This is a genomic window from Nocardia sp. CDC153, assembly GCF_035818515.1.
Taxonomy (GTDB): Bacteria; Actinomycetota; Actinomycetes; order Mycobacteriales; family Mycobacteriaceae; genus Nocardia.
In genome coordinates this window covers 243,309-473,994 of sequence record NZ_JAYKYU010000001.1, presented here as the reverse complement: position 1 = coordinate 473,994, position 230,686 = coordinate 243,309, and the positions used below count along the sequence as shown (strand labels likewise).

Annotated in this window: 160 protein-coding genes (2 of these 160 only partly in view); 70 read left to right on the top strand and 90 right to left on the bottom strand. The window is 68.9% G+C overall.

The genetic code is table 11. The features are described from left to right. From VMT65_RS02060 to VMT65_RS02050, 3 genes are all read right to left on the bottom strand, one after another. A protein-coding gene (locus VMT65_RS02060) for a GbsR/MarR family transcriptional regulator (RefSeq protein ID WP_326306186.1) crosses the window boundary here: on the bottom strand, positions 1-48 show its 5' end (the start). 663 nt of this gene lie to the left of the window's left edge; only the first 48 of its 711 coding nucleotides appear in the window; the start codon lies at positions 46-48; the stop codon falls past the left edge of the window. 187 nt (positions 49-235) lie between these two features. Further along, complete coding sequence (locus tag VMT65_RS02055) at positions 236-1,090, bottom strand: SGNH/GDSL hydrolase family protein (protein WP_326306185.1); 855 nt, start codon at positions 1,088-1,090, stop codon at positions 236-238. A 52-nt stretch (positions 1,091-1,142) separates the two neighbouring features. Continuing rightward, positions 1,143-2,261 carry a substrate-binding domain-containing protein gene (locus VMT65_RS02050; RefSeq protein ID WP_326306184.1) on the bottom strand — a complete coding sequence of 373 codons (1,119 nt, stop codon included), beginning with the start codon at positions 2,259-2,261 and terminating at the stop codon, positions 1,143-1,145. Positions 2,262-2,370: 109 nt separating this feature from the next. On the opposite strand from VMT65_RS02050, the gene VMT65_RS02045 reads away from it, so the two are divergent. Further along, on the top strand, positions 2,371-3,027 hold the full coding sequence (locus tag VMT65_RS02045) for a TetR family transcriptional regulator (RefSeq protein ID WP_326306183.1): 657 nt from the start codon (positions 2,371-2,373) through the stop codon (positions 3,025-3,027). On the opposite strand, the gene VMT65_RS02040 is transcribed toward VMT65_RS02045, so the two are convergent. Next, a complete protein-coding gene (locus VMT65_RS02040; protein WP_326306182.1) occupies positions 2,976-3,944 on the bottom strand; it encodes an SMP-30/gluconolactonase/LRE family protein in 969 nt (322 codons plus the stop codon). The genes VMT65_RS02045 and VMT65_RS02040 overlap by 52 nt on opposite strands. Before the next feature lie 210 nt (positions 3,945-4,154). On the opposite strand from VMT65_RS02040, the gene VMT65_RS02035 reads away from it, so the two are divergent. Then, a complete protein-coding gene (locus VMT65_RS02035) occupies positions 4,155-5,606 on the top strand; it encodes a beta-N-acetylhexosaminidase (RefSeq protein ID WP_326306181.1) in 1,452 nt (483 codons plus the stop codon). A gap of 11 nt (positions 5,607-5,617) precedes the next feature. Here the strand turns inward: VMT65_RS02035 and VMT65_RS02030 are convergent, their stop codons facing one another. After that, positions 5,618-6,523 (bottom strand): C40 family peptidase, encoded by a 906-nt coding sequence (locus VMT65_RS02030; RefSeq protein WP_326306180.1) that lies wholly within the window; start codon positions 6,521-6,523, stop codon positions 5,618-5,620. A 300-nt stretch (positions 6,524-6,823) separates the two neighbouring features. On the opposite strand from VMT65_RS02030, the gene VMT65_RS02025 reads away from it, so the two are divergent. Continuing rightward, the gene (locus VMT65_RS02025; RefSeq protein WP_326306179.1) at positions 6,824-7,570 is read left to right on the top strand and encodes a ParA family protein; all 747 of its coding nucleotides are present in this window, start codon (positions 6,824-6,826) and stop codon (positions 7,568-7,570) included. Continuing rightward, complete coding sequence (locus tag VMT65_RS02020; RefSeq protein ID WP_326306178.1) at positions 7,570-8,514, top strand: hypothetical protein; 945 nt, start codon at positions 7,570-7,572, stop codon at positions 8,512-8,514. Before VMT65_RS02025 ends, VMT65_RS02020 begins: the two co-directional genes overlap by 1 nt. A 72-nt stretch (positions 8,515-8,586) precedes the next feature. Here VMT65_RS02020 and sepX read toward each other — a convergent pair whose 3' ends face one another. From sepX to VMT65_RS02000, 4 genes are all read right to left on the bottom strand, one after another. Continuing rightward, entirely contained in the window at positions 8,587-9,705 is a 1,119-nt protein-coding gene (sepX, locus tag VMT65_RS02015; protein ID WP_326306177.1) for a divisome protein SepX/GlpR, read from the bottom strand. A 204-nt stretch (positions 9,706-9,909) separates the two neighbouring features. Next, positions 9,910-10,560 carry a GNAT family N-acetyltransferase gene (locus tag VMT65_RS02010; RefSeq protein WP_326306176.1) on the bottom strand — a complete coding sequence of 217 codons (651 nt, stop codon included), beginning with the start codon at positions 10,558-10,560 and terminating at the stop codon, positions 9,910-9,912. 8 nt (positions 10,561-10,568) lie between these two features. Then, complete coding sequence (glp, locus tag VMT65_RS02005) at positions 10,569-11,828, bottom strand: molybdotransferase-like divisome protein Glp (RefSeq protein WP_326306175.1); 1,260 nt, start codon at positions 11,826-11,828, stop codon at positions 10,569-10,571. A gap of 47 nt (positions 11,829-11,875) precedes the next feature. Beyond that, positions 11,876-12,814 carry a UTP--glucose-1-phosphate uridylyltransferase gene (locus VMT65_RS02000; RefSeq protein WP_326306174.1) on the bottom strand — a complete coding sequence of 313 codons (939 nt, stop codon included), beginning with the start codon at positions 12,812-12,814 and terminating at the stop codon, positions 11,876-11,878. 347 nt (positions 12,815-13,161) lie between these two features. On the opposite strand from VMT65_RS02000, the gene VMT65_RS01995 reads away from it, so the two are divergent. From VMT65_RS01995 to mscL, 5 genes are all read left to right on the top strand, one after another. Continuing rightward, entirely contained in the window at positions 13,162-14,694 is a 1,533-nt protein-coding gene (locus VMT65_RS01995) for a purple acid phosphatase family protein (protein ID WP_326307409.1), read from the top strand. Between the two features lie 22 nt (positions 14,695-14,716). Continuing rightward, entirely contained in the window at positions 14,717-15,304 is a 588-nt protein-coding gene (locus VMT65_RS01990) for a 5-formyltetrahydrofolate cyclo-ligase (protein ID WP_326306173.1), read from the top strand. A 70-nt stretch (positions 15,305-15,374) separates the two neighbouring features. Beyond that, positions 15,375-15,674 carry an FmdB family zinc ribbon protein gene (locus VMT65_RS01985; RefSeq protein ID WP_326306172.1) on the top strand — a complete coding sequence of 100 codons (300 nt, stop codon included), beginning with the start codon at positions 15,375-15,377 and terminating at the stop codon, positions 15,672-15,674. Between the two features lie 102 nt (positions 15,675-15,776). After that, positions 15,777-16,424: an SAF domain-containing protein gene (locus VMT65_RS01980; RefSeq protein WP_326306171.1), complete on the top strand. Its 648-nt coding sequence runs from the start codon at positions 15,777-15,779 to the stop codon at positions 16,422-16,424. Between the two features lie 148 nt (positions 16,425-16,572). Next, a complete protein-coding gene (gene mscL, locus VMT65_RS01975) occupies positions 16,573-16,974 on the top strand; it encodes a large conductance mechanosensitive channel protein MscL (protein ID WP_326306170.1) in 402 nt (133 codons plus the stop codon). 67 nt (positions 16,975-17,041) lie between these two features. Here mscL and VMT65_RS01970 read toward each other — a convergent pair whose 3' ends face one another. The 9 genes from VMT65_RS01970 to VMT65_RS01930 all read right to left on the bottom strand — a co-directional run bounded on the left by VMT65_RS01970 (position 17,042) and on the right by VMT65_RS01930 (position 25,467). Then, positions 17,042-17,722 (bottom strand): MspA family porin, encoded by a 681-nt coding sequence (locus VMT65_RS01970; protein WP_326306169.1) that lies wholly within the window; start codon positions 17,720-17,722, stop codon positions 17,042-17,044. 64 nt (positions 17,723-17,786) lie between these two features. Next, on the bottom strand, positions 17,787-18,467 hold the full coding sequence (locus VMT65_RS01965) for an MspA family porin (protein ID WP_326306168.1): 681 nt from the start codon (positions 18,465-18,467) through the stop codon (positions 17,787-17,789). A 300-nt stretch (positions 18,468-18,767) separates the two neighbouring features. Continuing rightward, positions 18,768-19,430, bottom strand: a complete 663-nt coding sequence (locus tag VMT65_RS01960; RefSeq protein WP_326306167.1) for an MspA family porin — start codon at positions 19,428-19,430, stop codon at positions 18,768-18,770. 60 nt (positions 19,431-19,490) lie between these two features. Next, positions 19,491-20,162, bottom strand: a complete 672-nt coding sequence (locus VMT65_RS01955) for an MspA family porin (protein ID WP_326306166.1) — start codon at positions 20,160-20,162, stop codon at positions 19,491-19,493. A 304-nt stretch (positions 20,163-20,466) separates the two neighbouring features. Next, positions 20,467-20,613, bottom strand: coding sequence for a hypothetical protein (locus VMT65_RS01950; RefSeq protein ID WP_162836597.1), 147 nt, complete (start codon positions 20,611-20,613; stop codon positions 20,467-20,469). 86 nt (positions 20,614-20,699) lie between these two features. After that, a complete protein-coding gene (locus VMT65_RS01945) occupies positions 20,700-21,194 on the bottom strand; it encodes a MogA/MoaB family molybdenum cofactor biosynthesis protein (protein WP_326307408.1) in 495 nt (164 codons plus the stop codon). A 113-nt stretch (positions 21,195-21,307) separates the two neighbouring features. After that, positions 21,308-22,708: a S1C family serine protease gene (locus tag VMT65_RS01940; protein ID WP_326307407.1), complete on the bottom strand. Its 1,401-nt coding sequence runs from the start codon at positions 22,706-22,708 to the stop codon at positions 21,308-21,310. Positions 22,709-23,296: 588 nt separating this feature from the next. Next, entirely contained in the window at positions 23,297-24,682 is a 1,386-nt protein-coding gene (locus VMT65_RS01935) for a HAMP domain-containing sensor histidine kinase (RefSeq protein WP_326307406.1), read from the bottom strand. 92 nt (positions 24,683-24,774) lie between these two features. Further along, positions 24,775-25,467, bottom strand: a complete 693-nt coding sequence (locus VMT65_RS01930; RefSeq protein ID WP_326306165.1) for a response regulator transcription factor — start codon at positions 25,465-25,467, stop codon at positions 24,775-24,777. Between the two features lie 331 nt (positions 25,468-25,798). Between VMT65_RS01930 and VMT65_RS01925 the strand changes: the two genes are divergently transcribed. From VMT65_RS01925 to VMT65_RS01905, 5 genes are read left to right on the top strand one after another with little or no spacing between them, the layout of a single operon-like run. Next, positions 25,799-28,786 carry a sensor histidine kinase gene (locus VMT65_RS01925; RefSeq protein ID WP_326306164.1) on the top strand — a complete coding sequence of 996 codons (2,988 nt, stop codon included), beginning with the start codon at positions 25,799-25,801 and terminating at the stop codon, positions 28,784-28,786. Continuing rightward, entirely contained in the window at positions 28,783-29,190 is a 408-nt protein-coding gene (locus VMT65_RS01920) for a roadblock/LC7 domain-containing protein (RefSeq protein ID WP_326306163.1), read from the top strand. Before VMT65_RS01925 ends, VMT65_RS01920 begins: the two co-directional genes overlap by 4 nt. 11 nt (positions 29,191-29,201) lie before the next feature. Further along, a complete protein-coding gene (locus VMT65_RS01915; RefSeq protein WP_326306162.1) occupies positions 29,202-29,579 on the top strand; it encodes a DUF742 domain-containing protein in 378 nt (125 codons plus the stop codon). Beyond that, complete coding sequence (locus VMT65_RS01910; protein ID WP_442790157.1) at positions 29,560-30,276, top strand: GTP-binding protein; 717 nt, start codon at positions 29,560-29,562, stop codon at positions 30,274-30,276. The genes VMT65_RS01915 and VMT65_RS01910 overlap by 20 nt, the downstream gene beginning before the upstream one ends. A gap of 11 nt (positions 30,277-30,287) precedes the next feature. Next, the gene (locus VMT65_RS01905; protein WP_326306161.1) at positions 30,288-31,064 is read left to right on the top strand and encodes a hypothetical protein; all 777 of its coding nucleotides are present in this window, start codon (positions 30,288-30,290) and stop codon (positions 31,062-31,064) included. Here the strand turns inward: VMT65_RS01905 and VMT65_RS01900 are convergent. Continuing rightward, positions 30,970-31,785: a VOC family protein gene (locus VMT65_RS01900; RefSeq protein WP_326306160.1), complete on the bottom strand. Its 816-nt coding sequence runs from the start codon at positions 31,783-31,785 to the stop codon at positions 30,970-30,972. The two genes, VMT65_RS01905 and VMT65_RS01900, sit on opposite strands and share 95 nt — an antisense overlap. A 188-nt stretch (positions 31,786-31,973) precedes the next feature. Here VMT65_RS01900 and VMT65_RS01895 point away from each other — a divergent pair, with 188 nt between their 5' ends. Both VMT65_RS01895 and VMT65_RS01890 read left to right on the top strand, forming a co-directional pair. Further along, on the top strand, positions 31,974-33,002 hold the full coding sequence (locus VMT65_RS01895; RefSeq protein WP_326306159.1) for a DUF1906 domain-containing protein: 1,029 nt from the start codon (positions 31,974-31,976) through the stop codon (positions 33,000-33,002). Between the two features lie 348 nt (positions 33,003-33,350). After that, positions 33,351-33,575 carry a hypothetical protein gene (locus VMT65_RS01890; RefSeq protein ID WP_326306158.1) on the top strand — a complete coding sequence of 75 codons (225 nt, stop codon included), beginning with the start codon at positions 33,351-33,353 and terminating at the stop codon, positions 33,573-33,575. Between the two features lie 34 nt (positions 33,576-33,609). Here the strand turns inward: VMT65_RS01890 and rpmF are convergent, their stop codons facing one another. Genes rpmF through mrf form a run of 3 tightly spaced genes read right to left on the bottom strand, consistent with a single transcriptional unit; the run spans position 33,610 to position 35,388 of the window. Then, positions 33,610-33,783, bottom strand: a complete 174-nt coding sequence (gene rpmF / locus VMT65_RS01885; RefSeq protein WP_326306157.1) for a 50S ribosomal protein L32 — start codon at positions 33,781-33,783, stop codon at positions 33,610-33,612. A gap of 2 nt (positions 33,784-33,785) precedes the next feature. Next, a complete protein-coding gene (locus VMT65_RS01880; protein ID WP_326306156.1) occupies positions 33,786-34,070 on the bottom strand; it encodes a type B 50S ribosomal protein L31 in 285 nt (94 codons plus the stop codon). Between the two features lie 4 nt (positions 34,071-34,074). Further along, a complete protein-coding gene (gene mrf / locus VMT65_RS01875; protein ID WP_326306155.1) occupies positions 34,075-35,388 on the bottom strand; it encodes a ribosome hibernation factor-recruiting GTPase MRF in 1,314 nt (437 codons plus the stop codon). A 111-nt stretch (positions 35,389-35,499) separates the two neighbouring features. On the opposite strand from mrf, the gene rpmB reads away from it, so the two are divergent. From rpmB to rpsR, 4 genes are read left to right on the top strand one after another with little or no spacing between them, the layout of a single operon-like run. Further along, complete coding sequence (gene rpmB / locus VMT65_RS01870) at positions 35,500-35,736, top strand: 50S ribosomal protein L28 (protein ID WP_326306154.1); 237 nt, start codon at positions 35,500-35,502, stop codon at positions 35,734-35,736. Positions 35,737-35,764: 28 nt separating this feature from the next. Continuing rightward, positions 35,765-35,935 (top strand): 50S ribosomal protein L33, encoded by a 171-nt coding sequence (rpmG, locus tag VMT65_RS01865; protein ID WP_326306153.1) that lies wholly within the window; start codon positions 35,765-35,767, stop codon positions 35,933-35,935. A 1-nt stretch (position 35,936) separates the two neighbouring features. Further along, the gene (gene rpsN / locus VMT65_RS01860; protein ID WP_326306152.1) at positions 35,937-36,242 is read left to right on the top strand and encodes a 30S ribosomal protein S14; all 306 of its coding nucleotides are present in this window, start codon (positions 35,937-35,939) and stop codon (positions 36,240-36,242) included. Positions 36,243-36,275: 33 nt separating this feature from the next. Further along, positions 36,276-36,530 (top strand): 30S ribosomal protein S18, encoded by a 255-nt coding sequence (gene rpsR, locus VMT65_RS01855; RefSeq protein WP_011211513.1) that lies wholly within the window; start codon positions 36,276-36,278, stop codon positions 36,528-36,530. Positions 36,531-36,623: 93 nt separating this feature from the next. On the opposite strand, the gene VMT65_RS01850 is transcribed toward rpsR, so the two are convergent. Beyond that, positions 36,624-37,184: a LysM peptidoglycan-binding domain-containing protein gene (locus VMT65_RS01850; protein ID WP_326306151.1), complete on the bottom strand. Its 561-nt coding sequence runs from the start codon at positions 37,182-37,184 to the stop codon at positions 36,624-36,626. Between the two features lie 217 nt (positions 37,185-37,401). Between VMT65_RS01850 and VMT65_RS01845 the strand changes: the two genes are divergently transcribed. Further along, positions 37,402-37,857: a hypothetical protein gene (locus tag VMT65_RS01845; protein ID WP_326306150.1), complete on the top strand. Its 456-nt coding sequence runs from the start codon at positions 37,402-37,404 to the stop codon at positions 37,855-37,857. Positions 37,858-37,938: 81 nt separating this feature from the next. On the opposite strand, the gene purH is transcribed toward VMT65_RS01845, so the two are convergent. The 6 genes from purH to sucC form a co-directional block, all read right to left on the bottom strand. Beyond that, positions 37,939-39,513, bottom strand: a complete 1,575-nt coding sequence (purH, locus tag VMT65_RS01840; protein WP_326306149.1) for a bifunctional phosphoribosylaminoimidazolecarboxamide formyltransferase/IMP cyclohydrolase — start codon at positions 39,511-39,513, stop codon at positions 37,939-37,941. Beyond that, a complete protein-coding gene (gene purN, locus VMT65_RS01835; RefSeq protein WP_326307404.1) occupies positions 39,510-40,166 on the bottom strand; it encodes a phosphoribosylglycinamide formyltransferase in 657 nt (218 codons plus the stop codon). The genes purH and purN overlap by 4 nt, the downstream gene beginning before the upstream one ends. Before the next feature lie 80 nt (positions 40,167-40,246). Continuing rightward, positions 40,247-41,791: a cell division protein PerM gene (locus VMT65_RS01830; protein ID WP_326306148.1), complete on the bottom strand. Its 1,545-nt coding sequence runs from the start codon at positions 41,789-41,791 to the stop codon at positions 40,247-40,249. Between the two features lie 150 nt (positions 41,792-41,941). Next, entirely contained in the window at positions 41,942-42,931 is a 990-nt protein-coding gene (locus VMT65_RS01825) for a DUF5336 domain-containing protein (RefSeq protein WP_326306147.1), read from the bottom strand. 238 nt (positions 42,932-43,169) lie between these two features. After that, positions 43,170-44,084 (bottom strand): succinate--CoA ligase subunit alpha, encoded by a 915-nt coding sequence (gene sucD, locus VMT65_RS01820; RefSeq protein WP_326306146.1) that lies wholly within the window; start codon positions 44,082-44,084, stop codon positions 43,170-43,172. A gap of 15 nt (positions 44,085-44,099) precedes the next feature. Further along, positions 44,100-45,266 (bottom strand): ADP-forming succinate--CoA ligase subunit beta, encoded by a 1,167-nt coding sequence (gene sucC / locus VMT65_RS01815; protein ID WP_326306145.1) that lies wholly within the window; start codon positions 45,264-45,266, stop codon positions 44,100-44,102. Between the two features lie 510 nt (positions 45,267-45,776). On the opposite strand from sucC, the gene VMT65_RS01810 reads away from it, so the two are divergent. Further along, positions 45,777-47,069, top strand: a complete 1,293-nt coding sequence (locus tag VMT65_RS01810; protein WP_326306144.1) for a M23 family metallopeptidase — start codon at positions 45,777-45,779, stop codon at positions 47,067-47,069. Between the two features lie 80 nt (positions 47,070-47,149). Here VMT65_RS01810 and pgi read toward each other — a convergent pair whose 3' ends face one another. Beyond that, positions 47,150-48,790: a glucose-6-phosphate isomerase gene (gene pgi / locus VMT65_RS01805; RefSeq protein ID WP_326306143.1), complete on the bottom strand. Its 1,641-nt coding sequence runs from the start codon at positions 48,788-48,790 to the stop codon at positions 47,150-47,152. A gap of 73 nt (positions 48,791-48,863) precedes the next feature. Here pgi and VMT65_RS01800 point away from each other — a divergent pair, with 73 nt between their 5' ends. Then, the gene (locus VMT65_RS01800; RefSeq protein ID WP_326306142.1) at positions 48,864-50,315 is read left to right on the top strand and encodes an NAD-dependent succinate-semialdehyde dehydrogenase; all 1,452 of its coding nucleotides are present in this window, start codon (positions 48,864-48,866) and stop codon (positions 50,313-50,315) included. A 166-nt stretch (positions 50,316-50,481) separates the two neighbouring features. Here VMT65_RS01800 and VMT65_RS01795 read toward each other — a convergent pair whose 3' ends face one another. Further along, on the bottom strand, positions 50,482-50,787 hold the full coding sequence (locus VMT65_RS01795; RefSeq protein WP_033085726.1) for a chorismate mutase: 306 nt from the start codon (positions 50,785-50,787) through the stop codon (positions 50,482-50,484). A gap of 320 nt (positions 50,788-51,107) precedes the next feature. On the opposite strand from VMT65_RS01795, the gene pcrA reads away from it, so the two are divergent. Beyond that, positions 51,108-53,561, top strand: coding sequence for a DNA helicase PcrA (gene pcrA / locus VMT65_RS01790; protein WP_326306141.1), 2,454 nt, complete (start codon positions 51,108-51,110; stop codon positions 53,559-53,561). Here pcrA and VMT65_RS01785 read toward each other — a convergent pair. The 3 genes from VMT65_RS01785 to qcrB form a co-directional block, all read right to left on the bottom strand. Then, positions 53,558-54,538, bottom strand: a complete 981-nt coding sequence (locus VMT65_RS01785; RefSeq protein ID WP_326306140.1) for a hypothetical protein — start codon at positions 54,536-54,538, stop codon at positions 53,558-53,560. The two genes, pcrA and VMT65_RS01785, sit on opposite strands and share 4 nt — an antisense overlap. 69 nt (positions 54,539-54,607) lie before the next feature. Next, positions 54,608-54,847 carry a hypothetical protein gene (locus tag VMT65_RS01780; RefSeq protein ID WP_326306139.1) on the bottom strand — a complete coding sequence of 80 codons (240 nt, stop codon included), beginning with the start codon at positions 54,845-54,847 and terminating at the stop codon, positions 54,608-54,610. Continuing rightward, complete coding sequence (qcrB, locus tag VMT65_RS01775) at positions 54,844-56,448, bottom strand: cytochrome bc1 complex cytochrome b subunit (protein WP_326306138.1); 1,605 nt, start codon at positions 56,446-56,448, stop codon at positions 54,844-54,846. The genes VMT65_RS01780 and qcrB overlap by 4 nt, the downstream gene beginning before the upstream one ends. Before the next feature lie 190 nt (positions 56,449-56,638). Here qcrB and VMT65_RS01770 point away from each other — a divergent pair, with 190 nt between their 5' ends. After that, the gene (locus tag VMT65_RS01770; RefSeq protein ID WP_326306137.1) at positions 56,639-57,043 is read left to right on the top strand and encodes a DUF3224 domain-containing protein; all 405 of its coding nucleotides are present in this window, start codon (positions 56,639-56,641) and stop codon (positions 57,041-57,043) included. Next, complete coding sequence (locus VMT65_RS01765; protein ID WP_326306136.1) at positions 57,043-57,396, top strand: SDR family NAD(P)-dependent oxidoreductase; 354 nt, start codon at positions 57,043-57,045, stop codon at positions 57,394-57,396. Before VMT65_RS01770 ends, VMT65_RS01765 begins: the two co-directional genes overlap by 1 nt. Here the strand turns inward: VMT65_RS01765 and VMT65_RS01760 are convergent. Then, complete coding sequence (locus VMT65_RS01760) at positions 57,368-58,459, bottom strand: CaiB/BaiF CoA transferase family protein (RefSeq protein WP_326306135.1); 1,092 nt, start codon at positions 58,457-58,459, stop codon at positions 57,368-57,370. The genes VMT65_RS01765 and VMT65_RS01760 overlap by 29 nt on opposite strands. Before the next feature lie 98 nt (positions 58,460-58,557). Here VMT65_RS01760 and VMT65_RS01755 point away from each other — a divergent pair, with 98 nt between their 5' ends. Continuing rightward, the gene (locus VMT65_RS01755; RefSeq protein ID WP_326306134.1) at positions 58,558-58,749 is read left to right on the top strand and encodes a helix-hairpin-helix domain-containing protein; all 192 of its coding nucleotides are present in this window, start codon (positions 58,558-58,560) and stop codon (positions 58,747-58,749) included. Between the two features lie 7 nt (positions 58,750-58,756). Here the strand turns inward: VMT65_RS01755 and VMT65_RS01750 are convergent, their stop codons facing one another. Then, a complete protein-coding gene (locus VMT65_RS01750; protein ID WP_326306133.1) occupies positions 58,757-60,379 on the bottom strand; it encodes an acyl-CoA dehydrogenase family protein in 1,623 nt (540 codons plus the stop codon). Beyond that, a complete protein-coding gene (locus VMT65_RS01745) occupies positions 60,366-61,001 on the bottom strand; it encodes a TetR/AcrR family transcriptional regulator (RefSeq protein WP_326306132.1) in 636 nt (211 codons plus the stop codon). Before VMT65_RS01745 ends, VMT65_RS01750 begins: the two co-directional genes overlap by 14 nt. Before the next feature lie 65 nt (positions 61,002-61,066). Here VMT65_RS01745 and VMT65_RS01740 point away from each other — a divergent pair, with 65 nt between their 5' ends. Both VMT65_RS01740 and VMT65_RS01735 read left to right on the top strand, forming a co-directional pair. Next, positions 61,067-61,831 (top strand): crotonase/enoyl-CoA hydratase family protein, encoded by a 765-nt coding sequence (locus tag VMT65_RS01740; protein WP_326306131.1) that lies wholly within the window; start codon positions 61,067-61,069, stop codon positions 61,829-61,831. A 94-nt stretch (positions 61,832-61,925) separates the two neighbouring features. Then, entirely contained in the window at positions 61,926-63,167 is a 1,242-nt protein-coding gene (locus VMT65_RS01735) for a hypothetical protein (protein WP_326306130.1), read from the top strand. Positions 63,168-63,191: 24 nt separating this feature from the next. Here VMT65_RS01735 and VMT65_RS01730 read toward each other — a convergent pair whose 3' ends face one another. From VMT65_RS01730 to pdxR, 3 genes are all read right to left on the bottom strand, one after another. Beyond that, a complete protein-coding gene (locus tag VMT65_RS01730) occupies positions 63,192-64,808 on the bottom strand; it encodes a carboxylesterase/lipase family protein (RefSeq protein ID WP_326306129.1) in 1,617 nt (538 codons plus the stop codon). 165 nt (positions 64,809-64,973) lie between these two features. After that, on the bottom strand, positions 64,974-65,219 hold the full coding sequence (locus tag VMT65_RS01725) for a DUF2630 family protein (RefSeq protein ID WP_326306128.1): 246 nt from the start codon (positions 65,217-65,219) through the stop codon (positions 64,974-64,976). Continuing rightward, positions 65,216-66,616 (bottom strand): MocR-like pyridoxine biosynthesis transcription factor PdxR, encoded by a 1,401-nt coding sequence (gene pdxR, locus VMT65_RS01720; protein WP_326306127.1) that lies wholly within the window; start codon positions 66,614-66,616, stop codon positions 65,216-65,218. Before pdxR ends, VMT65_RS01725 begins: the two co-directional genes overlap by 4 nt. Before the next feature lie 132 nt (positions 66,617-66,748). On the opposite strand from pdxR, the gene VMT65_RS01715 reads away from it, so the two are divergent. Continuing rightward, positions 66,749-67,438 carry a pyridoxamine 5'-phosphate oxidase family protein gene (locus VMT65_RS01715; protein ID WP_326306126.1) on the top strand — a complete coding sequence of 230 codons (690 nt, stop codon included), beginning with the start codon at positions 66,749-66,751 and terminating at the stop codon, positions 67,436-67,438. 7 nt (positions 67,439-67,445) lie between these two features. On the opposite strand, the gene VMT65_RS01710 is transcribed toward VMT65_RS01715, so the two are convergent. Continuing rightward, the gene (locus VMT65_RS01710; protein WP_326306125.1) at positions 67,446-68,312 is read right to left on the bottom strand and encodes an Fpg/Nei family DNA glycosylase; all 867 of its coding nucleotides are present in this window, start codon (positions 68,310-68,312) and stop codon (positions 67,446-67,448) included. Between the two features lie 57 nt (positions 68,313-68,369). Continuing rightward, positions 68,370-69,023, bottom strand: coding sequence for a nitroreductase family protein (locus VMT65_RS01705; RefSeq protein ID WP_326306124.1), 654 nt, complete (start codon positions 69,021-69,023; stop codon positions 68,370-68,372). A 69-nt stretch (positions 69,024-69,092) separates the two neighbouring features. Between VMT65_RS01705 and VMT65_RS01700 the strand changes: the two genes are divergently transcribed. Further along, positions 69,093-69,470: a winged helix-turn-helix transcriptional regulator gene (locus tag VMT65_RS01700; RefSeq protein WP_326306123.1), complete on the top strand. Its 378-nt coding sequence runs from the start codon at positions 69,093-69,095 to the stop codon at positions 69,468-69,470. A 24-nt stretch (positions 69,471-69,494) separates the two neighbouring features. Here the strand turns inward: VMT65_RS01700 and VMT65_RS01695 are convergent, their stop codons facing one another. Beyond that, positions 69,495-71,105 carry an AMP-binding protein gene (locus VMT65_RS01695; protein ID WP_326306122.1) on the bottom strand — a complete coding sequence of 537 codons (1,611 nt, stop codon included), beginning with the start codon at positions 71,103-71,105 and terminating at the stop codon, positions 69,495-69,497. Positions 71,106-71,172: 67 nt separating this feature from the next. Then, the gene (gene cobF / locus VMT65_RS01690) at positions 71,173-71,937 is read right to left on the bottom strand and encodes a precorrin-6A synthase (deacetylating) (protein ID WP_326306121.1); all 765 of its coding nucleotides are present in this window, start codon (positions 71,935-71,937) and stop codon (positions 71,173-71,175) included. 44 nt (positions 71,938-71,981) lie between these two features. Between cobF and VMT65_RS01685 the strand changes: the two genes are divergently transcribed. The 5 genes from VMT65_RS01685 to VMT65_RS01665 all read left to right on the top strand — a co-directional run bounded on the left by VMT65_RS01685 (position 71,982) and on the right by VMT65_RS01665 (position 75,583). Further along, positions 71,982-72,788, top strand: coding sequence for a thymidylate synthase (locus VMT65_RS01685; protein ID WP_326306120.1), 807 nt, complete (start codon positions 71,982-71,984; stop codon positions 72,786-72,788). Then, on the top strand, positions 72,785-73,270 hold the full coding sequence (locus VMT65_RS01680; RefSeq protein WP_326306119.1) for a dihydrofolate reductase: 486 nt from the start codon (positions 72,785-72,787) through the stop codon (positions 73,268-73,270). The genes VMT65_RS01685 and VMT65_RS01680 overlap by 4 nt, the downstream gene beginning before the upstream one ends. A gap of 113 nt (positions 73,271-73,383) precedes the next feature. Continuing rightward, a complete protein-coding gene (locus VMT65_RS01675; protein WP_326306118.1) occupies positions 73,384-73,710 on the top strand; it encodes a cupin domain-containing protein in 327 nt (108 codons plus the stop codon). Positions 73,711-73,772: 62 nt separating this feature from the next. Then, positions 73,773-74,783: a Dyp-type peroxidase gene (locus VMT65_RS01670; protein WP_326306117.1), complete on the top strand. Its 1,011-nt coding sequence runs from the start codon at positions 73,773-73,775 to the stop codon at positions 74,781-74,783. Between the two features lie 2 nt (positions 74,784-74,785). Continuing rightward, the gene (locus VMT65_RS01665; protein WP_326306116.1) at positions 74,786-75,583 is read left to right on the top strand and encodes a family 1 encapsulin nanocompartment shell protein; all 798 of its coding nucleotides are present in this window, start codon (positions 74,786-74,788) and stop codon (positions 75,581-75,583) included. 14 nt (positions 75,584-75,597) lie between these two features. Here VMT65_RS01665 and VMT65_RS01660 read toward each other — a convergent pair whose 3' ends face one another. Beyond that, positions 75,598-76,584: a GlxA family transcriptional regulator gene (locus VMT65_RS01660; RefSeq protein ID WP_326306115.1), complete on the bottom strand. Its 987-nt coding sequence runs from the start codon at positions 76,582-76,584 to the stop codon at positions 75,598-75,600. A gap of 134 nt (positions 76,585-76,718) precedes the next feature. On the opposite strand from VMT65_RS01660, the gene VMT65_RS01655 reads away from it, so the two are divergent. Next, positions 76,719-77,309 carry an isochorismatase family protein gene (locus VMT65_RS01655; protein WP_326306114.1) on the top strand — a complete coding sequence of 197 codons (591 nt, stop codon included), beginning with the start codon at positions 76,719-76,721 and terminating at the stop codon, positions 77,307-77,309. A 49-nt stretch (positions 77,310-77,358) separates the two neighbouring features. Here VMT65_RS01655 and VMT65_RS01650 read toward each other — a convergent pair whose 3' ends face one another. Together VMT65_RS01650 and VMT65_RS01645 are read right to left on the bottom strand one after the other, a co-directional pair. Continuing rightward, positions 77,359-78,762 carry a serine hydrolase domain-containing protein gene (locus VMT65_RS01650; RefSeq protein ID WP_326306113.1) on the bottom strand — a complete coding sequence of 468 codons (1,404 nt, stop codon included), beginning with the start codon at positions 78,760-78,762 and terminating at the stop codon, positions 77,359-77,361. A gap of 42 nt (positions 78,763-78,804) precedes the next feature. Further along, the gene (locus VMT65_RS01645) at positions 78,805-79,074 is read right to left on the bottom strand and encodes a YciI family protein (protein WP_326306112.1); all 270 of its coding nucleotides are present in this window, start codon (positions 79,072-79,074) and stop codon (positions 78,805-78,807) included. A 62-nt stretch (positions 79,075-79,136) separates the two neighbouring features. Here VMT65_RS01645 and VMT65_RS01640 point away from each other — a divergent pair, with 62 nt between their 5' ends. The 4 genes from VMT65_RS01640 to VMT65_RS01625 all read left to right on the top strand — a co-directional run bounded on the left by VMT65_RS01640 (position 79,137) and on the right by VMT65_RS01625 (position 81,391). Beyond that, on the top strand, positions 79,137-79,661 hold the full coding sequence (locus VMT65_RS01640; protein WP_326306111.1) for a hypothetical protein: 525 nt from the start codon (positions 79,137-79,139) through the stop codon (positions 79,659-79,661). Between the two features lie 173 nt (positions 79,662-79,834). Beyond that, complete coding sequence (locus tag VMT65_RS01635) at positions 79,835-80,272, top strand: hypothetical protein (RefSeq protein WP_326306110.1); 438 nt, start codon at positions 79,835-79,837, stop codon at positions 80,270-80,272. A gap of 33 nt (positions 80,273-80,305) precedes the next feature. Continuing rightward, the gene (locus VMT65_RS01630; RefSeq protein WP_326306109.1) at positions 80,306-80,701 is read left to right on the top strand and encodes an NUDIX hydrolase; all 396 of its coding nucleotides are present in this window, start codon (positions 80,306-80,308) and stop codon (positions 80,699-80,701) included. 186 nt (positions 80,702-80,887) lie between these two features. After that, positions 80,888-81,391, top strand: a complete 504-nt coding sequence (locus VMT65_RS01625; RefSeq protein WP_326306108.1) for a hypothetical protein — start codon at positions 80,888-80,890, stop codon at positions 81,389-81,391. Here VMT65_RS01625 and VMT65_RS01620 read toward each other — a convergent pair. Continuing rightward, the gene (locus tag VMT65_RS01620; RefSeq protein ID WP_326306107.1) at positions 81,379-83,004 is read right to left on the bottom strand and encodes an MFS transporter; all 1,626 of its coding nucleotides are present in this window, start codon (positions 83,002-83,004) and stop codon (positions 81,379-81,381) included. The genes VMT65_RS01625 and VMT65_RS01620 overlap by 13 nt on opposite strands. Positions 83,005-83,173: 169 nt before the next feature. Here VMT65_RS01620 and VMT65_RS01615 point away from each other — a divergent pair, with 169 nt between their 5' ends. Continuing rightward, positions 83,174-84,496: a TerD family protein gene (locus VMT65_RS01615; protein ID WP_326306106.1), complete on the top strand. Its 1,323-nt coding sequence runs from the start codon at positions 83,174-83,176 to the stop codon at positions 84,494-84,496. Positions 84,497-84,509: 13 nt separating this feature from the next. Here VMT65_RS01615 and VMT65_RS01610 read toward each other — a convergent pair whose 3' ends face one another. Further along, complete coding sequence (locus VMT65_RS01610; RefSeq protein WP_326306105.1) at positions 84,510-85,184, bottom strand: TetR/AcrR family transcriptional regulator; 675 nt, start codon at positions 85,182-85,184, stop codon at positions 84,510-84,512. 185 nt (positions 85,185-85,369) lie between these two features. Between VMT65_RS01610 and VMT65_RS01605 the strand changes: the two genes are divergently transcribed. The 6 genes from VMT65_RS01605 (at position 85,370) to atzF (ending at position 92,145) form a co-directional block, all read left to right on the top strand. After that, on the top strand, positions 85,370-86,938 hold the full coding sequence (locus VMT65_RS01605; RefSeq protein WP_326306104.1) for an amino acid permease: 1,569 nt from the start codon (positions 85,370-85,372) through the stop codon (positions 86,936-86,938). An 18-nt stretch (positions 86,939-86,956) separates the two neighbouring features. Continuing rightward, positions 86,957-87,118, top strand: coding sequence for a hypothetical protein (locus VMT65_RS01600; protein ID WP_326306103.1), 162 nt, complete (start codon positions 86,957-86,959; stop codon positions 87,116-87,118). Beyond that, a complete protein-coding gene (locus VMT65_RS01595; RefSeq protein ID WP_326306102.1) occupies positions 87,118-87,864 on the top strand; it encodes a DUF1989 domain-containing protein in 747 nt (248 codons plus the stop codon). Before VMT65_RS01600 ends, VMT65_RS01595 begins: the two co-directional genes overlap by 1 nt. After that, on the top strand, positions 87,861-88,478 hold the full coding sequence (locus VMT65_RS01590; protein WP_326306101.1) for an urea amidolyase associated protein UAAP2: 618 nt from the start codon (positions 87,861-87,863) through the stop codon (positions 88,476-88,478). Before VMT65_RS01595 ends, VMT65_RS01590 begins: the two co-directional genes overlap by 4 nt. Positions 88,479-88,552: 74 nt before the next feature. Further along, positions 88,553-90,487: a 5-oxoprolinase/urea amidolyase family protein gene (locus VMT65_RS01585; protein WP_442790193.1), complete on the top strand. Its 1,935-nt coding sequence runs from the start codon at positions 88,553-88,555 to the stop codon at positions 90,485-90,487. Further along, a complete protein-coding gene (gene atzF, locus VMT65_RS01580) occupies positions 90,484-92,145 on the top strand; it encodes an allophanate hydrolase (protein WP_326306099.1) in 1,662 nt (553 codons plus the stop codon). Before VMT65_RS01585 ends, atzF begins: the two co-directional genes overlap by 4 nt. 46 nt (positions 92,146-92,191) lie before the next feature. On the opposite strand, the gene VMT65_RS01575 is transcribed toward atzF, so the two are convergent. Both VMT65_RS01575 and VMT65_RS01570 read right to left on the bottom strand, forming a co-directional pair. Next, positions 92,192-93,034 carry a patatin-like phospholipase family protein gene (locus VMT65_RS01575; RefSeq protein WP_326306098.1) on the bottom strand — a complete coding sequence of 281 codons (843 nt, stop codon included), beginning with the start codon at positions 93,032-93,034 and terminating at the stop codon, positions 92,192-92,194. A 101-nt stretch (positions 93,035-93,135) separates the two neighbouring features. Then, a complete protein-coding gene (locus tag VMT65_RS01570) occupies positions 93,136-93,609 on the bottom strand; it encodes a MarR family winged helix-turn-helix transcriptional regulator (RefSeq protein WP_326306097.1) in 474 nt (157 codons plus the stop codon). 111 nt (positions 93,610-93,720) lie between these two features. Between VMT65_RS01570 and VMT65_RS01565 the strand changes: the two genes are divergently transcribed. After that, positions 93,721-94,848 (top strand): GDSL-type esterase/lipase family protein, encoded by a 1,128-nt coding sequence (locus tag VMT65_RS01565; RefSeq protein WP_326306096.1) that lies wholly within the window; start codon positions 93,721-93,723, stop codon positions 94,846-94,848. Between the two features lie 22 nt (positions 94,849-94,870). Here the strand turns inward: VMT65_RS01565 and VMT65_RS01560 are convergent, their stop codons facing one another. The 3 genes from VMT65_RS01560 to VMT65_RS01550 all read right to left on the bottom strand — a co-directional run bounded on the left by VMT65_RS01560 (position 94,871) and on the right by VMT65_RS01550 (position 98,720). Next, positions 94,871-96,289, bottom strand: a complete 1,419-nt coding sequence (locus VMT65_RS01560) for a vanadium-dependent haloperoxidase (protein WP_326306095.1) — start codon at positions 96,287-96,289, stop codon at positions 94,871-94,873. 110 nt (positions 96,290-96,399) lie between these two features. After that, entirely contained in the window at positions 96,400-97,968 is a 1,569-nt protein-coding gene (locus VMT65_RS01555; RefSeq protein ID WP_326306094.1) for a hypothetical protein, read from the bottom strand. Then, entirely contained in the window at positions 97,953-98,720 is a 768-nt protein-coding gene (locus VMT65_RS01550) for an ABC transporter ATP-binding protein (RefSeq protein ID WP_326306093.1), read from the bottom strand. The genes VMT65_RS01555 and VMT65_RS01550 overlap by 16 nt, the downstream gene beginning before the upstream one ends. A gap of 174 nt (positions 98,721-98,894) precedes the next feature. On the opposite strand from VMT65_RS01550, the gene VMT65_RS01545 reads away from it, so the two are divergent. Next, a complete protein-coding gene (locus VMT65_RS01545) occupies positions 98,895-99,734 on the top strand; it encodes an enoyl-CoA hydratase/isomerase family protein (protein WP_326306092.1) in 840 nt (279 codons plus the stop codon). Positions 99,735-99,764: 30 nt separating this feature from the next. Here VMT65_RS01545 and VMT65_RS01540 read toward each other — a convergent pair whose 3' ends face one another. The 3 genes from VMT65_RS01540 to VMT65_RS01530 all read right to left on the bottom strand — a co-directional run bounded on the left by VMT65_RS01540 (position 99,765) and on the right by VMT65_RS01530 (position 101,376). Continuing rightward, complete coding sequence (locus VMT65_RS01540) at positions 99,765-99,980, bottom strand: hypothetical protein (RefSeq protein WP_326306091.1); 216 nt, start codon at positions 99,978-99,980, stop codon at positions 99,765-99,767. A gap of 25 nt (positions 99,981-100,005) precedes the next feature. Continuing rightward, the gene (locus tag VMT65_RS01535) at positions 100,006-100,467 is read right to left on the bottom strand and encodes a hypothetical protein (RefSeq protein ID WP_326306090.1); all 462 of its coding nucleotides are present in this window, start codon (positions 100,465-100,467) and stop codon (positions 100,006-100,008) included. Between the two features lie 153 nt (positions 100,468-100,620). Beyond that, the gene (locus VMT65_RS01530) at positions 100,621-101,376 is read right to left on the bottom strand and encodes a GntR family transcriptional regulator (RefSeq protein ID WP_326307403.1); all 756 of its coding nucleotides are present in this window, start codon (positions 101,374-101,376) and stop codon (positions 100,621-100,623) included. 66 nt (positions 101,377-101,442) lie between these two features. Here VMT65_RS01530 and VMT65_RS01525 point away from each other — a divergent pair, with 66 nt between their 5' ends. After that, complete coding sequence (locus tag VMT65_RS01525) at positions 101,443-102,531, top strand: DUF1152 domain-containing protein (protein ID WP_326306089.1); 1,089 nt, start codon at positions 101,443-101,445, stop codon at positions 102,529-102,531. A gap of 34 nt (positions 102,532-102,565) precedes the next feature. Here the strand turns inward: VMT65_RS01525 and VMT65_RS01520 are convergent, their stop codons facing one another. Then, complete coding sequence (locus VMT65_RS01520; protein ID WP_326306088.1) at positions 102,566-102,877, bottom strand: hypothetical protein; 312 nt, start codon at positions 102,875-102,877, stop codon at positions 102,566-102,568. 164 nt (positions 102,878-103,041) lie between these two features. Here VMT65_RS01520 and VMT65_RS01515 point away from each other — a divergent pair, with 164 nt between their 5' ends. Next, a complete protein-coding gene (locus VMT65_RS01515; protein WP_326306087.1) occupies positions 103,042-103,569 on the top strand; it encodes an SMI1/KNR4 family protein in 528 nt (175 codons plus the stop codon). Positions 103,570-103,642: 73 nt separating this feature from the next. On the opposite strand, the gene VMT65_RS01510 is transcribed toward VMT65_RS01515, so the two are convergent. Further along, positions 103,643-104,107 carry a Uma2 family endonuclease gene (locus VMT65_RS01510; RefSeq protein WP_326306086.1) on the bottom strand — a complete coding sequence of 155 codons (465 nt, stop codon included), beginning with the start codon at positions 104,105-104,107 and terminating at the stop codon, positions 103,643-103,645. 688 nt (positions 104,108-104,795) lie between these two features. Between VMT65_RS01510 and VMT65_RS01505 the strand changes: the two genes are divergently transcribed. Then, entirely contained in the window at positions 104,796-105,323 is a 528-nt protein-coding gene (locus VMT65_RS01505) for an AAA family ATPase (protein ID WP_326306085.1), read from the top strand. Here the strand turns inward: VMT65_RS01505 and VMT65_RS01500 are convergent. The 6 genes from VMT65_RS01500 to VMT65_RS01475 all read right to left on the bottom strand — a co-directional run bounded on the left by VMT65_RS01500 (position 105,310) and on the right by VMT65_RS01475 (position 154,289). Next, on the bottom strand, positions 105,310-106,614 hold the full coding sequence (locus VMT65_RS01500) for a family 1 glycosylhydrolase (RefSeq protein WP_326306084.1): 1,305 nt from the start codon (positions 106,612-106,614) through the stop codon (positions 105,310-105,312). The two genes, VMT65_RS01505 and VMT65_RS01500, sit on opposite strands and share 14 nt — an antisense overlap. A gap of 179 nt (positions 106,615-106,793) precedes the next feature. After that, positions 106,794-150,953, bottom strand: a complete 44,160-nt coding sequence (locus tag VMT65_RS01495) for a non-ribosomal peptide synthase/polyketide synthase (protein ID WP_326306083.1) — start codon at positions 150,951-150,953, stop codon at positions 106,794-106,796. A gap of 298 nt (positions 150,954-151,251) precedes the next feature. Continuing rightward, a complete protein-coding gene (cobM, locus tag VMT65_RS01490; protein ID WP_326306082.1) occupies positions 151,252-152,010 on the bottom strand; it encodes a precorrin-4 C(11)-methyltransferase in 759 nt (252 codons plus the stop codon). A 48-nt stretch (positions 152,011-152,058) separates the two neighbouring features. Next, positions 152,059-152,484 carry a PPOX class F420-dependent oxidoreductase gene (locus VMT65_RS01485; RefSeq protein ID WP_326306081.1) on the bottom strand — a complete coding sequence of 142 codons (426 nt, stop codon included), beginning with the start codon at positions 152,482-152,484 and terminating at the stop codon, positions 152,059-152,061. An 18-nt stretch (positions 152,485-152,502) separates the two neighbouring features. Next, the gene (locus VMT65_RS01480) at positions 152,503-153,138 is read right to left on the bottom strand and encodes a response regulator transcription factor (RefSeq protein ID WP_326306080.1); all 636 of its coding nucleotides are present in this window, start codon (positions 153,136-153,138) and stop codon (positions 152,503-152,505) included. Further along, positions 153,135-154,289 carry a sensor histidine kinase gene (locus tag VMT65_RS01475; RefSeq protein WP_326306079.1) on the bottom strand — a complete coding sequence of 385 codons (1,155 nt, stop codon included), beginning with the start codon at positions 154,287-154,289 and terminating at the stop codon, positions 153,135-153,137. Before VMT65_RS01475 ends, VMT65_RS01480 begins: the two co-directional genes overlap by 4 nt. A 129-nt stretch (positions 154,290-154,418) precedes the next feature. On the opposite strand from VMT65_RS01475, the gene VMT65_RS01470 reads away from it, so the two are divergent. The 4 genes from VMT65_RS01470 to VMT65_RS01455 all read left to right on the top strand — a co-directional run bounded on the left by VMT65_RS01470 (position 154,419) and on the right by VMT65_RS01455 (position 158,999). Then, complete coding sequence (locus VMT65_RS01470) at positions 154,419-155,468, top strand: ABC transporter permease (RefSeq protein WP_326306078.1); 1,050 nt, start codon at positions 154,419-154,421, stop codon at positions 155,466-155,468. A gap of 35 nt (positions 155,469-155,503) precedes the next feature. Next, entirely contained in the window at positions 155,504-156,229 is a 726-nt protein-coding gene (locus tag VMT65_RS01465) for an ABC transporter ATP-binding protein (RefSeq protein ID WP_326306077.1), read from the top strand. Between the two features lie 97 nt (positions 156,230-156,326). Then, the gene (locus VMT65_RS01460) at positions 156,327-157,355 is read left to right on the top strand and encodes an isopenicillin N synthase family dioxygenase (protein ID WP_326306076.1); all 1,029 of its coding nucleotides are present in this window, start codon (positions 156,327-156,329) and stop codon (positions 157,353-157,355) included. Positions 157,356-157,421: 66 nt separating this feature from the next. Beyond that, on the top strand, positions 157,422-158,999 hold the full coding sequence (locus tag VMT65_RS01455) for an HNH endonuclease signature motif containing protein (RefSeq protein ID WP_326306075.1): 1,578 nt from the start codon (positions 157,422-157,424) through the stop codon (positions 158,997-158,999). 414 nt (positions 159,000-159,413) lie between these two features. Here VMT65_RS01455 and VMT65_RS01450 read toward each other — a convergent pair whose 3' ends face one another. After that, the gene (locus tag VMT65_RS01450) at positions 159,414-160,391 is read right to left on the bottom strand and encodes a helix-turn-helix transcriptional regulator (RefSeq protein WP_326306074.1); all 978 of its coding nucleotides are present in this window, start codon (positions 160,389-160,391) and stop codon (positions 159,414-159,416) included. 62 nt (positions 160,392-160,453) lie between these two features. Here VMT65_RS01450 and VMT65_RS01445 point away from each other — a divergent pair, with 62 nt between their 5' ends. From VMT65_RS01445 to VMT65_RS01430, 4 genes are all read left to right on the top strand, one after another. Continuing rightward, the gene (locus VMT65_RS01445; RefSeq protein WP_326306073.1) at positions 160,454-161,566 is read left to right on the top strand and encodes an epoxide hydrolase family protein; all 1,113 of its coding nucleotides are present in this window, start codon (positions 160,454-160,456) and stop codon (positions 161,564-161,566) included. 20 nt (positions 161,567-161,586) lie between these two features. Then, entirely contained in the window at positions 161,587-162,168 is a 582-nt protein-coding gene (locus tag VMT65_RS01440) for a TetR/AcrR family transcriptional regulator (RefSeq protein WP_326306072.1), read from the top strand. Between the two features lie 81 nt (positions 162,169-162,249). Continuing rightward, the gene (locus VMT65_RS01435) at positions 162,250-163,011 is read left to right on the top strand and encodes an SDR family NAD(P)-dependent oxidoreductase (RefSeq protein ID WP_326306071.1); all 762 of its coding nucleotides are present in this window, start codon (positions 162,250-162,252) and stop codon (positions 163,009-163,011) included. A gap of 139 nt (positions 163,012-163,150) precedes the next feature. After that, positions 163,151-163,576 (top strand): DUF4254 domain-containing protein, encoded by a 426-nt coding sequence (locus tag VMT65_RS01430; protein WP_326306070.1) that lies wholly within the window; start codon positions 163,151-163,153, stop codon positions 163,574-163,576. On the opposite strand, the gene VMT65_RS01425 is transcribed toward VMT65_RS01430, so the two are convergent. Genes VMT65_RS01425 through VMT65_RS01400 form a run of 6 tightly spaced genes read right to left on the bottom strand, consistent with a single transcriptional unit; the run spans position 163,570 to position 171,565 of the window. Further along, on the bottom strand, positions 163,570-165,504 hold the full coding sequence (locus VMT65_RS01425; RefSeq protein ID WP_326306069.1) for an acetoacetate--CoA ligase: 1,935 nt from the start codon (positions 165,502-165,504) through the stop codon (positions 163,570-163,572). The two genes, VMT65_RS01430 and VMT65_RS01425, sit on opposite strands and share 7 nt — an antisense overlap. Before the next feature lie 11 nt (positions 165,505-165,515). Continuing rightward, positions 165,516-166,349 (bottom strand): HpcH/HpaI aldolase/citrate lyase family protein, encoded by an 834-nt coding sequence (locus VMT65_RS01420; RefSeq protein ID WP_326306068.1) that lies wholly within the window; start codon positions 166,347-166,349, stop codon positions 165,516-165,518. Beyond that, positions 166,346-166,825 carry a MaoC family dehydratase gene (locus VMT65_RS01415; protein WP_326306067.1) on the bottom strand — a complete coding sequence of 160 codons (480 nt, stop codon included), beginning with the start codon at positions 166,823-166,825 and terminating at the stop codon, positions 166,346-166,348. Before VMT65_RS01415 ends, VMT65_RS01420 begins: the two co-directional genes overlap by 4 nt. After that, positions 166,822-167,982, bottom strand: coding sequence for an acyl-CoA dehydrogenase family protein (locus VMT65_RS01410; RefSeq protein ID WP_326306066.1), 1,161 nt, complete (start codon positions 167,980-167,982; stop codon positions 166,822-166,824). The genes VMT65_RS01415 and VMT65_RS01410 overlap by 4 nt, the downstream gene beginning before the upstream one ends. After that, positions 167,979-169,994 carry an acetyl/propionyl/methylcrotonyl-CoA carboxylase subunit alpha gene (locus VMT65_RS01405; RefSeq protein ID WP_326306065.1) on the bottom strand — a complete coding sequence of 672 codons (2,016 nt, stop codon included), beginning with the start codon at positions 169,992-169,994 and terminating at the stop codon, positions 167,979-167,981. Before VMT65_RS01405 ends, VMT65_RS01410 begins: the two co-directional genes overlap by 4 nt. Positions 169,995-170,002: 8 nt before the next feature. Further along, the gene (locus VMT65_RS01400; RefSeq protein ID WP_326306064.1) at positions 170,003-171,565 is read right to left on the bottom strand and encodes a carboxyl transferase domain-containing protein; all 1,563 of its coding nucleotides are present in this window, start codon (positions 171,563-171,565) and stop codon (positions 170,003-170,005) included. Positions 171,566-171,673: 108 nt separating this feature from the next. On the opposite strand from VMT65_RS01400, the gene VMT65_RS01395 reads away from it, so the two are divergent. Further along, entirely contained in the window at positions 171,674-172,267 is a 594-nt protein-coding gene (locus tag VMT65_RS01395) for an SACE_7040 family transcriptional regulator (protein ID WP_326306063.1), read from the top strand. Between the two features lie 58 nt (positions 172,268-172,325). On the opposite strand, the gene VMT65_RS01390 is transcribed toward VMT65_RS01395, so the two are convergent. Further along, on the bottom strand, positions 172,326-173,093 hold the full coding sequence (locus tag VMT65_RS01390) for an enoyl-CoA hydratase (RefSeq protein ID WP_326306062.1): 768 nt from the start codon (positions 173,091-173,093) through the stop codon (positions 172,326-172,328). 21 nt (positions 173,094-173,114) lie between these two features. Further along, on the bottom strand, positions 173,115-173,558 hold the full coding sequence (locus VMT65_RS01385) for an SRPBCC family protein (RefSeq protein ID WP_326306061.1): 444 nt from the start codon (positions 173,556-173,558) through the stop codon (positions 173,115-173,117). 86 nt (positions 173,559-173,644) lie between these two features. On the opposite strand from VMT65_RS01385, the gene VMT65_RS01380 reads away from it, so the two are divergent. Beyond that, on the top strand, positions 173,645-174,865 hold the full coding sequence (locus tag VMT65_RS01380; RefSeq protein ID WP_326306060.1) for a TetR/AcrR family transcriptional regulator: 1,221 nt from the start codon (positions 173,645-173,647) through the stop codon (positions 174,863-174,865). A 3-nt stretch (positions 174,866-174,868) separates the two neighbouring features. On the opposite strand, the gene VMT65_RS01375 is transcribed toward VMT65_RS01380, so the two are convergent. Beyond that, complete coding sequence (locus tag VMT65_RS01375) at positions 174,869-175,072, bottom strand: hypothetical protein (protein WP_326306059.1); 204 nt, start codon at positions 175,070-175,072, stop codon at positions 174,869-174,871. 297 nt (positions 175,073-175,369) lie between these two features. Here VMT65_RS01375 and VMT65_RS01370 point away from each other — a divergent pair, with 297 nt between their 5' ends. Further along, positions 175,370-177,130: a hydroxysqualene dehydroxylase gene (locus VMT65_RS01370; RefSeq protein ID WP_326306058.1), complete on the top strand. Its 1,761-nt coding sequence runs from the start codon at positions 175,370-175,372 to the stop codon at positions 177,128-177,130. Positions 177,131-177,304: 174 nt separating this feature from the next. On the opposite strand, the gene VMT65_RS01365 is transcribed toward VMT65_RS01370, so the two are convergent. From VMT65_RS01365 to VMT65_RS01340, 6 genes are all read right to left on the bottom strand, one after another. Further along, entirely contained in the window at positions 177,305-177,427 is a 123-nt protein-coding gene (locus tag VMT65_RS01365) for a hypothetical protein (RefSeq protein ID WP_326306057.1), read from the bottom strand. A 31-nt stretch (positions 177,428-177,458) separates the two neighbouring features. Then, the gene (locus tag VMT65_RS01360) at positions 177,459-177,605 is read right to left on the bottom strand and encodes a hypothetical protein (RefSeq protein ID WP_326306056.1); all 147 of its coding nucleotides are present in this window, start codon (positions 177,603-177,605) and stop codon (positions 177,459-177,461) included. Positions 177,606-177,699: 94 nt separating this feature from the next. After that, a complete protein-coding gene (locus VMT65_RS01355) occupies positions 177,700-177,918 on the bottom strand; it encodes an MbtH family protein (RefSeq protein WP_326306055.1) in 219 nt (72 codons plus the stop codon). A 12-nt stretch (positions 177,919-177,930) separates the two neighbouring features. Beyond that, positions 177,931-196,794, bottom strand: coding sequence for a non-ribosomal peptide synthase/polyketide synthase (locus VMT65_RS01350; RefSeq protein ID WP_326306054.1), 18,864 nt, complete (start codon positions 196,792-196,794; stop codon positions 177,931-177,933). After that, positions 196,794-214,676, bottom strand: a complete 17,883-nt coding sequence (locus VMT65_RS01345) for a non-ribosomal peptide synthase/polyketide synthase (RefSeq protein ID WP_326306053.1) — start codon at positions 214,674-214,676, stop codon at positions 196,794-196,796. The genes VMT65_RS01350 and VMT65_RS01345 overlap by 1 nt, the downstream gene beginning before the upstream one ends. Before the next feature lie 439 nt (positions 214,677-215,115). Beyond that, positions 215,116-216,468: a GAF domain-containing protein gene (locus VMT65_RS01340; protein WP_326306052.1), complete on the bottom strand. Its 1,353-nt coding sequence runs from the start codon at positions 216,466-216,468 to the stop codon at positions 215,116-215,118. A gap of 239 nt (positions 216,469-216,707) precedes the next feature. Here VMT65_RS01340 and VMT65_RS01335 point away from each other — a divergent pair, with 239 nt between their 5' ends. Beyond that, positions 216,708-217,949, top strand: coding sequence for a cytochrome P450 (locus VMT65_RS01335; protein ID WP_326307402.1), 1,242 nt, complete (start codon positions 216,708-216,710; stop codon positions 217,947-217,949). A gap of 22 nt (positions 217,950-217,971) precedes the next feature. On the opposite strand, the gene mftF is transcribed toward VMT65_RS01335, so the two are convergent. Beyond that, a complete protein-coding gene (gene mftF / locus VMT65_RS01330) occupies positions 217,972-219,372 on the bottom strand; it encodes a mycofactocin biosynthesis glycosyltransferase MftF (protein WP_326306051.1) in 1,401 nt (466 codons plus the stop codon). Between the two features lie 218 nt (positions 219,373-219,590). On the opposite strand from mftF, the gene mftR2 reads away from it, so the two are divergent. Both mftR2 and VMT65_RS01320 read left to right on the top strand, forming a co-directional pair. Then, the gene (gene mftR2 / locus VMT65_RS01325; protein ID WP_326306050.1) at positions 219,591-220,211 is read left to right on the top strand and encodes a mycofactocin system transcriptional regulator MftR2; all 621 of its coding nucleotides are present in this window, start codon (positions 219,591-219,593) and stop codon (positions 220,209-220,211) included. Between the two features lie 72 nt (positions 220,212-220,283). After that, positions 220,284-221,339 (top strand): ferredoxin--NADP reductase, encoded by a 1,056-nt coding sequence (locus VMT65_RS01320; protein ID WP_326306049.1) that lies wholly within the window; start codon positions 220,284-220,286, stop codon positions 221,337-221,339. Between the two features lie 116 nt (positions 221,340-221,455). Here the strand turns inward: VMT65_RS01320 and VMT65_RS01315 are convergent, their stop codons facing one another. The 5 genes from VMT65_RS01315 to VMT65_RS01295 form a co-directional block, all read right to left on the bottom strand. Beyond that, positions 221,456-222,058 carry a transglycosylase SLT domain-containing protein gene (locus tag VMT65_RS01315; protein WP_326306048.1) on the bottom strand — a complete coding sequence of 201 codons (603 nt, stop codon included), beginning with the start codon at positions 222,056-222,058 and terminating at the stop codon, positions 221,456-221,458. A 306-nt stretch (positions 222,059-222,364) separates the two neighbouring features. Further along, positions 222,365-223,123 carry a DNA alkylation repair protein gene (locus VMT65_RS01310; protein WP_326306047.1) on the bottom strand — a complete coding sequence of 253 codons (759 nt, stop codon included), beginning with the start codon at positions 223,121-223,123 and terminating at the stop codon, positions 222,365-222,367. 59 nt (positions 223,124-223,182) lie between these two features. Continuing rightward, positions 223,183-224,295, bottom strand: a complete 1,113-nt coding sequence (locus VMT65_RS01305) for a hypothetical protein (protein WP_326306046.1) — start codon at positions 224,293-224,295, stop codon at positions 223,183-223,185. 139 nt (positions 224,296-224,434) lie between these two features. Next, positions 224,435-225,049, bottom strand: a complete 615-nt coding sequence (locus tag VMT65_RS01300) for a TetR/AcrR family transcriptional regulator (protein ID WP_326306045.1) — start codon at positions 225,047-225,049, stop codon at positions 224,435-224,437. Between the two features lie 147 nt (positions 225,050-225,196). After that, positions 225,197-225,547 carry an SPW repeat domain-containing protein gene (locus VMT65_RS01295; protein WP_326306044.1) on the bottom strand — a complete coding sequence of 117 codons (351 nt, stop codon included), beginning with the start codon at positions 225,545-225,547 and terminating at the stop codon, positions 225,197-225,199. Between the two features lie 156 nt (positions 225,548-225,703). On the opposite strand from VMT65_RS01295, the gene VMT65_RS01290 reads away from it, so the two are divergent. Continuing rightward, positions 225,704-226,900 (top strand): NAD(P)/FAD-dependent oxidoreductase, encoded by a 1,197-nt coding sequence (locus tag VMT65_RS01290; protein WP_326306043.1) that lies wholly within the window; start codon positions 225,704-225,706, stop codon positions 226,898-226,900. Here the strand turns inward: VMT65_RS01290 and VMT65_RS01285 are convergent. Then, positions 226,897-227,241, bottom strand: a complete 345-nt coding sequence (locus VMT65_RS01285) for a DUF1330 domain-containing protein (protein ID WP_326306042.1) — start codon at positions 227,239-227,241, stop codon at positions 226,897-226,899. The two genes, VMT65_RS01290 and VMT65_RS01285, sit on opposite strands and share 4 nt — an antisense overlap. 143 nt (positions 227,242-227,384) lie before the next feature. On the opposite strand from VMT65_RS01285, the gene VMT65_RS01280 reads away from it, so the two are divergent. Together VMT65_RS01280 and VMT65_RS01275 are read left to right on the top strand one after the other, a co-directional pair. Continuing rightward, positions 227,385-228,179: a glutamate racemase gene (locus tag VMT65_RS01280; RefSeq protein WP_326306041.1), complete on the top strand. Its 795-nt coding sequence runs from the start codon at positions 227,385-227,387 to the stop codon at positions 228,177-228,179. 35 nt (positions 228,180-228,214) lie between these two features. After that, positions 228,215-228,469 (top strand): hypothetical protein, encoded by a 255-nt coding sequence (locus VMT65_RS01275; RefSeq protein WP_326306040.1) that lies wholly within the window; start codon positions 228,215-228,217, stop codon positions 228,467-228,469. A 9-nt stretch (positions 228,470-228,478) separates the two neighbouring features. On the opposite strand, the gene tuf is transcribed toward VMT65_RS01275, so the two are convergent. Then, the gene (gene tuf, locus VMT65_RS01270; RefSeq protein ID WP_326306039.1) at positions 228,479-229,669 is read right to left on the bottom strand and encodes an elongation factor Tu; all 1,191 of its coding nucleotides are present in this window, start codon (positions 229,667-229,669) and stop codon (positions 228,479-228,481) included. 115 nt (positions 229,670-229,784) lie between these two features. Then, a protein-coding gene (fusA, locus tag VMT65_RS01265; protein WP_326306038.1) for an elongation factor G crosses the window boundary here: on the bottom strand, positions 229,785-230,686 show its end. 1,204 nt of this gene lie beyond the right edge of the window; only the last 902 of its 2,106 coding nucleotides appear in the window; its start codon lies beyond the right edge, outside the window; the stop codon is at positions 229,785-229,787.

Genomic DNA, 230,686 nt, shown 5'->3' with positions numbered 1-230,686 from the left:
CGCGGCAATGAGACGGCGATCCTCCTGGCTGAGTCTTCCTCCGGGCACCTGTGCGGCTCCTTCATCAGAGTGCCGCCGCAGCGGCGAGGCTCCAACCTATTGCAACACACGACCTGCGTGATTGCAGTAGGCTTCGGCCTGGCCGGCTTGCGAATTACCTTGCCCAACAGGCGTTATCCCGTTCCCTACGGCATTCGTTCATTACCCGGCTTGTGAACGCAACGTAGCGTTCGCCCTAGTTCGAATCGAGGGCCGCGGCCACCATCCGCGCAATCGCCGCCGTCGCAGTGGAATTCGGATGGAACGGGGTGGTCGCGGCGGCGGGCACCAGGGGCTCGATCCAGCGCGCGCCCACCGGTTGGCACATGTCGTGCCCGGGCACCCCGAAGACGTCGACGCCGATCGCGCCGACGCGGCGCGCCTCCTCGAGTTGAATGGCCGCCAGGCGGCCGACCGTCGCCCGCAGATACGGCACATCACCGCGCGCGAAAGGCGCTGCGGGATAACAGTTCCCCCATTCCGGGAGCGGGCTGGCGTAGTCGATGACCACGATCCGCGCGTGCGGGGCGCGGTCACGCAGTTCGCGCAGCACCGCCGCGATACGCGGGCGGATCTCGTTCTCCAATCGGTCCGCGAGCCGGTCCACGCCGTCGGCGGTGTAGAAGCGCTGGCAGGGATTGCCGTCCGGATCGGTGACGGCGAGCACGCCGCACGGGCCGAGCGTGGCGGGCAGATTCAGGTCGTTGCCGCCGATGCTGAGGGTGACCAGATCCGTGTCCGGGATCAGGGCGTCGAACTGCGCCGGATTCACCCCGAGACCGACCGCTTGCGGGACGGTCATGTTCGCGGTGGTGGCGTCACCACAGCTCATATCCACGAATTCGGCCGGATGCAGTTCGGCGGCAAGGAAATTCGCCACGTTCTTCCGGGATCGGAAACAGCCGGGCGTGCCGTATTGATCGAGCAGATCACCGACCGCGGCATACGAATCACCCAGCGCCACATACCGCCCCACGGCGGGTGCGGCGTGTGCGTGGCCAGGTAGGGCGGTCATGGCGAGGAGGGCCAGTACGGTCGACAGTTTTCGCATCGCGTCCCCTGAGGAGCCGAGGTTCGGAACCCGACTAGCTAATCATGTCCGCTTAAATATCGAAGCGTGTTCGATTAACCTGCAGGTCGGCAACCGAAAGATCCGCCAGCACGGTGAAATCCATGATGTCCGCACCGGCCAGGAACACCGGCTGGGTGGTGTGCGCCCCGCGCACGCTCACCTCGCCGCGCGGGCCGCCGTAGCTCACCCGCGCCGCACCCCGTTCGATGAGGCGCACGTCCAGGCTGCGGGCCGCCTCGGCCAGGGACGCGAACAACAGCAAACCCTCGTAACAGGATTCGCCGATATTGTTCAGCGCCGGGGCCAACTGGCCGAAGCGGGCGGTGTAGCGACTGCCGAACGCCATGCCCTCGTTCGACACCAGGCTCTCGAAATAGCCGCAGGCCGTGAACAATCCGCGGGCGCTGTCGGGGCCGCCCGCCAAGAGGACATCCTCGCCGATCATCATGCTCAGCCGCAGACGGCCGTCGTCCAGCCCGGCCGCCGCGAACGCCCGATTGAAGGCCGCGCAGTCCGCGCCGACCATGAAGACCAGCACCCCCTGCGCGGGCGAGCGGCGGATCAGATCCAGGGCCGGGCCGAAATCGCGCCCGCCCAGCGGCACGAAGACCTCACCGACCACGTCGATATCCGTCCGTGCCGCGAATTCCGCGGTGGCCCTGGCGGTTTCGCGCGGCCAGACGTAGTCGTTGCCGACCACGCACCAGCGCCGCACACCCAGCTCCGAGCGAAACCAGCGCAGGGCGGGGAACAGCTGCTGATCGGGGGTCTCGCCCACCATGTAGACGCCGTCGGCGTCCTCGCCGCCCTCGTAGAAGGTGGTGTAGATGTAGGGCACCCGCCCGGCGGTGTGCGGGGTGATCACCTTGCGGGCGTTGGACAGATGCCAGCCCACCACCCCGTCGATCATGCCGAGGCTGATCATGCGGTCGATCTGCGCGGACAGCACCGGCAGCGGGGCCCCGGCGTCCACGGTGTGCAGCCGGACCGGGCGGCCGAGAATGCCGCCCATGGCATTGATGTCCTCGACGGCCAGCGTCGCGCACGCCTCACACGACGGACCGAAGATGCCCGCGGGTCCGCTCGACGGCACCACCAGGGCCAAGTCCACCGTGGACCGGCGGGACCGGAAGGGTCGTGGCGTCACCATCATCACCACCGTCGGTTCCGGCCGCGCCCACCGGTACAGCGCGGTACATGTGAAGGGGCAGGATAGTACCGTTCCGAGGCGAATTCGACCCGGCCCTATAGTGACCACGGTGAACAGTCCTGACGCGCGCGAGCTGATTCTGCTCGCCGGTGAGCGCACCATCGCCGAACGCGGGCCGGATGTGGCCCTGCGCGATATCGCGGTGGCGGCGGGACAGCGCAACAACTCCGCGGTGCACTACCACTTCGGCTCCCGCGACGGTCTCATCACCGCGATCCTGGAACGGCATCAGCCCGCCCTGGAGAATCGGCGCACCGAACTGCTGGCCGACCACGAGGCCTCGGGCGCGCCCGACAGCGTGGCCGCGCTGGTGACGATTCTGGTGCGGCCCATGTTCGACGTGCCCTATGCCGAGGGGTCCACCCACTACGCCCGATTCCTGGAGCAGGCGCGCTCGCATCCGGCGGTGAGCGGGCCCGATCTGCACGAGAAGCGCTGGCACGCAACGCGAGTCATCGTGGCGCGGCTGTACCGGGCGATGCCCGAGCTCACCCCGGCGCTGCGCCGGTATCGGCTGCTGGCCATGAGCACCGTCATGTTCGCCCTGCTCGCCGACTACGAGCGACAGGAGCTGAGCACCGCCGCGGAGCGAAACGACGTGCAGGACAACATTATCGCCATGATCGTGGGCCTGCTGACCGAGCCGGTCGCGCGTCAGGGCGCGGCGGTGCGGGCATTGGGGTCGAAGCCACCCGGGATCTCGTAGACCACACCGGTGAAGGTGATGCCGAACAGCCGGCCGGCCGAGAAGCCTTGGCCGCCACGGCCGTACTGCACCTCACTGGTCAGCTGCGGCCCGAAGCCCAGCACGCAGTACTGCCCCGGGGCGTCGATGCGCACCACCTGGCCGGACGGGTTGAACGGAACCACCGGGCGCTCCACCGAATCCAGGGTCAGGCCGTCGGGTGCGGAGAAGAACTCACCGCCGGACAGATCCAGCAGCGACTGCGGGGCCCAGGGGGCATTGGTGGGAATCCGGCTCACGCCCGGATTCACGAAGGTGCGCGAGACGTACAGGAACGAGTCGTCCTGGTTCAGCACCGCGCCATTGGCGCTGGGAAAGTTCGCCCAGTCCGGCTGGACCACGCCGTTCGGGTAGACCCGGCCCACCAGGGAGCCGAAATCGTTGGTGGCGTAGACGGTTCCGTCGTGGGCCACGTCCATGCCGTCGGCCGCGGAGAGCCCGGCCGCGAAGGGCGCGACCGCGCCGGTGTCCGGATCGACGGTCACGATCCCGGCCGAGCGAATGGAGTCGCCGACCAGGGCCCGCGCGTCCGCGCCGTAGCCGACCAGCAGGCGGCCGTCCGGCAGCCAGGCCAGTGCGCCCGCGCCACCGCTGGGTACGCGCGCGATGGGGATCGCGGGCGCGCCGGGTGCGTCGATGCGGAAGACCTGACCGCTCACCAGATCCGTGACGAAGGCCCGTCCGGCGGGGTCCACGGTCAGGCCCTCGAGGGCCGCGCCCGGGACCGAGGCGACCACGACGGTCGGCTGGCCCGCGCCGGGACAGACCGGTGCGGCCGAGGCGGGGGTGGCGGTGAATATCGAGAGCGCGGCGAAGGTCAGCGTCGCGAACGCGACCGCCGCCGATTTCCTGGTCCCCGCCGATTTCCTGGTCCCCATGGCGCACCTCGCGATTTCGGCTCGATGATTCTGGCTATCGTATGACGTTTTCGGGGCTTGACGGGTTCAATGGTGGCCGTGCCCGGATATTCACGCCGTTTCGGTCGGCATTTCCGTCGGGTGGCGGCCTGCCTCACCCTTACCGCCAGTTGGGCAGTTGTCCACATTTCGCTAGCGTACGCCGATCCTGTTGTGGCACAACAACTTCCGGTGACAGTACCGAGCATTCAACGCTGGACACCCGATACCGGGACGAGCGGATTCGCCCTCGGCACGGAATCCCGCATTGTCGCCGACGGCGATTCGAGTGAGGCCGCGCAACTGTTGGCCGCGGATCTGACGCGCGCCGGAAAACCCATTTCCACGGCCGACACCGGTGATCGCCCCGGCGATATCGTGCTGCGCCGGGGTGAAACCGCGACACCGGTCGCGGAGTCCTATCACATCGCGATCACCGATCGGCTCACGATCACCGCCGACAGCCCGGCGGGTCTGGTGCACGGCACCCAGACCGCGCTGCAGTGGTTGCGCCAGAGTGCCGCCCTACCCGGCGGCACCGTCGAGGACTGGCCCGACTACGCCGAACGCGGACTCATGCTCGACACCGGTCGCGAGTTCTTTCCGGTCGACTGGGTGAAGGCGCGCATCCGCGATGCCGCCTACCTGCGCATGAACATGCTGCAGCTGCACCTGTCGGATACCCAGGGCTTCCGGCTGGCGAGCACCACCCACCCCGAGATCACCTCACCCGAGCACTACAGCGCCGCGGACCTGCGCGAGATCCTCGACTACGCCCGGTCCTACGGCATCGAGATCGTGCCCGAGATCGATATGCCCAGCCATATGAACGCGATCCTGGCCGGGCATCCGGAACTGGTGTTGCGCCCGGCGCGCACCACCGCGCAGGACGCGGCGAGCGACAATACGATCGCCGGTGGCGTCGGCGGCAAGATCGATCTCACCAATCCCGCTGCCTACCAACTGATCGGCGACATCCTGCGCGAGTTCGTGCCCCTGTTCCCGGGCCGCTACTGGCATCAGGGCTGCGACGAGTACGTCTCCGACTACACCCGGTATCCGCAGTTGAGCGACTACGCCACGCGGACCTTCGGCCCCGGGGCGACACCGGGCGACGTCCTCGTCGGGTTCGCCAACTGGGCCGCCGATATCGTCGAATCCTTCGGCAAGACCCCGCGCGCCTGGAACGACGGCTTCGACCACGCGGGCACGCTGTCACCGAAACCCGAACTGGTGGTGCAATATTGGTCCTCCAGCGCCGGTGGACTGCCGTGGTTTCCCGGTGGTCGCACCCCGGACGAGTACACCCGGGCCGGACATCCCATTCTCAATGCCGCCTTCACGCCCACGTATTTCGCGACCGGCGGTGCGGCGGCGGCCCTGAACGCACCGCCCGAACTGCTGTGGGTCTGGGACCCCAGGGTCTTCGTCAACGGGCAGCGGCTGCCCGAATCCGATCGCTCCCTGCTGCGCGGCTCCATGGTGTTCGTCTGGTGCGATGACCCGACGGCCCTGTCGCCCGAGCAGATCGTCACGCCGTTGCGGGCCCGCTTGCCGATCATGGCCCAGCATTTGTGGACCGGCACCGGTGGCGTCTCGTACGCGGAATTCGTCGCTCGCCTGGCCCAGGCCTCCTGGCCCTGACGGGTTTCCGATCAGAAGCGCCGGGCTCCGGTCACCGGCATATTGTTCAGCGGCGAGATCGTCACGCCCGAGCCGTAGTCGCTGGCGTGAATGATCTTCCCGTCGCCGAGGTACATGGCCGAATGGCCGCCGCCGTAGTACGAGACCAGATCGCCCGGCTGCAGATCGTCCAGGGGCACCGGGGTTCCGGCGGCCAGTTGCGAATAGCTGGTGCGCGGCAACTCGACTCCGGCCTCGCGATAGGACCACTGCACGAAGCCCGAGCAGTCGAACGAGTCCGGTCCATTGCCGCCCGCGCGGTAGTACGCGCCGAGCTTGCTGCGGGCCGCGTCGAGCGCGCGCTGTCCGGTCGTCCGCTTGGGCATGGCCGCGGGCATCGGCGCGGGCACGGCCGACGCGTCGGTCACGCCCGGAATGCCGACCAGCGGGGGCAGCGCCGCCGGGACCGAGAAGCTGCCGAGCCCGGCGATCACCACCGAGCGGGCCTCCGGCGCGGGGGCCGGGGTCGCGGGACGCAGGGGCTCCGGCGAAAGGGATTGCACCGGAATCGAATCCTGAGTCGAGTCGGCCGGGGCGATGGCGACCCGTTCCGGGATCGCGACCATGCGCGAGGCGTCCGCCTCACCCACACCCGGAATCCGGTCATCCGCCTCGGGATTCGTCACGGGACGGAAATCCCCGGCTTCCCCAGCCGTGGATTCCTGTGCCGGAACCGGAATTCCGAGTTGGGTGGCGATCTCGTTCGGGATCTGGATCTCACCGATCCCGGGGACCGTCACCGGCGCCGCATGCGCCTCGCCCGCCGTGAACAGCAGGGCGGCTCCGATGGCCGCCGCGCCGAGGACTCCTGTCACCAGGGCCCGCAGGCTCAGCCGCGGTAGAACACGAACCTTCTGTCTATCACCGATCGATTCCATGAGCGGTCGTCCTCCGATCAAGCCGTGAAAGCTATTCGGTTTCCGTCCATCACACGCGAAGTTCGGTACTGCCAGCAGATCCGAAATTGCATATTTCGCCCGAAGTGCATGGTGTGCAACGAATGACATGCGTGTTATTCATTACGAAACGGTAACCATTGACGGCTGTGTCCAATTGGACACAGCCGATTTCGCTCGAATTCCACGACTTTCGCGCGAGCCCTCACGGGCGCGGACGCCCGCGCGTGTGAGACTGATTCACGGAAAAACCTGCCCTCCCCATCATCAGGAGGATGATCGATGACCGAATCCGGTGTGCTACCGAATCTTCCCGAACCGCTCGTGGTGACGCTGGGGAATCTCAAAGGCGGCGTGGGAAAAACGACCTCCGCCTTCTTCCTGGCCTCGTATTTCACCACCGTGCACAACCTTCGAGTACTCGTGATCGATGCCGACCCGCTCAGCCAGACCGGGTACTCCTGGTATCGACGCCTGCAGAAGGCCGAGGTCGAGATTCCCTTCGAACTGCTCGCCTTCCCGTCCCGGCACGTGAACGACTGCATCACCGACAATTCCGGGAATTACGACGTGATCATCGTCGACGCGGGCGGTGAATCCGCCGATATCTTCAAGGCCGCGGTCCCGGTGAGCGACGAACTCATTCTCGTCACCAGCGTGAGCCCGTCGGAAGTCAAGCGCGTGCCGAGTACCTATCGGGCCGCGGAAGAGGCGGCCGCGGAAAAGGATCGCGCCATTCGCGTGCGGGTGTTGATGACGAAGGTTCCGGTCACCATGAAGAACGGCGTCAATGTCTCCACCGAATACCGCACCCAGCGCGGCAATCTGGAGGACGCCGGATACGACGTGTTCGACGCCTATGTGAGCGCGTGGAAGTGGTACCGCGAGGCCGCGGACGGCGAGGTCGGCGACGGGGCCGAGAATCCCATCGAGGATCTCGGCGAATATCACGCGGTCGGCGAGGAATTGATCCGCCCCTATATCGAAGCCGCCGAGCTGGCCCGTATTCCGGCGGAGGTGTCCGCCTGATGCCACCGCAGCGCCGCAAGAGTTCCATCGGTGGCGGCGGCCTGGGCCGCAACCCGCTCTCCGACGAGGCCGAGCACACTCCCCCGGTGTCACCGCTGCGCGACGCCAAATGGCCGCGCACGCCGCAACTCTCGAAGGCCGCGACCGCGGTCCTCATGTCGCCGAAACCGGTGGCGGTCGCGGAGCCGCCGGAGCAGGACGAGGCACCGGCGCGGCCGCGGGTGAAAGCCGTTCCGGTCGAGCCGGTTCCGGTGCCGCCCGAACCCGCCGCACCCGAACCGGTCACCTCGGTGCTCGATCTGCCGCTGCCCACCACCGGTGGCGAGGGGCCGCTGAGCCGCTCGGAGGCCGATCAGCTCGAGGTCTGCGAATCCTCCATCGATGCCCTGCGGATCGCCTTCTGGACCGCCGGGCGGGCATTGCAGATCGTGCGCGACGGACGGCTCTACCGCGCCGACCACGCCACCTTCGACGAGTACGTGGAGAAGCGGTGGGACATGCAGCGGTCCTACGCGCACAAGCTGATTCGGGCCTGGCCGCTGGCGGCGCGACTGCATCCGGTCGCGCCCGCCATCAACGAGGGACAGATCCGGGAGCTGCTGCCGGTGGCCGCGGCCCACGGCGAGGAGGCGGCGGTCACCGTGTACACCACGCTGGCCGCCGATGTGAAGGTCACCGCGGGCAAGCTGCGCGAGGCCGTCGCGGTGCTGCCCGCGGACTACGACGAGCGCGAGGTCGTGCAGCGCCTGCAGGCGTGGCTGCGCGGCGATCTGGTCGAGGAGCAGTCGCACACCCCGGATGTGTTCAGCTCGGTCGAGACGCGGCTGGCCGCACTCACCCAGAAGGTGGTGAAGGGCTCCACCGATCATCCGGTCGCGGCCCGTGAATTCGCCGCCAAGCTCCGCACTCTCGCCGAACTCATCGAACGGCAGCTTCCCGGCTGAGTCGGAGCGGCTCGACAGCGGAAAAGGAGAGGGGCCCCGATTCGCATCGGGGCCCCTCTCCTTTCGTGTCTCCTACTCGCCGACCGCCCGGCGTTCGCGAGCGCCGGTGGCACGCTGGCGGGTCGCGCGGGCCTCGGCCGCGTCGAACAGTTCCAGATGCTCGAAGAGCGGATCCTCGTCGTCGGGCTCCACCAGCACCGCGCGGCGCAACTGGGTGCGGGTCTGTTCGCGGTCCGGGCGCTGGCGTTCGCGAGCGGGAGCCGCCGCCTCGGCCTCGTCGGTACGCCTCCGTACCGTCCGGGCGGCCCGGCGGCGGCGAATATCCGCCTCGATCCGCACCTGCCTGCGTAGGTAGGCCAGATAGGCGACCAGAGCCGTGCCGGACACCGCGCACAGCCACCACAGCGCCGGGGAGATGGCGAAACCGGCGGCGGCCAGGATCAGGGTGGCCAGCACCAGACCCAGGCTCGCGCGCTGACGGAAGGTGTAGCGGGCCGCGCGGGCGGCGGCGTCGGCCTCCGGGTCGAAACCGCCGCGGCCGCGGCGGGACGGCACGAAATCCTCGTCCTCGGAATCGGTTTCGGGCTCCGGTTCGGGGTCGGGTGCGCGCAGGGCGGGGAGGCTGGCGCGCCGGGGAGCCTCGGTCTTCGGCGCGGCTGGTTCGGTCTTCGCGGCGATCGGCTCGTCTTCGGCCGCGATCGGCTCGGGCTCCTCCTCGATCTCCTCGGGCTCGGATTCGTGCTCGGCGGTGACGGTTTCGGATTCCGACTCGGATTCCACTGTCTCGGAATCGGATTCGGTGCTGTCCGGCGTCTCGCCGGCCCCCTCTGCCGAATCCCCCTCGGACTCGTGCGCTTCGGCGCTTACCTGGGCTTCGTCACTGAACCCCTCGGTCTCGACGTCCTTCTCGTCCGATGCGGCGGGGCTATCGTCCGATCTGGTCATCCGATCCTCCGGATCCTCGCTCGGGTGCTGAAGCTTCCTACGAACCGGCACGTAGTCCGGGTCGGTCTCGTGTCCGGTCGCCGGACCTTTCCTGGTGCGTCGCTTGGCGCCACCACGATGCAACACCCGCGTGGACAGGGCGGCGTCCGTGTGCTGGCGGATTCGGGGATGACGGTTGGCGAGCATCGGGAACAGGACGAACACCCACAGCACCACCAAACCGATCCACAAGATCGAATTCGGCATTGCCGTCACACCTCCGTCCAGCCCAGATCGTTGTCCTTTCGACGTGCCCCGCAGCACCTACCCGTTGGTAGGCGGACGCACCACCGACGTCCGTAGGTTAAGTCCACCGCAGGGATATTCCCCCAAGGCGCGCCGACCACACCCGCAACACTAGTCACACGATTTCGGACAGGAAACCGCGCTTGTACAGTGCACAGCGAGTTATCAGGCTTTCGCGGCGCGTCCCGCGCGAATCAGCCTGTCCACCACGGTTCCCGAGACCTCTTCGACGGTCATCCCCACCAGCAGATGGTCCCGCCAGGCCCCGTCCACATCCAGGTAACGCTGCAGCAAACCTTCCTCCCGGAAGCCGACATTGCGCAGAACCGCCTGGCTGGCAAGGTTTTCCGGGCGCACGGTGGCCTCCACGCGATGCAGGCCCACCTCCCCGAAGCAGTGATCCAGTCCCAGCGCCAGCGCCGCGGTCGCCACGCCCTGCCCGCTCAGCTCGCTCGACACCCAGTAGCCGATCCACGCCGAACGCAGTGCCCCACGCACGATATTGCCCACCGTGAGCTGACCGCTGAACGCGCCGTCCACCTCGATGACGAACGGAATCATGGCCCCGCGCCGCGCCTCGGCCTTGAGCGAGGACCACAGCGCGGGCCAGTTGCTGGAGTGATTGCGGGCCTCCCACGGGCCGCGCCCGGTCGGCTCCCACTTCTCCAGATAGTCCTTGTCGCGAATGCGAATCCGGCTCCACGCCGACGCGTCGCGCAGCCGGATCGGCCGCAGGGTCACGGTGCCCGCCGCCACCCGCACCGGACCCAGATGCGCCGGCCACCCCGGGTGCTGCGCACTCCGGAAGACGTTCATGTCCACGCCTACCCTCGCTGGGCCAGAAAGGCGACCCGCACCTCGTCGCCGGTGCGCACCTCGGTGACGTCGGGATCGATCACGATCAGGCTGTTGGCCTCGGCCATGGTGGCCAGCAGATGCGAGGACGCCCCGTTCGGGCCGCCCAGCGGCTGCACCAGATAGTCGCCGGTCTGCTCGTCGCGCATGAGCTGGGCGCGCAGATAGCCGCGGCGGCCCGGAATGGAGGCGATGGGCAGGATGGTGCGCGCCCGCACCACCCGGCGCATGGGGTGGCGGCGGCCCAGCGCGATGCGGATCAGCGGCCGCACCATGACCTCGAAAACCACCAGCGCGCCAACCGGATTCGAGGGCAGCAGGAAGGTCGGCACCTCGTCGCGGCCCAGCAGGCCGAAGCCCTGCACCGACCCGGGGTGCATGGCCACCCGGGTGATTTCCAGGTCGCCCAGGCCCTCGAGGGCCTCGCGCACCTGCTCGGAGGCCCAGCCGCCGACCGCGCCCGCGATCACGACCACCTCCGAGCGCACCAGCTGGCCCTCCACCACATCGCGCAGCCGCTTCGGGTCGGAGCTGACGATGCCGACCCGGTTCACGTCCGCGCCCGCGTCGCGCGCGGCGGCGGCCAGCGAATAGGAGTTCACGTCGTAGACCTGGCCCGGTCCGGGGGTGCGGTCGATATCGACCAGCTCGCCGCCCACCGACAGCACCGACAGCCGGGGGCGCGGATGCACGAGCACCTTGTCCTTGCCGACCGCGGCCAGCAGGCCCACCTGGGCCGGGCCGATGATGGTGCCCGCGCGCACGGCCAGATCGCCGGGCTGTACGTCGTCGCCGATGCGGCGCACGTAATCGCCCGAACGCACCGCCTCGTAGACCTTCACCCGGGCCCGGCCGCCGTCGGTGTTCTCCAGCGGCAGCACGGCATCGGCGAGGGTGGGCAGCGGCGCGCCGGTGTCCACCCGCACGGTCTGGCGGGGCTGCAGGCGAATGGGCTGGCGCGAACCGGCGGCCACCTCGCCCACCACGGGCAGGCTCAGGTCCACCGAATTGCCATCCTCGTCGCGGATGTTCGCGCCCGCGCCCGCCACATCCACACTGCGGACGGCGTATCCGTCGATGGCGGCCTGATCGAAGCCCGGCAGCGGTCGTTCGGTCACCACGTCTTCGGCGCACAGCAGTCCCTGGGCCTCGCTGATCGCGACCCGCACCGGCCGCGGCGCGACAGCCGCGGCGGTCACCTTGATCTGCTGATCCTCAACCGAGCGCATGCCGCCCTTCCGTATGTCTCGCCCACCGATGTCTATCCGTACGAGGTCTATTCGTACGAGGTCAGCTGTGGGTTCCAGCCCGGCCCGAGCCGCTGCTCGAGCCACTCGCGCAGGGCGGGGCCGTATTCCTCGCGTTCCAAAGCGAAATCGACCGCAGCACGAAGATAACCGCCCGGGTTGCCCAGATCGTGGCGCGACCCACGATGCACCACCACGTGCACCGGATGGCCCTCCGCGATGAGCAGCGCGATGGCGTCGGTCAGCTGCAGTTCGCCGCCCGCGCCCGGCGTGATGCGGCGCAGCGCGTCGAAGATGGCGCGGTCCAACAGGTATCGGCCCGCGGCGGTGAAGGTGGACGGCGCCTCCTCGACGGCGGGCTTCTCGACCATGCCGTTGACCTTGAGCACGTCCTTGGGTCCGTCGGGCAGCTCCTCGACGTCGAACACGCCGTAGGCGCTGACCTGGTCCTTGGGCACGTCGATGGCGCACAGCACCGAACCGCCGTGGGTGGAGCGCACCTTGGCCATCAGCTCCAGCACGCCCGAGGGCAGCACCAGATCGTCGGGCAGCAGCACCGCGATGGCGGTCTCGTCGTCGTCGAGCGCCGATTCCGCCTGTGCCACCGCATGACCCAGGCCCAGCGGCTCCTCCTGCACCACCGAGGTGACGTCCAGCAGCGCCGGGGCCTTGCGCACCTTCTCCAGCAGATGGAACTTGCCGCGCTCGGCGAGGGTGCTCTCCAACACCAGATCCTCGACGAAATGCGCGACCACACCGTCTTTTCCGGGGGAGGTCACGATCACCAGCCGATTGGCGCCGGACTCCGCGGCCTCGGCGGCGACCAATTCGATGCCCGGGGTGTCGACCACCGGTAGCAGCTCCTTGGGCACCGTCTTGGTCGCGGGCAGGAACCTCGTGCCGAGCCCCGCCGCGGGAACCACCGCGGTGCGGAAGCAAGCCTCGGTTCCGCCGCCATTAGCTGTCATGGAATTCACCCTATCCATCCGTCATCTGCCCCCGAGGTGGCTCGGAGGCCGCCCTCGATATCCCCGAGAGCCTAAGGGTCCGGAGCCGCGAGGGCGCACCGAACGCCGGACCGAGGGCCAACTGGGAGACCGACCTGTTCATTTCATTTCGTGTTCGCCGCGCCGTGACCTCCGTCGTACCCAGCGCTAGTTAGCTGACACCCATGACCGACCGTGAGGATCCCCACAGCCCCGAATCCAGCGCGGATTCCGCCACGCCCGCCCCCAACTCGCCCGACCCGGCGGCGGTGAGCTCCCCGGACCCGGCACGCGGGCTCAGCCGCCGCCGGTTGTTCGGTGCGTCGGCGATGGCCGGACTGGCCGGGCTCGCGGTGGGCGCGGGCGGTGCGGTGGCGCTGCGCGGCAATGGCTCCTCGGGTGCGGCCTGGCCGCGCTCGGCCGAATTGGTGACCAGTCCGGATCGCGCTGCCGCGCCGCGGGTTTCGGGCCTGCACCTGCAGTTCGGGGCCGACGCCGGGCGCGAGGTCGTGGTCAGCTGGCACACCACCGGCTCGGTGACCAAGCCCACCGTGCGCTACGGCACCGCCGATTCCGGCTTCGGCAAGAGCGTCCAGGCCGAGACCCGCACCTACCGGGATGCCAAGTCCGGCATCGAGATTCAGGCCCACCACGCCCGCATCACCGGCCTGTCCCCCGACACCGACTACGTCTACGCCGCAGGACACGACGGCGCGCCGCCCGAACTCGGCACCATTCGCACCGCACCGGTCGGCCGCGCCAAGTTCCGGTTCACCAGCTTCGGCGACCAGGGCACCCCGACCGTGGGCAAGATCGTCGACGGCAAGGCCCTCAACGACAATCTGGGCTCCCAGTACGCGGGCGACGTCACCTCCGCGGTGGAATCGCTGGCCCCGCTGTTCAATCTGGTCAACGGCGATCTCTGCTACGCCAATATCGCCACCGACCGCATTCGCACCTGGAACGACTGGTGGGCCAACAACTCCCGCTCGGCCCGCTACCGGCCGTGGATGCCCGCGCCCGGCAATCACGAGAACGAGGCGGGCAACGGGCCCATCGGATACCAGGCGTTCCAGACCTACTTCACGGTGCCCGACGCCGGGGCCGAGGACCACGCCAAGGGGCTGTGGTACTCGTTCACCGTCGGCGGGGTGCGGGTGATCGCGGTCGCCAATGACGACATCTGCCTGCAGGACGGCGGCAACACCTACGTCAAGGGGTACTCCGGCGGGGCCCAGAAGCGCTGGCTGGAAGGCGAACTGGCCAAGGCGCGGGCGGACCGGGGCATCGACTGGGTGGTGGTGTTCATGCACCAGGTCGCCATCTCCTCGGCCGACAAGTTCAATGGCGCGGACCTCGGCATCCGCCAGGACTGGCTGCCGCTGTTCGACAAGTACCAGGTCGATCTGGTGCTCTGCGGGCACGAACACCATTACGAGCGTTCGCATCCCGTGCGCGGGGTGACCGGATCGGAGACCCTCACCCCCAAGCCCGTCGACACCCGCAAGGACGTCGTGGACACCTCCAAGGGCACCGTGCACCTGGTGATCGGCGGCGGCGGGACCTCCGCGCCGTCGAATCAGCTCTTCTTCCCGGGCGACAAGTGCCGGGTCATCACCGCCGTCGGCGAGCTGGACCCGGCGACCGGCAAGAAGGCCCCGGTGTACGTCCTCGAGGACGCGCCCTGGTCGGCGTTCAAGGACGCCGAACACCCTTACGGCTTCTGCTCTTTCGACGTGGATCCCGGCCAGCCGGGCGGCAACACCACCATCACCGGCACCTATTACGCGCTCACCGGACCGACCAGCGAGCTGAAGGCCGTCGACACCTTCACCCTCACCCGCCCGCGTTCGGACCGCTGACACCGCTCCCTATCGTGGGAGCGTGACGGTCGGCGAGCGAGACAAACAGAGCTGGCGGGCGGAGATCCTCGCGGCGCGCAAGGCGCTGACGGCGGAGGTCCGGGAGCGGGAGGCGGCGGCGCTGGCCGCGGGCGTCGCCGCGCTCGGGGTGGACGGCTGGGTCTGCGCCTACGTGCCGGTGGGTGGCGAGCCGGGCTCGCTCGCCATGCTGGACGCGCTGCGCGCGGCGGGTGCGCGCGTGCTGCTGCCGCTCACCGGCGAGCCGGGTCCCCTGGCGTGGGCCGAGTACACCGGACCGGAGGGTTTGCGACGCGGCCGCTTCGGGCTGCGGGAACCCGAGGGCCCGCCGGTCGCGAATGGGATCGCAATGGCCGCCACCATTCTCGTTCCGGCATTGGCGGTCGATGAGCGGGGAGTCCGATTGGGCCGCGGCGCGGGTTATTACGATCGCAGTTTGAGTGCGTGCCGCGCCGATGCGCGATTGGTCGCGGTGGTGCGCGACGATGAACTCGTGGCGCGTTTGCCGGAGGAGCCCCACGACCATCGAATGGGATGGGTACTGACCCCGTTCGGCGGGCTGCGACGGCTGGAAGATCACATCGGGAATTGACACCCGATTGGCAGCGTTGGCACTGCCAGCTGTAGAGTGCTAATTCGACGAAGAGCGTGGAGGTTTCCCGATGCCTACTTACTCGTATGCATGCACCGAGTGCGACAACAAGTTCGACATCGTGCAGTCCTTCTCCGATGACGCACTGACCGTCTGCGATCAGTGCAACGGCAAGCTGCGCAAGCTGTTCAACTCGGTCGGCATCGTCTTCAAGGGCAGCGGGTTCTACCGCACCGACTCCCGCAACGGCTCCACCTCCTCCGAGCCCGCCAAGCCCGCGTCCACCGGCTCGGACAACGGCTCGTCGAGCTCATCGAGCGCTGCCACCTCGACCGCGTCGAGCACTCCCAGCACCACCTCGGCGGCCTGACACCCGCCCGCCGACGAGGCGAAATTCCACACCCTCTCAGTTATCCACAGCCCGGGCTCCCGCCCGGGCGTGTTGCTTTCCGGGCGGCCGTACGCTGCCCGCATGACGCGACCGTTCCGAGCAGCCCTGCAGGAGTTCCGTAGCCGCCTCGCGTGGGCGGACACGGTGCTATTGCGGCGGGCCGGGGCGGTCGCGCTGCTCGTGCTGGCGCTGTTGCTGGCCGTCCGCGCCGATCCGAGCGCCGGGCACACCGAGGTGCTGGTGGCCGCGCACGATCTCGCCCCCGGCCAGGTGCTGGGCGATGGCGATCTGCGGCCCGCCGCGCGCGAGACCGCCACCCTGCCCGCCGGCACGGTCCGGGACGCCACGAAGCTGCGCGGGGCCACGCTGGCGGGCGCGCTGGCGGCCGGGGAGATCCTCACCGACCTGCGGGTGCTGGGTCCGCGGCTGGCGGCCGTGGCGGCGCACGCAACCGATGCGCGCATCGTCCCGATTCGGTTGGCGGACAATGCCGTTGCCGAGATTCTGCGGGCCGGGGACCGGGTCGACGTGGTGGCGGGCGAGGATTCGGGCGGAAACGGCCGTCCGGCCCGGCTGTTGGCCGCCGACGCGGCCGTGGTGCTGGTCTCGGGTGCAGAGAACGCGCGCGGGCGCACCGACCGCGTGGTGCTGGTGGCGCTGGATTCCCGGCGCGCCACCGCGGTGGCCGCCGCCTCGCTACGCAGCGCGCTGACGGTCGTCTTCCACTGACCCGGCACCGCGTTGCGCGGAACCTGCTGCGCTGCGTTGCACGGAACCGACGGCACCGCGTTGCACGGAACTGACGGGTCGGTGAACTAGCATCGCCGTATTCCCCACCAACTCTGCGTTCGATCCCTCAGGTAGAGGAGTTTCGGCAATGCTCAAGGGTTTCAAGGATTTTCTGCTCCGCGGCAATGTCGTGGACCTGGCCGTGGCCGTGGTCATGGGCACCGCGTTCGTCGCCATTGTCACCGCCTTCAGCGACGGCATCATCACCCCGCTGCTGGCGGTGTTCGGCAAGCACGACGCGCACGGCCTGGGCTTCCAATTGGTGGCCGACAAGCCCGCCACCTTCGTGGCCGTCGGGCCGATCATCACCGCGGCGCTGAATTTCGTGATCATCGCGGCGCTGCTGTACTTCCTCATCGTGATCCCGGCCAACAAGGCCAAGGCGCGGTTCACCAATCCGGAGGACGCGGCCCTGTCGGACAATGAACTGCTGCACCAGATTCGGGACCTGCTGGCCGAACGCAGCGCGGGCGGCAAGCACGAGATCTGAAGGGCCGGAACGCAAACGGGCCCGGTGCGAAAAGCACCGGGCCCGTTGGACTCAACCGCGAATCAGATCAGCCGAGGCTGAAGGGCTGGCCCCACAGGGTGACCCAGCTGATCACGTTGTCGGTCTCGACCTCGACGCTCACGAAGGAGCGCGCCTGCGCGTAGCCCGCGCAGCCGTTCAGGCCGATGGTCTCGTCGGACCAGGTGACCGAGCCGCTGTTGCCGGTGAACTTGTTGCGGGTCTTGTGGACTTCCTTGCCGAAGTCGTCGGCCATTTCCTCGTCGAGGACGTAGAAGGACTTGGCCTGACCCGGGCCCAGCGTCAGGTTGGCGCCGGTGCCGCCGCTGGCGGACGGGGTGGCGTTACCCGAGTTGTCCCAGCTGACACCGCCACTGGCATTGCCGGAGACGTTGCCGCCGTCGATGGTGACCTGGCAGCCGACCACGTAGCCCGGGAAGATCTTGCCGCCGGTGGCGGAGGTGTCACCGGAGATCGAGACCTGCGCCGAACCCGAGACCCAGGCGTTGCGGTGCACGGGGGTGGCACCCATCGACGGGCTGATGTTGGCGGACTCTCCGACCAGCTTCACCGTGACAACGGTTCCGTCGGAAAGGGTTTGGGTGATTTCGCCGCCCGGCAGCGGCACGAAGGTGTCGGCATTGGCCGCACCGGTGGAGAACAGGCCAAGAGCGGCGGTTGCGACGGCACCGACACCGGCTGCCCGCGCCACGGTCTTACGGATGTTCATTTCTGATTGTCCCTCAGGGTTTGATTTCGCTTACGCGAGAAAGGATTTGGCGGGCGGAGACCACTCAGCCGATGCTGAACGGCTGACCGTAGAGCGTGGTCTTGGAGTAGTCGTTGCCGATGATCTCGACAACCGTGTACGCACGCGCCTGGGCATAGCCCGCGCAACCCTGGATCTGGATCTCGGCGTCCCGGTACTCGACCGAGTAGGTGCCCGCCTTCGGGACATCCTTCGAGTCGATCTGGACGAACGCGACCTGGCCGGGGCCGAGGTTGACGCCGATGGAGCCACCGACGCCCGCGCTGTTCAGGCTGACGCTGCCGGAGATACCGGCCGAGATCGCGTCCTCGCCGATGGAGATCTGGCAGCCGACGATGTAGCCGGTGTTGATCTGCGAAATCCCGTGCGTGGACGAGTTGTTCGTGCCGGCGCCACCGGCGGGGCCGTTGTTCGGGCCCGCGGTGCCTTCGGGCGTATCGGTGATCACCGCGGAGGCGGAGCCGCTCACCCACACCACACGGCCGGCACCGTTGGCAGCGAGCGACGGCGACACGATGGCGTGTTCGCCCGTACGGGTGATCGTGACGGTACCCGCCGGGTTCACCTTCTGGCCGTCCGGCAACGGCACGAAGGTGTCGGCATTAGCGGCACCAGTGGACATAAGGCCGATGGCCACGGCCGCGGCCGCGCCGATGCCCGCAAAACGGGCCGCGGTGCGCAGACCGTGGGTGCGGTTCTCGCTCATACTTCCCCTCATCAGGTTCTTGCGGTCAACCTCGACCACCGAGGTTGAAATGGGACCCTTGCGGAATCCCCAGTGGAGTTTGCCGCCACATTGTTGCCACCGTGTTACTGCTTTCAAAGTGCATTTGTGTAGCGACGCAGGGCACTTTACATCACCGCTGTGAGCTTTGAGACGTGAGCGAACGAGATCGCCTACCACTCCGCACAAACCCGCAGGTATGTCGAGAATGCTATGAATAGCAAAAGGGGCCCGGTGCGAATCGCACCGGGCCCCTTCGATATCCGCTGAGCGGAAACTGGATCAGCCGAGACTGAAGGGCTGACCCCACAGCGTGTAGGAGGAGATGACGTTGTCGGTCTCGACCTGGACCGCCACGAACGAGCGGGCCTGGGCGTAGCCGGCGCAGCCGTTCAGGTTGATGGTCTCGTCCGACCAGGTCACCGAACCCGAGTCACCCTTGAACTTGTTGCGCACGTAGTGCGCCTCGCTGCCGTAGTCGTCCGCCGCTTCCTGATCGAGCAGGTAGAAGGCCTTGGACTGGCCCGGGCCCAGGGTCAGGTTGCCGCCGACATTGGCCGCGGCACTCGGGCTCGAGCCGTCGTAGTTGGCGCCCACGCTCGGGCCGCCGTTGGCGCCGCCACCGGCGATGTTGACCTGGCAGCCCACCACGTAACCGGGCACGATCTTGCCGCCGACGCCGCCGGACACGTGCACCTGCGCGGAGCCGGAGACCCAGGCGTTGCGGTGCAGCGGGGTGGCGCCCATGGACGGGTTGATGTTGGCCGACTCGCCGGTCATGGTGATGGTCACGACGGTGCCGTCGTCCATGGTCTCGGTGATGGAACCGCCGGGCAGCGGCACGAAGGTGTCGGCGTTGGCCGCGCCGGTCGAGAACAGGCCCAGGGCGGCGGTGGCGACAGCGCCGATCCCGGCGGCCCGCGCCATGGTCTTGCGAACGTTCATGATTTTCCCTCTAGGGTCGAATTCGCTTACGCGAGAGATGAATCGAGTGGTGACCACACGTCAGCCGAGGCTGAACGGCTGCCCGTAGAGGGTGGTCTTCGAGTAGTTGTCGCCGATGATCTCGACCACGGTGTAGGCGCGCGCCTGGGCGTAGCCCGCGCAGCCCTGCACGTCGACCGGCACATCCCGGTAATCGATGGAGTAGGTGCCGGACTTCGGAATGTCCTTGGAGTTGACCTGGACGAAGGTCACCTGGCCGGGGCCGAGGTTCAGACCGATGGAGCCACCGGCATTGGCGCCGGTCAGGCTCACGCCGCCGGAGACGCCCGCGGAAACGGCGGAATCGGAGATGTTGACCTGGCAGCCGATGATGTAACCGGTGTTGATCTGCGAGGTGCCGTGGGTCGAGGAGTTGTTCGAACCGGGGCCGTTCTTCGGGCCGTTGTTCGGGCCGACGGTGCCGTCCGGGGTGTCCACGGTGGCGACGACCTTGCCCGAGAGCCAGGCGGTGCGGCCCGCGCCGTTCGCCGACAGCGACGGCGAGATGACGGCGTGCTCGCCGAGACGGTCGATGGTGACGCCCGGTCCGGCCTTGTGGCCGTCCGGCAGCGGCACGAAGGTGTCGGCGTTGGCCGCGCCGGTGGACATCAGGCCCAAGGCCACGGAAGCCGCCGCGCCCACACCCGCAATACGGGCGGCGCGACGCAAACCGGCAGTCCGGTTCTCGCTCATGTTTCCCTCATCAGTTTTTCTGCGGACAACCCCGACCACCGGGGCTGAAGCGGTCACTACGGCACGGCAGTTCCACCCTCGAGCAACGTTCAAGCACGCTTCTCAAACTTGGTGGAGCCGTAGTTTTGTTGACCCGATGGAGACCTTAACCACAGCAGCTACTCAATGGCAACAAATTCGTAAACATGGCGTCGCGAACCACAAGCGTGTAAGTAGCAATTCTCTAGCGAATACCAATGTCAGTGCGCGAATAGGCATGCGGCAGCGCCGACATATAGTCGGTGAGGAATGTGTCGAGAAGGCCTCAGCCGTGGTGCGGCGGGACCTGGGAGCGCAGCCAATCATCGGAGGATCGGCCGGATTCGGGTTCGGGAGTGCGCTCGTCCTTGGTCGTGGACGGCAGCTCGTCACCGAAGACGCGGGCGAGGCGGGCTCGCTCGGCGGGGGTCAAACGACGAGACCCCGCCCGGCGCTGCGCCGGACGGGGTTTCTCCGCGGAACCTGTCGGTTCGGCGGGATCAGAACTTTCGGCGTCGGTCATTCCGACAGACCGGACAACTCATCGATCACTCGGCTGGCCAGCGGGCCCAGGGTGGCCATGCCGTCGCGGATCGCGGCGCGCGAACCCGGCAGGTTCACCACCAGCGTGCTGCCCGAGACCCCGGCCAGACCGCGCGAGAGGCCCGCGTCCAGCGAACCCGAGGCCAGACCGGAGGAACGCAGCGCCTCGGAAATGCCGGGCAGCACCCGGTCCAGCACCTCCTCGGTGGCCTCCGGGGTCACATCGCGCGGCGACATTCCGGTGCCGCCGACCGAGATGACCAGGTCGACGCCGCCGATCACGGCGGTATTGAGCGCATTACGGATCTCCACCTCGTCGGCGGCCACCGACACCGAGGCGTCCACCAGGAATCCGGCCTCGGTGAGTAGTTCGGTGACCAGCGGACCCAGCGAGTCCACCCCGCCGTGGGCGGTTCGGTCGTCGACGACCACGACAAGAGCACGGCCCGCCACTGCGGAATCGATTTCCATGGTGCTCACCGTAGCGTCCTTGTCCGACAACAGCTCCCATCCCCCGTCCGCTGTGACACGGATCGTCGGTACCGCTTCGCGGTCGGTACGCGAGTGTGTACTGCCGTGAATCATCATCGGCCGCCCTCCGAGGTCGCCTCGCCGAGGGTCACCTCGACGGTCTTGGGGTTCTTGCCCTGGTCGTCGGTGTAGGTCACCTTGACCTTGTCGCCGGGACGGTGCGAGCGCACCGCGGCGATCAGCGAATTGCCCGAATCCACGATCTGGTCATCGAGTTTGGTGATGATCGCGCCCTTCGGGATGCCCGCCTTCGCGGCCGGGCCGTCGGGCGACACGTCCAGCACGCGCGCGCCGTTCGCGTCGTCCTGGCCCTTCACGGTGATGCCGATCTGGGCGTAGGTCGCCTTGCCGTTCTTGATCAGCTCGTCGGCCACCCGGCGCGCGGTGTCCACCGGAATGGCGAAGCCCAGGCCGATGGAACCGCTCTGCGCGCCCGCCGATTCGGCGGTGCCCATGGTGGCGATGGCGGTATTGATGCCGATCAGCTTGCCGTCCATATCGACCAGCGCGCCGCCGGAGTTGCCCGGGTTGATGGCCGCGTCGGTCTGGATGGCGTCGATGACGGTGCCCACCGAACCCGCCTCGCCGCTGGTCGAGACCGGCCGGTTCAGCGAGGACACGATGCCGCTGGTGACCGTGCCCGCCAGGCCGAGCGGCGAACCGACGGCCACCACGCCCTGGCCCACCGCCAGATTGGCGGACGAGCCCAGCTCGATCGGCTTGAGATCGGTCTTGCCGCTGACCCGGATGACCGCGATGTCGGAGATCGGATCCGCGCCCACCACGGTCGCCGGGGAGGTCGAGCCGTCATTGAAGGCCACGGTCAGTTTCGCGCCCTGACCCGCGCCGCTGACCACGTGATTGTTGGTGAGAATGAGGCCGTCCGTGGACAGGATCACGCCGGAGCCCTCGCCCTCGGCGCGCGTGCCCTGCACCTGGATCATGACCACGCTCGGCAGCACCTTCTGCGCCACGGCCTGCACCGAGCCCGCGGGCGCGGGTTCGGCCTTGCCCTTGCCGACCGGCTGATCGAGCGCATTGGTCGCCACGGGGGTGTTGTTGTTGTGGTCGACCAGCGCGACCACGCCGCCGCCGATGCCGCCGCTGAGCAGCGCCAGCACGATCGCGCCCGCGACGAGGCCGGTCCTGCCCGACCGCTTGGGCGCGGGCTGGGCACCGTAGGGTTGACCCGGTTGACCCGGCTGGCCCGGAATCACCTGTGTCGGATGCTGTCCCGTCGCGTACCCGGCCCCCGACGCCGCGTACGCCTGACCGTAGGCACCGGTGGGGAACTGCTGGGTGCCGACCGGGATCTCCTCGGTCGGCTGGCGGCCCGCGCCGTACTGCTCCGAATAGGGCTGTGCGCCACCGAAAGCCGCGCCGTAGGGGCCCGGGGCACCGCTCTGCGGGCCATAGGGACCGCCCTGCGCGCCGTAGGCCGCGCCGGGCAGGATCTGGGTGGCCGGATCGGGCGAGCCCGAACCCGGTTGTCCCACAACGCCGTAACCCGGCGCACCCGGGCCGCCGTAGGCCGGAGTCGAACCCGCGGGCGGCTGGGGAGCACCGGCCGGAGGCTGGGGCGCACCCGGCGCGTTCCCGGCGGCCTGTGGCGCACCGCTCGCCTCGGGCTCACCCTGCGCCTGCGCGGCACCGGCGGAAAAGTCCTGTGCCGCACCGAATCCCGGTGCGGCCTGAGATCCGGGCTGAGATCCGGCCGCGGCGGCCTTGGCCGGATCGGAGAAGCCGTCGAAGGGCTGGGCGGGCTGGGACCCGGTCTCGGACGCGGGAGCCCCGGCGGGGTCACGCTGGGGCAGGCCCGACGCGGTGGCTCGAGGCGAATCGTCGGCAGGCGCGTCGGGCGCGACGAAGGGCTGGTCGCCTCCGGTCGCGGGCGGGTTCGGCTGGGCGGACTGGCCCTCGGGCTGGGTGCCCCGCTGGTTCGAATCCTCGGTCATTTCTCGTTTTCTCCTCGAGTCTCGTCGCCAAGCCTGGCGGGAACGACTGAGAGTGGACTGAGACCGTGCTTGCTTTTCGCCGAGCTTTCAGTTGTCCGCCACCACGGATCGCGGCGGTGCGCCTTCTCCAGGCAGCACGATACGGATCAAAGCGCCGCCGCGGTCGGAAGTATCGATGTTGATGGTGCCGCCGTGTTTGGTCACCACCTGCTTCACGATGGCCAGGCCCAGCCCGGAACCGGGCATGGAGCGCGAGGCGGTGGTGCGGTAGAAGCGCTCGAACACCAATTCGCGTTCGGCGGGCGGAATGCCCGGTCCGGCGTCGTCCACCACGAACTCCAGCAGCCCGCGCCCGTTCTCGCGCATGGTGACGAAGACCTTCGCGCCCTCCGGACTCCATTTGGCCGCGTTGTCGAGCACATTGAGCAGCGCGCGCTCGAGGCCGGGCTCGTCGCCGTAGACGAACCAGGGCCGCAGGGTGGCCTCGAATTCGATTCCGGTGCGCCGCCGCCGGACCCGTTCCAGCGCGCGTTCGGCCACGTCGCCGAGATCGATCTGCTCGTAGACGGTTTCGGGCGCGTCCTCGCGGGCCAGGTCGACCAGATCGCCCACCAGCGTGGACAATTCCTCGATCTGAGCCATCACGTCGGAACGCAATTCGGCCATGTCCTCGTCGGGAATGCGGGGCGCGCCCGGCCGCGAGGAGGCGATGAGCAATTCCATATTGGTGCGCAAAGAGGTCAGTGGCGTCTTGAGCTCATGGCCGGCGTCGGCCACCAGTCGCCGCTGGCGTTCCCGGGATTCGCCCAGGGCCCGCAGCATGGTGTTGAAACTCTCGGTGAGCCGGGCGAGTTCGTCGTCACCGGTGACCGGGATGGGGGTCAGGTCGTCGGTGCGGGCGATGCGCTCGGTGGCGGCGGTGAGCCGGGCGATGGGCCGCAAACCGGTGCGGCCCACGGTGGTTCCGGCCGCGGCCGCCACGATGACCCCGCAGCCACCGACCACGAACAGCAGCCAGGCCAGCCGGTCGAGCACCTCCTTGGTGGGTTGCAGCCGCTGCGAGACCACCAGGGTGGACCCGGAGTGGGTGCGCCGCGCCAACACTCGCTGATCGTCGACGGTGCGCAGCGAGAAGCCGATCTCGCCGCGGGCCACCGCGCGCTCCTGATTGCCGATGGGCGGAATCGTGGTCTGCGGCGGCACGTATTGCGACTGGTCCGGGAAGACCAGTGCCACACCGACATCGCTGGAGTACAGCCCGGCGAACACCAGCGACTGGAAGCCCAGGCTGTCGAGATTGTTGTCGATCATCACCGAGGCCCGCGCCCGCAGTTGCGAATCCACGTCCGCGTACAGCGAGCGCGCCACCATGGCGTAGGCGGCGATCGAGGTGAAGGCGACGGCCACGGCCACCACCGAGGCGGCCAGCAGCGTGACCCGCCAGCGCAGTGAGACCGACCGGGTCAACGGCATCGGCGGTCGCAGTTCGACGGCCTCCGTCCGCGCGGACCCGAGTCCGGCCACCACCGGGCGCCGGGGAACGGTTCTACCCACGAGCACGGCTCCTACGGCGGGGTTTCGCGCAGCACATAGCCGACGCCGCGCACGGTGTGGATGAGCCGCGGTTCACCGTCGGCCTCGGTCTTGCGGCGCAGGTAGCCGATGTACACCTCGAGCGCGTTGCCGGAGGTGGGGAAGTCGTAGCCCCACACCTCCTCGAGAATGCGGCTGCGGGTGAGCACGCGGCGCGGATTGGCCATGAGCATTTCCAGCAGCGAGAACTCGGTGCGGGTGAGGCTGATCTGGCGGTCCCCGCGGGTGACCTCGCGGGTGACCGGATCCAGCGAGAGGTCGGCGAAGGTCATGGCCTCCGAGCCGAGGTCGGCGGCGTCGCCGGAGGCGGTGCGGCGCAGCAGCGCGCGCAGCCGGGCCAGCAGCTCCTCGAGCGCGAAGGGCTTGGGTAGGTAGTCGTCGGCGCCCGCGTCGAGCCCGGCCACGCGTTCGGAGACCGAATCCCGTGCGGTGAGTACCAGAATCGGCAGATCGTCGCCGGTGCTGCGCAGGCGGCGGCAGACCTCGAGGCCGTCCAGGCGCGGCATCATCACGTCGAGCACCAGGGCGTCGGGTCGCTGACTGGCGGTCTTCTCCAAGGCGTCCAGACCGTCGACGGCGAGGTCGACGGTGTACCCGTTGAAGGTCAGCGAGCGACGGAGCGATTCACGGACCGCCCGGTCGTCGTCGACTACCAGAATGCGCATGGCAACCAGTCTGCCCACACCGACTGAGAGGTCACTGAGAAGGGCGAGAACGACACGCCGGGCGGGTCGGGCAGGTGACCTGCGACTTTCGCGAGGTTCGACCCCGCAGTGGTTGCGATGTCACCCAAATTCTCACGAAATGCGTTGCGGCAACGCCGCATTCGAAATCTAAACCATCAAGTCGCCCGAATTGCCGTTACTCAGCTCACGCGGTATGTTGCAGGCCGTAAAAGAAGACCTCTAGTTGGTTCCGCGCGGGTTCGACCCCAAAGCCGTACAACCGCATACGTACCCGGGGGTCAATCGTGAAAGCGGAGGCGACGGAAGCGGGATGGAAGCAGCACCCCGGTCCTGGCAATTCAGCCTGTCCAACTGGCCCGTTACCCGCAAGGTCGGGATCGTGCTGGTGCTCCCGGTGCTCCTCGCCGCGACGTTCGCGGTACTGCGCATCAACAGCGAATTGCAGACCATTTCGAAACTGAGCGCGGCGACGGACCAGATGGACGTCCTGCACTCCACCGTCCAATTCATCACCTCCACCAATGATCTCGCGGTCGCCGCGATCACCGGCGGCAATCAGGATGTCGACCCCGCGCTCGACGCCGCCACCGCCAAGTTCGATCAGGTCACGGCGGCGCTGGAGACCACCATCAAGACCTCCAACGCCGACCCCGCCGTCGTCAAGGAACTGGGCACCTCCATGGCGGTGGCCAAAACGATGCGCAACAGCCTGCGCACCAGCTCGCCCCAGACCATCGGCGATCAGGCGGACGAGGTGCAGACCCGGATCCAGACCGCGCTGTCCAACTCCATCACCGTCGGTGACCTCCGGGTGCAGCAGTCCTTCCTACAGTTCGGCGCCGCGCTCACCGCGTCGCGGCTGCTCACCCAGGAGCGCGTCATGCTCGCGGTGCCGGGCGCGGGCAGCAATCCGGCCCTGCGCACCAAGCTGCTCACCGCCATCGGCGCCGAGATCACCATGATCGAGGTGTACCGCGGCCTGGTGCCCGACGCGGCGCAGAACGCCAACGTGCTCAAGGACAATGCCGGTGCGCGCGTCGGCATCCTCATGCAGAACGTGCCCGACCCGGGCAGCCTGCCCGCCATGCAGGATTCGCTGCGCACCAGCGCCGACGCCTACGCCAAGGAAGTCTCCACCGTCGCGGACTCCATGGACGGCAAGCTGTCCCAGCTCACCACCGAGGCCCGCAACAACGTCCTGCGCGACACCTCCATCGTGATCGGCATGCTGCTGGCCGGTCTGGCGCTGGCGCTGGTGGTGGCCCGCTCGCTGGTCGTCCCGGTCCGCCGCCTGCGGCGAGATGCCTTGCAGGTGGCCCACATCGACCTGCCGCAGGAGCTCGAGGTGGTGCGCGCCGGCGGCGCGACCCCGGAGATCACCCCGGTCGACGTGCACACCACCGAGGAGATCGGGCAGCTGGCCCGCGCCGTCGACGACATCCACTCCCAGGCGCTGCACCTGGCCGCCGAGCAGGCGCGACTGCGCCTGCAGATCGGCAACATGTTCGAGACCCTTTCCCGCCGTAGCCAATCCCTCGTGGAGCAGCAGCTGGGCCTGATCGAGGAGCTCGAGCGCGACGAGGACGACTCCGAACGCCTGCAGTCGCTGTTCCGCCTCGACCACCTCGCCACCCGCATGCGCCGCAATGGCGACAACCTGCTGGTGCTGGCCGGAACCGCGCTGCGCCGCGGCCATCTCGCGCCGGTGCCGCTGTCGGACATGCTGTGGTCCTCGGTCTCCCAGGTGGAGGACTACCAGCGCGTCGAGATCGGCACCGTTCCCGACGGCATCGTCGCCGGTGAACCGGCCGTCGACATCGAGCATCTGCTGGCCGAGCTGATCGACAACGCGCTGCGCTACTCCCCGCCCACCACCCCGGTGGCGGTGTCGGTGGCGCGCGCGGTGGACGGCGGCTATCTGATCGAGATCACCGACCGCGGCCTGGGCATGAACGCCGAGGATCTGCAGGGCATCAACGACCGCCTGGCCTCCGGTGGCGAGGTCAATGTCGAGACCGCCCGCCGCATGGGCCTTTTCGTGGTCGGCCGCCTGGCCAAGCGGCACAACATCACCGTGAGCCTGCGCCGCACCTCGGCCATGGTGCAGCAGCCGGGCATCACCGCCAGCGTGCATCTGCCGGGCAGCCTGGTCTCGCCCGCGCCGGAGCGCGGCGGGGATCCGACCGGGCAGTATCCGGTCGGGACGGCGCTGCCGGTGCCGCCCGCCACGCTGGCCTCGGGCCCGATTCCCATGCCCACGGGCGCGAATTCGCTGGCCACCGGCCCGAATCCGTTGGCAACCGGGCCGGTTGGGCTGCCGTCCGGCCCGGCCTCGGCCCCGCAGCCGGTGATCACTCCCCCGCGGCTGACGCCGGTGCCGAACCTGCCCGAGCCCGCCGCGGCCACCACCACCGGGCGCTTCACCACCAGTTCCGGCCTGCCGCAGCGCAAGCCGGGTCTGGACTCCGGTGAGCAGCCCGCGGTGCCGGTCGCCTTCCGCGGGGAGACGCAGCCGCTGCCGGATCGCTTCTCGGACGGCTTCACCGACGCGTTCGCCGAACCCGACGATGCCCGCGCCTACGGCGTGACCGCGCTGCGCCCGGAACCCGAGGCGACCGAACGTCCCGAACCGCAGCCCGCCCCGGCCCAGATGGACTTCTGGGGCGAGGCCCGCACGCCGGAGGGCGAGACCGAGGTACCCGAGCCGGTCACCCCGATCACGGGGAACGGCAATGGTTCCGGATACGTCTACAGCGCCGAGGCGGAGAGCGCCGGAACCTCGTTCGGCAATGGCTACAGCGCCTTCGGCACCGGTGAGCATCCGGTCGCCCGACCCACCGAGAACGGTTATGTGGTCGGCAACCAAGGCAACCCGGGCAACCAGGGCAGTCGAGACGTTCGCGGCAACGAGGCCGCACCCGCCGCGCCGCGGCCGAGCGCCCCGCAGCCCGGACTGCGTCCGGTGGGCGGGGCCCCGACCCCGATCTACCAGCGCATGGTCTCCGAGTGGCTGGTGGAACCGGCCGCCGGGGAACAGGACGGCGCGGCATGGTCGTCGAATTCGGACGCCGGCTGGGCCGCGGCCGAGGAGGCGGCCAACCCGATCACCAGTAGCCGCACCCAGGGCGGACTGCCGATCCGGCAGCCCGGAGCCCAGCTGGTGCCCGGCGCCGTCGCCCAGGAGGACGACGGCGAAGGCCGCAATCCGGAAGAGATCCGCAACAGCCTCTCCAGGCATCTCAGCGGTGTCCGCTCCGGGCGGGCCGACTCCCAGTACAACGACGGAGGGCATGCATGACCGACACCCAGCGCACCACCACCGATGAGAATCTGAACTGGTTGGTCACCCGCTTCACCCGGGAGGTTCCGGGCGTCTCGCACGCCGTACTGGTCTCCGCCGACGGTCTGCTGCAGGCCACCAGCCCGCACCTGCCGCCCGATCGCGGTGAGCAGCTGGCCGCGGTGACGGCGGGTCTGGCCAGCCTGTCCGCCGGTGCCGCACAGCTTTTCGAGGGCGGCAAGGTGATGCAGTCCATCGTCGAGATGCAGCGTGGCTACCTGCTGGTCATGAGCGTGGGCAATGGCTCGCACCTGGCGGTGCTGGCCAACAAGCAGCACGACATCGGCCGCATCGGCTACGAGATGGCCCTACTGGTCGACCGGGTCGGGTCCGTGGTCTCGGCCACCGCCCGCACTGCCTAGATGAGCCGCCCATGACCAATCCCCTTGGCGGTGGCGGTAACCGGCCACCGACCACACGAGTTCGTCCCTACGCGTTGACCTCGGGCCGCACCGAGCCCGCGGTCGACCTGCCGCTCGAGGCGGTCGTCGAAACGCTGTCCTATACCGCCCATTTCGATTGGCCGGCCGGTGACGTGCGCACCGAGATCCTGCGCCTGGGCACCGCGCGGCTCTCGGTCGCCGAGATCGCCGCGCACCTGGGTCGGCCGCTGGGCATGATCCGGGTCGTCATCGGCGATCTGGTGGTGGCCGGAACCCTGCGCGTGCATTCGACCTTGAGCGATCAGGCGACCTTCGACGAGCGGCGCTCCCTGATGGAGAGGACCCTGCATGGGCTCCGGGCCCTTTGACGGCGGCGGGTACCCGGGCGGTGCGCAGGGCACCCCGGCGTACTCGACCGGTCAGGTCCCCGCGTACACCACCGGGCAGTTCGCCAACCCGACCCTGCCCTTCCCGCCGCGGCCGGGCGAGGAGGCCCGCACCGCCTCGACCAAGATCGTCGTGGCGGGTGGCTTCGGCGCGGGCAAGACCACCTTCGTGGGCGCGGTCTCGGAGATCGTGCCGCTGCGCACCGAGGCCATGGTGACCGGCTACTCGGACGGGGTCGACGACCTCGCCGCCACGCCGGGCAAGGAAACCACCACGGTGGCCATGGATTTCGGGCGCATCATCCTGCCCGGCAACCTGGTGCTGTACCTGTTCGGCACGCCCGGACAGCGGCGGTTCTGGTTCATGTGGGACGACCTCATCAAGGGCGCCATCGGCGCGGTGGTGCTGGTCGACACCCGCCGCATCGAGGACAGCTTCGCGGCCGTCGACTTCTTCGAGGCCAAGTCGCTGCCGTTCCTGATCGCGGTCAACCGCTTCCCGGACGCGCCCCGCTTCCCGGTCGCCGAACTGCGCGAGGCGCTCAGCGTCCGCGAGGGCGTGCCGATCGTGGACATCGACGCGCGCGACCCGGCCGAGGTGCGCCGCTCGCTGGCCGCCGTCACCGAGTACGCGATCGAAAGGCTGATGGCGGCGCAACGCGAAAACGCCGGGCGCTAGGGAGAACCGAGATGATCTATTTCTCGATGGGCTACTGGGTCATCGCGCTGGCTCTGATCGTGTCCTTCGCGGGGGCGGCGTGCGGGCTGGCCTGCATCCGGCAGTCCACCAAGTCGGTGACCCAGCGCTTCCGGCTGGTGTGGCTGTTCGTGGCGGCCGTGTCCATCGGCGGGGTCGGCGTGGCCATGCCGATCTTCGTGTCGATGCTGGGCTTCGACGTGAAGGGCACCCCGCTGCGCTACGAGACCACCTCCATCACGCTGTTCTCGGTGTTGGCCGCGGCGACCGTGCTGGTGGCCCTGCTCATCAACGGCAAGCGCCTGGTCTGGTGGCGGCTGCTGGTCGCCGCGGGCGTCATGGCCTTCGGATTCGGTGACGTACACCAGTTGCTGCTCAGCGCGATTCGCATCCAGGGCAGCGTGGACCGCAGCCTGGTGTCCTCGGTCGCGGTGTACGTCATCGCGTTCGTGCTCTCGGCGCTGACCCTGTGGTTCAGCCTCTGGGTGGGGTCGGTGCCGATGGTGCTGGCCGGTGCGCTGGTGTACGCGATCCTGGTGACCGGCATGCACTACGCCGGACTGACCGGGCTGCAGGTGCACGTGGATCCGTCCGAGCCGGTGCCGCACGGGAATGTGCTGTTCACCTTCTTCGTGCCGTTCTTCATCATCGGCACGCTGTCGCTGGCGGTACCGATCACGGCGATTCTGGTCGCGCCGGATCGCCGGGAGGCGCGGCGGCCGGAGTCGGATCGAGCAGACCGAACAGTTCACCCTGTGGGGCGGCCATGATGGCCATGCGGCCGAACGGTCCGTCGGTGGCCGACATGAGCACCGTCGCACCCAATTCCACCGCCCGGGCGATGCCGGCGTCGATGTCCTCGAACTGGAACCAGGTCAGCCAGTAGGGCACCTCGGCCGCCACGCCGTTGACGCTGTCGTCATTGATGCCGCCCACCGAATCGGTCCCGCCCGGCGCGGTGAAGGTGGCGTAGCGCATGGCCTCGTCGTCGAATTCGGTGAAGGTGAAGCCGAAGACGTCGCCGTAAAAGCGCTTGGCGGCCTCGAAATCGCCGGTGTGCAAGTCGTTCCAGACGTACGCGCCGTGCTCGTTGAACACCGCCGCGCCGTCGTGGGCCCGCGCCTCCCAGACCGCGAAGGGCGCGCCGGAGGCGTCGGCGGCCACGAACATGCGGCCGAATTCCATGACGTCGAAGGCGGGTACGAGCAGGCGGCCCCCGGCGGCGCTCACCTGCTCGGCGGCCTTGTTCGCGTCGGCCACCGCGAAATACGTGGTCCACACCGAGGGCACCCCGGCCTCCGGTTTGGGCCCGATGCCCGCGACGGCCTGCCCGTCGCGCAGCGCCATGAGATAGCCGGCGTCGTCTCCGCTGCCCTGGACATCCCAGTCGAACAGCGCGGCGTAGAACTCACCGGCCTTGGCCGGATCGTCGACCTGACAGTCGACCCAGCACGGTGTGCCCGGGGGCCAAGCCTCCTTGCGTACAGGCATCGGTCATCTCTCCATTTCTGAAATATCAGTGACGCAGCTCACAAATTGCCCTCCAGTCAACCACTCTCGATCACTCACCGCGATGGTTCTGCGCGCGGCGCGAGCGCGGGACGGCGGAGCGCACCTTCGCGCGGGCAAATCGGGCAGAGCCCCACCCCGGGCGCGGGTGGCGAATTACAGTGGGAGTCATGCGATTCGGGCTGGACTACGCCGCGGGTCGGCCCGCCCCGAGTGCCATCACCACGGCGGGCTACGACTTCGTGGTGCGCTATCTGTCCGAGGGCGGCCCCACACTTCCGGGCAAACTGCTCACTCCCGCCGAAGCGGACGACCTGCGCGCACACGGCATTTCGATCGTTTCCAACTGGGAGACCACCGCCACCCGCATGCTCGACGGCTACGGCGCGGGCGTCACCGACGCGCGGGCGGCGTTGGCGCAGGTGCTGCGCTGCGGCGGGCGGCCGGATCGACCGGTCTACTTCTCCGCCGATTTCGACGCCACGCCGCAGCAGCAGGTGCCCATCGACGCCTATCTCGACGGCGCGGCCAGCGTCCTCGGGCGCGCGAATGTCGGTATCTACGGCGGGTATTGGCCGGTGAGCCGGGCGTTGGACAGCGGGACCGCCACCTGGGCGTGGCAGACGGTGGCCTGGTCCGGCGGGAATGTGGATCCCCGCATCGCGATCTTCCAGACGGGCGAACAGGTGACGGTCGACGGGGTGCAGTGCGATGTGAACCGAACCGACCGAGCCGATTTCGGCCAATGGGATGTGGAAACGGAGGAACCGGACTTGACACCCGAGCAGGACCAAATTTTGCGCGACATCCAGACCCAGTTACGCGGCCCCGGCCTCAGCGGCTGGCCCCAGCTGGGCACCGATGCCCAGGGCCACGACCGGACGGTCGTCGACGGGCTGGCCGCGGCACTCACCAAGATCGACGAGCTGCGCACCGAGATCAGCGATCTGGAGGCCACGACCGCCGAACTCGAGCACGAGGTGGCCCGGCTGTCCGGGCAGCATCGCTGGCCGTTCCCCTTCTCGCTGGTGGAGGGTCCGGCCACGGTGGTCGCCGATCAGCTGGCAAAGCTCGAGCAGTTGCTGCCCGGGGTGCCGCTGCCCGGCTGGGGCGTCGGCCCGAACGGCGATTCGGCCAAATCGGCCGAGAGTGGACATGCTCCGGCGGCGAGTGCGTCTAATCCGGTATCCGACAGCTGAATTGGGTGATTTGTCGGATTTTCTCCGGCGTCCGCGCATCGCCCGAGCACCGGTCGAAAACCGGGAAAACAGTCGCTGAACTGGGCGCGAACGGCCCTGGAAGCTGCCCTGAAGTGGCGATGAGCGGGTTCTTCTGTGATCAGAAGAACCCGCCCTCAAGGCACGAGAATACCGTCGCCAGGCTACGAGTTCACAACTTTGGGAAGACTTTTTCGCACGCCCGGAACTCGCGACCGCCCGGTTCACACATCGGCAACACTCGAGCAGATCTCTGGCGGGACAGCAACTTCGGGGTTATTGTCGGCCTCGTCCGATCTATTGCTCCGGTTCCAAACGAAGGAGGCCCTCGTGGCCGTCAACGTGGTACTCGACAAAGCTCTCGACAAGGCCTACGAATCGAAGTCTCTCGACGATCTGCTGGCCGCGCCGCCCTCGGCGCTCGCCGGTCTCACCGAGAAGCACGACGCCCAGCTGCTCGAGGCGCTCGGCGTGAAAACCATTGCCGATCTGGGTAAGAACAAGTATTTCCGACTCGCCGCCACGCTGGTGGATCTGGCCGCCAAGGAAGGCTGAGACAACCGAGTGCGGGCGGACGCGGCCTGATCGGTCAGAGCTTGCCCGGGTCGATCAGCCCGCGTTCCACCGCCCGCGCCAACCTGCGCGGTATCCGGTACTCGACTCCCCCGACTTTCACCGGAATCAGATCCGGCGGGGTCGCCTTCCACTGCGAACGTCGGCTGTGGGTATTGGCCCGCGACATTCTGCGCTTCGGAACGGCCATTGTCAGTTCTCCTTCTCGGTAGCCGAATCACGCGTGCCGCGAACGCGTTTGCCATAGCGGCGCTCGAACTTCTCCACCCGGCCCGCGGTATCGAGCACGCGCTGATTGCCGGTCCAGAACGGATGCGAATCCGAGGTGACGTCGACCACCAGCAGCGGATAGGTATTGCCGTCCTCCCATTCGATGGTGCGGTTGGACACCGCGGTGGAACGGGTCAGGAAGCATTTGCCGGTGCTCACATCCTGGAAGACCACCGGATGGTAATCGGGATGGATTCCCTGTTTCATCACTTCACCTTTCGTTGTTGCGATTGCCGCCATCTCCGACGGCGGGCGTGGACCTGGTTGTGTCGCAGGGCTCTTCGTGCTGATCGCCGAACGGATCGGTCCACAGCGCGACGCGTTCGGGCGCGAAACGCACCTGCCGCAGTTCGTCCTCGTCCACCAGGGCCCAGTGCAGCGCGTGGCGGATCTCGTCGGCGTCCGCGTCGGCGACCAGGATCACCAGCGAGGTGTGCCGGTCCCCGAACTCCTCGTGCCAGCGCAGCGACGCCAGCGTGTGCCGCTCCGGATCGACCTCGTCGAGTTCCCGGGATGTCATGGCGGCCAGCCACTTTCCCGCGCCGCCGACCCGCAGTCCGCCACCGGCCGACTCCAGCCACACCACCTCGTCGGGCTGGGTCGCCAGCCACACCCGCCCCTTGGCGCTCACCACGCCGTCCAGCAGCACGTCGATGGCCGAGTGCAGTCGATCGGGGTGAAAGGGGCGGTCGGTGGCGAATTCCACCAGTGCCACACCGCAATCCGGCTCCAGCGGCGGTTGTCCGGCCAGCAGCGGCGCGTGCGGATCGAACGGCGCGCCGCGGCGTGCGTCGGCCGGCACTCGGCGATGCAGCCAGGCCAGGTCGTCCACGCCCAGGGCGGCGGGTTCGGCCACCCAGGCGACGGGGGCGCGCGGAGCCAGCCGGGCCAGCACCGCGGCGGTGCGCTCACGGTCGAGCAGATCGGCCCCGCCGTCGAAAGCCACCAGGGCATCGGCGAATTCGACCTGGCCGACGGCCAGCTGCGCGATGGTTCGATCGTCCTCGGCGGTGGCGTGGCCACCGTGGCCGAGCCGCGAATGGAAACAGTCGGCCAGGGTCTCGTCGCCGGTGGCGTCGGCCAGCCAGTCCCGCGCGTCGACACAGGTGACGACGCCGTCGATCCGTACGCTGCGCCCGGCGGGTCCGTCGACCCGGCCCACCACGCCGGTGACCGGCACGTCATTGATGGCCTGGCACACCGCTTCCGCCTCGAAGGCCGGGTCCAGCGCGAGCACGATGCGCCGCACCGAATCCCGCTCGGCCAGCAGGCACAGATACGGCAGCAGGTCGGCGCGCAGCGTGCACGAGACGCAGCCGTGCGCGAGTTCCAGCACGGTGACGCTCTCGCGTCCGTCGATCCGGACGATGCGCCGCACCACGCCCTGGCGCAACTCGCTCAGGTCGTGGCGAACCACGACCGTTCCGGGCTTGCCGCCCAGCAGGAGGGCGGCCCGTTCGACGCCCTCGGCGGCGCGGCCGGGGAGTCCCGCGAGGACGAGCACTGGCTTGGGTTGGGACGGCACCGATCCCCCTTTCGACAATGATTTTCAATTACCGGGGACTCAATGTACCTTGGAATAACTTCGTTGTCGAAAACGATTGTCATCAACGTCTACCACCGGAAGGGAGTGCCCATGTCGGCCATCTGCCAGGTCACCGGCCGCAAGCCGGGCTTCGGCAAGTCCGTATCGCACTCGCACAAGCGGACCAACCGGCGCTGGGACCCCAATATCCAGCGCAAGACCTACTACCTGCCCAGCGAGGGGCGGCGCATCACGCTGACCGTCTCCGCCAAGGGCATCAAGGTCATCGACCGCGACGGCATCGAAGCGGTCGTCGCTCGCCTGCGCTCTGCTGGCCAAAAGATCTGAGCCGGCGAAAAGATCTGAAAGGACAACCATGGCATCGAAATCGACCGACATCCGGCCCGTCATCAAGCTGAAGTCCACGGCCGGGACCGGCTACACCTACGTCACGCGCAAGAATCGGCGCAACGACCCCGACCGCATGGTGCTCGAGAAGTACGACCCGGTCGTGCGCAAGCACGTCGACTTCCGTGAGGACCGCTGACGTGGCGAAGAAGTCGAAGATCGCGAAAAACGAAGAGCGCAAACTGATCGTGGCCCGCTATGCCGAGCGGCGTGCGGAACTCAAGGAGATCATCCGCAAGCCGAGCAGCAGCGACGAGGAACGGGCGGCCGCCCAGTCCGCCTTGCAGAAACTGCCCCGGGATGCCAGTCCGGTACGATTGCGCAATCGGGACGCCGCGGACGGACGCCCGCGTGGTCATCTCCGAAAGTTCGGTCTCTCGCGTGTGCGGGTTCGCGCGATGGCCCATCGGGGAGAATTGCCCGGTGTGCACAAATCGAGCTGGTAAGCATCCACGATCCGTGAGTGAGGAACCGCTGACATGGCAGTGAAGCGAGCACCGTCGAAGAAGGTCCGCGCCGAACAGGCCCGCCGCCCCAAGAAGAATCCCCTGATCGCCGCCGGTATCGAGACCGTCGACTACAAGGACGTGAACCTGCTTCGCACGTTCATCTCCGACCGCGGCAAGATCCGCAGCCGCCGGGTGACGGGACTGACCCCGCAGCAGCAGCGCCAGGTGGCGGTCGCCGTCAAGAACGCGCGCGAGATGGCGCTCCTGCCGTTCACGAGCCGCTAGCGGTTCGACGGTAGCGACGAAAACAGAAGAGGCTCCGATGCTTTCGCATCGGAGCCTCTTTCTTTCATCCCAAAATCTTTGGCGCGGTGCCGATTACGGGATGGTCAGGACCTGGCCGGGCTGGATGTTGTCCGGGTTGTCGATACCGGAGGCGTTGGCGATTTCCTGGTAGCGGTTGCCGTCGCCGTAGAAGCGCTCGGCGATGGCCCACAGGGTGTCGCCCGGCTCGACCGTGTAGGTCTGGGCGGCGGGCGGCGGCGGGGGGACATCCTCGACCGCGGCGGCCTGGGTCTGGGCCGGTTCCGGCGCGGGGAGCGGGTTGTCGGTGTTGGTGCCCGAGCTCCACAGGGCGGAACCGTCGGTGCCGTACAGCACGACATTGCGGTCGGCCTGAACCACCAGGCGGTCCGCGCTCTTGCCATTGGTCTCGGTGGACCAGGCGGCGCCGTCTTCCTTGTAGAGCACGAAGTTGCCGTCGTCTTGCAGGGTGGCCCGGACGACGCCCTGGCCATTGGTGCCGGAAGCCCACTCGACCTTGCCGCTCGGGTCGGACAGCACCAGGTTGCCATCATCTTGCAGAGTCAGGGTGTAGGCACCGCCTTGCAGCGCCTCTCCACGACCGAGTTCTTCGCCGACCTTCAACGAGTCGCCCACGGTGCGTCCTTTCGGGAGGGGGTGATCATGAGATAAGCCGATGGCGCGGAACTGCATTCGCACATCTAGGACAACAGTAGCCATCCCGCACCGGTCACCGCACTGTTACGCGCCGGTTCTGCGAAGATTTCGGCGTGTCTTCGCCGGAAATTCGCCAGCGGGTCGAATCGGGCCTTCGTAACCGGCCGTACGGTCCTGGGACACTAGGGTGTCAGCCATGTACGGGACCAGGGGACGCCGCCTGATCGCTGCCGGCGCGGCCGCGCTGATCGGGCTCACCATCACCGCGTGCGGCAGCGGCGGAAACGGTGGCGACCAAGCGAAGACCACGACGGCCACCACCACCAATACGCCCACCGAGGCGCCTAACGGACAAATAGGACGCTCCTTCATCGCCAACCCGAATATCGTCGGCCCGCACAGCATCTCCTTCGACAGCTGGACCCGGCTCGCACCCGACAAGATCGCGGTGAACTTCCAGACCGGCTCCCCCGAGTGCTACGGCGTCGACGCGGCCGTCACCGAGACCTCGTCCAGCGTCACCGTCGACCTGAAGTCCGGCACCCTGCCCGAGGCGGTCGGCAAGATGTGCACCATGATCGCCGTCTTCGGCACCCTGGAGATCCAGCTGAAGGCTCCACTGGGTGATCGAAAAGTATTGAGCGCCAAATAGATCACGGGAACAAAGAAGGGTGCGGATCGCTCTCGCGACCCGCACCCTTCATCGATTCCCTTGTGCTGCTCGGCTATTCGCTCAGTGCGCGAAGTGACGCGAACCCGTCAGGTACAGCGTGACCCCCGCCTCGCGGCAGAGCTCGATGGTGTCCTTGTCGCGGATCGAGCCGCCCGGGTGCACGATGGCGCGCACGCCCGCGGCCACCAGGATCTGCGGGCCGTCGGAGAACGGGAAGAAGGCGTCCGACGCGGCCACCGCGCCCTTGGCCCGATCCCCGGCGCGCTCCACGGCCAGCTTGCAGGAGTCGACCCGGTTGACCTGCCCCATGCCGACGCCCACGGCCGCGCCGTCGGCGGCCAGCAGGATGGCATTGGACTTCACGGCCCGGCAAGCGCGCCAGGCGAATTCAAGGTCGCGCAGGGTGGCCGCGTCGGCGGCCTCACCCGCGGCGAGGGTCCAGTTGGCGGCGCTGTCGCCCTCGGCGTCGAGGATGTCGCGCTCCTGCAGCAGCACGCCGCCGCTGACCGGACGCAGCTCCGCGCCCTTGCGCTGGGCCGGATCGGCGATGAGCACGCGCACGTTCTTCTTGCGCGCCAAGACCTCCACCGCGCCATTGGCGTAGGACGGGGCCACGATGACCTCGGTGAAGATGTCGGCGACCTGCTCGGCCATCTCCACGGAGACCTCGCGATTGGCCGCGATCACGCCGCCGTACGCGGAGACCGGGTCGGTGGCGTGCGCCTTGCGGTGCGCCTCGGCGATATCCGCGCCGACCGCGATGCCGCACGGGTTGGCGTGCTTGATGACCGCGACCGCGGGCTCGTCGAAGTCGTAGGCGGCGCGCCAGGCGGCATCGGCGTCGGTGTAGTTGTTGTACGACATCTCCTTGCCGTGCAACTGCTTCGCCTGCGCCAGCCCGGTCGGACCGCCCTGGTTGGTGTACAGCGCGGCGGCCTGATGCGGGTTCTCGCCGTAGCGCAGCACGTCGGCGCGCGCCCAGGTGCCGCCGATCCACTCCGGGAACTGCTGCGCCGCTTCGCCTTCCGGCGCGACGGCCGGAACCGCGACGCTGGTCATCCAGCTGGCGACGGCCACATCGTAGGTGGCGGTGTGCTGGAAGGCCTTGGCCGCCAACGCGGTCCGCTCGGCCAGGGTGAAACCGCCCTGCTGCACGGCCGCGATCACGGCGTCGTAGTCACCGGTGTTCACGACCACGGCGACCGACGGATGGTTCTTGGCCGCGGCACGCACCATGGACGGCCCGCCGATGTCGATCTGCTCGACGCACTCGTCGATGCTCGCGCCCGAGGCCACGGTCTGGGTGAACGGGTACAGGTTCACCACGACGAGCTGGAACGCCTCGACCCCGAGCTCGACGAGCTGGTCGACGTGCTCCTCCTTGCGGGTGTCGGCCAGGATCCCGGCGTGCACGCGCGGGTGCAGGGTCTTGACGCGGCCGTCGAGGGTCTCCGGAAAACCGGTCAGGTCCTCGACTTTGGTGACCGGGATACCGGCGTCGGCGATCTTGTTGGCGGTGGAGCCGGTCGAGACCAGCTCCACGCCGGCCCGATGCAGACCGGTCGCCAGTTCGATCAGACCGGTCTTGTCGTAGACGCTTACGAGGGCCCGCTTGATCGGCTTGCGTTCACTCACCGGAGAACTCGCTCATCTGGGATAACTGCCTTTCGTCCATCGGAGACAATGCCTCGGGTAGCGACGGCGGCGACGACCTCCGCCAGCAACCGCCGCTCCACGACCTTGATGCGCTCGTGCAGGGTGTCCTCGTCGTCGTCGGGCAGCACGGTGACCGCCTCCTGCGCGAGAATCGGCCCGGTGTCCACCCCCGAATCGACCAGGTGCACGGTCGAACCGGTGACCCGGACGCCATAGGCGAGCGCGTCCCGCACCCCGTGCGCGCCCGGGAACGCGGGCAGCAGCGCGGGATGGGTATTGATGATGCGACCGCCGAAACGGTCCATGAACGTGGGCCCGAGAATCTTCATGAAGCCCGCGGAGACCACCAGATCGGGCTGGAACACCGCGACCATCTCGGTCAGCGCGACATCCCATTCGGCGCGGTTCGCGAAATCACCCAGCGCGACCTTGAACGAGGAGACGTCGAACGCCTCGGCGTGGTCGGTGGCGGCGCAATCGCGGTCGACTCCGACGGCGACGACCTGGGCCGGATAGCCCGGCTCCCGGGTCGCCTCGAGCAGCGAGCGCAGCAGGGATCCGGTGCCGGAGGCCAGCACGACAATGGTCGCGGGCGCGGTCGGCGGCAGCAGCTGGGCGGGCGTGGACGTCAGCGCACTACTCCCTGGGTATCGGAGCGGGAAGGGACAGCGGGGTCGAATCCGCCGCCTAAAGAGTAACTATCGCCCGATTGCTACTTGTCCGGCAGGTCTCCCTCTACCACTTCCGCGTCCACGATGTCGGGGTTCTCGGCCGATTTCACAGCGGCGGCGGGCTCGTCGTGGTCGTCGACCAGTTCGGCCTCGAGCGCGCCGTCGAGGTCCTCGTCGTCGTACCAGCCGCCGTCGGCGTCGGGGTCGGCGGATGCGGGCGCGTCGGGGTCCGCGTCCTCGAATTCCTCGTCGTAGTCGTCGTATTCGTCCTCGTCGTACTCGTCGTCGTACTCGCCGTCGGCGTAGTAGTACTCGTCGTCCGCGTAGTCCTCGTCGTAGTAGTCGTCCTCGTACTCGTCATGGACGACCGCCGGTCCGCCGAACCACCGCGCGCCCAGCATGCCGACGTAACCCGGGACCGCGAGCCACACGAAGACCAGGGCCGCGACCACCAGATCCGGTGCGATCCGGCCGAAGGTGCCGAGCTCGCCCCCGGCCACTGCGCCCAGCAGCGCCACCACCACGGCCGCGACGCCCGCGGCGGTCAGCGTCGCCCAGGGCGCTGCCGCCCGATCCCGCGAGGTGCGACCGCAATCCAGTCCGGACAGCACGCCGATGGCCGCGGGCACGACGAGCAGCGCCAGCCACCACACCGACACCGGCACCGCGGGCACCGCCGCCGACACCGGCACCGCGGGCACCGGCGCGCCCTCGATTCGGAACAGGCTCAACGATCCCGGGCCGATGTGGACCTGACCGCCGACCAGCACACTCACCGCGTCGACCGCCACGTTCGGCAGGTAGGCCAACGACAGCACGGTCAAACCCAGTGCGCCGACCGGATTTCCGGCCGCGCGGTAGGTCTCGCCCAGCCGGGACCAGTGCACGAACAGCGACACCACGGTCACCACGGTCGCCGCCAGCAGCAATCGTCCCACCGCCAGCATGCCCGCCCGCAGGCCCGGAATCACCCAGTCCGGCAAGGGAATCGGCAATAGGTCGGTGAAGTCGCGCCAGCGCACCGCACCGATGCCGACGGCGGCGGCCAGCAGGTTCAGCCCGAGCACCCAGGCGAAGGCCGCCAGGGTGTGCGGCGGTTGCAGCGGCACCAGGGCCGAGGCGTCGTCGGCGACGGCCAGGCACACCGCGGTGATCAGCAGCGGACCGCCCACGGCCGCACCGACCACCCAGCCCAGTTCGTTGGTCTCGCAGTCGGAATCCGCGGCCACCGCGCTCTCGCGGGCCACCAGCCACAGCATGAGCGCGGTCGGCAGCAGCGGCCACAGCCCGATCCCGGTCTTGCCGATCACCAGCGGAACCTGGTGCACCGCAAGCCAACTCGCGGCTATGGCTCCGGAGGTCCCGCTCATCGGACTGCCCGCCGCCAACAGCGTGCCGTACACCAGGATGAAGATCACCAGCATGGTGATGGCCGACGGCCGCGCGGCCACCAGCATCAGCACCCGGGCGCGTTCGGGGGTCAGCGACCCGAAACCGCCGCCCCGCCGCGGGACCGGCGGTCGCGGCGACTCCTCCCGGAGCTCGGGGTCGCCCAGGCGAGCCAGGGCAGTTCTCGGGGCACTCATGGACAACCAGCGTGGCAGCATCTCGGAAACCGGGGGGTCAGGCGCGCCGGGCGGGCACGCGCGTAGTTGAGTGGGGCACAGGGTCGAATGTGGCACAGGCAAAGAGAACGGCCCCCGGTCACAGACCGGAGGCCGTTCCCACGAACCGAATTACTTGTCGTCCTGGCCGGGACGGAACGCACGGGTGGCGTCGGCCGCCGGATCCGCCGACTGCTCGCCGCCGAAGGGCTGCGCCGGACGCTGCTGCGCCTGGCCACCGAAATGCTGGGTCGCGTCCGAGCTGCCCGCGGGCTGCTGCGGCTGCTGACCGTACGGCGACTGCTGGCCGTACCCGGACGGCTGGCCCGGCTGCTGACCGTACGACGGCTGCGGCTGCTGCTGACCGTAGGTCGGCTGCGAGCCGGTGCCGTACCCGGCGGGCTGCTGACCGTACCCGCCCTGCTGACCGTAGGCGGGCTGCTGCCCGTACGACGGCGTCGCGCCCTGCTGCCCGAACCCGGGCTGCTGCGGCTGCTGGCCGAAGCCGCCCTGCTGACCGAACGACGGCTGCTGGTACTGCGGCCCGGTGGTGCTGAACGGCTGCGGCGGCTGACCGTAACCACCCTGCGCCGCCGCCGGTTTCGGCTCCGGAGCCTTCACGATGCCCAGCTCGAACAGCAGGGCCGCCGCGGCCACCGCGGCCTGCACCAACGACAGGATGATCAGCACCCAGCCGCCCCACTTCAGCGACACACCGTCACCGAGGTCGAAGGCGTTGAACAGGATGCCCAGGAACGCGGCGAGCGACGCGGCCGCGACGACACCGGTGTAGGCGGTCGCCTTCGGCAGCAGCGACAGACCCGCCAGCAGGCCCGCGAGCAGCAGCAGGCTCACCAGGGTGGCGGCGCCGGTGTTCTCGAACAGGCTGAAATTGGCGTCGCTGCTGCGGAGTCCGCCGCCGAGCTCGACGCCGGCGTAGGGCGCGAAGCCCAGCAGGAAGTTGATGACACCGAGGGCGGCCACGCCCACGGTGAGGAAGAACGGCAGGCCCTTGGCCGAACCGGCAGCGGGAGCGCCTGCGGGCTGCGAGCCGTATCCGGGTGCGGAGGAGGGCGTCGGCTGGGGCGCGTTGTATCCCGAGCCCCCGGTCGGGTATGACATGTCGTCGTCTCCTATCGAGTCGTGAGTCGTTCACGAACCTCCACCGACGCTACTGCACTTGACGATCGGCGGCACCACCTACCATCGGCCGTAGCCTTTCCGCAATACCCCATATAACGATCGAAGGCCGCCTGTCGAATTCGACAGGCGGCCTTCGATATCAGCCGTTCGAGCGGGCCGAACCCACCCAATCCTCGGCCTGTGCCCCGCTGTCGTCAGACAGCGGGGCACGAGAACCTCAAGCGCTGATGGAAGCCTTTTCCAGGATCTCGCGCGCCAGGGCGGCGGTCTCGGACGGGGTCTTGCCGACCTTCACGCCCGCGGCCTCCAGGGCGTCCTTCTTGGCCTGGGCGGTACCGGCCGAGCCGGACACGATCGCGCCCGCGTGGCCCATGGTCTTGCCCTCCGGCGCGGTGAAGCCCGCGACGTAGCCGACGACCGGCTTGGTGACATTGGCCTGGATGTAGGCCGCGGCCCGCTCCTCGGCGTCGCCGCCGATCTCGCCGATCATGACGATGAGCTTGGTCTCCGGGTCCTTCTCGAACGCCTCGATGGCGTCGATGTGGGTGGTGCCGATGACCGGGTCGCCGCCGATGCCGATGGCGGTGGAGAAACCGAAGTCCCGCAGCTCGTACATCATCTGGTAGGTCAGGGTGCCCGACTTGGAGACCAGGCCGATCGGGCCCTTGCCCGCGATATTGGCCGGGGTGATGCCGACCAGCGACTCACCCGGGGTGATGATGCCGGGGCAGTTCGGGCCGATGATGCGGGTCTTGCTGCCCTTGTCCACGTTGTAGGCCCACGCGTAGGCGGTGTCCTGCACCGGGATGCCCTCGGTGATGACCACGAGCAGCGGGATCTCCGCGTCGATGGCCTCGATGATGGCGTCCTTCGAGAAGGCCGGGGGCACAAAGGCGATGGAGGTGTCGGCGCCGGTCTTCTCCATGGCCTCGGCCACGGACGCGAACACGGGCAGCTCGACCTCGTTGCCGTCCTTGTCGACGTGCTTGACGGTGGTGCCGGCCTTGCGCGCGTTGACGCCGCCGACCACGTTGGTGCCGGCCTTCAGCATCAGGGCGGTGTGCTTGGTGCCCTCACCACCGGTGATGCCCTGGACGATGACCTTGTTGTCCTTGTTCAGGAAAATAGACATGTTGGTTCGTGTCCTTTACTTGGCCGCGGCCAGTTCGGCGGCCTTGTCGGCGCCTTCGTCCATGGTCTGGGCGAGAGTCACCAGCGGGTGGTTGAAGTCGGCGAGGATCTTGCGACCCTCCTCGACCTTGTTGCCGTCGAGGCGGACGACCAGCGGCTTGGAGGCCGCGTCGCCGAGAGTCTGCAGGGCGCCGACAATGCCGTTCGCGACCGCGTCACAGGCGGTGATGCCGCCGAAGACGTTCACGAACACGGACTTGACCTGGGCGTCACCGAGAATGACGTCCAGACCGGCGGCCATGACGGCGGCCGAGGCGCCACCGCCGATGTCGAGGAAGTTGGCGGGCTTGACGCCGTCGTGGTTCTCACCGGCGTAGGCGACGACGTCCAGGGTCGACATGACCAGACCCGCGCCGTTGCCGATGATGCCGACCTCGCCGTCGAGCTTGACGTAGTTGAGGTCGTTCTCCTTGGCCTTGAGCTCGAGCGGATCGGTGGCGTCGATGTCCGCGAAGGCCAGGTGATCGGGGTGGCGGAACTCGGCGTTCTCGTCCAGGGTGACCTTGCCGTCGAGGGCCAGGATCTCGTTGTCGGGGGTGCGCACCAGCGGGTTCACCTCGACCAGGGTGGCGTCCTCGGAGATGAACACCTCCCAGAGCTTCTGGATGGTCACCGCGGCGGCGTCGAGGATGTCGGCGGGCAGGTGGCCCTGCTCGGCGATGGAACGGGCGAAGGCCAGGTCCACGCCCTTGACGGCGTCGACCGGCACCTTGGCCAGGCGGTCGGGCTTGGTGGCCGCGACCTCTTCGATCTCCATGCCGCCCTCGACCGAGCACATGGCCAGGTAGGTGCGGTTGGAGCGGTCCAGCAGGAAGGAGATGTAGTACTCCGAGGCGATGTCCTTGGCCTCGGCAACCAGGATCTTCTTGGTGATGTGGCCCTTGATGTCCAGGCCCAGGATGTTGTTCGCGTGGGTGAACGCGTCGTCCGGGGTGGCGGCGTACTTCACACCACCGGCCTTGCCGCGGCCACCGACTTTGACCTGCGACTTGATCATTACCGGCTTGCCGATTTCTTCGGCAATCGCACGCGCGTCCTCAGCCGTATCAGTGACGCGGCCCTCGGACGAAGGCACTCCGTGCTTCACGAAGAGTTCCTTCGCCTGATATTCGAAGAGATCCATGTACTCACCGTCTCGTCTGCGTTGTTGTGACAACGTCTTGGTTGGCGGCCCGTCGTCGGAGGCGGGTCGGCTCGGACTCTAATCAGTCACATGGAGCGGAAATCAGCCGCATACAGCCTAAGTGGCGCAGGTCACGGTACTGTCTCCGCGGTCCCAAAAGCCCTTGTCAATGCTACTCATCGGTAGCTTGTTGACCCCGTGCCAGGTGGAGCACACGAACGCCGGAGAGTGACGGTGACTACTACGCGGCGTCGTCGAAAAACCTCTCTTGGTTACCCCGAGCACAGTGAGCGCATTCCGTCACAGGAAGTGATGAATGTCACACACATGTGTCGAACCATGTCCATCGCTTGCTGAGCCGCAATCGTTTCGTTACCGTCGTTGCGGTCGATGTCACAACCCGGTCACGGACAGGAGGACGGCAGGCTTGACGCAGCACAGCGCTCCCAGAGGTATGAGCCGCTCCGCAGGCGACTTGTCGGCCCCGCGATACTCCTCGGACCGGCGCAGATGAGCGACGGCCCCTTCCCCTCGCAGCACCGCCCCCGACGTGGGCACCGCTACCGCGAGGAAGCAGAGAATTACGGCGGCGCAACCACTTTCGACGCGCCCTACTCCGCAGCGACCGCGGTCGCCCACGGCGAATGGGGCGCTACGCAGTCATGGAATTCCGAGCAGGCGTGGAATTCCGACGCGGATTGGAACGGCGGCCAGCAGTGGGGTGAGCCCCAGCAGCAGTGGGACGAATCCGCCTGGCAGTCCGAGCAGAGCTGGAACGACCCGCAGCAGAGCTGGGCCGATTCGCAGCAGAGCTGGGACGACCCGAACGCCCAGACCACCGCGAACGGCTGGGCCGCACCGAATCCCAGCGATTGGGCCGCGCAGTCGCGGACCAACTGGGATCCGACCGCGGACCCGACCCCGTCCGACGAGTATCGGCCGGTTTACACGTTCAAGACCGCCTCCGGCGAGAAGCTCCAGTTCTCCGGTGACGGCGCGCGCGTGAATCGCGCCGCGCGGGAAGCCGATTCCGCCGACGAGGAGCGTCCGACCCGTTCCGGCGGCAAGCGGCGCGCGGGCGGCACTCACCGTCTGCCCGCCCCGCCGACCGCGCTCAAGGGCCGGGCCGCGGTGGTCGCGGTGGCGGCCGGTGCCGTGGTGGCCGCGGGCCAGGCGACCATCGAGGCCAGCGCCCACGACACCAGCAATGTCGATTACCAGGCCGCCAATCAGGTCAAGGAGGTCGCCGCGACCTCGGTGGTCGGCGGCGACGGCTCGACCGGTTCACCGCAGGTGGTGAGCCCGACCGCGCCCGCCAGCCTGGACCAGTTCAACGACATCCTGGAGAAGGGCAAGCAGTTCGCGGCCGATATGGCCAACCAGGAGGCGTCGAAGTACCGCCCGCTGTGGACCAAGTTCGCCAACGGCACCTTCACCTCCGGCTTCGGCATCCGCTGGGGCGTCGCCCACCAGGGCGTGGACATCGCCGCGCCGATCGGCACCCCGATCTACGCGGTGGCCGACGGCACCGTTCTCGAGGCCGGTCCCGCTTCGGGTTTCGGCATGTGGGTGCGCCTGCTGCACGACGACGGCACGGTCACCATCTACGGCCACATCGACACCGCCACGGTCTCCCAGGGCCAGCGCGTCCTCGCGGGCGACCAGATCGCCACCGTCGGCAACCGCGGCTTCTCCACCGGCCCGCACTGCCACTTCGAGGTCTGGCTCAATGGCGTCGACAAGATCGACCCCCTCCCCTGGCTCGCCTCCCGCGGCATCTCCCTCGGCCCCGAACGGGACTGAGCGGCAAGCAGAACGACGAAAGGCGCACCCCGAACCGGGTGCGCCTTTCGTCGTTTCGGTGCTCAGTGGTGTTTCGGAGTTCAGCGACGGTGGGTGCGGTACCAGCGAATCAGGGAGTCGGTGGAGGAATCCGCTTGGGGTTCGGGCTCTTCCGCGGCGGTGAGGAGGGGCTCGAGGGCGAGCGCCTGCGCCTTGCCGAGTTCCACGCCCCACTGGTCGAAGCTGTCGATGCCCCAGATCGCGCCTTCGGTGAAGACGATGTGCTCGTACAGGGCGATGAGCTGTCCGAGGACGGAGGGGGTCAGCTGGGGGGCAAGAATGGCCGTCGTAGGGCGATTGCCGGGCATCACCTTGTGCGGCACGATCTTCGGGTCGGTGCCCTCGGCGGCGATCTCCTCGGCGGTCTTGCCGAAGGCCAGCACCTTGGTCTGGGCGAAGAGATTCGACATGAGGATGTCGTGCATGCTGCCGGTGCCGTCGAGGGTGGGCAGATCGTCGGTGGGCTGGGCGAATCCGATGAAGTCGGCGGGCACCAGCACGGTGCCCTGGTGCAGCAGCTGGTAGAAGGCGTGCTGGCCATTGGTGCCGGGCTCGCCCCAGAAGATCTCGCCGGTGCTGGTCGAGACCGGGGTGCCGTCGGCCCGAACGGATTTCCCGTTCGACTCCATGGTCAGCTGCTGCAGGTAGGCCGGAAAGCGGGCCAGGTCATTGGAATACGGCAGCACCGCACGCGACTGCGCGCCGAAGAAGTTCGAGTACCAGACGCCGAGCAGGCCCAGCAGCACCGGACCGTTCTCGGATAGGGGCGCGGACTTGAAATGCTCGTCCACCCGGTGCATTCCGTCGAGGAACTCGGCGAAGCGCTCCTTGCCGATGACCGCCATGACCGAGAGCCCGATGGCCGCGTCCACCGAGTACCGCCCGCCGACCCAGTCCCAGAAGCCGAACATATTGGCGGTGTCGATGCCGAAGTCCGCCACCCGCTGCGCGTGCGTGGACACCGCCACGAAGTGCTTGGCCACCGCCTCCTCGCCGAGCGCGGCCACCAGCCAGCGGCGGGCCGCGGTGGCATTGGTGAGCGTCTCGAGCGTGGAGAAGGTCTTGGAGGCGACGATGAACAGCGTGGTGGCCGGGTTCAGGCCGTGCAGCTTCGAAACCAGGTCCGCCGGATCGACATTGGAGACGAAGCGCGCCGAGATGCCCGCGTCCGCGTAGTGCCGCAGTGCCAGGGTCACCATGGCCGGGCCCAGATCCGAGCCGCCGATGCCGATGTTCACGACCGTGGTGATGCGCTCCCCCGTCGCGCCCCGCCACGCCCCGGAGCGCACCTGATCGGTGAATTCGCCCATGCGCCGGAGCACTTCGTGGACGTCGGTCTCGACATCCTGGCCGTCGACGGTCAGCGGCTGCCCGCCCGGCCGCCGCAGCCAGACGTGCCCGACCGCGCGGTCCTCGGAGGTATTGATGTGGGAACCGGCGAACATGGCGTCGCGTCGCCGCTCGACCTCGGCGGTGCGCGCCAATTCGACCAGCAGATCGAGGGTCTCGCGCGTCACCCGGTGCTTGGAGTAGTCGATGTGCAGGTCCGCCACCTGGACGGTCAGCTCGCCGCCGCGCGCGGGATCCTCCGCGAAGAACTCCCGCAGGTGTCGACCGCCGATGGACGCATGATGGTCGTGCAGTTTCCCCCAGACCGCCGACGCGGTGATGTCGCTGCTCACCCCGGCGAGGTTACAACGTCCCGGATCTGACGCGCAGGTAACAAGACGCGATTGGCGAGCCTAGGCTGGCCCCATGGTGACCGAAAGCGCCCTACTCTCGTCCATTCCCACGCAACTCTGGATCGGCGGACCGGTGGACGCCACGGGGGGTGCGACCTTCCCGGTACACAATCCCGCCACCGGCGAAGTCCTCGCCCGCGTCGCCGACGCCACCCCCGACGACGCGGTCCGCGCGCTCGACGCCGCGGTGGCCGTGCAGGCCGAGTGGGCCGCGACCCCGGCCCGCCAGCGCGGGGAGATCCTGCGCTCGGTGTTCGAGGCGATCACGGCCCGGGCCGAGGAGTTCGCCCTGCTCATGACTCTCGAAATGGGCAAGGCCCTGCCGGAGAGCCGCAATGAGGTCCGCTACGGCGCGGAGTTCTTCCGCTGGTTCAGCGAGGAGGCGGTCCGTATTCACGGCCGCTATCAGGCCGCTCCCGCCGGGACCGGACGCATTCTCGTGCACAAGCAGCCGGTGGGTCCGTGTCTGGCCATCACGCCGTGGAACTTCCCGCTGGCCATGGGAACTCGCAAGATCGGCCCCGCCCTCGCGGCCGGGTGCACCATGATCGTGAAGCCCGCGGGCGAGACCCCGTTGACCATGCTGCTGCTCGCGCAGCTGTGCAGCGAGGCGGGGCTGCCCGACGGAGTCCTGTCGGTGATCACCACCTCGCACTCGAGTGCGGTGACCGCGCCGCTGCTGAGCGACCCGCGCCTGCGCAAGCTGACCTTCACCGGTTCCACCCCGGTCGGCAAGAAGCTGGTCGAGCAGTCCGCGCACGGGCTGCTGCGCACCTCCATGGAGCTGGGCGGCAATGCCCCGTTCGTGGTCTTCGACGACGCGGACATCGATGCGGCCGTGCAGGGCGCGGTGCTGGCCAAGCTGCGCAATGGCGGTGAGGCGTGCACGGCCGCGAACCGTTTCCACGTGCAGAATTCGGTTCGCCAGGAATTCACCGACAAGCTGGCGGCGGCCATGGCCGAGTACAAACTCGGCAATGGCGTGGACCCGGACACCACCCTGGGCCCACTCGTCAACGAGAACCAGCTCGACACCGTGAGCGAGCTCGTCGACGACGCGGTGGCCGCGGGTGCGCAGGTCAAGCTGGGCGGCAAGGCCCCCGGCGGCCCGGGCTGGTTCTATCCGGCGACGGTCCTCACCGATATCCCGCCCGCCGCGCGCATTCTGCGCGAGGAGGTGTTCGGCCCGGTCGCGCCGATCGTCGGTTTCGAGACCGAGGAGGAGGGTCTGGCGGCCGCCAACAACACCGAATTCGGCCTGGTCGCATACGTTTACACGCGCAGCCTGGATCGCGCGCTGCGGGTGGCCGAGGGGCTGGAGACCGGCATGGTCGGCGTGAATCGCGGCGTCATCTCCGATCCGGCCGCCCCCTTCGGCGGCGTGAAGGAGTCCGGATTCGGTCGCGAGGGCGGCTTCGAGGGCATCGAGGAGTACCTCGACACGAAGTACATCGCCCTGCCCTGACCCAGCCCCCAGAGATGAAAAGAACCGCCCCGGGGTCGAGACACCCGGGGCGGCCTGGGGAAGCTGCATCGTGGAAAGCATGCAGCGTGGCTTGGTCGGGCCGCGCACGACGGCACCGCTCGATGTATCGCATCGAGCGGTGCTGTTCGTTAACGAGAGATAGAGATCAGTGCCCGAGGCGGCCGCGGCCGAGGCGGAGCAACAGCATCGCCAGGGTGTGGCCCTCCTGGCCCAGTTCGCTGAATCGCTCGAGCACCTTCATCTCGCGGGAATGCACGAGCTTGGGCCCGCCGTTCGCCATGCGCGTCCGTCCGATGATGCGCGAGACCTCGGTGCGGCGCTTGATGGCGGCGAGGATTTCGGCGTCCAGCTTGTCGATTTCCAAGCGCAGCTTTTCGATCTCAGCCTCGGAGGGCAGGGCGGAGTCCGACCCGGTGGCGGACTCGGAATGTCCCGTCGTCGAGATGCTCATTCTTTCAACTCCTCGTGGTCCAGAACGTCGATCGGCGGGTGGACCCATCCTGTTACCGATCGGTTCTTCACCAAGAATCAGACCTGTTGGCCATACATTGTCCCCCCGGGGTCGGGCTCAGGTGCAATGCGTCGCCATCGAGCCGGTCATGGGACGAGTGTGCCACGCAGAGTGACCCAAGCAAAACAGCTACGTTTGTGAATCTTCTGAGTTTCGGGAGCCGGTTCGATTCACGGGAAGTTCGCCAGACCGGCACTTATCGGACACCTGTGCGATCCGGCCCGTCGCCTGTCGGTGCGCGCCGGTAGCGTGGATGGGCGATGAACACGACGGTGGCTATGGACGGGCAGAAGACGACCGAGCGGTTGCTCGAGGGGTTGAATCCACAACAGCGCGCCGCGGTGATGCATACCGGCACCCCGCTGCTGATCGTGGCCGGGGCCGGGTCGGGTAAGACCGCGGTCCTCACCCGTCGCATCGCCTATCTGCTCGATGCCCGCGGGGTGCGGCCGGGCGAGATCCTCGCCATCACCTTCACCAACAAGGCCGCCGCCGAAATGCGCGAGCGCGTCACCGGACTGGTCGGTCCGCGCGCGGCGGGAATGTGGGTGTCCACCTTCCACTCCAGCTGCGTGCGCATCCTGCGCACCCAGGCCTCGCTGCTGGGCGGGCTCAACTCCAACTTCTCCATCTACGACGCCGACGACTCGCGCCGCCTGCTGGGCATGATCATTCGCGATTTCGACATCGACGCGAAGAAGTACTCGCCGCGCCTGCTGGCCACCGCCATCTCCAATCTCAAGAACGAGCTCATCGATCCCGAGCAGGCCGCGTCCGACGCCGACACCGAGGACGGCGAGCTGCCGCGCCTGGTGGCCAAGGTCTACGCCGAGTACCAGCGGCGGCTGCGCGCGGCCAACGCCATGGACTTCGACGATCTGATCGGCGAGACGGTGTCGCTGCTGCAGCGGCATCCGCAGGTGGCCGAGTACTACCGGCGGCGCTTCCGGCACGTGCTGGTCGACGAGTACCAGGACACCAACCACGCGCAGTACGTGCTGGTGCGCGAGCTGGTCGGGCATCACCGGGGCGGGCTGTGGGGCGACGATCCGGACGAGGGCCCCGCGGACCGGGTGCCGCCCTCGGAGCTGTGCGTGGTCGGTGACGCCGACCAGTCCATCTACGCCTTCCGCGGCGCGACCATTCGCAATATCGAGGAGTTCGAGCGCGACTTCCCGGACGCGGAAACCATTCTGCTGGAACAGAACTACCGCTCCACCCAGCACATCCTGTCCGCCGCCAACGCGGTCATCGCCCGCAACGAGGGGCGTCGGGACAAGAAGCTGTGGACCGATCACGGCGACGGCGAGCTGATCGTCGGGTACGTGGCCGACAACGAGCACGACGAGGCCTCGTTCGTGGCCCGCGAGATCGACCGGCTGGTCGATCAGGGTGAGGCCAACTACGCGGATGTGGCGGTCTTCTACCGGACCAACAACAACTCCCGGGCGCTGGAAGAGATCTTCATCCGAATGGGGTTGCCGTACAAGGTCGTCGGCGGTGTGCGCTTCTACGAGCGCAAGGAAGTCCGCGACATCGTGGCGTATCTGCGGGTGCTGGAGAATCCGGACGACGCGGTGAGCCTGCGACGGGTGTTGAACACCCCGCGCCGGGGCATCGGCGATCGCGCGGAGGCGTGCGTGGCGGTGCACGCCGAACAGCGGAACATCGGCTTCGCACAGGCGCTTCGGGATGCCGCCGAGGGCAAGGTGGCGCTGCTCAATACCCGCTCGCAGCGGGCCATCGCCGGATTCCTGGAGCTGCTGGAGGAGATCCGCGCGGCCGGTGCCCAGGCGGACATGGACTTCCCGGACGTGGGTTCGGTCGTCGAGGCGGTGCTGGACCGCACCGGCTACCGCGCCGAACTGGAGGCCTCCGACGATCCGCAGGACGGCGCGCGGCTGGACAACCTCAATGAATTGGTCAGCGTCGCACGGGAGTTCAGCTCCGAGGCGCGCAACAACGTGGAAGCCGCACGGGCCGAGGGCATTCTGCCCGAGCAGGCCGAGGGCGAGCCCGAGCCGGGCTCGCTGGCCGCGTTCCTGGAGCGGGTCTCGCTGGTGGCCGACGCCGACCAGATTCCCGAAGAGGGTTCCGGCGTGGTCACTTTGATGACCCTGCACACCGCCAAGGGCCTGGAGTTCCCGGTGGTCTTCGTGACCGGCTGGGAGGACGGCCAGTTCCCGCACATGCGCGCGCTGGGCGATCCGACCGAGTTGCAGGAGGAGCGCCGCCTGGCCTACGTCGGCATCACCCGGGCCCGCAAGCGCCTGTATCTGACGCGCGCGGTGGTGCGCTCGGGCTGGGGACAGCCGGTGTCGAACCCGGAATCCCGTTTCCTCCAGGAGATTCCGGGCCACCTGATCGATTGGCGTCGCCTCGAGCCCACCCCCTCGCAGGCCTCGCGCGGCTTCCGCCGCCGCGGTGACGACGATGGCCTGGAACGCGATTGGACCCGCGGCGACGGCTGGTCCGACCAGCGCCCCGGTCTGCGCGACCGCGGCGAGCGCCGCCCCGCCCCCGCCGCGGCCAAACGCAACAACACCAATCTGGTGCTGGCCGTGGGTGATCGGGTCAATGACGACAAGTACGGCCTGGGCCGGGTCATCGCCGCCGAGGGCTTCGGCGATCTGGCCACGGTCACCATCGACTTCGGCACCGCGGGCAAGATCCGCCTGATCCCGAAGTTCAGCCGCACCCTGACCAAGCTCTAACCGGTCGGCGCGGGCTCCGGCCGTGGGCGCGGCATCGCCCATGTGCCGGTGACCAGGGCGGCCACGGCCACCAGTGCGGCCGCGCACAGGCTGCCGAATCCGGGGCCGAGCCAGATCTCGACGACGGGCAGACGGGATTGGTAGAGATACCAGTTCAGTTCCGACAGCGTGATCAGGAGATCGGGACCGAGTGCGACGGCGGCCACGAGTAGAGCGCCGATGCGCAGCGCGGGCCGCGCGGTGGGGAGCCGCAGTTGCAGCAGCACCGCGAGGACCACGGCCATCAGCACCATGACCACCAGCCAGGGCAGGACGAGCGGGACGAGGATGCGGGGTTCCAACGCGGACATCCCGTACACGACGGTGCCGCCGCCCGTTCGGCCGTACGAATCGCGCAGGGGTAGGCGCTCGTAGAGGTTGATCAGGCAGTTGCCCACGAGGGCGGCGACCGCCGCCCCGGCGGCCAGCGGTCCGAGGAGCCGATCGGCCCGCGATATCGGCGTCCGCGCCGCGGGCGTGCGCGGGACGACCGCGAGGATCCCGATCCCGCTCGCGGCGAACGCGCACGCGATGACCAGCAGGGCCACGACCAGCCGGGCGACATAGACGGCGTCGATGTACTCGCCCTCGGTCTCGTACGCCAGACTCGCCAGCTGCACCGCACCGCGATACGCGATGCCGAGCAGCAGCCCGGCACCCACCACTCCCACCGCTCGGGCGCAGGTGGCCCGGGATCGGTTGCCCGAGAACAGGAGCCGCAGGGCGATCGCGATGGCGAGGATGCCGGCCGCGACCGGAACCCGGACCACGACGGCGACCCACACGGGAAACTCGCCCCACTGCTGGCTTGCCCACTGTGCGATCACGGTCTCCAGCAGCGCCAGGGCGGCGACGAAGATGAGCAGCACCGCGAAGGCCCGATCCAGGCCGCTCACGGAATCCGGTGCGGAATCGGTGTTTTCGACAGTATCGGCCATGTGCTCTCCCCGCGCCGCTGATCGCTTCCTTCTGTCTACCCCGGTTGCCCCACCATCGCAGCGAAACGATCAGCTGGTGTGGCGGCTGAGGACGTCGTAGGCCCGCACGGCGTCCTCGGGAAAGACGAGGATTTGGAAGCGGTCCTTGAGGTTTCGCCACCGGTGGATGCGGGTGCGGCCCATGGTGGCGCGGACGCCGTTGTCGCGCAGGAGTTGGCGGACGGTGCGGGCGGAGGCCATGTCGTAGACGGTGGCGGCGGGCACCAGCAGCCCGAATTCGGTGTCGGCGGTGCGTGTCCGGAGTTTCATCCTCGGCTCCCGGTGTCCTGCTCGGCCTTCAGCATGGCCAGCTGCGCTCGTTCCTCCTCATGATGCTGGGCGGCGAGGAGTTCGCGCTCCTCGGGTGGGTCGGCGGTGAGGAAGCCGCCGAGTCCGGGTTTGCCCGCGGAACCCAGCTTGCTCATCTTCTTCGGGACGGCAGCGCCCTGGTAGGCCAAGGGAATTGGATGCCCGTGCGCGTCCACCGGTCCGAGCGACTGGTGCACCTCGATGTACTCGCCGTGCGGCAGCCGCTTGATGATGCCGGTCTCGATGCCGTGCTCGAGCACCGCCCGGTCGCTGCGCTGCAGGCCGATGCAGAAACGGTAGGCCACGGTGTAGGCCAGCGGCGGCGCGATGAGTAGGGCGATGCGGAAGAACCAGGTGGTGGCATTGAGCGACACGTCGAATTTCAGCGCGATGATGTCGTTCACGCAGGCGAAGGTGAGCACCAGGTAGAAGGCAATGGCCATGGCCCCGATTCCGGTGCGCACCGGCACATCTCGCGGCCGCTGCAGCAGATTGTGATGCGCGGTGTCCTTGGTGAGCCGTTTCTCGATCCACGGGTAGATGGGGATGACGACGAGCACGAGACCCATCACCACCGCGACCCAGAACGGCGCGGGAATGGTGTAGCCGCCCAGATAGATCTCCCACGGCGGCATGAGCCGGGCCAGACCGTCGGTCCACATCATGTAGAAGTCGGGCTGGGATCCGGCCGACACCTGCGCCGGGTTGTAGGGGCCCAGGTTCCAGATCGGGTTGATCTCGAAGAGTCCGCCCATGAGCGCGACGGTGGCCAGGGTGAAGGCGAAGAACGCGCCCTGATCCAGCGAGAACACCGGAATGATGCGCGCGCCCACCACATTTCGCTCGGTGCGGGCGGGGCCGGGGAACTGGGTGTGTTTCTGGTACCAGACCAGCGCGATGTGCGCGCCGATGAGCGCGAGCATGATGCCGGGGAACAGCAGCACGTGGGTGATGTAGAGCCGCGGGATCAGCACGGTGCCCGGGAATTCCCCGCCGAAGAGGAAGAAGTGGGTCCAGGTGCCGATGATCGGGACGCTCATGGTGATGCCGCCCAGCGGCGAGCGCAGGCCGGTGCCGGAGAGCAGGTCGTCGGGCAGCGAATACCCGAAGTAGCCCTCGAACATGGACAGGATCAACAGGATCGCGCCGACCACCCAGGTGGCCTCGCGCGGTTTGCGGAATGCGCCGGTGAAGAACACCCGCAGCATGTGAATGATCATGGAGGCCAGGAACAGCAGTGCGGCCCAGTGGTGGACCTGGCGCACGAACAGTCCGCCGCGGACGTCGAAGGAGATGTCCAGGACGCTGCGGTAGGCGGCCGACATTCGCACCCCACGCAGCGGCTGGTAGCTGCCGTCGTAGGTCACCTCGGTCATGGAGGGTTCGAAGTACAGCGTCAGGTAGATCCCGGACAGCAGCAGGATGATGAAGCTGTAGAGGGCGATCTCCCCGAGCAGGAACGACCAGTGCGTCGGAAAGACCTTGTTGATGGAACGTTTCAGCCCCGCGGCCAAGTGATACCGCTGGTCGGCGGCATCGGCGCGGTTCGCGGTGGTACTCATGAACACCAGACGTCCCCGGGCCCCGAAACGTGACAGCCGAATACGACAACTTGTCGTAGATCACATCATCGATCAACGGGGCTTCTCGATCCCGCCCAATTCCCGTCTTGATGAACCGCACCCGCGGCCCGAAGGTGGGGGAGGATTATCTCGCGCCGCGTCGGCGCATTTTTCAGAACAGAGGCGAGTGATGAGCGACAAGATTCGCGTCGAAGGCACCATTACGGTGCACAAATACGAGCCGGTCCCCTACGACGAGCCCGAGCAGGGGCCGGTGCTCACCCGAATTCATGTGGAGGAGAGCTTCTCCGGCGGCATCGAGGGCGCGGGCGTGGTGGAGTTCCTGCAGTCCTCCAGCCCCGACGGCACCGCCAGTTTCGTTGGCATCGAACGCATTACGGGTTCGGTGGACGGCAAGTCCGGCACCTTCCTGCTGCAGGACGCGGGCACGGTCGCGGACAATATCGTCAGCGGCGACTGGTTCGTGGTCCCGGGCTCGGGCACCGGCGATCTGACCGGACTCCGCGGTGAGGGCGGCTTCAAGGCCAATCTCGGCGAGGGCGCGCAGGTCTGGCTGGACTACTGGTACGAGTGATGCCGGAGTCGGCCAAGAAGTCGGCCCTGATCACCGGGGCCGCAACGGGTATCGGCCGCTCGATAGCGGAAACCCTGGCCGCACAGGGTGTTCGGGTGGCCATCAACCATCCCCACACGCCCGACCTGGCCGACGAAGTGGTCGCCAAGATCGAGGCGGACGGCAGCGAGGCGCTGGCTGTGGCCGCCGATGTGCGCGACGGCGCAGAATATTCGCGTCAACGGCGGCACGGCCTAGCCGGATCCGCCGAGACACACGGAAGTCCCGGCCGCGCAGTCGGTTCCAACCCGAGCGGCCGCGCGGCCGGGACCTCCTCCGGTATCGCTAGACCCAGACCTCACCGATGGGTGTGAGTTCCGTCGGCGCCGGGGCGGGCGTCGGCGGTGGGGTGCGCGAGAACCGGGGCGCGGGGGCGGGCTGCAGCATGCCGTCCACCTCGATGAGAGAGCCTCGGGCGCGCAGGTGTTCGTCCCGCGCGGCCTCGCTCCAGGAGCGGATGGGCGTGACGCAGGCGTCCACGCCGTCGAAGAGTTCGGCCCATTCGGCCTGGGTCTTGGTCGCGAACTTCTCGGTGAAGGTCTTGCGCAGCACGTCCTGTCCGGCCGGATCCATTTGGTGCGGTAGCGAACTCGGGTCGAGTTCGAGCACGCGCAGCAGTTCGGCGTAGAACTGCGGCTCGAACGCGCCGACCGCCAGATGCTTGCCGTCGGCGGTGGCATACGTGTCGTACCAGGCCATTCCGGTGTCGAGCAGGTTGGTGCCGCGCTCGTCGGACCAGATGCCGCCCTGATGCAGGGTCCAGATGGAATGCGCCAGCGTCAGCACACCATCCACCATGGCCGCGTCCACGACCTGGCCCTGTCCCGAGCGTTCGCGCTCGTACAGCGCGGTAATGATGCCGAGCACCAGGAAGACCGAACCGCCGCCGTAGTCGCCGAGCAGGTTGATGGGCGGCAGCGGCCGTTCACCCTTGCGCCCAATGCCGTTCAGCGCGCCGGTGAGACCGATGTAGTTGATGTCGTGCCCGGCCCGGTCGGCGCGCGGGCCGTCCTGACCCCATCCGGTCATGCGGCCGTAGATCAGTCGCGGATTCCGCGCGAGCATCTCGTCGGGCCCGAGCCCGAGCCGCTCCACCACACCGGGCCGAAACCCCTCGATGACCACGTCGGCCTTGTCGATCAGCCCCTTGACCGCCGCGATCTGCGCCGCGTCCTTGAAATTCGCCTGCACGACCGTCCGCCCGCGCAACTGCGCCCGCATGGGCCCGGCCGCCGACCCGTCCCCGGGCCGCTGCACCCGCACCACATCCGCACCCAGATCGGCCAGCATCATGCCCGCGTGCGGTCCGGGCCCGATGCTCGCCAGCTCGACAATCCGCACACCGGCCAAAGGCCCCTTGGTTCCGCTCACCCGCAACCCCCTGAGAGTCCTGCCAATACGCAGCAGAGTAGAACACGTTCTACACGGCCGCGCCACCTCCCCTCCGATGAGCGGCATCGATCTAGGCTCGAGCCATGAGTGATCGGATCTGGCCGCGCGGCGTCTCCGCCCCGGCGGCCCGCGCCCTCGCCGCCGCCGGATATCAGAGTCTGGACCAGCTGGCCGGAGTCGACGAGAACGAACTCCTCGCCCTGCACGGCTTCGGTCCCAAGGCCATTCGCGTCCTGCGCGAAGCGCTCCGGGCCGAGGGGCTCGACTTCGCCTGAACCGCGCTCAGTCGAGGTAGGCGCGCTGGATGATCGTCTCGGTGTCCACGCCGGTGGGCAGGGTGCCGAAGGCGATGCCCCAGTCGCCGCCGAAGCGGGTGGCGCAGAAGGCGTCCGCGACGGACCGGTGGCCGTGGCGGACCAGCTGCGCGCCCTGCAGGACCAGTGCCATGAGTTCGACGACGCGGCGGGCGCGGTATTCGATATCGGCGAAGTCGGTGAGTTCCTTGCCGATTCGGTCGATGGCCGCGTCCAGGTGGCGGTTCGCGCCGCGGGCCAGGTTCACCTCGGCGAAGAACGCCTCGACCGTTTCGGGCTGACGGCCCATGGCGCGCAGGGCATCCAGTGCGGCCACATTGCCCGAGCCCTCCCAGATGGACATGAGCGGGGCCTCGCGGTACAGCCGCGGCATGCCGGACTCCTCGGCATAACCGTTGCCGCCGAAGCATTCCAGCGCCTCGGCCGCGTGGGCGGGGGCACGCTTGCACACCCAGTACTTGGTGACCGCCAGCGCGATGCGGCGCAGGGCCGCTTCGGCCGGATCCGACTCGGCGCGGTCGGTAGCCCCGGCCAGCCGCATCATGATCGTGGTCGCGGCCTCGGCCTCGATCACCAGGTCTGCCAGCACATTTCGCATGGCGGGCTGATCGACGAGGTACTTGCCGAACGCCTTGCGGTGGCGGGCGTGGTGGGTGGCGAAGACCGCGCCGGTGCGCATGCCGGTGGCCGAGCCGATCACGCAGTCCAGGCGGGTCATATTGACCATTTCGATAATGGTCTTCACGCCCGCGCCCTCCTGGCCCACCAGCCAGCCGACGGCGTTCTCGTACTCCAGCTCGGAGGAGGCGTTGGACTTGTTGCCCAGCTTGTCCTTCAGTCGCTGGATGCGCAGCGCGTTGCGGGTGCCGTCGGGCAGCACCCGGGGCAGCAGGAAGCAGGACAGGCCGCCCGGGGCCTGCGCCAGGGTCAGGAACAGGTCGCCCATGGGGTGCGAGGTGAACCACTTGTGGCCGACGATGCGGTACGAGCCGTCGGATTGCGGTGTGGCCGTGGTGGTATTGGCGCGGACGTCGGAGCCGCCCTGCTTCTCGGTCATGGACATGCCCGCGATGAGACCGGCCTTGGTGGCGGGCTCGCGCAGGCCGAAATCGTAGGTGCGGGAGGCCAACAGCGGCTCGTAGCGGGCCGACAGCTCCGGATTGTGGCGCAGCGCGGGCACCACGGCGTAGGTCATGGAGATCGGGCACATGTGCCCGGCGTCGGCGATGCCCCAGGTGTAGAACTTGGCGGCGCGGGCGACATGCGCGCCGGGCCGGTCGTCCTGCCACGGCGTGCCGTGCAGGCCATGGGCGACAGCGACTTCCATGAGGTTGTGCCAGTACGGGTGGAACTCCACCTCGTCGATGCGATTGCCGTAGCGGTCGTGGGTGTGCAGGACCGGCGGGTACTCGTTGGCCAGCCGCCCCCACTCCTGCGCCTGCACACTGCCCGCGAGCACGCCCAGCTCCCGCACCTCGGCCTCGGCCCAGCCCGCGCCCTCGCGGTGCAGGCCCTCGAGCAGCGCCGGATTGCGCGAATTGTCGAAGGGGGCGATGGGCGGCACCTGGTTGAAGACGTCATGGGTGTGCATGGCGGGGTGACTCCTGTTCCTGGGGGACGCCGAGCGCGCGCAGCGCGAAGGCGACGAGTTCCGGCAGCACCGATTCGCTCTCCAGCTGTTCGGACAGCGGCCCGACCAGCACCTCGCCGATGGCCCCGACCAGGGCGGTGGCCGAGGTGCGCGGATCCTGCGGCGGCAGTTGACCATTCGCGACCCCGTCGGCGATGGCGCTGACATAGGTCTGCGCGAAGGCCCGGCGGAAGCGCAGACGCTCGGCGTCAACGGCGGTATCCACGGGCTCGGCCAGCAGCACGTAGGCGAGTTTGGGGTTCTTGAGGGCTCGGCTGGCGAAGGTTTCGACGGCGGCGGTGACGCGGTCGCGGGCGGTGCGCCCCTCCCCCGCCGCCCCGGCCGCGGCGACGGCGTCGACCTCGCGGGTGACGACCTCGCGGAAGACGGCGGTCACCAATTCGGCCTTGCCGCTGAAGTTCTTGTAGACGGTGCCGGTGGCGACCCCGGCCTCGGCGGCGACCGCGGCCATGGACAGTCCGGCGAAACCGTCGCGGGAGAGGACGGTCATGGCGGCGCGCACGATCGAGCCCGCCTGCGCGTCCAGGCGCGCCTGGACAGCGGGGGTTCTGCGGTAGGCCATGCAAGAAGTGAACCACCGATTCATTTCTTGACGCAACCCCCGTTTTACGGCGTACCGTCGGGGCGGTGACAGTACGAGTGGAGCGCAATGGCCCCGTCTACACCGTGATCCTGCATCGCCCCGAAGCCCGCAACGCGGTGGACGGTCCCACCGCCAAGGCCCTCGCCGACGCCTTCCGGGACTTCGACTCCGATCCCACCGCCGCGGTCGCCGTGCTGTGGGGCGAGGGCGGCACCTTCTGCGCCGGGGCCGACCTGAAATCCCTTGGCACCGAACGCTCCAACGCCGTCACCGAGGACGGCGACGGGCCGATGGGCCCCACCCGCATGAAACTGTCCAAGCCCGTGATCGCCGCCGTCTCCGGCTACGCGGTGGCGGGCGGCATCGAACTGGCGCTGTGGTGCGATCTGCGAGTCGCGGAGCAGGACAGCACCTTCGGCGTGTTCTGCCGCCGCTGGGGCGTGCCGCTCATCGACGGCGGCACCGTGCGGCTGCCGCGCATCATCGGCGAGGGCCGGGCCATGGATCTGATCCTCACCGGTCGCGCGGTCGGCGCGACCGAGGCACTGCAGATCGGCCTGGTCAATCGGGTGGTGCCGACCGGCGAATCTCGCCGTGCCGCCGAGGAACTCGCCCTCGAACTGGCCGCGCTGCCCCAGACCTGTCTGCGCTCGGACCGCATGTCGGTGCTGGAGCAGAACGGGCTCGAGGAGTCCGAGGCCATTGCCAACGAGCTGCGGCACGGGATGAAGGCGCTCATGGACGGCGCCCTGGACGGCGCGCAGCGCTTCGCCTCCGGCGCGGGCCGCCACGGTCGCCCGGCGTCGTGAGGGCGCACGCGCGTCGAGCCTCGTGAGAGCGGTCGACCAGCCCCGAATACGTCCGGCAGCGCCACATGCAACCGATCGGTACGCTAGCCGTTCGATGGATCGGCTGAGCGTATTGGATGAGATCTTCCTGCGGTCGCATCGGGGCATGGGCACCCCGATCGTCCTGCAGGGACTCTGGCGTACCGCCGAACCCGTGCATCCCGCCCTGCTCTGGCGGGTGCACCGCGATCTGCGCACCGGACCGCTCGGCCGGCGCGTGGCGCGATCCCGGGTGCCGGGGGCGCGACCGCGCTGGCAACCCAATGAGTCGGCGTATCCGTTCACCATGACGCAGGAGCCGATTCCGGTTGCCGCGATCCTGGATTGGGCCGACCGGCAGGGCGACGACCTGAACCCGGAGACCGGCCCGGGGTGGCGGCTGTCCGCCGCGCGCCTGGATGACGGCGGCTGCGTGGTGGCGCTGACCTGTTCGCACGCCCTGGCCGACGGCCGGGCGCTGGTGCTGGCCATCGACAACGCCCTCGCCGGAATCCCGCTCGCGGCACCGGTCGCGGGCCATTCGGATTGGGCCGACGCCCGGCGCATGTGGGCCACCGTCCTGGGCGGGACCGCGCGGGCCCTGCGCCACGGCATCCCGGACCGACCGACCTCCCCGCCGCCCCGAAAGGCGCTGTCCGGCAGCCGGACCGGCCTCGCCACCCGCAGCACGGTGCTCGAGATCCCGGCCCGCGAGTGGAATCGGGTGGCGGTCGCCCATGGCGGCACCGCCAACAGCCTGTTCGTCCACCTGATCGCGAACATGCTGTGGGCCAGTGGTTTTCCCAGTGGCACCATCGCCGCCAGCCTCCCGGTCGACACCCGCGACGAGCCGCGGGTGGACAACGACATGTCCATGACCGAGGTCGCCATCACCCGCGCGGACACCCCGGCGAGCCTGCGCGCCAAGGCCCGCGCGGCCTACGAGCATCGCATGACCAGTCCGGGCGGGATTCCGGAGGAGATCCTGCAGGTCGTCCCCGATCGTTGGGCCTACCGGCTGGCCAAGGGCGCGGGCGAACGAGACATCCTGTGCTCCAATATCGGAAACCTGCCGGAGTCCCTGCTCTCGCTGGGCCCGCACGCGTGCACCGGGGTGGCGGCGCGCGCCATTCATCCGGGACTGCGCCGCGACGCGCTCCCTCGCACGCGGCTCTCCGGGTATCTCAGCCGCATCGCCGACACCTACACGCTGTCGCTGGTCGGCCTCGACCCCGACGCCATCGAATCCGCCGCCGCGTTGACCAAGCTGGCCGAGGCCACGCTGGGCGAACTCGGCCTGCGTGCCACGCCGTGGTGACCGCGCACCACTAGGTGGTGATCGTTACGTGAGGGCCGGGATGCGAACTCCTTGCCAGGCCAGGCGTTTGTCGCGTTCCGGATCGATTTCCACCCGGGAGGGTGAATCGATGATCAGGGTGGCGCGTCGCTCCTCGGTGTAGGCGGGCCAGTTGGCGAGCGGGGTGCCGCTGCGGGCGAAGGACAGCCAATTGTCCTGGAACTGGCGGGAAACCGCCCGGAAGGCACGGTGACCGCCCGCCGAGGTCAGGGCCCGGCCGAAGACCGAGTCGACCGCACCGAAGACCGGGATCAGGTCCAGGGCGTGGGTCGCGCCGAAGCCCGCCAATTGGATTGCGCGGGGCGCGAAGTCGTACCGGTAGGCGTAGGTGGGCGCGAATCGGCTGTGCGCCTCCATGACTCGCACCGACGGACGCCAGAAGGTGAAGTCCCCGCCCATGCGGACGGCGGCCCGCTTGCCCGGGAAGCCGGGATAGGCGGCGGCGACCCGGGATTCGACGGCCGCGCCGAAGTCGGCGAGGGCCTCGTGCATGCGCTCGGGCGAGGTCGGCATGGTCTGGCCGAGCTTGGTGAAGATGGGCGCCTCGCCGCCGCCCTCGCTCAGGGCCTGATCGACGTGGCGCAGCACCCAGCGCATGCGGTCCGGGGTGGTGGGGAGGGTGTCGTCGAAGCGGACGAACAGGGTGGCCTCGTCGCGATTGGTGCCGATGATGAGCGGCACCCGGTGCGCGGTGCCATTGGCGAAGGCGGTGATGAGCGAGGTCGGCAGATAGTCGCCGTCCACCACCGGCGCGACCGGGAAGAGACCGGGCTGATCGTGCATCACCTTCGAGACCGTGCGGTCGACCGCGCGGCGAATCTCGTTGGCCGGGAGCTCCCGCAACGCCTTGGCCGCGTCCTGCGGGGCCACGCCCAGATCGTCGAGGCAGCGGCGGGCGAAGAGTCGGGCCTCGGCCTGGGTCGGGGCCCAGTCCGCGGGTGCGCTCTGCGCGATGCCGCGGTGGAACAGGCCCGCGGCGGCCGGGGTGCACATGAGCGCCAGTACCGCGTGCGCACCGGCCGATTCCCCGAAAATGGTGACATTGTTCGGATCGCCGCCGAACGCGCCGATATTGCGGCGCACCCATTCCAGGGCCGCGACCTGATCGCGCAGCCCCATATTGGAGTCGAATTGGGCGGTGGGCGTGGAGTATTCGCCGAAGTCGAGGTAGCCGAACGCGCCGAGCCGGTAGTTGATCGACACCACGATCACATCGCCGCGCAGGGCCAGCCGCGCACCGGAATACAGCCGCAGCGCGGAGGTTCCGATCATGTAGCCGCCGCCGTGAATGAAGACCATGACCGGACGCGGGGTGGCGGCGGGCTCGTTCGGGACGGTGACATTGAGCGTCAGGCAGTCCTCGCCGGTCGGCTGGGCCTGCCGGGGACCGATCCGCGCGCCGTCGCGGTGTTGCATTGCGGCATAACCGAAGTCGGTGGCGTCGCGCACCCCGCTCCACGGCTGTACCGGCTGCGGCGCGCGAAAACGGAGGTCACCCACCGCGGGAGCCGCGAAAGGAATGGACCGCCAGCGTGAAACGCGGCGGCCCCGGATTCCGCGAACCACTCCGTCCGCGGTCGTGATGTCTGTCGTTGCCACCATCTGAAAAGCGTAAGCCGAAGCCCGGGCCGCTCCCAGGGGCTTGTGCCCCGGACTCGGGAATTCGCTCCCACGACCCGAAAATTCTCGCGGCTTCGACGAATTCCCGGAAAATCGTTCGTTCCGGGGCCGCCGCAGTAGGGCGACCCCGGACTGTCGAGCCCGCCGCTACTGCAGGTAGCCCTCGACCTGTCGGGCGGAGTTGACCTCGGCCTCGTCGGGGTTGCGGCCCTGGTCGAGGCGGGCGCGGCGCTGACGCAGCAGGTCCCAGCACTGATCGAGCTGGACCTCGATCTCGGCCAGCTGGCGGCGCTCGTCCTCGGGGTCGATCTGGCCGCCGGTGGTCTTGGCGCGCAGCTCGTGCTCACGATCCACGAGTTCCTTGATGCGTGCGTGGATGTCCTTTTCGGTCATGCGCTCCACTGTACGACCCGGGCCAGCGCATCCCCGGCCAACCGGACGGCCTTCGGCAGGTCCGCCAGCGGGAGCGCGGCATAGCCGAGGGCGAGGCCGAAGGTGTGGCGGGGACCGACGTGATAGCGGGCGAGCGCGTCGAGGTAGACGCCGAGTTCGCGGGCGGTGGCCACCGCGCGGTCCTCGTGCTCGGCCGAGTCGAGGGGCACGAAGACGTGTGATCCGGCGTCGTCGCCGCGAATCTCGAGACCGCGGCCGCGCAGCGCGGCCGTCACGAGCGCCCGACGCCGCGGCATTTCGCGACGTAGTCGGCGCAGGTGGCGCGCCAGATCGCCGTGTCGGGCCAGTTCGACCACGACCTGCTGCCCGGCCGGGGCGGGGCTGGTGCCGGTGAGTTCGCGGTGGGCCAGCACCGCCTCGGCGACGGCCGGGTCGGCCACCAGCCAGCCCACGCCGAGGGTCGGGGTGAGGATCTTGCTGGTGGTGCCCAGATGCACGACCGTGTCGGGCGCCAGGGTGGCCAGCAGCGGCAAAGGGGCGGTGTCGTAGCGCAATTCGCCGTCGTAGTCGTCCTCGATCACGAGAGCGCCGGTGCGGCGGGCGAATTCGATGAGGGCCACCCGGCGAGCGGCGGGCATCCGCGCCCCGAGCGGAAACTGGTGTGCCGGAGTGCAATACACCATGCGCGCGTTCTCGGGAATGAGATCTACCCGCAGCCCCTCGGCATCGACCGGTACCGGGACCAGCGTCGCCCCGGCCGCGCGAAAGGCTCCCCCGGCCCGCTGATAGCCGGGATCCTCGATGGCCACCACCTCACCGGGACGCAACAGCGCCGCGGCGAGTTCCCCTGCGGCCGCACTGGTTCCGGCGGTGGCCAGCACCGTGGTCCCACTGCCCGCACCCAGCCCGCGATGCCGCAACAGGTGTTCGACGACGGCCTCGCGGAACTCGGCCTCACCGCGACGATCCTTGCGAATCAACGGCATTCGATCCGAGGCCACCCGCCAGGCCCGTCGCCAGGCGGCCGGATCGATGGCCTCGATGGCGGGCGCGCCCGCCCCCAGATCCAACAGCCCCGACAGCGGATCGACCCGCTCCGGTCCGTCGGCATGCGCGGTGACCGGCGCGGGCGCGGCCGTCAGGTAGGTCCCCGACCCGTGCCGCCCGTCCAGCCAGCCCTCGGCATGCAACTGGTCGTACGCGGCGGTCACCACGGTCCGGCTCACCCCGAGCCGCTGGGCCAACTCCCGCGACGACGGCAGTCGATCCCCACCGCGCAATGTGCCCGCGGTGGCGGCCCGCCGCAGACCGTCCGCCACCTGTACGGCCAACGGCATGCCGCTGTCACGGTCGATCGCGAACGGCAGATCGTCGTCAACCAGGCGATTTCCCCGCAAGTGGCCTCCTGCTCACTGGTCGATCGGTCGATGCCAGCATGCCACTCCCGGAATCAGTCGCCCGAAGTGGTCCGTGAATCTTGCGGAGAATTGGCTATTCAGTAATGCCATTTGCCTCGCGAAACTGGTCCCATGAGTGAGACAGCTTCGACTCGGACCCCATTGTCACCGACCCCGCGCAGCAGCCTCACCCGATCCAAGGAGCGTGGTCGCACCGACCGCGCCGAACTGGACGCGGTGCTGGACGCCGGGCTGATCTGCCACCTGGGTGTGGTCCTGAACGGCACCCCCGTGGTCGTTCCCACCATCTACGGCCGCGACGGCGACACCCTCTACCTGCACGGCTCCACCGGCTCGGGCAACCTGCGCGCCGCCATGACCGGTGATGTCTCCGTCTCGGTGACCCACGTCGACGGCATCGTCTACGCCCGCGCGGCCATGCACTTCTCCATGAACTACCGCTCCGCCGTAATCCACGCCCGCCCAACCGAACTCACCGACCCCGCCGAGCGCATGCACGCGCTTCGCGTCATCACCGAGCACGCCGCCCCCGGCGCGTGGGACGCGGTGCGCGCACCGAACAAGAAGGAACTGGCCGCCACCGTCGTCCTCGCCCTCGACCTCACCGAAGCCTCGGTCAAGGTCCGCACCGGCGGCCCCCGAGACGAAGCCGACGACATCGCCACGGGCGGCGTCTGGGCCGGAGTCCTGCCCATGCGCCAGGTCTTCGACGCCCCGATCTCCGCGGACGATCTGGACCCGGGCATCGAGATCCCACGGCACGTCCTGGAAAGGTGCAGCGACACCGTCGCCGCGGGGTGACCGTCCGCTATTTGAGGAGGCGGGACATGCGGCGGTCGGCGAGGATCTTGCCGGCGGTCTGGCAGGTGGGGCAGTACTGGAACGACTTGTCGGCGTAGGAGACTTCGCGGACGGTGTCGCCGCAGACGGGGCAGGGGAGGCCGGTGCGGGCGTGGACCTGGAAGCCGGAGCGTTTTTCGCCCTTGAGGCGGGCGGCGTCCTGGCCCACCGAGCGTTGGATGGCGTCGGAGAGGGTGGCGCGCATGGCGGAGTAGAGGCGGGCCAGCTGTTCGGCGTCCAGGGTGCCGGAGTTCGCGAAGGGGGAAAGCTTTGCCGAGTGCAGGATCTCATCGGAGTAGGCATTGCCGATGCCCGCGATGAGGGTCTGGTCGGTGAGGGCGTTCTTCACCCGCGCGGAGGTGCCGTGCAGGAGCTCGGCGAATTCGGGTTCGCTCACCGCGAGGGCGTCGGGGCCGAGGCGGGCAATGCCGGGAATCGAGAGCGGGTCCTCGGTCACCCACACGGCCAGCCGCTTCTTGGTGCCCGCCTCGGTGAGATCGAATGCGGGCGTGGCCCCTTCGGGGGTGAAGAAGTGCACCCGCAGGGCCAGCGGACCCTTCCCGGGTTTGGGCGGACCGGCTCCCGGCTCGTCGATCCAGCGCAGCCACCCGCCCCGCGACAGGTGCGTGATCAACCACAGCCCGCCGCAATCCATCCCGAGATGCTTGCCCCAATGCCCCACCCCGGTGACATCGCGGCCCTGCAGCGCGGTCACCGGCGGATCGAAGGTCTTCAGCACACTCAGCGCCGCCACATCGACCCGCCCCACGACCGCACCCACCGCATGCTCGGCCAGAAACTGCTCGAGCGCCACGATCTCCGGTAGCTCAGGCACAACCCGCAGCCTACCGACCAGGACCGACTCTGTCCTTCCACGATCGGTGGCGTGCCGCTAACCGACCCGGGGCTTGGGGTAGGTGTCACGGAAGACGGTGTGGGCGAGCGGTCGGCGGCCGGGGTGCCGTCGGGTTTCGGCGGGGTGGCCGACCGACATGAGCAGGGCGATGGCCAGATCGTCGCGGTCCTCGATGCCGATCACCTTCTTGACCTTGGCCTCGTCCCACCCGTTCATCGGGGAGGTGGCCAGGCCGAGTTCGGTGGCGGCGAGCATGACGTAGGCGGCGGCGATCATGGCGTCCTTGACCGCGTATTCGCGCAGCAGGTCGCGTTCGGCCAGGGACCGCTGGAATTCGGTGGAGGCGGCGGCGAATCCGGCGATGAACTCGTCGTTCCAGGCGTGATTGCGGCGGGCCAGGTCGAAGATGTCGGTGCGGTCGGCGCGCCAGGCGTGGGGTTCGGCGACGAAGACGAGCATGACCGGGGCCTCCTGCGGCTGTGGCTGCCCATCGGTCGCCCAGGTCAGGCCCTCGCGGCCAACCGGATCGGTGACCACGACCAGCGATCGGTCCTGGAGATTCCAGCTGGACGGGGCTTCCATCGCCAGTTCGAGGAGTGTTTCGAGGGCCTCGGGTGCGATGGGATCGGGGCGGTAATGGCGGACGGTGCGGCGGGTGCGGATCGCGTCGGCGACGCTCAGCTGTGTCATGCCACTAACTATTGGAGAGTGACACTCTTTCGGGAAGACGGCACTAAATAGTGCGTTACTCTCGTTGGGGTGACGACGGTCGAATCCTCCGGTCTCCCCGCCGATGTCTACTCGGCCAAATGCCCCACTCGGCAGGTCCTCGACCACATCGCGGGGAAATGGACCGTCCTGGTGATCGATTCACTCATGCAGCAGGGCACGCTGCGCTACACCGACCTGGCCCGGCGCATCGGCGGCGTCTCCCAGAAGATGCTCACCCAGACCCTGCGCAGCCTGGAGGCCGACGGATTCCTCACCCGCACGGTGCATCCCACGATTCCCCCGCGCGTGGAGTACGAACTGACCCCGCTGGGCCGCAGCCTCGCCGAACCCATTGCCGCCCTGCGACAGTGGACCGAGGAGCACATCAACGAGATCGAGCGCGCCAGGGCCGCCGCCCGCGCGTGAGCGACGATCGCGGATGCGAATCCGTCAGTCGCGGAACCGCTCTCGCAGCAGGAACCGCTGCACCTTGCCGCTGGGCGTCTTGGGCAGTTCGGGGACGAAGTGGACGCGCCGCGGATAGACGTGCGCGGCCAGCTTCTGTTTGACGAGCTGCTGGAGCTCGGCGACCAACGCGTCATCGGGTTCGACGCCCGGCGTGGGCACCGCGATCGCGATCAGCACCTCCCCGCGCAGCTCGTCGGGCACGCCGATGACGGCCGCCTCCGCGATCGAATCATGTCCGGTGAGAACGCTTTCCACCTCGAACGGCCCGATCCGATAGCCCGCCATCAGAATCACGTCGTCGTCGCGGGAGGCGAAGGTGAAGTAGCCGTCCTCGTCCCGGGAGGCCACATCGCCGGTCAAGTACCACTGCCCATCCGCGGTGAACCGCTTGGCGCTGGCCTCGGGTGCGTTGCGGTAGCCGCGGAAGGTGAGCAGCGGGCTCGAGGTCGCGATGGCCACCCGTCCGGCCGCACCCGGCGCGGCGGGAACCTCGGAGTCCAAGTCGAGGATCTCGACGGTGTACCCGGGCATCGGATGCCCCATGGACCCGATCTTGATGTCCGCCAACAGATCCGGATGCCAGGCGTTGACCACGGTCATACCGGTCTCGGTCTGCCCGTAATGATCGCGAATCGCCACGCCGAGCGTCCGCTCCGACCAGGTGATGACATCCGGGGTGAGCGGCTCCCCCGCCGACGACAACCGCCGCAGCGAAACCCCCTCGGGGACGGGAGCATTGCGCAGCGCGCGGTAAACCGTCGGCGCGGCAGCGAAATTGGTGACACCGAAGTGCGCCAACACCCGCCAGGTCAGGACCGGATCGAAAGCAGCGCAGACCAGCAGACTCCGCCGCCCCTTGGCCATGGGCGCGAGAATGGCGATGTAGAGCCCGTAGGCCCACCCGGGATCGGCGATATTCCAGAACACGTCGTCGTCGGCGTAGTCGATGCCGTATTCGAGATACATGACCACGCCCGCCATGCCGCCCAACCGCATGGGCACGGCCTTGGGCGTCCCGGTGGTGCCGGAGGTGAACAGCTCGACCAGCACGCCGTCACCGCCAATGGTCACGGATTTCGGCGCGGGGCCGGCGTTTTCGAGCAGCTCCCCGAACGCCACATCATCACCCTCGGGCACGCCGGTGGTGATGACCCGCCACTCGCGCTCGGCCGGAAGATCCTCCCCCGGTGCGAGTTTGGCCCGCTGCGCCCCATCGGTGATGACGAATTTGGTGTCATTGCCCGTGACCCGCATGGCGATCGCACCGGGCGCGAACGCGGTGAACAGCGGCACATGCACCGCCCCGAGCCGCCAAATGGCCAACAGCGCGATGACCAACTCCTGCGACTTCCCCATCAGCGTGGCGACCCGATCCCCTTCCACCACACCGAGTTCCGCGAGCCCGGCGGCCACCCGCTCGGACTTCTCCCGCAACTCCCCGAAGGTCACATCGACACTGCTCAAATCCGGCTGCACAAAGGTGAAGGCAACCGCGTCGGCAGGATGCCGATCGCACAGCAACTCTGCCGCATTGGCATCGGCCGCACCGTACTCGTCGCGAAGTTGCTCGGCCCGTTGAATCGGGGATGTCATGCAGCGACTATTGACGCCTCGCCAGTAAGAGTCAATAGCTGACGCTGAGACGGCATCGCGGGACGGGTCAGAGCCCGCGGCGCAACAGGTAAATGTCCATGATCCAGCCCTTGGATTCGCGCAATTCGGTGCGGCGGCTGGCGATGCGGTCCTCGACCTCGCGGAGGGGGCCTTCGATGATGAGTTCGTCGGGCATGCCGAGGTAGGCGCCCCACCAGATGTGGATGTCGTGGCCGGGGAGTTGGGTGAAGGAGCAGTCGGCGTCGAGCATGACCAGGGTGGATTGGCCGGGGGCGAGGCCGTCGTCGCGGAGTTTGCGGCCGGTGGTGATGTGGAGGGGTTCGCCGATCTCGTGCAGGACCATGCGGTGGGCGGCGGCCAGGGCCTGGACGCTGGTGATGCCGGGGATCACCTCGTAGTCGAAGTGGATGCGCTCGCGCTGCAGCACCCGCTCGACGATGCGCAGGGTGCTGTCGTACAGCGACGGGTCGCCCCACACGAGAATGCCGCCCACGCCGTCGGTTTCGGCGAAGGCCCGTTCCAGGAGTTCGGCGCGCGCCTCGTGCCAGTCGGCGACCGCGCCCTGGTAGGCGGCGTCCGCACCGCTGCCCGGGACGCTGCGGTCGCGCGGCGGGTCGGTGATCTCCACGACCTTGTGCGGCTGTGTCGCGTGTTCGGCCAGGATGGTGGCGCGCACGTCCACCAGTTCCTGTTTCTCGGCGCCCTTGCCGATGACAAAGAACACGTTTACCTGGCGCATCGCCTTGATGGCCTGCACCGTCACCTGGTCCGGGTCACCCGCCCCGATTCCGATCACGAACAACTTCCGCACGGGCATAACTTAGCCATGCCGGGAAGTGCGTAAGCTTGCCAGGCGTGGAGAGCGCCCGAGATACCCAGTACGAGGACCTGCTCCGGCTGGTCCTGGAGTCCGGCACCCCCAAGGCGGATCGCACGGGTACCGGCACCCGCAGCATCTTCGGCCATCAGCTGCGCTACGACCTGTCACAGGGCTTTCCGCTGATCACCACCAAGAAGGTGCATCTGAAGTCGATCGTCTACGAGTTGCTGTGGTTCCTGCGCGGCGATTCGAATGTGAAGTGGCTGCAGGAGCACGGCGTCACCATCTGGGACGAATGGGCCGACCGCAATGGCGAATTGGGCCCGGTCTACGGCGTGCAGTGGCGGTCCTGGCCGACGCCGGACGGCACCCACATCGATCAGATCTCACAGGTGCTGCAGACCCTGCGCACCGACCCGGATTCGCGCCGCATGATCGTCTCGGCGTGGAACGTCTCGGAGCTGGACAAGATGGCCCTGGCTCCCTGCCACGCCTTCTTCCAGTTCTATGTGGCCGACGGCAAGCTCTCGTGCCAGCTGTATCAGCGCAGCGCCGACCTGTTCCTGGGCGTGCCGTTCAATATCGCCAGCTACGCCCTGCTGACCCACATGGTGGCGCAGCAGACCGAGCTGCTGCCCGGCGAGTTCATCTGGACCGGCGGCGATGTGCACATCTACGACAATCACGTGGAGCAGGTGCGCGAGCAGCTGACCCGCGAGCCCTACCCGTTCCCCAAGCTGCACCTGCGGCCCACCACCTCGCTGTTCGACTACGAGTACGAGGACGTGGAAGTCCAGGATTACCAGCATCATCCGGCCATCAAGGCCCCCGTCGCCGTATGAGCCGCACGATCGGGCTGATCTGGGCGCAGACGCCGAAGGGAATCATCGGGCGGGACAATGCGATTCCGTGGCGGGTGCCCGAGGACATGGCGCATTTCAAGGACGTCACCTGGGGGCATCCGGTGGTGATGGGTCGCCGAACCTGGGATTCGCTGCCCGCGCGTTTCCGCCCCCTGGAGGGTCGCCGCAATATCGTCGTGACCCGGCAACCCGACTGGTCGGCCGAGGGCGCGGAGCGGGCGGGCTCCCTCGCCGAGGCGCTCGAGCTGGCCGGTGACGGGCCGGTCTGGGTCGCGGGTGGCGGCGAAATCTACCGTGCCGCAATGCCTCTCGCGACCGAGCTGCTGGTCACCGAGGTGGACGCCGATATCGACGGCGACACCCTCGCCCCGATCATCGCGCCGGAATGGCGGGCCGATGACGCGGAATGGCAGGAGTCCGCGAAGGGTCTGCGCTATCGGTTCCGTCGTTATACACGGTAAGTCCGATAACGCGAATATCCCACCTACGGCAATTCCCGCACACACGCCTCGAAACAGCCGATCGGCCCGGTCGCGTCCGGCATACTCAGCGATACTCCGGCGAAAGGCAGTCCATGGACAAGAAATCGCTGACCGCGGTCGCTCGCCAGCAGCTCAAGCTGGCGGCCACGGCCTCGAGCGGACGCAGTTCGATGACCATCTGCGGGGGTCACACCCACAGCCTGCGTCAAACGGTGATCGCGATGACGGCCGGACAGACCCTGGCCGAACACGAGAATCCCGGCGAGGCGACGCTCATCGTCCTGTCCGGAGTGCTGACCTTGATCAGCGGCACCAATGAGTGGAAGGGTTCGGCCGGGGACCTGATTGTGATCCCCAACGCCCGCCACAGCGTGAAGGCCATCGATGACGTGGCGTTTCTCCTGACCGTGGCCAAGTAGCCCGGCCGACACCGACCCACCGCGCGCGTCGGCCGTCGGGGTCGGGGCCTAGGCTGATGATCATGGGTGAGCCACAGCCGATCTTCGATCCGCTCACACCGGCCGCGATCTTCCTCGTCGCCACGATCGACGAGGGTGGCGAGGCGGTGGTGCGGGATGTGCTCGCGGACCTGCCCGGATTGCGCCGCTCCGTCGGCTTCCGGGTGCCCGGTTCGGGTCTCGCGTGCATCACCAGCATCGGCTCGCAGGCGTGGGACCGGCTCTTCAGCGGGCCGAAACCCGCCCGGCTGCACGAGTTTCCGGGATTCCTCGGTGCGAAGCACCAGGCCCCGGCCACGCCCGGCGATCTGCTGTTCCACCTCAAGGCCGAAACCCAGGACGCCTGTTTCGAATTGGCGATGAAGATCGCCGAGCGGCTCGCGGGCGCGGCCACCATCGTGGATCAGACGGTGGGCTTCCGCTACTTCGAGCAGCGCGATCTGCTCGGGTTCGTGGACGGCACCGAGAATCCGGAGGGTCAGCTCGCCGCCACCGCCGCGCTGGTGGGTGACGAGGATCCCGAATTCGCGGGCGGCAGTTACGTCACCGTGCAGAAGTACCTGCACGATCTGGATTCGTGGAAGGCGCTGTCGGTCACCGAGCAGGAAAAGGTCATCGGGCGAACCAAACTCGACGACTTCGAACTGTCCGACGACGAGAAGCCCGCGAATTCCCATGTGGCCGTGAACGACCAGGACACAAACGGCAATATCATCCGCGCGAACATGCCGTTCGGGTCGGTCAAGGACGGCGAATTCGGCACGTACTTCATCGCTTACGCGGATGATCCGGCGGTCACCGAGACCATGCTGACCCGCATGTTCCTGGGCAGCCCGGACGCCGCCTACGACCGCATCCTGGATTTCTCCACCGCCGTCACCGGCACCTCGTTCTTCGCCCCGCCCGCGGGGTTCTTCGACGCGCTGCCGGACGCTCCCGCCCCGGCGGCGGCAGTACTCCGGGAATCTCCGGCAACCAATGGCGTTGTGTCGGGGGACGGATCCCTCGGTATCGGGACGCTGAGAAGGAGTTGAGCATGAACAATCTGCACCGCGAACTCGCGCCCATTACCTCGGAGGCTTGGTCGGCCATCGAGGAGGAGGCGACGCGAACCTTCAAGCGGCACATCGCCGGTCGCCGGGTGGTGGATCTGTCCGGCCCGCACGGCACCGATTTCTCCGCGGTCGGCGTGGGCCGCACCACCGTCATCGGCTCCCCCGGTGACGGCGTGCAGGCCCGCCAGCGCGTGGTGGTGCCGGTGGTGGAGTTGCGGGTGCCGTTCACGCTCTCGCGCGAGCAGCTCGACAATGTCGAGCGTGGCGCGCGCGACACCGATCTGGACGCGGTGAAGGACGCCGCCAAGAAGATCGCGTTCGCCGAGGACCGGGCCATTTTCGAGGGCTATCCGGCGGCGGGCATCACCGGCATTCGGGCCACCACCTCGTGCGAGCCGGTGAAGCTGCCCGGCGACCCGCGGCTGGCCCCCGAGGCCGTGGCGCAGGCGCTGAGCAAGCTGCGGCTGGCGGGTGTGGACGGTCCGTATTCGGTGCTGTTGTCCGCGGATCTGTACACCGCGGTGAGCGAGACCTCCGACCACGGCCACCCGATTCGCACCCATATCGAGCGGCTCATCGACGGCGAGATCATCTGGGCCCCGGCCATCGACGGCGCGTTCGTCTTGTCCACGCGCGGTGGGGATTTCGATCTGCAGCTGGGCCAGGATCTGTCGATCGGCTATCTGTCGCACGATGCGGAGTCGGTACAGCTGTACTTCCAGGAGAGTCTGACGTTCCTGGTGTACACCGCCGAGGCGGCGGTCGCGCTGGAGGCCTGACCTCGATCGCGTGCTCAGTTGATCCGGAAGCGGTTTCGATACTCCGTCGGCGTGGTGTCCAGGACGCGCCGGAAGGCCCGGGTGAGGGTGTCGGTGGTATTGAAACCACACAGGGTCGCGACCCGTTCGAGGGTGTTGTCGGTCGTTTCGAGCTGATGGCGCGCGAATTCGACTCGCGCGGACTCGATATAGGCCGCCGGGGTGGTGCCGAGGTCGGTCTTGAAGATGCGCGTCAGCTGTCGCTCGCTGACGTGCGCCCGGGCCGCGAGATCGGCGACCGTGAGCTGCCCGGCGATATTGCGTGTGATGTAGTGCCGCAGATCGTCGATGCGCCGCGTCGTCGAGATCGGTTCCAGCGTCGCGCTGAATTGGCTCTGTCCGCCGGGCCTTTTCAGGAACATGACGAGCTGGCGGGCCACGCGCAGCGCGAGCGCGTCACCGAAATCGTCGGCGACCAGGGCGAGCGCCAGATCCAGGCAGGCGGTGAGTCCCGCACCGGTCCAGACGTTCTGGTCGCGAATGAAGATCGGGTCGGCGTCGACCTCGACGGCCGGATGCTCGGCCGCCAACTGTCCCGCCGTGGACCAGTGCGTGGTGGCGCGCTTGCCGTCGAGCAGCCCGGCATCGGCGAGGATGTGCGCGCCCACGCACACCGAGGCGATGCGGCGCGTGTGCGCGGCGAGGGTTCGCACCCATTCGACCACCCCGGGATCGCTGAGCGCGCGCACCCGCCCGTCACCGTCGACCTCGACCGAACCCGGCACCACGAGGGTGTCGATGGCGCGCTCGGCGATCTGCGCGAAGGTGACGTCCGGCAGCACGCGCACGTCCGCGGAGGTCGTCACCGGATCCAGCGTCTCGGCGGCGAGAACCACCTGATACCCGGTCTCCCCCCGCATCTCTCGCTGTAGGAGCGCGAACACCTCCGGCGGCCCGGTGACGTCCAGCAGATCGACGCGATCGAACAGCACGATCACGACGAATCGTTCGATGACGCCCACGGTCCTCCGTCCGCCGGATTCGGCAATGTCCGGATCTGCAGGTTACATGACATTTCCGACACGGCCGCCGGGTCATAGCGTGGAAAACGTCCGCCGCACACGGCGGTTCGGACCTGTAACCAGGAGGAATATCCATGTCCGCGCAGACCCTGCGTGACCTCGGCGGCCTCGATCAGACCCCGGCCACCCTGGCCGACTCCACCCTGATCCTGGTCGACTACCAGAACACCTACACCCGCGGCGTCATGGAACTGACCGGTTGGCAGCCCGCCCTGGACGCGGCCGCCGCGCTGCTCACCCGGGCCCGCGCGGCCGGTGCGAAGGTCATCCACATCGTGAACGACGGTGGCGTGGGCACCCCCTACGACATCACCGCCGAGATCGGGCGAATCCATCCCGCCGTGGCCCCGATCGAGGGCGAACCCGTTGTGGTCAAGGCGGTTCCGAACGCGTTCGTCGGCACCGATCTGGCCGAGCGAGTGGATGCCGCGGGCAATGCCGATGTCATCATCGCCGGTTTCATGACCCACATGTGCGTCACCTTCACCGCCGAGGGCGCGTTCCTGCGCGGCAACCGTCCGACGGTTGTCGCCGACGCCTCGGCGACGCGCCCGCTGAAGTCGGCGGCGGGCGAGGTCACCGCCGAACAGCTGCACGACAGCGCGCTGGCCACCATCGCCGACCTCTACGGCGTCGTCGTCGCCTCGGGCTCGGACCTGAACTGACCCGCTCGGGCCGAAATGCTCACCGCCGCAGCGGAATCCGCTCCTCGGATCAGGGTTGGCGGGGCATGGCCCGGCTGGTGTGGAGGTAGCGGGCGGCGTGGCCGTCGCCGTTCGTCACCGCGTCGCCGGGGTTGCGGCCATCGCCCGTGATCAGGGCGTAGACGGGGTGGCGACCCCGGACGGGGTGGGCGGCGATGAGGGCGTCGGGGCGCAGGCGCAGCAGTTCCATGCGGTCGGGGGTCGGGCCGAGGGCGGCCTCGGGGGTGAGCGGTGTGGTCGACAGCCAGGCCCGGCCGTCGGGGTCGACATCGATGACGTGCTCGAACATGACCGAGCGGTAGCGCCCGGCGACCAGTGCGGCATTCACCGGTTCGGGGCGGGCGGGCGGCACGGCGCGGGCGGGCAGCCGGACGCCCGCGTGCACCCAGAGCAGGTCCCCGACCAGATCCTGGTAGAGCGCGTACGCGTCACCCCCGTTGGCCAGCACCGCGATTGCCACGCCCGCACCGGGGGCGACGCGCAGGAAGGCGGTCTGGCCGAGGGTGCTGCCGTCGTGGCCGAACAGTCCGGTGCCGTCCGGGTCGAACAGCTGCCAGCCCAAGCCCCAGTGCGTGCCGTAGCCGATGGCGGGGACCTCGACCTGGGGGCTCGTCATCGCCTGAACCGCGGATTCGGACAGCAGCCGGACCCCCTCGGCGGTGCGCCCGCCCGACAGGTGCAGCCGCGCGAAGTCCAGCAGCTCACGCGCGGGCATGGCCAGGCGCGCGCCCGCCGGGGCGTTCGAGGCCGGAAGCGCCCACACCGGTACGGGTTCCGCGCCGGGACCCGGCGCGGATTCGATGTGCCCGACCGCGGCACGGAACAGGATCGCCTCGTCCGCGTCGGCGGCGACCCGGCGCAGCCCGAGCGGGGCCGCCAGCCGCTCGCGCAGCACGGCGTCGAAAGGCTTGCCGCGCAAGACTTCCAGCACGCGGCCGAGCAGCACGTACCCGCTGTTGCAATAGGAGAACATCGCGCCGGGCCGGTGGACCTGCCCGGCGTCGGCGATGGCGGGCACGAATTTGGCCACCGCGTCCGCGCCGCGCCCGGTGTCGAGGAACAGGTCACCGTCGATGCCCGAGGTGTGGCACAGCAGCTGTCGGATGGTGATGGCGGCCGCGGCCGTCTCATCACGCAGCCGGAACTCGGGCAGGTAGCGGCGCAGCGGCGCGTCCAGCTCGAGCAGCCCCTCGTCGGCGAGCTCCATGATCAGCGTCGCCGTCCACGCCTTGGTGATCGACCCGATCTGGAATACCGAATCCGTCGTCGCCGCAACCCCGGTCGCGATATTGAGCATCCCGGCCGCCGCATCCGCGATCTCGCCGTCGGCCAGCACCGCCACCTGCGCGCCCGGCACCCCGTGCGCGTCGATGAGCTCGGCCAGTCGGCTCTCGAGTTCGGCCGCCTGCGGCATGTCCGGCTCCTTCCCGTGATCGGAACCGCGCCGCGTGATCCGCTAGGCCAGGGCTTCGTTCCAAGGTTTGATACGCCAGGAGCTGACCACGCCGTTCACTACGAACGGGTCACTTTCGGCGAATTGCCGCGCGGATTCCTCCGTCGTGAAAACCGCCATCGAACCATCGGTCTGCGGATCGGCGAAGGTTCCGATCATGAGCAGCTCGCCGCGATCGGCGAACTCCCGCCACCGCGCACAGTGCTCCGCGAAGTAGGCGGGAGCCCGATCGGCCACATCGGGGGCCGAGTCGTAGAACAGGACGTACTTCATGCCTGCACTCTAGGTGCCTGCGGGTACGGTGACCGGCAGTCGGTTTCGGGAGGCGGTGGCGGATGGTGCGGGCAGGCGTGGTGCCGGGGCGGCGCGTGGCCGGGTACGCGATCGCGGGGGTGATCGTGGTGGGGGTCGTCTGCGCGGGGACCGTCGGGGCGTTCGGGGTGAATCGGATATTCACCGGGCTGTTCTTCGGGGCGGCCGTGGCCGTTGCCGCGCTGATCGTGCTGTTCGGGCGGGACGGGGTGGAGTTGACCGAGGAGACGATCGTGCGGCGGACGCCGTGGGGTGCGTCGGCCGTCGAGTGGGAGCGGGTGGTGGCGGGGCGGTTCACGCTCGGTGAGAAGGGGCGGTGGACGCTGGCGCTGGATCTCAACGGCGGGGAGGAACCGCACGGGGAGTTGGTCCTGCTGTCGATTCCGCCTGTGGTGCGGCCGATTTCGAACGCCTATGACATGCGCAAACGCGAACAGGTGAATGAGATTCGAACCATTCTGCGGCACAAGCGGATTCCGGTGACCATTCTCCCGGAGATCGCCGAAGCCCTGCGGTACCACTGGAAGATCGCGCCGCCCACCCGTTGAACCCGGACCGCGCGCCTAGGGGAAATCCCTGAGGCATCGACGACCGCAGGAGGATGCCCGCCCCGCGCGGCGCCGCCAAAATCCTTGGGGTGGCCGGTGATCGCAGCGTTCTCTACAGAACCTCACAGCCACGGCAGATGGGATGCACAGCGGCAGGTGTGAGGGTGTTGATCGTGGCGTTGAGTGTTGTGGCGGAGGATTTCCGCCGGTACGGATGGACGGTCGAGACGGCGGACGAGGGCGTCGAGCTGATCACCGACGAGCGGATCGCCGCCATCGAACTGACCGGTTCCGTCGCCGCCGGGGTGCGCCGATACCTGCGCGCCAACAATCTGTCCGGGCCGGTGCTCGAGGTCATGGGACCGCAGCGGCGGGAGATCCACCTGGTCGTCGGCGTGGCGAAGGCCGCGCGGGCCATCGAGAGTCTGCGGGCCGCCGGGGCGATCGTCCACACCGACGGCGCGCGGGTGCCGCTGCCCGGTCCGGGCCGCGCGCTCGCCTGGAGTGTCATGCCCCACGAGGCGCGCTGGGTCCCACCGGTGGTGGCGCTCGCGGCCGCGGTGCGGGCCGTCGGCGGGTTCGAACGCGGGCTCGGCCGGGTGGCCTGCTAACCCCGCGCTATCGCGGCTGGCTAGGGTGAAACGGTGATTCGCACCGCGGCGCTGGCTCATATCCGGGATCGGCGAATGCTGCAGACCCGGTCCACCGGCAAGACCGTCTTCTATATGGCGGGCGGCAAGATCGACCCGGGCGAAACACCGGAAATGGCGCTGCACAGGGAGATTCGCGAGGAACTCGGCGTGGGCGCCACCGCCGTCAGCGAATTGGGGGTGTTCGAGGCCGAGGCGTACGGCCACGCACCCGGCACCCGCCTGCACATGACCTGCTTCCTGGGCGAACTCACCGCCGCACCCGAGCCGTCGGGCGAGATCGCCGAGCTGCGCTGGTTCACCCTCGACGAATACGCCGCCATGGACGAGGTCGCCCCCGGATCGCTCCTGGTCTTCCGCCGCCTCCACACCCTGGGCCTGATCGACTGACCACCAGCCTGATCGGCTGAGCGTCGAATGGGTCGCGAGGGCAAGGCCCTCGCACTCCCAATTCCCTGCCGAAGGCAGGGGTGCTGTAACCACCCCCCGTATTCCTGAATGGCAGCTACGCCAACCGGATCCGCGTGGGGCGCGGTGGTCCGGGTTCCGGATCGCACCGAATCAAGGGTGATTGCAGTGATCAAACCGCTTACTATGCTCGCCGCGGCCGTGCTGGCCACGGGTGGCCTCGGCGTCGGGACGGTCGCCGACAGCCGTCTGCCGGTGGCCGAAACCCGGGCGGACAGCGCCTGTCTGTGGGCGGGCGGCGCGCACCCGCAGGGCTCGGAGGTCGTCGCGGGCGGGTTCACCTACACCTGCGGCGGCGATGCCGCCGGACCGCACTGGTTCCGAGGCGGTCCGGGCGGCGCGAGCACGGTGCCCAATCCGGGCGCGGATTCGAATCCGGCGGGCCGTTTCAGCGCGGGCGCGCGCCAGCCCGGCACCGATTACGACGACTACTGCGTGGGCGACGAGCTCATCGCCGGTGTCGAGGATCAATTCGAGGCCGTGCCGACCAGCGGCGGCCTGCTGTGGAAGTCCGCGGGCCCGGTGTCGGGCTGGACCTTCGATCCCGGTGTGGTGCAACCGAAGTCGTCGACCCGTTCCTCCGGCCTGTGCCGGGACGGTCAGCTGCTCTGAGCCGCGTCGGCGGGTTCCCCGGTGTAGGGCCGATTCGGAATGAGCGTCGCGGAGGCCAGCCCGAGCAGCAGGAACAGCGCCGCGGCCAGCAGGGTGGTGCGGGTGGAGTCGGTGAACGCCCGGGTGAGCGCGTCCAGAATGGCCGCGGCGCCGTGGTGTTCGCGCACCCCGGCGATCGCGCCGCCCGCCGACTCCCGGGTCGCGATGGCGAGGGTGTCGGCGGATTGCTTGGGCAGGTCCGGCACCTTCGACAGTCGCTTGGGCAGATCGTGGGCCAGCGCCGCCGACAGCAGCGCACCGATGAGCGCGGTACCGAAGGCCGACCCGACCTGCCGCACCGTGGACTGGGTGGCCGAGCCCTGCCCCGAATTGTCCGGCGGCACATCGGCGAGCACGGTCCCGGTGAGTTGCGCCGAGGCCATGCCGAGGCCGATGCCGTACCCGATCAACAGCACGGCCAGCCACCAGCCGGAGAGGTGCGGGGTGACGAACAGCGCGGTCAGGGCCACCGCCACGGCCTCGAAGGCGAGGCCGAGCTGCACCACCCGCACCGGCCCGAACTTTCGCACCAGCCCCTCGGCGATGCCCGCGGCGAGAAACGCGCCGACCGCCATGGCCGCCAACACATAGCCCGCGCCGAGCGTGGACAGCCCGAGCACGTTCACCATGAACAGCGGCAGCACGAACAGCAGCCCGAACTCGCCCAGCGCCACCATGAACGCGGTGATATTGCCCCACCGGAAGCTCGGAATCCGGAACAGCGCCGGATCCAGCAGCGCCGACCGCCCGATCAGCACCCGGTGCTGCTCCCAGCGCAGGAACAGCAGCAGCGCGAGCACCCCGAGCGCGAGCAGGATCGGAATCGGCGAAATCGGCGCGGTGGTCGGCCAATTCCATCCGGCGAGCGGGAATTCCCGCAGCGGCTGCCACCACCCGTAGGTCTGCCCCTCGATGAGCGCGAACACCAGCAGCGCGAAACCCGCTGCGCTGAGCAGGAATCCGTCCACGTCGAGTCCGGGCGCGGCCTTGCCCATGCGGGTCTCCGGCACGAACAGCACCAGCCCGATGAGCACCAGCGCGCCCAGCGGCAGGTTCACCAGGAAGATCCACGGCCAGGTGAAGTAAGTGGTGAGCCAGCCGCCGAGCAGCGGCCCGACGGCGGCGACACCGGAGATGACCGACCCCCACACCGCGAAGGCGATGACCCGGTCGCGCCCGCGGAAGATGGCGTTCACGGTGGCCAGCGTCCCGGGCATGACCCCGGCCGCGCCGATGCCCTGCACGATGCGGCCCAGAATCAGCGGCCAGGCCCCGTGCGCCCGCGCCGCCAGCACGCTGCCGAGCAGGAAGACGACCACACCCAGCGCGAACATGGTCCGCCGCCCCAGTCGGTCGCCCAGGCGTCCGCTGGTGATCAGCAGCGCGGCCAGCACGACCGCGTAGATGCTGTTGATCCATTGCGCCTGAGTGAAATTCAGCTGCAGCTCAGCGATGATGACGGGCAGCGAGACCGCGACAATGGTGCCGTCGAGCACCACCATGGACAGTCCCAGCGCGAGCACGCCGAGGGTGATCCATTTCTTGCGACCCAGGTCTAGCTGCGTTTCCGTCATCCATCGCTCCTGAACAGCCGTCCGAAGAACCCGATGTGCGCAAATGGCCACCAATGTGCCGCATGACCGTTTGACAGTCTAGGTGCAGGTGTCTGGTCAGCTGAACATTTGCAGACCGCTCGCCACGGAACGTGGCCTGGGCGGATCGGATACGTTGGATCATGTGTCGATGTTGAAGGGTTCCAACGTTCCGGTGGCGGTCTCCGAGGTTCGGATCGAGCTGGGATGGCAGACGGGACCCGGGGTTCCCGACGCCGATGCCTCCGCGCTGTTGCTCTCCGGCGGGCGGGTCCGCTCCGACGCCGATTTCGTCTTCTACAACCAGCCGTCGCACGCCTCGGGCGCGGTCCGCCACCACGGCAAGCGGCTGGGCCCGCAGGTGGTGGACGTGCTGTCGGTGGATCTGGCCCGCGTGGAGCCGCAGATCGACACGATTGTGGTGGCGGCCTCGGCCGACGGCGGCACCTTCGCCCAATTGCGGGGCCTGCACGTGCGTTTGGTGGATCCGCGCGGTGCGGAGCTGGCCCGGTTCGACAGCACCGACGCCGCCTCGGAGACGGCCTTCGTGCTCGGCGAGCTGTATCGCCGCGACGGCGGCTGGAAATTCCGCGCCGTCGGTCAGGGCTACGACTCCGGACTCGCCGGACTGGCAACCGATTTCGGCATCTCGGTCGACGAACCGGCCGTGCCCCAACCGATTACGCCGCAGATGCCGCGGGTGCCGCAGCGGCCACCGGTGCCGCCGATGCCACCGCCCATCGCGCCCCAGCGGCCGCCGATTCCCCCGCAGCCGATCGCGCCCCCTCCGCCCCCGATGCCGCCGCAGCCCATCGCCCCGCCCGTCCCGGAGCGCCGGGTCGAGCTGGGCAAGATCTCCCTGACCAAGGAGGCCCCGGCGGTCTCGCTGACCAAGCAGGGTGCGACCGGCGGCATCATGCGGGTCAATTTGAACTGGTCGGTTCCGAGTTCGGGCGGGTTGTTCGGTCGCAAGCGCGGCGGCAATGGCGGCCTGGATCTGGATCTGTGCGCCTTCTGGGAGCTGGCCGACGGGTCCAAGGGGTGTGTGAGCGCGCTCGACACCTTCGGCAACCTGCACAAGCCGCCGTTCATCGCCCTGGACCAGGACGATCGGACCGGCGGCAGCGCGGCGGGTGAGAACCTGTCGATCAATCTCGATCACACCGCCGACTTCCGCCGCATCCTGGTGTTCGCCTCGCTCTACGAGGGCGCGCAGGACTTCCGCGGTGTGCACGCGACCGCGACCCTGTACCCCCGCAATTCGCCGCCGATCGAGATGGAAGTGACCGGCTGCCACGATGATTCGCGGGAGATGGTGCTGGCGCTCATCGAGAACCACGGCGGCGAGCTGGTGGTGCGCCGCGAGGGCCGGTTCGTGCGGCCGCCGGAGGGTCGGCGCTTCTGGGGCAAGCTGGCGGTGGATCAGGCCTACGGGTGGGGGCTCAAATGGGGCACCTCGAAGGGCAAATCCTGACGGTCCGGTCGGATCAGTCCCGGTCGGGCGGGAACTGAGCGGCCAATTCCAATCCGGCGGTGCGGACTTCGGCCAGCGATCCGGGCCAGCACAGCAGCCGCAGAATCGCGTCGGGGATGAGCTGTTCGGCGTACTCCGGTGCCGCGCCCTCGTCGGAGCGCATATTGATGACCGATTCGACCAGCCGGAACGGCAGCAGTTCGGCCCCGGCCACGGCATCCGTCCCGGCCTCGGCGATGACGGTCGCGGACAGGGTTTCGTAGTGCCCGCGCAGTTCGTCGCGGCGCTCCCGGAATCGGGTGAAGCGCTCGCTGCGCAGCTCGGGTAGGAGATACAGCGCGCCAAGATTCCAGCGGCTGGCGCGCAGCTGGCTGACGTCGAACCAGGCCAGCGCGTACAGCTTGACCGCCGCGGGCTCGGTCCGGTCGACCAGCTTGCCCGCGAGTTCCAGTGGCGTGGTGACGGTTTCGCCGAGCAGCGCGTCGAGGATGTCGTCCTTGGCGGCGAAGTGGTGATACAGCGAGGCCTGCCGGATGCCGACCGCGTCGGCGACCGCGCGGGTGGAGGTATTGCCGTAGCCATGGGTGGTGAACAACTCGGCGGCGGCGTCGAGGATTTCGGCGCGTGGGGTCTGGCCTGCGCGGCGGCGGGGTTCGAGTCGAGGACGGCCGGGTCCGAGTTGGGTCACGTATGCCATTCTGTCCTACTCGCCGGGCCGACCTGCGAGGTGAGTTTTCTGTCATTTGACAGAAATACCGGCAATGCAGAAGTTACGCCCGGCCATCTGACCGATACAACGGCGTCACCGGGCGAGCGATCGCGGACGGAAAACTTTCAATCGATAGATATTCCCCTCGTGAAAGACCCGCCGCCATGGTTGCCTCCGCCGATGCCATCGCCCCCGACCACCCGCCGAGCCTTCCCGACACCACCTCGAACTCCGACAGCGCCGACCTCGCGCGCTTCGGCTACCAGCCCATTCTGCATCGCAAGCTGGGCCGCTACGCCTCCTTCGCCGCCGGATTCTCCTTCGTCTCCATCCTGACCACGATCTTCCAGTTCTTCGGCTTCGGCTACTCCTTCGGGGGCGCGGCCTTCTTCTGGACCTGGCCGATCGTGTTCGCGGGCCAGTTCCTGGTGGCGCTGAACTTCGCGGAACTGGCGGCGCGCTACCCGATCTCGGGCTGTATCTACCAGTGGTCGCGGCGACTGGCCGGGGAGGTGGTGGGCTGGTTCGCGGGCTGGATGATGATCATCGCGCAGATCGTCACCGCCGCGGCGGCCGCCATCGCGCTGCAGGTGGTGCTGCCGAGCATCTGGTCCGGATTCCAGCTGATCGGCACCGACAGCGATCTCACCTCGCGCGACGGTGCCTCGAACGCGGTGCTGCTGGGCAGTGTGCTGCTGGTGGTCACCACGGTCATCAATGTGGTGGGCATCGACTGGATGGCACGCATCAATTCCCTCGGCGTGACCATCGAGATCGTCGGCGTGTGCGCGGTGATCGCGGTCTTCTTCACCCACACCGATCGCGGGCCGGGCGTGGTCACCCACACCGATCAGGCCGCGAGCGGGCCGTACTGGGCCGCGTTCCTGGCGTCGGGGCTGATGGCCGCCTATGTGATGGTCGGATTCGATTCCGCCGGTGAGCTTTCCGAGGAGACCAAGAATCCGCGCCACGTCGCGCCGCGCACCATTCTCTCGGCGCTGGCGGTCTCGGCGCTGGGCGGCGGGCTGATCCTGTTGGGCGCCCTCATGGCCGCGCCGAGCCTGAGCGACGGGTCGCTGGCCAGCGGCGGTCTGGCGTACGTGATCGAGGCCAAGCTGACCACGGTGCCCGGCAAGATCGTGCTGGCCTGTGTGGCGTGCGCGATCACGGTGTGCACCTTGGCGATTCAGACGGCGGGCTCGCGCCTGCTGTTCTCCATGGCCCGCGACGGTCGGCTGCCGTTCGCCAAGCCGCTGTCGACGGTGCATCCGCGCTTCGGCACCCCGGTGTGGCCCGCCGTCGTGATCGGCGTGCTCGGCATCGGACTGCTGGCGCTCAACCTGGGCAACGCCGCCATGTTCGCGACCCTGGCCAGTGTCTGCATCGTCATGCTGTACCTGGCGTATCTGCTGGTCACGGTCCCGCTGCTGGTGCGGCGCGTCAAGGGCTGGCCCGCCGATGTCGCCGGTGACGCCGCGGGCACGAAGCTGTTCGCGTTGGGCCGCTTCGGCATTCCGATCAATGCCCTGGCCGTGGTGTGGGGCATCGCCATGGCGGTGAACCTGGCCTGGCCGCGCAGCGCGGTCTACACCCCGACCGGTGGCGGCTGGTGGATGCTCTGGGCCGCACCGCTGTTCGTGCTGATCACGGTGGCGGTGGGCGCGGTGGTGCACCGCATCGTGACGCCCGCGCGCGGACTGGTCGAGGCCGTGCCCGCCACCCAGATCGCCTGAACCCCGGGGAGATTGGCGATGATCGCGCCCCAACCCGACCCCCGCCTGCACGGTCGCCCCGAGCTGGCCATGCTGCTCGACGACCTGCTGCGCCGCGCCTGGCGGCGGTGGCGCGATCACCGGACGGGTGCCCCGCCCGCACATCGGGCGACCGAAGACATTCGAGGAACGGAGGAGTAATGACCACAGCCGATACCACCGGTGCGCGCGAGCACGCCCGCGCCCAGGCGGCCGCCGCGAGCCGGATCGGGCCCGAGCTGCCCGCCGGGGTCGAAGCCGCGAGAATCACGTTCGCCCAGCGTATTCCGGCGAATGGTTACGCGAATGTGGTGCTGGCACGCGGTACCCGGGTGCGACTGTCGGATCCGTTCGGCGCGGCGTGCGCGCACCTGTTGCTGCTGCGTGCCGAATCTCCCTGGGAGCGGCTGAATGTCGCCGACACGGTGAAGGTGCCGTGGCAGGCGTACCTGGGTGTCGGGCATCCGCTGCTGTCGGATCAGGGGCGGGTGCTGGCCACGGTGGTGGCGGATTCGTCGGGCCGCCACGACACGCTGTGCGGGCCTTCGCCCACCGCGCGGGAGCGGCTGCGGCTGGCGGGGGTCAAGCAGGGGCTCGAGCCACGGGACATCGGGCCGACGGTGTCGTTCTTCCGAGGCGTGCGGGTGGAATCCGATGGGGCGCTGACGATGTCCGGCGGTTCCGGTGCCGGTGCGGCGGTCGACCTGCTCGTGCACCTGCCGGTGACGGTGCTGGTGGCCAATGCCGAGCATCCCCTGGACCCCACTCCCCCGACCGATCTCGACCTGGTGGCCTGGTCCGCGCCCGAAGAGCTCTCGGCCGCCCACAACACCGACCCGGAATACCTGCGCGCGGTGGAGAACACCGAACGGGATTGGCACGCACGCACTCTGGAGGCCCTCGCATGATCACCGCCGCTCGCACCGTCGTCCTGGACGAGACCGTCCCCGCCCGCGCGCCCTGGTCGGCCGTGGTGCGCGCCGGGGACCAGCTCGAGATCATCGACCTGCACGGCAATCAGGCCGTGGACTGCCTGCTCTACAGCGCCGCCGATCACACCGACCGCTACAGCGCGCAGGCCACCATCACCGCGCAGCGCAATATCTTTCTCGGCACCGGCAGCGTGCTGCTGACCGAGACCGGCACGCCGCTCATGACGGTGGTCGCCGACGAGGTCGGCAATCACGACACGGTGGCGGGCGCGTGCTCGCAGGAGTCCAATACGCTGCGCTACGGCCATCACACCCGGCATCAGCACGCCTGCGTGGAGAACTTCCTCGACGAGGGGCTGAAGTGGGGGCTGGGCAAGCGCGATCTGGTCTCGAATATCAACTGGTTCATGAATGTTCCGGTCGAGGCCGACGGCACGCTGGGCATTGTGGACGGGCTGTCCGCGCCGGGGAAGAAGATCACCTTGCGCGCGGAGATCGACACGCTGGTGCTGGTCTCGAACTGCCCGCAGATCAACAACCCCTGCAATGGCTTCGATCCGACCCCGGTGCGGATGGTGGTGACCCGATGACGGCCGTCCTGCCGGAGCTAGCGGCTATTGAAACCGCGTGCGCCACAGCCACTTTCCGGGTGCTGCGGCCCGGAATGCAGACCACCGTGCAGGATTGGCCGGGTCGCGTCGGCTACTGGCATGTGGGTGTGCCACCGTCCGGTCCGATGGATGACCTCTCCTTCCGTCTGGGCAATCGCGCGCTCGGAAATCCGGAGGGCGCCGCGGGTTTGGAGTGCACGCTGGGCGGACCCGCCCTGCGCTTCGACACCGCCACCTGGGTGTGCGTCACGGGTGCGCCGGTGCCGGTCGCGGTCAATGGCCGGGCCGTGCGGCAGTGGCGCAGTGTGCTGGTGCCCGCGGGGGGCATTCTGGATGTCGGAATGGTCCGCGGGCCGGGCATGCGGTGCTACATCCTGGTCGCGGGTGGCCTCGAAGTTCCCGAATACCTGGGCAGCCGTTCGACTTTCACGCTGGGGAAGTTCGGCGGCGGTACCGGTCGGGCGCTGGCGGTCGACGATGAGTTCACCCTCGGCACCCCCGGACACGTCACCGCCGGGGTTACCGGTGAGGATCAGCCGGTCCTGACCCGGCGGTGGGAGCTGGCCGTCACCGAGGGACCGCACGGCGCGCCGGAGTTCTTCACCCGCGCCGACTTCGAGACCATTGTCGGCACCGACTACGAGGTGCACTTCAACTCCGATCGGACCGGCGTGCGGCTCATCGGGCCGAAACCGCAGTGGGCGCGGCTCGACGGCGGCGAGGCGGGACTGCATCCGTCCAATATTCACGACACCGCGTATTCCATTGGGGCACTGGACTTCACCGGCGATACCCCGATCCTGCTCGGTCCGGACGGGCCCAGCCTCGGTGGCTTCGTCTGCCCGGTGACGGTGGTGGCGGCCGATCGCTGGAAGCTGGGCCAGCTCACGCCCGGCGACAGTGTGCGTTTCGTGCCGGTGCGCGCCGATCGCGCGGCCTCGCTGCGGGAGTTGGGGGCCGAGCGGCGGGCGGCGTGGCCGGTGGTGTTGTCCACCGGCGGCGATGGGGACGACGGGGTGCTGGCCCGCCGCGACGGCGCGGACAGCGCGGTCACCTATCGGCGGGCGGGCAATGACGGTCTGCTTGTCGAATACGGTGATATGACATTGGATCTGGAGCTGCGGGCCCGGGTTCACGCCCTGCATCAGGCCCTGTTGGAGCGTCGCGAGCCGGGCATTACCGAGTTGACCCCGGGCGTGCGGTCGCTGCAGGTCCGCAATGATCCGGATCGGCTGCCCACCCGCAAGCTACTGGACCTGCTCGCCGAGGTGGAGGCCGAGCTGCCCTCGGCCGACGACCTGGTGGTGCCCAGCCGCACCGTGCGGCTGCCGCTGTCCTGGGACGACCCGTCCACCCGCGAGGCCATCACCCGCTACATGCACGGCGTCCGCGCCGACGCCCCGTGGTGCCCGTGGAACATCGAGTTCATTCGGCGGATGAACGGATTGTCGTCGGTGGACGAGGTTTTCGACACCGTCTTCGCCGCCGAATACCTGGTGCTCGGCCTGGGCGACGTCTACCTCGGCGCACCCGTCGCCACCCCCACCGACCCGCGCCACCGCCTGGTGACCACCAAGTACAACCCCGCCCGCACCTGGACACCGGAGAACGCCGTCGGCATCGGCGGCGCGTACCTGTGCATCTACGGCATGGAGGGCCCCGGCGGCTACCAGTTCGTCGGCCGCACCACCCAGGTCTGGAACCACCGCTCCACCGGCATCGACGAAGACCCCTGGCTGCTGCGCTATTTCGACCGCATCAGCTGGTACCCGGTGACCGCCGAGGAACTCCTGGACCTCCGCGCCGACACCGCCGCGGGCCGCGGCCGCCTGCACGCCGAGGACGGCGAATTCCGCCTGGTCGACTACCGGAAATTCCTGGCCGACAACGCCACCTCCATCGCCGACTTCCGCACCCGCCAGTCGCAAGCCTTCACCGCCGAACGCAATTCCTGGCGCGAGGCGGGCGAACTCACCGAGAAGCCGTGAGCCCACGGCCGCCCCACCCGCATCACCGAGCCCAATCGAGGAGTCGTCACATGACCGTGTGGATCCACCGCCGACCCGCGCCCGAGGTGGAGGCGGAATCCGCCACCGCCGCTGGCACTTTGGCCGGGCTGCGGTTGGCCGTCAAGGACAATGTCGATGTCGCCGGGCTGCCGACCACCGCCGCCTGCCCGGACTTCGCCTACACGCCCGAGCGCGACGCGCCCGCGGTGGCGGCGCTGCGGGCGGCCGGGGCGGTTGTGGTGGGCAAGACGAATTTGGATCAGTTCGCCACCGGGCTGGTCGGTACACGCTCGCCGTACGGGGTCGTCGAGAATGCCTTGCGGCCCGGATATGTCTCGGGCGGTTCGAGTTCCGGGTCCGCGGTGGCGGTGGCCACCGGTGAGGCAGATATCGCCATCGGCACCGATACCGCCGGGTCCGGGCGGGTTCCGGCGGCATTGCACGGGCTGGTCGGGATCAAGCCGACCGTCGGCGTGATCTCCACCGAGGGTGTCGTTCCCGCTTGCCGGTCCTACGACTGTGTGACCATCTTCGCCGCCGACCTGCGGACGGCCGATCGGGCCATGGGTGCGATGGCGGCGGGCACGGCCGGACGCGCCTGGCCCGCGGACACCCGTCTGGCCGCACCGCCGCGGCCGGTGGTGGCGGTCTTCTCCGAGCTGCCCGACCTGGATCCGCTGTGGCACAAGGTCTTCGAGGAGACGGTCGCCGCACTGCGCGATCGCGGCGCGACCATTGTCGAAGTGGATCCGACTCCGTTCCTGGCCGCCGCGAAACTCCTCTATGAGGGCGCTTTGGTCGCCGAGCGGTACGCGGCCGTCGGCGCGTTCGTCGACGCACACCCCGAATCCGTCGATCCCACAGTCGGTTCCATCATTCGCGGTGCTCGCGACCTGCCCGCCCATCGGCTCGTCTCCGATCTCGCGGAGCTGGAACGCCTGCGCTCCGTGGCCATGTCGAGCCTCGCGGGCGCGGATGCCCTGCTGACCCCGACCGTTCCGGTCCACCCCACCATCGCCGAGGTCGCGGCCGATCCGATCGCGGTCAATTCCCGGCTCGGCACCTACACGAACTTCTGCAACCTCTTCGACCTGTGTGCGGTCGCCGTGCCGACGCCGGAGCCGTTCTTCGGAGTGACGGTGCTGGCGCGAGCCTTCGAAGACGCTGTCGCACTGGACATTGCGGCGCTGGTCACCGGAACCGAGCTCGAGGTCCCCTCTTGGCCGACGGCCGTCGCACCCGTGCGGGACCTCGTCGTCTTCGGCGCGCACCTGCGTGGCCAACCGCTCGAATTCCAGCTGACCGAGCTCGGCGCACGCTGGGCCGGTCCGGTCGAGACCGCGCCGAACTATCGATTGGCGGCCCTGGACACCGTGCCCCCGAAACCCGCGGTGACCCGGGTCCCCGATACCGAATCCGGCGTCCGCGTGGCCGGGGAACGCTGGCTGCTCTCCCCCGCCGCCCTCGGCGGTTTCCTCGCGAATCTGCCCGCCCCGATGCAGCTCGGTGCCGTCGAACTCGCCGACGGCACCTGGCACACCGGGTTCGGCTGCGCCGGTGCCGCCGCCGAATCCGCCAAGGACATCAGCGAATACGGCGGCTGGCGCGCGGCCCTGGCGGCCGGGGCGATCGGCTGAGCCGATTCACTCCTGCCTGAACCGCTTCACGCCTGCCGGTGCCGATTCACTCCTGCCAGAGCCGCGCGATCCTGGCCGCATCCGACTTGGCCTGGGCGCGACCGGCTTCCAGCGCCGGAACGCGGGTGGCGGTGTCGAGCGGATTGGCCCCGAACGCGGTGATGGACGCCTCGTCCGGAACGATCACCTCGACCCGCGCCCCGCCCGCGACCAGCCCCGCCACCTGGGTCTCCAGATCCTCGTCCGGCATGGGCGCGATCACCAGCACCCGGGCGTACCCAGCCGCCAGATCGGCATTGGTCGAAGTCCGCACGCCGCCATCGGTATAGCGCGCGTCGTCGAGCGTCACGCACGGCCACACCATGGGCACCGCGGAACTCGCCGCGACCGCGTCGACCAGCCCGATGCCGGAGTTCCGGTCCAACACCCGCGCCACACCCGTCTCGGCATTGACCGTCGTGATCCGCAGATCCCGCTCGGGCCATTCGTGCACCGGCAACCGCGATTCGATCACGGCCCGCCGCTCCGGCTCACTCACGGTCTCCGCGGTCAACGCCAGCGCCCCAATGCGCCGCTGCCGCGCCTCCGGATCCCCTTGCGTCTCCTCGAGAATCGCCGCATACGTCTCCCACAGCGCGGCGACCTTGTCCAGCGACGGCACGATCTCCCGACTCTGCACCGCCGGATCCACCTGCCGCCGAACCAATTCCGCCACCGGCACCCCACTCCCCACCTGCGCCGCCACATTCGACCCCGCCGAGGTCCCCAACAACAGATCCGCCCCCGTCACATCCACCCCCGAATCCGCCAACCCCGCCACAATCCCCGTGGCCCAGGCAATCCCCGCCACCCCACCCCCACCGAGCACCAACGCACGTTCGATCGCCATACCATTCCCACTTTCTCACCGCCGCAAAGGCACCCTGCGCTGTGAAAACTACCGGCTGGACGGCGAATAGGACGGCCATGGCCGCGATCTCACAGCAGCGGTCATTCCGACATCTGGGTGGCGTCGGGGTTGGTGGCGTCGCGGATGATGCGCAGGCTGGCGGTCAGGTCGTCGAGTTGTTGGGGGGTAAGGAGGCTGGTGAACCAGCGGTCTACGCCCTCGAGGTAGGCGGGGAGGACGCGGGCGACCCGGGTTGCGCCGGCGGCGGTGAGGACGGCGTAGGAGCTGCGGCGGTCGGCGGGGTCGGCCTCGCGGCGGACGAAACCGTTGCGCTCCAGGCGATCCACGAGGCGGGTCACGCCGCTGGTGGACAGGCTGGTTTGGGTGGCCAGGTCCGTCATGCGCAGCTTGCGGCCGGGGGAACGGCTCAGGCGCATGAGGGCATTCAGGTCGAGGCCGGAGAGTCCGTTTTTCTTCCAGGTCTCCTCCAACCGGGCGATGAGCCCGTCGTGCGCCTCGTACAGCAGCCCGACGGCGGTCAGGCGAGGGTCGTCGAAGAGATGCTTGGGATCCACGGTGAGCAGCGTAAACCAAACGTTTTCGATGGGGATAGTTGACACGCGGAACATCTGGGATATCTTTGTTGTCGACGCAATATTCCGCAGTGCAACTAAGTGGAGGTTTCGATGACGACGCAGTACTGGGTGGCGGGTTACCGTGCGCCGCTGGTGAATCCGGCCGAGGAGATCAAGCTGGCCGAGCCGCGCGCCTTCGCGGGCGAGACGGTCCGGCAGGTCGTGCGGGTCGCCGGGGGCGGGTCGGCGCTGCGGGTGCGGCTGACCAACCGGTACGGCGCGGAGGAGCTGGTGATCGGCGCGGCCCGGATCGCGGTCCGCAAGGCGGGTGGCGAGATCGTGGCCGAGACACAGCGGCAGGTGCGGTTCGAGGGGGCCGCGTCCGTTCGGATTCCGGCCGGGGCCGATATCGTCAGCGATCCGGTCGCGTTCCCCGTCGAGGCGGGAACCGAACTGTCGCTCAGCGTGTATCTGCCGGAGTCCGCGCTGCCCGCGTTCGCGCAGTTCCCGGTCGAGAGCGCCTGGATCAGCACCGGCGATCGGACGGGCGACGCTGCACCGTCCGATGCCGAGGAGACCGCGGCGCGGTTCCTCCTCACCGGGATCGACGTCGCTGTCGATTCCGAAGCTCCGGTGCTGGTGGCCTTCGGCGACTCGTGGTTCGAGGGCGTGGGCTCCACCCACGGTGCGAACCGGCGTTCGGTGGATGTGCTGAACGAGCGGCTGGGCCGGGGCTGGGCGGTCAATCAGGGCATCAGCGGAAACCGTCTGCTGACCGACGAGGTCGGCGAGCACGGCCTGGCGCGGTTCGAGCGGGACGTGCTGTCGGTGCCGGGCGCGGTGGCCGTGTGGGCCAACTTCGGCATCAATGACCTGATCCTCGCCGGTACCGCGACCGCCGAACAGCTGATCGCCGGTTTCACCGAGCTGGCCCGGCGGGCACACGAGGCGGGACTTCCCATCTACGCCAACACCATTGGACCCTTCGGCGGGGCGATCTACCCGGGTCTGTCGGTGACCGAGGGCATTCCGGTGCGCCGCGCGGTCAACGAGTGGCTGCGCACCACCGACGTGTTCGACGCCGTCTTCGATGTGGCGGCGGCGGTGGAGAATCCGGAGGACCGGGACTTCATCCGCCCCGACCTGGACAGCGGCGACGGCATGCACCTCAATGACGCCGGAGCCCGGTTGCTGGCGGAGACGGTGGATCTCACCGTGCTGCCCGCGGTGTTCCGCTGAACGCCAACCGGTTACGGCGGGGTCAGGGCAGGCGCGGTCCGGCCGCCTGATCCTGCCGTAATCCACTGGCCCACAGGTCATCCGCGATATCGCGGCCCAGCCGGACGCCGCCGACATTCTGCGACAGGTCCATGTGCCCGGCGAGATCGGTGGCGAAGGCATCGAAAGGCCAGTTCACGCCGAGGAATACGCGACTGAGCGCGTTCTCCTCCATCATCTGCCACAGGCCGCCCGGGAAGCGGCGGACGTGGCGGGGCCGGACCACACCGCGATTGTCGGTGGTCACCCCATTGAGTTCCTCGGAGACGAAACCCAGTCCGTCGGTGAGGATGTCGGGTCCGTCGGCGGAGATATCGTAGTAGCGGCGAATGGATTGGAAGGCCGCGCCGCCGAAGGTGGCGTGCGCGGAGGGGTAGGACGGGGAGGGCGGGGTGAGATTCGCCGCGATCTCATTGCTGCGGGGTGCGCCGTGCGGCAGCCAGCCCGGATCGCAGTCGCCGTCGAGGCCGTTGCCCGGCATGGCCTCCGGTCCGAGGGTCGGGTCGAACTCGCGAATGCCGAGGATCGGACGCCACAGGTTGTGCCGGTACTTGTCGTCCCAGCACAGAATTCCGGCATCGGCCAGCGCGGTGTTGACCAGGGCGAACAGCCGGGCGTTCTGTTCGATGTCATTGCCGCGGGCGATGGCGATCTCCCGGGTGACGAGGTTGTAGAAGCGCGGCGGTGTGCCGAGCTGTTTCGCGCTGTCGTAGGCCCAGAACAGGGCGCGCAGCGTTTCGTCGGGCGTGCGCCCGGTGATCGCCTCGGCGGCACCGCCTTTGGTCCGCACCTCACGCAGCACCGCCAGGTAGCGGGGATCGTTGTTCTTGGGCGGCGGATCGAGGGTGTAGCGGCTGGTGACCGCGAAGCAGCGGGAGCGAGCCCCGTAATGCGGTGCGTAGTAGCCCTGTTTCGGATTGGCCGGATCGGGACGGTGGTTGGGTGGAGCCGTATCCGGGTGATAGTCGGTATCGCTCAGGTTCGGATCACCCGCACGGGCCTTGAGCACCGCGCGGCCGACCGCTTGCCCGTGGGTACTGCCGCGCCCGGTCCCCGGCCCACGCAAGCCCGCCTCGCGCAGGGCCTTGTCCAGGCGCGCAGTCTGCGCCGGATACAGCGCGGACAGGGTGGTGTGGGCGGCCACGGCGATGGCGGCGTCGGGTGCCGCGCCATTGGCCGCCACCGGGGGCGCGGTCAGCCAGGTGCCGTGCGGTGCACCGAAAATGCTGAAGATGGCATCGTGCATGGCCAGGTGCACAATGGCCAGGGCACGGGAACTGCCGACCGGACCGCGGGACCCGCGTTCCACGGGTTTGATCTCGGTGTGCGCCATGCGATCCGACTCGAGCGCCACCGCGTTCCAATACAGGACTTGATCCACTTTCGCTGTCTCCCAGATCATTCGAGCTCTCGGCGAGCGAGATCCAGAATGAGGGGCGCGGCGGGAGAACTCCGCAGTAGTGCGCTACCCGAATTCGGGCGCTTGATCGTTCCATGTGCAAGTAGCGGCGCTCAGCGCGGTTTCACTTCGGCCAGCAATTCGGGGCCGCGGGTCTCCAATCGGGTGGTCGCGGTTCGGATTCCGAGGACCGCGGCGAACGCGCCGAGAACAAGACCGACCGGTAGTGCCGCCCATTGGAGTAGTGGAATGTGCAGGCCCGCACCGAGTCCCAAGATCGCCAGCACCGGGGCGGTGGCCAACAACTGCGCCAGGCCGACCGAGAGCTGAAACAGCAGCTTGGTGCAGCCCGGATTCCCGGAGCTGGCGAATGGATTGCCGCCCTGGGGCGGCAGGGCGAAGGCGGCGTGCGTGGACAGGAACACCACGCTGCCCGCGCCGACGCCGAGCAGCACCGGAAGTGTCGCCAGCGCCCACGGATACAGGTACGCCTTGCCGAGCGCGCCGGGCAGGACGATCGTGGCGAGCACCGCCACGGGCGCGACCAGAATGAACCAGGCGTAGGCGCGGCCCCGGACATCCGCGCGTTCCGCGCCCGGGGTCACCAGCGTTTGCCAGACGGCCGTGCCGTCGAATCCGTACAGGTTGGTGCTGGACATGGTGGCCAGCCACACCACGAAAGCGCCCGAGAACGGGATGGTTCCGCTACCGCCCGAGCGCACCGACAGGAAGATCGGCAGGACGAAGCCGATGAGCAGCAGCGGCAGCAGGGCCGCGCGGCGACGGCCGTCGCGCCACCAGGTGCGCAGTTCCTTGGTGACCATCGCGCCGACCGGTGTCGGCGGGATGAAGCGGTCCAGCAGACCGCCGCCGGTGTCGACGATTTGTCCGGCCGGGGCGGCGGGGGTGGTCAGACGCCGTTCCAGCAGTACCGCCCAGGCCTGCCAGAGCGCCAGCGCGAGCAGTGCCAGTCCGAGCAGCGGCAGCAGCGCGAGCAGGTAGTCGCCGCGCGCCGCGGCCTCCACCGCATACGGGGCCCAGCCGGACGGCAGCGCGCGCAGGGTCACCGACAGGCCGCCATTGTCGCCGTCCAGTTTCGGTCCGACCGCCGAGATCAGCAGGTTCAGTGGGTAATACGACAAGCCGATGAGGGCCGCGAACAGCACGCCCAGATCCCTGCCGCGCCGCGAGCGCATGGCCGCGCCCAACCAGGCCACCACGACCCGCGACAGCAGCACCACGAACACGAGTTGCAGCAGCACACCGAGAATCGCGATGCCCGTGGCACCCAAGCCGATCGGCGCGGCAAGCAGTACCAATCCGCCGAAGGCGATCAGATTGACAATGGGCGCGGGACCGACGAAGGCCGCGGCCGCCAGGCCATACGCCAGTTGCCGAGCCGTCAACGGCAGCAATCGGAATTGCTCGGGTTGCAGTGTCTCGTCACTGCTGCCGGTGATGACCGGACCGCAGATCCAGCCGAGGGTCCAGGCCGCGAACAGCGCGGCCGCGATGGTCACTCCGCCGTGCAGACTGTTGTGCGCCGTCGCGATGAGCAGCGCGGTGACCGCCGCCGCGATCAGTCCGATGACGCTGCCCAGCCAGAAGTTCAGTGCCGCACGGCCTTCCCGCATGTGCCGCCGGGTGATGGTGAGCCGCATGCGGATCAGGACGCCAACCACGACAGCCCCTCCTCGCCGCCCACGTGACCGCCGACGAAACGCACGAACGCCTCCTCGAGGGTCCCCTCGCCGCGCACCTCGGCGAGGGTGCCCGCGGCCACCACCTTGCCGCGGTGAATGACGGCGACGCGGTCGCACATGCTCTCGACCAGGGCCATGACGTGGCTGGACAGCACGACCGAGCCCCCGGACGCCACGAAGCGCTGGAGAATCGTGCGAATGGTGCTCGCCGACACCGGGTCCACCGCCTCGAACGGCTCGTCCAGCACCAGCAGTTTCGGCGCGTGCAGCAGCGCGGTGGCGAGGCCGATCTTCTTGCGCATACCGGCCGAATAGTCCACGACCACGGTGTTTTCCGCGTCATTGAGTTCGAGGACGGTGAGCAGTTCGTCCGCGCGGCCCACCACGGTCGCCTTGTCCATGCCGCGCAGCAGACCCGTGTAGTTGAGCAGTTCGCGGCCGGTCAGGCGTTCGGGCAGCGCCAGCCCGTCCGGCAGCACGCCCACCACGGTCTTGGCTCGGACCGGGTCTTCCCACACATTGGTTCCGAAGATCCGCGCGGTCCCCTGATCCGGTCGCAACAGTCCGACGGCCATCGACAGCGTGGTCGTCTTACCCGCCCCGTTCGGTCCCACCAGACCGAAGAACGACCCCGGCGGCACCCGCAAGCTCACCCCGTCGACCACCCACGGCCCCCCGAACCGCTTGTACAGCCCGTCCAACTCGAGTGCCATCTGCCCATTGGTCGTCATCGCCCCTCCTTGGAGCATCCCGGTGGCCCGAAGGTCAACGATACGTCCGAAGTCGCTGTTCACAGACTTATCGCCACGCACCCCGCCACCGCAACGAGCGCACGTTTCAGCCAGTGGAACCGGGGCTGTCACCGGGGCGCTTCCCACCGGTTAGCTTCACCCCGGAGGTATGCGATGGACCCGATAACCGAATACGACGACTACCGCACCCTGACCGTTCAGGTGGCCGACCGAATAGCCACGATCACCCTGAACCGCCCCGACCGCCGCAATGCCTTCACCCGCGAAATGGGGACCGAACTCTCCCACGCCTACCGGGTCTGCGACGCCGACGACAACGTCCGCGTCATCGTCCTCACCGGCACCCCACCCGCCTTCTGCGGGGGCGCGGACCTCTCACCCGGCGACACCACCTTCACCGCCCCCGCCGCCGACTTCTCCGCCGCCGGTGTGAACCCACCCGCCTGGCGGCTGCGCAAACCGGTCATCGCCGCGGTCAACGGCCACGCCATCGGAATCGGCCTCACCCTGGCCCTCCAGTGCGACCTCCGCATCATGGCCGAAGACGCCAAATACGCCATCCCCCAGGTTCGCCGAGGCATCCTCCCCGACGCCTACTCCCACTGGACCCTCCCCCGCCTCATCGGCATCTCCCGAGCCGCCCAATTACTCCTCGCCGGAACAACTTTCGACGGCCGCCAAGCCGCCGCCTGGGGCTTGTCCACCCAATCGGTACCCGCGAACCAAGTGCTCGACTCGGCCTACGCCCTAGCCCGCGATCTCGCCGTCAACACCGCCCCGCTCTCGGTAGCAGCCGCCAAACGCCTCCTCTGGTCCACCTTCGAACACGACGCCGCCCACATAGGCGAATCGGAAACCGCCCTCCACCGAACCCTCATGTCCCAGGACGACGCCAAGGAAGGCGTCCGCGCCTACCTTGACCGCCGAAACCCCCACTGGACCGGCAACCTGTCCGACTTCTCCTCACCAACGGAAATCGACAACCAAGTTTGAGCCAATCACCCTCGACGGCAAAGACATTCCCTATTGACCGTCGCGCAGTGCAAGCAGATACAGCCGCAACTCGCAGCCGGCGGCTCGGCAGGCGTCATTATCGTGAGCCTCCAGAAGGGAATCGATGTCTCGGCGCGAAAAGACGGCATGCAGGGCTGGTTTCGCATGCCAAGCGGGATGCTTGCGGATCGAATCCGCAGGGTCATGTTTCGGATACTCGTGTGGGGCCACATAAGGATTGGTCATGATCAACTCCTGGCTTGCGCGGGACCTACGGCAAGGGATGCGCATTGAATTCACGGAGATCAAGCAGTTGAGTAAGAGCACTGCAGTCGTCGCTCGTGTGGCCATGGCCCGCATTGCAGGTCGCGTGCCGCGCCAGCATTAGTCGCAGTTCCAGCCCTGTCAGCGGTCTGGTCATCGCGATTCTGTAGTGCGAAACAGCGGAATACATGTCATCACCTGATGCGGTGTCGGGGGTGGCCTCAGCTATAAACTCCCTGTACAGGGACTTCTTGACCGCCAACCGGCCGCGATCAGTTGATCGCCACTTCGTCGGCCATTGCCGCGTGCTGAGCACCAAACCGGTCCGAGCGAGACGACTCAGCGCGTGCCTGATCGATCTCTCGCCGAGCCCGGTACGCAGCCGAATCTGCCGGACTGTGAGCGCATCCACCGGCTCCGAAGCACACAGGGCGCCAAGCGTTTTCGCTTCCACTTCGGTCAACGCCATCGTCACACCTTGCCGACGTCATGGTCTTAGGAACTCGATCGGCGACAGGGTCACGAGGCGGGTCGCCGATCCAAGTGGTCTATGCCACTTTAGACCATAGTGGCATAGACCACTTGCAGAAGATGGGAACCTTCGTGAAGCGATCGCGCGGCGTTAGACGTGTACGGGGTACTCCTGCTTGAACGCCCACCGCCCGGGCGGGTAGACGGCCTCGTCAAACTGGATCGCGACGTCAGCTCCGTCGTAGGCGACCAGCCAATACACCAGAACCGGTGAGGGATCCGACAGGCCGAGCGCAGCCCGTTCTCCCTCGGAGGCAAACCGGGAGCATCCACGATCACGTGCCGAGATCGCGCGAATGCCAGCTGCTTTCGCAATGTAACCCAAGGTGCCGCCACCAACACGTTCAGTCATCAGCAGCCTTGGTGCGGCGTCAGCGAGAGCCGCTGAGAACCATGACGTCGACAGCTCGACGAGGCCGCTGGTCTGGCTGGTGATGATGCGCTGACGCTGAATCACCTGGCTGCCGAGCGGGAGGCCGAGGGCATCGGTCACATAATCCGGGCCATCAACTATGCCGACGAACGGGAACTCCACGCTTTCGGAGTCGGAGTACGCAGTGCCCAGCGCGGCGGCCCATTCGAGGCGCTCACGTGCCCGCGGAGCGGCATGTGGCTCGCGCACGAATGTGCCTGAGCCCTGCCGGGATTCGACAAGTCCGTCCTGACGCAACGCCTGCAATGCCTTCGCCGCTGTCGGACGGGCGACGTTCCAGGCGGCAGCCAACTCGCGTTCGGAGGGAACTTCCGCGCCGGGAAGCAGATCGCCTCGAATGATCTGGTCTTTCAGATAGCCGAAGATCTGCTTGTACTTCGGCACGACCTCTTGGATCTCAGGCAACCCTGCCACCTCCGTCAACTACCATATGCCACTAGCCACTATACGGAGGGCGGACACGGGCGAGGGAGCCGAGCCATGCGTACTGCGATAGCGATAGCCGCTGGAGGCGGCGGTGACGCGATCACCGCCGCCATGCTTGCCTCTGCAATGCCCGAGCTGGGAATCGTGGCGATCATGAGCTATTCCTGGGATCGGTTCATGATCGACCCAACTCCGGGGCCCAGGGTCCGCGCGGATTTCGTTGGCCTGGTTGATCGTGGCGGTGCGTCGGAAGTGGTGGAGACCTCCGCGCTGCACAAGGGCACATCTACATTGCCTCAACTGGCGAGTTGCGTCTCTCAACCCCTTCTCTTGCTCGAGGCGGCAGGCGGTGCGGTCGGGATGGCCGAGCTGATTCGCCGGGCTGCAAAGGTATTCGACGCCGATGAGTTGGCCGTGGTGGACGTTGGCGGCGATGTCATCGCCGAAGGGCACGAGGCAAGTCTGCACAGCCCATTGGCCGACTCACTCGCCCTTGCCGCCGCGGTGCAATCGGGGATCGCAACCCGCGTCCTGATCGCCGGACCCGGCCTCGACGGCGAACTCTCCCCGACACAAGTGCGGACGCGGATCGATGCGCTCGGGGGCCACCCGGTCACGAACCTAACCCCGGGTGATGCCGAGCCATTCCACGACATCTGGTCCTGGCATCCATCCGAGGCAACGGCACTTCTCGCAACTGCAGCGACCGGCTGGCGGGGCACGATCGAGACCCAACGAGGGGCGATCGTCAGCCTCACCGACGACGCGACACGGGTATACGAGGTCGACGCGCACTCGTTGGCGGATTCCTCACTGGCCGCACCACTTTCATCAACGACTAGCCTGGAGCGAGCCGAACAGATCCTGCGGGAGTATCGCGGCGGTCGCAGCGAACTGGATATCGAACGCCGCAGAGCCACGGGTGAACGCGCCGAGGTCCGAATGCCCACATCAGAATCGCTGAACATCATCGACAGATATGCAGAGCGCTGCCGAGATCGCGGTATTGAGGCCCTCACCGTGCGACGCGTCGCCGAAATGGTCCAGGCGATCGACCCACCCGCAACATCCGCGTTGCGGTCCCTGCTCGCGGACCAACGCCCCAACAACTTCCGCCCGCCGCTGTACCGAGTGACCATGTGAAGTCAATGGGCGCCACCGAGGTTAGCCGCTTCGCCTATGTGTCGGTGGTATCACCGATGAGGAAATCGCCTGAACCGACCTCGATTTCGTCAAACTCGGGCACGATCAGTCCCATCGTGACCGGTCGGCCCGGCCGCCAGCTCACCTTGTCGACGTACTCCACTGCTTTGCAGGTTCCCGAAGATCCTGACTCACCACCGGTCCGCAACAGTTGGAGTCGATCGCCGATCGAAACGCGCCCCTGCTCGATGTAGCCAACGATCACCCTTACGCCACGACCGGTCAGCGTGAAGACACTCTCGACTCGAAACCGAAACTGCTCGTCCTCCGACGGCTCACTTGCCATCCGCTGATCATGCGTCCTACCGAGCCGGTCGCCCCGATGACGCTCCGCGGCCGGAGAAGACAGCGCAGGAAGCGGCAGTTCAGTGCGTTTCTGAACAGGCCGAGGCGACACCAGAGGCCAGGGCTGCGCTTCTTCAGTCCTTGGCTAATGTCATTCATGCATGATTGGTCAATGACCGACTGGCCTGGCACGATGCGCGAGCTCTACCAGAAACAACAGCGTCTTACCGATTACCCAGCCCCAAAGCGCCCGGGACCGCTGCGCCCGACAGTTCGATCACCGCAGCCGAGCAACGTCTTGGTGTGGTGTTCGACGACAGCTACCTGCGGGTGATTCGTGCTGTCAATGGATGGGCTTCACTGGCGGTGACGTTGAATTTCTTTGCCGTCGAGGACCTCGGTACAGAGGACAGTTCGTGGTCGGCGAACAACGTTGGTGCCAACGCCTATTTCGACAGTGAAGAAGATGAGGTCGTAGAGGTTCCACCCGGTCATGCCCGCGTGATGCTGGCGGCGGACCATGAGACCGCGCGCTATCTAGTGGCCATGATTGCCACGGATGGCCGCGAATCACAGAGCGTTTGCTATGACTGCCAAAGTGGCTATGACCTGGAGTACCCAAGCTTCGAAGCCTGGCTCGCTGCCACCATCGCCAACGCCCATGAGTTCATCGCTGACGAACTCAAGGCGTAGCAGGCTCGCTCATCGGCAGAAGAGGACGTTCTGCTGGAATCCGGACCCAGCGGGTGGAATCGAGCCGATTGTCTTACGGCAACAACGTCACAGGATCGAAGGTGACATCGAAGGGGATGTGCAGGACAGTTTCCTTGCCCGCTGGACAACGGTGAGTCAGTTCGTATTCGCCATCCACACCGAGGGCGTACACAAACAGCACCGGCAGGTCTTCGCCTGGCAACTGTCCAGTGAAGCGGTTCCTTTCGAGGCGCCAGTAGTTCGGGATCCCGGCGTGGGCGTAGATCTCCGGCTTGATCTTGCGGTCCATGGCGGCAGTCGCGAGGGAGACAACCTCCACCACCAGGTTGACCTGGTCGGCGGGTATCCCTCGATCCTCCCAGCTGATGACACTTCCGCACACGATCAGGTCCGGAATGGGCTCATCGTCGCCGACGAGTACTCCGACGCCGGGAAGCACGATGAAATCATCGGGAAGAGCCTGGCCGAGAAGGCTTCCCAATGCAAAGACCATCGATTGGTGGATCGGCGTGGGCACTGCGTGCACGATGAGCTGACCGTTTTAGGACCTCGTACCTGAGACCGTTTTCGGGCAGGTGGTCGAGATCGGGTGCAGTCCATCGACCGGAAGCGGGCATACGCACAAATGAATTGTTCAGCTCGGGCATCGACATCGTTCAGAAAACACATCCACTAGGTCCTGTTGGGCCCAGTACCAGTCGTCGAGTGGCACGTCTTGGCGGGGAATTCGGGCATATCACCTCCAGGATGTGTCACTCGGTGGTCGGAAGCGTCCGGTTTGGTGGATACGATCGCGCGCATGGGAGCGTCCGATGGGAGTGGCGGGGTGCGAGCGGTTATCGATGGGCCGACGACTGGGTATAGCGGGCAGGTGGTGACGCTTGATGGGAGGCGGTCGCGGGGTGGGGACGGGTTGGTTCGGTACCGGTGGACGGTTGATGCGGCGTTCATGGTGAGCAATCCGGACTTTGAGCGGCAGGCTCAGGACGCTTCGGTGACCCTCGTGCTTCCCGACGTACCCTTGCGAACCGTTCGGAGGGTGGGACTTACTGTCTTCGGGGCAGATAACGAGACATCACCCCAGACTCTGCACAGCATCGCCATCAAACCGACCCCAGCCTGATCGCCCAGCGCCCAGCGCCCACGAGCATGCAATTGAGCAGGGGGCTTCTCGGTGTTTGGCTGTCAGGATGCATGCTCGTGGTGTGAATGGGTTGCTGGTTTTGGTGAATGGGCTTCCGGGGGCGGGGAAGAGCACGCTTGGGGTGGGGCTTTCGCGGGCGTTGGGGGCGGCGTTCCTGTCCAAGGATGCGGTCAAGGAGGCGTTGGCGGGGTGTCTCGAAAATGCTTCCGAGGTACCGGAATTGGGTGGGGTTGCTATGGAGGCGGTGTGGGGGATCGCGGGGCGGTTGGGGGGCGATGTCGTTGTCGACTCGTGGTGGTTCAAGCCGCGGGATTTGGGGTTTGTGCGGGCGGGGATTGAGAAAGCGGGTGCCGGCAGGGTTGTTGAGGTGTGGTGTGAGATTCCCGCGGGCGTGGCCAGGGCCAGGTATGTCGCGCGGCGGCGGCCGCTGATCTATCGGGATGATCAGCGGCTGGCGGAGGACTGGGATGACTGGGCCGCGCGGGCGGAGCCGCTCGGGGTGGGGGTGGTGTTGTCGGTTGATACCACTCGGGAGGTCGATCATGTGGCGCTGGCGGCGCGGGTGCGGGCGGTGGCTATGGGGTCGTGAGTGGGGTGGTGCAGCTGGCGGGTGGGTCGATCAGGTCGCAGGCGGCGGGTGGGTGGGAGGGGAGGTAGGTCGGGGGGACGCCGTTGTTTGTGATGATGGCGCGGTAGGTGGTTACGGCGTCGGTGGGGGTGCGGGTGAGGGTGGGGTCCGACAGGGTGTTCACCGTGTAGAGGCCGAATCTTGGGGTGTAGGAGGACCATTCGTAGTTGTCGGTGAGGCTCCAGTAGTTGTAGCCGATTACGTTCATGCCATGGGACTTTGCGCGTTGGAGCCAGTAGATGGTGTCTTCGAGGTGTTGGGAGCGGGTGTAGCCGTCGGGGCGGGGGTTGCCGTTTTGGGTGGGGATGCCGTTTTCGACTATCCAGAGGGGCTTGCCGGGGAAGCGTTGTGAATAGTGTTGTAGGGCGAAGTAGATGCCTTCGGGGTGGACGGGGAGGTCCCACATGCCCGTGGGGGCGGGAGAGGTGGCGGCCAGGTTGGGGGGCTCGTAGCCGAAGTAGTAGTCGATGCCGATGAAATCGAGCTTTTGGCCGATCAGGTCCATGAGGGGACCGTTGACTTGGGACTCCGCGCCCGCGACGTAGCCGACGTTGCTGGTTACCAAGGCATTTGGTTGGACCTGGTGGATGTAGTCGTAGATGGTGTTGTGCGCCTGGGCTACTCGGTGGAGCATCTGGTCGGCGTCCGTGCCGCTCAGGGTGACCTCGTGCACGATGTAGGCGACCGGCTCGTTGATGGTGACCCAGATCGGGTCGCGAGTCGCGAAGTGGTCGACGACCCTGCGCATATTGGTAAGCCAATCCCCCACCATGTCGGGATTGCTCCAGCCGCCCCGGTCGGCTTCCCAACCCGGGTACACCCAGTGGTCCAGGGTCAGCATGGGCCGCATACCGGCCGCCACAATGGCGTCGACCACCTGGTCGTAATAGTCGAAGGCGGCCCGATCCCATACTCCCGGTTGGGGTTCCAGGCGCGCCCATTCCACGCCGATGCGGAAAACCTTCACACCGAGACCCTTGGCCAGTGCGATATCGCTTCGAAACCGGTCGCGGAAATCGACGGAATCGCCGAGCCGATCCCAGCCGGGATTGGCCTCGATGTAGCGGGTCCAATTGCTGTCGGGTGACTGGCCTTCGGATTGAAATCCAGAAGCCGCCACACCCCAGAGAAAGTCATCCCCGAGCACACTCGTCGGTCTTTCCGGTGCGGTGCGGGCGGCACCGGGCACCAGCAGCAGGGTGGCGGCCGCGACGAGCCCGGCCGCGGCGAGACAGCGAAATCGAGTGCGCATCAGCACTTCCCCAGGACCAGTACTCGAAATGAGTGAATGCGGTAACTAATTCCTGGATAGCTGAGCTTTATTGCGGGAATGTGCCGGGTCGATCGTGGTTCGACACGAAACACCTACAAATAGAACTCGCCGGCAACGAACGGAGTGTTCGTCACCGGCGAGTCGGCCAGCGGTACGGGCTAGCTGGAGATGATGCGGATTTCCTCGCCCGCTGCGTCGGTCGGTTCACCGTCGACGGTGAACCAGTGGGTCACCTCGCCGTCTTCCAGATCCGACGGAATATCGCCGGTCGGAAGCACCGACAAGGCACCCGCGGTGGACGAGGCCAGGAATTCGTCGATCGCGGCGGTCCCGGTGGATGCCGTTGTGTACGTGGTCGATTCGTAGTCGACCTCGTTGTCCGCACGCAGGGCGGCGGCACGGTCCAGGGCCTCGGATTGGGTGCGGGTCACCCAGGTTTCACCCTCGCGGTAGACGAAGGCCGGATCGGTCTCGGACAGCGGGCGCACCCGGTCGGTGTAGGAGACCGGGTGGGCCGGACGGGCCGCCAGGTCCGCCTTCACCTTCGGATCGGACGGCACCAGCCAGCGCACCGAGCTGGCGGCGGGCTCCTGCGCGATGCCGAAACCCGCTCCGGCGGCGAGGATGTCGCCGAAGGACAACCCGTCGGCGAACAGCACCGCGGCACCGGCCTTGTGGATGGCCCACACCGCCACGACCGCGTCGACGGTGTGCGGAAGCGCCACGGCGACAATGTCACCCGGGCCCGCACCCCGGTCGATGAGCAGTCGCGCCAGCTGCGAGCTGCGACGGTCCAGCACGTGGTAGGCGATCTCCTCGCCCTCCGACAGCAGCGCCGGAGCCTGCGGATCCTCCTCGACCACCTCGGCCAAGACGTTGGCCACCGTGGCCGTACCCACTCGCGCCGCGTCCACCGCCGAATCGGCCGGGGTGACGGCGCTTTCGGCGAGGATGCGGGCGCGCTCGGAGGCATCGAGGATGTCGATGTCGCCCACCAGCCCGTCCGGATCGCCCAGCAGGGCGTCCAGAATGCGGGTGAAGCGCGCGGCCAGGGTCGCCACTTCCTCGGCGGTGAAGCGGCTGCCGAGGTAGCGCATCGAGATATCGATGGTCTCGCCCGCCATGATCACCAGCGACATCGGGTAGTGCGTGTTGTCGTTGATGCCGACACCGCTCACCGACATGCCGTCGATGGAGCTGGCCGCGGCGATCGCGTCCTTGTCGACCGGATAGGACTCGAACGCCATGATGGTGTCGAATTCCGCTCCGGCACCGGCCAATTGCTGGATCTCGGTGAGCCCGATGTGGTGGTGCTCGAGCAGATCGGCCTGATCGTGCTGGACGCGCTGCAGCAGCCCGCCGATGGTCAGGCGGTCATCGACGCGAATGCGCACGGGCACCGTGTTGATGAACAGACCCACCATCGACTCGACACCCGGCAGATCGCCGGGGCGACCGGACACGGTCGCGCCGAACACCACATCGCTGCGGCCGGTGAGCCGCCCGATGAGCACCGCCCACGAGGTCTGGATCAGCGTGTTCAGCGTGACATTGAGCTCCCCGGCGCGCTTGGTCAGCGCACGGGTGTGCTCGGCGTCGATTTCCAGGCTGTGGCGGCCGATCTCGTAGGTCTCGTCCCGGGTCGCGGCGGGCGCGAGCTGGGTCGGCTCGGTGACGCCGGACAGGGCGCGCTTCCACGCCTCGATGGACTCGTCCCGGTTCCGCCCGGCCAGCCAGGCCAGGTAGTTGCGGAACGACGCCACCCGCGGCAGCGCGGACAGGTCGCCGCGCACCGCGTACAGCACCAGCAGATCACGCATGAGCAGCGGCATGGACCAGCCGTCCACCAGGATGTGGTGGGTGGTGATGACCAGGTGCACCAGCTCGTCACTGATCCGGAACACGTTGAACCGCATGAGCGGCGGCCTCGACAGATCGAAGTGATCGGCGCGATCGGCCTCGATCATCTCCCGCATGCGCGGATTGCGCTGCGCCTCGGGCAGATCCGTCAGATCGATGACGGTGAACGGAGCCTCCACGCGGTCGAGCACCACCTGGTGGGCCTGACCGTCGGCATCGGTGACGAACGCGGTCCGCAGGCTCGGGTACCGGTCCAGGATGGCCTGCGCGGCCACCCGCAGCCGGTCGATGTCCACCACACCGCTCAGGTCGAGCACGGTCTGAATCGTGTAGACGTCCACCGTGTTCTGGGTGAGCAGCGCGTGGAACAGCAGACCCGACTGCAGCGGCGAGAGCGGCCACACATCCGACAGCGCCGGATACGTCTGCTCCCACACCTCGATATCGGTCTGCTCGACCCGCACCAGCGGCAGATCGGACGGCGTGAAGCCGCCCGCCTCCGGCCGCCCGGCGTGCTCGGCCAGCGCGGTCAGCGCCGCCACGAACAGATCCGCGAACTCCTGCACGCGCTCCCGCTCGAGCAGCCCGCTCGGGTAGGAGAACGCCGCGCCCAGCTGCGGCCCGTCCTCGCCGTCGGTGACGATGGCATTGATGTCGAGCGTCGCGTTGGCGGGCATGTCGGCGTCCATGTCGCCGTCGAGGCGACCCAGATCATCGACGGGCACCCAACCCAGCTCGGCCATGCCCTCGGGCACCTCGCCCGCGGACATGCGGCCCAGGTAGTTGAAGCTGATCTGCCCGACATCCCGCAGCTGCGAGGAGGTTTCGGGGTTCAGGTGCCGCAGCAGACCCCAGCCCAGACCCTTGTCGGGCAGGGCCAGCAGCTGCTCCTTGACCGTCTTGACGATGTCGCCCAGGGCCTTTCCGCCCGCGAACGCCTCGTCCAGATCCGCGCCGTGCAGGTCCAGTCGGACCGGGAAGGCGGCGGTGAACCAGCCGACCGTGCGCGAAAGATCCGCGCCCGCAACGATTTCCTCCTCGCGGCCGTGACCCTCCAGCTTGATCAGCGCCGAGCTGCCCGCGGTCTCACCGCGCCAGCGCGCGACCGCCATGGCCAGCGCCGAGAGCAGACCGTCGTTCACACCGCCGCGGTACAGGCCCGGCACGGAGGTGAGCACGGCCTCGGTGACCGACGCCGGAACGCTGACCTCGATGCGCTCGACCGTCGCGAAGGTGTCGACCGCCGGATCGAAGGCCCGCGAACCCAGCAGCGGGTCCGGGGTCTCGGTGACCCGCTGCCAGAACGGCAGTTCCGCGACCCGAGCCTCCGAGCGCGACTCCTCGACCAGGGCGTGCGCCCAGCGCCGCATGGAGGTGCCGGTCTCGGGCAGCTTGATCGGCTGCTCGAACGCCACCTGCGACCAGGCCAGACCCAGGTCCGGAATCAGGATGCGCCAGGACACGCCGTCCACGACCATGTGGTGCGCGACGATGAGCAGCACATCGCGGCGCACGCGCGCCTCGTCGGACCCCTCGGGCGCGAAGGCGAACCAGACGAACTGCACCATGGCGGCATTCGCCGGATCCAGACGGCCCAGCGCGGCATCGAATTCGATGCTGCCGACCCGGGTCAGCTCCTCGTCGGTGATGTCCGCGGCCAGCTCGACCCGATGCACCAGCGCGTCGACATCGACGGCACCCTTCGGCAGCGCCTCGAATTCGAAGCCCTCCGAAGCGTTCCCGCGCAGACGCGACCGCAGCACATCGTGGTGGTCGAACAGCGCCGAGATGGCACCCACGAGCACCGGCCGGGTGATCCCGTCGGGCAGTCGCAGCGGCATGGTCTGCGAGAACCGTTCGTAGGACGGGCTGTTCGACAGGATCGCGTGCATGATCGGCGTCAGCGGAATGTCGCCGACCCCGCCGCCCGGCAGTTCCGCCAGCTTCTGCTGCGTGGTGTCCCCGCCCAGCTTGGCGACCTCGGCCAGCCCGGCGACGGTCCGCTGTTCGAACACGTCGCGCGGGGAGAACACGATGCCGCGCGCCTTGGCCCGCGAGACCAGCTGAATCGACAGGATCGAGTCACCGCCGAGCGCGAAGAACGAGTCGTCCGCGCCGACCTGCTCGACCCCGAGGACATCGGCGAACACCTCGGCGATGCTGGCCTCGATCTCGGTGACCGGCGCGCGGAAGTCGCGCGCGGTGAACACCGGCTCGGGCAGCGCCCGGCGATCCAGCTTGCCGACCGGGGTCAGCGGGATCGCGTCGAGGACCGTAATCGCCGTCGGCACCATGTATTCCGGCAGTCGACCCGCGACATGCTCGGTCAGGGCCGCGATGTCGATGGACCGTCCCGCCACCGGCAGCACGTAGGCCGCCAGGATGGTGGCCCCGGCCTCGGTCTTGTGGCCCACGGTGACCGCGAAGTCCACGGTCTCGTGCGAGGCCAGCGCCGCGTCGATCTCACCCAGCTCGATGCGGAAACCGCGCACCTTCACCTGGAAGTCGTTGCGGCCCACGTATTCCACCTCACCGGTGGGGGTCCAGCGGACCACGTCACCGGAGCGGTACATGCGCTCCCCCGCCACGAACGGATTCGCGACGAACCGTTCGGCGGTCAGACCCGGACGGTCGTGGTAGCCGCGCGAGAGCTGGATACCCGACAGGTACAGCTCACCCGCGACACCGACCGGCACCGGCCGCAGCCGCGCATCGAGAATCAGCGCCTGCATGCCCCGGATCGGTCCACCGATGGTGACCAGGTCACCGGGCACCAGCGCATCGCTGATATTGGTCATGATCGTGGTCTCGGTCGGGCCGTAACCATTGTGGAACGCACGAATCGTGCGGTTCTCCAACGGAATCGCCCACTTCTCGACCAGATCGGCCGGAACGGCCTCACCACCGGCGACCAGCACCCGCAGCGAATCCAGACCCTTGGGATCCAGCGTCGCCAGCGCGGCCGGGGTGATGAACGCGTGCGTGGCCCGCTCGCGCTTGATCACCTCGGCGAGCTCCTCGCCGCCGTACACGCCCGGCGGCACCACCACGAGCGTGCCGCCCGCGCCGATGGCCAGCAGGTACTCCAGTACCGACGCGTCGAACGACGGCGACGCGAAATGCAGTGCGCGCGAGCCGGAGTCGAGGTGGTAGCGCACGATCTGCTCGGTGGCGAAGTTGGCCAGACCGGCGTGCGTCACCACGACGCCCTTGGGCATGCCCGTGGTACCGGAGGTGTAGATCACGTAGGCCACGTGCTCGGGCCGGATGGCGCCCCAGCGTTCGGCGTCGGTGACGGGTTCGGCCGAGTGCGAGGCGATTTCGGCCTGCACCATCTGGTCGTCGAGCGAGATCCAGCCCGCCAGGCTCTTGACCGGCGGCAGCCCCTCGACCTCGGCGTCGACCGTGAGGCCGAGCACCGCGCCGGAGTCGTTGACCATGTGCGCGATGCGGTCGGCCGGGTAGGACGGATCCACCGGCACGAACGCCGCGCCCGACTTGGCCACGGCCCAGATGGCCAGCACCGATTCGAACGAGCGGCGAATGGCCACGGCGACACGGGTTTCCGGTCCGGCACCGCGTTCGATGAGCACCCGCGCCAGACGCGAGGAGGCCGCGTCGAGCTCGGCGTAGCCCAGGGCCTGGCCGTCGAAGGCGACGGCCTCGCCGACCGGGTTGTTGGCCACGGCCTCGGCCAGCAGCTCGGGCAGGGTGCGCGGCGCGATGGCCGGACCGCCCGTGCGGGAGACCAGATCGGCGCGCTCGTCGGCGGCCAGGATCTCCAGATCGCCCACGGCCTTGCGCGGCGCGGCGATGATCTCGCCGAGCAGACGCAGGAACCGATCCGCGAAGCCCTCGACCGTCGATTGGTCGAACAGGTCACGCGCGTAACCGAATTCGGCGTACATGCCCGCGTCCGCGTCGGCCGGGGCCTCGGTGAGGGTGAGCATGAGGTCGAACTTGGCGATCTCGTTCTCGAACTCGACCGCCGAGGCCCGCAGCCCGGGCAGCTCGAAGGAGCTGTCGGGCAGGTTCTCGAACGACAGCGCCACCTGGAACAGCGGGTGCCGCGCCGTGGACCGTTCCGGGTTGAGCAGCTCGACGAGCCGCTCGAACGGAATGTCCGCGTGCGCGAACGCGGCCAGGTCGCTGTCCTTGGCCTTGGCCAGCAGCTCGGTGAAGCCGTCCTGTCCGGTGACCTCGGTGCGCAGCACCAGGGTGTTGACGAACATGCCGATCAGGTTGTCCAGCTCGGCCTCGCCGCGGCCCGCGATGGGCGCGCCGATGGCGATGTCGGAGGTGCCGGACAGCCGCGCCAGGAACACCGCGAGCGCGGTGTGCACGACCATGAACATGGTCGCGTTGTTGGTGCGCGCGATCTGCTGCAGACCCCGGTGCAGTTCGTTGCTGATCGGGAACAGCACCCGGCCGCCGCGGAAGGACTGCGCGGTGGGGCGCGGGCGATCCGAGGGCAGGTTCAGCTCGTCGGGCAGGTCCGCCAGTGCGGTGCGCCAGAATTCGGCCTGCTGGGCGATGAGGCTGTGCTCGTCGTCCTCGGAGCCGAGGACCTCGCGCTGCCACAGCGAGAAGTCCGCGTACTGCACGGGCAGCGGGGCCCAGGCGGGCGCGATACCCGCGGCGCGGGAGGCGTAGGCCACCATGACGTCACGGGTCAGCGGGCCCATGGACCAGCCGTCCGCGGCGATGTGGTGGGTGACGAAGACGAGCACGTGCTCGACGACGGCGGTGCCGTCATTGGACTCTGCCTCGGCTCCCTCCACCTGGAACAACGCGGCGTGCACCGGCACCTCGGTGGTCACGTCGAAGCCGGTGGTGATCAGGGCGGCGATCCGCTCGGTCACCGACTCGGCGGACACGACCACCGGGGTCAGATCCGGAAGTGCCTGCGCCACCGGCACGATCACCTGGACCGCGGCCCCGTCGACCTGCGGGTAGATGGTCCGCAGCGTCTCGTGACGTCCGATCACATCGGCCACGGCCTGCCGCAGCGCCTCGACATCCAGCGCACCGGTCAGCCGCACCGCCACGGGCACGTTGTACGCGGCCGACGCGGTGTCGAACTGGTTGAGGAACCACATGCGCTGCTGTGCCAGCGACAGCGGCACGTTTTCGGGCCGCTCGACGGCGGTGAGCGCCTTGCGATCTCCCGCACCGGCGTGCTGTTCGACCTTGGCGGCCAGACCGGCGACGGTCGACGCCTCGAACACCGAGCGCACCGGCACCCGCGCGTCCAGGGCCGCGCCGATGCGCGCGGCGACCTGGGTGGCGAGCAGCGAATTGCCGCCGAGGGCGAAGAAGTCGTCGTCCGCGCCCACGCGCTCGACACCCAGGACCTCCGCGATGACGCCCGCCACGATCTCCTCGATCGGGGTGGACGGCGCGCGGAAGGCCGTGGTCTCGAACTCGGGCTCCGGCAGCGCCTTGCGGTCCAGCTTGCCGTTCACATTGAGCGGCAGGGCATCCAGGACCACGAACGCCGACGGCACCATGTAGGACGGCAGCGCTGCGCTCAGCGCCGACTTCACCAGCGACACATCCACACCCGAGCCCGACGGCACCAGGTAGGCGACCAGGCGATCACCGGTGCGCTCGTCGGACTTGGCCAGCACCGCGGTCTGCGCGATCTCCGGCAGCGCCAACAGCGCGGCCTCGATCTCACCGAGCTCGATGCGGAAGCCGCGGATCTTCACCTGGAAGTCGGTGCGGCCCCGGTATTCCAGCTCGCCGTCGGCCGACCAGGCCACCAGGTCACCGGTGCGGTACATGCGCTCGCCGACCGCGAACGGGTTGGCCACGAAGCGATCCGCGGTCAGATCCGGTCGTGCGAAGTAGCCGCGCGCCAGCTGCGCACCGGCGAGGTAGAGCTCACCGGAGACGCCGTCGGGTACCGGCCGCAGGCGCGCGTCGAGGACGTAGACCCGCGAATTCCATTCCGGCGCACCGATGGACACCGAACCGGAGTCGGCGTCGGTGACCAGGTGCGTGGTGATGGACACCGCGGCCTCGGTCGGGCCGTACAGGTTGAACAGCGACGCCCGCGGATTGCCCGCGCGGAAGCGCTGCGCCACCGAGGCGGGCAGCGCCTCACCGATGGCCAGCACCCGGCGCAGCGAATCGTTCAGCGTGCCTTCGGATTCGGCGAGCAGCGCATCCAGCATGGACGGCACCACGTGCAGCGTGGTGACCCGCTCGCGAGCCATGAGCTCGTTGAGGTACGCCGGGTCGCGGTGCCCGTCGGCGCTGGCGATCACCAGTCGCCCACCGGACACGGCGGCCGACCAGAACTCCCACACCGACAGGTCGAAGGTGGCGGCGGTCTTGAGCAGCACCGCGTCATCCGCGCCGAGCCCGAATTCGGCCGTCTTCCACTGCAACTGGTTGGCGATGGCCGCGTGCGGCAGCGCCACACCCTTGGGTCGACCGGTCGAACCCGAAGTGAAGATGACGTACGCGGTATTCGCGGCCGTCAGCTCCCGCACCCGCTCGTCCGCGCGGACCTGCGCGGTCGAATGACCGGACAGCTCCAGCTCATCGATGCGCAGCACCTCGCCCCCGGCGAACTCGAAGGCGTCGCGAGAGGTGGTGAGCACGCAGGCGGGTGCGGCCGTCTCCAGGATGTAGCCCACGCGTTCGGCGGGCTGATCCGGATCGACCGGCACGTAGGCCGCACCGGCCACCGAGACCGCGTACATGGCGACCACGAGATCCACCGAGCGGCGAATGGCCAGGGCCACACGGTCTTCGGTGCCGATGCCGCGCGCGATGAGCTCACGCGCCAGCTGATTGACCCGCGCGCCGAGTTCGGCGTAGGTGACGGTTTCCCCGTCGGGCCCGATGAGTGCGATGGCGGTCGGCTTGGCCGCCACGGTCGCATCCAGCATGGACACCAGCGTCGCGGCCGTGTCCACCTGGTGCGCGGTGTTGTTGCGGGCGTCGAGGATCTCGGTCCGCTCGGCCGCCTCCAACAGTTCGATCTCGCCGACCGCGGTGCGCGGGGCGGCCACGATCTCGCGCAGCAGGTGCACGAACCGCTCCGCGAAGCCGTCGACGGTTTCGCGGTCGAAGATGTCGGTGGCGTAGGTCAGGATGCCGGTAATGCCCTCGGCCGCACCGTTGTCGGAGTAGATGTCCGACACGATCAGGTGCAGGTCGAACTGCGACAGCTCGGTGTCGACATCAAGCCCGGACACGGTCAGCCCCGGCAGTTCCAGGGTGGAGCGGGTCAGGTTCTGGAAGGACAGACCCACCTGGAACAGCGGGTGCCGCGCGGTGGAACGCGCCGGGTTGAGCACCTCGACCAGACGCTCGAACGGCACGTCGGCGTTCGCGTAGGCCTGAATGTCGGTCTCACGCTGACGCGCCAGCAGCTCGTTGAACGGCTGCCCGCCCTCGACCTGCGTGCGGAACACCAGGGTGTTGACGAACATGCCGATCAGGTCGTCCAGCACCGCCTCGCCACGACCGGCCATCGGGGTGCCGATGGCGATGTCGTCGGAGCCCGACAGCCGCGCCAGCAGCACCGCGAGCGCGGTGTGCACGACCATGAACAGCGTCGCGCCCTCGGCGCGCGCCAATTCCACCAGCCCGGCGTGCAATTCGGCGTCGATGCGGACGTCGATCTTGCCGCCGTGGAAGGACTGCACCGCCGGACGCGGCCGATCGGCCGGCAGGTCCAGCTGATCGGGCAGACCCGCGAGGGCCTGCTTCCAGTAGGCGACCTGCTTGGCGGCCAGCGAGTCCGGATCGTTCTCGTCGCCGAGCAGTTCGCGCTGCCAGATGGAGTAGTCGGCGTACTGGACCGCCAGCGGCGTCCAGCCCGGCTTCTGCTTGATGGAGCGCGCCGCGTAGGCGGTCATCAGGTCGCGGGTCAGCGGGGCCACCGAGGAGCCGTCACCGGAGATGTGGTGAATCACCAGGGCGAGCACGTATTCCGCGCTCGCCGGGGCATTCGGGTCCACGGCCGGGTACTGGCCGGTGGGCGCGATGTCGGCGAAATCGAAGGTGTACGCGGCGGCGTGCGCCTCGGCCTCCGACGGCGCGGCGGCCGGAACGGTCTCGCTGCCCTCGATCTTGAACAGCGCCACCTTGATCGGCACCTCGACGGTGACGTCGAAGGCGGTGGAGGTCAGCTCGACCACCGCGCCCACGACCTCGTCGGCGCGCACGGTCCGCACCGCCAGCTCCGGCACGGCCTGCGCGGGCGGCAGGATGACCTGCACCGGCCCGTCCTCGGTCTGCGGGTAGATGGTCCGCAGAATCTCGTGGCGGGCAACGACATCCGCGATGGCCGCCCGCAGCGCGCCCTCGTCCAGCGCGCCCGACAGCCGCACCGCGACCGGCACGTTGTAGGCCGCGGACTGGGTGTCGAAGCGGTTGAGGAACCACATGCGCTGCTGCGCCAGCGACAGCGGAATGTTCTCCGGCCGCGCCACCGCGGTCAGCGCCTTGCGGCCCGCCCCGGCATCGCGTTCCACCCGCGCGGCCAGCGCGGCCACGGTGGACGCCTCGAACAGCAGTCGCACCGGCACCCGGGCATTGAGCGCCTCGCCGAGGCGCGCGGCGACCTGGGTGGCCAGCAGCGAGTTGCCGCCCCACTGGAAGAAGTCGTCGTCGAGGCCGATGCGCCCGGATTCGACGCGCAGCACCTCGGCGAACACGCCCGCCACGATCTGCTCGATCGGGCTGACGGGTGCGCGGAAGACCGCCTTCTCGAAGGTGGGCTCGGGCAGCGCCTTGCGGTCGAGCTTGCCATTGGCGTTGAGCGGCAACGCGGTCAGCGGCATGAACACCGACGGGATCATGTAGGACGGCAGTTCCGCGGCCAGCGCGGACTGCAGTTCCTTCTTGTCGGGCTCGCCGTCGACACCCACCACGTAGGCCACCAGGCGGTCGCCCAGCACCGGATCGGTGTGCGCGACCACGGCGGCCGACGCGACGGAATCCACGCGCAGCAGCGCCGATTCGATATCGCCGAGCTCGATGCGGAAGCCGCGGATCTTCACCTGGAAGTCGGTGCGACCCCGGTACTCCAGCTCGCCGTTGGCCTGCCACGCCACCAGGTCACCGGTGCGGTACATGCGGGAACCGTTGCCGCCGAACGGGTTCGCCACGAACCGGTCGGCGGTGAGGTCGGGTCGGCCGAAGTAGCCGCGCGCCAGCTGCGCACCGGCCAGGTACAGCTCACCGGACACGCCCACCGGCACCGGCCGCAGACGCGCGTCGAGCACGTACACCTGCGAGTTCCATTCGGGCGCACCGATGGACACCGACACCTCGTCACGCTCGGTGACGCGGTGGTTGGTGATGGACACCGCGGCCTCGGTCGGGCCGTAGAGGTTGAACAGCTCGGTGCGCGGGTGCTCGCGCAGCACACGCTGCGCCAGCGGGCCGGGCAGCGCCTCACCGATGGCGAGGATGCGCCACAGCGAATCCGGCAGGCCGTTGGTGAGCAGTGCGTCGAGCATGGACGGCACCACGTGCAGCGTGGTCACCCACTCACGAGCCATGAGCTCGTTGAGGTAGGCCGGATCCTTGTGCCCGTCGGGCGCGGCGATGACCAGGCGGCCACCGCAGGCCACGCCGGACCAGAACTCCCACACCGACAGGTCGAAGGTGGCGGCGGTCTTGAGCAGCACCGCGTCGGCCGGATCGAGGCCGAATTCGGTGACCTTCCACAGCAACTGGTTCACGACCGCGCCGTGCGGCAGCGCCACACCCTTGGGTCGACCGGTCGAACCGGAGGTGAAGATGACGTACGCGGTATTCGCGGCGGTCAGCGCCCGCACCCGCTCGGCATCGGTGACCGGCTTGGCCGAGTGGCCCGACAGGTCGATCTCGTCGATGCGCAGCACCTCGGCCAGGTCGGTGTCGAAACCGACTGCCGCCGTGGTGAGTACGGCCTTGGGAGCCGAGGTCTCCAGGATGTAGCCGACGCGCTCGGCGGGCTGATCGGGATCGATCGGCACGTAGGCGGCACCGGACTTGGCGACCGCGTACATCGCCACCACCAGGTCGGTGGAGCGGCGAATGGCCAGCGCCACACGGTCTTCCGCACCGATGCCGCGCGCGATGAGCTCGCGGGCGAGCCGGTTCACGCGGGCGTCGAGTTCGGCGTAGGTCAGCGACTCGACACCGTCGGCGGTGTCGGACACCAGGGCCACGGCCTTGGGGTCATCGGCCACGGACTTGTCGAGCAGCGAGACCAGGGTGGCCTGCGACGCGCCGTCGAACACCGAGTCCACATCCTGCGCGGTGTTGTTCCACCGCTGCAGGATTCGCGTGTTCTCTTCCGCGTCGAGCAGGTCGATGTCCCCGACGGCGACGGTGGTGTCGGTCAGGATGGCGTCGAGCACCCGCACGAACCGGTCGGCGAAGGACCGCACGGTCGATTCGTCGAACAGGTCGGTGGCGTAACCGAATTCGGTGAGGATCTCGGCCGGGGTGCCGTCCTCGGTGTAGCGGTCGTAGAGCGTGACGTGCAGATCGGTCTTGGCCAGCTGCGAGTCGAACTCGACGGCGGCCACGTGCAGGCCGGGCAGCTGGAAGGCGGTCTCGGCCAGGTTCTGGAACGACAGGCCCACCTGGAACAGCGGGTTGCGCGCGGTGGAGCGGACCGGGTTGAGCACCTCGACCAGTCGCTCGAACGGCACGTCGGCATTGGCGAAGGCCTCGAGGTCGCGTTCGCGGACCTCGGAGAGCAGATCGGCGAAGGTCGCGTTCGCGTCCACCTGGGTGCGGAACACCAGGGTGTTGACGAACATGCCGATCAGATCGTCGAGTTCGCGTTCACCGCGGCCCGCGATCGGGGTGCCGACCGCGATGTCGTCGGTCCCGGACAGTCGGGCCAGCAGCACCGCGAGGGCGGCGTGCACGACCATGAACAGCGAGGCGTTGTTGGCCCGCGCCAGCTCGTGCAGCTTGGCGTGGCGCTCGGCGTCGATATCGAAGCGCAGCGCCTTGCCGTGGAACGACTGCGCCGGGGGACGCGGCCGGTCGGTGGGCAGCTCCAGCTGGTCCGGCAGCCCGGACAGGGCCCGGGTCCAGTACGAGACCTGCTTGGCGGCAAGGGATTCCGGGTCGTCCTCGGAGCCCAGCACGGCGCGCTGCCACAGCGCGTAGTCGGCGTACTGCACCGGCAGCGGAGCCCACTGCGGCACATCGCCGTTCTCGCGCGCCACGTAGGCGGCCATGATGTCGCGCGCCATCGGGCCCATGGAGGAGCCGTCGGCGGAGACGTGGTGGACGGTGAAGGCCAGCACGTGCTGGGTGGTCTCACTGTCGGTGATGTGGAACAGCTTGACCGCCAACGGCACCTCGACGGTGACGTCGAAGGTGGTCATGGCGAATTCGATGATCTTGCCGAGCAGTTCGGCCTCGGTCACCGGTTCGGGCACCAGCGACAGGTCGGTCTGCGAGGCGGGCAGGATCACCTGGTGCGGGCCCTCGGCCGAGCGCGGGTAGACCGTGCGCAGCACCTCGTGGCGGGCGATCACATCGCCGATGGCCTGCTTCATGGCGAACAGGTCGAGCGCGCCGGTGAAGCGGACCGCGAGCGGGATGTTGTCGACCGCGGAAGTGCTGGTGTCGAACTGGTTGAGGAACCAGTAGCGACGCTGGGCCGGGGACAGCGGCAGCAGTTCCGGCCGCTCCCCCGCCACCAGGCGCGGACGCGCGCCCGACCCGGCATTGCGTTCCACCCGCGCGGCCAGCGCCGCGACGGTGGAGGCCTCGAACAGATCACGCACCGCCAGCTGGGTGTCCAGGGCCGCGCCGAGGCGGGCGGTCACCTGGGTGGCGATGAGCGAGTTGCCGCCGAGCTCGAAGAAGTCGTCGTCCAGGCCGACCCGTCCGACGCCGAGGACGTCGGAGAAGGTGCCCGCCACGATCTCCTCGATCGGGGTGGACGGCGCGCGGAAGACCTTGGCCTCGAACACCGGCGCGGGCAGCTGCTTGCGATCCAGCTTGCCGGAGGCATTGAGCGGGAAGGCGTCGAGCACCACGAAGGCGGACGGGACCATGTAGCCGGGCAGGGCGTCGGTGAGCTCGGCGCGCACGGCGTCGAGGTCGACGGTGTGCCCGGTGGTCGGGATGACGTAGCCGACCAGCTGTTCGCCGAGCCGCTCGTCGCTGCGGACCACGACCACCGACTGGGCGATGGAATCGATTGCGGTCAGCGCGGATTCGATCTCGCCGAGCTCGATGCGCAGACCGCGCAGCTTGACCTGGAAGTCGGTGCGACCCAGGTACTCGATCTCGCCGCGACCGGTCCACTTCACGAGGTCGCCGGTGCGGTACATGCGCTCGCCGTCGTGGAACGGATCCGCGACGAAGCGGTCGGCGGTCAGATCCGGGCGGGCGACATAGCCGCGCGCCAGCTGGACGCCGGACAGGTACAGCTCACCCGCGACACCCGGCGCGACCGGGTGCAGACGCGAATCCAGCACGTAGACGCGGGTATTGAAGACCGGCGCACCGATCGGCACCGACAGCGTGTCGGTGTCCTCCACCTCGTGATAGGTGACGTCGACGGCCGCTTCGGTCGGGCCGTACAGGTTGTGCAGGCGGGCACCGGTGAGCTCGCGCAGCTTCTGCGCGGTCGGCGCGGGCAGCGCCTCACCGGAGGCGAAGACCTGATGCAGCGAGGTGCATGCGGCGGCCTTGTCCGGATCGGCCTCCAGACCGGCCACGAACACCGACATCATCGAGGGCACGAAGTGCGCGGTGGTGACACCGGTCTCGATGATCAGATCCGCCAGGTAGGCCGGATCGCGGTGGCCGTCCGGCTTGGCGATGACCAGCCTCGCGCCGATCTGCAAGGGCCAGAAGAACTCCCACACCGACACGTCGAAGGTGGCCGGGGTCTTCTGCAGCACCACATCGTCGTCGAACAGGCCGTATTCGGTCTGCATCCACACCAGGCGGTTGACGATGGCGCTGTGGCTGACCGCCACACCCTTCGGGCGACCGGTCGAACCGGAGGTGAAGATCACGTACGCGGTGTTGTCGCCGCGCAGCGGGGTGATCCGGTCCGCGTCGGTGATCGGGGCCGCGGAGTACGCCGACAGGTCCAGCTCGTCGATCAGCAGTGCGCGCGTGGTGGTTTCGAAACCGTCGCGGGCGGTGCTGAGCACGCACACCGGCTTCGCGGTGTCGAGCACGTACTGGTTGCGCTCGGCCGGGTGATCCGGGTCCAGCGGCACGTACGCGCCACCGGCGAGCGTGACGGCGTACATGCCGACCAGCAGGTCGAAGGAGCGGCGCATGCCCAGGGCCACATAGGAATCCGGTCCGACGCCCTCGGCGATGAGGTGACGGGCCAGCTGGTTCGCCCGGGCGGCGAACTCACCGTAGGACAGACTCGTCCCCTCGAACACCAGCGCGGTGAGGTCGGGGGTCCGCGCGGACTGCTGGGCGAACATCGACGCCAGTGTCACCTCGGCGTCGACCTTCTTGCCGCCCAACGCGACCCGCTGCACGTCGTACTCGGTGGCGTTCCAGGTCCGCAGCACCTGGCGACGCTCGGCGGCATCGAGCAGTTCGATGTCGCCGACCACCGCGGTCGGCTCGGCGACCACGGCCGACAGCGTGCGCACCAGGCGCGCACCGAAGGCGGCGATGGTGCCCGCGTCGAACATGTCGGTGGCGTAGGCGAATTCGGCGGTCATGCCGTCGCCATCGGCGCGCTCGGTGAGGTTGAGGTGCAGGTCGAACTTGGCGGTGACCACGTCCAGGGGCACGCCCGCCACTTCCAGGCCGGGCAGTGCGAAGGTGGTCGCGCCGGTGTTCTGGAACGAGAGCATGACCTGGAACAGCGGGTGCCGCGCCTGCGAGCGGGCCGGGTTGAGGATCTCCACCAGGCGCTCGAAGGGCAGGTCGGCGTGGCCGAAGGCGGCCAGGTCGGTGTCCTTGGTGCGGGCCAGCAGCTCGGTGAACGTCTCCCCCGAGTCGACGGCCGTGCGCAGCACCAGGGTGTTGACGAACATGCCGATGGCGTCGTCCAACTCCTGCTCACCACGACCGGCGACCGCGGTGCCGATGGCGATGTCGTCGCTGTTGGACAGGCGGGCCAGCAGCGCCGCGAAGGCCGCGTGCACGACCATGAACAGCGACGCGCCGTGCGCACGGGCCAGCGCCTCGAGCCCGGCCAGCAGGCCGGCGTCGATCGAGAACTCGTGCACGCCACCGGCATTGGAGGCCACGGCCGGGCGCGGGCGATCCGACGGGAGGTCGATCTGGTCGGGCAGGCCCGCCAGCTCATTGCTCCAGTAGGACACCTGCTGGGCGATCAGCGAGTCGGCGTCGTCCTCGTCACCGAGGGTCTCGCGCTGCCACAGCGCGAAGTCGGCGTACTGCACCGGCAGCGGGGCCCACTGCGGCGCTTGGCCATTGGCGCGCGCGGCGTAGGCGAGCATGACGTCGCGGGCCAGCGGGCGCACCGACCAGCCGTCGCCGGAGATGTGGTGAACCACGAAAACCAGGACGTGCGTGGCTTGCTCGGCGTCGCTGACGCGGAAGAGTCCGGCGCGCACCGGGGCGGCGGCGGTCACGTCGAAGCCGGTGAGCACCAGTTCGGCGATGCGCTCGCGCAGGTCGGCCTCGGCCACCGCGATCGGGGCCAGGCCGGTGCCGCCGCCGTGGATTCCGGCATTGGCGGCCGAGTCCAGGCGGACCTGGTCGGCGGGCAGGATGACCTGCACGCCACGGCCTTCCGCGTTCTCCGGGTAGACGGTGCGCAGCACCTCGTGCCGCTCGAGCACGTCGCCGACGGCGGCCAGCAGGGCATCCACGTCGAGGTCGCCGGTGAGCCGGACGGCCAAGGGGATGTTGTTGACGGCCGAGGCGGTGTCGAAGCGGTTGAGGAACCACATACGCTGCTGAGCCAGCGACAGCGGGATCTCATCGGGCCGTTCCCGGGCCACCAGTTCGGCGCGGCCGCCGGTGCCCGCCTGCGCGTCCACGCGGGCGGCGAGGGCGGCCACGGTCGGGGCGTCGAACAGGGTGCGGACCGAAATCCGGGCGTCGAGGGCCGCGCCCAGTCGGGCCACGACCTGGGTGGCGATGAGCGAGTTGCCGCCGAGTTCGAAGAAGTCGTCGTCCGCGCCCACGGGCCGCTCGAGTCCGAGCACCTCGGCGAACACGCCGGCCACGATTTCCTCGGCCCGCGTTGCGGCGGCCCGGAATTCGCGGGCGGCGAATTCGGGTTCGGGCAGCGCGCGGCGGTCGAGCTTGCCATTGGCGGACAGCGGGAACGCGCCCAGGGCCACGAACGCGGCCGGGACCATGTAGGACGGCAGCTGCGCGGCCAGGTGGGCGCGCAGGGCCTCGACGTCGATGGCGTCGGCATCGAGGGCCACCGGCTCGGTCGAGGTCGACGCGGCCGGAACGACGTAGGCGACCAGCGCGTCGCCGGTGCGGGCGTCCGAGCGCAGCACCACGACGGCCTGGGCGACCGACTCGTGAGCGGTCAGCGCGGCCTCGATCTCGCCGAGCTCGATGCGCAGACCGCGCAGCTTGACCTGGAAGTCGGTGCGGCCGATGTACTCCAGCTCGCCGTCGGCGGTCCAGGTGACGAGGTCACCGGTGCGGTACATGCGCCTACCCGGAATGAACGGGTTGGCCACGAAGCGGTCCGCGGACAGGTCCGGTCGCGCCACATAGCCGCGCGCCAGCTGCGCGCCCGCCAGGTAGAGCTCGCCCGCCATGCCCGGGGCGACCGGGTGCAGGCGCGAATCCAGCACGTACACCTGGGTGTTGAACACCGGGCGGCCGATCGGCACGGAGTCGATGTCGGCGTCGACGACCGCGTGGTAGGTGACGTCGACGGCGGCTTCGGTCGGGCCGTAGAGGTTGTGCAGGGCGGCACCGGTGACCCGGCGCAGCTCCTGGGCGGTGGTGCCGGGCAGCGCCTCACCGGAGGCGAAGACCAGGCGCAGGCTGTCACCTGCACTCGCGGCCGCCTCGGCGACGAAGACCGCCAGCATCGACGGCACGAAGTGCGCGGTCGTAATGCCTTCGCGGGCAATGGTTTCGGCCAGGTACACCGGATCACGGTGCCCGTCCGGCTTGGCCACGACCAGCTTCGCGCCGATCTGCAAGGGCCAGAAGAACTCCCAGACCGACACGTCGAAGGTGGCCGGGGTCTTCTGCAGGACGACATCGTCGGCGGTGAGGCCGTACTCGTCCTGCATCCACACCAGGCGGTTGACGATGGCCGAGTGCGGCACCGCCACACCCTTCGGGCGGCCGGTCGAACCCGACGTGAAGATCACGTAGGCGGTGTTCGAACCACGCAGCGGCGCACGACGATCCGCATCCGTCAGCGGCGCGTCGGAGTAGCCCGACAGTTCCGCGGTGTCCACGGCGATGGTCGGCACGCTGGCGTGGGTGAACCCGTCGCGCTCGGTGGTCAGCACGCACACCGGCCGAGCCGTCTCGAGCACGTAGTCGATGCGGTCGGCGGGCTGGTCGAGATCCAGCGGCACGTACGCGCCACCGGCCTCGACGATCGCGTACATGGCGATCACGAGATCCAGGGAGCGGCGAATGCCCAAGCCCACCAGGCTCTCCGGGCCGACACCGGCCTCGACGAGCTTGCGGGCCAGCCGGTGCACGCGACCGGAGAACTCGGCGTAGGACAGACCTGTAGCCGGTTGGGAGGTATAGGCGTGCTCGAACGCGACGGCGGTCGCGTCGGGGGTCCGGGCGGCCTGCGCCTCGAACAGTGCGACCAGCGTCGCGCCTTCGTCGCCGGTGGCCGTGCGCACGATCTCACCGGTGTGGGTCTCGGCCGACAGCGTGCCCGAGGTCAGTTCCGCCAGCACCGAATCCACGTCGGCGGTGGTGCGGTTCCAGTCGCGCAGCACGCGGGTGCGCTCGCCGCCGACCAGCAGGTCGATATCGCCCACGGCCCGATCCGGCTGCGTCGCAATGGCCTTCAGCAGCAGGTCGAAGCGGTCGGCGAAGCGCGCCATGGTGGACGCGTCGAACAGGTCGGTGGCGTAGATGAGTTCGGCGCTCATGCCCGCCGGGGTGGAGCCGTGGCCATTGCCGATGACGTCGTTCGCGCCGAACTGCTCGGTGAGCACCAGTTGCAGGTCGAACTTGGCGGTGTCGATGGGCAGTTCGACCGCGCTCACGGTCAGGCCCGGCAGCTCCAGTTCGGTGATGCCGGTGTTCTGGAACGACAGCATGACCTGGAACAGCGGGTGCCGTGCCTGCGAGCGGGCCGGGTTGAGGATCTCCACCAGGCGCTCGAAGGGCAGGTCGGCGTGGCCGAAGGCCTGAATGTCGGTGCCGCGCACCGTGTCCAGGAGTTCGGTGAAGCCCTGTCCGCCGTCCACCTGGGTGCGCAGCACCAGGGTGTTGACGAACATGCCGATAAGGTCGTCCAGCGCCCGCTCGCCACGTCCGGCGACCGGGGTGCCGATGGCGATGTCCTGCTCACCCGACAGGCGCGAGAGCAGCACGGCCAGCGCCGAGTGCATGACCATGAACAGCGTGGTGCCGCGGGTGCGGGCGAGTTCGGCCAGCTTGGCGTGGGTTTCGGCGTCCACCTCGAACACGTGGGTGGCGCCGCGGCCGGAGGCGACCGCGGGGCGCGGGCGATCCGACGGCAGGTCCAGCTGGTCGGGCAGGCCGCGCAGGGTGTCGCGCCAGTACGAGATCTGCTGGGAGATCACCGATTCGGCGTCGTGCTCGTCGCCGAGCACCGCGCGCTGCCACAGCGCGTAGTCGGCGTACTGCACGTCCAGGGCCTGCCAGCCCGGTTCGCCGCCCTCGACGCGCGCGCCGTAGGCGGTCATGACATCGCGGGTGAGCGGGCCCATGGAGAAGCCGTCGGCCGAGATGTGGTGCACCACCAGCGCGAGCACATGCTCGGTGGGGCTGACCTCGAACAGCCGCGCCCGGAACGGGACGTCGACGGTGACGTCGAAGCCGGTCAGCACCAGCTCCGAAAGCGCCTGCGGCAGACCCGTTTCGGAGACCTCGACCGGCGTCAGGTCCGGAATGACCTGGCCGGTGGGCACGATCTCCTGGTACGGCTGCCCGTCGATCTCCGGGTAGCGGGTGCGCAGCGACTCGTGGCGCGCCAGCACGTCGGCGACGGCGATCTGCAGGGCCTGGCGGTCCACCAGACCCGACAGGCGCACGGCCGCCGGAATATTGTTCACCGCCGACTCGGGATCGAACCGGTTGAGGAACCACATGCGCTGCTGAGCCAGCGACAGCGGCAGCCGCTCCGGCCGCTCCTGCGCGACCAGCGCCTGGCGAGTGCCGGTGCCGGAATGGGTTTCGGCCTTGGCCGCCAGCGCGGCGACGGTGGACGACTCGAAGATCTCGCGCACGCCCAGGTGGGTGTCGAGCGCGGCCGACAGCCGCGCCGCCACCTGGGTGGCGATGAGCGAGTTGCCGCCGAGGGCGAAGAAGTCGTCGTCGAGGCCGACCCGCTCCAGGCCGAGGATCTCGGCGAATACACCGGCCACGATCTGCTCGACCGGGGTCACGGGCGCGCGGAACACCGCGGCCTCGAACACCGGCGCGGGCAACGCCTTGCGGTCCAGCTTGCCGGAGGCATTGAGCGGGAACTCGTCGAGCACCATCAGGATCGACGGCACCATGTACGAGGCCAGGGACTCGCCGATCTCGGCGCGCACCGCATCGACTTCGACCGTGCGACCCGGTGCGGCAATGACATAGCCGACCAGCTGGTCGCCGGCATGCGGATCGTGGCGGACCACGACCACCGACTGCGCGATGGAATCAAGTGCGGTGAGCGCGGATTCGATCTCACCGAGCTCGATGCGCAGACCGCGCAGCTTGACCTGGAAGTCGGTGCGGCCGATGTACTCCAGCTCACCGTCGGCGGTCCAGGTGACCAGGTCACCGGTGCGGTACATGCGCTCGCCGGTGGCGAACGGGTTGGCCACGAAGCGATCCGAGGTCAGATCGGGGCGCGCCACATAGCCGGTGGCCAGCTGGTCACCCGCGAGGTAGAGCTCACCCGCGACGCCCACCGGCACCGGCCGCAGGCGCGAATCCAGCACGTAGACCTCGGTATTGAACACCGGGCGGCCGATCGGCACGGAATCGATGTCGGCGTCGACCACCTGGTGGTAGGTGACGTCGACGGCGGCCTCGGTCGGGCCGTACAGGTTGTGCAGCTCGGCACCGGTCAGCTCGCGCAGCTTGTGCGCGGGCTTGGGCGCGAGCGCCTCACCGGAGGCGAAGACCATGCGCAGGCTGGTGCAGCGGGCGGCGGCTTCCTCGGCGACGAACACCGCGAGCATGGACGGCACGAAGTGGGTGACCGTGACGCCTTCGCTGGCAATGAGTTCGGCCAGGTAGGCCGGGTCGCGGTGGCCTTCCGGCTTGGCCACGACCAGCTTCGCGCCGATCTGCAAGGGCCAGAAGAACTCCCACACCGACACGTCGAAGGTGGCCGGGGTCTTCTGCAACACGACGTCGTCGGCGGTCAGACCGTAGGCGGCCTGCATCCAGACCAGGCGGTTGACGATGGCCGAGTGCGGCACCGCCACACCCTTGGGTCGACCGGTCGAACCCGAGGTGAAGATGACGTAGGCGTTGTTCGATTCCCGCAGCGGCGCACGGCGTTCCGCGTCGGTGAGCGGGCGGGCCGAGTAGCTGGCGAGATCGAGCAGGTCGATGCGCACCTGCGCGGTCTCGATCGGGAGGTCCTCGCCCGAGGTCAGCACGGTGACCGGGTCGGCGGTCGCCAGGATGTACTCGATGCGCTCGGCCGGGTGGTCCGGGTCCAGCGGCACGTAGGCGGCACCGGCCACGGTGACGGCGTACATGCCGACCACCAGGTCGATGGAGCGGCGCATGCCCAGCGCCACAAACGATTCCGCGCCGACGCCACGCTCGATGAGCCAGCGCGACAACCGGTGCACGCGCTCGGCGAACTCGGCGTAGGACAGAGCCGTCCCCTCGAACGCGACGGCGATCGCGTCGGGAGTGCGCTCGACCTGCGCCTCGAACATGGCGACCAGGGTCGCGGCCTCGGCCTTGCTCTCGGTGAGCACGGCCGCGACGTCGAAGGCGGTGTCGTTCCAACCGGTGACGACCTGTGCCCGCTCGGCGGCCTCGAGGAGTTCGATATCACCCACGGCCGCTGCCGGTTCGGTGGTGATCGCGGTGAGCACGCGCACCAGGCGATCGGCGATGCGGCGGACGGTGTCCTCGTCGAACAGGTCGCGCAGGTAGCCCGCACGAATGCGCAGGCGGGTGTCGAGTTGGGCGATGAGGGTGAGCGGGTAGTGGGTGGCGTCGGCGGCGTCCAGGCCGGTGACGGCCATGCCGTCGATATCGGCGGCCTGCGACCGAATGCCCTCGGCGTCAACGGGATACGACTCGAACACCACCAGGGTGTCGAAGAGTCCGCCGATGCCCGCGGCCGACTGGATGTCGGCCAGGCCCACGTAGTGGTGGTCGAGCAGGTCGGCCTGCTCGCCCTGGGTGCGGGTGAGCAGCGTGCGCGCCGACTCGGCCGGGTCGAAGGCGACCCGCACCGGGACGGTGTTGATGAACAGGCCCACCATGGATTCCACGCCGGACAGCTGCGCCGGGCGACCCGAGACCGTGGTGCCGAACAGGACGTCCTCGCGGCCGGTGAGGCGGCCGAGCAGGATGCCCCACGCCACCTGGAGCACGGTGTTCGGGGTGACGCCGATCTCGGCGGCGAGCGCGGTCAGGCGCGCGGTGGCGGCCTCGTCCAGGTCGAAGAAGTACTCGCCGGACAGGGCGGTGATCTCGTGGCTCGGATCCGGGCGGGTCAACAGGGTCGGCTCGGAGACACCGAGCAGCGACTTCTGCCACGCCGCGATCGAGGCCGAACGATCCTGCGCCGCAACCCATTCCAGGAAGTAGCGGTAGGACCGCACCGGCGGCAGCAGCGAGACGTCGGAGTGCGTGGCGTAGAGCACCAGCAGGTCCTGCATGAGCAGCGGCATGGACCAGCCGTCGAGCAGGATGTGGTGGTTGGCCACCGCGAGGCGGTAGCTCTCGGCCCCGGTGCGCACCAGCGTGTAGCGGATGAGCGGCGGCTCGGTGAGGTCGAAACGCTGCACGCGATCGGCGGCGATGATCTCGGCCGCACGCGCGGCGCGCGCGGTCTCGTCGGCGATATCGGTGAGGTCGTGGTTGGTCCACGCCACCTTCACCCCGTCGATGACGATCTGCACCGGCACGCCGGACGCGTCGTTCACGTAGGCGGTGCGCAGGATTTCGTGGCGGTCCATGAGCGCCTGCGCGGCCGCCCGCAGGCGGTCGGCGTCCACCCGGCCCTCGAGGGTGAGCACCGCCTGCGCGGTGTACACGTCCACGGAGGTGGCGGCCAGCTGGGCGTGGAAGAGCAGACCGGCCTGCAGTGCCGACAGCGGCCACACCTGGTCGAGCTCGCCGTACTGCTTTTCCCAGCCGTCGATATCGCGCTGGGTGACGCGCACGAGCCCGAAGTCGGACGGGGTGTGCCCGCCCGCCCGCGCGGAATCCGCGTGCTTGGCAACGGCTTCCAGCGCCGCGGTCCACAGGCCCGCGAACTCGGCGATCTCCTCGGCGTCGAGCAGCGTGCTCGGGTAGCCGATGTTCGCGGTCAGCTTGTCGCCGACCACGATGGCGTTGATGTCGATCGGGGCCATGGCGGGCATGTCCGCGTCGTACTCGCCCGCCAGGTTCGCCAGCTCGGGGGCCGGGATCCAGCCGAAGCCGCGCAGCGCCTCGGGCACATCGGCGTCGTTGACACGGCCCAGGTAGTTGAAGCTGACCTGGCCCGGCAGCTGCTTGGGCAGCTGGGTGGCGGTCTCGGAGTTCATGTACCGCAGCAGGCCGTAGCCGATGCCCTTGTCGGGCACGGCCAGCAGCTGCTCCTTGATCGCCTTGATGGCCCGGCCCATGGCGGGTCCGCCGGTGAGGGCGGCGTCCACGTCGATGCCGGACAGGTCGAAACGCACCGGGAAGATGGCGGTGAACCAGCCGACCGTGCGGGACAGGTCGGCACCGGGCACGACCTCTTCCTCGCGGCCGTGGCCCTCGAGGCGGACGAGGGCAGACTTCTCCCCCAGGCCCTTTCCGGCGCGGAACTTGGCCACCGCCAACGCGAGTGCGGTCAGCAGACCGTCGTTCACACCGCCGTGGAACAGCGCGGGCACGGTGGTCAGCAGGGTCTTGGTGGCCTCGGCCGACAGCTCGACCTTGTGCTTGACGACGGTGGCGGTGACGTCGATCGCCGGATCCATGGCACGCTCGGTGAGCAGCGGATCCGGTCCTTCGACGACGCCGCGCCAGAAGTCGAGCTCGGCCATCCGCTCCTCGGTGGCGGCCTCCCGCTCGAGGGCGTGCGCCCAGGTGCGCATGGAGGTGGCGGGCGCGACCAGTTCGGGGGTCTGTCCGGCGGACAGCTGGCCCCACGCGGTCACGAAGTCCGGCACCAGGATTCGCCAGGTGACACCGTCGACCACGAGGTGGTGGGCGGCGACCACGAGACGTCCGGCACGCGAGTTGTCCGAGGGCTCGAGCCACACGAACCGAATGACCTGCCCCGTGGCCGGATCCAGCTTGTCGAGGGTGGCATCCAGTGCGGCCGTGGCGATCTCGAAGAGCTGTCCGTCGGTGGCGGCGGCATCGAATTCGGTGCGGTCGATGAGCGCATCCGCGTCGATGGTTCCGACCGCGCCGGTTTCGACGATCCAGTCCGCGTCCGGCACCCGGCGCAGGCGCGCGCGCAGCATGTCGTGGCGGTCGATGACCGCGCCGACGGTGGCGGCGATGCCCGCGCGGTCGATGCCGATCGGGAGTTCCAGGGCCATGGTCTGGTTGAAGCGGCCGAACTCGCCGGGCCGTCCCGCCATGAACCGCACCACCGGGGTCAGCGGCATGACACCCACGCCGCCGCCGGGCAGCTCGGTCAGCTGCGGGGCCGAATCGCCCTGGCCGTCAACCGATACCGTCGCGATGGCGGCCAGGCCGGAGACGGTGCGCTGCTCGAACACGTCACGCGGGGAGAACACCACGCCGCGCGCCTTGGCCCGCGACACCAGCTGGATGGAGACGATGGAGTCACCGCCCAGGGCGAAGAACGAGTCGTCGATGCCGACCCGCTCCAGACCCAGCACCTCGGCGAACACCTCGGCAATGGTCTGCTCGAGGGCATTGCGCGCGGCACGGAAGACGACCTCGGTGGCGAAGACCGGTTCGGGCAGCGCCCGGCGGTCCAGCTTGCCGACCGGGGTCAGCGGGACCCGGTCGATGACCATGATCGAGGACGGCACCATGTAGGCGGGCAGGCGGCCCTCCACGTGGGCGGTCAGGGCCGCCACGTCGATCGAATGGCCCGGCGTGGCAACGACATACGACACCAGCGCGGTCGCGCCCGCGGCGTTCTTGTGGCCGACGGTGACCGCGAAGTCGACGGTCTCGTGCGAGGCCAGCGCCGCGTCGATCTCGCCGAGCTCGATGCGGAAGCCGCGCACCTTGACCTGGAAGTCGGAGCGGCCGACGTATTCGACCAGTCCGTCCGGGGTCCAGCGCACCACGTCACCGGTGCGGTACATGCGCTCACCCGGCACGGACGGGTTGGCCACGAACCGTTCGGCGGTCAGGCCAGCCCGCGCGTGGTAGCCGCGCGCCAGCTGAATGCCCGACAGATACAGCTCACCCGCGACACCCACCGGAACCGGCCGCAGACGGTTGTCCAGGATCAGCGACTGCATGCCCCGGATCGGGCCGCCGATGGTGACCAGATCGCCCGGCACCAGCGCATCGCTGATGTTCGTCATGATGGTGGTCTCGGTCGGACCGTAACCATTGTGGAAGGCGCGAATCGTGCCGTCCGCCAACGGAACCGCCCACTTCTCGACCAGATCGGCGGGTACCGCCTCACCACCGGCGACCAGCACGCGCAGCGAGTCCAGGCCCGCCGGTCCGAAGGTGGACAGCGCGGCCGGGGTGATGAACGCGTGCGTCGCGCCCTCGCGGCGGATCAGCTCGGAGAGCTCGTCGCCGCCGTAGGTGCCCGGCGGGACGACCACCAGGGTGCCGCCCTTGCCGATGGCGAGCAGGAATTCCAGCATGGACGCGTCGAACGACGGCGACGCGAAATGCAGTGCGCGCGAGGACGAGTCGAGTGCGTAGCGCTCGGCCTGCTCGACGGTGAAGTTGGCCAGACCGGCGTGGGTGACCACGACGCCCTTGGGGACGCCGGTGGAGCCGGAGGTGTAGATGACATACGCCGGGTGCTCCGGCCGCAGCGGGCGCACCCGCTCGTCGTCGGCGATCGCGGTGTCCGCGAACGCATTCAGGTCCAGCTCGTCGAGAACGAGCCATTCGACCGAGTCCGGCATGTCGGCGCGCACCGAGGCCACGGTGAGGCCGACCGGCGAGCCGGAGTCGGTGACCATGTGGGCGATGCGGTCGGCCGGGTAGTTCGGGTCCACCGGCACGAAGGCCGCACCGGTCTTGGACACCGCCCATTCGGCGAAGTAGGAGTCGTCCGAGCGCGGGACCGCGACGGCGACCAGATCCTCGGTGCCGATGCCGCGCTCGATGAGCAAGCGCGCCAGGCGGTTCGAACGGGCATCCAGTTCGCCGTAGGACAGACTGCGCCCCTCGAACACGACCGCGGGCGCGGCCGGGTCGATGGCGACGGCGTCGGCGATGAGCTCCGGCAGGGTGCGCGCCGGGACGGCGGGCAGGCCGAAACGTGCGGTCAGATCGGCGCGCTCGCCGGAATCCAGGATGTCGATCGCGCCGACACCGATCTCGGGGTTCGCCGCGACGGCCTCGAGCACGCGCACCCAGCGCTGCGCGAATCCGGCCGCGGTGGCCTCGTCGAACAGGTCGGTGGCGTAGGTCAGCGCCAGCGTCATGCCGGTGCCCGATTCCGCGCCCGCGCGGGTGCCCTGTTCCGAGAGGGTGAACTGGAGATCGAAGCGAGAGATGTTCTCGTCGAGATCCAGCGTCCCGACCGTCAGGCCGGGCAGTTCGATGCTGGTGCGGTCCAGGTTCTGGAAGGCCAGCATGACCTGGAACAGCGGGTTGCGGGCCTGCGAGCGCTCGGGCGCGAGCAGTTCCACCAGCCGCTCGAACGGCACGTCGGCATTGCCGAAGGCGTCGAGGTCGGTGTGGCGCACACGGTCGAGCAGATCGGTGAACGACTCCGCGGGGTCGATGCCGGTGCGCAGCACCAGCGTGTTGACGAACATGCCGACCAGGTCGTCGAGCGCGGCCTCACCGCGACCGGCGACCGGGGTGCCGACCGCGATGTCGTCGCCGCCGGACAGGCGCGACAGCAGCACCGCCAGGGCGCTGTGCATGACCATGAACAGCGACGAACCCCGCTGGCGGGCAACGTCTTCCAGCTTGCCGACGAGCTCGGACGACAGCGTCCGCTGCAGGGTCGCACCGCGATGGGAGGCGATGGCCGGGCGCGGGCGGTCGGTCGGCAGCGCCAGCTCGTCGGGCACGCCGCCGAGCACGCGCTGCCAGTAGGCGACCTGGCGGGCCATGATCGAGGACGAATCCTCTTCCGAGCCCAACACTTCGCGCTGCCACACGGCGAAATCGGCGTACTGCACGGACAGCGGGGCCCAGCCGGGCACCGCGCCCTGGGTGCGCGCGGTGTAGGCGACCATCACATCGCGGGCCAGCGGCGACATGGAGAAGCCGTCACCGGCGATGTGGTGGACCACCACGACCAGGACGTGTTCCGTTGCGACGGCGGTGCCGTCAGTGGACTGAGCTTCGCCTCCCACGCGGAACAGGCGGGCGCGCAGCGGAACCTGTTCGGCCACATTGAAGCCCAGCGTGGCGAACGCGGTGACGGTGGCGGTCAGCTCCTCGGCGGCGACGGTGACCGGGCGCAGGTCGAGGGCGATCTCCTCGGCCGGGACGACCACCTGCATCGGGGTGCCACCGTGCTCCGGATAGCGGGTGCGCAGCGACTCGTGGCGGCGGACCACGTCCGCGACCGCGAGTTCCAGTGCGGCCGTGTCGAGTTCGCCGGTGAGGCGGATGGCCAGCGGCAGATTGTAGGCCGCCGACGAGGTGTCGTACTGGTTGAGGAACCACATGCGCTGCTGCGCGAACGACAGCGGCACGAGTTCGCCCGGGGTGCGGGTGCGCGCCACCAGCTTGGCGCGGGACGCGCCGTCGGCGTGCGATTCGATACGCGCGGCGAGGGATTCGACGGTGGTGGCCTCGAACAGGGTGCGCACCGCGACCGTGGTGTCCAGGGCCGCGCCGATGCGCGAGACCACCCGGGTGGCGATGAGCGAGTTGCCGCCCAGGTCGAAGAAGTCGTCGTCCAGGCCGACCCGGTCCAGGCCGAGCACCTCGGCGAAGACGGCGGCGACCGTCTCCTGGATCGGGGTCTCCGGCGCGCGGAACGCCCGCGCCTGCACGGCCGGGGCCGGCAGGGCGCGGCGGTCCAGTTTGCCGTTGACGGTCAACGGGATTCGGTCCAGCACCACGATGGCGGAGGGGACCATGTAGGACGGCAGCAGCTCGGCCGCGCCGTCGCGGACGGCGTCCACCGCGGGCGCGATGCCGTCGGTCGGCACCATGTAGGCGACGATGCGCTGATCGCCCGGCTGGTCCTCGCGCACGATGACCGCGGCCTGGGCGACGCCCGCCTGCGCCAGCACGGCGGATTCGATCTCGCCGAGCTCGATGCGGAAGCCGCGCACCTTGACCTGATCGTCGGCGCGGCCCAGGTATTCGAGCTCGCCGAAGCGGTTCCAGCGGGCCACGTCACCCGAGCGGTACAGGCGCTCGCCCGGGTCACCGAACGGGCTGGCCACGAAGCGAGCCGCCGACAGGTCGGGGCGGCCCAGGTAGCCGCGCGCCAATTGCGGTCCGGCCACGTACATTTCGCCCGCGACGCCCACCGGCACCGGGTGCAGGCGGTCGTCGAGGACGTACACGCGCAGACCCGCGATGGCCCGGCCGACCACCGAACCGGTCGCCGCGGCGATGGTGTCGGCGTCGAGCACACGCACGGACACGTGCACGGTGGTCTCGGTGATGCCGTACATGTTCACCAGGTACGGGGTGGAATCACCGTGGCGGGCAATCCAATCCGAGAGGCGACGCAGCTCGAGCGCCTCACCGCCGAACACCACGTAGCGCAGCGCGAGCGCCTGCTGATCCCCGGTAGAGGCGGCAATGCGGTCGGCCTCGGCGAGCTGGTAGAACGCCGAGGGGGTCTGGTTGAGCACCGTGACCTGTTCGCGGCGCAGCAATTCCAGGAACTGCTCGGGCGACCGGGATACGTAGTAGTCGACCACCACGAGCTTGCCGCCGTAGAGCAGCGGGCCCCACAGCTCCCACACCGAGAAGTCGAAGGCGTAGGAGTGGAACAGCGTCCACACATCCTCGGGACCGAAACCGAACTCGCGATCGGTGTTCGCCATCAGCCGCACCACATTCCGGTGCGCCACGGCCACACCCTTGGGGCGGCCGGTGGAGCCGGAGGTGTAGATGACGTAGGCGACGTGATCCGGACGCAGCGGGCTGCGACGGTCGGCATCGGTGACGGGCGCGTCGGCCGCGTCCTCGATATCACCGGCCTCCAGCGAGAAGCCGTCCAGCAGAATCTTGTTCAGCTCGCCCGGCAGTTCGACCTGCACGGTCGAGTCGGTGATGACGCTGGTGGGCTTCGCGTCCGACAGCACATAGGCGATGCGGTCGGCCGGGTAGCTCGGGTCCAGCGGCACGTAGCCCGCACCGGTCTTGATGACCGCCAGCAGCGCCACGACCAGATCGGCCGAGCGCGGCAGCAGCACCGCCACCAACTGCTCGGGTCCCGCGCCCTCGCTGATCAGCCTGCGCGCCAGCACATTCGCGCGCCGGTCCAGCTCGGAGTAGGTGAGTTCCTCGTCGCCGAAGCGGACGGCGATCCGTTCCGGGTGCCCGGCCACGGCCAGGTCGAACAGGCTCGACAGGGTGGCGTCGGCGTCGGTGAACGGACTGGCCAGCGCCGCGAGCGGGTTGGCGAGTCGCTCGGCGGCCCCGCCCAGCGCGGCCAGGGCGGCGGCCTCGGGCGCGATGCCCGAAACACCCTCGGCCACGGCCAGTTCGGCCTGCAGCGCCGCGTCGTTCGCGATGCGCGCCAGCTCGACGATGTCGTCGCCCGCGGAGACCCAGTGCTCGGCCACATTGTGGCGCTCGCCCTCGCCCAGCAGGTCGATATCGCCGATGAGCGCGGCCGGGTCCTCGGCGACCGCGCGCAGGATGCGCACCAGCCGTTCGGCGAAGGAGATGACGGTCTCGGGGTCGAACAGGTCGCTGGCGTAGTTCCAGGACAGTCCCAGCGAGCCGTCGGCGCGCTCGCTCACGGTGAGCTGCACGTCGAACTTGGCGGTGCCCGGATCGAATTCGAGGACCTCGAGTGCCAGGTCGGGCAGTTCGACGGTCTGCGTGTCCTTGGCCCCGGCGGCCTCGAAGGTCAGCGCCACCTGGAACAGCGGGTGGTGCGCCTGCGAGCGGACCGGGCTCAGCACATCCACGAGCCGCTCGAACGGCACGTCGGCATGGGCGAAGGCGGCCAGGTCGGTGCGGCGCACCTGGGCCAGCAGGTCGCGGAAGGCCGCGTCCGGCTTGACCTCGCTGCGCAGGACGAGGGTGTTGACGAACATGCCGACCAGGTCGTCCAGCGCGCGTTCGCCGCGGCCCGCGATGGGGGTGCCGATGGCGATATCGGTGGCGCGGGACAGGCGCGCGGCCCAGGTGGCCAGGGCGGCGTGCACCAGCATGAACAGGGTGACGTCGTGCTCGCGGGCCACGCCGGTGAGGGCGCGGTGCAGCTCGGCGTCGATCGAGAAGTCGTAGGTGCCACCGGCATTGGTCGCGATCTCGGGACGCGGCCGGTCGGCGGGCAGCTCGATCTGCTCGGGCAGGTCGGCCAGCTGGGCGGTCCAGTAGGCGATCTGCTGAGCGGCCAGGGACTCGGAATCGGTTTCCGCGCCGAGGATCTCGCGCTGCCACAGCGTGTAATCGGCGTACTGCACCGGCAGCGGCGACCACTGCGGAGCCGCGCCGGTCGCGCGGGACAGGTAGGCGGCCACCACATCCCGCAGCAGCGGACGCAGCGACGCACCGTCGGCGCTGATGTGGTGCAGCACCAGCACGACCACGTGCTCGGTCTCGCTGAGGCTGAGAACCGTGGCGCGGAAGGGCAGTTCGCGGGTGACGTCGAAGTGGACGCTCGCCAGCTGGACCACGCGCGCGGTCAGGTCGGCGGTGGTGACGGACTCGGCCCGCACCTCGTATTCGACCTCGGACAGCGGCAGGACGCGCTGGTAGCCGTCGCCCTCGATCTCGGGGTAGACGGTGCGCAGCGACTCGTGGCGGGCCACCACATCGCCGATGGCGGCGGTGAAGGCGTCCAGATCCACTGCGCCGGTGAGCTTCAGCGCCACCGGGATGTTGTTGACCGCGGTGCGGTTGTCGAAGCGGTTGAGGAACCACATGCGCTGCTGCGCGAGCGAGAGCGGCACGAGGTCCGGACGCTCCTGTGCCACCAGCGCGGCCCGCGCGCCGGTGCCCACGCGCGACTCCAACTGCGCGGCAAGGGAGGCCACGGTGGTGGCCTCGAACAGGGTGCGCAGCGGGATGTCGGCGTCCAGCGCGGCGGACAGGCGCGCGATCACCTGGGTGGCGACCAGCGAGTTGCCGCCGAGCTCGAAGAAGTCGTCGTCCAGGCCGACCCGGTCCAGGCCGAGCACGTCGGCGATGGTGCCCGCGACGGTCTGCTGCACCGGCGTGGCCGGGGCGCGGAACGCCTTGGCGGCGAAGGTCGGGGCGGGCAGCTGCTTGCGGTCCAGCTTGCCGGAGGCATTGAGCGGGAAGGCATCCAGCACCATGAAGGCGGCCGGGACCATGTAGGCCGGAAGCTGTTCGGTCAGCGCGTCCTTCACGGCGTCGACGTCGAGGTGCTCGTCGGCGGCGATGAGGTAGGCGACCAGCTGATCCCCGGTGCGCTCGTCGTGGCGGACCACCACCACGGACTGCGCGACGGACGGCTGCGCGATCAGCGCCGACTCGATCTCGCCCAGCTCGATGCGCAGACCGCGCAGCTTGACCTGGAAGTCGGTGCGGCCCAGGTACTCCAGTTCGCCACCGGCGGTCCAGACGACGAGGTCGCCGGTGCGGTACATGCGCACGCCGTCGCCGAACGGGTTGGCCACGAAGCGATCCGCGGTCAGGTCCGGGCGTGCCACGTACCCGGTGGCGAGCTGATCGCCCGCCAGGTACAGCTCACCCGCGACACCCACCGGCACCGGCTTCAGGCGCGAATCCAGCACGTAGACCTGGGTATTGAAGACCGGGGCACCGATCGGCACCGAGGCGAGGTCGGCATCGGTGACCTCGTGGTAGGTCACGTCGACCGCGGCTTCGGTGGGACCGTACAGGTTGTGCAGTCGCGCACCGGTCAGCTCGCGCAGCTTCTGCGCGGTCGGCGCGGGCAGGCCCTCACCGGAGGCGAAGACATTGGTGAGGCTGACGCATTCGGCCGCGGCCGGTTCGGCCACGAAGACCGCCAGCATGGACGGCACGAAGTGGGTGACGGTCACGCCCTCGCGGACGATGATCTCGGCCAGGTAGGCCGGATCGCGGTGGCCGTCCGGCTTGGCGACCACCAGGCGCGCGCCGACCTGCAAGGGCCAGAAGAACTCCCACACCGACACGTCGAAGGTGGCGGGGGTCTTCTGCAGCACCACGTCGTAGGCGGCCAGCCCGTACTGGGCGTGCATCCAGACGAGACGGTTCACGATGGCGGCGTGCGAGACGGCCACACCCTTGGGGCGACCGGTCGAGCCGGAGGTGAAGATGACGTAGGCGGTGTTCTCCGGGCGCAGCGGGGCGCGGCGCTCGGCATCGGTGACCGGGGTGTCGGCGAAGCCGGACAGGTCCAGCTCGTCGATGCGAACCTGGCGCGCCGCAATGCCTTCCACGGCGTCGCCGGAAGTGAGCACGCAGACCGGCCGGGCGGTTTCGAGGATGTACTGGGTGCGCTCGGCCGGGTGATCCGGGTCCAGCGGCACGTACGCGCCACCGGCGACGGTGACCGCGTACATGCCCGCGACCAGGTCGATGGAGCGGCGCATGCCCAGCGCCACAAACGATTCCGGCCCCACGCCCTCGGCGATGAGCCAGCGCGCGAGCCTGCGGACGCGGGCCGCGAACTCGGCGTAGGACAGACTCGTCCCCTCGAAGGTGACCGCGGTCGCCTCGGGGGTCAGGGCGACCTGGGCTTCGAACAGCGAAACCAGGGTGGCCGCAGCGCCTTCGGTGACTTCGGGCAGCGCGGTGTCGAGTTCGAAGGCGGTGTCGTTCCAGCCGAGCAGGATCTTGCGGCGCTCGCAGTCGCTGAGCAGCTCGACCTCGCCGACCAGCTGGGTCGGGTCGGCGGCCACGGCGGTGAGCATGGCGACGAATCGCTGCGCGAAGACGTCGGCGTACTGGGAATCGAAAAGGTCTGTGGCGTAGACCAGTTCGGCGTCCATCGCGGAGTCGCCGTCGATGACCTCGCTCAAGGTCAGCTGCAGGTCGAACTTGGCCGACTGCTGGTCGATGGCCAGCTCGGACACGCTCAGGCCCGGCAGCTCGAGGGAGGTGCGGCCCAGGTTCTGGAACGAGAGCATGACCTGGAACAGCGGGTGCCGTGCCTGCGAGCGGGCCGGGTTGAGCACCTCGACGAGGCGTTCGAACGGCACGTCCGCGTGGGCGAAGGCGGCCAGATCGCGCTCGCGCACGGTCTTCAGCAGGTCGGTGAAGCTCGCGCCGGTGTCGACCGGCGCGCGCAGCACCAGGGTGTTGACGAACATGCCGACGAGATCGTCGAGCGCCTGCTCGCCACGGCCCGCCACCGGAATGCCGACGGCGATGTCATCGGTGCCGCTCAGTCGTGCCAGCAGCGCGGCGAAGGCGCTGTGCACCACCATGAACAGGGTGGTGCCATTGGTCTGCGCCACCCGGTTCAGCCCGGCGATGAGCTCGCCCGGCACCCGGAAGCGATGGGTGCCCGCGTCGTAGGAGGCGACGGCCGGGCGCGGTTTGGTGGACAGGCGCAGCTCGTCCGGCAGCCCGGACAGGGTCTCGCGCCAGTAGTCCAGCTGCTCGGTGATGAGCGAGCGCGGATCCTCTTCTGAACCCAAGGTGTCGCGCTGCCACAGCGCGTAATCCGCGTACTGCACCGGCAGTTCGGCCCAGCCCGGGGTCTCGCCCTGGCTGCGCGCGACATAGGCGGTCATGAGATCGCGCACCAGCGGGTTCATGGAGAAGCCGTCGGCGGCGATGTGGTGGGCCACCAGCACCAGCACATGGTCGTCGGCCGCGAGGCGGTAGGCGCGCAGGCGGACGGCGGTCTCGGTGGTGACGTCGAAACCCTGTGCGGCGAAGGCGTAGACCGCGGCGAACAGCTCGCCCTCGGTCACGTCCATGACCTCGAGCTCCGGCACGGCGCGGCCGGTCGGCAGCACCTTCTGGTAGGCGACGCCCTCGTGCGAGGGGTAGATGGTGCGCAGCGATTCGTGGCGGGCGATCACATCGGCGATCGCGCCGCGCATGGCGTCGAGATCCAGTGCGCCGGTGAGCCTTACGGCTGCCGGGATGTTGTTGGCGGCCGATTCCGGGTCGAAGCGGTTGAGGAACCACATGCGCTGCTGCGCGAGCGACAGCGGCGGATACTCGGGCCGGGTCGCGGCGGTGAGCGCCTGGCGCACACCGGTTCCCGCGTGCGACTCCACGCGCGCGGCCAGCGCGGCCACGGTCGGGGCCTCGAACAGCACGCGCACGCCGATCTCGGCGTTCAGCGCCGCCGACAGGCGGGCCACGACCTGGGTGGCGACCAGCGAGTTGCCGCCCAGCTCGAAGAAGTCGTCGTCCACGCCCACGCGCTCGGGGCCGTGCTCCGCGCCGGAGATGCCGAGCAGGTCGGCGAAGATCTGCGCGATGATCTCCTCGATCGGGGTCGAGGGCGCGCGGAAACGCTTGGCCTCGAACACCGGTGCGGGCAGGGCCTTGCGGTCCAGCTTGCCGGAGGCGTTCACCGGGAAGGCGTCCAGCACCACGATGGCGGCCGGAACCATATAGGCCGGAAGCGAACTCGACAGCGCCGCCTTGACGGCGTCGATGTCGACGACGGCCTCGGGCTCGCGGACCACATAGCCGACCAGCTGATCGCCGGCGTGGGCGTCGGTGCGCACGACCACCACCGACTGGGCGACGCTCGGCTGCGCCAGCAGCGCGGCCTCGATCTCGCCCAGTTCGATGCGCAAACCGCGCAGCTTGACCTGGAAGTCGGTGCGGCCCAGGTAGTTCAGCTCACCGTCGGCGGTCCAGGTGACCAGGTCACCGGTGCGGTACATGCGGTCGCCGGAGACGAACGGGTTGGCCACGAAGCGATCCGCGGACAGGTCCGGGCGGCCCAGGTAGCCGCGGGCCAGCTGATCGCCCGCGAGGTAGAGCTCACCCGCGACACCCGGTGCGACCGGGTGCAGGCGGGCGTCGAGGACATAGGTCTCGGTGTTCCAGACCGGACGGCCGATCGGCACGAAGACGGTGTCGGCGTCGGTGACCTCGTGATAGGTCACGTCGACGGCGGCCTCGGTGGGGCCGTACAGGTTGTGCAGGCGGGCACCGGTGAGCTCGCGCAGCTTCTGCGCGGTCGGGGCGGGCAGCGCCTCACCGGACGCGAAGACCTGACGCAAACGCGGTGCGGCGACGGCGGATTCACCATTGTCGTTGCCGAGGGTGGCGACGAAGACCGAGAGCATCGAGGGCACGAAGTGCGCGGTGGTGATGCCGGCCTCGGCGATGATCTGGGCCAGGTACACCGGGTCGCGGTGGCCGTCCGGCTTGGCGACCACCAGACGGGCACCGGTCTGCAAGGGCCAGAAGAACTCCCACACCGACACGTCGAAGGTCGCCGGGGTCTTCTGCAGCACAGCGTCATCGGCGTCGATCGGGTACTCGTGCTGCATCCACAGCAGACGGTTCACGATCGCGCCGTGCTCGACGGCCACACCCTTGGGGCGGCCGGTCGAACCGGAGGTGAAGATGACGTAGGCGGTGTGCTCGGGCCGGATCGCCGCTCCCCGTTCGGCATCCGTGATCGGCGCGTCGGAGTAGGCATCCAGGTTGAGGGTGTCGACGTCGAGCACCGGCACATTGCGGCCGGTGACGAACTCGTCGCGGCTGGTGGTCAGGATGGCGACCGGGCGCGCGATATCGAGCACGTAGTCGATGCGCTCGTCGGGCTGATCGGGATCCAGCGGCACGTACGCGCCACCGGCCTCGAGCACCGCGTACATGGCGACGACCAGATCCAGCGAGCGCCGAATGGCCAGGGCCACATGCGATTCCGCGCCCACGCCCTGAGCGATGAGCTTGCGGGCCAGCTTGTGCACGCGCGCGGAGAACTCGGCATAGGACAGACCTGTCCCCTCGAATTCCACGGCGGGCGCGTTCGGGCTGGTCAGAGCCTGTGCCTCGAACAGCGAAACCAGTGTCGCCGCTTCGCCTTCCGGCAGTGCGGGCAGCACCGAGTCGAGGTTGAACGCGGTGTCGTTCCACTCGTCCAGGACCAGCTCGCGCTCGTCGGCGACCAGCAGGTCGATATCGCCGAGCGGCATATCCGGGTTGGCGACCACGGCGGCCAGGACCAGGTCCAGGCGGCGCGCGAAGGCCTCGATGGTGGGCTCGTCGAAAAGGTCCAGCGCGTAGGAGATCTCGGCCGACATGCCGGCGTTCTCGCCGTGATCGTCCTGGGCCTCCTGCAGGGTCAGCTGCAGATCGAACTTGGCCAGGCGGGCGTCGTAGTCGATGCCGTTGACCGACAGGCCGGGCAGTTCCAGGCTGGCCTGTCGCGTGTTCTGGAAGGTCAGCATGACCTGGAACAGCGGGTGCCGGGACTGCGAACGCGCCGGGTTGATGACCTCCACCAGGCGCTCGAACGGCACGTCCGCGTGCGCGAAGGCGTGCAGGTCGGTGTCGCGGGAGCGGGCCAGCAGATCGGCGAAGGTCTCGGCACCGTCCACCTCGGTGCGCAGCACCAGGGTGTTGACGAACATGCCGATCAGGTCGTCGAGCGCGGCCTCACCGCGACCGTGCACCGGGGTGCCGATGGCGATGTCGGAGGTGCCCGACAGGCGGGCCAGCAGGACCGCCAGCGCGCTGTGCATGACCATGAACAGCGAGGCATTGTGGCGGCGGCCCAGATCGACCAGCGCCTGCTGGGTCTGCGCCGAAATCGCGAACGGGTAGGTGCCACCCTGGTAGCTGGCCACCGCCGGACGCGGCCGATCCGAGGGCAGCACCAGTTCGTCGGGCAGATCGGCCAGCGCCTCGGTCCAGTACCGAATCTGCTTGGCGATCAGCGAATCCGGGTCCTCCTCGGAGCCGAGGACCTCGCGCTGCCACAGCGCGTAGTCGGCGTACTGCACCGGCAGTTCCGCCCAGGCCGGGGCCTCCCACGAGGTGCGGGCCGCGTAGGCGACCATGACGTCGCGGGCCAGCGGGCCCATGGACCAACCGTCGGCGCTGATGTGGTGGACCACCATGCCGAGGATGTACTCGGTCTCGCTGATCTCGAAAAGCGCCGCGTGCAACGGCACTTCGTCGGTCACATCGAAGGCCATGGTGGCCAGCTCGACCAGGTGGTCGATCAGGTTGGACTCGGTGACCGGCACCGGCGTCAGGTCGGGCACGATCTGCGCGGCATCGAGGACCCGCTGCACCGGGCCGTGCGCGGTCTCGGGGAAGACGGTACGCAGCGACTCGTGACGGTCGATGACGTCGATGACCGCGACCTGCAGGGCCGCGATGTCGAGCTCACCGGAGAGCCGGATGGCCACCGGGATGTTGTTGACGGCCGAGGCGGTGTCGAAGCGGTTGAGGAACCACATGCGCTGCTGCGCAAGGGAAAGCGGGACCTCACTGGGCCGCTCGCGGGCGACCAGGGCCTTGCGGCCGCCGTCGCCGACATGCGATTCCACCCGCGCCGCGAGGGCTTCCACGGTGGCGGCCTCGAACAGCATGCGCACCGGGACGCGGGTGTCCAGGGCGGTGCCGAGGCGGGTGGCGACCTGGGTCGCGATCAGCGAGTTGCCGCCCAGCTCGAAGAAGTCGTCGTCCACGCCGACGCGCGCGATGCCCAGCACCTCGCCGAAGATCTGGGCGACGATCTCCTCGATCGGCGTTGTGGGAGCGCGGAATTCGCGCACCTCGAAGCGCGGCGCGGGCAGCGCCTTGCGGTCCAGCTTGCCGGAGGCGTTCACCGGGAACGCGTCGAGCACCATGATCGAGCCCGGCACCATGTACGCGGGCAGGGTGCGCTGCAGCGAGGTCTTGACCCCGTCGAGGTCCACCGGGCCGCGGGTCACGATGTAGGCGACCAGCTGATCGCCCGCCACCGTGTCGATGACCAGCACCACGGCCTGCTGCACCTTGGGGTGGTCCAGCAGCGCGGTCTCGATCTCGCCGAGCTCGATGCGCTGGCCGCGGAACTTCACCTGGAAGTCGGTGCGGCCGATGTAATCGATGACGCCCGAGTCGTTGTGGTTCCAGCGCACCAGGTCACCGGTGCGGTACAGGCGCGAGCCCGGTTCGCCGTAGGGGTTGGCGACGAAGCGTTCGGCGCTCAGGTCCGGGCGGCCGAAGTAGCCGCGCGCCACCTGCGCGCCACCCAGGTACAGCTCACCCGGGACGCCCGCCGGAACCGGGCGCAGGCCCTCGTCCAGCACATAGGTCTGCGCGTTCCACACCGGGCGGCCGATCGGCACCGAGGTGACCACGGGCGCGTCGATGGGCGCGGCGGTGGCGTGCACGGTGAACTCGGTCGGGCCGTACAGGTTGTGCACGGCCGCGGTGGAGAAGCGCCGGAAGGCGGTCACGGTGGCGGGCGGCAGCGCCTCACCGGCCACCAGCACCGCACGCAGGGACAGGCATTCGGCGGCCGAGGCGCTGGAGGCGAACACGCTCAGCATGGACGGCACGAACGAGGTCATGGTGACCCGGTGGCGGCCGATGACCTCCGAGAGGTACATGGGGTCGCGGTGGCCGTCCGGCGCGGCGATGACCTGCTGCGCGCCCACGGCCAGCGAACCGAAGAGCTCCCACACCGAGACGTCGAAGGTGACCGGCGTCTTCTGCAGGATCACATCAGTGTCGTCGATGCCGTATTCGCCGGTGATCCAGGCGATCTGGTTGACCACCGCCGAATGCGGCACGGCCACGCCCTTGGGGCGGCCGGTCGAGCCGGAGGTGAACAGCACGTAGGCGGCATTGCTCGCGCGCAACGGCGCACGGCGGTCCGCGTCGGTGACCGGGGCGTCGCTGTACTCGCTCAGATCCAGCGAATCCAGGTGCAGCGCCGGGCAATCCGAGGATTCCACGGCGTCGTCGACGGTGGTGAGCAACACGACCGGCTCGGCGGTGCGCAGCACGTAGTCGGTGCGCTCGGCCGGGTGGTCCGGATCGATCGGCACGTAGCCGCCGCCCGCGGTGAGGGTGGCGTAGATGGCGACCAGCATGTCCACCGAGCGGCGAATGCCCACCGCCACCAGCGACTCCGGGCCCACGCCCTCGGCGATGAGCTTGCGGGCCAGGCGATTCACGCGGCCGGAGAACTCGGCGTAGGACAGTTCCCGAGCCGGGCCGAACATGCTGCCGCTGCGCTCGCCCGGATCGAAGATCAGGGCGGTGGCGTGCGGACGCAGGGCGACCTGGCGCTCGAAAAGGTCCAGCACCGTCGTGGCGGCCGGTAGCTCGTGCTCGGTGTGGTTCCAGGCGTGCAGCACCGTCTCGCGCTCACCGGCGTCGAGGACGTCGATATCGCGCACCACGGTTTCCGGTGCGGCGACGGCGGTTTCGAGGACGCGCAGGTAACGGCGGCCGAACTCGGTGACGGTGGCGGCGTCGAACAGATCGGTGGCATACGAGAGCACCACCGACAGCCCGGCGGGCTCACCGGCCAGGCCGCGCTGCTCGGTCAGCGTCCACTGCAGGTCGAACTTGGCGATATCGACCTCGAGCTCGTCCGCGGAGACGGTGAGGCCGGGCAGCTCCATGGAGCCGTGCGACATCTCCTGGAACGACAGCATGACCTGGAACAGCGGATGCCGGGCCTGCGACCGGGTCGGGTTGATGACCTCGACCAGCCGCTCGAACGGGACATCGGTGTTGGCGAAGGCCGCCAGGTCGGTGTCGCGGGTGCGCGCGAGGAAATCGGTGAAGCGCTGTGCCCCATCGACTTCCGAGCGCAGCACCAGGGTGTTGACGAACATGCCGATCAGGTCGTCGAGCGCCTGCTCGCCACGCCCGGCGACCGGGGTGCCGATGGAGATGTCGGTGGTGCCCGACAGCCGGGCCAGCAGCACCGCGAGCGCGGAGTGCATCACCATGAACAGCGAAACACCCTGGGCGCGAGCCAGACCCACGAGCTGGGTGTGCAGTTCGGCCGGGATGTCGAAGGTGACCCGGGAGCCATGGAAGCTCTGCACCGGCGGGCGCGGGCGATCGGCCGGGAGGTCCAGCTGATCCGGCAGACCCGCCAAAGCCGCACGCCAGTAGGCGATCTGGCGCGCGGCCATGGACTCGGGATCGGATTCGGAGCCCAGCAGTTCGCGCTGCCAGATGCTGAAGTCCTGGTACTGCACCGGCAGCGGGGCCCACGCGGGCTCCTGCCCGGCCACCCGCGCCAGGTAGGCGGCGGTCATATCGCGCGAGAGCGGGCCGAACGAGAAACCGTCCGCCGCGATGTGGTGCACGACGAACGCGACGGCCAGATCGACCTCGTCGGCGTTCGGGGCGGCATGGCGGCCGGGCTCGGCGAGGGTCTCGGCGTGGTCGGACACGCGGAACACGCGGACCCGAATCGGCAGCTCGGTGGAGACGTCGAAGCCGGTGGAGGCGAATTCGGCCAGCGCGGACGGCAATTCGGCCTCGGCGAGGTCGATCACCTCGATGCCCAGGTCCACCTCGTCGACGGGCAGCACGCGCTGGAAGCCGCCATCGCCGGACTCGGGGAAGATGGTGCGCAGCGACTCCTGGCGCGCGACCACGTCGGTCAGCGCCAGCTGCAGGGCCTCGATCTCGACCTGTCCGCGCAACCGCACCACGAACGGCAGGTTGTAGGTCGGGACGGTCGGGTCGAACTGGTTGAGGAACCACATGCGCTGCTGCGCGAGCGAGAGCGGAACGCGCTCGGGGCGTTCCTGCGCGACTAGCGGCGGACGCGAGACATCCGACGGCCCGGCGGCTTCCACGCGCGCGGCCAGCCCGGCCACGGTCGGGGTCTCGAACAGCGCGCGCACACCCACGCGGGTGCTGAACGCGGCCGAGATGCGGGCCACCACCTGGGTGGCGACCAGCGAGTTGCCGCCCAGATCGAAGAAGTTGTCGTCCACGCCGACCCGCTCGTGGCCGAGCACATCGGCGAACACGCCCGCCACGATCTCCTCGGCGGCGGTGCGCGGGGCGCGGTATCCGGCGGCGTCCGCGCTGAACACCGGCTCGGGCAGGGCCTTGCGGTCCAGCTTGCCGGAGGTGTTGAGCGGGAAGGCATCCAGCACCATGATGGCGGCCGGGACCATGTAGGTCGGCAGCTTCTCGGCGACGAAGCGGGTCAGCTCGGCCGGGTCCACGGTCTGGCCGGGCATGGGGACCACGTAGGCGACCAGCTGCTGGCCGGTCGCGGTGTCCATGACCAGCACGGCGGCCTGACTGACGGCCGGGTGCGCGAGCAGGTCGGTCTCGATCTCGCCGAGCTCGATGCGCTGGCCGCGGAACTTGACCTGGAAGTCGGTGCGGCCGATGTACTCCAGCGCACCCGACTCGTTCCAGCGCACCAGGTCACCGGTGCGGTACATGCGCTCGGAGGTCCCGAACGGGTTGGCCACGAAGCGATCCGAGGTCAGATCGGGACGGCCCTTGTACCCGCGCGCCAGCTGGCGGCCCGCCAGATACAGCTCACCCGCGGCACCGATGGCGGCGGACCGCAGGCGCGAATCCAGAACGTAGACTTCGACATTCCACTCGGGCAGACCGATCGGCACCGTCACGGTGTCGGCGGCGGTGTTCTCCCAGTAGGTGACCGAGACCGCGGCCTCGGTGGGGCCGTACAGGTTGTGCAGACCCGCGTCGGTGATCTCGCGGAAGCCCGCGCCGGTCTCCGGCGGCAGCGCCTCACCGATCACGAAAACGTATTTCAGCGAGGCGCATTGGGCCCGCGTGGCGTGCGAGACGAAGACCGTCAGCATGGACGGCACGAAGTCGGTGACCGTGACGCCGTGGCGCTCGATCATGTCGGCCACGTACAGCGGATCGCGGTGGCCGTCCGGGGTGGCCACGATCAGCTTCGCGCCCACCAGCAGCGGCATGAAGTAGCCCCACAGCGACACGTCGAAGGTGGTGGCGGTCTTCTGCAGGTACACATCGTCGGCGGTCATCGGATACTCGTCGAGCATCCAGAGTTCCTGATTGACGATGGCGTGGTGGGTGACCGCGACACCCTTGGGGCGGCCGGTGGAACCCGAGGTGTAGATGACGTAGGCGGTGTTGTCCGGGCGCAGCGGGGCCAGGCGATCCGCGTCGGTCACCGGGTCGGCGGAGTAGCCGGAGACGTCGAGGGTGTCGATCTCCAAGCGCCGCACCGACTCCGGGAGTTCCAGCTCGTCGCGCGCGGTGGTCAGGACACAGACCGGTCCCGCGGATTCGAGGATGTAGGCGGTGCGATCGGCCGGGTGATCCGGGTCGATCGGCACGTACGCGCCACCGGCGCGCAGCACCGCGTGCATGCCCACGACCAGGTCCAGCGAGCGGCGCATGCCCAGGGCCACAAGCGATTCCGGGCCGACGCCGTCCTCGATCAGGAAGCGCGCCAGGCGGTTGACGCGCTCGCCGAACTCGGCGTAGGTCAGCTGCTCGCCCTCGAACTCGACGGCGACATTGTCCGGGGTGAGCGGAATCTGCTTGTCGAGCAACGCCGGAAGCGTCGTGACCGGGACGTCGTGGCCGGAGTCGTTCCAGTCCAGCAGGGTCCGGGTGCGCTCGGCCGCGGTGGTGATGGGCAGGCCCCACACCGGCTGGTTCTCCCCCGCCGCCAGGAAGCGGTCGAAGAACTCCAGGAACCGCGCGTGGTGGCTCTGCGTCTCGTCCTCGGAGTACAGGTTGGGGTTGGTCTCGAAGTCGATGTGGTTCCGGGTGCCCTTCACCGACTGGTAGAAGTTGACGCCCAGATCCTCGATGGAACCGGTGGACAGCACGCTGTACTCGCCGGTGATGTCGCCGAGCACGACCTCGTTGTGGAACAACATGATGTTGACCCACGGGCCGAAGAACTGCGAGCCCACCTCACCGGTGAACTCCCCGGCGGAGTCGCGGCGAATGTCCTCGGCGCGGTAGCGCTGGTGGCGCAGCGCGCCCGAGACCTCGACCGTCACCTGCTTGAGCAGTTCGGTCACGGTGGTGCCGTGGCCCACCCGCAGGCGCAGCGGCACGATGTTCGAGGCCGCGCCGCCCGAGCGACGCATGATGGCGGTGGTGCGCGCGGTCACCGGGAGGCTGAGGATGACGTCCTCGCTGCCGGTCCACTGCGCGAGGTAGGCGGCGAAACCGGCGATGAGCAGACCCGCGGGCGAGGACTCGTGGCGGGCCACGGCCTCTTCCAGCAGCGTGGTCTGCTCGGTGGTGAGCGCGCCCGAGGCGACGCGATTGAGCGCGGCCGGGGGCGCGGAGCGACCGACCAGGCTGGTGCCGTCCTCGAGTCCGGCGACCCGCTCGGCCCAGTACTCCTTGTCGGCCTTGAACCGACTGGTCTCGCGGTAGGCGAATTCCTGCTCGACCAGGGTCTTCAGATCGGTGAGCTTGTGCGGCGCGGGCTCGACGCCCTTGACGTAGGCGGTGTACAGCTCGGCGACGCGGGTCAGGTAGGTGACCGCGCCGAAGCCGTCCAGCACGATGTGGTGAATGCGGGCGTACCAGTAGTAATGGCCCTCGGCCAGTTTCACCATGGCCGTCTTGATCAGACGGTCCCTGGTGAGCTCGAGGGGCGCGCTGTAGTCGGCGCGCATCCACTCCTGGGCGGCCGCGGCCGGATCGGGCTCGCCGCTCAGATCGACGTGGTAGATGGTGCGGTCCAGCGAGTGGTCCACCATCTGCATGGGCTCGCCGTCACGCTCGACAATGCGCAGGAAGCCGGAGCCGAACTCCTCCGAGCCGCGCACCATGGCGCGCTCGAGCAACTCGATGTCGAGTTCGCCGCGCAGCTCCACGTACTGGGCGATATTGATCGGTACCTGCGGGTCCAGGTGCTGGGCGTACCAGATACCGAGCTGCGCGGGCGACAGCGGGAAAAGATCGCCCGACCCCGGTGCGATTTCGCTGCCAGCTTCGCCGTTGCCGCCGAAATCCAGCCGGTTCAACCCAAACCTCGCTTCCGGAACACCACGCTGGGCAGCGCTCCCCGCCATAAACCCGAACAGGACGCCGACCGCTTCAGCGTGGCGTCCAGTGTTCGGGGCTCACTTCACCGTAAATTGAGACTCCCTGGGGTATCCCCCCAGCTGGCCGATCTTGTTACATGGGCGCGACCACACCCACCGGCCATTGCCGGGCCACAGTCGCAATCTTGGTGACGGACACTCGGTCCAATCTACCGTCAGCGCGCAAGCCGCAACCATAAAGGGCCATAGCCCTTCGCTATCATCGCATTTCGGCCATTCAGCCAGTGATGTGCGACCTATCGCGAGCAGGATCGTACAGGTGCGACTGCGCGCAGTTGATGGATTCCGCCAAGGCCGTGCCCACCATGATCACCGCCGCCTGCCGCAGGTCAGCGGCCGCTACCCGGTCCGCGATGTCGGCGAGAGTGCCGCGCAGGACCTGCTGTTCGGGCTGTGTCGCGCGATACACGACAGCAACCGGGCAGTCCGCGCCGTAGTCGGGCGTCAACTCCTCTGCCAGAGTTCGGATTCGAGTGATAGCCAGATGCAATATCAGGGTCGCGCGGGTGCGGGCGAAGTTCGCCAGGGACTCCGATTCCGGCATCGCGGTCGATCGGGCGTGTGTCCTAGTCAACACCACCGACTGCACTTGCTCGGGCACGGTCAGCTCCGCGCCCAGCACGGCCGCGGCCGCGGCGTAGGCCGGAACGCCCGGCGTCACGTCCCAGGGGATGCCGAGGGCGTCCAGCCTGCGCTTCTGCTCGGTGAGCGCGGAATATATGGACGGATCGCCGGAGCACAGCCGGGCGACGTCCTTGCCTTCGGCGTGCGCCCGCGCGCAGTGGGCGGTGATCTCGTCCAGGTCCAGTTTCTGGGTGTCGATGAGCTCGACATCGGGGGCGCAGTGGGCCAGGACCTCGGGGTCCAGGTAGGTGCCCGGGTACAGGCACACGGGCGACGCGCGCAGCAACTCGACCGCTCGCACGGTGAGCAGATCGGCCGCGCCCGGCCCGGCCCCGATGAAGTGCACTGTCACCGGCCGAGTCTCGCACAGGTGAACTCGGCCCAGCCGGTGACCTCGAGCTCAGCCGCTGACCTCGAAGTCGGCCAGGACCTTGGTCGGGCGCAGGCGGACGACCAGCTCACCGGGCACGGCATTGCGCTTGCCGAACTCCTCGGCGCGGTCCGCGCCCATATAACGGGCGCCGATCTCGGTGGCCGTGCGCAACAGCTCGGCCGGATCCTCGGAGACTTCGGCCACACCCTGGACCTGAACGAAGGCGTACGGCGGTTCGGCCACATCCACGCACAGGCTCAGGCGGCCGTCGCGCAGGATCGAGCGGCCCTTGGCGGTGTTCTTGCCGGTATTGAAGACGATCTCGTCGCCCTCGAGCACGAACCAGATCGGCGCGATCAGCGGGCGGCCGTCGGCGGCCACGAAGGCCAGCTTGCCGGTCCGGGTACCCGCGCTCAGAAACTCGCGCACTGCCTGATCAGACATCGATGCCATGGACGACACGCTACGACCTCAGATGGCCCCGCGCTCGCGAGCCCTGGCCACGGCGGAGGTTCGCGATTTCACGCCCAGCTTCGAATAGATGTGGACGAGGTGGGATTTCACCGTCGTCTCGCTGAGGAACAGGCGCTTGCCGATCTCGCGGTTGGAGTGGCCGTCGGCGACCAGGCGCAGCACCTCGATTTCCCTTGGGCTCAAGGTGGTGTCGGGTTTGCGGACCCGGGTCATGAGGCGGGAGGCCACCGACGGGGACAGCACGCTCTCGCCCTCGGCGGCCGAGCGGACGGCGGCGAGGAGTTCGGCGGGCGGGGTGTCCTTGAGGATGTAGCCGACCGCGCCCGCCTCGATCGCGCCGAGGATGTCGGCGTCGGTGTCGTAGTTGGTGACCACCAGGACATTCGGCGGGTTGGGGAGGTCGCGCAGCGCGGCGGTGGCGTCCGCCCCCGACTTGCCCGGGCCGAAGCGCAGATCCATGAGGACCAGGTCGACCGGGGTGGTGGAGCAGAAGGCCACGGACTCTTCGGCGGTCGCCACCTCGCCCACGACTTCGATATCGGCGGAATCGGTTTCGGCGACGCTGGAGTCGAGCAGGGCGCGCAGGCCCGCGCGGACGATGGCGTGATCGTCGGCCAGGAGGATGCGGATCATTCGTCCTCCAAGGGGAACGAGACGGTGACGGCGGTGTGGCCGGGCTCGGATTCGACGTTCATGGTGCCGCCCTGCTGTTCGACACGGCTGCGCATGGCGGTGAGACCGAAACTGCCGGAAGGGGATTCGGCCAGCACCGCCGGGGCGATGCCGACACCGTCGTCGACCACGTCCAGGTGCACCGCGTCGTCGGCGTAGGTGAGGGTGACGCGCATGCGCCGAGCGTGGGCGTGGCGCACCACATTCGAGACCGCGCCCTGGGTGATGCGCACCAGGGCGGCCTCGATGGGCATGGGCAGGCGCTGCGGGTCGCCCTCGACGAGGACCTGCGCGTCGAGGCCGGGGGCGGCGGCGCGCTCGGTGATGCGGTTGAGCGCACCGGCGAGGGACTGGCCCTCCAGGGCGGCGGGCGTGAGTTCGGCTATCAGATGGCGGGTTTCGACCAGGCTGTCGGCGGCGGTCTCGCGGGCCAGCCGGATCTTCTCCAGCGCGGGGTGATCCGGGGCGGCGCGTTCGACGGCGTGCAGCAGGAGCTGAATGCTGCTGAGCCCCTGGGCGACCGTGTCGTGGATCTCCTGGGCGAGACGCTCCCGTTCGGCCATCTTGCCCGCGGTGCGTTCCTGTTCGGCGAGAGTGTTTCTGGTGGCCAGCAATTCGTCGATGAGGCGCTGGCGTTCGGCGGCCTCGCGGAACAGCGCGCCGTATCCGAGGCCGATGGCGACCGCGACGAGCGCGCCGAGCAGCGGGCCGATCACCCCGGCGAGCGTCCAGCCGCGGTGCGCGGCGAACCCGACCACCGAGACGATGGTCGCGGCGGTCACCGCGACCAGGCCCCAATAGCGCGGCAGCAGATGCAGATACAGGAAGAACAGGCCGAAGACCAGGTAGACGGCCAGGGGCGCGAAGGTCACCAGACCCAGCCAGATAACGGTCAACACCGCCAGCCAGATGCGCGCGCCCACCAGATTGCGGCGCAGCCTGCCCCCGGCGAAATAGACGCCCAGGAAGACCCCGGCCAGCACGATGACGACGGTCGGATGCGATCCGGCGACCACCTCCTGCACCGCCACCACCACGGTCAATGCCACCACCAACGCGTGCAGCCCGAGCTGCAGGGCGGAGAAGACCGGGGTCAGGGGCGAGCGATGCACCCGACCAGCTTATGCCCGGCTATTGCCCCGGCATCCATCGAAAGTAGGAAACGCGGCCGTGCCGTTGGCGGAGCGGGATTCGATCGCGGGCGCGATGGCCGCGCGGCGTTTCGCCGACAGGCTGTAAGTATGTTCGTCGCACTCCGGGATCTGCGGGCCGCCCGCGGCCGCTTCCTCCTCATTTCCCTGGTGGTCACGCTGGTCGCGCTGCTGGTGAGCTTTCTCAGCGGCCTGACGGCCGGTTTGGCGCATCAGAATATTTCCGCCATCCAGGCGCTGAACACCGACACGGTGGTCTTCTCCGACACCGGCTCCGCCGCGTCCTTCGACGCCTCGACGCTGAGCGAGGAGCAGGTGCGGACCTGGCAGCAGGCGGGCGGCACCGTCGACCCGATCGGCATCAGCCGCACCCGCGCCACCTTCGATGGCGCGTCGCCCACCCAGGTGGCATTGTTCGGCGTCCAGGGCACCCCATTCGGCAATCGGGTAGCAACCGATTCCGGCTCGGTCATTCTGTCCAAGGCGGCGGCCAAGGACCTGAACGCCAAGGCCGGTGACACCGTCGAACTCGGTTCGGCGAGCTACACCGTGCAGGGGGTCACCGAGGACGACTGGTACGCGCACACGCCGGTGGTGTGGATGAGCCTGTCGGACTGGCAAACCCTCAATCCGCACGCGGGCGCGGCCACCATCCTGGCGGTGTCGGGCGTGAGTGATCAGTCGGCGGTGAATGCGGCCGCGCACACCGTGACCACGAGTTCCAAGGATTCGCTGTCGGCGATGGCTTCCTACAAGGCCGAGAACGGCTCGCTGACGCTCATGACGGTCATGCTGTTCGCCATCTCGGCGCTGGTGATCGGTGCGTTCTTCACGGTGTGGACCGTGCAGCGGCAGCCCGACATCGCGACGTTGAAGGCCCTGGGCGCGACCACCGGTTCCCTGATCCGAGATGCGTTGAGCCAAGCCCTGATCGTGCTGCTGCTCGGGGTCGGCGTGGGTGTCGGCATCACCGCCATCGCGGGCGTATTCATGGGCGGCGCGGTGCCTTTCGTCCTGAGCGCGAGCACCACCCTGTTCCCCGCCGCCGCCCTGATCGCCCTCGGCCTGCTCGGCGCGGCGTTCGCCCTGCGCTTCCTCGTCACCACCGACCCCCTGACCGCCCTCAACCAGGCCCGCTGATGACCGCGGTCCCCTTGTCCTCCAGGAGCATTGCGATGACCAACGCGCTCACCGTCTCGGATCTGACCCTCACGTTCCCCGACGGCGCGGACCGCATCACCGCACTCGACCACGTGAACCTGCGCGTGGCGGGCGGCGAGATCGCGGCCATCACCGGGCCCTCGGGTTCGGGCAAGTCGACCCTGCTGGCCACCGTCTCGACGCTGCTGCGGCCGGACTCAGGTCGGGTGGAGCTCGAAACCGCCACGGGCACCGAGACTCTCACCGACCTCAGCCGCCGAGATGCGGCGACCCTGCGCCGTTCGGCCATCGGCATCGTGTTCCAGCAGTCGAACCTGATTCCCGCGCTGACCGCCGTGGAGCAGCTCGAGGCGATGGTGCACCTGGGCCAGACCTGGTTCGTCTCGCCCGCCAAGCGGCGCGAAGCCCGTTCGCGCGCACGGGATCTGCTGGCGGCGGTGGGACTTTCGGGTCACGAGAACAAGCGGCCCGCGCAGCTGTCGGGCGGTCAGCGGCAGCGGGTGAATATCGCGCGGGCGCTGATGAACGACCCGTCACTGCTGGTGATCGACGAGCCGACCAGTGCATTGGATCAGGAGCGCGGCGCGGCGATCATCGATCTGATCGTCGGCATTGTGCGTGCGCACGGGGCCGCGACGCTGCTGGTGACGCACGACCTGTCGCATCTGGATCAGATGGATTCGGTGTATCGGATGGTCGACGGCGTGCTGACGCAGCAGAAGGCGGCGCTGGCGGCCTGATTCTTTTACGTGAGTGTCACGATTGGCACTGCGCGCTCGGCCGGAATGGGTGACGCTGGGTTATCGGCCAGCGAAGGGAGCAGCTGTGGGATTCCACGTGCCAGTCATCGACATCACGGCCTATGTGCGCGGCGGGAGTGCCGAGGAGCGCGCGGAGGTCGCGCGGCGGATAGATGACGCCGCGCGGACCGTCGGGTTCATGCAGATCGTCGGGCATGCCATTCCTGGGGCGGTGATCGAGGAGTTCACGGCGGCGATGGATACGTTCTTCGCGCTGCCGTTGGCGGCCAAGACGGGGTACCGCACTCCCCCGGAGATCAACCGCGGGTACTCGCCGCCGAAGAGCGAAAGCCTCAGCCTGAGTTTGGGAGTCGAGTCGGCGACGCGGATGAACGACTTCTTCGAGGCCTTCAATGTCGGAGTGTCGGGTGCCGACTATCCCGGCCTGGAGTTGCCCGCCGAGGACTACGCCGAAAACCTCTGGCCCACAGAACTTCCCCAGTTCTCCACAGCCATCCAGAACTACTTCTCCCAAGCCGCCCGGGTAGCCCGCACCCTCACCACGATCTTCGCCGACGCCCTCGAACTACCAGCCGGATTCTTCGAGGCGTTCACCGACCACTCCCTGGATGTGCTGCGCATGAACAACTACGCACTGCCGCCGGGAACCGTGAACCTGGACGGCGATCTCACCGGCATGGGCGAGCACACCGACTACGGCATCGTGACGGTGCTCTGGGCCGACCAAGCTCCCGGGCTGCAGGTACTCGGCGCGGAAGGCGTGTGGCACGACGTCCAGCCCGCCGGCGGTGCGCTGTTGGTGAATCTCGGTGACCTGATGGCCCGTTGGACCAATGAGCAATGGCTTTCGACGCTGCACCGCGTGAAACCCCCGATCATCGACGGCACGATTCAGCGGCGACGGAGCGCGGCTTATTTCCATGACGGCAATATCGACGCGGTGATCGAGACCTTGCCGTCCTGCATTGGAGATGGCAGCAAGTACGAACCCGTTACTGTCGCTGAGCATATTCGCGCGAAGCTCGCTGGGTCCCGGGGGCTGCAATCGAATACGAATGCGGAACGGGAGGCTGCACGAGTATTGGCAGCGACCAATCGGTATTAGTGAAAATGCTTATATCACAACGGAATTCGGCTTCTAATATGATCAATTCAGCGGTAGAATTGAAGCATGAATTCGAAGGGGGAAACACTCGACAGCACCGGCATCGGCGCGCTGATGACCGCGATCACCAACGTCGCCGATACCGTCCTGCACGGCAAGCTCAAGGCTCGGACCGATGTCGATGCTGTGGAATTCATGCGCGATCTGGAGATCTGCAAGCGTCAACTGGCCGCCTTGGATTCGGCTCTGGTCATCGAGATCGCGGAGCGGGACCTGCCGCGCAAGGCCGGGGTGAAGGATGTGGTGCCGTTTCTGCGTCAAACCCTGGGCCTGTCGCGGTATGACGCGGCGATGCGCGTGAAGATCGCCGCAGCGTGCGGGGAGTTCCTCGGAGCCGACGGCACGCCGCGCCCGATCACCCTGGCCGCGACCGCGAACGCCTTTGAAGCGGGCGCGATTTCGCGTGATCATGTGCGCGGGATCGTGGACATCATGACGCATCTGCCCGCCGACGTTCCCGCTCCGGCGCGGGTCGAGACCGAGGCACTGTTGGTCGAGCACTGCGTCACCGGGCACCCCGATGACCTCCCGAAAATCGGGCGCGAGATCCTCGCGCGTTTGGATCCGGAAGGCACGGTGATCTCTGATGCCGATCGTCGTCGCCGTCGCGGGATCACGATCAGCCGTCCCGGTGTGGATGGGATGTCGAAGATCGAAGGCTGGCTCACCCCCGAACTGCGGGCGTTGTTGGATGCGATCTTCGCCAAGCTCGCCCGCCCGGGCATGTGCAACCTCGACGATGCCGACACCGAAATCCTCACCGCCACAGCGCACGTCGATTCGAAGGTGTTGGAAGCGGCCGCGCGCCGCGATCGCCGCGACGCCGGGCAGCGCACCCACGATGCGTTGTTCGCGCTCGTGAGCGCGTTGCAGCCGGTCACCGACACCACCGCTGGTATCGATGCCGCTGGCGCTGCGGGCGCTGGTGCTGCTGCGGGCACCATCGCTGGTGTTGGTGTCTTCGCTGCTGCCGGTGCCGCTGCGACCAAGGCCGGTAAGCCAGTGAAGCTGGGCATGCACCGTGGCCTGCCCGTCGAGGTCGTCGTCACCATGAGCCTGGCCGACCTCGAAAAGGGCGCGGGCGTGGCCACCACCGCCTCCGGTGGACACCTGTCGATCAACGAAGCACTCAAGCTGGCCAAGAACTCTCGCCCAGTACTGGCGGTGCTCGACAAGGACGAGATCCCGCTCTACCTCGCCCACGGCGAACGCCTCGCCACCTCGGGTCAACGCCTGGCGTTGATCGCCCGCGACCGCGGCTGCACCCACCCCGGCTGCGACGTACCCGCCTCGATGTGCGCAGCCCATCACGTGATCGACTGGGCCAAGGGCGGACCCACCGACCTCAACAACCTCGCCCTCGTCTGCGACCACCACCACGCCCTCGTCAACGACAGCGAACACGGGTGGCAGACAGTGATGCTGGGCAAGGACACCGCCCACCCGGGCCGGGTGGGGTGGATTGCCCCGGCGGCGCTGGACCCCTCCCACACCCCGCACGTCAACGACAAACACCACGTTGGGGAGCAGGTCGCCACGGCAGTCGATTCCAGTTGCCGGAAGTGGGGTTCACGGGCAGCGTGAAACCCGGGCTGCTCGTGCCCCGCTGGCGTACGCAAAACAACGGGAAGTGTGGTCGCCTCGCCTGCCCTACCGCACTTGGGCTGACGCCGGGCTAGGAGCCGCCACCTCACCTCCCAGCCCACGGACTGCACGCATCACCTACTCGAGACAACCCAAGAAACACAGACCCGAACCGTTCGACAGCTCCACGGCTTTCAAGCTCTTTGACAATTCCACAGAGACGAAGAACGGCCGCACGGTGAGCGGGCTGGAACGTAAGTGAGGTTCGGTAGGCGAGGCGGCTGGTAGGTGCGGTTTTTGCGGAAGTGGGCTGGTAGGTGAGGGGGCCTCGCAAGCTCGGCCACCCTCTCTCCCTCCTCCTGGCGTCTTTATCTTTTCTTCTTTTGTCTTTTCTCTCTTTGGCTTTTCCTTCTTTTAGGTCTTGGTTTTTCGGGCGTGGGTTGCTCGGCGGGCGCGGTCGGCGATTCGCTGGAGCTCGTCGGATAGTTCTTGTGGGGCATGGACTTCGAAATCGCAGCCCAGTTCTAGAAGGCGGTGGGCTACCCACTCGGGGAGGTCGTCTCGGTGCATTTCGAGGGCGCAGGTGGTGTCGGTTCGGGGGACTATGTCGCCTGGGGCTTCGCCTAGCTTGCCGGTTACCTGGTTGGCGGGGGCTTGGATTTCTACGTGGTAGCGCAATGTGCTTGTGGGCCAGTCGGTTCGGGCTCCTATTACGTAGGCGGCGGGGTCTGGGGCGGGGAGGGGGCGGGGGGTGAAGCGGGCGCCGGTGGGGTGGGGGCGGGTGATTCGGTCGGCTCGGAAGACTCGCCAGTCGGAGCGGTCTAGGTCGAAGGCGACGAGATACCAGCGGTGTTTGTGGGGGACGAGGCCTACTGGTTCGGTGTTGCGGCGGGATTCGGTGCCGGTGGCGGATTCGTAGGCGAAGCGGACTCGTTCGCGGTTGGTTATCGCGGCGGCCAGGGTGGTGAGGAGTTCGGGGTCGATGGGGGTGGCGGCGGGGCCGGGGGTGATGGTGGCGGTGCCCAGGACGCGGACGCGGCGGCGGAGTTTCGCGGGGAGGACTTGTTCGAGTTTGGTGAGTGCGCGGACGGAGGCTTCCTCGATGCCCGCGATGGCGGATCCGGCGGCGGCACGCAGGCCTACGGCGATGGCGATGGCTTCCTCGTCGTCGACCAGCAGGGGCGGCATCGCGGCGCCGGCAACGAGGCGGTAGCCGCCGGTGGCGCCCATGGTGGCCTCGACGGGGTAGCCGAGTTCGCGAAGCCGATCGATATCGCGGCGAACGGTCCGATCGGTGACCCCGAGGCGTTCGGCCAGTTCACTTCCCGGCCATTCCCGCGGCGTTTGCAGAAGGGACAGCAGCCGAAGCAGCCGTGCGGGCGTATCACTCATGCCTCCACCTTCCGCCACAAATAGGACATGAATAGTCCTAGATGATTCCTACCGTAATTCCCATGACCGACACCCCGCTCCGCCCCTTCCGCATCGAGATCCCCCAGTCCGACCTCGACGACCTCCACGACCGCCTGGCCCGCACCCGCTGGTCGGCGCAACTGCCCGGCGAGAACTGGGACCGCGGCGTACCGGTGTCCTACCTTCGCGACCTGGCCGACTACTGGCGCACCGAATTCGACTGGCGCGCACAAGAAGCCGCCCTCAACGCCCACCCCCAGTTCCTGACCGAAATCGACGGCCTCGACGTCCACTTCCTACACATCCGCTCGGCCGACCCGAACGCCCTCCCCCTCATCCTGACCCACGGCTGGCCCAACACCTTCGTCGAATTCACCAAAACCATTCCGCTGCTGACGAAGACCTTCCACCTGGTGATCCCGTCGGTCCCGGGTTTCGGATTCTCCGAAGCACCACACGAACTCGGCATGAAGCCGCGCCGCGTGGCCCGCATGTGGGTCGAGCTCATGGCCCGGCTCGGCTACGACCGCTATGGCGTACAGGGCGGCGACCTCGGCGCATATGTCGTGCAGGAGATGGCGATCGCCGACCCGGACCATATCGTCGGCGTCCACATCGACGGCGGCATCGGCCTCCCCACCGAATCCGATGTCCCCACCATGACCGCCGAGGAGCTCACCGAATGGGAGCTCATGCGGAAATGGCAGTCCGGCGTGAACCACCACGTCCTGCTCGACAAGGCCCCGCAGACCTTCGCCCACGCCTGGACCGATTCCCCCGTCGGCCTACTGGCCTGGCTGGTCCACAAGTTCAACGAATTCTCGCCCCTCGCAGACCATCTCGAAGACGCCGTGGATCGCGATCACCTGTTGACCAATATCAGCATCTACTGGTTCACCAATACCGCCGCCACGTCATCGTGGCCCATGTACAACGGCCTCGGCGAGAACGGTTTCACCTGGCCCGCGGGTCAGAAGTTGGTCCCGGTGGGCGTCTACGCGGGCGGCTCCCCGCTCATGCGCCGCCTGGCCGACCGCGACAACATCATCGTCCACTGGCCCGAGGGCAATACCGGCAACCACTTCCTGGCCATGGACGTCCCCGAGGCCCACGCCGCCGACATCGCGACCTTCTTTCTTGACCGATCGGTCTAGATAGCCGTAGAGTGCTCGCCATGGCAAGGACCAAGGAGTTCGATCCCGACACCGTCCTGCGCCGCGCACTCGAATTGTTCTGGGAGCGCGGCTACGAGGCGACGTCCATGTCGGATCTGGTTGAGCATCTTGGGATTGCCAAGGCGAGCATCTACGGCACTTTCGGAGGGAAGCGGGAGCTGTATCTCAAGGCTCTGCAGCGCTACCTCGAGACCACCGATCCGGTGATCATGACGGAGCTGTCACAACCCGGACCGGTCCTACCCGCGGTCCGCGACCTGGTGACCCGCTTCATCACCGAAGCCTCCAGTCCTGACTCGTATTTGGGCTGTATGGTCGTGAACAGCGCCGTCGAAATGGCCCGCCGCGACGAGGCCGTCGCGCGCCTGGTGGAGTCGAGTTGGGCACACCTCGAAACCACCCTCACCTCGGCCCTGTTACGCGCCCGCGCACAGGGTGAATTGTCCGCCGATTCCGATCCGCGAGCTATCGCCCGTTTCCTGCTCGTGTTCTTCCAGGGAGTCCGCGTACTCGAGCGAACGCCGGGTTCGGCTGCGCGCCTGGAGGATGCGGCCCGAGTCGCCGTATCCCTGCTCGCCTGAATGGATTTCCGATCCATCCACAGCCTTCACGGCCCGTCAGATTCAAGAATGATCGTTCCACAAAGGGAGTTGCAGTCGCTCATGAGCGCACGTTTCGATGAAAAAGTCGTCCTCATCACCGGCGGTGCGGGCGCTATCGCCGGTGCGACCGCGCAGGCCTTCGCCGACCGCGGCGCCACGGTCGTCCTCGCGGGCCGAAACGCGGAGCAGCTCGAGCAGGCCGCCGCGGCCATTCGCACCGACGGCGGCAAGGCCGACTGGGTGACCGCCGACGTCACCGACAGCTTCCAGGTCGCCGCCATGGTGGAGGAAGTGGTGCGCCGCCACGGCGGCCTGCACGTGGCCTTCAACAATGCCGGAATTCTGGGCACCCCCGCCCCGGTCGGCGACCTGGACGACAATGACTGGCATCGCGTGCTCGACGTCAACCTGACCGGTGTCTTCCTGTCCATGAAGCACGAAATCGCCCACATGCGCGGCAATGGCGGCGGTGCGATTGTGAATATGGCGTCGAATATCGGTGCGCACGGCCGCCGCCCCGGACTGGCCGCCTATGCCGCGTCCAAGGCCGCCGTGAGCGCCTTGACCCAGACCGCCGCCCGCGACCATATCGGCGAAGGCATTCGCATCAATGCCGTGAGCCCGGGCGCGACCGATACCCGAATGTCGTTCCGCCCCGGTGAAACTCGCGCCGACCGCGATGCGCGTGTGGCGACCGCGATTCCGCTCGGTCGAGTCGGCGATCCGGCCGAGATCGCGGCGGCCGTGGTGTGGCTGGCCTCCCCCGAATCCAGTTTCGTCATCGGACACGATCTCGTCATCGACGGCGGCGCGACCGCCTGACCTCACCGATTGCTCCACCGCGACCGCGAACTTTCAATAGCAAACTCGAAGTGGGCTGTTGAACCGGCAGTCATCCGCGTGTCATCTGCGCTGACTAATGTGCTCAGAATTCGCAGGTCGCGGTATTAGGAGCAGTTCGATGAGGGACACTCTGCCTTCCAAGAACCAAGTCCTTCAGGCTTGTCGCGGGTCCGATGAGCCCCGGCATCCACTACTACGCGCCGCGCACGACCTGACCGCGCTCCACGAGCGCCTGCTCTGCGCGGAATCGGACGAAATGGTCGAACTCGACACGCTCCGAGCCGATTTGGTGCATCAGATCGACCGGTGGGTGACCGCGCAATTGCCCCCGTCCCACGGTGCCGCCCGCGTGCACACCGAAACGTTGGGTGCGGTCATCGACCGTTTGGCCCGCCTCACCGCCGCCGCCTATGCCGCGCTGGCCCGCCAATCCGGTCAGGAGCTCACCGTCGCGTGGGAGCATCTGGCCGAATTGGCGGTCGGCTATGAGGATTTGGCGTCGGAAGTGTGCACGGGTCGGCGTCGGCTACCGGGGACTCATTGAGGCTTTCGCGCCGCGTACCAGTCGAGTAGTTCCGGGGCGTCGACCGCGGTCGCGGCGACTACGGTCGATACCTCGGCCCCTTGGAAGAGCTTCTTGATCGGCACTTCCAGCTTCTTCCCGGTGCGCGTGTGCGGAATGCCCGGTGCCGCAATGATTTCGTCCGGCACATGCCGCGGCGAAACCTCGGCGCGAATGGTCGCATTGATGCGCGATCGCAACTCGTCGTTCAATTCCGCGCCGGGGGCCAACACCACGAACAGCGGCATCCAATACCCGCCGTCGGGTTGTTCGGCCCCGATCACCAGCGCCTCGGCGATTTCCGGAATGCGTTCCACGGCTTGATAGATGTCGGCGCTGCCCATTCGGATGCCCTGCCGGTTGAGCGTGGAATCCGAGCGGCCGTGCACGATGACGCTGCCATGCTCGGTAATCGTGATCCAGTCGCCGTGTCGCCAGACGCCGGGGAACATCTCGAAGTAGGCCTCCCGATAGCGGGAGCCGTCCGGGTCGTTCCAGAACGACACCGGCATGGACGGCATCGGCTTGGTGATGACCAGTTCGCCGACCTCGTCCCGCACCGGATTGCCCTGCTCGTCCCAAGAGTCCAGCGCCACACCGAGATACGGTGCGGACAGCTCGCCGGGCCACACCGGCACGGTGCGCACGCCGCCGATGAAGGCCGACACCACATCGGTGCCGCCGCTGATGGACGCGACCGGCACCTGCTCACCGACATTGTCCCGCAGCCACAGCGAGGACGACGGCGGCAGCGCGGACCCGGTGATGCCGACCAGCCGCAGCGCCGACAGATCGTGATCCGCGCGCGGCACCGATCCGGCCTTGGCGCACGCCAGCACGTAGCCGGGGCTGGTGCCGAGCACCGTCGCACCGGTCCGAGCGGCCAACTGCCACAGCGCATCCGGAGTCGGCGCGGCCGGGCTGCCGTCGTAACAGACGATGGTCGCGCCCACCAGCAGTCCGGCGATCTGGAAGTTCCACATCATCCAGCTCGGGCTGGTGTACCAGAAGAACGTGTCGTCCGGCGCGATATCCGACAGCACGGCAACGGCTTTCAAATGTTCGAGCAGTACCCCACCGTGCCCGTGCACAATGCCCTTGGGCTTGCCGGTGGTCCCGGAGGAGTACAGCACCCACAGCGGATGCGCGAAATCGACCTGCTCGGTGGCGATGTCGACGTCACCGTCGCCGGGCTCGACGTGTCGCCAGGTGAGCACATCCGGCAGCGTCGCGCCGATGCGCGGCACCAGCACGGTCGCCGCCAGCGACGGCAGTCCGGCCCGCAGCGCCTCGATATCGGCGGTCTTGTCGTGCACCTTGCCACCGAACCGATACCCGTCGGCGGTGACCAGTACCTTCGGCTCGAGCTGCCCGAGCCGATCCAGGGCGGCTTGCGCGGAATAGTCCTGGCCGCAGGCACTCCAGATGGCACCGAGGCTCGCGGTGCCGAGGAAGGCGATGACGGCCTCGGGGATGTTCGGCAGGTAGCCGACGACCCGGTCACCCGGCCCGACGCCCAGCCCGCGAAGGGTGTCGGCGAAGGCCGACGCGGTGGCGATCAGTGCGGCCCAGGAGGTTTCGGTGATCTCCCCCGTCTCGTCCACTGACACAATCGCGGGCCGGTCGTCGCGAACCTGCCGCACCACCTGATCGACATAGTTGAGCCGGGTCCCCGGGAACCACTGCGCACCAGGCATTTCCATGGACTCGAGCACCATCTCGGGCCGCTCGCCCAGATCGAAGTAGTCCCAGAGCGCACCCCAGAATCCCGCCGGATCGTCCACCGACCACTGCCACAGCGTCCGATAGTCCGGTACCGACACCCCGGTCCGCTTCGCCACGAACAGCGCGAAGCTGGTCACCTGCGCCTCGGCGATATCCGCCTCGCTCGGCACCCACTGTGGTTCCACCGCAATACCTCCTACGACGCGAATCCCGCGCTGCCGGCCGTGGCCGCGCGCTGCACGATTCGCTCCGCATGCCGAATGACCGGCATGTCCACCATCCGCCCTTCGAAGGTGAAGACCCCTCGATGGTTCGGCGCTTCCGCCAATACTCGGCGCGCCCAGCGCACTTCGTCGACCCCGGGTGCGTACGCGGTGCGGATCACCGACACCTGGCTGGGGTGAATGGCCACCTTGGCATCGAATCCGATGGCCACCGCGTCCGCCGACTCGACCGCCAGCCCGTCGAGATCGGGAATGTCCAGGTACACCGAGTCGAGCGCGAACTTGCCGTACGCCTTGGCCGCCAGCAGGGATTGCGAGCGCACGTGCCGCGCCACATCCCGATAGCCGCCGTCGGCATGCCGCGAGGAGTTCCCGCCGAGCGCGGCGACCAGATCCTCCGCGCCCCACATGACGCCGATGGCATTGCGCACCATGACCGCCCGCCCGACCGCCAGCGCGCCCAGCGGAGACTCGATGAGCGCGATCACCTCGTAGTCGGTCAGCCGCGTGATCTGCTCGGCCGATTCGCATTTCGGCAGCATGATGCGCCGGTACTCGGTGCGGACGAGAGCGTCGAGATCGAGCATGTGCTCGAGGGTGCCCGCGGCGTTCACGCGCACGACGGTGCGTTCCGGGTCGAGCGGATGGGCGATCAGCGCCTCGCGGGCCGCCGCCTTGTCCGCCTCGGCCACCCCGTCCTCCAGGTCGATGATGACCACGTCGGCCGCGGCGAGCGCCTTGCCGTAGCGCTCCGGCCGGTCGGCGGGGCAGAAAAGCCAAGCCGGACCGGGCATTTCCCAACTCACGATGGTTTCTTCCTCACGAGAGTTTTGCGGACGGCGGTGGCCACGACATCACCGTGCTGATTGCGTCCGGTGTGCGCGAAGGTCACGATGCCCTCGCCCGGACGGCTCTTGGATTCCCGCAGTTCGGTGACCTCGGTCTCCGCGTACAGGGTGTCGCCGTGGAAAAGCGGTTTGGGGAAGGCTATTTCGGAGAAGCCCAGATTCGCGACAATGGTGCCCTGGGTCAGCTGCGCCACCGACAGACCCACCAGCGTGGACAGCGTGAACATCGAATTCACCAGCCGCTGATGGAAAGGCGGCAGCGCGTCGGAGAACGCCGCGTCCAAGTGCAGGGCCTGCGTGTTCATGGTCAGCGTCGTGAACAGCACATTGTCGGCCTCGGTGATGGTGCGGCCGGGCCGGTGCTCGTACACCACACCGGTCTCGAATTCGTCGAACCACAAGCCGCGCTGGACGACCCGCTTCGCGGAGCTCACAGGCCGAGCTCCCGCCCGATCAGCATCAACTGCACCTCCGTGGTGCCCTCACCGATTTCCAGGATCTTGCTGTCGCGATAGTGCCGGGCCACAGCATATTCGTTCATGAACCCGTAGCCGCCGAAGATCTGCGTGGCGTCGCGGGCATTGTCCATGGCGGCCTCGCTGGCGACCAGCTTGGCGATGGCGGCCTGCTTCTTGAAGGGCTTGCCGGACAGCATCAATGCGGCCGCGTCGTAGTAGGCGGTGCGGGCCATGTGGGCGCGCGCCTCCATGCGGGCGATCTTGAAGGCAATGGCCTGGTTGGTGCCGATGGGGCGGCCGAAGGCCTCGCGTTCCTTGGCGTAGCGGACCGATTCGTCCACGCAGCCCTGGGCCGCGCCGACCGACAGCGCCGCGATGGCGATGCGGCCCTCGTCGAGGATGCGCAGGAAGTTGGCGTAGCCGCGACCGCGTTCGCCGAGCAAGTTCTCCGCGGGCACCCGGACGTCGTCGAAGGACAGCGGGTGGGTGTCGGAGGCGTTCCAGCCGACCTTGTTGTAGGCGGGTTCGGCGGTGAAGCCGGGGGTGTCGGCGGGCACGATGATGGTGGAGATCTCTTTTTTGCCCTCCGTGCTGCCGGTGACCGCGGTGACCGTGACCAGGCGGGTGATGTCGGTGCCCGAGTTGGTGATGAACTGCTTGGAGCCGTTGATGATCCAGCTGTCGCCGTCCAGGACCGCGGTGGTGCGGGTGCCGCCCGCGTCGCTGCCCGCGCCCGGTTCGGTGAGTCCGAACGCGCCCAGCGCGCGACCGCTGGCCAGCAGCGGCAGCCACTCCGCCTTCTGCTTGTCGTTGCCGAACCGGTAGATCGGCATGGCGCCGAGTGAGACACCCGCCTCGAGGGTGATGGCGACGCTCTGGTCTACCTTGCCCAGTTCCTCGAGCGCCAGGCACAGCGCGAAGTAGTCGCCGCCCATGCCGCCGAACTCCTCCGGGAACGGCAGGCCGAACAGGCCCATATCGGCCATGCCCGCGACGACCTCGTAGGGGAAGCTGTGCTCGGCGTCGTGCTTGGCGGCGACCGGGGCCACCACCTGATTGGCGAAATCGCGGACGGTGAGCGCGAGTTGGCGGTACTCGTCCGGCAGGGTTCCGGTGGACAGGAAGTCGGTCATGACGGGGTGTTCTCCTCGGCGGGGGTGTCCAGGGCGACGATGCGGGCCAGCGGCTGTTCGAGTCGCACCTGCGCGCCCGGCTCGACCAGCAGTTCCACGCGCCCGGCAATGGGGGCGGTGAGGGTGTGTTCCATCTTCATGGCCTCCACGACCACGATGGGCGCGCCCGCGGCGACCAGCTCGCCCTCGGCGGCGGGGGTGGCGATGACCGAACCCGGCATGGGGCTTTGGATTTCGGCATCGCCGACGTGGGCGTCACCGGCGCGGATATCGGCCTCGGCGACCTCGCGGAGCAGGGCGGTGCCGGTGCGGTCGGCGACCCAGATCTGACCGGGGGCGGTGGCGACACGGAAGTCGCCGCGCAGGCCGTCGAGGGTGACGGTGAGTGTGTCGCCCTCGGAATCGACGGTCAGCGTGCGCTTTTCGCCGCCTTCGACCCAGACGGTCGCGTGCTGCGGGGTCCCGGAGAGGTACACGTGCGCGGTGCGGTCGCCACCGGTCAGGCGAATGCCCACGGGCGCGTGCTCGCCCACCCGCCAGCCGGTGGGTCGCTGCCACGGGTCCGCCGGTCCGCTCGGCCAGCGCCGCAGCCACAGTTCGGCGGCCGCGGCGATGAACTGCTCGTCGGTGACCGGCGCGGGCGTGAACTCCACCGCACGTCGATCCAGCAGTCCCGTATCGAGGTGTCCGGCAAGGACATCCGGGTCGGCGAGCAGGAAACGAGCGAAGTCGGTGTTGGTCCGCACGCCCAGGATCTGGGTATCGCGCAGGGCCGCATCCAGTTTGGCGATGGCTCCGGCACGGTCGGGGGCGTAGGCGATGACCTTGGACAGCATCGGGTCGTAGTCGGTGCCGACCACGGTCCCGGCGCGCAGCCCCGAATCCACCCGCACGCCGGGGCCTTCCGGCTCCGACAGCGCCAGCACCGTGCCACCGGTGGGCAGGAAGTCGCGGCCCGGATCCTCGGCGTAGACGCGGGCCTCGATGGCGTGCCCGGTGAGCCGGATGTCCTCCTGCGCGGCGGCCAGCTTCTGCCCGGCGGCAATGCGCACCTGGCATTCCACCAGGTCGACGCCGGTGACCAGTTCGGTGACCGGATGCTCCACCTGCAGCCGGGTGTTCATCTCCATGAAGAAGAACTCGTCGGGCTTGTCGGCGGAGACGATGAATTCGACCGTGCCCGCGCCCACGTAGTCGACGCTGCGCGCGGTATTGCAGGCGGCCGCGCCGATGCGGGCCCGGGTCCGCGCGTCCAGCAGCGGCGACGGGGCTTCCTCGATCACCTTCTGATGGCGGCGCTGCAGGCTGCATTCGCGTTCGCCGAGGTGCAGGACGTGGCCGAACTGGTCGGCCAGGATCTGGACCTCGATGTGGCGGGGCCGGGTGACGAAGCGCTCCAGGAACAGGGTGTCGTCGCCGAAGGCCGCACCGGCCTCGCGTCGGGCGCTGACCAGGGCGGCGGGCAGCTCGGTCGGATCGTCGACCCGGCGCATGCCCTTGCCGCCGCCGCCCGCGGACGGCTTCACCAGCACCGGATAGCCGACTTCGGCCGCGGCGTCGATCAATTCGGCGTCGGTGAGGCCGGGCTTGGCGATGCCGGGCACCACCGGGACGCCGTATTCGGCGACCGCGTTCTTGGCGGTGATCTTGTCGCCCATGATCTCGATGGCCCGGGCGGACGGGCCGAGGAAGGCGATGCCCGCCTCCTCGAGCGCGGCCGCGAAGGCCGAGTTCTCCGACAGGAAACCGTATCCCGGGTGCACGGCCTGCGCGCCCGAGCGCACGGCGGCCGCGACGACCTTCTCGATGCTCAGGTAGGACTCGCGGGCGGGCGCGGGGCCGAGGCGGACCGCGGTGTCGGCCTCCCTCACGTGACGGGCGTCGACGTCGGCGTCGCTGTAGACGGCGACGGAGCGAATTCCCATGGCGCGCAAGGTGCGAATCACCCGCACCGCGATCTCGCCGCGGTTGGCGACCAACACGGTGTCGAAGGCGACGGGAGCTTTGTTCATCAAGGTCATCACATCCGGAAGACGCCGTAGGAGACGGGCTCGAGCGGGGCCTGCGCGCAGACCGAAAGGGCCAGGCCGACAACCGTTCTGGTATCGGCCGGGTCGATCACGCCATCGTCCCAGAGTCGCGCGGTCGAGTAGTAGGGATTGCCCTGCGCCTCGTACTGCTCGCGAATCGGGGCCTTGAACGCCTCCAGGTCCGCCTCGCTCTGGTCGCCGCGCACCGTGGCCAGCACCGAGGCCGCCTGCTCACCGCCCATGACCGAGATGCGCGCATTCGGCCACATCCACAGGAAGCGCGGCGAATACGCGCGCCCGCACATGGAGTAGTTGCCCGCGCCGTAGGAGCCGCCGATCACCACGGTCAGCTTGGGCACCCGGGCGCAGGCCACCGCGGTCACCATTTTCGCACCGTGCTTGGCGATGCCGCCCGCCTCGTAGTCGCGGCCGACCATGAAGCCGGTGATGTTCTGCAGGAACAGCAGCGGGATTCGGCGCTTGTCGCACAGTTCGATGAAATGCGCGCCCTTCATGGCGGATTCGCTGAACAGCACGCCATTGTTGGCGATGATGCCGACCGGGTGGCCGTGGATGCGGGCGAACGCGGTGACCAGGGTCTTGCCGTATTCGGCCTTGAATTCCTGGTATTCGCCGCCGTCGACGATGCGGGAGATGACCTCGCGGACGTCGTAGGGGGTGCGCAGGTCCACCGGGACCACGTCGTAGAGCTCGTCCTGCGGCGCGATGGGGTCCACGGTCGGGGCGACATCCCACGGCGTCGGGGTCTTGGGGCCCAGTGTCGCAACGATATTGCGCACGATGCGCAGGGCGTCCTGATCGCTCTCGGCCAGGTGGTCGGTGACACCCGAAGTGCGCGAATGCAAGTCGCCGCCGCCCAGTTCCTCGGCGGTGACGACCTCGCCGGTGGCGGCCTTCACCAGCGGCGGGCCGCCCAGGAAGATGGTGCCCTGATTGCGGACGATGACGGTCTCGTCGCTCATGGCGGGGACATATGCGCCGCCCGCGGTGCAGGAGCCGAGGACCGCGGAGATCTGGGCGATGCCTTTGGCGGACAGGTTCGCCTGGTTGTAGAAGATGCGGCCGAAGTGCTCGCGGTCGGGGAAGACCTCGTCCTGGCGCGGCAGGTACGCGCCGCCGGAGTCGACCAGGTAGATGCACGGCAGGTTGTTCTGCAGCGCGACTTCCTGGGCGCGCAGGTGCTTCTTGACCGTCATCGGGTAGTAGGTGCCGCCCTTGACCGTCGCGTCATTGGCGATGATCACGCACTCGCGACCCGACACCCGGCCGATGCCGCCGATGACGCCCGCGCCCGGGCACTCGTCGTCGTACATGCCATTGGCCGCCAGCGGCGACAGCTCCAGGAACGGGCTGCCGGTGTCCAGCAGCTGATCCACCCGCTGCCGCGGCAAGAGCTTGCCGCGTGCCAGGTGCCGTTCCCGGCTCTTCTCCGGCCCACCCAGGGCGCTGACGGCGAGCCGCTGTCGCAGCTCGTCGACCAATGCCAGGTGCGCGGCCCGGTTCCCGGTCCGGGTCTGCTCGGTCAGCGTCATTCGCTCCGCCTCCCCGTGCGGGCGAACCCGCTCGGTTAGTCACCAATAACTGGAAAATAAGATAATCTCGACTAACTGAGTTGTCCAGTATCGACGGGAGGAACCACGGTGAACAGCACGGAAACCGTTACCCTCACCCGTCGTGAGCAGCTCAAGGCGCAGCGTCGAGAGCAGCTGCTGGACGCGGGGGCGCGGCTCATCGCGGATCGCGGGTTCCTCGGGATGCGGCTCGACGATCTGGGCGCGGCGGTCGGCATCAGCGGGCCCGCGGTGTATCGGCACTTCCCGAACAAGGAAGCGCTGCTGGTCGAGCTGCTGGTGGGAATCAGTCAGCGACTGTTGGAGGGCGGGCGGGCCGTGGTCGACAAGGCGGCCTCGCCCGAGGAGGCCCTCGACGGCCTGGTCGATTTCCATCTCGACTTCGCCCTGGGCGAACCGGAACTCATTCGCATCCAGGACCGGGACCTGGAGAATCTGCCGGAATCGGCACGGCGGCAGGTGCGCCGCACCCAGCGGCAATACGTGGAGGTCTGGGTCGCGGTGCTGCGCGAACTCCACCCCGACCTACCGGAACAGGCCGCCCGCGTGCAGGCGCACGCCACCTTCGGCCTGATCAACTCGACCCCGCACAGCGCCCCGGCGACCCTGGCCAGCCGGGCCCGACCGGTCCTGCGAAAGATGGCTCTCGCCGCACTGAGCTGATCTCCCGTCCTTCCGAGAGCGGGACGGGAGTCGATGTGTGTCGAGTTGCTTTATCGCACTAGGACTTTGGCGCGCCGTGGATGCTGGCCTGCATCGCCGCGAGGCGGGCGGCGAATTCCGGGGATTCCAAGGATGCCAGTTGCGGCACCACCTCGGTGCTGACGGCCTCGGCGTGGGCGGCCAGGGCGCGGGTGGCGCGCATGGTGCGCTTGGTGGTGATGAGCAGGTCTCGGGGGACATCGGCGGTGGCGCTGGCGAATTCGACCGCGGCGTCGATCAGGGCGTCGTGGTCGCCGTCGACGACTCGGTGGACGAGTCCGGCCTTTTCGGCGGCCGTGGCGTTCAGGACCTCGCCGAACAGGGTCATGGCGGCGGCCTGCTGTGGGCCGATCGCGCGTTGCAGCATCCAGGTCATGCCGCCGCCGGGGTGAATGCCCAGCTTGAGGAAGCGAGCGTCGAAGCGGGCCTTGGGGTTTGCGAAGCGGATGTCGGCGGCGAGGGCGAGATTCAGGCCCGCGCCGACGGCCTGGCCGCCGACGGCCGCCACGGTCGGCAGCTTGCAGCGCGCCACCGCGAGGAAGCCCTCGTAGATGGCGCGCAGGCCCTCCTCCTTCGCCTCGCCCAGCGCGGTCAGGTTCGCGCCCGCGCAGAAGGCCGGGGGCGTTCCGGTGACCACCAGGGCGTGCACCGATTCATCGGCCTCGGCCTCGGCCACCGCGTCCGCCAGATCGGCGGATAGATCCAGCGTCAACGCATTTCGCTTGTCCGGGTCGTGCACCGTGACGAGCGCCACCGCGTTCCGGCGCTCCACCTTGATCTCCGCCATGGACCCAGATGGTAACCGGCGTCACCCGCCGCGCAGTTCGCGCTCGGCGGTTCGCAACACCATGACGAATCCGCCGCGCACCACCGGCAGGAACAGGCGGGTCCACAGCGGGGCGAACAGCGGCGCGGCGATCTCGAAGGTCGAGGACCAGCGCACCCGGGTGCCCGCCTTGCAGGGCTCGCAGACGATCGAGCCCTCCTGATGTCGTAGGGGCGGAACGGAATTCAGGAGTCGGTAGCGCATCAGGCGGGGCGGATCGTATTCGACGATCTCCTCGGTGAGACGCAGGAGCGGGGTCACCACCAGGCGAACCGCGCCTTCGCCATTGCCATTGGTGTGGCCGGGCCGCACCAGGGTGACGCGGCGAACCAGCGGCACCCGTTGGTAATTGGTGACATCGGTGAGCCAATCGAAGACATCGGGCTGCGGTGCCGCGAGAGTGCGCTCAACATCGACCGTGCGCATGCGGGCAGCCTACGCCCGGTGATCACGCCCGGCATGAGATCGGCGGCGCGGCGTCCAGGATTTTCCCTGGTGACTACCATTGCCCTATGACCGTCGAGGAGCAGCCGCAGCGCGTGATCCGCCGCCGCCCGAAGAACCGGCGCGCCCAGATCGCCGCCACCTCGGCCGCCGCCTTCGGCTCGCTCGGCTATCACGGCGTGAGCATGGAGGACATCGCGACCCGGCTCGGAATCTCCTCGGCCGCACTGTATCGGCACTATCCGAGCAAATACGCGCTGTTCCGCGAGGAGTTGTTGCGTCTGGCGCGGCTGACCGCGGATGCGGCCACCCCGCCCGACGCCGCCGAGGGGCTGGCGCCGCGCGAGCGCCTGGACCGGGTGCTGGATCGGATGATCGCCGAGACCATCGCCAATCGCGCCACCGTCACCCTGGTGCGCTGGGAGCGGCGCTACCTCGACGACGCCGACCGCGAGACCCTGGAGGCGGATTTCACCGCCGCGCTCACCGTGCTGCGCACGCTCATCGGCGCCGTGCGCCCCGAACTCGACGGCCACGATCGCGCGGTGCGGGCGGTGTCGCTGCTGAGCGTGATCTCGAGCATCGGCGACCACCACGCCACGCTGCCCGCGAAATCGCTGACCGCCCTGCTGCATTCGGCCTGCGACGCCATTGTCGACACGGATCTGCCGCCGGAGGGCGATGCCTCGATCACGCCGCGGGCGGTGGAGATCCCGCAGTCGTTCAAGCACGAGCTCTTACTCCGGAAGGCCGTGGAGCTGTTCCATGCGCACGGCTATCCCAATGTGAGCGTGGAGGACATCGCGGCGGCGGCGGAATTGTCGGCGGCCTCGGCGGTGTACCGGTACTACCGCAGCAAGGGTGATCTGCTGGCCGCGGCCTTCCGCCGGGCGGCGGATCGGGTGTCGGGCGCGATCGGCCCGGCGGTGGCGTCCTCGTCGAGTCCGGCCGAGGCGCTGAGCAAGCTGGTCGATCTGTATGTGGCCGGGTCGTTCGCCGAACGCGAGCTGACCTTCGTCTATTACGCCGAGTTCGGCCATGTCTCGGCCGAGGAACGCACCATGCTGCGCAATGTGCAGCGGCTCATCGTGGCCGAATGGGTGCGGCTGCTGGTGTCGGTGCGCCCGGAGCTGTCCGAGGGCGAGGCGCGCATCCTCGTGCAGGCCGCGTTCGGCCTGGTGGTGGACCTGGGCCGGGAGTTCGGCGCGCATCCGTCGATCTGCCCGCAGCCCAGGGTGATCCGCCTCATGGAGGTCACCCTCTTCGGCGCCGGAACCCCGGAGTCCTGACTCCTAACCGGTCATCGAGGTCATGGGCGTGAACGGCGCGTAATCACGCACATGCCCGTTCTCCCACTCCCACAGCGAGATCGGATCGACGGCCACCCCACTCTGCAGAATAAGCCGCCACCCCCCATCCTCCCGCTGCCAGATATCCCCGTCGCGATCCCAGTACAGACCGACGACCGCTGGTTCGGTAGTCCCACTACGGCTCATGATCTTCCTCTCATAGCTATCCGTCAGCGATTGCATGAGTGGTGATTTGCGCTGTTGTTCCGAATGAATATATTTGCCAAACATTCACCCATGGAGGAACCTCCCCCAGCGAGTCGAATTCCTTTCGATGGGGGCCGTATCGAATTCACCGGTAAGCGAGGACCACTCCGACCTACCGCCACATCAATCAGAATGATCAACAACTTAAAGCCAACCAGTGCTGGCAAACTGCCCATTTGATAGAAGAAGAGTCATTAACATAGCTGCCAGTTGCGGACTCGATGGGCGGAGGCTCGGATGCGCTGGACACGACGGCAGTTCATTCAGACGGGAGGGGTGGCGGCGGCGGTGACGCTCGCGCCCACCGGGGGGCGGGCGCGGGCGGAGTCCGGGCGGAGGGTGGCGGTGTTCGGGGCGGGGCCGGCCGGGCTCACGGTGGCGCATGAGTTGGCCGAGAGGGGGTTCGGGGTTACGGTTTTCGAGAGGCTTGGGGACTTCGGGGGGAAGACGCGGAGCATTTATACGGCTGGCGGGCTGCCGGGGGAGCATGGGTTTCGGAGTTTTTTCGGCTTCTATCACAATCTGCCGGATACGCTGCGGCGCATACCGTTTCCCGGCAATGCGCACGGGGTGTGGGACAATCTGACGCGGTTGAACGCCGCCATGATCGCGGGGATGGGGCGGCACAATCTCACGATTCCGCTGCCGTTTCCCGTGCCGTTCAGCCAGTTCCCGGAGACGCCGAAGCAGTTCGTGGATTCGATTGTGGCGGTGTTCGAGACGCTGTTTCGGCTGCCGCCGCAGGAGGCGGTGTTCGCGGCCGAGCGGCTGGCGGTGTACGTGTCCAGCTGTGACGAGCGCAAGCTCGGGCAGTGGGAGAAGATGACGTGGACCGACTTCGCGCGGCTGGACAACTCCTCGCCGGAGTACAACCGGTTCCTCGGGGACGGGTTCATTCGGGAGCTGGTGGCCACGAAATCCCGGAATTGCAGCGCGCATTCGATCGGACTGGTCGGCGAGGAGTACGTGTGGTCGCTGATCGATCTGAACAATGACGGCGACGGCAAGGGCAATGACCGGGTGCTGAACGGGCCCACCAGCGAGACGTGGATCAATCCGTGGATCGACTACCTGCGGTCGATCGGCGTCACCTTCAACCAGGGCTACACGTTGACCGGATTGGCCACCGACGGCGCGCACATCACGGGGGCCACCGTCACCGACGCGAGCGGTGCCCGCCACGGTGTGGACGCCGACTATTACGTCGCCGCAATCCCTTTGGACAAGATTCCGGCCGTCCTCACCGACGAGCTGACCGCCGCCGATCCGAACCTGGATCGCATACGCAACCTGCAGGCCGCCTGGATGGTCGGCATCCAGTTCTTCCTCACCCGCCCGGCCCCGCTGGCCAATGGCCACGTCGGATACAACGACGCCCCGTGGGGTTTGACCTCGATCAGCGAGGCGCAATTCTGGCGACGCCCACTCACCGCGTACGGCGACGGCAGCGTCCGGGAGGTGCTGTCGGCCATCATCTCCGAATGGGACGAACCCGGCACCTTCAATGGAAAACCCGCGCGGGAATGCACCCCCGAGGAATTGGCGCGCGAGACCTGGTCCCAGATCAAGGCCCACGTGGACCACGACGGCGACAATCCCCTCACCGACGACATGCTGCACTCCTGGCAGATCGATCCCGCCCTCACCAATGCCGGAACCCCCGACATCGATTACGACGACGCGATTTTCATCCAGAACCCCGGCTCCTGGGACGACCGCCCGAACGCCTGGACCGAAATCGACAATCTCTTCTTGGCGGGCGACTGGATCAAGACCCAGATGAACGTCGCCTGCATGGAGGGCGCGAACGAGGGCGGACGGCTCGCGGCCAATGCCGTCCTGCACGCCTCGGGATCCGCCGCGCCGCAAGCGCAGATCACCCCGCGCTACCGCATGCCCCTGTGGGAGCCACTCAAGGCGGTCGACCTCCAGCTCTACCGCGCGGGCCAGCCCAACGCCTTCGACGTGATCGACCGCCGCTATCCCATGGTCAGATAGCCCCACCTCGGCCGAACGCGGACGGGGCCGCCAGGGCCGAGAAGCCCTGGCGGCCTTTATATCCGCGCCGGGTTATGCCGTTGGCGGGAAGGTGTAGGAGGAGCCGGTGCCCAGCGCCTTGGCCATCCATTCGAACAGGTTGTTCACCGCGCTGCCGCTGAACATGGGGGCCTCCTACGCGGTCGGGGTGGTTGTGCCACCGCCGGGCTGCGTGATCGAGGTCGACGAGCCCGAGGTGATCAGGTGGGCAAAGGCCAACAGCAGATCGGTGAAGCCGCTACCGGAGTAAACGGGCATGGGAATTCCTTTCGTACAAAACCGCGCGAAACTACTTCGCGTTATCGCTCTTGAGCTTGGGGCCCTTGGGGTTGTAGCTCGTCGTGGAACCACTGCCGAGGAACTTCAGCACCTGGGAGATGATGGCGCCGATGTCGACGGTGGTGCCGCCCCCGGTCGGTGGAGGAGTGGTGGTCATGGTGTTTCCCTTTCTTTCACGACGCGGACAGACCCCCTCGATTTCTGGGTGATTCTCGGGACCGCCGCACGGGGCCTGGATGACCCCGGGTCTTCTATTCGGGTTCGACCGCCATGGCCTGGACCAGGGATGCGGGACGCATATCGGTCCAGTGCGCTTCGACGTAGTCCAGGCAGCTCTGCCGGCGGGCCGGGCCGTGCGCGACGGACCAGCCCCCGGGTATGGCGGCGAACACCGGCCACAGCGAATGCTGGGCCTCCTCGTTGACGAGCACGTAGAACTGGGCGTCTTCGTCATCGAAGGGATTACTCATGGGCATGCCTTTCTAAGTCCGCGGGGTGAGGGCGTTGAGGACGCGGCCGATGTTCGCGAGCGCGTCGGGCGAAGTCAGCTGCCAGTGGGTGGCGGGCACGGCGTGGTTGTCGAGTTCGCCGTCGATGGCGTCGGTCCAGGCGGAGACGCCGCGGGTGCCGCTCGGATCGTCCAGTGCGGCATGGAAATACAGCAGATCGCCCTTGTATCGGCGTGGCCGGTAGGCGCCGATGAGCGGGAACGAGGCGCGGGCGCCGTCGATGATGCGGGCGATCCGTTCGGCCCCCGCCTCGGATTCGAGGTCGACCAGCCCGGCCGCCGCGCCCATGAGCTCGGCCACCGGGACCGCGGTCTCGAGATCGACCTCGCTCTCCAGCGAGCTGTCCAGCATGGCCAACAGGGCGACCTCCTGCCCCTCGTCCTGCAGTTGCACGGCCATGGCGTGCGCGAGCACACCGCCGAGCGACCAGCCGAGCAGGTGGTAGGGGCCCTCCGGCTGGACCGCGCGGATCTCGCGCACGTAGCGCGCCGCCCACTCCTCGATCGAATCCGGCAGCGGCACATCGGCGGACAGGGTCGGCGACTGCAGACCGTAGATCGGCCGGTCCTCGTCCAGGTGGGCGGCCAGGCCCGCGAAGGACCAGGACAGACCGCCGACCGGGTGGACGCAGAACAGCGGCGCGCCGGTCCCCGCGGGCCGCAACGGCAGCAGGACGGCGAACGCGGCGTCGGCGTCGATGCCGCCCGAAGCGCCCAGCGGCTCCGCCATTTCGGCCGGGCTCGGGGCCGCGAAGACCAGGACGACGGGAATCTTGCGGCCGAGCGTCTCCCCCAGCCGGGTGGCCAGGCGGACCGCGAGCAGCGAATTGCCGCCCAGCTCGAAGAAGTTGTCGTCCAGGCCGACCCGCTCGACACCCAGCACCTCGGCGAAGACCGCACACAGCGCGATCTCGACTTCGGTTGCGGGAGCCCGGTATTCGCGAGTGGCGAAGACCGGCGCGGGCAGTGCGGCGCGATCGACCTTGCCATTGGCATTGCGCGGCACCGCGTCCAGGGCCATCAGGGCCTCGGGCACCATGTAGCTGGGCAGCAGTCCGGCCAGCCGGGAGCGGATCTGCGCCGCGTCGATCGCGTCGGCGGCGTCGAAATAGCCGACCAGCCGCGCGGAATCGCCCGTGCCGTCCACCACCACGACCGCGTCGGCGACACCGGGATGCGAGCGCAGGGCGTGCTCGATCTCGGCCAGCTCGATGCGATAGCCCCGCACCTTGACCTGGAAGTCGCGGCGCTCCACGAATTCCAGGACACCGGAACCGGTTTCGTCGACCGGCCGGGTCCAGCGCACCAGATCGCCGGTGCGGTAGAGCCGAGAACCGGCCGGGCCGAACGGATCCGGGACGAAACGCTCGGCCGTCAGCTCCGGGCGAGCGTGGTAGCCGCGGGCCAGCTGCGCGCCGCCCAGGTACAGCTCGCCGGTGACACCGACCGGCACCGGCCGCAGCCGGTCGTCGAGGACGTACACCCGGGTGCCCGCCTCCGGGGTGCCGATGGGCACCACGGCCTGACGGATCGGCGCGTCGGTGCGGAATCGGGTGACCGACACCGCCGCCTCGGTCGGTCCGTACAGGTTGTCGATGCGCGCGGCGGTGACCCGGCGGGCGCGGCGCACGGTCTCGGTGGGCAGCGCCTCACCGATGACCAGCAGGCGGCGCAGGGATTCCGGCAGCCCGCCGTCGGCGACATCGACCAGCATCGCCAGCAGCGACGGCACCAGGGTCAGCGTGGTGACCGACTCCCGGCGCACCAGATCGAGCAGGCCCTCCGGATCGTGTTGCGCGCCTTCGGCGGCCAGCACCACCCGGGCCCCGGTGCGCAGCGCCCACCACAGTTCCCAGATCGAGAGGTCGAAGGCGGCGGAGGTCATCCACAGCACCGAATCGTCCTCGGACAGCCCGTATTCCGACTGCATCCAGTCCAGCTGGTGCGCGACGGCCGCGTGCGGGACGGCCACGCCCTTGGGCTTGCCGGTCGAGCCCGACGTGAAGATCACGTAGGCGGGATCGGCGGGCCGGGACGGGGCGTGGCGCTCGCTCTCGCGAATCGGGTCGCCGGGCAGGGATCGATCCTCGGCCAACGCCACATCGAGCACGGTCGTCGCCTCGGGCAGTCCGGCCGGAAGCGTCATGGGGCGGGCCGCGCTGGTCAGAATCACCGGTGGCGCGGCGGTTTCGAGGACCATGGCGGTGCGCTCGAGCGGGTGCGCGGGATCCAGCGGCACATACGCACCGCCCGCCCGCACCACGGCGTACATGGCGGTGAGCAGTTCGATACTGCGCGGAAGCGCCAGTGCCACCAGGGTTTCCGGTCCGACGCCCGCGCCGATGAGGACCCGGGCCAGCCGGTCGACGCGTTCGGCGAAGTCGCGGTAGCTCAGCGCCCGACCCTGTTCGACCACCGCGATGGCGAAGGGCGTGCGCCGCACCTGGGCGTCGAAGGCGTCCAGTAGTCCGGCCGCCGGGAATCCCGAGTCCGCGCCGTTCCAATCCCGCAGCAGCCGTGCGGATTCCGCCGTGCCGAGAATGTCCACATCCCCGATCGGGGCGTGCGGATCGGCGATGACCCCGGCCAGCAGCCGCGTGAAGCGCTCGGCGAACCCGGCCACCGTGGCCTCGTCGAACAGCGCGGTCGCGTAGGTCATGGTCGCGGTCAGGCCCGCCGGTGCGCCGTCGGCGTCGTAGCGGTCCATGACCACCAGGTGCAGATCGAATTGCGAGACGTCGGTGTCGAATTCGATGGCGCTGACCGCGAGCCCGTCCAGATCGAAGGCGGCCTGCTCCTGGTTGTGGAAGGAGAAGCCGACCTGCACCAGCGGATGCCGCGCGGTGGAGCGTTCCGGGTTGAGCACCTCGACCAGACGCTCGAAGGGCACGTCCACGTGGTCGAACGCCGCGACGTCCCCGGCCCGGACCCGCCGCAGCAGGTCGGTGAAGCCCTCGGCCGCGCCCACCTCGGTGCGCAGCACCAGGGTGTTGACGAACATGCCGACCAGGTCGTCGAGCGCGGCGTCACCGCGTCCGGCGACCGGGGTGCCGACCGCGATATCGGTCGAACCGGTCAACCGCGACAGCAGGGCCGCGAAGGCGGCGTGCACCGTCATGAACAGGGTGGCACCGCCGGTCCGGCCCAATTCGACCAGGGCCGAGTGGGTTTCGGCGTCGATGGTGAAGTCGACGCGGCGGCCGGTGGTGTCCAGCACGACCGGGCGGGGCCGGTCGGCGGGAACGGTGAGCAGCGGCGGCAGTCCGGCCAGGGTCTCGGTCCAGAAGCGCAGTTGCCGCGAAACCACCGACGCGGGATCGTCCTCGGAGCCCAGCAGCGCCCGCTGCCACACGGCGTAGTCGGCGTACTGCACGGGCAGCGGCGACCAGGCCGGGGCGACACCGGATTTGCGGGCCGCGTAGGCGGTCATGACGTCGCGGGCCAACGGGGCCAGCGAGGTGCCGTCACCCGCGATGTGGTGCATGACGACGACGAAGACGTGATCCTCGGGAGCCAGTTCGAACAGCGCCGCGCGCAGCGGCACGGTCGCGGTGACGTCGAAGCCGCGGCCGATCACCTCGAGCACGGCCGCCATGACCGTCTCCTCGGTCACCGGAATGGGTTCCAGCGCGGGCAGTTCCGTGGCCGCCGCGGCGGGCAGGATCACCTGCACCGGCCCCGACTCGGTCTCGGGGTAGACCGTCCGCAGCACCTCGTGCCGGACCACCACGTCGGCGATGGCGGCGGTCAGTGCCGCCACGTCCAGCGGGCCGGTCAGGCGGATGGGCAGCGGAATGTTGTAGGCGGTGGAGTCCGGATCCAGGCGGTTGAGGAACCACATGCGCTGCTGTGCAAGCGATACCGGCACCGGACCGTCGCCGGTGCGGGCCACCAGCGGCGGCCGCTCCCCGGTCTCGGGCTCGGCCGCGAGCGCGGCCAAGGCCAGCGCCTCGACGGTCGAATGCTCGAAGACCGTGCGCACCGGGATGCGTGCGCCGAAGGCGGCGCTCAAGCGCGCGGCCACCTGCGTGGCGGTGAGCGAATTGCCGCCCAGGCCGAAGAAGTCGTCGGCGATGCCGATCCGTTCGGTGTCCACGCCGCCCAAGACGGCGGCGAGCACCTCGACGACCGTGCGTTCGGCGTCGGTACGCGGCGCCACGAACTCGGCGGTGCGGAAGACGGGTTCCGGCAGCGCCTTTCGGTCCAACTTGCCGACCGGGGTGAGCGGAATCGAGTCGAGCACCATGATGGCGGCGGGGACCATGTAGGCGGTCAGCGATCGACGGGCGTGGGTCGCCAGTTCGTCGACGTCGATGGTGTGGCCGGGCGCGGCCACCACGTACGACACCAGCGACACCGCACCGGACTCGCCGGTGTGCCCGAGGGTGACCGCGAATTCGACGGACTCGTGGGCGGTCAGCGCCGCGTCGATCTCCCCGAGCTCGATGCGCAGGCCGCGCACCTTGACCTGGTGGTCGGCGCGGCCGACGTATTCGAGCACGCGGCGGCCGTCCGGGCGGCTCGCCCACCGCACCAGGTCGCCGGTCCGGTAGAGCCGCTCCCCCGGCGCGCCGTAGGGGTCGGCGACGAAGCGTTCGGCCGAAAGTCCGGGCCGCGCATGGTATCCGCGCGCCACGCCGGGACCGTTCAGGTACAGCTCACCGGTCACGCCCACCGGCACCGGCCGCAGCCGGGCGTCGAGCACGACCGCGGTCATGCCCGCCGTCGTCGCGCCGAGTTCGACCGGTTCGCCCGGCAGCAGCGGGGCGCTGATATTGGAGGTGATGGTGGTCTCGGTCGGGCCGTAGCCGTTGTGCACGGCGCGGCGGCCGGTGGTCCAGTGGGCCACCGTCTCCGGGCCGAACGCCTCACCGCCGATGGACAGTTCGCGGAACTCCGGCAGCCGCGCCGGGTCCAGGGTCTGCAGGACCGACGGCGTGATGAAGGCGTGGGTCACCCCTTCGGCGGCCATGAGGTCGGTGAGCTCCGCACCGCCGAACACGTCGGCCGGTGCGATCACCAGGCGCGCGCCGACCGCGGTGGCCATGAGGAATTCCAGTGGGTAGGCGTCGAAGCTGGGCGAGGACACCTGCAGCACACGGGCATCCGCGCCGACGCGGTAGCGCTGACGCTGGCTGAGCGCGACGCCCGCCACGCCGCCGTGCGAGACGACGACGCCCTTGGGCAGGCCGGTGGACCCGGAGGTGTAGATCATCCAGGCCGGATTGGCGACTCGGACGGGACGGCGCAGTTCGCCGGCCGCGATCGGCGACGAGTCGAGTTCTGCTGCAGCCGTTTGGAATTCAGGTGCGTCGAGTACCAGCCACTCGGCTGCGCCTGGCAGTCGGTCGCGACTCGCGGTGACGGTGAGTCCGAAGGTCGCGCCCGAGTCGGACAGCATGTGCTCGATGCGGTCGGCCGGGTAGTTGGGGTCCACCGGGACGAACGCCGCACCCGACTTGGCGATGGCCCACACGGCCAGCAAGGTCAGGTCGGAGCGTGGAATTGCCAGCGCGACATAGTCTTCCGCGCCGACGCCGCGATCGATGAGCACCCGGGCCAGCCGCGAGGACTCGGCGTCGAGTTCCCGATAGGTGAGCTCGCGACCCCGGTAGAGCAGCGCGATCGCATCCGGATGCCGCGCGGCGGCCTCGGCGAAGACCTCGCCGAGGGTGCGCGGAATAACCCGTTCGGTCGCGGTGCGGTCCAGCAGCACCGCCCGCTCCGACGGGGCCAGCAGCTCGATCTCGCCGATACGCACGGTGGCATCGGCGGCGACCGCGCCCAGCACCCGGCCCAGGCGGCGCAGCAGCCCGGCCGCGGTGGCCGCGTCGAAAAGGTCGGTGGCGTAGTTCAATTCGACCGCGAGGTGCCCGTCCACATCGGGCTCGTCGGAGACGGTGAACTGCAGGTCGAAGCGGGCCACCCGATGCTCGAAGTCCACCGGCTCGAGCACCAGTCCGGGCACCGCGTAGGTCTGCGAGACCAGGTTCATGTAGCTCAGGGCCACCGTGAACAGCGGATTGCGGGCCTGCGTGCGGACCACGCCGAGGGCCTCCACCACCTGGTCGAACGGGACGCTCGCGTGATCGAAGGCGGCCAGGTCGACGTCGCGGACCTGGGCCAGCAGTTCGTCGAATCGCAGATCCGCCGTGGGCCGGGTGCGCAGGGCCAGGGTGTTGACGAACATGCCGACCAGGTCGTCGAGGGCGGCGTCGCCGCGCCCGTCGAGCGGGGTGCCGATGGTGATGTCGTCGGTGCCAGACAGCCGGGCCAGCAGCACCGACAGCGCGGCGTGCCACACCATGAACGGAGTCGCGTTGTGTGCCTCCGCGATTCGCTTGACCGCCGCGGCGAGGCCGCCGTCCAGTCGCGCCTGCACCCGCTCGCCCCGGAAGGAGGCGACGGCCGGGCGCGGGCGGTCGGTGGGCAGCGGCAGCTCCTCGGGCAGGTCCGCGAGGTTCGCGGTCCAGTACGCGAGCTCGCGCTCGGCGGTCTGTTCGAGAACGGCCCGGTGCCACAGCGTGTAGTCGGCGTACTGCACCGACAGCTCCGGCCACGCCGGGGCGCTGCCCGCGGCGCGGGCCAGGTAGGCGGTGATGGTGTCACGCAGCAGCGGATCGGTCGACTGGCCGTCACCGGCGATATGGTGCAGCACCACCGCCAGCACGTGGCTGTGCGCGGATTCGCGAATCAGGGCCGCGCGCACCGGAACCGTGGTGGTGACGTCGAAGCCGCGCGAGATGAACTCCTCGAGCCAGGACAGGTCCGCCGCGTCGGCGTCGGTCCGCAGTTCGAGGTCCAGCGGGACGGTGTCGGCGGGCAGGACCAGCTGGTAGCCGACCCCGTCCGCGTCGGCCGGGTAGATGGTGCGCAGCACCTCGTGGCGGGCCACGATATCGGCGAAGGCCGCGCGCAGCACGGTGGTGTCGATCTCGCCGGTGACGCGGATGGCCGAGGGCACGTTGTAGGCTGCCGAGTCCGGGTCCAGGCGATTGAGCAGCCACATGCGAGTCTGGGCCGGGGACAGCGGGATTCGCTCCGGGCGCGGCAGGGGCCGCAGCGGCAGCCCGGGTCCGCCGCCGCCGATGCGGGTCGCCAGTTCGGCCACGGTCGGGGCCTCGAAGAGCTGACGCACGGTCAGGTCCGCCCCGAGCGCGGCATTGGCCCGCGCCACCAGGCGCATGGCCAGCAGCGAATTGCCGCCGCGCGCGAAGAAGTCGTCGTCCGCACCGACGGTGACCCCGCCGAGCAGGTCGCCGACGAGCCCGGCCAGGACGGTCTCGGTGCCGGGGCGGGGCGCGCGGTAGGCGACGGTGGCGGCGGTGAATTCGGCCGGGGGCAGGGCGTTTCGGTCGAGCTTGCCGACGCTGGTGAGCGGCATCTCGTCCAACACCACCAGGTGCGCGGGCAGCATGTACGAGGGCAGCTGGGTGCGGGCGTGCTCGAGCACGGTGTCGGCGTCGAGGCCCGCGCCGGAGACGTAGCCGACCAGGCAATCGGTTCCGACGGTGTCGCGGGCGAGCACGACCACGGCATTGGCCACCCCGGGTGCGGCCAGCAGGGCGGCCTCGATCTCCCCCAGTTCGATGCGCTGGCCGCGCAGCTTCACCTGGAAGTCGTTGCGGCCCATGTAGACCAGGTCACCGGCGCGGTTCCAGCGCACCAGGTCGCCGGTGCGATACATGCGCGCGCCCGGAATGCCGAAGGGGTCGGCCACGAACCGGTCGGCGGTGAGCCCGCCCCGGCCCTGGTAGCCGCGGGCCAGCTGCGCACCCGCCAGGTACAGCTCGCCGATGACACCCGCGGGCACCGGGCGCAGACGGGCGTCGAGCACATAGGCGCGGGTGTTCCAGTTGGGCCGGCCGATGGCGACCTCGAAATCCGGGTCGGCGTCGGAGAATTCGTGGTAGATGGTCGAGATCGCGGCCTCGGTCGGGCCGTAGGCATTGTGCACGGCACCGCCCACGAACTCCCGCAGGCGGCCGAGCAGCTCGACCGGCAGCGCCTCGCCGCCGGTGTGCAGGTGGCGGAACGAGCGCAGGGCGTCGCCGTGACCCTCGGCGATGAGGGCCGCCAGCACCGACGGCACGTGTTCGGCGATGGTGACGCCGAATTCGCGCATGAGCCCGGCCAGGTAGTCCAGGTCTTGATGGCCGCCGGGGCGCGGAATCACCAGGGGCGCACCGACCAGCGCCGGGAGGAAGCACTCCCATACCGAGACGTCGAAGGCCAGCGGGGCGCGCTGCATGATGCGGTCGGCGCGGGTGACGCCATAGCGGTGTTCGAGCCAGCGCAGCTGGTTCATGATGGCGCGGTGGCTGGTCGCCACGCCCTTGGGCAGGCCGGTGGAGCCGGAGGTGTACAGGACGTAGGCGAGATTGTCCGGGCGCAGGACCCCGCGCCGGTCGGCGTCGGTGACCGGGCCGGTCGAGAGAGCCTCCAACGCACCGGATTCCGTGAGCTCGGTGACGTCGATGACGCGCGCGCCGTCGAGTGCGGGCAGCTCCGCCCCGCCGACGGACAACACCAGCGACACCTCGGAGGTGGCGAGGATGTGCGCGATGCGGTCGGCCGGGTGGGACGGATCGACCGGCACATAGGCCGCACCGGCGGCCACCACGGCGTACAGCGCGATCACCATGTCGAACGAGCGCTGGGAGGTGACGCCGACGATGATGTCCGGGCCGACGCCCTCGGAGATCAGCAGCCGGGCAAGGCGATTCACACGCTCGGCCATGGCCGCGTAGCCGAGCCGCTGGCCCTCGAAAACCATGGCGTCCGCGTCGGGATCCTGGGCGGCCCGGGCGTCCAGCAGGTCGGCGAGCGTCTCGGCGGGTAGCGCGCGGGCGGTGGCATTGCGATCGCACAGCAGCTCACCGCGTTCGGCGCGGGACATGAGTTCCACATCCCCGGCGGCGGTGCGCGGATCGGCCAGCAAGGCGCGCAGCACGCGCTCGAAGCCGGCCTGGAAGCCGCCGACGGTGTCGGCGTCGAAAAGGTCGGTGGCATAGGTGATGTAGACGTCGATGCCCGCGGGCGCGCCCGTGGCGTCGGTGGTCTCGGCCAGGGTCCAGTCCAGATCGAACTGGGTGGCGGTGGCGTCGACCGGCAGCGCCTCGATGGCCAGGCGGTTCAGCCGGATGTTCGGCCGGGTGTGGTTCTGCAGGGTCAGCGTGACCTGGCACAGCGGTGAATGCGACTGGGAGCGCACCGGATTCACGGCCTCGACCAGCATTTCGAAGGGCACCACGGCGTGGTCGAAGGCGGTCAGATCGGTGTCGCGGACCTGCGCGAGCAGATCGTCCAGCGAGGCGTCCGGTCGCACCTCGGTGCGCAGCACCAGGGTGTTGACGAACATGCCGACCAGATCGTCGAGGGCCTCGTCACCGCGCCCGGCCACCGGCGCGCCGATGACGATGTCACCGGTGCCCGACAGCCGCGCCAGCGTGACCGCGAGCGCAGTGTGCAGCACCATGAACGGCGTCACCCGGCGCGCGGCCGCGAATTCCAGGATGGCCGCGTGCAATTCGGCGTCGAAACGAGCGCCGAGGCCCGCGCCGCGACCGCTGGCCACGGCCGGGCGGGGCCGGTCCGACGGCAGCGCCAGCACGTCCGGCACCCCGTGCAGGCGACGGGTCCAATGCGTGAGCTGGCGGGCCAGCACGGAGTCGGCGTCGGCGGCGCTGCCCAGTGCCGCGCGCTGCCAGAGTGCGAAATCGGCGTACTGCAGCCGCAGCGGCGGGAGTTTGGGGGTCTCCCCCGCGCAGCGGGCCACGTAGGCGGTGGCGATATCGCGGGTGAGCGGGCCGAAGGACCAACCGTCCGCGGCGATGTGGTGCACCACCATGACCAGCAGGTAGGTGTTCGGTTCCTCGGCCAGCTCGAGCAACCGCACCCGGAACGGCACCTCCGCGGTGACGTCGAAGGCGGTGCGCGCCACCGCTTCCACCAGGCCGGGCAGTGCGGCGGCGGAGACGCGCTCGGGCACCAGGTCGATCAGGCGGGTGCCCGCGGGCAGGATGAGCTGGCTCGCCTCACCGTCGTGCTCGGGGTAGAGGGTGCGCAGGGTCTCGTGCCGGTCCACCACATCGGCGACGGCGGCCTGCAGGGCCTCGAGATTCAGCGCACCGGTCAGCCGCAGCGCGAACGGGATGGTGTAGCCGTCGCGAATGTCGAAGCGGTTGAGGAACCACATGCGCTGCTGTGCGATGGACAGCGGAATACGGTCGCCGCGCTCCTGCACCGAGATCGGCGGCAGCTCGACCACGGATTCGGCGTCGGCCGCGAAGATGCGGGCCGCCAGGCCCGCCACGGTGGCGTCGTCGAACACCGCGCGCAGCGGCAGCCGCACGCCCGCGACCTGGCCCAGGCGCGCCACCAGTTGGGTGGCGATGAGCGAATTGCCGCCGAGGGCGAAGAAGTCGTCGTCGGCCCCGACCCGTTCGACGCCGAGCAGGGACGCGAAGACGTCCGCGACGATCCGCTCCTCGGGTCCGGTGGGCGCGCGCAGGGCGGTGGCGGCGGAGGGCGCGGGCAGCGCGGCACGGTCGAGCTTGCCGGAGGCATTGAGCGGCAGCGCATCCAGCCACACGTAGACCGCGGGCACCATGTAGGCCGGAATGCGCTGGGCCAGGGCGGTTTTCACGGCGCTGACCGACGGCTCCGCACCGAGGGCGGGAACCAGGTAGGCGACCAGCTGCGGATTGGCGCCGCGCACCAGGACGGCTGCCGCGGCGATGGAATCCAGTGCCGTGAGCGCGGATTCGATCTCGCCGAGTTCGATGCGCAGGCCGCGCAGCTTCACCTGGAAGTCGGTGCGGCCCAGGTATTCCAGTTCGCCGTCCCGGTTCCACTTGACGAGGTCGCCGGTGCGGTACATGCGCTCGGAAGTCCCGAAGGGATTGGCCACGAAGCGGTCCGCCGTGAGGTCCGGGCGGGCCACGTACCCGGTGGCGAGCTGGTCGCCCGCCAGATACAGCTCGCCCGCGACACCGGCCGGGACCGGACGCAGCTGCGAATCCAGCACGTACAGCCGGGTATTGAAGACCGGGCGGCCGATCGGCACCGTGTCGACATCGGCATCGGTGACCTCGTGATAGGTCACGTCCACGGCGGCCTCGGTGGGGCCGTACAGGTTGTGCAGCTCGGCGCCGGTCAGCTCGCGCAGGCGGTGCGCGTGGCGCGGCGACAGCGCCTCACCGGACGCGAAGACCTTGCGCAGGCCGGTGCAGCGCGCGGCGGCCGCTCCACCGGATTCCTGGCCATCCAGGGTGGCGACGAACACCGCGAGCATGGATGGCACGAAGTGGGTGACCGTAACGCCTTCGCGAACGATGAGTTCCGCGAGCGTCGCCGGATCGCGGTGGGCGTCCGGGCGGGCCACGACCAGGCGCGCGCCGATCAGCAACGGCCAGAAGAACTCCCACACCGACACGTCGAAGGTGGCCGGGGTCTTCTGCAGCACGCGGTCGTCGGCGGCCAGCCGGTATTCGGACTGCATCCAGACGAGGCGGTTGACGATGGCCGAGTGCGGCACCGCCACGCCCTTGGGTCGACCGGTGGAGCCCGAGGTGAAGATCACGTACGCGTAGTTCGATTCGCGCAGCGGCGCCAGACGATCCGCGTCGGTCAGCACGTCGTCGGAGTAGGCCGACAGGTCCAGCAGATCGATCCGCACCTGGGCGGTGTCGACGAGCAGGTCCTCACCGGAGGTCAGCACGGTCACCGGATCGGCCGTCGCCAGAATGTATTCGGTGCGCTCGGCCGGATGGTCCGGATCGAGCGGAACGTAGGCGGCACCGACGGTGAGCACCGCGTACATGCCGACGACCAGGTCGAGCGAGCGTCGCATGCCCAGGGCCACCAGGTCGCCCGGTCCGACGCCCTCGGCGATCAGCCAGCGCGCGAGTCGCCGGACCCGACCGGCGAATTCGGCGTAGTACAGGCTCGAGCCCTCGTAGGTGATCGCGGTCGCGCCGGGGGTGCGCTCGGCCTGTGCCTCGAACAGCGACACCAGGGTCGAGCCGCTGTTCAGCTCGACACCGGTCTCGTTCCACTCGTGCAGGATTCGGGCGCGCTCGTCGGCGTCGAGCAGGTCCAGATCGCCGACCCTGGTGGTCGGGTCGGCGGCCATGGCGGCCAGCACCCGGCCCAGGCGGTCGCCGAGCGCGGCGGCGGTGGCGGCGTCGAACAGGTCGGTCGCGTAGCGCAGGGCGCCGGTGAGTCCGGCGTCCGCGCCCTGGTCGCCGACGACCAGGTGCAGATCGAATTTCACGGTGGGGTCGTCGATCTCGACCGGGCGCACCGTCAGACCGGGCAGCGCGAAGGAGTCGGCGTCGCCCATGCGGACGGCGTCGGTGAAGGTGAGCATGACCTGGGCGAGCGGGGCCGCGCCGGTGGTGCGATCCACGGCCAGCGCGTCGACGACGCGCTCGAACGGCAGCTCGGCGTGGGCGAAGGCCGCCAGGTCGGCGGCGCGGACCCGGGCCAGCAGATCGGCGAAGGACAGTTCGCAGTCCACGTGGGTGCGCAGCACCAGGGTATTGACGAACATGCCGATCAGGGCGTCGAGTTCGCGTTCGCCGCGCCCGCCGATCGGGGAGGCGACCGCGATATCGGCCGTGCCGCTGCTGCGTGCCAGCAGCGCTGCGAAGGCCGCGTGCACGACCATGAACATGGTGACGCCGTGGGCGCGGGCCAGTTCCCGGAGCCCGGTGGCGACCGCCGGATCCACCGAGAAGGGCACGGACGCACCGGCATTGGTAGGCAGCGCGGGGCGGGAACGGTCGGTGGGCAGGGACAACTGCGGCGGCAGGCCCGCCAGCGTTTCGCGCCAGAACCGGAGCTGCTCGTGCGCCAGGCTGCCCGGCTCGCGGTCGTCGCCGAGCAGTTCGTGCTGCCAGAGGCTGTAGTCGGCGTACTGGACGGGGAGCGGTTCCCAGTCGGGTTCGACGCCCGCGATGCGGGCGGTGTAGGCCCGCATCAGGTCGGCGATCAGCGGCGGCAGGGACAGGGCGTCGGCGGCGATGTGGTGCACGACCACGGCCAGCACATATTCGGTGGCGTCGGTGCGCTCGTCGTCGATGACGAAAAGGCCGATGCGGGAGGGCAGTTCGCGGCTCACGTCGAACCCCGCAGCGGCGAAAGCGGCGATCGTGCCCATGATGTCGGACGGCGCGACCGGGACCGGGCCGAGGCTCAGACCGATGTCGGCGACATCCAGAATGTCCTGGTAGGGGCCGGATTCGGAATCCGGGTAGGTGGTGCGCAGGGATTCGTGGCGGGCCAGTACGTCCAGGGCCGCCTGCTCGAGCGCGGCGATGTCCGGGGAGCCGGTGAGCCGCAGGATGATCGGCAGGTTGTAGACGCTGCGCTCCCCCTCCTCGACCTCCATGCGGTTGAGGAACCACAGGCGCTGCTGGGCGGGTGAGAGCGGAATGCGTTGCGGGCGCGGTCGCGCGACCAGGGCGGGTCGGGCCGCGTCGGGATTGGTGGCGACCAGGACGGCGGCCAGGCCCTCGACGGTGGAGGCCTCGAAGAGCACGCGGACCGGGACTCGCGTACCGAGTTCCGCGCCCAGGCGCGCGGTGACCCCGGCGGCGTCGAGCGAGCTGCCGCCGAGGGCGAAGAAGTCGTCGTCCAGGCCGACCCGCTCGACCTTCAGCACCTCGGCGAACACCGCCGCGACCAGGCGCTGGGCGGCATCTACGGGGGCACGGAAAGCCTTGGCGCGCAATTCCGGAACGGGCAGCGCCTTGCGGTCGAGCTTGCCGCTGGAGTTGAGCGGCAGCTCGGGCAGGACCACGATGGCGGTCGGCACCATGTACGACGGCAGCACCCGGGTCAGGCTCTCGCGCAGGGTGTCGATGTCGACCTCGGCGCCGGGGGCCGCGACGACATAGCCCGCCAGGTAGTCACCGGTGTCGGCGGTGATGAGCCGCACCGCCGCCTGCGCGACCTCGGGGGCCAGCAGCAGCGCGCTCTCGATCTCGGCCAGTTCGATGCGCTGGCCGCGGAATTTGATCTGGAAGTCGAGGCGCTCGAGGTAGACCAGCTCGCCGTCCTCGGTCCACTTGACCAGGTCGCCGGTGCGGTACATGCGTTCGCCGGGCCGCCCGAAGGGGTTGGCCACGAAGCGATCCGAGGTGAGATCGACGCGGCCGTGATAGCCGCGCGCCAACTGGACACCGGCCAGATACAGTTCGCCGGGCACCCCGATGGCCACCGGGTGCAGGCGCGAATCCAGCACGAACACCTGGGAATTCCACTCCGGCTCACCGATCGGGACGGTGAGGGCATCGGAGCGGTGCGCCTCGCGGAAGGTGATGGACACCGCGGCCTCGGTGGGACCGTACAGATTGTGCACACCCGCGTCGCTGACCGTCCAGAAGGCGGCGACCGTCTCCGGCGGCAGCGCCTCGCCGATGACGAAAACATCACGCAGCGAATCGAGTTCGCCCGCCCGGGCGTGGGCGGCGAAGACCGCGAGCATGGACGGCACGAAGTCGGTGAGCGTGACACCGTGCGCGGCAATGGTTTCGGCGAGGTAGCGGGGATCGCGGTGGCCGTCGGGGGTGGCGACCACCAGGGTCGCGCCCGCGCGCAGCGGCAGGAAGTAGCCCCACAGCGAGACGTCGAAGGTGGTGGCGGTCTTCTGCAGGTACACATCCCGGCCCTGCACGCCGTATTCGGCCTGCATCCAGGCCAATTGGTTGGCGATGGCGCGATGGGTGACCGCCACGCCCTTCGGCTGGCCGGTGGAGCCCGAGGTGAACAGGACGTAGGCCGGGTGGTCCGGGTGCAGGATCGCGCGCCGCTCGCGATCGCCGATCTTGCCCGCCGCATGGTCGGCGAGATCCAGCTCGTCGAGGTGATGCACCGGCACATCGACGGATTCGGGGAGGACGAAGCCGTCGCGGCGGGTGGTGAGCACGGCGTGCGGGTTGGCCGTCGCGAGAATGTGGCCGACCCGTTCGATCGGGTGCGCCGGATCCACCGGCACGTACGCGCCGCCCGCGCGCAGCACCGCGTACATGGCGACCACCAGCTCCACCGAGCGGGCCATGGCCAACACCACCAGCGATTCCGGGCCCACCCCGCCGGCGATGAGGTGCCGGGCCAGCCGGTTGGCCCGCTCGGAGAGCTCGGCGTAGGTGAGTTCGGTGTCGCCGAAGACCAGGGCGCGGGCCGTGGGGGTGCGCGCGACCTGGGCGTCGAAGCCCTGGTGCAGGAACAGGTCCGGGACGCGGGCCCCGGTGGCGTTCCAGCTCGAGGTCACATAGTCGTGCTCCCCGGCGTCGAGGAGTTCGATATCGCCGACGGCCACCGTGGCGTCGGCGGTGGCGGCGGTGAGCACGCGGGTGAACTTGGCGGCGAACTCGCGCACCGTGTGCTCGTCGAAAAGGTCGGTGGCGTAGGTGTATTCGACGCGGTAGCGGTCCTCGTCGCCGACCACGGTCAGCTGCAGGTCGAATTTGGCGATGCCGGGATCGAAGTCGAGCTGCTCGGCGCTCAGGCCCGGCAGCGCGGCGGAGAGCTCGCCCAGATTCTGCATGAACAGCGCCACCTGGAACAGCGGGTGCCGGTTGCGGGCGCGCGGCGGATTGAGGACCTCGACGAGTCGCTCGAAGGGCACGTCGCGGTGGGCGAAGGCGCGCAGATCGCGGTCTCGCACATGGGAGATCAGCCGGGCGAAGGAGTCCGCGCCCTTGACCTCGGCGCGCAGCACCAGCGTGTTGACGAACATGCCGACCAGGTCGTCCAGGGCCTGGTCACCGCGTCCGGCCGCGGGGGTGCCGATGGCGATGTCGCCGGTGCCCGACAGTCGGGCCAGCACGGTGGCCAGCGCGGCGTGCAGCACCATGAACGGGGTGGCGCGGTGCTCGGCCGCGACCCGGTCCACGGCGGCCCGCAGCTGCGCGTCCAGCACGGTCTCGAAGGTCGCGCCCCGGAAGGTGGAGGCCGCGGGGCGCGGGCGGTCGGCGGGCAGGTCCAGCTGCGCCGGAAGATCGGCGAGTTCGTCCGCCCAGAAGGCGATCTGGCGGGCGGACACCGATTCCGGATCGGATTCGTCGCCCATCCAGGCGCGCTGCCACAGCGTGTAGTCGGCGTACTGCACGGCCAGCGGCTCGTACTGCGGGCGCTGCCCCGACTGCCGCGCCAGGTACGCCATGACCAGGTCGCGCACCAGCGGCGCGACGGACGCGCCGTCGGCGGCGATGTGGTGGGCCACCACCACCAGGGTGTGGTCGTCGGGGCCCGACCGCAGCAGCCGGGCGCGCAGCGGCACCTCGGCGGTCACGTCGAATCCCTGTGCGGCCAGGGCGAGTACGGTCGCGCGCAGCTGCTCCTCGGGCACCTCGCGCGGGGACAGGTCCACCGCGGCGGCGGGCAGCACCACCTGGGCGGGGCCCGCCTCGGTGGCCGGGTAGTAGGTGCGCAGCGATTCGTGGCGTTCGATCACGTCGGCGAAGGCGGCGCCCAGTGCGTCGGTGTCCAGCTCGCCGCGCAGACGCAGCGCGAAGGGCATGTTGTCCACGGCCGACGGATCGAATTCGTCGGCGGCCGGGTCGTATTCGCTGCGCGCGTAGTGGTTGAGGAACCACATGCGCTGCTGGGCGGGCGAGAGCGGAATGTGGTCCGGGCGCGGTCCCGCGGTCAGCGGCGGTCGAACGGCCGGGCCACCGGCGTCACCGAGCGCCGCCAGCGCGGACACGGTCGGGCGTTCGAAGAAGTCGCGCACGTCCACGCTCACCCCGAGGGTCTCCCGAATGCGGGCGATGGCGCGGGTGGCGATGAGCGAATTGCCCCCGAGACCGAAGAAGTCGTCGTCCGCGCCGACCACGGTCAGGTCGAGCAGATCGGCGAAGATGGCCGCCACCGCCTCCTCGGCGGGGGTGGCGGGCGCCCGGTAGGCGGCGGTGGTGTCGGCGAACACCGGTTCGGGCAATGCCTGCCGGTCCACCTTGCCGTTCACGTTGAGCGGCAGTTCGGCCATGGGCACCAGCAGCGACGGCACCATGTACTCGGGCACGTGCGAGCGGACTGTGGAAAGCACGGCGGCACTGTCGATCTCGTAACCGTCGGCGGGCACCACGTAGCCGACCAGCGCCTGCTCGCCGTTCGGGCGGGTGTGCATGAGCACCACGGCCTGCGCGACCGCGCTCTCGCGGCGCAGCGCCGACTCCACCTCGCCGAGTTCGATGCGCAGGCCGCGCATCTTGACCTGGAAGTCGCTGCGGCCCACGTACTCCAGTTCGTCCGGCCCGCCGTCGATCGACACCCAGCGCACCAGATCGCCGGTGCGGTACATGCGATCGCCGGACGGGCCCTCCGGATTGGCCACGAAGCGTTCGGCGGTGAGCGCCGCGCGGCCCAGGTAGCCGCGGGCCAATTGCGGTCCGGCCACGTACAGTTCGCCGACCACGCCGACCGGGACCGGACGCAGATCCTCGTCGAGCACCAGCAGGTCGACGTCGTCGCCCGGGCTGCCGATCGGAATGGAGTCGATATCGGCGGCGGTCACCTCGTGGGCGGTGGCCAGCACGGTGGACTCGGTGGGGCCGTACACGTCGAACAGGGTGGCGCCGCTGACGCTGCGGAAGTCAGCGGCGATGCTCACGGGCACGGTCTCGCCGCCGGTCAGCAGATAGCGCAGTGAGTCGGGCATGTCCTCCCCGCTGCGCATCACCTCCGCCAAGAGCGCCGACAACATCTGGGTGACGAAAAACGTGGTGGTGACCTGCGATTCGCGAATCAGACGGAGCAGGTACGCGGGATCGAGGTGGCCCTGCGGGGTGGCGAGCACCACGCGCGCGCCATTCTGCAACGGCCAGAAGATCTCCCACACCGAGGCGTCGAAGGTGGTGCTGGTCTTGAACAGGGTGGCGTCCTGCTCGGTGAGCCGGAATTGCCGCTGCTGCCAGCGCAGGAAGGTGATGACCGCGCGGTGCGGGATGGCCACGCCCTTGGGGCGGCCGGTGGAGCCGGAGGTGAAGATGACGTAGGCGAGATTGTCCGGACCCGGCTGCGGCAGTTCCGGATCGTCGGCCGGGGACAGCACCCGTTCGCCGGAGATGCCGAGTTCCTTTGCCGTGGCCTCGAATTCGTCGATGCGCAGCACCGGGCACGCGGCCTCGAACCCCGGCTGGTCGGCCGTGGTGGTGAGCACCACCGCGGGCTGGGCCACCTCGAGCACATAGGAGATGCGCTCGGCGGGGTGATCGGGGTCGATGGGGACGTACGCGCCGCCCGCCTCGAGGATGGCGTACATGCCGACCAGCAGTTCGAAGGAGCGTCGCACCGCCAGACCCACCAGTACATCCGGGCCGACGCCCAGGCCGCGCAGGTGGCGTGCGAGAACCGTGACACGCGTGGCGAATTCGGCGTAGGTGAGGGTTTCGCCCTCGTACTCGAGGGCCGTCGCGTCGGGGGTACGCTGCACCTGCTCGCGGAACAGGGTGCTCAGGGTCTCGACCGGGGCCAGCTTCGGGTCGAGCACATCCGAGGCGGCCAGGACGGCGTCGTCGACCAGCGCCTCCAGGGTGGCGGTCAGCCCGCCCTCCTCGTTGAGGAGTCCGGGCAGCTGACCCGACACCACCACCTGCATGAGCGCCTCGGGCTCGAGCGCGCCGCCCATGGCCTCGCCCAGCATGGCGATCTCGGTGGCGAGGGCGCCGTAGGCGACGGTGTCCCCGCCGTAGCGTAGGGCGGTGCGATCGGGTTCCAGGTCGGCGACCACGGCGATCAGGCAGGGTAGGTCGCCCACGCCGTAGGCGCGGCGCAGGGCCGTGACCCGGCCGGTTCGGCTGGTGGTGATGGACTCTGCGTAGTGCATCAGAGGCTTCCTTCCGACGTGCTTTCCGAGCGGAGGACCAGCGCCTGCGCGGCCGCGGTGAGCGTGCTCAGGGTTTGGTGGAGTCCGGCCGCGCCGAGGGCGGCCAGAATGCCGGGCACCAGTCCGGCGAGTGCCACGTTCACCAGCGCCTCCGGCTTCGCGGCGGCGCCCAGGGCGCGGGCGGTGGCGGCGATCTTCTCGGCGAGATCCCCGAACGTCACGGTGTGGTCGCCGTGGACGAGCGCGACCGACGCGGGGTCGGCCGCCGCCGCGGCGGCGATGAGCGCGGGCAGGTCGGCCGCGGGCGCGGCCTGCCGCGGCGCAGCGGATTCCGTCTTGGCCGCACCGGTGCCGGGGCGGCGGGTGCGCTCGGCCTCGGTGCGAATGTCGATGGCGCGCACCGGGGCCTGCGGATCGGCGACCACGGCGCGCAGGACCAGCAGCAGCCGCTGGGCCAGCAGGCGCACCGACTCGGCGCCGAAAATGTCGGTGGCGTAATCGAATCGCATGGCCAGACCGGTCAGGAGGCCGGTCGCGTCACGCTGTTCGATGGCGGTGAGCTGCAGGTCGAATTTGGCCTCGACCAGTCCGGGCTCGACGGCCTCGACCGTCAGGCCGGGCAGTTCGACCGCGCCCGCCGCCATGTTCTGGAAGGCGAAGGCCACCTGGAACAGCGGGTTGATCGCCGCCGAGCGGGACCGGCCGGTGGCGGCCAGCACCGCCTCGGCCACCCGCTCGAACGGCACGTCGCCATGGTCGAAGGCGGCCAGATCCCGGTCGCGCACCTGCCGCAGCAGGTCGGTGAAGGCCAGCTTGCCGTCCACCTCGGTACGCAGCACGACGGTATTGACGAACATGCCGATGAGCTCGTCCAGCGCGCGCTCGCCGCGACCGGCGACGGGGACGCCGATCGAGATGTCGCGCTGGCCCGACAGTTTCGATAACAGCACCGCGAAGGCGGCGTGCACGACGGCGAACAGGGTGGCACCCCGCGCAGTGGCCAGGGCCGAAAGGGCCTCGATCAGTTCCGTGTCGACGGCGAATTCGACGGTGTCGCCCAGCATTTCGCGTCGAGCGGGCCGGGGTCGGTCGGTGGGCAGCGCCAATTGCTCCGGCGCGGAGGACAGTTCGTCCACCCAGAAGGCCAGCTGCCGCGACAGCAGGCTCTCCGGGTCGGCGTCCGAGCCGAGGACACTGCGCTGCCAGGCGGCGTAGTCGCCGTACTGGATCTCGAGCGGAGCCCAGGCGGGCGCGGCACCGGCCAGCCGGGAGGTGTAGGCCAGCATGAGATCCCGGGTCATGGGCAGCGCCGAGTAGCCGTCGGTGCTGATGTGGTGCAGCACCACGAGCAGCACATGCTCGGACGGCGACAGCGCGAACAGGTGCGCGCGAACAGGTGGCGCGGCGGTGACGTCGAAGCCGACGGTGGCGGCCGCGAGCAGGCGTGCCCCGAGTTCGCTCTCGGACACCGGGATCGGGGTGAGCTCGCCGTCGAGGTCGCCGAGTTCCAGCACCACCTGCACGGGCTCGCCGTCCACCTCGGGGTAGCGGGTGCGCAGAATCTCGTGGCGCTCCAGCAGATCTCGCAGGGCGGCGGTGAGCGCGGTCCGGTCCAGCTCGCCGGTGAGCCGGACGGCGGCGGGCACGTTGTAGGCCCCCGACTCCGGGTGCAGGCGGTTGAGCACCCACATGCGCTGCTGGGCCAGCGAGAGCGGGGCCGGGCCCGACTCGGTGCGGCGGGTCAGGGCGGGGCGGGCGCCGGCCGGCTCGGCGGCGGCGATCCATTCCGCCAGCCCGCCCACGGTCGGGGCCTCGAACAGGGCCGAAACCGGCACGCGCACACCGAGGTCCGCGCCGAGCCGGGCGGCCAGGCGGGTCGCCATGAGCGAATTGCCGCCCAGGGCGAAGAAGTCGGCGTCCAGGCCGACGGTCGCCGGGTCCGCGCCCACGATCTCGGCGAAGACGGCCGCCACGGCCCGCTCCAGCGGGGCCACCGGCTCGCGGTAGGCCGCCACGGTGAAGACCGGTTCGGGCAGCCGGGCCCGATCGACCTTGCCATTGGCATTGAGCGGCAGGGCCTCCAGCACCACGAGCGCGGCCGGGACCATGTACTTCGGCAGCTCGGCGGCCAGTGCGGCGCGCAGCGCGGCCGACACCTCCGCGCGGCGCTCCTCGGCGGTACCGGGGACCGCGGCGTAGGCGACCAGCCGGTCCCCCGCGCCCTCGGTGGCCCGGGCCACGGCGACCGCCGCGCTCACGCCGGGCTGCCGGCGCAGGGCCGCCTCCACCTCGCCGAGCTCGATGCGGAAGCCGCCGATCTTGACCTGGAAGTCGGCGCGTTCCACGTATTCGAGCGCGCCGTCGGCCCGCCACCGGACGATATCGCCGGTGCGGTACATGCGGCCGCCCGCAATGGGATCGGCCACGAACCGGTCGGCGGTCAGGGCCGGACGGCCGTGGTAGCCGCGCGCCAGCTGCGCACCGGACAGGTACAGCTCGCCGGGCACGCCGATCGGAACCGGCTGCAGGCGGGCGTCGAGCACGTAGACGCGGCTGTTCCAGGCGGGCGAGCCGATCGGCACCGCGTGGCGATGGCGTTCGCGCACCTCGTACGCGGTGATCGACACCGCGGCCTCGGTCGGGCCGTAGAGGTTGAAAAGCCGTGCGGCCGATCCCTTCTCGGCGTGCCGGTCGAGGAACTCGGTGGCGGTGGCGGCGGGCAGCGCCTCGCCGATGGCCAGCACGGTGCGCACCGTCGCGGGCAGCGGACCGCCCGCCAGCAGCATGCCCAGCAGCGACGGCACCGGGTGCAGGACCGTGACCCCGTGGGTCTCGATCAGAGCGCGCAGGCGGTCCGGATCGCGTTCGTCGCCCGGGGCCGACACCAGCAGGCTGCCGCCGGTGGTGAGGGCCGACCAGAATTCCCACACCGACAGGTCGAAGGTGGCGGGGGTCTTGAGCAGCGCGCGGTCGGTCGCACCCAGGTCGAAGGTGGCCTGCAGCCAGTACAACTGGTTGACGATGGCCGCGTGCGGCACCGCCACGCCCTTGGGCAGGCCGGTCGAGCCGGAGGTGAAGATGACGTAGGCCGGGTGCTGCTCGCGCAGCGGGCGCACCCGCTCGCGGTCGGTGATCGGGCCCGAGGGCAGGCCGCCGAGGTCGAGTCGGTCCACCTCGAGCACCGGCACCTGCGCGGTGAACGGCACACCGTCGGCGGCGGTGGTGAGAATCACTGCCGGAGCGGCGGTTTCGACAATGTAGGCGATGCGTTCGGCCGGATGGTCCGGGTCGATGGGCACGTACGCGCCGCCCGCCTTGACCACCGCGTACATGGCCACCACCAGGTCGATGCCGCGGCGCATGGCCAGCACCACACCGGTCTCGGGTCCGACCCCGTACCCGATGAGCGCGCGGGCCAGGCGATTGACCCGGGCGTCGAATTCGGCGTAGCCGAGCGTGGTCTCGCCGTCGAGCACCGCGACGGCGTTCGGCGCGAGCGCCACCTGGGTGTCGACCAGATCGGCCAGGGTGGCCGGGGCGAGCTGGCGGGCCGTGGCGTTCCAGTCGTGCAGCACCCGCTGCCGCAGGCCCGCGCCCAGCAGATCGATATCGCCGATGGCCAGGTGCGGCTGCGCGGCGACGATTTCCAGCACCCGGGCCAGTGCGGCCAGGACCCGCTGCGCGGTGGCGTCGGTGAACAGGTCGGTGGCGTAGCCCAGGGTGAGGTCCACCCCGGCGGGCGCGCCGGACCCGGCGTAGTGGTCGACCGCGAACAGGTGCAGGTCGAATTGCGCCACGTGGGTGTCGAATTCGATCTCGGCCACGGTCAGACCGGGCAGGGCCAGCTCGGCGCGCTCCACGTTCTGGAAGGACAGCCCCACCTGCATGAGCGGGTGGCGGGCGGTCGAGCGCACCGGGTTCAGGACCTCCACCAGCCGCTCGAACGGCACGTCGGCGTTCGAGAAGGCCGCGATGTCACCGGACCGCACCCGTCCCAACAGAGCCGAGAAGGATTCCGCGGCATCGGTTCTGGTGCGCAACACCAGGGTGTTGACGAACATGCCGATCACATCGTCGAGGGCGCGGTCGCCGCGGCCCGCGATCGGGGTGCCGACGGCGATGTCGTCGGTGCCCGACAGCCGCGCCAGCAGGGCGGTGAAGGCGGCGTGCACGACCATGAACAGGGTCGCGCCGTGCGCGCGGCCCAACTCGGTGAGGCGGGCGTGGAGTTCGGCGTCGAGCGGGAGCCGAATGTAGTTGCCGTGCAGGCTCTGTCGGGCCGGGCGCGGATGGTCGGTGGGCAGGTCCAGCTGGTCGGGCAGTCCGGCCAGGGTGGTGCGCCAGTAGTCGAGCTGGGTGGCGGCCACCGAGTCGGCGTCGTCCTCCGAGCCGAGCAGCGCGTGCTGCCACAGCGCGTAGTCGGCGTACTGCACGCTCAGCGGCTGCCACGCGGGCGCGGCGCCCGCCAGCCGCGCGTGGTAGGCCAGCATGAGATCGCGGACCAGCGGGACCACCGAGGAGCCGTCGGCCGAAATATGGTGCAGCACACCGGCGAGCACGTGATCACCGGTGGGGACGCCGTCGGCGTCGACCACGCGCAGCAGCTCCACCCGCAGCGGCACCTCGGCGGTGACGTCGAAGGTGGTGGTGAGGATCTCGCGCACCCGGTCCAGCACCTCGACCTCGGTGACCGAGGTGATGGTCAGACCCGAGAAGGCCTGGGCCGCGGGCAGGATCACCTGCGACGCGCCCTCCGGGGTCTCCGGGTAGACGGTGCGCAGGGTCTCGTGTCGGGTCACCACGTCGGCGAAGGCGGCCGACAGGGCCTGGGCGTCCAGGTCGCCCGAGAGCCGCAGCGCGATCGGCACGTTGTAGGCGGTGGAGGTGCGGTCGAAGCGGTTGATGAACCACATGCGCTGCTGGGCCGGGGACAGCGGCAGCCGGTCCGGGCGCTCGCCCGCGACCAGCGCGGGCCGCCGCGCCTCCCCGGTGCCCGCCGCGATCAGCGCCGCGAGTGCGGCGACGGTCGGGACCTCGAACAGCGCGCGCACGCCGACCGTCGTCCCGAAGACCTCGCCGAGGCGGGCCGCGGCCTTGGCCGCGACCAGCGAGCTGCCGCCCAGGGCGAAGAAGTCGTCGTCCGCGCCGACCCGCTCGCGGCCGAGCAGTTCGGCGTAGACGTTGGCGACGAGTTCCTCGGCCACCGTGGCGGGCTGCCGGTACTCGGTGCCCGCGAAGGTCGGCGCGGGCAGGGCCGCGCGGTCGAGCTTGCCGTTGACGGTCAACGGGATTCGGTCGATCACGACCAGTGCGGCCGGGACCATGTGCTCGGGCAGCTGCCGGGCCGCCGCCGCGCGCAGGTCGGTGACCGAGAGCGCCGCGTCGGCCCGCGGGACCACATAGCCGATGATCCGGGCCTCGTCCACGGCGTCGTCGTGGCGCACGACGACCGCCGCCTCGCGCACGTCCGGATCGCGCAGCAGCACGGCCTCGATCTCGCCGAGTTCGACGCGGAAGCCGCGCAGGTTCACCTGCTGGTCGATGCGGCCCAGGTATTCCAGGTCGCCGTCGGCGGTCCAGCGCGCCAGATCGCCGGTGCGGTAGGCGGATTCGCCGGGTGCGCCGTACGGGTCGGCCACGAAGCGGCCGGCGGTGAGCGCCGCGCGATCGAGGTAGCCGCGGGCCAACTGTCCACCGGAGACATAGATTTCGCCGGGCACGCCCACCGGCACGGGGAGCAGTCGCGAATCCAGCACGCGCACGGTCAGTCCCGGCAGCGCGCCGCCGATCACGCTGGCGGCACCGGTGCCCGGGGTGATGGGCCGGTAGGAGACGTGCACCGTGGTCTCGGTGATGCCGTACATATTGATCAGGGCCGGGGCCTGCGGGTGGCGTTCGAACCAGCCCGAGAGCCGTTGCGGCTCCAGGGCTTCGCCGCCGAAGATCACGTAGCGCAGCGCCAGGTCGGTGTCGGCCTCGGCGTCGGCGGTGACGAGCTGATAGAACGCGGACGGCGTCTGGTTCAGCACGGTCACGCCCGCGCTGGCCAGCAGTTCGCGGAACTGTTGTGGCGAGCGCGAGGTGAAGTAGTCGACCACCACCACGGTGCCGCCGTACAGCAGCGCGCCCCACAGCTCCCACACCGAGAAGTCGAAGGCGTAGGAGTGGAACAGGGTCCACACGTCGTCGGGTCCGAAACCGAAGTGCCCCTGGGCATTGTCGAACAGGCGGATCACATTGCGGTGCGGGATCACCACGCCCTTGGGGCGACCGGTGGAACCCGAGGTGTAGATGACGTAGGCGGTGTCGGCCGGGCGCAGCGGCGCGCGGCGGTCACGATCGGTGACCGGGGTGGCGTCGTAGCCGTCCAGGCCGATGGTGTCGAGGTCGATGACCGGCCCACCGAACCAGCCGTGCGCCAGGCCCGCCGCACCGCTGGTGATCGCGCACACCGGGCGGGCGTCGTCGACGGTGTATTCGATGCGGTCGGCCGGGTAGTTGGGGTCGATGGGCAGATAGCCGCCGCCCGCCTTCACCACGGCCAGCAGGGCCACGGCCAGGTCCTCGGTGCGCGGAAGAGCCACGGCCACCAGGGATTCCGGTCCGACACCGGCCGCGATGAGGCAGCGCGCGAGTCGGTTGGAGCGGGTGTCGAGCTCGGCGTAGCTGAGCGTGACGGCACCGGCCCGGACGGCGGGTGCGGCCGGATCCAGCGCCGCGGCGGCCGCGAATCGGTCGGCGAGCGTGGTGAACTCTGCGATATCGGGACCGGTTCCGGACCACTCGTGCAGGACCCGGGCGCGTTCCTCGGTGCTGAGCAGCGCGATATCGCCGACCACCACGGTCGCGTCGGCGGCGACCGCCGAGAGCACCCGGTCGAAGCGATCCGCCAGGGCGGCGACCGTCTCGGCGTCGAAAAGGTCGACGGCGTAGGTGATCTCGATGTCCAGGCCGCCCGCGTGGCCGTCGGCGGCCCGGTTCTCGAGCACGGTGAACTGGAGATCGAACTTGGCCACCCCGGCGTCGAGGGGCTCCGGACGCACCGCCAACTCCGGCAGCTCCACCGTGGGCAGCTCGTAGTTGTGGAAGGTCAGGGCCACCTGGAACAGCGGGTGCCGGGCCTGCGAGCGGGCCGGGGACAGCACCTCGACGAGGCGCTCGAAGGGCACGTCCGCGTGCGAGAGCGCGGCGATATCGTCGGCGCGCACGGTGCGCAGCACGGTGTCGAAACCGGCGCGCGGATCGATCTCGCTGCGCAGCACCAGCGTATTGACGAACATGCCGACCAGGCCGTCGAGCGCCTGCTCGCCCCGGCCCGCGACCGGCGTGCCGATGGCGATATCGGTGCCGCCCGACACCCGGGCCAGCAGCACCGCCAGCGCCGCGTGCACGGTGGTGAACAGGGTGGTGTCGTGCTTGCGCGCCAATTCGCCCAGCTGGCTGTGCAGGTCGGCGTCGACGCTCATGCGGTGCACGCCGCCGCGCAGCGAGGCGACCGCCGGGCGGGGCCGGTCCGCGGGCAGGTCGTGCTGTTCGGGCAGCCCGGCCAGGCGCTGTCGCCAGAACTCCAACTGCCGGTAACCGAGGGTGGTCGGATCGGTGTCGTCACCGCGCCGCCGCGCCTCCCACAGGGTGTAGTCGGCGTACTGCACGGGCAGCGGCGTCCACGCGGGCGCGGTGCCCGCGCGTCGGGCCTGGTAGGCGAGCATGAGGTCGGTGGCCAGCGGGCCCAGCGAGAAGCCGTCCGCGCTGATGTGGTGCACCACCAGTACCAGCACGTGCTCGGTGTCGGAGGCGCTGAAAAGCGCAGCGCGCAACGGCGTTTCGCTGGTCAGATCGAAGCCGTAGGCGATCAGCTCGGCCACCCGGGCGGGGATCTCGTCCGCCGCGAGCCGTTCGGTGAGCAGCGTGGTCTCGACGGTCGGCAGCACCCGCTGCTCGGGTCCCTCGGGACCGTCGGGGTAGACGGTGCGCAGGGTTTCGTGCCGCCACACCACATCCCGCAGCGCGGCGTTCAGCACGGACTCGTCCAGCACGCCCGTGACGCGCAGGACCAGGGGGATATTGTCCGCCGCGCGGCCGGGGCCGTCGGCGTGGAAGCGGTTGAGGAACCAGATGCGCTGCTGTGCCGCCGACAGGGGCACCCGCTCCGGACGCGGGCGAGCGGTCAGAGGCAGGTGAGCGGCGCTGCCCGAGCGGGCCTGGGCCAGCGCGGCCAGCTCGGCAACCGTTGGGGCGTCGAACAATTCGCGCACCGACAGCTCGGCGTCCAACGCGCCGCCGATGCGGGCCACCGCCCGCGCGGCCAGCAGCGAGCTGCCGCCGAGGGAGAAGAAGTCGTCGTTCGCGCCGACCCGGTCGATGCCGAGCAGATCGGCGAAGACACCCGCCACGACCTCCTCGGCCATGGTCTCGGGAGCGCGGTAGACGGCGGTCTCGAACACCGGGGTCGGCAGCGCGGCCCGGTCGAGCTTGCCGGAGGCGGTGACCGGGAAGGCGTCGAGCACCACGAAGGCCGCCGGAATCATGTACCCCGGCAGCGCGCCAGCCAGCGCGAACTTGATCGCGTCCAGGTCGATCCCGGCATCGGGATCGCGCAGCAGGTAGGCCGCCAGCTGATCGCCCGCGTGCGGATCCGAACGGACCAGCACCACGGCCTGATTGACGCCCGGCTGCGCCAGCAGCGCCGCCTCGATCTCACCGAGCTCGATGCGCTGACCGCGCAGCTTGACCTGGAAGTCGGTGCGCCCCAGGTAGTTCAGCTCGCCGTCGGCACCCCAGGTGACCAGGTCGCCGGTGCGGTACATGCGCTCGGAGGTCCCGAACGGGTTGGCCACGAAGCGATCCGCCGACAGGTCGGGACGGCCCAGGTAGCAGCGGGCCAGCTGATCGCCCGCCAGGTACAGCTCGCCCGCGACACCCGGCGCGACCGGGTTCAGGCGCACATCCAGCACGTAGGCCCGGGTGTTCCACACCGGACGACCCATGGGCACGAACGCGGTGTCGGTGTCGACGACCTCGTGGTGGGTGACCTCCACGGCGGCCTCGGTGGGGCCGTACAGATTGTGCAGGCGCGCCCCGGTCAGCTCGCGCAGCCGGGTGGCCGCGCCGATCGGCAGCGCCTCGCCGGAGCAGAACACCTGCCGCAGGCCGGTGCACCGCGCCGCGGCGGGTTCGGTCACGAAGATCGCCAGCATGGACGGCACGAAGTGGGCGTGCGTGACCCCGGCCGCGCTGATCAGCTCGGCCAGGTACCTGGGGTCGCGATGCCCGTCCGGCGCGGCGATCACCAGGCGCGCGCCGATCTGCAAGGGCCAGAACAACTCCCACACCGACACGTCGAAGGTGACCGGGGTCTTCTGCAACACCGCGTCGGCGGCGGTCAGGCCGAATTGGGCCTGACCCCACACCAGGCGGTTCACCACCGCGGCGTGCGAGAGCGCCACGCCCTTGGGGCGGCCGGTCGAACCGGAGGTGAAGATGACGTAGCAGGTGTTCGAGTCCCGCAGCGGCGCACGGCGATCCGCGTCGGTGAGCGCGGTGGCGGCATAGCCGCCCAGGTCGAGTGCGTCGATCGCCAGCACCGGAATGTCGCGGGCGGTGGTGAATCCGTCGCGTTCGGTGGTGAGGACGAGCACCGGCTCGGCCGCGTCGAGCACGTGATCGGTGCGCAGCTCCGGCTGATCCGGATCCACCGGCACGTACGCGCCACCGGCGGCCAGGATCGCGTACATGCCCACCAGCAGCTCGGCGGACCGGCGAATGGCCAGCGCCACCCGGGATTCCGGGCCGACACCGGATTCGACCAGCTTGCGAGCCAGGCGGTGCACCCGGTCGGCGAACTCGCCGTAGGACAGCGTGGTCGCCTCGAACTCGAGGGCGGGCGCGCCCGGGCAGGTCAGGGCGCGGGCCTCGAACAGGGCGACCAGCGTCTTGGCGGGCACGTCCAGATCGACCGCGGTCGCGTTCCAGGTGCGCAACACGCGCTCGCGCTCATCGGCGGTGAGCAGGTCGATATCGCCGACCGGGCGCTCCGGGTCGGCGGCGACGGCCTCGAGCACCCGGTCCAGGCGACGCGCGAAGGTCGCGATGGTGGATTCGTCGAAAAGGTCGGTGGCGTAGGTGAATATGGCGTCCAGACCGCCCGCGTTCTCGGTCAGCGACAGCTGCAGGTCGAACTTGGCGATGCCGGGATCCAGATCGATGCGCGACGCGGTCAGCCCGTCCAGTTGCAGGCCGGTGTGCGCGGTGTTCTGGAGGTCCAGGGCCACCTGGAACAGCGGGTGCCGCGCCTGCGAGCGCATCGGGCTGAGCACCTCGACCAGACGCTCGAACGGCACGTCGGAGTGCGCGAAGGCCCGCAGGTCCGTCTCGCGCACCTGCGCCAGCAGCTCCCGGAAGGACCGGTGCGGCGCCACCTCGGTGCGCAGCACCAGGGTGTTGACGAACATGCCGACCAGCTCGTCGAGGGCCTGCTCACCGCGGCCCGCGACCACCGAGCCGATCGAAATGTCCGCGGTACCGGACAGTTTCGCGAGCAAGGTGGCGAAGGCCGCGTGCAGCGCCATGAAGACGGTGGCGTGATCGCGCTCGGCGAGTTCACGCAGCCGCGCGTACCGCGAGGCGGAGACCCCGAACCGGTACTGCGCGCCCCGACGGGTCGCCACGGCGGGACGCGGGCGATCGCCCGGCAGCTCCAAAGTCTCCGGCTGCCCGGACAATTCGGTGCGCCAGAAGCGAATCTGCGCCGCCAGCACCGATTCCGGATCGTCCTCCGAGCCGAGCAGCTCGCGCTGCCACAGCGTGTAGTCGGCGTACTGCACCGGCAGCGGCGTCCACGCGGGAGCCACGCCGCCGCGTCGAGAGGCGTAGGCCAGCATGAGATCCCGGGTCAGCGGCGCGATGGACCAGCCGTCGGCGGCGATGTGATGCACCGCCAGCACCAGCACGTGGGTCTCGGGCGCGATCATGAGCAGGGTCAGCCGTGCGGGCACGTGCTCGTCCACCGCGAACGGCAGCACCGCCAACTCGAAGATCCGCGCCCGCAGCCGCTCGGCCTCGATCGGCTCGGAAACCAGTGCGACACCGGACTTCTCGACCGGCAGCACCACCTGCCGGCCCACGCCGTCCACGGCCGGGTACACGGTGCGCAGCGTCTCGTGCCGCGCCACCACATCGGTGACCGCCGCCGCCAGCGCGTCCACGTCCAGCGGGCCGTCCAATCGCAGGGCGGCGACCAGATTGTCGGCGATGGAGCTGTTGTCGAAGCGGTTGAGGAACCACATGCGCTGCTGGGCGTAGGACAGCGGCACCATCTCGGGCCGCTCCCCCGCCACCAGCGGAGCGCGGCGGCCCGATCCGGCCAAGGCACCCAGCCGGGCCGCCAATTCGGCGACGCTGGACGCCTCGAACAGCAGGCGCACCGGCACCTGGGTGTCCAGGGCCGCGCCCAGGCGGGCCACCACCTGGGTGGCGATGAGCGAATTGCCGCCCAGTTCGAAGAAGTCGTCGTCCGCGCCGACACCCGCCGCGGCGGGCAGGTCGCGTCCGGCGGCACCGGCGGGCACCACCTCGGCGGCCGGGGCCAGACCCAGCACCTCGGCGAAGACCTCGGCCACCAGCACCTCGACCGGTGTTGCGGGAGCGCGGAATTCGCGGGCCGCGAAGACCGGCGCGGGCAGGGCGCGGTAGTCGAGCTTGCCGTTCACGGTCATCGGCAGGGCGTCGAGCACCGTGAAGGCCGCCGGAATCATGTACGCCGCCAGCCGTCCCGACAGCGCCGAGCGCACCTGCGCCACATCGATGTCGCCGGTGCTCGGTACCAGGTAGGCCACCAACTGGTCGCCGCGCGCGGCGTCGCGGTGCAGGGTCACCACGGCGGTGCGCACCTGCGGCAGGGCCGCCAGGGCCGCCTCGATCTCGCCGAGCTCGATGCGGAAACCGCGCAGCTTGACCTGGGTGTCATTGCGGCCCAGGTATTCCACGTCGCCGTCGGCGGTCCAGCGCACCAGATCGCCGGTGCGGTACATGCGTTCACCCGGCGACCACGGGCAGGCCACGAACCGGGCCGCGGTCAGGGCCGGGCGGTCCCGATAGCCGCGGGTGACCGGATTGCCCGCCACGTACAGTTCGCCGATCGCCCCGACCGGCACCGGCCGCAGGCGGCGATCGAGTACCCACTCCCGCGCCCCCGGCACCAGACGGCCGATGGTGACCGGCCGATCCGGGGACATGGGACCGGTGATGTTCACGACCACGGTGGCCTCGGTGGGTCCGTAGGCATTGATGAACTCGCGCCCCGCTTCGGTCCAGCGCCGCACCATCTCGGTGGCGAACGCCTCGCCGCCCACCGCGACGTGCGCCAGGGTCGGCACCTGCGCCGGATCGATGGTGCTCGCGCCGGACGGCGTCATGAAGACGTGGGTAACCCGCTGCGTGCGAATCACTTCGGCCAGTTCCGCGCCGATGTGCGCGCCGGTGGGCGCGACCACCAGGGTGGCGGCCGAGCGCAGGGCCAGCAGCAGCTCGCCGATCGAGACGTCGAACGAGGAGCTGGTGACATGCAGGACGCGCGCGTCGGCGGAGCCGGAGAAACGCTCGTACTGCGCCTCGGACAGACCGGCCAGTCCCGAATGGGTGACCACCACGCCCTTGGGCAGACCGGTCGAACCGGAGGTGTAGATGGAGTAGACGACATTCTGTGGGCGCAGCGGGCGCACCCGGTCCGCGTCGGTGATCGGGTCGCCCGCGAAAGCGGTGTACCGCTCGGTGAATCCGGCATCGTCGACGAGCAGCCAGGGCAGCGTGTCCGGCAGCGACTCCCGCACCGCGCCCAGGGACAGGCCGAGCACCGCGCCCGCGTCCCGCACGATGTAGGCGATGCGGTCGGCCGGGAAGGCCGGATCGACCGGCACCCAGGCCGCGCCGGTCTTGGCAATGGCCCACACCGCCACCAGGTACTCGATGGACCGCGGCAGGCTCACCGCCACCATGTCCTCGGGTCCGAGGCCGCGCGCGATGAGCATGCGCGCCAGGCGATTCGACGTGGCGTCCAGTTCGTTGTAGGTGAGCGCGATATCGCCCTCGACCAGGGCCGGATGGTCCGGCGCGGTGGCCACGGCGCTCGCCATGATCTCCGGCAGCAGACGGATGGACTCCACCGCTCCGCCGGAACGGGTTGTCAGATCGGCATATTCGTCCTCGGACAGCAGCGGCAGCGCGTCCACGGGGACGGAGGTATCGACGGTGACGGCCTCGAGCAGGCGCGTGAAACGGCGCGCGAGCACCTCGACGGTGACGGAATCGAAGAGATCCACCGCGAATTCGAACTCCGCGTGGATCCCCGCCGGTGCCGGACCTTCCCCGGGACCGGCACCGGCGAAGCTTTCGGTGACCGCGACCGAGAGGTCGAATTTGGTCACTCCGGTATCCAGCGTACCTGTCGTGGCAAGCAATCCGGGCAGTTCGAGGCTGATGTCTCCGGTGGCCGTAAACGACAATGCCACTTGGAACAGCGGGTGCCGCGCTTGCGAGCGGGGCGGATTCAGGACCTCCACGAGCTGCTCGAACGGAACATCGGCGTGCGCGAAGGCGGCCAGATCGGTGTCGCGGACCCGGCGAGCGAACTCGGCGAAGCTCGCGGCCGGATCGATCTCGGTGCGCAGCGGCAGCGTATTGACGAACATGCCGATCAGGTCGTCGAGTTCGCGCGCGCCGCGGCCGCCGACCGGCGTGCCGATGACAATGTCGGACACACCGGACAGACGCGACAGCAACACCGCCAGGGCGGCGTGCAACAGCATGAAGGTCGTAACACCCTCGGCCCGAGCGGTTTCCACGAGTCGGGTGTGCAGGTCGGCGGGCAGCTCGACGGCCACCTTCGCGCCGCGGCCGGTCGCGATGGCCGGACGCGGGCGGTCGGTCGGGAGTTCCAGCAGGTCGGGCGCGCCCGCCAGGGTCTCGCGCCAGAAGTCCAGCTGACGGGACAGCAGCGAGTCCGCGTCCTCGGCCACGCCGAGGCGATCACGCTGCCACAGCGTGTAATCCGCGTACTGGACCGCCAGCGGCTGCCAGCCCGGGGCCCGGCCCTCGGCGCGCGCGAGGTAGGCGGTGATCAGGTCGCGGGCCAGGATCGGCAGCGAGAGACCGTCGGCGGCAATGTGGTGCAGCACGATGGCGATGGCGTATTCGGGGACGTCCAGATCGGCCGCGTCCACCGAAACAGGACCGCCCAGTCCGCAATCCGAGGCGACGGCACCGGTCACGGTGAACAGTCGTGCACGGAACGGGATCTCGTGCTCGAGGTCGAAACCGCGGGCCGCGAAGGCGCGCAGTCGCTCGTCCAGATCGTCGGCGTCGATCGTCTCCCGTTCCACGGGGTCGATCGCCTCCACCACGGGCAGCACCCGCTGATACGCGAAACCGGTTGTAGTCGAGGGGAATACGGTGCGCAGCACCTCGTGCCGGTCCAGCACGTCGGCCAGCGCCGACCGCATGGCCGACTCGTCGGCCGCACCGCGCAGCCGCACCACGAACGGCATGTTGTAGCTCGCGCTGGCGGTGTCGAAACGGTTCAGGAACCAGATGCGCTGCTGCGCCGGGGACAGCGGCAGCGGCTCGGGGCGCTCGCGCCGCACCAGGGCGACCGCGCTGCCCGCGGCCGCGTCGGCATCGCGGAACTGGGCGTCGATCACGGTGGCCAGCTCGGACACGCTGGTGGCGCTGAACATTTCGCGCACCGACAGGTGGGAGCCGAGCTCGGCGTTCAGGCGCGCGGCCACCTGGGTGGCGATCAGGCTGTTGCCGCCGAGCGCGAAGAAGTCGTCGGTGCGGCCCACCTCGGGCGCGCCCAGCACCTCGGCGAACACCCGGGCCACGGCGCGTTCGGTCACGGTGGCCGGAGCCTCGTAGCGCGCCGCCACCCGCACCAGCTCGGGCAGGGCGGCCCGATCCAATTTGCCGGAGGCATTGACCGGCAGGGCCTCGAGCACCATGTACGCGCTCGGCACCATATAGCCCGGCAGGGCCCGCGCCGCCGCGGCCTTCAGCCTGGTCGTATCGAATTCCGCGGGCGCGACCACGTAGGCCACCAGCTGCTCGTCGCGCACGATCACCACCGCGCGGGACACGCCGTCCACGCCCGCCAGCACCGTCTCGATCTCGCCGAGTTCGATGCGCAGGCCGCGGACCTTCACCTGGAAATCGGTGCGGCCCAGGTACTCCAGCTCGCCATTGTCGGTCCAGCTGACCAGGTCGCCAGTGCGGTACATGGCCGCACCGGGCGCGCCGAACGGGTTGGCCACGAAACGCTCGGCCGTCAGACCGGGACGCCCCACGTAGCCCCGGGCGAGCTGTACCCCCGACAGATACAGCTCACCCGGGGTGCCCACGGGAACCGGCCGCAGGCGTGCGTCGAGCACGTACAGCCGGGTATTGAACACCGGTGCTCCGATGGGCACGGCAACGGTGTCCGCGGCGGTCACCTCGTGGAAGGTGACATCGACCGCAGCTTCGGTGGGGCCGTAGAGATTGTGCAGCGACGCGCCGGTCAGCGCGCGCAGCCGCTGCGCGGTCGGACCGGGCAGCGCCTCACCGGAGGCGAAGACGTGACGCAGCGAATCGAGTTCGGCCCCGGTGGCTTCCAGCTCGGCCACGAAGGCGTCCAGCATGGAGGGCACGAAATGCGCCGTGGTGACGCCGTATTTGGCGATGGCGGCGCGCAGGTAGGCGGGATCGCGGTGGCCGTCGGGCTGGGCCAGCACCAGCGTCGCGCCGATCTGCAACGGCCAGAAGAACTCCCACACCGACACGTCGAAGGTGGCGGGCGTCTTCTGCAACACCACATCGGTATCGGCGAGCCGGTAGGTGCGCTGCATCCACACCAGGCGGTTCACGATCGCGGCATGGGTCACCGCCACGCCCTTGGGGCGGCCGGTCGAGCCCGAGGTGAAGATGACGTAGGCCGTGTTCGAGGGGCGCAGCGGAGCCACTCGCTCGGCATCGGTCACCGGGGTGGCCGCGTATCCGGCCAGCGCGTCACCGGCCAGCTCGTCCAGATCCAGTGTGGTGACCGAGGTTTCGGGGCTGTCGGCTGCGGTGGTCAACAGCAGCGCGGGCGAGGCCGTCTTGAGAATGTGGGCGATGCGCTCGGCCGGATGATCCGGATCCAGCGGCACGTAGGCCGCGCCCGCGGCCTGCACGGCGTACATCGCGACCACCAGCTCCGGCGACCGGCGCAGATGCAGCGCGACCAGCGACTCGGGGCCGACTCCCAGCGAGATCAGATGGCGGGCAAGCCGATTCACCCGCTCGGCGAACGCGCCATAGGTGAGATCGCGTTCGGGTTCACCGGCGAAGCGCACGGCCGGGGCCGACGGGGTGCGGGCGGCCCGCGCGTCGAACATCGACACCAGCGTCGCCGCCTCGTCCACCGGATGCGCGGTGTCGTTCCACAGGCGCAGCACCACATCGCGTTCCAGCACGGTGCAGACGTCCACGCCGGCGACCGGCGCGGCCGCGTCCAGGTCGACCAGCCGCTCCAGGAAATTCACGAAACGCCGGTGATGCCGGATGGTCTCGGCGCTGGAGTAGAGGTTCGGATTGACCTCGAGGTCCAGATGGATGCGGTCGTTCTCGCCGTAGATGAGATTGAGGCTCATGTCCTCGACCGGGCTCGAGGACAGCAGGTGCAGGCGCGCCTTGATATCCCCGAACTCCAGCTGCGGGTGGAACAGCATGATGTTGACCATCGGGCCGAACAGGCCGCGCGCGGCCGGGCTGCCCTGCTGTTCGGCGTCGCGGTGAATGTCCTCGTGCCGGTAGCGCTGATGCCGCAGCGCGCCCGAGATCTCCACCCGCGCCGACTTCAGCAGTTCGCCCCAGGTGGTGTCCGCGCCGACGGCGATGCGCAGCGGGACGATATTCGACAGCATGCCCGTCGAGCGCCGCATGACGGCGGTGGTGCGCGCCGTGACCGGCAGGCTCAGCACCGCCTCGTCCTTGCCGGTGAGCCGGGCCAGGTACGCCGCGAAGGCCGCGACGACAACTCCGGCCAGTCCCGAATCGTGCTGCGCGCCAACCTCTTCGATCCGCCGCTGCAGCTGCTCGGGCAGGGCCGCGTCGTAGTGCATATTGCCCGCGCGCGGCGGGGCGGTGCGTCCCTTGAGGGTGGTGGGCCCGTCCAGCCCGGCGGTGCGCTCGGCCCAGTGCGCGCGGTCGGTCTGGAATCGGCTGCTCTCGCGATAGGCCAGCTCGGAGTCGACCAGCTCCCGCAGCGTGCCGACCTTGACCGTCTCGGGTTCCAGGCCGCGCCGCAGCGCGGTGTAGCGCCGCGCCGACCACTGCATGGTGTTCATGGCGGCATAGCCGTCGCCCACGATGTGATGGCCGACCACGAACCAGAACCAGCGCCGGTCGGCGACGCGAATGAGGGTGGGCGCGAAGAGCATGTCGACGTCGGTGAGCACGTCCACCGGCCGCACGATCTGCGTGCGCATCCATTCGTGCGCGGCGGCAACGGGATCGGCTTCCGAGCGCAGATCCATCAGCGTGGTGTTGTGGCCCGCGGTCGGGTCGATGTACTGGAAGGGCTGGCCGTCGATCTCGACGAAGCGCAGCTGGGAGGTGCGCCAGAGCGGCACGCCGTCGTCGGAGACCCGCAGCAGCAGCTCGACATCGAAATCGCCTTCGATATCGACGTATTGGGCCATGGTCAGGGGGACATCCGGGTTCAGCAGCTGCGCGTACCAGACGCCGAGCTGTGCGGGTCCGAGGGGAAACGGCGCTGTGATCTCGGGAGACGACGCTGAGATCTCCGACGGCGGAACGTCCTTCGGTCGCAGACCACTCGAGTCCGTACCCTGCACCAGAGCCTCCCTTGTCATGGCGAATTGCTATGTCGACCAACTGTTTCGGGCATCGCGAAATAGACCTGGAATCCGCTCGCTGAACGAGGGCGCACCAGGCCGCGAAAGATCGCACCGCCCTGGGTGATTCGACGAATGCGCGGGAAACCGCGCGTGATTCAACTAGTGCTCGAAGCGGCCGGGCCTACTGGCTCGTCGGCCGGGATGCGAGTGCCTCCGGGTCATCGCATCCACTGGTGTCCTGCTGCCGATCTCCTCCAACTGTCACCTGCATCACAGGGATGCCGTTCATGCATGTGGACACTAGGCGTTTACACAATAAAAAGGAACTTTTTCCTAAAAAAAAGTTGGACGAGCGTCTAGTTGGGCGACGAGCCGACGCGAAGATCGCGATGAATGTGGGTGCGACCACATGGCGAGGCGGCGGTGTGACCGACCGCACTTTCGGATGTGGAGACTATGAGTCGAAACGTTGCAACTGCGTTGCATCGGCGCCCATGCGCCGATCGAGCACGCGGATCTTGGCCTCGATCTGCGCGTACAGCGGAGACTCGCGATCAACGGTGGCGCGGTAGGCCGCCCACGCGGCCGCATCGTCGCGCCCCTCGGCACCGGCCGTCCACCGACTCAGGACCGAGGCGTCGCCCGAGCGTAAGACGGCGGTGCGCAGGCGAACTCGCAATTCATCGCGAATGTCTATAACTCCCGGCGCGGTCGAGCGCGGCAGCACCGGGCCCGCGTACAAACGCACGGCGGTATCGACGTCGCCGGAATCCAGTGCGGCGCGCAGCGCTTCCACATCCGTGGCGATCGGAACGCGCAAACGGTAGGGGCGCGAACCGAATACATTCGATCCGACCACCGACCGCAGCCGCGACATGGCCGCGCGAATGGTGGCATTGTCCAGATCGGCGTCGTCGAGCAGCAGTGCCAGGTGATCGGCCGACAGGCCCTCGGTGTGCTCGGCCAGCAGCAGCAGGATCTCGGCGTGCCGCTGCGACAGCGGAACCCGCTCCCCCGCCACGGTCAACTGCGGCTGCCCGAGCCCGAGCACCTCGAGGCCCAACCGTTCCGGGGCGGGCGCGTCGGTCTGCGCGCGCCGGTCCTGACCCGAACGCACCGCGGCCAGCAGCAGATCCATCTCCGCGGCCGTGGCGGCGGCCTTCACCAGCGCCAGGATCTCCGGGCGCGCCACCCGCACCCCACCGGCGATCATGAGCACGCCCACCAGGCGGCCGTCCGGATCGTGCACCGGCGCAGCGGCTCCCGTGATCTGGTGCATGCGGTGCAGGAAATGCTCGGGTCCGTGAATCCAGGCCGCGCGGCCGGTGCGCACCACCAGGCCGACGGCATTGGTGCCGACCCGGCGCTCGCTGAGATCATTGCCCTCGCGCAGGCCCGCCTCCGCGGCGGCCTGCACGCGATCGGCATTGCCGTGCACCGAGAGCACCCGGCCGAACTGGTCGGCCACCACCACGATCAGCCCGGTACTGGTCGCATCGCGCAGTAATAGCTTGTCCACCAACGGCATGACCGCGGCAATGGCGTGCGCGTCGCGATAGCGCTCCAGATCCGCGCCGCGCAGTCCCCGACCGTCACCGTCGTCCATGGGATCCACGCCGCCGCGCACACTGCGCAGCCAGGATTCGAGCACCATCGGCCGCAGCAAACCCGGCAACTGCCCCAGCTGATCGCCGCCCACACTGAGGTATCCGTGCGCCTGGGCGGCATATGTTTCGAGCGCCCCGAGTTGACTGCCCGGTTCGACGCCGTGGTGAGGCTGCCCTCCACCTGCGAGATTGCTGACCATTTGCCTTTCTTTCCGCCCCAAAGAGTACCGGCGCGCCTGAGACCTGAAGGCAGAAGTCGGACGTTTGTCCGGCAGGTCACATGCCAACAGTCACACCGCGAAATGTGAGCTGCGTAGCATTTTGTTAAACATATACAGTTCAGTCGCGCCGCGGTGTCCGGGCGCGGATGCCGAATCCCTTGCGGTGACCAGGATTTCGCTTACACAGTTCACCAAATCCACCGCCGCGGCACCCTCCACTGTGCCAGGGTGGGTCCGTGGAGGACATCGATCTGACCGACCTCGACCGCTTCGCGCACGGCTTCCCGCACGCGGTCTTCGATGAGCTCCGCGCGCACGAACCGGTGTTCTGGCACCCGCCCACCGCGCACACCCCGGACGGGGAGGGCTTCTGGGTGATCAGCCGCTACGCGGACATCATTGCCGTGGCCGGGGATTCGGCGACCTACTCCTCCGAACGCGGCGGGCCGCGCCCGGGCGGCGGGACCCTCATCGAGGATCTGCCCGTGGACTGGGCGGTCGGGGTGCTGCTCAATATGATGGACGACCCCCGCCACGCCGAGGTGCGCCGACTGCTCATGCCCAGCCTCGCGCCCCGCACCCTGCGACTCATCGAGGATGATCTGCGCCAACGCGCCGCGCGGATCGTCGACGAGGCACTGGCCAAGGGGGACTGCGACTTTCTGCTCGACCTCGCCGCGGAACTGCCGCTGCAGGCGGTCGCGCACCTGCTCGGCGTGCCGCAGGAGGATCGGCATCGACTCTTCGGCTGGGCGAATGTGGCGCTGGATTACGACGATCGGGACCTCGGCGAGGCCACCGCGCGCACCCAGCGGGCCGTCGCCGAGACCCGGGCCTACGGCGCGCGGCTGTTCGAGGCCAAGACCGCCGGCCCCGCCGAGGATCTGATGTCGCTCGCGGCGCACGCCACCATCGACGGGCAACCGCTGTCGGCCATGGAGAAGGCCATGCTGTTCAGCCTGCTCATCGCCGCGGGCAGTGAGACCACGCGCAATTCCATCGCGGTCGGCATGCTGGCGCTCATCGAACGACCCGAGATCTGGCGCACGCTGCGGCGGGACCGGTCGCACCTGGACGGGGCCGTCGAGGAAATGCTGCGCTGGGCCTCCTCCACCTCCTACAACCGCCGCACCGCCACCCGCGACACCGTGCTGCGCGATCGGCGAATTCGGGCCGGGGACAAGGTGACCCTGTGGTGGACCTCCGCCAATCGCGACGCGAGCGTCTTCACCGACCCGTTCGAGTTCGACATCACCCGCCGTCCCAATCCGCATCTCGCCTTCGGGCGCGGCGGGCACTTCTGCCTCGGCTCCAATCTGGCGCGCATGGAGATGCGGGTCATCTTCGACACCCTGCTCGACCGCGTCGACACCGTCGAACTCACCGGACCGGTCGAGTACACCCGCAGCAACAAGCACACCGGCGTCCGACACATGCCGGTCCGGCTGACAGCTCGCTGACCGAGCCCTCGCGATCAGGGCATCAGCTCGGCGGCAGAGTCGGTTTCAGTGCCGACGCGCTCCGTTCACGCGCCGCGCCCCACCAGAGGCCGGCACCGTAGGCCACGTCATCGAGCCTGCGGCAGGCCACGTATCGGAGCGGATCCAGACTGCCGGGCTCCCGGTGGGTGAACCAGTCGGCCAGGCCCTCGGCCATGGCCAGGGTGATGGCGATATGGCGGACCCGCCGCGAGCACAGCATGCCCAACAACGTGACCGGCCAATAGTGTCGGCACATCGCCGAGGCGAGTCGCCAGACGCCGCCGGTGAAACCGCGCGTCATATAGATGGCGGCCACCCGCGTCGGATTGTCGAGCCCGGCGAAGACCCGGCGTAATCGAATCAGCGTGGCGGCCATGGTCAGTACCCCGCCGAACACACCCCAGCGCGACAGCGTGCCCAGCAGCAGCGCCGACACCGCGGTCCAGATCGGCAGCGACAGCGGGGCGGCCAGTCCGGGATGCCGCTGGGCCAGCGGGGCCACCCCGGTCCCGTGGGTGACCTTGTGAACGAACCACTTTCGCAGCGACACCGGATTGCTGTGCGCCACCCGCGCGGCCGGTTCGTAGCGCAGCCGCCAGCCCGCCCGATCCAGTCGCCAGCACAAATCCACATCGCCGCCCGCGGCCATGGACTCGTCGAAACCGCCCTCGGCCAGCAGCGCCAGGCGACGCACCAGCACCGCCGAACTCGGCACGTACGGCACCGGGCCGTGCGCGTGCACCGCCGACTCGCGGCGGCCCCGGTGCACCGAGCCGCGGGTGTGCTCGTAGCGGGCCAGCACGGTGGAATCGGGATCCATGGCCAGGATGCGCGGGGCCACCAGCGCCACCTTCGGATCGCTGAAATGGCCCAGCATGACCTCCAGCCAGCCGGTGCGCGGCACCACGTCCGGGTCCAGGAAGGCCACGAATTCGGTTGCCGCCGCCCGCAATCCGAAATTCCGCGCCGCGGCCACGCCCTGCGGGGTATCCCGGCGCAGCACCGTCACCCGGCAGCGGTTGGTGCGATCCGGCGGAATCCGCACCGGCCGGTCCGAGCCGTCGTCCACCACGATCACCGTGTGCCCGCGCAGCGCCGACAGCAGCCGCGAGAGTTCGGGCGCGTTGTTGTGCACCGGCACGATCACGGTGACGTCCTCCAGCGACGGCAGCAGCCGCGGCCGCGGATTCGCGACTCCGGAATCCAGAAGACGTCTGGCAACCCGAGCCGACGCGGGGTCGGTCACCTCGAGGTAGCCGTCACCGATCAAGGCCGCAGCTTCCGGCGCGAGCCGCAGCAACCTCGTCGGCGTGCCGCCGACCAGGAGCCGTCCACCGGAATAAGTGCGCACCTTGGGATCGATTCGCACCCCGAAACCATCGGGAAGGCGATCATGGCGCATTCCCGAATGCTAAGTCAGCACACCGTTAGCAATGATGATTGGCGCGCTGGCGGTGCGTAATTTGCCCACCGTTTCCCGGTGAGCGGGTTCGTGTAACGCCGTAGCTCGACCACCTTGTCGGCTCGCCCTCTACACTGCGGGAGGAAAATTGGCGGGTGAACAGGTCGGGGACGGTATTGCGTCCCCATAGTGGTCGAGGCGGTATGGGAGTCGGGCGCATGCAGACAAGCGGGGGCGGCAACACCCTCTCGGAATCCGAGATCGTCGAAGCCGCCCTGCGGGTGGTTCGGCAGGACGGCGTGGAGAAGCTGTCCATGCGACGACTCTCCCGCGAACTCGGAGTTTCACCGATGGCCCCCTATTACTACGTCGCCGACAAGCGCGAGCTACTCGATCTGGTCGCCACCGCCGCGCTCACCGGAGTGCGCAAGCCGCCACCCGAATTCGGTACGTGGCAAATGCGGTTGCGCGATCTGATCGACCAGATCGACGAAAAATTGCGCAAACACCCGGGTCTCGGCGATGTGCTCATCGAGCAGATGCTCGGCAAACAGCTCGACCTCATCGCCGCCGTCATGGAAATCCTCTTCGACGCCGGATTCGACGAGCGCAATGTGCTCTCCGCCTACGCCACCATCCACACCTATCTGTTCGGTCGCTCCAAGGTGAACCCGCGCGACCGCAACGCCCTCGTGGATCGGGTGCTGCCCGAGGCGGTGGAACGCGCCACCAAACACCTGGCCGATCTGCGCGGTAGGTACTCCTACGACTTCTCGATGGACGTCCTCGTCGCGGGCCTCGAGGCTCAGCTTGTCCGGCAGCGAGACAGCCACGTATAGTGAAACTAGAACACGTTCTAGTTTCGGTAGACTGCACCGGCTGACCATCACCGCCGGGTTCGAGAGGACACTATGACCACCGTCGACGTACCGCACAGCTCGCGATCGGCCGTGCTGCGGGTCTCCGCGGTCATCAACGAGACGGCCGACTCCTGCTCGCTGGTATTCGACGTGCCCGAGGACCTGCGCGAGCGCTTCGCCTACGCGCCGGGCCAGTTCCTGACCCTGCGCATCCCCAGCGACCTCACCGGGTCCGTGGCCCGCTGCTACTCGCTGGCCAGCTCACCCCACACCGACGACAAGCCGAAGGTGACCGTCAAGCGCACCGTCGACGGCTACGCCTCGAACTGGGTGTGCGACAACGTGAAAGCGGGCGACACCCTCGAGGTGCTGCCGCCCTCGGGCGTCTTCACGCCCAAGAACCTGGACGAGGATCTGCTGCTGTTCGCGGCGGGCAGCGGCATCACCCCGGTGATGTCCATCCTCAAGTCGGCGCTCTCGCGCGGCAACGGGCGCATCGTGGTGGTGTACGCCAACCGCGACCACGACTCGGTCATCTTCGCCCGCGAACTGCGCGAACTCGCCGACAAGCACCCGCAGCGACTGGTCGTCGTGCACTGGCTCGAGCACCTGCAGGGCCTGCCCACCACCGACGCGCTGGCCACCCTGGTCGCGCCGTACACCTCCTACGAGGCCTTCATGTGCGGCCCCAAGCCGTTCATGGACCGCGTGCACGACGCCCTCGGCCAGCTCGGCGTGCCGCGCAACCGGACCCACGCCGAGGTCTTCAACTCGCTCTCCGGCGACCCCTTCGCCGCGGTCGCCCCGACCGAGATCACCGCGGAGGAGGCCGCCGACGCCGCCAGCGTCGAGGTCGAATTGGACGGCGAGACCCACGAATTGACCTGGCCGCGCAGCCAGACGCTGGTCGACATCATGCTGTCCAAGGGCATCGACGTGCCCTACTCCTGCCTCGAGGGCGAATGCGGATCCTGCGCCTGCACCGTGCTCGAGGGCGCGGTGGAAATGGAGAACGCGGAAATCCTCGATCCCGAGGACATCGCCAATGGGTACATCCTGGGCTGCCAGGCCCGACCGGTGACCGATCACCTGAAGATCCAGTTCTGACGGTTCCCCGAAAACGAAATACCCCCGTCATTCCGGCGCGCTTTTGGCCGGAATCCACGGTGCCAGTGTGGATCCCGGCCAAAAACATGCCGGGATGACGGGGGTACTCGAATCGACTAATAGGCCCCGAAGACGTTGTCGATCGAGCCGTAGCGGTGGGCCGCGTAGTTGCAGGCCGCCGCGATATTCGCGACCGGATCGTAGATATCCCAGGACGTTCCGTCGACGTGGTAGGCCTGGAAGGTCGGGTCGATCACCTGCAGCAGACCCTTGGACGGGATACCGGCCGCGGCATTCGAATCGTAGAGATTGATGGCCTGCGGATTGCCGCCCGACTCCCGCTGAATATTGCGGAAGATGCCGTCGTAGCTACCCGGAATGCCGTGCTGGTTCATGACATACAGAGCGTTGCGGATCCAGCCGTCGAGGTCATTGCTGAAGACCGGGGGCAGCAGCTGGTTGAAGGGCGCGGGCAGACCCTGCACGAACTGGCGGACCTGGTCCTGCTGCGGGGCGGGCAGACCATTGTCGATCTGCACGGCCTGCTGCTGAACCTGCTGGGCGGTGCCCTGGAATTCCGGCGGGACGCCATTGATGACATCGGCGGACGCGGCGCCGGAGGCGGCGACCACGGCGGTGACGGCGAGGGCGACGGCCGCGGCGGCCTTGGTGGAACGGGAGATCTGGGCGGGCTGGGCGATCAGTTTTCTCAAAGGCATGGCGATACGGGGGCAGCGCTGACCACGACGGGCAGCCCGAAGGAAACCCGCCGACGCACTCCATGGATAGTGATGTGCATGTGGGAGAACGGGACTCGGGAATCTCCCAGCTATCACCGTTCGTTTCGTGCTCTCGCCAAGGACGGCGGTCTCCGCACGAGGGGTGCCAACTCATTTCGAGCTGGTATCGGCCGTCGCCGACTGATCACAGAATGATTGCGCTAGGTTAACGTAAACTGAACACAGGGTGAACAGTCAGCGTTGTTGATCAGAGCCGTGCGTCACAGCAATTGGGCAGCGTCGATCTCATCGCTGAGCGCGGTAATGAATCCGCTGCTCAGGCGTCAGATGTTCGGTCGCGTAACTCAGCGCGGTCCGGCCCATGGCGGCCGCGTGCGCGTCCAGAAATCCGGTGAGAATCGCCGGATCGACGCGTTTTCCGATCTCCCGCAGCATCCAGCCGACCGCCTTCTGAATCAGATCGCGGCGATCGACGAGCAGTTGTTCGCACAACTCGAGGGTGGTCGAGGCATCGCCCTGCTTGATGAAGGCGAAAGTGGTGAGCAGGGCCACCCGCCGCTCCCACAGCGAATCCGAGGCCGCGAATTCGTGGAGCAGATCCCGCGGCCGCTCGAACAGCCACGGGCCGAGCACGAACTCCGCCGAGGCATCGACCAGATCCCAGTTGTTCACCCGCCCCCGCCGCACCGCGGCCAGATACAGATCGACGATTTCCCGCTGCCGCGCCGCGTCTCCCCCGCGTTTGCGCGACGCCCTCGCCATCTCCCCATTCAGCATCACCAACCCGGCCAGCCGGTGCTCGTGCACCGGGCTGTCGAGCAAAACATCGATCTCCGAAAGGGGCATCCCGACAAACGCTTTCACGGCCTTCCGGGTCTGCGGCACCCGGACGCCGATGAAAACATCACCCTCCCCATACTCCCCCGGCCCGGTCTTGAAAAACCGCTGCAGATGCACGGCATCGGCCGGATCCGCGAGCGCCGCCAATTCCGCCTGCACCGCGGCCGCCGTAAGCGCCTCGGCATCGACGCCGGTTCCGCTCATCGCGCCTCCTGCGTGGGTGGGCCGGAGAAGTCCTTTCTCGATCGAATCCTAGATCTCTCTCAAGCGGTTTCAGCCGCGGCCTGTAACAGCACTTCACCGAATTTGCGCATGTGGTCCGCGCCGCCGTACCACGCGGCGACCAATTCGACGGCGGCCGCGCGGGTGCGCTGGGCGACCTTCGCCAAATCCGCGACCGAGATCTCTCCGGCTTCGGCGGCCTTGGCGGCCTCGTCGAGATCGTGGCTGGCGGTCAGCAGGCGCATGATGTGGTGCAGGTCGATGGTGGCGTCGCTGGTCCGGAACTCGGCGGCGGCCTTGGTCTCGGGTTTGGCCGAAACCGGCGGCTCCACAACGGGTTCCGGTGCGGCGCGACGGCGGGACGGCGCCTTCGCCGGGGGCGTGGATGCGCGCGGCGACTCCTCGGCGGTTTCCCGCAGCGAGGCGGCGACGGCCTCCAGGCTCTCCAGGCGGGCCGGGGCCTCGAACCGGGCGGGCGGCTCGGGGTCCGGCGCGTAGCGACGCGCCACGGGAGTCTCGATCTCGACGGCCGGGCTCGCGCCGAACACCTCCGAACGCGCGTCCGAGCGGTCGGCGAACGGCGAACCATTGGTCGCCGGACGGGCATCCAGACCCTCGATCTCCGCGGCCGGGGAGGCGGCGAAGGGTGAACCGTTGGCGGCGGGGCGCACGCCCAGCCCCTCGGTGCCCATCGCCAGCCCCTCGACGCCCACCGCCGGGGCGGCGGTGAACGATTCACCGTTCGGCTCGGGGCGGGTCAATGATCCGGTGTCGTAACTGGTTCGGTTGTACAGCGAGCCGTTGGTGGTCGCACGCGCCGCGAAGGCGTCCGCGCCGAGCGGCTCACCCTCGGCCGCCAGCCGGGCGGCCACCGCCTCGGGCTCGGCGGTGCGCTGCGGCAGGTCCGGGGCCAGCCGCCGCGGCAGGCCGTCCGAATCCGGTGCGCCGCGCAGGGTTACGGGCGCACTGGACCACTGCACGGCCTGCGCGTCCTGACCATTGCGGCCCAGGCCACCGTGGCCGCCGGTATCGATGCCGGTGAGCACCGGGTTCGGCGAGGTGCCCGGCGACGCGGTGTCCGGGTGGGTGAGGCGATAACCCGGCGCACGCGCGGGGCGCGAATCTCCCGGACCGGCAGTGAAATCGGCATCCATGGCCGACATTCTTACCGGCCCACCCGAGCGGGTGCGACTCGGGCCGTAGCGAAGGTGTGTGAGTACCCGTCCCGAAACCGGCTCACGACCAAGGGTATTGGGGGATTGACGACGCCGGGCGATCGCCCGGCGCTGCGGCTCAACCCATATGGCTCATGCCCGCCGCGACCACCTGGGCCACATTCATGATCTCGTCACCCGTCGGCAACGGCACCCCGTCCAGGGCGTGCAGGCGATCGGTGCTCGCGATGGCCAGCATGGCCGACACCCACGCCGCCGCGCACGCCCGCAGGGTACCGGGCTGGACCGGCGTCGGCGTGCTCGCGGCCAGCACCCGGGCGGTGGCCTCCAGCAACTGATCACGCATGCGGCGCAATTGTTTCCGCACATCCGGATGGGTGTCGGCCTCGCGCCACATGATCACCCGCAGCACCGAGGAATTGTTCTCGCGCAGATTCAGCGCGGCATCCATATTGACCAGACTCTTGGCCGGATCGCCGGGGACGACGACCGATTCGATGTCGTCGAGCGGCTGCGACGGGACGCGCTCGGCCATCAGGGCCGACAGAATCGCGCCCTTGGTGGGGAAGTAATAGAAGACCAGGCCCTTGGGCACACCCGCCGCCTCCGCGATGGACGCGGTGGCGGTCGCATCGAATCCGTGGGCCGCGAAAAGGCTTTCGGCGGCATCCAGGATGAGCTGGCGAGCATCCCCGTCGACCTTCTTGCTCCGGCGACGCCGTGATGTGGGCACTGCTCGACTTCCTCCTCACGCCGTACCAGCGGAGGCTTCCGCGACCGGTCGGGCGGACGTAGACGACAAGCATAACGCGCGGACACGCCGACCTCAGGCGGCTCTCCCGCAATCACGGGGGCCCGAGACCGGCGTGCCCGGTAGCGGTCAGTGCGCCGCCGCGCCGAAGCGGCCCGAAACCTCGGGCATCTCGGCCAGTGCGACCACCACCGTCAACGCACCCACGATCCACGCAACCCAGGAGGCGTTGCTGTAGGAGTGGAAGTTCATCACCCACGGGGAGATGAACATCAGGACGCCCAGCACGCCGAGCGCGCGGCCGGTCCAGCCGCTGGCCCGATCGGCAAGCTGGGACAGGCCCGCGAGTGCGATCAGCACGCCGAGCACCACGAGGGCCCACAGAGCGCGGCTGCTGTGCGCCACCCAGATCGGGGACAGCGCGGCGACTGCGCCGAGGACGACCGTTACGGCCTGCTCAGCGCGACTCACGGTGAACATGGAATGCCTCCTTCTAAAGGCGAGAAATATGTTCTGATCCCGTTGTATTCCTGATTGACCGGGCGATCAATCAATGCTCGGATACGCTTCGGCCGCAGTTCGGGTGTGACGGGCGACACATCCGCGCACGACCCCGTGAACCGATATGGTTGGCCCATGTCGGACTCGGTAGAACACGTTCTAATTGTTGGCGCGGGGCTCGCGGGACTGCGCACCGCCGAGGAACTGCGACGCGGGGGATACACCGGCGAGATCACGCTGCTGGGCGAGGAGAACCGCGCGCCCTACGACCGGCCGCCGCTGTCCAAGCAGTACGTGCGCGGGGAGACCGACGACACCGCGCTGCGGCCTGCGGAATTCTTTGCCGAACAAGACATTCGGCTGCGGCTGGGGGTGGCCGCCACGGGCGTCGACACCGTCGCGCGGCGGGTGCGACTGGCCGACGGCAGCGAAATCGAATACGACGCGCTGGTGATCGCCACCGGGCTGCGGCCGCGGCGCATTCCGAATCTGCCCGCGGTCGACGGGGTGCACGTGCTGCGCTCGCACGCGGACGCCGCCGGGTTGCGCGAGCACCTCGGCAGCGCGCGCAAGGCGGTCATTGTCGGCGCTGGTTTCATCGGCTGCGAACTCGCGGCAAGCTTCCGCTCTCGCGACCTCGACGTGACCATCGTGGAACCCCAGCCCACTCCCCTCTACGCCGCGTTGGGCGCGGAGGTCGGCGCACTGGTGACCCGGCTACACGAGGCCGAGGGCGTCACCGTTCGGTGTGGGGTGGGCGTGGAATCGCTTGTCGCCGAGGGCGACTCGGTCAAGGGCGTGCGTTTGGCCGACGGCGACGCGCTCGATGCCGACCTGGTGGTCATCGGCATCGGGTCGGTGCCGGTCACCGAATGGCTGGAGGGTTCGGGCATACCGCTGGCCAACCCCGCCGACGGCGGCGGCGTCCTCACCGACGAGCACGGCCGCACCGCCGTGCCCGGCGTCTGGGCGGTCGGCGATGTGGCCGCCTGGCCGCACGCCGTCGGCCGCAACAAGCGCGTCGAACACTGGACCAATGCCGGGGAGCAGGCCCAGACGCTGGCCGCCGCGCTGCTCGGCACCGAACCGACCGCCGAGGTCCAGGTGCCGTATGTCTGGAGCGACCAGTACGACATGAAGATTCAGGTCCTCGGCATCCCGGCCCTCGCCGATGAGATCCGGATCGTCGAGGACAAGGGTCGCAAGTTCCTGGCCCACTATCTGCGCGCGGGCGAACTGGTGGCGGTGGTCGGCGCGAGCATGGTCGGCAAGGTCATGAAGGCCCGCGCCGAACTCGCCGCGAACCTGCGACCCCAAACCCCTGTCGGTTAGGCGGCGCTCTCGGCGCGGAGCTTGGCGGCCCGCTCGCGCGGGTCGTAGTCGGGGCCGACACCCTCGATCAGCAGCAGGTCGCCGTCGACGTGGTCGGCCCGCAGCCGCAGGATCGCCTGATACTCCGGCGAGCGGTACCAGGCGCGGGCCCGGTCCATATCGGGAAACTCGATGAGCACCATGGTGCCCGGCCACTCCCCTTCGACCACCTCGACGGGCGGGCCGTGAATGACGAAGCGGCCCGCGAACGGATCCAGGGTGGCCTGGATGCGCTCGAGATACTCCAGGATCTCCGGATGCGGGCGGCGGGCGCGAAGATGGGCGAAACCGTAAGCGGACATGGTTCGAAACGCTAGGTGGCGCGACCGCCCGGGCCAATTACCTCCGAGGTAATCCCGACGGTCGGCGCGGGTAATCCCGGCCGACACCGGACTTTTCGACCCGCGTTCGCGATCGGTCGGGGGGTTTCACTACCGTGCAAGGTGTGATCGTCGCGCTCATCGACTCCGGACTGGGGCTGCTGCCCACGGCCGCCTGGTTGCGGAAGCTGCGGCCCGATCTCGATCTGCTGCTGCTCAACGATCCCGACGGCGCGCCGTGGGGACCCAAACCGGAGCAGTGGGTCGTCGATCGGGTACTGGACACCGCCCGCCTCGCCCTCGGCGAAGGCGCGGAAGTCATTGTGCTGCCCTGCAATACGGCCAGCGTGACCGCCCTCGAACAGGTCCGCGCCATGGTCGGCGACGGCGTGCCGGTGATCGGCACCGTGCCCGCCATCAAGCCCGCCGCCGCCGCTTGCTCCAAGGTTGCGGTGTGGGCCACCGCGGCCACCACCGCCAGCGCCTACCAGGCCGACCTCATCGCCCGCTTCGGCGGCGACGCGGACATCACCGGCGTCGCCTGCCACGGGCTGGCCGATGCCATCGACCGCGGCGATCTGCCCGTTATCGCCGAGGCCATCGCCGACGCCGCGGCCCGCACCCCCGCCGACACCGAGGGCATCGTGCTGGGCTGCACCCACTATCCCCTCGTCCTCGACGACATCCTCGCCGCCCTCCCCGCCGGGGTCCGCGTCTTCGACAGCGCCGAGGCCGTCGCGGGCCAGACCCTGCGCCGCCTGGACGCCCTGGGCCGCCCCACCGCGGGCAGCGGCACCGTCCGCGTCATCGCCTCCGGCCGCCCGGCCCAACTCCCCAGCGCCGCAGCCGCTTTCGACTCCGGCCGCCTGCTCGGCGCGCTCCCCGCGACCGGCCCGGTCGCCACCGCACCGCAGCGCTGACGTTTGCCCGGGCCCAGCCCGGGCACGTCTGCGTCATGAGCACGGAAGAAGAACGGACACACCGGGAATCGGCGCGGCAGGACGAACGACACGTCACCCCGGAGCCGGAGGTCACCGACGAGCATCGCGAAAAGGCGCATCGGATGGCCGAGAGCTACCGCGACGATCGTCCGCCCACGGTGCTGCCCGGCACCGACGGCATGGTCACCGGCACCGCGGTCACCGACTGGGTGAACGACGCGGAAAAGCGAAAAGGCCGCTCCCCCGAAGGGGAACGGCCCTCTCAGTAATTCAGGGAATTACTTGACGATCTTGGTGACACGACCGGCACCGACGGTGCGGCCACCCTCACGGATCGCGAAACGCAGGCCCTCGTCCATGGCGACCGGCTGGATGAGCTTGACGCTCATCTCGGTGTTGTCGCCCGGCATGACCATCTCGGTGCCCTCGGGGAGGGTCACGACGCCGGTCACGTCGGTGGTACGGAAGTAGAACTGCGGGCGGTAGTTGTTGAAGAACGGGGTGTGGCGGCCGCCCTCGTCCTTCGACAGGATGTACGCCTGGCCCTCGAACTCGGTGTGCGGGGTGGTGGTGCCCGGCTTGATGACGACCTGGCCGCGCTCCACGTCCTCGCGCTTGATGCCACGGACCAGCAGACCGACGTTGTCGCCCGCCTGACCGAAGTCGAGCAGCTTGCGGAACATCTCGATGCCGGTGATGGTGGTCTTGGTGGTCTTCTCGCGGATGCCGACGATCTCGACTTCCTCGTTCACGTTGATCTGACCACGCTCGATACGACCGGTGACGACGGTGCCACGACCGGTGATCGTGAAGACGTCCTCGATCGGCATCAGGAACGGCTTGTCGGTCTCACGGACCGGGTCCGGGATCGACTCGTCGACGGCGTTCATCAGCTCGAGAACCGACTCGGTCCACTTCGGGTCGCCCTCGAGGGCCTTCAGGCCGGAGACGCGGACAACCGGGGCGTCCTCGTCGAACTCCTGCGAAGCCAGCAGCTCGCGGACCTCCATCTCGACGAGCTCGAGGATTTCCTCGTCGTCGACCATGTCGGACTTGTTCAGCGCGACAAGGATGTAAGGAACGCCGACCTGGCGGGCGAGCAGCACGTGCTCACGGGTCTGCGGCATCGGGCCGTCGGTGGCGGCCACGACCAGGATCGCGCCGTCCATCTGGGCGGCACCGGTGATCATGTTCTTGATGTAGTCCGCGTGACCCGGGGCGTCGACGTGCGCGTAGTGGCGCTTCTCGGTCTGGTACTCGACGTGGGAGATGTTGATCGTGATACCACGAGCCTTCTCCTCCGGCGCCTTGTCGATCTGGTCGAACGCGAAGGCCGCGTTCAGGTCCGGGTACTTGTCAGCCAGCACCTTGGTGATCGCCGCGGTCAGCGTGGTCTTGCCGTGGTCGACGTGACCAATGGTGCCGATGTTGACGTGGGGCTTCGTCCGCTCGAACTTCGCCTTCGCCACTGTTGTCCTCCTGGACTAGTTAGTGCGTGCTTTTTGCAGCAGTGCGGTTTGTATTACTTGGGGTCGATCGACGACCATTCGGGGCGAATTCTCGCAAATTCGCCCCGACAGCGAATTACTCGCCGGTCGCCTTGGCGATGATCTCCTTCGACACGTTGGCCGGAACCTCCGCGTACGAATTGAACACCATGGAGAAGTTCGCCCGGCCCTGGGTCTTCGACCGCAGGTCACCGATGTAGCCGAACATCTCCGAGAGCGGAACCAGCGCCTTGACGACACGGGCACCACTGCGTTCCTCCATGGCCTGGATCTGGCCACGGCGGGAGTTCAGGTCGCCGATCACTTCGCCCATGTAGTCCTCGGGCGTGATGACCTCGACCGCCATGAGCGGCTCGAGGATCACCGGACCGGCCTTGCGAGCCGCTTCCTTGAGGGCCATCGCACCCGCGATCTTGAACGCCATTTCCGAGGAGTCGACCTCGTGGTAGGCGCCGTCGAGCAGCGAAGCCTTCACGTTCACCAGCGGGAAGCCAGCGAGCACGCCGTACTGCATGGCGTCCTGGATACCGGCGTCGACCGACGGGATGTACTCGCGCGGAACGCGGCCACCGGTGACCTTGTTCTCGAACTCGTACGTCGCGCCGTCCTCGGCGTCCACCAGCGGAGCGAGACCGATGATGACGCGGGCGAACTGGCCCGAACCACCGGTCTGCTTCTTGTGGGTGTACTCGTACTTGTCGACCGGCTTGGTGATGGTCTCACGGTAGGCCACCTGCGGCTTACCGATATTGGCCTCGACCTTGAACTCGCGCTTCATGCGGTCGACGTAGATGTCGAGCTGGAGCTCGCCCATGCCGCCGATGACGGTCTGGCCGGTCTCCTGATCCAGCTTCACGTTGAAGGTGGGGTCCTCCTCCGCGAACTTCTGGATGGCGGTGCCCAGCTTCTCCTGGTCGGCCTTGGTCTTCGGCTCGATGGCCACCTCGATGACCGGATCCGGGAAGGTCATGGACTCCA

Bases quoted from the DNA above. Each gene is read 5' to 3' on its own strand.
- pcrA (WP_326306141.1), top strand. From the start codon at position 51,108: ATGAACACGACGGTGGCTATGGACGGGCAGAAGACGACCGAGCGGTTG.
- VMT65_RS01520 (WP_326306088.1), bottom strand. From the start codon at position 102,877: ATGGCAAGTGAGCCGTCGGAGGACGAGCAGTTTCGGTTTCGAGTCGAG.
- VMT65_RS01945 (WP_326307408.1), bottom strand. From the start codon at position 21,194: ATGGAAATCGATTCCGCAGTGGCGGGCCGTGCTCTTGTCGTGGTCGTC.
- VMT65_RS01800 (WP_326306142.1), top strand. From the start codon at position 48,864: ATGGTGACCGAAAGCGCCCTACTCTCGTCCATTCCCACGCAACTCTGG.
- VMT65_RS01390 (WP_326306062.1), bottom strand. From the start codon at position 173,093: ATGGCGGAGATCAAGGTGGAGCGCCGGAACGCGGTGGCGCTCGTCACG.
- VMT65_RS01355 (WP_326306055.1), bottom strand. From the start codon at position 177,918: ATGAGTAATCCCTTCGATGACGAAGACGCCCAGTTCTACGTGCTCGTC.
- VMT65_RS01605 (WP_326306104.1), top strand. From the start codon at position 85,370: ATGGTTGCCTCCGCCGATGCCATCGCCCCCGACCACCCGCCGAGCCTT.
- VMT65_RS01905 (WP_326306161.1), top strand. From the start codon at position 30,288: ATGATCTATTTCTCGATGGGCTACTGGGTCATCGCGCTGGCTCTGATC.
- VMT65_RS01595 (WP_326306102.1), top strand. From the start codon at position 87,118: ATGACCACAGCCGATACCACCGGTGCGCGCGAGCACGCCCGCGCCCAG.
- VMT65_RS02055 (WP_326306185.1), bottom strand. From the start codon at position 1,090: ATGCGAAAACTGTCGACCGTACTGGCCCTCCTCGCCATGACCGCCCTA.
- VMT65_RS01880 (WP_326306156.1), bottom strand. From the start codon at position 34,070: ATGAAACAGGGAATCCATCCCGATTACCATCCGGTGGTCTTCCAGGAT.
- VMT65_RS01305 (WP_326306046.1), bottom strand. From the start codon at position 224,295: ATGGATGCCGATTTCACTGCCGGTCCGGGAGATTCGCGCCCCGCGCGT.
- VMT65_RS01365 (WP_326306057.1), bottom strand. From the start codon at position 177,427: ATGCCCGTTTACTCCGGTAGCGGCTTCACCGATCTGCTGTTGGCCTTT.
- VMT65_RS01290 (WP_326306043.1), top strand. From the start codon at position 225,704: ATGTCGGACTCGGTAGAACACGTTCTAATTGTTGGCGCGGGGCTCGCG.
- VMT65_RS01980 (WP_326306171.1), top strand. From the start codon at position 15,777: ATGACGCGACCGTTCCGAGCAGCCCTGCAGGAGTTCCGTAGCCGCCTC.
- VMT65_RS01755 (WP_326306134.1), top strand. From the start codon at position 58,558: ATGAGTGATCGGATCTGGCCGCGCGGCGTCTCCGCCCCGGCGGCCCGC.
- mftR2 (WP_326306050.1), top strand. From the start codon at position 219,591: ATGCAGACAAGCGGGGGCGGCAACACCCTCTCGGAATCCGAGATCGTC.
- VMT65_RS01470 (WP_326306078.1), top strand. From the start codon at position 154,419: ATGTTCGTCGCACTCCGGGATCTGCGGGCCGCCCGCGGCCGCTTCCTC.
- VMT65_RS01400 (WP_326306064.1), bottom strand. From the start codon at position 171,565: ATGACGCTGACCGAGCAGACCCGGACCGGGAACCGGGCCGCGCACCTG.
- VMT65_RS01565 (WP_326306096.1), top strand. From the start codon at position 93,721: ATGACGACGCAGTACTGGGTGGCGGGTTACCGTGCGCCGCTGGTGAAT.
- VMT65_RS01285 (WP_326306042.1), bottom strand. From the start codon at position 227,241: ATGTCCGCTTACGGTTTCGCCCATCTTCGCGCCCGCCGCCCGCATCCG.
- VMT65_RS01935 (WP_326307406.1), bottom strand. From the start codon at position 24,682: ATGCCGTTGACCCGGTCGGTCTCACTGCGCTGGCGGGTCACGCTGCTG.
- VMT65_RS01340 (WP_326306052.1), bottom strand. From the start codon at position 216,468: ATGGTCAGCAATCTCGCAGGTGGAGGGCAGCCTCACCACGGCGTCGAA.
- VMT65_RS01655 (WP_326306114.1), top strand. From the start codon at position 76,719: ATGTCCGCGCAGACCCTGCGTGACCTCGGCGGCCTCGATCAGACCCCG.
- sucD (WP_326306146.1), bottom strand. From the start codon at position 44,084: ATGTCTATTTTCCTGAACAAGGACAACAAGGTCATCGTCCAGGGCATC.
- mftF (WP_326306051.1), bottom strand. From the start codon at position 219,372: ATGCGCCATGATCGCCTTCCCGATGGTTTCGGGGTGCGAATCGATCCC.
- VMT65_RS01455 (WP_326306075.1), top strand. From the start codon at position 157,422: ATGAATTCGAAGGGGGAAACACTCGACAGCACCGGCATCGGCGCGCTG.
- VMT65_RS01750 (WP_326306133.1), bottom strand. From the start codon at position 60,379: ATGCACACCCATGACGTCTTCAACCAGGTGCCGCCCATCGCCCCCTTC.
- VMT65_RS01930 (WP_326306165.1), bottom strand. From the start codon at position 25,467: ATGCGCATTCTGGTAGTCGACGACGACCGGGCGGTCCGTGAATCGCTC.
- VMT65_RS01915 (WP_326306162.1), top strand. From the start codon at position 29,202: ATGACCAATCCCCTTGGCGGTGGCGGTAACCGGCCACCGACCACACGA.
- VMT65_RS01955 (WP_326306166.1), bottom strand. From the start codon at position 20,162: ATGAGCGAGAACCGGACTGCCGGTTTGCGTCGCGCCGCCCGTATTGCG.
- rpmG (WP_326306153.1), top strand. From the start codon at position 35,765: ATGGCATCGAAATCGACCGACATCCGGCCCGTCATCAAGCTGAAGTCC.
- VMT65_RS01785 (WP_326306140.1), bottom strand. From the start codon at position 54,538: ATGGCCGATACTGTCGAAAACACCGATTCCGCACCGGATTCCGTGAGC.
- VMT65_RS01535 (WP_326306090.1), bottom strand. From the start codon at position 100,467: ATGGCGTTGACCGAAGTGGAAGCGAAAACGCTTGGCGCCCTGTGTGCT.
- VMT65_RS01770 (WP_326306137.1), top strand. From the start codon at position 56,639: ATGAGCGACAAGATTCGCGTCGAAGGCACCATTACGGTGCACAAATAC.
- VMT65_RS02010 (WP_326306176.1), bottom strand. From the start codon at position 10,560: ATGAACGTCTTCCGGAGTGCGCAGCACCCGGGGTGGCCGGCGCATCTG.
- VMT65_RS01375 (WP_326306059.1), bottom strand. From the start codon at position 175,072: ATGAGCCGTAGTGGGACTACCGAACCAGCGGTCGTCGGTCTGTACTGG.
- VMT65_RS01830 (WP_326306148.1), bottom strand. From the start codon at position 41,791: ATGAGTGCCCCGAGAACTGCCCTGGCTCGCCTGGGCGACCCCGAGCTC.
- VMT65_RS01780 (WP_326306139.1), bottom strand. From the start codon at position 54,847: ATGAAACTCCGGACACGCACCGCCGACACCGAATTCGGGCTGCTGGTG.
- VMT65_RS01465 (WP_326306077.1), top strand. From the start codon at position 155,504: ATGACCAACGCGCTCACCGTCTCGGATCTGACCCTCACGTTCCCCGAC.
- VMT65_RS01640 (WP_326306111.1), top strand. From the start codon at position 79,137: ATGGTGCGGGCAGGCGTGGTGCCGGGGCGGCGCGTGGCCGGGTACGCG.
- VMT65_RS01600 (WP_326306103.1), top strand. From the start codon at position 86,957: ATGATCGCGCCCCAACCCGACCCCCGCCTGCACGGTCGCCCCGAGCTG.
- VMT65_RS01405 (WP_326306065.1), bottom strand. From the start codon at position 169,994: ATGAACAAAGCTCCCGTCGCCTTCGACACCGTGTTGGTCGCCAACCGC.
- VMT65_RS01645 (WP_326306112.1), bottom strand. From the start codon at position 79,074: ATGAAGTACGTCCTGTTCTACGACTCGGCCCCCGATGTGGCCGATCGG.
- VMT65_RS01810 (WP_326306144.1), top strand. From the start codon at position 45,777: ATGAGCGACGGCCCCTTCCCCTCGCAGCACCGCCCCCGACGTGGGCAC.
- VMT65_RS01680 (WP_326306119.1), top strand. From the start codon at position 72,785: ATGAGCCGCACGATCGGGCTGATCTGGGCGCAGACGCCGAAGGGAATC.
- VMT65_RS01695 (WP_326306122.1), bottom strand. From the start codon at position 71,105: ATGACATCCCCGATTCAACGGGCCGAGCAACTTCGCGACGAGTACGGT.
- VMT65_RS01675 (WP_326306118.1), top strand. From the start codon at position 73,384: ATGGACAAGAAATCGCTGACCGCGGTCGCTCGCCAGCAGCTCAAGCTG.
- VMT65_RS01430 (WP_326306070.1), top strand. From the start codon at position 163,151: ATGAGGGACACTCTGCCTTCCAAGAACCAAGTCCTTCAGGCTTGTCGC.
- VMT65_RS01380 (WP_326306060.1), top strand. From the start codon at position 173,645: ATGACCGTCGAGGAGCAGCCGCAGCGCGTGATCCGCCGCCGCCCGAAG.
- VMT65_RS01665 (WP_326306116.1), top strand. From the start codon at position 74,786: ATGAACAATCTGCACCGCGAACTCGCGCCCATTACCTCGGAGGCTTGG.
- VMT65_RS01480 (WP_326306080.1), bottom strand. From the start codon at position 153,138: ATGATCCGCATCCTCCTGGCCGACGATCACGCCATCGTCCGCGCGGGC.
- rpsR (WP_011211513.1), top strand. From the start codon at position 36,276: ATGGCAGTGAAGCGAGCACCGTCGAAGAAGGTCCGCGCCGAACAGGCC.
- VMT65_RS01485 (WP_326306081.1), bottom strand. From the start codon at position 152,484: ATGGCATCGATGTCTGATCAGGCAGTGCGCGAGTTTCTGAGCGCGGGT.
- VMT65_RS01450 (WP_326306074.1), bottom strand. From the start codon at position 160,391: ATGAGTGATACGCCCGCACGGCTGCTTCGGCTGCTGTCCCTTCTGCAA.
- VMT65_RS01345 (WP_326306053.1), bottom strand. From the start codon at position 214,676: ATGACAAGGGAGGCTCTGGTGCAGGGTACGGACTCGAGTGGTCTGCGA.
- VMT65_RS02020 (WP_326306178.1), top strand. From the start codon at position 7,570: ATGCCACCGCAGCGCCGCAAGAGTTCCATCGGTGGCGGCGGCCTGGGC.
- glp (WP_326306175.1), bottom strand. From the start codon at position 11,828: ATGCGCTCGGTTGAGGATCAGCAGATCAAGGTGACCGCCGCGGCTGTC.
- VMT65_RS01765 (WP_326306136.1), top strand. From the start codon at position 57,043: ATGCCGGAGTCGGCCAAGAAGTCGGCCCTGATCACCGGGGCCGCAACG.
- VMT65_RS01585 (WP_442790193.1), top strand. From the start codon at position 88,553: ATGCAGACCACCGTGCAGGATTGGCCGGGTCGCGTCGGCTACTGGCAT.
- VMT65_RS01360 (WP_326306056.1), bottom strand. From the start codon at position 177,605: ATGACCACCACTCCTCCACCGACCGGGGGCGGCACCACCGTCGACATC.
- VMT65_RS02030 (WP_326306180.1), bottom strand. From the start codon at position 6,523: ATGGAATCGATCGGTGATAGACAGAAGGTTCGTGTTCTACCGCGGCTG.
- VMT65_RS02040 (WP_326306182.1), bottom strand. From the start codon at position 3,944: ATGGGGACCAGGAAATCGGCGGGGACCAGGAAATCGGCGGCGGTCGCG.
- VMT65_RS01275 (WP_326306040.1), top strand. From the start codon at position 228,215: ATGAGCACGGAAGAAGAACGGACACACCGGGAATCGGCGCGGCAGGAC.
- VMT65_RS01970 (WP_326306169.1), bottom strand. From the start codon at position 17,722: ATGAACATCCGTAAGACCGTGGCGCGGGCAGCCGGTGTCGGTGCCGTC.
- VMT65_RS01320 (WP_326306049.1), top strand. From the start codon at position 220,284: ATGACCACCGTCGACGTACCGCACAGCTCGCGATCGGCCGTGCTGCGG.
- VMT65_RS01735 (WP_326306130.1), top strand. From the start codon at position 61,926: ATGGATCGGCTGAGCGTATTGGATGAGATCTTCCTGCGGTCGCATCGG.
- VMT65_RS01895 (WP_326306159.1), top strand. From the start codon at position 31,974: ATGCGATTCGGGCTGGACTACGCCGCGGGTCGGCCCGCCCCGAGTGCC.
- VMT65_RS02000 (WP_326306174.1), bottom strand. From the start codon at position 12,814: ATGACAGCTAATGGCGGCGGAACCGAGGCTTGCTTCCGCACCGCGGTG.
- VMT65_RS01730 (WP_326306129.1), bottom strand. From the start codon at position 64,808: ATGGTGGCAACGACAGACATCACGACCGCGGACGGAGTGGTTCGCGGA.
- VMT65_RS01715 (WP_326306126.1), top strand. From the start codon at position 66,749: ATGAGTGAGACAGCTTCGACTCGGACCCCATTGTCACCGACCCCGCGC.
- VMT65_RS01560 (WP_326306095.1), bottom strand. From the start codon at position 96,289: ATGATCTGGGAGACAGCGAAAGTGGATCAAGTCCTGTATTGGAACGCG.
- rpmB (WP_326306154.1), top strand. From the start codon at position 35,500: ATGTCGGCCATCTGCCAGGTCACCGGCCGCAAGCCGGGCTTCGGCAAG.
- rpmF (WP_326306157.1), bottom strand. From the start codon at position 33,783: ATGGCCGTTCCGAAGCGCAGAATGTCGCGGGCCAATACCCACAGCCGA.
- VMT65_RS01295 (WP_326306044.1), bottom strand. From the start codon at position 225,547: ATGTTCACCGTGAGTCGCGCTGAGCAGGCCGTAACGGTCGTCCTCGGC.
- VMT65_RS01910 (WP_442790157.1), top strand. From the start codon at position 29,560: ATGGGCTCCGGGCCCTTTGACGGCGGCGGGTACCCGGGCGGTGCGCAG.
- VMT65_RS01745 (WP_326306132.1), bottom strand. From the start codon at position 61,001: ATGGCCTACCGCAGAACCCCCGCTGTCCAGGCGCGCCTGGACGCGCAG.
- VMT65_RS01960 (WP_326306167.1), bottom strand. From the start codon at position 19,430: ATGAACGTTCGCAAGACCATGGCGCGGGCCGCCGGGATCGGCGCTGTC.
- VMT65_RS01350 (WP_326306054.1), bottom strand. From the start codon at position 196,794: ATGCACTACGCAGAGTCCATCACCACCAGCCGAACCGGCCGGGTCACG.
- VMT65_RS01545 (WP_326306092.1), top strand. From the start codon at position 98,895: ATGGACCCGATAACCGAATACGACGACTACCGCACCCTGACCGTTCAG.
- VMT65_RS01525 (WP_326306089.1), top strand. From the start codon at position 101,443: ATGCGTACTGCGATAGCGATAGCCGCTGGAGGCGGCGGTGACGCGATC.
- VMT65_RS01575 (WP_326306098.1), bottom strand. From the start codon at position 93,034: ATGGCGATCGAACGTGCGTTGGTGCTCGGTGGGGGTGGGGTGGCGGGG.
- VMT65_RS01315 (WP_326306048.1), bottom strand. From the start codon at position 222,058: ATGCCTTTGAGAAAACTGATCGCCCAGCCCGCCCAGATCTCCCGTTCC.
- VMT65_RS01615 (WP_326306106.1), top strand. From the start codon at position 83,174: ATGTTGAAGGGTTCCAACGTTCCGGTGGCGGTCTCCGAGGTTCGGATC.
- VMT65_RS01550 (WP_326306093.1), bottom strand. From the start codon at position 98,720: ATGACGACCAATGGGCAGATGGCACTCGAGTTGGACGGGCTGTACAAG.
- VMT65_RS01440 (WP_326306072.1), top strand. From the start codon at position 161,587: ATGGCAAGGACCAAGGAGTTCGATCCCGACACCGTCCTGCGCCGCGCA.
- VMT65_RS01410 (WP_326306066.1), bottom strand. From the start codon at position 167,982: ATGACCGACTTCCTGTCCACCGGAACCCTGCCGGACGAGTACCGCCAA.
- VMT65_RS01435 (WP_326306071.1), top strand. From the start codon at position 162,250: ATGAGCGCACGTTTCGATGAAAAAGTCGTCCTCATCACCGGCGGTGCG.
- sepX (WP_326306177.1), bottom strand. From the start codon at position 9,705: ATGCCGAATTCGATCTTGTGGATCGGTTTGGTGGTGCTGTGGGTGTTC.
- sucC (WP_326306145.1), bottom strand. From the start codon at position 45,266: ATGGATCTCTTCGAATATCAGGCGAAGGAACTCTTCGTGAAGCACGGA.
- VMT65_RS01795 (WP_033085726.1), bottom strand. From the start codon at position 50,787: ATGAGCATCTCGACGACGGGACATTCCGAGTCCGCCACCGGGTCGGAC.
- VMT65_RS01650 (WP_326306113.1), bottom strand. From the start codon at position 78,762: ATGCCGCAGGCGGCCGAACTCGAGAGCCGACTGGCCGAGCTCATCGAC.
- mscL (WP_326306170.1), top strand. From the start codon at position 16,573: ATGCTCAAGGGTTTCAAGGATTTTCTGCTCCGCGGCAATGTCGTGGAC.
- VMT65_RS01725 (WP_326306128.1), bottom strand. From the start codon at position 65,219: ATGACCGAAAAGGACATCCACGCACGCATCAAGGAACTCGTGGATCGT.
- VMT65_RS01995 (WP_326307409.1), top strand. From the start codon at position 13,162: ATGGCCGGACTGGCCGGGCTCGCGGTGGGCGCGGGCGGTGCGGTGGCG.
- VMT65_RS02050 (WP_326306184.1), bottom strand. From the start codon at position 2,261: ATGGTGACGCCACGACCCTTCCGGTCCCGCCGGTCCACGGTGGACTTG.
- VMT65_RS01590 (WP_326306101.1), top strand. From the start codon at position 87,861: ATGATCACCGCCGCTCGCACCGTCGTCCTGGACGAGACCGTCCCCGCC.
- VMT65_RS01445 (WP_326306073.1), top strand. From the start codon at position 160,454: ATGACCGACACCCCGCTCCGCCCCTTCCGCATCGAGATCCCCCAGTCC.
- VMT65_RS01920 (WP_326306163.1), top strand. From the start codon at position 28,783: ATGACCGACACCCAGCGCACCACCACCGATGAGAATCTGAACTGGTTG.
- VMT65_RS01825 (WP_326306147.1), bottom strand. From the start codon at position 42,931: ATGTCATACCCGACCGGGGGCTCGGGATACAACGCGCCCCAGCCGACG.
- VMT65_RS01965 (WP_326306168.1), bottom strand. From the start codon at position 18,467: ATGAGCGAGAACCGCACCCACGGTCTGCGCACCGCGGCCCGTTTTGCG.
- VMT65_RS01845 (WP_326306150.1), top strand. From the start codon at position 37,402: ATGTACGGGACCAGGGGACGCCGCCTGATCGCTGCCGGCGCGGCCGCG.
- qcrB (WP_326306138.1), bottom strand. From the start codon at position 56,448: ATGAGTACCACCGCGAACCGCGCCGATGCCGCCGACCAGCGGTATCAC.
- VMT65_RS01925 (WP_326306164.1), top strand. From the start codon at position 25,799: ATGGAAGCAGCACCCCGGTCCTGGCAATTCAGCCTGTCCAACTGGCCC.
- VMT65_RS01385 (WP_326306061.1), bottom strand. From the start codon at position 173,558: ATGCGCACGGTCGATGTTGAGCGCACTCTCGCGGCACCGCAGCCCGAT.
- VMT65_RS01310 (WP_326306047.1), bottom strand. From the start codon at position 223,123: ATGAGCGGAACCGGCGTCGATGCCGAGGCGCTTACGGCGGCCGCGGTG.
- VMT65_RS02025 (WP_326306179.1), top strand. From the start codon at position 6,824: ATGACCGAATCCGGTGTGCTACCGAATCTTCCCGAACCGCTCGTGGTG.
- VMT65_RS01900 (WP_326306160.1), bottom strand. From the start codon at position 31,785: ATGCCTGTACGCAAGGAGGCTTGGCCCCCGGGCACACCGTGCTGGGTC.
- VMT65_RS01985 (WP_326306172.1), top strand. From the start codon at position 15,375: ATGCCTACTTACTCGTATGCATGCACCGAGTGCGACAACAAGTTCGAC.
- VMT65_RS01620 (WP_326306107.1), bottom strand. From the start codon at position 83,004: ATGACGGAAACGCAGCTAGACCTGGGTCGCAAGAAATGGATCACCCTC.
- VMT65_RS01705 (WP_326306124.1), bottom strand. From the start codon at position 69,023: ATGACACAGCTGAGCGTCGCCGACGCGATCCGCACCCGCCGCACCGTC.
- VMT65_RS01500 (WP_326306084.1), bottom strand. From the start codon at position 106,614: ATGCGCACTCGATTTCGCTGTCTCGCCGCGGCCGGGCTCGTCGCGGCC.
- VMT65_RS01370 (WP_326306058.1), top strand. From the start codon at position 175,370: ATGCGCTGGACACGACGGCAGTTCATTCAGACGGGAGGGGTGGCGGCG.
- VMT65_RS01540 (WP_326306091.1), bottom strand. From the start codon at position 99,980: ATGACCAATCCTTATGTGGCCCCACACGAGTATCCGAAACATGACCCT.
- VMT65_RS01670 (WP_326306117.1), top strand. From the start codon at position 73,773: ATGGGTGAGCCACAGCCGATCTTCGATCCGCTCACACCGGCCGCGATC.